Here is a 185,091-nt window from a genome sequence, read left to right as displayed (position 1 = left end):
TGACGGGCTATCCGTTCATCTTCACAGCGTTCGGCATCTTTGACATTGCTCCGAATTACTGCAACATCGGCGCTTCTTACGAAGACCTGCCAACAGTAGACGAGTGCGAAGGCCGCTTCAAGTTCCGCCGTGAGTGGACCATCTTTGACTGGTGCGACCCAGGCAGCAGCCTGCTGGTGAACCAGCTGATCAAAGTAGGCGACTACACAGCGCCAGAGGTGTCTTGCCCAGCGGGCACGCCAATCGCTTACTCAACGAGCCCATTCTCTTGCGGCGCTTCCTTTGAGGTGCCAATGCCAAGCGTGAGCGACAACTGCTCTAACGTAACGGTATACACTGAGATCGTGACGACAACAGAGGAAGAGGTGATCAACCAGTACGGCCTGCCAACCGGACAGTTTGTGATCGACACCGTAGTGGTGCGCACAATCCAGCCTGGCGCGAACCGTTTCGTATCCTCTATCCCATTCGGCGACCACTTCTTCCGCTATGTGGCAGAAGACGACTGCGGCAATGAGACAGAGCTTTACTGCCCATTCTCAGTGATCGACCAGATCGAGCCAGTGGCAGTATGCGACGACCAGCTGAACGTAAGCATCGGCGGCGGCAACATCGTGCCAGGCCAGCCAGCGCTTGCACGGGTGTTCGCATCTGACGTGGACGAAGGCTCATGGGACAACTGCGGTGATGTATCTATCGCGATCTTCCGCAACAACTTCAACCCGATCACTTACACTTGCGGCACGCAGAACAGCGTAACCGGCGATTTCGTCGACTTCTTCTGCTGTGACGTAGGCGTTACATCTGATATCACACTGGTTGTAACCGACCAGTACGGCAACCAGAACTCCTGCTGGCTGAGCGTTACGCCAGAGGACAAGATCAACCCATTCTGTGACGCGCCAGACAACGTAGTTGTGGATTGCGACGACCTGCCATACGGCTTCGACGCATCTGACGCAGGCCAGCTGGAAGACCTGTTCGGCATGGCGACGGGCGCAGACAACTGCGGCGTAGCATCTGTACAGCAGGTAGCATCGAACGCTGACCTGGAGTGCGGCTACGGCTCCATCACTCGTATCTTCCGCGTCACTGACGTGAACGGCCTGAGCAGCACGAACAGCTGTGTGCAGGTGATCACGATCAATGAGGTGCACAACTACGAGATCTACTTCCCAGAGGACGCTGAGGCGAACTGTGGCACGCCAACGCCAGACACCGTTGAGTACAACGAGCTTGGCTGCGACCTGCTTGCAGTGACAAGCAACGACGAGCAGTTCTCTGCATCCGGCGACGAGTGCTACAAGATCTTCCGTACGTGGAAGGTGATCAACTGGTGCCAGTACGACGGCGAGAGCGACCCTTACATCGTGGGCCGCGACGAGGACTGCAACGGTGTTCCAGGCGATGGCGACCGTATTGCGAACAACGGCAACGGCTTCTGGCTGCTTGCACGCCCGAACGGCAAGATCTACTTCGACCAGGACACAGACGAGACACCTGACAACAACGTACCAGGCATCAACTTCTGTGGCGTATCGAACGACTACTACAGCTTCGAGTATGACGAGACTGGCTACTACCAGTACACTCAGATCATCAAGGTATACGACGACACCGCTCCTGAGATCAGCTTCACGCAGGCAGACGCATTCTGCTCACTGGACAACGTGAACTGTGATGCGAACGTGACTTATCCGTTCAGCATCGATGAGGACTGTACGCCAGACGGCCTGACGATCAAGGTGTTCCTTGACCCATTCCTGAGCGGCGACCTTGTGGAGCTGACAGGCGTGGTATCTGGTTCTTACCCAGACTACACGATCACAGTGAACGACCTGCCAATCGGCAGCCACGCGTTCGAAGTGCACGTACTGGACGGCTGTGGCAACTCAGACCTTGCGATCCTGCCATTCGACATCATCGACTGCAAGGCGCCAGCGCCATTCTGCCTGAACGGCATTGCGATCGAGCTGATGCCAGTAGACGAGGACGGCGACAACCTACCGGACCCGGGTGCAGGCATGGCTGAGATCTGGGCGAGCGACTTCATCGCTTCTCCGATCACTGACTGCTCTGAGCCGATCAAGTACTCTATCAACCGTGCAGGCGAGCCTAACGACCCTGACCAGGCCGGCCTTGTGCTGACTTGCGACGACGAAGGCACGCTGGTGATCGAGATCTGGGCGTACGACGCAGCTGGCAACAGCGACTTCTGCGAGACTTACATCCTGGTACAGGACAACATGGGCGTATGCGGTGCAGCAGCACCAATGGCAGCCGGTGCGGTCAATACCGAGGACAACGAGCCGGTAGAAGATGTACAGGTCAGCCTTTCCGGCCAGGCATCTGATGAGATGACAACAGAGAACGACGGCGCTTACGTATTCACGAACCTGACAGCAGGCCTTGACTACACGATCACGCCACAGCGCGACGGCGACTACCTCAACGGTGTGTCTACGTTCGACCTGGTACTGATCAGCAAGCACATCCTGGGCGTTGGCCCGCTGAGCACGCCATACCAGCGTATCGCAGCGGACGTTAACAACTCTGGCTCTATCACTACTCTGGACCTGATCCAGCTGCGCAAGCTGATCCTGTCTATCGATACAGAGTTCGCTAACAACACGAGCTGGCGCTTTGTAGAGGAAGCTTACGTCTTCCCAGACCCATCTAACCCATGGGCAGAGCAGTTCCCTGAAGTGATCAACATCAACGACCTGCCTGCGACAAGCATCATGGATGCGGACTTCGTAGCCGTGAAGATTGGTGATGTGAACGGTGATGCGGCAGCAAACAGCTTTGCAGTAGTTGACGAGCGCAGCTACGAAGGCACCTTTGCACTGCAGACAGACGAGCAGGAGCTGAAGGCGGGCAATGAGTACCGCGTAAGCTTCACAGCTGCTGAGCTGGCACGCATCGAGGGCTACCAGGCGACGCTGACGCTGAACAAGGGCGTAGAGCTGGTAGACATCGTAAGCGGTGTAGCTACCGAAGACAACTTCGGCCTGGCTTACCTGGGCGAAGGCATGATCACGACAAGCTGGAACGGCGAAGCATCTGATGCAGAGCTGTTCACACTGGTATTGCGCGCAAACAGCGACGTGATGCTGAGCGAAGTACTGGGCGTAAGCTCAGCAGTTACGAAGGCAGAAGCTTACGGCAAAGACGGCAGCTTCCAGGACGTAGCGATCGAGTTCAGCACCGGTACTGTAGCGGGCGCAGGCTTCGAGCTGTACCAGAACCAGCCGAACCCATTCAAGGGCGAGACTGTGATCGGCTTCAACCTGCCAGAGGCAGCACAGGTGACGATCACCATCAGCGACGTAACCGGCAAGGTACTGAAACTGTACCGCCAGGACGGCTCTAAGGGCTACAACCACATCACGGTCAAGTCTTCTGAGCTGGCGGCGACCGGCGTAGTGCAGTACACGGTCAGCACCGGTACGCACAGTGCGACGAAGCGGATGGTCATCGTGGAATAGCGATTGCAAGATGTTTTACTACGAGCAATAGCATGCGGGGCGTAAGGTGCTTTTACGCCCCGCTTTTGCTCCTGACTGATTACGTAACAGTTTTGTGCTAATTCAAAGCGCCCCGCACCGGTATTTGGTGTGGAGCTTATTTGTTTACAGATTCTGCAAACTTATTTTGAAGCCCCGAAGTTGGTAATTGCTATGTTATTTTGCAGCGTAGAAGCAAAGCTCCGTGCAACTAAGCAGATGGGAATTATAGATTAGGGAGTTTCAGGGAAACCTGTGTACATATCGAAAGCCGGGCAATCTTTCTAAGGTTGCAGGCAGTAGGGTAAGCCATTCCCACCTGAGTGGTTGTTGAAACATCAATGTATCTGGGCTGCTAATACTGGTGAACCGGTTTTTGGATGAACTCCTACATCAAAATTGACGCCCAATTGATTCCATCTTGCGGAGTATGAAGGATTGAAGCCTTTACGGATTGGCTTAAGCTGGACATCCGGACAAAACCGCGGGTTAGTCCCCTGTCAGTTTCATCCGGATGTCTCACAAAATCATATTTAGTTTTTCGAGAGCTTTAGTTTTGACAAGCCACTAGTGCGACTAAACCGAATTGGTTGATAGTATTTTCACGCTTAAGCCTTCTGTAGTGCCTGATCTTTAACTGTCAAATATTTACGGCTCAATCCACTAGTGGTCTGTCAAGTGTTAATTTATGGGTTGAGTGGGAGCGAATTTTGAGACTAATCGAGGCGGATGTTCCCGCGCATAGCAGCGCTACGTAAGGGGTTGTCCAACGAAGAGTAGCCTCAAAAGTCGCCGCAGGCAACCCCTAGTTTTAGCCTTGACAGACCACTAGATGTCATTTTCCCAGAAAAACTGTACTGTTGTACCGTTCCCATCTTGATTGACCAGCCCTTCGACAGTAAAGAGGTCCTGCCCGACTACTGTATGGACTCCAAATGCTTTAGCTTTCCAAAAAGTCAAAATAAAAGGACTCATTGGATTAACATCAGAAAGTGGCGTTACTGCCCACCACTCTTCATGGTTGTCTCCCTGCAGCTCCATCATCAAAGATTTTTCAGTACCATCTGAGCTAAGGTAGTGAATTTGTACTCCTTTCCACCAGGTAACATTGGTATTGGTTTTAAACCCAAACTGAATATTTTTGTCTGTCCTCGGGGTTTTAGTTACCGTGATTAGGTTGTCGTTGTCTACTGTATAGCTCTCTTGAAGTGCCTGTAGCTGTGGAATAGGCTTAGTGTTCCCTTTGAAAAAAGTACCTGCAGGGTAGCTTGGGCCTGAGTATTTTGCCCAGTAAACATCGTGATTGTTCGTGCTGTCTCCGGGAGGTGTCCAGACCAGCTCAAATGTATTGCCGTCTAAAGAAATATGTCCTGCTTTAGCAGTATAAAGGTAGCCTTCGCTTTCGACTACATAGGACCATTCCCGGTTTTTGCTCCAGGTTTGAATTGGAACTGGCAGACCAAGCCCCATATGTACCAAAGAATAGAGGTGGCTAACCTTTTGCCGGTCTTCCTTTTCTAAATCCTTGATAAGCTTAAATCCTTTTTTCTCTAACTTCTTTACGTCCTTAGCTATTTTATTCAGGGCCTTTAGCTCGCAAGCCATGTCGTCAGTGGGCGGATCCTCTGACTCGTAATCAATAGGATGGTCGTCGTCGTCAGGAGAAAGAACCTTTGCATAGAGCTGTTCTGCCGGACCTTTAATGAACTGGTACTGGCTGCGAAGTTCTTTGAAGGTTTCCTTCATAGGGTCAGGGATTTTAGCCTTGATATTCTTATAAAGGCTTTTAGCTTTAGCAATGGCTTTTTTTGCGGTGGTTAAGTTTTTCGTAGCACTTGAAGAATTGGAGTTGCAATCATCTTCGTCCTCATCTTCGTCTTCGTCATTAGAATTATCTCCATCCTCATCCTGGTCGTCACTACTATCGTCCTGGTTATCAGAACTATCATCACCACTGTCTGTATCTTCATCGCCATCAGGATCGCTGCCATCACCGCTATCTGTTCCGGAATCATCATCCGCTGCCTGATCAGCGCCATCGGCTGCATCATCTGCTAAGTCTTCCGTCTGCCCTTCCATTTGTGTAAGAGCTTCGCTGCCCATATCTGCTGCCGCATCACCACTATCTTCTGCCGCGCTGAAGACTTCCGGGAATTCGGTAGCGACTTCCGAGGTGGTTTCGATAGACATTTCGGTAGTTTCTGCTGCAGTTTCAATAGCTTCGGCGGCGTCAACGGCATCAAGACCAGCTTCTGCGCCTGTTGTAGCTACTACTTCTGCGATGGCACCCGCTTCCACTTCTGCTCCAGCCCCGGCTGTAACCACGGTGACTACAAGCCCGGCAACAATCATCAGTGCATCTCCAACAAACTGGAATACCTCTTTGAACGTATCCCAGTTACGAATAATATCAGGTGGCGTATAGCTCACCTCTTGCCCCGCATCAAGACCGTCATTATAACAAAGCGCAGGGATGGCGCTTTCAAAACACCCTTCATGGTAAGCGTAGACCCAGATTTTCTCGGTACCCTGGTTAGTGAACGATACAGCTTGTTGGCTGGTCTGTGCCACACTATGGACCGTCAGTATCCAAAAACTGAGGAGCACAAGCAACGTTTTCTTTAAAAGCATATTTGTTATTTTAAATGAGTGAATGAATGACGAACTTGTCCCAGCGTATATATTGGGAAATCGAGATACAAACCCAGATTAAACCGAAGGATATCAGTTTCCTGCCCTCCAGGGTCGGTCCTGCCGTTGTTGACCATAGCGGCACTAAGCCCCAGGCTAAGCGGGCTGTTCTTTAATCCAAGAAAATATCCTGCACCCGGCGAGACAAAGGCTTCCAGGTTGATCTTTTCGGGAAACTGTCCACTTCGGATATCTTCCGCATCCTTGATCAGAAAAGAAAACGGGGCTCCAAGGTCAATGATCTGTAGTAAGAATGTATGGGCATACTTCCCTGTACCCATACTTAGAGCCGGGCCAGCGCAGATACCCATCGCTGTATGGAGGCCTCTCATGTTGCGGTCCGGGTGAAGGCTTGTTTCCATCCCGGAATGCAAGCCTGCATATCCCATCAGAAGGTAGGTCCGCTTGTTCTTTCTAAGGCTGGAAAAACTGGCATGTGGGAGGTAGATTTCCTTCAGGACCTTCTGGAAGCTATCCAAATCATCCTGGACTGCAAGATTCCCTAGTAGAAGCAAAAGCGGATGATTGTAAAGAGCTAATTCTTCTGCAATATTCATCAGTGCTTTATGCTGAGCTGACTTCGATTTGTTATGGTATCTGAGGTTGGCAATCGCAGACAGAATTTGCTCAGCGTCAAGAGCATCCTCAACGGACAAAAAGCACCCTCTTAGATCAAGAAAAGTTTGGATGAAATCCTGGAGTAGTTCAGGTCGCCGTATATTCCAATTTGCCCGCCGGGTATTTCTAACGAATCTATGGTAACTAATCATACCCTGAACATAGTTATCCGGGAGATTATCCATTATCTCAGAAGGTGCGGAAAGCCCGGGGGCATATAGCCCTGCCCACCAATGGCAAAGCCGGGCTACTCTGCCACTCTCCTGCAACCGTTTGATTGTGATAGGATGGAGGGGCTGATTGGCACTTACTTCGAAAGCCTCATTCAGAAATGAAAGCCAGCTATTGACCGGAAAAGAGGTCTCATCGTTATCTCCAGGAAAAACCGGAGGATCAATATGCCCTTGCCAGTAACGGTCTAACCAATACTCCCCTTCCTCAATGATCCGAGTACTTTGACTACTAAGCCGGCCTGTCTGTTGCAAGGCATAAGGAAAACGAGCGTCAAGTTGCTGATAATCGACTGCAAGAGCCGCCTTGAAATGCTGTAGAGCTACTGATGCCGGCATACCTGTTGAGTAGTTGAGTATTTGCCGACTCACATTTGGGAATAAGATATGAACAAGAGTGTCAGTTTCCTGCAGCTGCTGCAACTCTGTTTTTATTATTCCAACAGCAGATTCTATGGCTTCTTCCTCAATTGCGTTAATCAGCAGCTCGTCGGTCACTTGCAGCCAAAACGGCTTGGGTGAATTTAATTGCTGGCGAGCGGGCATCCTCGGCTCGTCAGGCAATTCCATTACTCTGGTTAATCTCAGCGGTACAGAGTCTGATAGGGGAGGAGAAATCATAGTTTGCAGTGTATCGAGCGAGATCCATTCTCTGATGTCCCGGTACTGCTCTGACATCCGAGTACTATCATACAGCTGTTGCTCTATAGTGGCACGGAGCATATCTTGTATCTTATCTACGGGGAGATCGCTGCAAGCACCTGTGGAAAGGCAGGCTTCCCAACTTTCGATAACAGGCCTGTAAGTCTCGCCAAGTACAGACAGGAGGCTTTCTTCCTGAGTGTTTTCCCAAATGAGTAATTGCTCAAGGGGAGAGGTCGTTTCCTCCTGCGCAGTTAAAGGGTATGCCCCAACGATAATCAACAGGACGCTAAACCCTTTTATTAGTCTTTTCATATGTTGGATGATTAGAAAAAAATAGGCCATCAGCGAAATGTGCCGCCACTGAAGTGGGTAGGATTATACACTCAGAAGTCTTTTGTCATTTCTGCTCCGGCACTTCCAATATGCGCTGAGTTGAGTTAGGTTTTGATGCGATCCACTGAAAAAGTAAGAAGAAACAAACCAGACATATTTGTTTAATACGCTGATTATCATTTTTTTATAACGTGTTCTTTGCAGGCTTTTTAAAATCAGCAAATACTTGTATTTTAGCTTCTAAGAAGCAAACACAACAGAGCAGCACGCCATAAATATTCTATAATCTGCCCCGGAAGGGGCTCCGGTTTGAATAAGAATGAGTAAAATAATTATTGCTGCAACTCTGGTTTGCTTATCTCTCTCCCTGATGGCAGAATGTCCGCAAGTTATAAATGCTTTACCTCCTGATTTTTCCGCAGGACGGTTGATTTCCCATATCGTACAGATGGATGCGGAAGGCAGCCCGGACGTGGACTGCCTCGCTGCACATTACAATAAGCAATATGTAGTACCTGCACCCTTTTCGCTGCATGCACAATACTATTATAATCATCGGGCCAATCATTTTCTGAGAAGGAGCGCTTATGACTCTGCCTTTCACTACACCCGTTTAGCATTAAAGTGTGACTCCATACTTTCTGATTCCTTCTATCTGGCAATAGACCTTGGCCTGCTGGCGAACATTCATTTGATGAAGGGAGAGTTTGATAAGTCGATTAATTATTATGAACAATCCTTAAGTGTTCTAAATCCGGGAAAGCACCCGGCAAATGCACTTTCGCTATTGTCGAATCTGGGAGTAGCCTATTTAAAAACAGATTACTACGAAACAGCGATGCAGTATTTCAGGCAAGCTTTGGAGTATGGGCAATATGCAGATACGCCTTATGGAAGAAGAAGCAGGCACGTTACCCTTCTTAACATTGGAATTATTCATAAAAAGCAGGAAGATTTCCCACAAGCTATTCAGGCGTTTCATAGCCTTTTGGATACCGCACGCCTGTATGAATATCCCTACCTTAGCTATCTGGCTCATTTTAATATTGCACAAGTTTATCGCCAAACAGGAAGTGAAAAAAACTTTTTATCTCACCTCGATACAGCCTGGAATGTTGCGATAGAGCATGATTTTAACCAGCATTACCTGCTCACCGAAAGCATTTCCCATGCGCATGAGCAAAAAAACTGGAAGAAGTTTATAGACTATCTGGAAAAATACCGCACCTATTATGAAGAGGACGAGTTGAAATGTGATCCGGAATGGGCTATTTGGAATAGCCGACTTTTGCTGGAATATAATACGGAACCGGCACAAGCCTTATTCTTACTGAGCGAAGGGTTAAACTGTATTGATTTCTACACAGAAGATGCTCTTGATCTGTATGCGCTTCGGTCAGAAGTATTTCAGAAACTGGGTTCTTACAAGAAAGCACTCGAAAACTTAACCAAAAGCAAAGTTATAAGCGATAGTCTGGCTAGAAGAACTAACCTTCGGATTCTGGCTGATGCGACTACTAGCTATCGCGTTGCCGAATATCAGCAAATGCTGGATCAAAAGGAAAAAGAAAAGGCGTGGTTGCGAAAACGGGCAAACTACACCAATGCCCTCGCGCTGGGGCTGGGAGCTGTTTTGCTACTTATATCCTTCCTTTTTTACTTCTATCGCCAAAAAATGCAGTACAAAAAAGAAGCTCTTGAGGCCAGAAGACAACAACTTGAAACCCTGAACAAGTCCAAGCAGGAAGAACTAGCCCGTCAAAAACAACGTCTGCTCACTCAATCTGTACAGTCCAGTCAGCTGAAAGCTAAAGTCCTGGATGCTTGTGAGCGCTATCGGCGCAATTCAGCTATGCTTACCCGAAAAGTAGAAATGGCCTTTAACGAACAGCCTGTTTGGGAAAACTTTCTCTTGGATTTTAACCAGAATTACCCTGGCTTTATTGACCGTATCCTTCAGGAATATCCAGATACATCCAAGCGGCAGTTGCAGTATGTAGTACTTATAGCCTTGGGCTTTAGTAATCAGGAAATTAGCGATATGTTATTCGTAACGCCCGGTGGAGTGGAAAAAGCTAAATCCCGTTTAGCAAGGCAGTTCCAAATCAATGATAAGAGGAGGCTTTCACAGGAAATAATGAACTTGTTTTTTAGATTAAGGCAGGAGCAATAGCAGCCCTACAATCTCTATGATTTCGAGTACGCACAATTAGTGCTAAAGTGAGGCTGCGGGCTGTTCATTTGCTTTTAGTCAATGATCCAGGTATTAAAACACAGGGCGTTCAGAGGCCTGGCAAAGTCAGTGTCATAGGGAGCGGATTTAGGCTGCCGATGCAGCGTATCTTATCATTATTGGGAAAGCTAATGCAGAAGGAACGAATAACAAAAAGCGATTTTGTAGAAGAAAATTTTTTACAAAAAGAGGAGGGCAGAGTAAAAAAAACAGCCAAAAGAATATACAGTTTGTCTACAACAGCAGAACAGCTAATTAACAGCTTTGTATAAAACACTGTTAATGAAGGATTTGTGTTTTAAGGGACTGGTTTGGCGCAGTTGTATTTATTGTCGAAATATCCTATACTTGTAAGAGCAACGCGGTAATAATCTAACGGTTAAATTATTATCGAAGTGAGAAAACACGTGTGTGCGCTATCCTCTGTTAGAAACCCTCCTAAAGGGGCTGTTTGTTAGGCAGCCTGGCTTTTGTTAATGGTCACAATGCTTGCTCTTCCCCCGGAGGAGAGGTGTAAATATTTTTATTCAAACAATCAAAACGAAATGAAAGAACATTTGAATTTCAGGCAATGGATATTGCCGGTACTACTGTTTTTTTGTGTGTCAACTGTCCTTGGACAAAACCGTATCACTGGAACAGTAACAGATTTGGAAACCGGAGCGCCGCTCATTGGAGCTACTATAGAAAATATAGGCAACGGTAATGGTACGGTTACAGACCTCGATGGTCGATATGCTATCACTGCCGAATCAGGTTCTACCTTGCGATTTTCCTACATAGGGTATTCCAGTGTAGACCAAATAGTAGGGGCTGAGTCCGTTTTGGATATTGCTCTGGCCTCAGATGGCGAGAACCTTGAAGAAGTGGTTGTGACTGCTCTGGGTATCCGAAAGGAAAAGAAAGCGCTTACTTATGCAGTACAGACCCTGCAATCTGAATCTATTGTAGAATCTCAGCAGCCCAATATCGTTAACAGCCTGCAGGGGAAAATTGCGGGAGTGATGATCAATAACTCGAGTGGGGCACCTGGTGCTTCTTCTGTCATTATGATCCGGGGAGGAACTTCACTGAGCGGTAACAACCAGCCTCTCTTCGTAGTAGATGGCATCCCCATTGACAATAGCTCTCCTGTGGGCGGAGGGATAGGGCTTAGCGCTCAAAATACGAACAACAGCAACCGGGGAATAGATATTAACCCGGAAGACATAGCATCTTTGACTGTACTGAAGGGGCCTGCTGCAGCCGTATTATACGGTCTTCGTGCTTCAGAGGGAGCCATTATTATTACTACTAAAAAAGGACAGGCAGGAACTTTCCGTATCAACTACAGTAATGCCTTCTCCTATGATGTAGTCAATAAGGTTCCTGAATTCCAAACGGCCTATAAGCAAGGTATCGATGGCAACTTCAACCCCGATGCGCGGAGTTCATGGGGCCCTGCGTTCGGTGCCAACGAAACGGTATATGATAACCTTGGCAATTTCTTTCAGCCTGCGGTTTCACAGCGCCACGATATTTCAGCTTCTGGCGGTAGCGAACGTAGTACTTTCTACCTTTCCGCTAGCCGCTTAGACCAGAACGGCATAGTACCGAATACCAGTTTTGACAGGACTTCTTTCAGGTTGTCTGCAGACAGCAAAATCGCTAAAAACCTTAGTGCAGGTGGTTCCGTCAACTATATCAATTCTCAAAACCAGTCAACCCTTGGTGGATCTGGCATAGCAGAGACTAACATCATTGGTGCGACAGGTGGCGGCGGCGGCGGTACGATCAGAGGATTGTACAACTGGCCGCTCAATGATGACGCCCGCAATTATCTCACTGCAGATGGGAGGCAGCGTACACTGCTAGGTGTTGACAATGATGCTTCTTTTGTAGACAACCCATATTGGAGTGTATACAATAATCCGACAAGCAGCAATGTAAACCGTGTCATTTCAACAGTCAACCTAAGTTATGACCCTTTCTCCTTTCTCAACATAACCTATCGTGCAGGCACTGACTTTTACAATGAGCAGTTTACCTCCATACGAAGTGCAGGCACCGTAATTGGAGGAGAAGAAAAAGGCGCGATCACAGAAGTCGACCGTTTCAATCAGATTACAACTTCTACCCTTGTTGTTACAGGCAAGAAATCGTTTGGGGGGAATATTAACACGAGCCTCGCTTTGGGCCACAACCTTGAGTCAGCCCGAAACACTTCTGCCAACTGGTACGGCCGCAACTTCATCGTGCCAACCTTCGCCAGCATCAATAATGTTCTCCAAAACGAAAGGGTGATCTCAGCAGGAGGCTCCCGCCGCAGAATCGTTGGTGCCTTTGCTGATTTCAATGCGGACTGGAAGTCCATAGTATTCCTGAATATCCGGGCACGTAACGACTGGTCTTCTACATTGCCGGTAGCCAATCGTTCCTTCTTTTACCCCTCTTTTAGTGGGGGCGTTGTGTTGACAGACCTGCTCAATGAGATAGGAGCGGTCAATGGTGAAAGCGACTTCATCCCTTACGCAAAGCTGCGTGCTTCATGGACCCGGGTAGGTAAAGATGCCCCCCCACACGTGCTCGGCAATACTTACTTTAATACCACCAACTCTTTTACAGCAGGCCCTCGTGGTTTTATTGCTAATGTCTATGCTTTCGGTGCACCGGCACTGCGCCCGGAGTTCACCAACGCATTCGAAACGGGTGTGGATATCCGCCTGTTCAGAGGAAAGATCGGCGTTGACTTCACATACTACAATATGAGCTCGGACGATCAAATCCTTTTCACTCGTGTACCTCCTTCAGCCAGTTCTTTCATCTCCTATCTCAATGGTGGAAGAATAGATAACGAAGGCATTGAGCTTATGATAAATGCCACACCGATAAAAAGGAGCAACTTCACATGGAATGTAGACCTCAACTTCTCCCGGAATACTTCCACAGTTGTGGAGCTTCCAGGTACGTTAGACCGGGTAGAGCAGTCTGATGCCTCAGTAGATGGCTTTGTCGCTCAGGGAGCCGGTTTCCTGGGAGAGTCTCTATTTGGCATCAACGGTGATGTATGGAAGCGCAATGAAGAGGGACAATTATTGCTTGACGATATGGGCTATCCTCAGGTGAGCTCCATTAAAGAAATAATTGGGGACAGGAACCCTGATTTCATTGCTGGTTTGACCAACTCTCTTCAGATTGGGAATTTCAATTTCTCCTTCCTATGGGATTTCCGAATAGGAGGGGATATCTACAACGCCACTGAAAACGCTCTGGTCCGCAATGGTTTGAGCACTAAAACGCTCGAACGCGGATCGGTCACCACATTTGAGGGCATTATCGAATCAACGGGTGAACCTAATACCCAGCAAGTCGTATTGGACCAAAACTACTACCAGACTATCCTGCGCGGCAACGGCCAGCTGTTTGTAGAAGACGGCAGTTGGTACCGCCTCAGGTATGCCACCTTATCCTATCGCATACCAAAATCATTTTTGGATCGAATTAATATTAAGGGTCTGGAAGTGTACGCTACCGGTCGAAACCTCATCCTCATCACGGATTATTCGGGCGTAGACCCTGAAGTAAGCTCAGGGGGGGCAGGCGTCCTTGGCACAGGCTCTATGGGGATGGACAACCTGGGCACCCCTTCGACCAGAGGTGCGGACTTTGGTCTCAGATTGAGCTTTTAATCAATGATTAATTCAACTAAATTACTTTGAAATGAAGTATTTATATATAATTGTTCTTACGACAATCGGCCTCTTACTGAGTTCATGTCAAGAGTTTCTTGACATCAATGCTGATCCTAACAATCCGCAGGAAATCCCGCTGGAGAGCCGTTTGATCGGCGCTATAACAATGACCAACGGAGCAGCGATGTGGAGAGGGGCCCGAGAGGTTTCCGCAGTATGCCTATATACCGCTTCTGGCAATGAAACTAGCTCACCAGAAACCTGGCGCTTTACCTCTAGCTATTTTTTCTGGCAAAACTCTTATACCTGGGCTATCCCCAACTGTGTCGATATGGTCGTGATGGGCAAAGCTGAGGGAGCGCCTCATTATGCAGGAGCTGGTCGTACATTAGAAGCACTGGTTTTTGGAATGCTAACGGACCAACTCGGTGCGATCCCAGTCAGCGAAGCCTATGATGGCGTTACTACAGCCCGCTTGACCCCTGCATTCGATTCTCAGGAAGAAGTGTATGCCCAAGTCATCGAAAAACTTGATGAAGCAATAGCACTTTTTAACGAGACAGAAAATGCTAAAGGGCTAAATCTGGACAATGGTGACATCATGTATCAAGGGGATATCGATAATTGGCGGCGCTTTGCTTATGCTCTGAAAGCCCGCTACCTGAATCACTTGAGCAAAAAAAGCATATACGATCCTCAGGCAGTCATCGAAGCGTGTAGCAATGCTTTTAATTCGGATGGCATGGATGCGGAATTCCCCTATTTGGATAACGGTACAGCCACTGAGGCTAACCCTTGGAGTGATAAAGGATATGGTGGTTTCACCAGCGCAACTGCACCGCGCTATTTCTCCTTTACTCAGTTTTTTGTGGACCTCATGAAAACAGCACCCGTCACCAACGATAGCTTATTAGACCCCCGAATTGGGATCATCATGAATCCTGCTCCATCAGACGGGGAATTCAGAGGCCTGATACCGGGCCAGGGAGTTCCTGGAGGCATAGAAGTCAATGGGGATAACTATGGAAGAGTCACCGGAGGTTTTTATAGCCGGCCCACTTCTCCATTCCCTTTTATCACCTATGCAGAAGTCAAATTTATAGAAGCGGAAGCACGGCTTCGTTCAGGAGATAGCGGCGGAGCACTTGCCGCTTATCAGGAAGGAGTGAGTGCAAATATGCGCAAGTTGGGCGTAGCAGGTGATGACATAACTGCTTACTGGAATACCTTGGTTGACAATGGTGTGCAACAGCACTTCGATGACCTCACCTCCGGACTTAGCCATATCATGCGGCAAAAGTATATCGCGCAGGTCTTCAACCCGGAAACATGGGTAGACATGCGACGAATGGATTACAGCCAGGAAATCTATGGCCCTTCTCTTAACAGGCCGACAAACCTGAATCCGCTCTTCAACGAAGGCGAGTGGATCCGCGCTATGATAGTGGAAGGTAACGAGGAGGTACGAAATGGAGCAAACGTAGGCAATAACACTCCTGTCTTCCGGTTGAAAACACCACTTTGGTGGGATACTCTCGATTAAATGTAACTAGTGGCCTGTCAAGGCTAAAACTAAGGGTTGCCGGCGGCGACTTTTGAGGCTACTCTTCCCTGCCTGACTGTGTCCAGCCAGGCAGGGTTGGGTAACCCCTAACATAGCGCTGCTATGCGCGGGAATCCCGCAGATGTTGCGGGACAGGCTATCCACCCCGCCTACCTTAGTACCTAAGTACGGTTTCCGGTAGTCAAAGCCAAAAGGCGACGAGACACGGACAGGTTGATTAGCCTCAAAATTCGCTCCCACTCAACCCATAAATTAACACTTGACAGACCACTAGGAGTCTTTTGCCTACTTCACCTGCGTGAATCATATTAGCAACAATAAGCTACATATTGAGGCCCGTACCCGTCATGGCTTGTATACTTTTAAGTTTCGGCGGTTGTAGAGCTTATGAGGGGTGCAGGCACCACCACTGCCTCTACACCCAAACCAATTTCCCCTCATTCAGCTCCCGCTCCCCATCAAACCGGTAAGCAGTGAGCACCCCGCCCTTCGCCACGCTATAGTCGAGGCAGCAGGCATTGGGCGTCAAAAGCTCAGGCGTGCCTTTCAGCCAGTAGTGACCGAAGAATACCGGGCGGCTTCCGGTAGGGTGGTGGGTGGCCTCAGTATCCCGAAAAGGCAGGTGGTCGAGCCCCAGTCCCGGGATGACGCTCATATCCTGAAAGGACTGCCCCTCCGGATCTTGCCACCACTTGATGCGTATTTCCCGCCGCTCGTGCCCGTCTTTGTCGTGGAAGCTATAGCCCTCCGGCAGGTCGGCTTCCCTGCCTTTGCAGGTCACTTCCACCCAATAGTACAAATCGGTGCCCTTTTCTGCCGCTTCGGGCAGTAAGCTTTCCGGAAGGACTGCTCCGCCCAGTGTCTTGTGCAGCTTCCTGATCACCGCTTCATCCCAGCAGGCATGTACAGCACGTAAATCTTCCGTTTCCAGGAATAGCGGTAGTGTTCTGAACCACGCAATAGCCGAGTCATAGTCGCCCGGTTTGTCGCGGTACTGCTCCAGCGTAGCGGCATGCTGATGCGTATTCTTGGCCGTATGCGGCCGCAGGTATCCGCCTCCTTCCTTTGACGTATTGTAGCAGATTGCATTAAACTCGTGGTTACCGCACAAAGCTACCGCACTCCCCGCATCCACCATCGCCCGGACGATATCCACCACCTCCGGGCTGTCCGGCCCGCGGTCGATATAGTCACCAACAAAGATGATTTTGCGGTCGGGATGGCGGTAAGCACCAGCTTTGCGCTCATAGCCGAGCTTACGGAGCAGGGCTTTCAGTCGGCCGGCGTGACCGTGGATGTCGCCGATGAGGTCGGTTGGGGTGGTCATGTTTAAATCCGTTTGATCGAAAAAGCTATTGTGCTGCCCGGTTGGCTTTTTTTTAATCTAAACCAGGTTGATGTCTTTACTAGCCCAACAACGGATGTAATCCGTCCAGCAGCGGGACACCCATCATTCATCCTGTGGGTGCGTTTGCACATACTGCTTCTACGCTTTTGGCAGGCTCAGCTGCTCATACGATTTGAGGTGTTGATAGGCGACTTTGAGATAAGCCGGCTTGAACATCTTTACCTTTCGCTCTGACCAGTCCTTCAGGCGTTTCTCTATATCTGTAATATCCAGGCCAGGATTCTCTTCCATCATAAAAGCTACTGTGGCCAATAATTCCATAGAGAAAGCAGATTCAAAGCCCTGAATGAAGCCCAGCAAGTTGTCTAGCCGCTTTTTCTGAGTAGTATCAAGGTTAGAATCAATATAGGCTTGCACCTCTGCTTGTTTCTCATAGCTGAGCAAGAGTGGCTCAAAGGGTCGGGCGTCTTTTTGTTCCAGCCCATTCAGGTAGGTGCCATTTAAAGCATACAATACATGGCGTATCTGAACGGAGTAAGGACCATAATGATGGGCGACAAATTTCAATCTCAGCGGCTCTCCCATCCGCTGCAAGAAATAGGCTAGTTTATTGGCAACAAACAGGTTGGCATGTTCTCCCAGCCCTTCGTACTGGTAGAGGGCGGAGAGCAACATAGCTCTTGCCGATGTCAGGTGGGCTTTTTTATGCTTATCTTCTTTTTGTAAGACCTTTTTGATGGCTTCATTAGGTTCGTAGACATACACCTCAGCATTTAGTTTACCTAGTTGCTGCTCTATCATTGTCTTAACTTTTTCCCACTTCAATCCACCGTTCCCACAGCCCAGGGGTGGGATGGCAATACTTTTGATATTCCTTAATGCTATCTCTTTTGCCAGTGCGGTCAGACCGTCTTTTATATAATCATATTTAGATTTCAGCCACCACTGTGTCTTGGTGGGAAAGTTAATAATGGTACGCGGCCCCATAAGGTCCTGATCTTCTACTATCAGCAACTGACCTGGCTTCAGAGCGCCCTTTTTGCAAGCTGCACGGTATTGCCGGTAGTTCTCGGGATAGGCTTCTTTGAACTGCAATGCTATACCCTTACCCATCACCCCCATGGTGTTGACGGTGTTTACCAGTGCCTGAGCATCTGAATTGAGGAGGTTTCCTGTGGTGTAGTGCAACATGATCAGTAGTAGAATTTACCTTTTGGGTTAACGTAAATATCCAGATTTAAGCCCAGTTTTTCAAGTATTGGGCTGACTGCGTGTTTCGATTCGTCATCAAATACAACCAACCGATCTATGCAGCTAACAGGTACGTGTCCCTTGACCAACAACTCTGCCTGCTTACGGCGCATACGGTCGCGGTCTTCTTCATCGTTTCGCCAGTATTTTTGATAGACAATGTCCCAGTCTACTTGTTCCAGGTCAGATTTGTCCTTATAAAACTGCGTAATTCGCTGTTTGGCATGACCATCTGTAAAAAGATAGTTGCAATTAGCCGCTTCTATTGTACCCAATGTGCAGCAAATATATACAATATCGCTCTGTGGGCGTTGCACAATACCTCTATAACCCGTGTGAATATTGTACAACATCGGAGAAAGGTGCCCGAAGTAAAAAGCTACATACTCTCCAATATGGCCACGCCCCTCCAGCGGAATTGGATAGTGCCTGCGCTGTTCAGTGAGCTTTGTGTCCCCTATGAAGACATAGTCCGGGTCTTTATCCGGATGTGTACTTGCGAACATTCCTCGCTCCAACAGGAAAGGGAGGTTGTCGATGTGCACAATACGAAACAGCCATATCTCATCGGGTATGTTGCCGGGCATAGGCTATACTTATATTACCAAGGAGGCAATATACAATAGAGTTTCTATTCTGCCAACCCTACTCCCTCTTCCCCCAACAACTCCGTCACCCCCACCCCCAGCGCGCCCGCCAGCTTCGCCAGATTCAAGACTGCAATATTTTGGTCGCACCGCTCTATAAAGCTCACGTAGGCACGGTTAGCGCCACCAAATTTACCTTTCCTCTCGATTACGCACTTTTTTGTCGGGTACGTGGTGCATTTTTAATACCGTTTAAACAAGCCAAACAACCGCTTCATTTCCGCAATCTCAAATGCCTCCACCTCATCCAGGTATTCGTCCATCAGTACACCCGCACAGTCCCCATTCGCCAGTTGATGGATGGCTTCGCCATTGGAATAGTAAGTGATTGTAAAAAAGCTTTCGGCAATCAAATCTTTGCTGATTCCGTAGCTGGGGTAATCCCAAATATCGGGTAGCTTTTGCCATGGAATATCTTCTGAATAGTGATCAGCGTGGCTCGTGGCAGCAACTAATTGCTTGCCTTTCGGGTAATAGGTGTCAATAAAGTACCGGCGCTTACCTGTATGGTAATATTCAATATATTTAATTTCATCTTCAAGGATGAAATAGCGTGCCACAGTAGGCCCAAGCGAGTCTGCTCCGGTGATGGTTCGGATATCATCCCAATCACGTATGTCATGAATCAAGGATCGGTATTCATCGACCGGGTTGACGACTTCTTCAAAAGGGCCCCAATAGGAGTATTCCTCTTCGGGCGCCTGCCCGTGTAAGCTCAGGATTGAGGATAGCAGCCCTAACAGGATAATTGCTTTTTTCATTTGGTTGGATTCGGATGTTTTGCTGTCCATTTAAAAACGACAGCAGAGATTTCTTGTTGCCAATTCCATACTTCATTTCCCACCGGCAAAAACAAGAGACTCCCTGCTCCCCAAGATTCCAAACCCACCCCGGGCAGCGGTGCAAACCGACCATTGACTGTCTTGTTGCCTCCAGGATATACCAATGCCGCCTTCTCCGCCCCGTAGTATTTCAAATACACATACAACTGCCGCAAATCATCCGGTGAAGGGCCGTAACCGTTAGGGCGCTTCCACTTGGTGTCGAGGACAATGGTTTGCCCGGCTGACTTAAGTAGAATATCCGGCCGCATAGTCCGTTTTTGGCCTTGATCCGGAGTCCAGAAGGTCTTTGTGTTTTGAGCGTGTACGGTCATGCCCTGAGGGGCGTACTTCCGCAGGCTCACATACACGAAGCGTTCCCACAGCTGATTCATATCAAACATGAGCGCCAGCACGTCCTCCTGCCCGCGGCTGACATCCGGGTGGTAGTTGAGGAGCAGCATTTTGGCAATTTGGATGGCAGAGCGGTAGGGCGCTGTTTTGCGGTTGAACGACAGCCACTCGAATAGAGTAGGGTAGACCCGAAGCCGATCCTGCCCTGGCCAATCGAGCAGCAGCCGACCGATGCGGTGGTGGAGCTGGGGATGGGTGTTGAGGCGTTGCAGGAGCAGCAGGGCTTCGTACAGGATTTGATGCAGGAGGTGCCTGCGGTCGTAGGTGGTGTGGCGCACGTAGAAGCGCTCCCGGTGCACCAGATTGTGGTTGAGGTGCTGCGCAAATTGCAGGCTGCCCTTGAGCGCGGTACGGTTGCCGGTAGTTTGGCGGTACTGCTTGACGAGCCCGTGGTGCAGCAGTTGCTCCATTTCGGCGATCAGCAGCTCAAAGTAGAGGTCAAGCACTGAATTGGGCTTAATCTTCAGCTGGCTGGAGCTGGTATTTTCCACCTGCAGGGTGCTGGTGGCCCGCAGCATGTCGATCAGGCGGTTGCGCCAAAGATCTTCCCCATCGTCTTTATCCGCCTTGGGCAGCACCTCTATAAGCCGTTTGCCCACCTGCAGCACACCGACATACTGATTGAATTTGACACCTCGATGGATGAGCGAGAAGTAAGGGACACCCTTTTCCCCATGGTGCAATTGCAACGCCTGTAGTTCTGCTGCACTAAGCTGAGCCGCACCACTACCCTGACGAACCGGCTGATGCTCAAAGACAGTTAGGGTATGAATACGCTTAGCCATCCTCCCCTGTATTGGAATTCGGTAAAATGCCCCACACGGCCTCCTGGAAGTCCGGAATAGACATCCTGGAAACATCCTTTAGCGTATACTGCGTTTGGGTGGCTAGGTCGGCACTGGCTTCATAGGGGAAGTCGGCGAATACGTCTCCTTCCCGCGCTTCTTCGACGCCTACAAAACCGTTGCCCAGTACCAGCCCAATTTTGGCATAATCCCCAAAGAAATACTCCTGCAGCAGGGGCAAAATATTCCGGTGAAAGACCTCCTTCAGCGCCTGCCAGGGATCAGGGGCAGTAGCAATACCCATAAAGTAAGCGTGGCCAATCATGTGGTCGCGGTCGATGAGTCGGGCAATGCGGAGGTTGATGGTCCCGAGCAAGTGATTCAGCTTAACACCAGTGAAATCATCAGGTGATAAATGTTCGAGATCAGACTTTTCCCAATATCCTTCTCCCACTTCAGCTCTTTCCCTTAGTGGCTCCTCCACACCATCTGGTGCCACGCCCAGAAAATCATACAACTTCCGTGCATGCGAGTGATAAGGCTCCTCCTCCCATCCCAGATCGGCATACGCCTCCCTATTCAGCAAGCTCAAGATCATGGCTTTGGGCGACAGCAATTCCGGCTTAGGCCCTACTTCCGTAAAGCTGAAGCGGCGGCGCAGGGCGGTGTCGAGGGCTTCTACACTGCGGTCGGCGGTGTTCATGGTGCCGATGAGGTAGAGGTTGGGCGGTACAGCAAAATTGGACTTTGAATAAGGCAGGGTTACTTCCAGGCTCTCCGTTGCCCCGCCTCGCTTGTCTGCTTCTAAAAGCGTAATGAGTTCGCCCAGGACAGCGGCAACATTACCTCTGTTTATTTCATCTATGATCAAAAGGTATTTGGGAACATCCTGATCAGGATTAACCTTAGACCAATCTATACGCTCAAATGCCCGTAGCTTGTCAGAATAGCTGATAGACTTCTGAGGCGCCGTCTTCTTATCTTGGGAATAATCGTTCTTAAGCTTGTAGATCTGATTAAGGACTGCCCAATTGGCGCTTGCATTACTGCCGCCAATGACTTCGCGGAAAAAGGAGTAAATATTCGGTAAGTTGTCAAAGTCATCGATAGCGTTGAATAACTTCTCCAGCCTGCTTTTGGAAGCGGTATATTCACGCTGCCCATCTTCATGCTTCAGTAGCAGGTTGCCTTTGGAGCTCGTCCCTACCACATTTATCGGACTGCCGGACTTTTGAGGAATGGCAATCGTTTCCTCATGTTCCAGCCGTTCTTCAAATTGGCTAACGAGCCCATCGTACAGTTGGGAGAACGTCAGTGTCTTGACCGAAGATTGCTCCTGAGATTGCAGCTTCACATACTCTTGTGATGCCTCTACGCACATCCGCTTGAATACTCCATCTTCAATAACATAGTTAACAGTACTATCTTCCTCTTCCTGATCAGCAGACAATACTGGTTTGATGCCCTCAATGAAGTCCTCATAGGTTGTTCCCTGATGGAAAGTCATGAAGCGGATACGGCCCTGTTTGTAAAGATCATCATACTGCCTTTTAATCTCTTCACGACTGTGGTCAGGAGTGCCATTGAGAATTTGGACTGCGATGTTCTTAGTGCGGTAGGTTTTTCCCGTACCGGGTGGGCCGTAAAGGATTTGGTTGAGCGCAAACTCCTCCTGAATAAAACTGTCCCTGTTTTCTTCCTTTCGGTCTACTGTCTTGTTGAATTGATGATAGTCCTTGAGCATACCCTTTGCTGCTTTTGCCATCTGACTGATGAGCTGCTCCCAATCGAGTGTTAATACATCTTCAAAGCTAAAAAGCTTGACGATATCAGAGTTAAAAATATCCCCGCGCCATTTCAGATACTGCTTTCGGATCGGATCGTCATCTTTCAAACCGACAGTGTCTATTTTAATATCAACGTAGCGTTTTGCGTCAATACTCACCGTAAATGCGAGTGCTTTCTGCTCTGCCAGTTCCTTCGTTGGATAAACCTGTGCCCAGAGGTACGGCATGAAAATGGTCCCTGTTGTGTTGAGCGGGTTGCGCCTGATTTTGATCGCTCCTTCCGGGAAGGCCGCCTCCTGAATTTGTTCAGCCAGATACCCAAGCTTATCATAGAGCGTTCTAACTGTAGTAAACTGCTTCTTATCTTCCTCCTTGTTTTTGTCGTAAGAGGTACTGGCACGAGTACTGAAGGTTGATAATTCGCGTTGAGAGAAAAATTCCATTGACGCTAATATTTTTGTTTTATAGTAAGACTCGGAACTTATTCAAGGTTTTTCCTGATCCGTATTTCCTACTTTGACGCCAGCGGGTTAGAAAGAGCCTTAAAAGGTTTTCCTTATCAGCAGCTAAAGGGGGCAGGCTCATTGAGAGTCGTCTCGAAGAGCGACAATATCAGGGGCTATTACATCTAAACATAAACTTGGAGAAACAATGTCAATATGCTCAGGTTTGTCCTTGATCCAGGTAGTCTTTTACAATCCGGATTGGGCTCAATATGGGTACATGAAAATTAGATTGAAATTTTCCAAAGGTTCGAGTTGCGATCATACCACGAACAGTGCTAATAGCTATTCCTGTTAAGATTGCTAGGACTTCCTCCGTAAATTTAACGATCTTCCTTTTAGTATCAATAAATTTGCCTAGGTCTTGAATGTTATATTCTACCTCTCCAATATATCGAAGAATTTCTTTATTCAAACCATCTTTATCATATACGTAGATTACTTCAATGGCAACTGAGAAAGAGTCTTCAGATAGATTCCAAAAGTAATCGAAAGTAAAACCATAGTCAATTTTACTTTCTTCAAAGTCTTTTTTTAGCTCTTCGGGTAAGAAGGGGATATATACTTCTAGTTCCTTAATATCGCAAATACGATATTTTACGTTTTGTGTATTTCTCTTAGCCATAAAATGGATTACTATGATTCAGATTCAAGTAAGGCTTCATTGTAAAATATTGGTCTTTTCATTTCCCAACTGCCTTCCTTCCCTGATGAAGAGGCATCAGGCAAAGGTTGACGCTTGCTCTTTTTTTCAAGAGGCTCTGGAGTATTTGCGGTTTTATGATTGTAGGTAACTGAAAATGGAGCCCTTGGCACATAGCTGGAACTACGGCGTATCATTCCTTTACTTTCTTTATCCGCCAAGCTGTTGAGGTCTTCGAAATCCAATACAGGAGCTTTACCTATAGCAAGCGCAATTTCAATAAGCTTCGCCAAACGATGATTAAACTCCCCATTCAGAACCTGTGAAATATAACCTTTACTCACACCCAATTGCTTAGCGAATTGTGTGCGAGTCATTTTATTGGTTTCCAAGTACTCTTCTACAGCATTAAATAAGTCATTTTGGATTTTGGTTAACCAATAAGTTTCGGTCTTGAGTAGTTCTTTGTAGCTTTTCATCTTGCTCTTGAGTTGAGATTTTAACAGTGCCAGTACGACTAGGATAAATCACTATATAGCCTTTAACGCTTTTGGTGACAAGCCCTTCTAAAATGATTTAGAATCGATTCGCTGGTGATTTATCTTTGTTTAAAATAGGCTAGCTTTAGTTCACGCATCTTCTTTATTGATTTAGATTGGGTTTTCCAACCTTTCTTTACTTCCCCAAGGACGATTATTTTGCCTGAGTCGGAATCATCAAATAAATAAAGGCGCAATTGTTTAGCTCGAATTTCATAGTCAGGGTAAGGATCATCCTTTCCTCGGTTTTTTAACTCTTGAAACTGGCTGGAAGGCAATCTTGTCCCTTGGCTTTTCAAACTGATGATAGTTTGTATTTTGTCTAACATCTTTTTTTGATTGCCTGACTTTTCCATTTTTTCCCAAAACTCATCAAAATGACACTTACCATCTACAATGAGTTTGTAAAAAGGCTCTACCGGTGAGGGTGGCAATCCTGTTATTTCTTCAACGGTAAAAGTAGACATAATGTTTAGTTTTTACTAAACTTTTCAGCATTTTAACATTTTCTGGCTAATCAAGAGCCATGCTTAAAAGTAAGTTTACACCCGCGCCACCAGCCGCTTCACCAAGTCAAACATCCCCTGATAGTACGCCTCATCCTGCCGGTAGCGCTTATACTCTTCCAGGTTGGCTTTCCGGCGTTTGAGCATCAGGTCGTCCAGGATTTTCTTTAGGGCGAGATCGCTGTTTTGAGTGTCGGCATTATTGGCGACTTTGGACTCGAAGTCGGGGTGGTTGCGGACATTCTTTACAAGAGCTACGAACTTTACCCGTGCTTCCTCCGGTGTTTCTTCCCAACCGGTGTAGAAGCGGTCGTTGAAGGCGCGGATGATTTCATCCAGGGGGTCTTTTTCTTCTTCTTTTCCATGGGCACCGCGTGGGTTAGGGTTTTGTGGGTCGAGTTCGGTTTCGGAATCGTCAAGCCCTATCGTGTGGTTGAGGCGGGTGCGCTCCAAGCCGTAGGTGGACAGGTCTACGGATTCGAGGAGCTCGTCGATGGCATCGTCAGATTTCGTGCGGACCAGTAGTTTGGGAATGAGGAATTTAAGAAACCAGAACAGCTGCTCCCAATCGAGGCGCTCGTAGGGGATGATGGAAGATACCTGACTGTAAATTTTGACAAATTGCTTGGCTTTGATTTTGAAGTCGGCCTTCTCATCGTCTTCCAACTCCAGATCTTCGTTGAAGCGGTCAGCAGCCCGGTCAATTAGCGGGCTGAGGTCTTCTGCTTGTACATTATTGAAATACTGCTCTGTGAAGGATTCCACTTCTGCCCATTCGTACACGCCCACTTCGTCCAAAGCCCCCTTGATTTCGTGCAGTACGTTGACGTCGGTAGCCTGCTCCAAAGAAGTAATGGTATAGTAAGGGTCAAAGGCCTTTTTGATGTCCTCTACGTCGTTAAAGAAATCCAGCACAAAAAGGTCTTCTGATTTTTTACCATACTTATTCGCTGACCGGTTTAGGCGGGAGAGGGCCTGCACAGCCAGTACACCCTGCAATTTCTTATCGACGTACATGGTGCAGAGCTTGGGCTGATCGAATCCGGTCAGGTATTTATTGGCCACGACCAGAATGCGGTAGTCGTCTTCGTCAAACTTGTCCTTGGTATCCTTGTCGGGGAACCCATTCATGGAGGCCTCGGTGTGCTCTACTCCATCTACTTTCTTCTTGCCGGAAAAGGCAATAGCAGCTTTGAATGGGTTGCCCTTTTTGTCCAGGATCTCCCGGATAGCCTGGAAGTAGCGGATAGCAGACTCAATATTTTGGGTGATGACCATGCCCTTGGCCTTGCCTTTCAGCTTGCGGGTGCGGAACACTTTGTCGATGAAGTGGTCCATCATGATTTCTGCCTTGGTCGCTATCGTCCTTTTGTCCCGCTCCACGTAGGCTCGCAGTTTTTTCTGTGCCTTGGTGGTCTCAAACTCGGGATTTTCCTCTATCGACTTTTCCAGCTCGTAGTAGCTCTTGTAGGTAGTGTAGTTGACCAGTACATCAAGAATGAAGCCTTCCTGAATGGCCTGCTTCATGCTGTAGAGGTGGAAAGGGCGGAAAGAGCCGTTTTCCTGCCGTATCCCGAAGCGTTCCAGCGTGGCATTTTTTGGCGTTGCAGTAAAGGCCAGGTAGGAAGCATTGGGGCTCATCTTTCGGCCCTTTATAGCCTGCAGGATTTTATCCTGTGTATCTTCCAGATCAGGGTCTGCACCTCCGGTCATCGCCATGTTCATCTTTCCGGCCGTGGTGCCTGACTGCGAGCTGTGGGCTTCGTCAATGACTACGGCGAAGCGTTTGTCGCTCAGATCCTGTATGCCATTGATGATAAACGGGAATTTTTGAATGGTCGTAATGATGATACGCTTGCCCTGCTCCAAATTGTCGCGCAGTTCCCGGGCGCTATTTGCAGGGGCTACGATATTTTTAACCACCGAGAATTCCTTGATGTTGTCGCGCAGCTGCTTATCGAGCAGGCGGCGGTCGGTTACCACAATGACGGAATCAAAGAGCGGGGTTTCCAACCCTCGCGCCCCCGGCAACCCTTCCCGTTCCGGATAGGTATCGATTAGCTGATAGGCGGCCCAGGTAATGGAATTGGACTTCCCGGAGCCTGCGGAATGCTGAATGAGGTAGCGCTGCCCCACACCGTGGCGAGCGGCATGCGCCAGGATTTGGCGTACCACGTCCATCTGATGGTAGCGTGGGAAAAACAGCGTACGCTTGCTCAGCGGGTCTTTAGCTTTACCGTCAAAGCGGACAAAGTGCTGCAGGATATTGGCTAGGCTTTGCCGCGTGAAGACTTCCCGCCATAGATAGGCGGTTTTGTGCCCGCCCGGATTGGGTGGGTTGCCTGCACCGTTGTTGTGCCCTTTATTGAAAGGGAGGAAAAACGTCTTTTTGCCGTCAAGCTTAGTTGTCATGTAGGCTTCATCCGTATCGACGGCGAAATGGACGATACAGCGCCCGAATTGCAGCAGCGGTTGCCGGTTGTCCCGGTCTTCCTGGTACTGTTTAATCCCCTGTATCCGCGCCCGCTGTCCGGTCCAGGGGTTCTTCAGTTCCAGGGTGGCGAGCGGCAGCCCGTTCAGGAAAATCACCATGTCGATTTCCTGCCTTGGGTTTTCCAGATTGTAGCGCACCTGCCGCATCACACTGAATTCATTCTGCTCAAAGCGTTCCCTGACGGCTTGCCCGCTGCTGGCGAGCGGCAGCTCATAGAATAGCGTAAAGTGAGCATCCTCCACATCAAGCCCACGGCGCAGCAGGCGCAACAGCCCGTACTTTTTCACCATGCGGTCGAAGCGCTGCAGGATTTTCAGCTTCCAGTCTGGCGAGCGTTGTAGTTTTTCCAGTTCTTCGGGCTGCGTGGTCTCCAGGAAATGCCAGAACCGGGTCTCATCAATAGCATATTCGGCATTGAAGTCATTGGGCCAGCCAATCCGGAAGCCATTGCCACCGTAGGGTACAGCGACTTCTTCCACGGTCATGCCGCGTTCCTTCATCTCCTCCTGACTGATGCCAGTCAGGGCCTGCTCTATGGCGGATTCAAGGGCTTGTTCGTTGGTTTGGCTAGGCATTGCTCTCTGCTGTTTTGGCAGATACGCTTTGCTCGATCCGCTCCATTATCTTTCTGGAAAGTCGTTCAAAATCTTCATAAACCATTTTTACGGCATGGTAGTGTGCTCCAATGGCACCATCGGCAGGTTTTAATGCGAATATAGGTTTCCTGGCTTCCATCGCCATGGGCATCAAGCTATTATAGTGCTTGACCAGGGCTAGGCAATAAGGGTCATTGTCAAAAGACAGTTGCTGGGAGGAAGTGGATAATTTGAAGGAGCTTCTAAAAACCTCTGGTATACGGTCCGCAAACTTTTTATAGGCTTTCACAGGTTTATTCGCTTTTACACCGTGTTGCATCAATACATAGCCGAGGGGTTGAATTTTTTCGCCGGGTAAGTCAAGGCTCATGGTATCTTCTTTTCGTTCTCCGAGCCGTTTCTTCCATTCCTTCACCCAGCTTTCTATCCGCTCGCCTATGTTAGACAATCCTCTGAGGGAGAACAAATCGGCTGTGCTGGGCACAATCAGGTAGTCAGAAGAAATCAGAGAGGCCCGGTTAATGGCACCAAAATTGGGCCCCACATCGATGAATACATAGTCTATAGCGTATCGTGCTGCCGCATCTTTGATGATCCTGTAAAACGCAGATTGCAGCGCAAAAGGGTACCACTCTCCGGTGAGGCATTCGTACCACTCTTTACTCAGTTGGTCTTCAATAAGCGAGAGGCTTAAATCACCAGGCAGCAAATACAAACGGTCATTAATGGGCTCAATGTAAGCTTCCAGTATGTCTCCCTGTTTTTTCTCAATGCGCCGGAGTGCGTTTTTGATGGTCTTCTCTTCCTCAACTATGGCAATGAAGCGCCCCTCCTCCAGGAAGATTTGCGAAAGATTGGTCTGCGGGTCTAAATCTACGGCCAGCACTCTTTTGCCTAGTTCCGCAAACATATGAGCCGTGTGGTACAGCAACGACGTCTTGCCTACGCCCCCTTTATTGTTGAAAAAAGTAATGGTCCTCATTTTGAAAATATTTTCACAGCAAACCTGCCCGTTTGATCGGTAATGAATTCCGGTTCCGGATTGCCGTTTTGCTCCAATGCTTTCTTTGCCCGCTGTATACCCACTCCAAACCGGTTTACAAATCCTAATATCTTGGCTGCACCAGACAGTACCGGATTCCGGTAGTCATTATTGTTGGGAAAGTCGTTCCGGGCGTTACCGTATAGCCCTCCATTGTTGGTGATCTCTATCCGGTTCGTAAACTGGTATATTTTTATCGGTGCGTTGACCGTGTAATCGTTGTGTATCAACGCATTGAAAACCAACTCCTCCAAAGCCTTAGCGGGGTAATTGTATTCGTAGGCTACCCCAAGCTCGGGCAGGTGGCTGCTGACTATGTTGTTGTTGATAAAGGACTTCAGCTGGCCAAACTGGGTTAAAAAATCCCCTTCAAACGTCTTCTCTGCAACGTCATCATCATACAGTTCCGTTCCGTCAAACCGAACATACTGAATAGAAGCACCCGGAATAAAGAAACGGGGATTTTTGCCAAACATCAAAATACCGGCGTGAGTGGGGGCATCATACCGGGGGCTGTAAAACTGCAGCGACCCCAGCTGCAACTGAATACTCCGGTTATTGGCAGCTAAGGTATCTGCATCAATCGCCAATGGCAGGTAACCCAGCAAAAAACCATTGGTATCTAAATCCTGCAGGGTACTCCCAATGCAGGGCTGCACATCGTAGGTTGCGCCCTTTTGGTTGCGCTTCTCAATGAGGATCTTTTCCTCCTGCTCCGTAGCGTAATCTTTACGTGGCCCCTTTCGCACGCAGATTTTGCCATTAAACCGGACGGGGGGCAGGGAAGAAGGCATGACTTCCGCTACACAGACGTCTCCCCCGAGCAGGTGAAATATCTTGGTAAGAATGGTGGGTGCCGGAATAATGCGCCCATCTTTGGAGAAATCAAGCAGCCGCTGCTCGATACTTTCGTCCAGTTTCAAGCCCGCCACGGTATTGTCGGGGCTGACGCCAATCAGCAGGTAGCCCGGCTGATCCTCCCCGGGCAGATCATTGGCAAACGCACAAATGGCCTCACCAAACTTCTTGCTGTCGGTTTGGCTCACGGTCTTCTCCAGGCGCCAGCTTTCCTCCGGGCTTTGGATCATCTCGTACAGTTGCTTCTGATCAATCATGGCCTCTTTTTTTAAAGATACGGATTTCCATTAACTCACCTTTATCTTCGCCCGCACCGCACTATCAATCAGCGTAGCCTTGTACTCCCTGAGCTTGTCAATTTGGGTTTGTTGGAGGGTGATGGCTTGGTCGATTTTTTTTGATTCAGTAAAAACCTGCTTTACAATTCTTTTTTGCTCTTCAAGAGCAGGGACAGCTACTTTAATACTTCCAAACCTATCAAAATACAATCTTAAACGCATTTCCATTATTCCTCTTGAATGTTTCTTCAATTCTAATGAGCATATTTTCGTCCGGAACAACAAATGAAAAAAATGACCATCCAAATCAGTTATAGGCCTTAATATGTCGTACGCAGGACTAGTAACACCCTTATATTCTGAAAGCCCTATTGCTCCCATCCATGCTAACAGCTTATTTACAATAAAATCTCCTTCTTCAACTTTCCAATACCCATCTGTGGTAGAAGCTCTATTTCCCTTTTGTTCTAGGTCTTTTCTTGGACGAACGCCAATATTGGTATAAATGGACAATAATTCCATGTCATTATTTAAAGGGGCAGGGTCTACTATAAGCTTAAAGAGGTTTTTTACACGCTTCACCTCCCAACCCACCGGAATCTCCCCAATCCACTCCACCCCCGAGTCCTTCACTTCCACACCGCTCTCAGCCACCGGCACAAAAGCCTGCGCCTCCTCACTCCAGACCGTCTTGCCCGTCACCGCATTCTGAATCACAATCTGCTTGCGCTCTTTGAGCAGGGCGATGAGCTTTTCCTTCTGCGCGATGGCGCGGTCTATTTTGGCGCATTTGTCATCCAGGAAGTTGGCGATGACGGTTTGTTCGGGGAGGGGAGGGAACCATAATACCGTGTTCTTTAAAATGCTATTCGTAATACTATAGACTTTGACTCCTTTGACGGCTTGCCTTATTTGAGTACGAAAAGAAAGAGAATCAATGACATAAGCTACAAATCTGGTATTAGTATCTGATTTTTTTAATCTAGCAATTATTGTATGGTAGCCAGCGAATGCTATTTGATCGCAATTTAAATAAGTAAAATTTCCTGACCCTTCGATATCTTCAGATGTATCAGCGAAAATGAAGTCACCATACTGGATGATAGATTTACTTGATGTCTCAATGTACTTATTGCTAACGCATTTTAATAAATGTCTAGAAGGGTCAACTTCGAACCCGTATTTAGAATGTATTTCCCCATAATTGATGCAGGGTATACCAGTGTCCTCAAGGTCTTGCTTAGTTATATTCAACCCTTTGCTGAACCTGAAAATATTTCGAAATCTAGCTAACTCCCACCCTTCCGGAATCTCTCCCAACCACTCAACACAGGAGTCCTTGTAAGCGGGGTATTTTGGGTATGTTATGGTTTTGGTCATGGTTGTTTGTTTTCAAAGCTGCCTTCGGCTCCGCTCAGGCAGCAGTAATGTCATTACTATCCGCTGGCTGAGCGAAGCCGAAGCCAGCATTTTCGTCGTCTTCTCCCGCTGGCTGAGCGGAGCCGAAGCCAGCACTTTCATTCCTACACTTAGCCAATTCATGCAAAGCATCAAAATCCGCCCGCATCAATGCCTCCTTCTTTTTACGGCTCCAGCCCTGAATCTGTTTCTCCCGGTAGAAGGCTTTGTCGATACGGTCAAAGACTTCAAAGTATATGAGCTCCACGGGCAGGCGCTTTTTGGTATGGTTGGCACCTTCCCCGTTTTGGTGCTGCTGCAGGCGGCGTTCCAGGTCTTTAGTACTGCCGGTATAGTAGCTGCCATCAGCGCATTTCAGGATGTACATATAGCCTTTCATAGTGCTTCTGTTTTGAGACCGAGTATATCCATAATCAATCCCTCATTCTCTTTCTCCAGCTCCAGTATCTCAGCACTCACCGCCTCCAGCGACCGCAGGGGCTTATGCTGATAGAAGTACTTATTGAAGCTGATCTCGTAACCGATCTTGGTTTTGTCCAGTTCTATCCAGGCTTCGGGTACATGAGGCTTTACCTCCCGGCAGAAGTAGTCGTGGATGTCCTCTTTTAGGGGCACATTTTCGTAATCCCGCAGGCTGCTTTCGGTTTCGTATATCGTGTACTGCCCGGGCTTGCCGGTGGGATAGTAGCCGTAGTCGGGCAGCTCCGCTTCGGTGCAGCCCAGGTGTTGCAGTAATTCCTGCAGCTTGTCGTCTTTGAGTTTCTGCGTCTTTTTGACCACCTTCTCAGCCTCCTCATCGTACCAGGTGATGGCATTGAAGATGGCTTTTTTCTCCGAGGCGGAAAGCTTACCATAGGGTAGCTCTTTTAAGGCTTTGTCGACCATTTTCTGGAAAGCATTGAAGTCGCGGTGCTCTTCCTGACCGATTGCTTCCATCAGGGCGGTGGCGATTTCGTGCAGTTCCAGGTTTTTCTGCCACATTTGCTTGCTCACCAGCTTCTCCCGCTTCTTGCGGTTGAGGTTGAGCTCGTTGTCCTCACACCATTGCAGGATGGGCTTCTCCAGGCTCTTGAGCTCGGTATATACCCGTTCGCCATAGGTGTCCCAGGCCCATTCCATAGGTTCCTGCAGCTGCTTGTCGAAGCGCAGGGTAGCCACCCGTTCTGGGCTGAATTGGGCGGCGAGGCGCTGTGGGCGCTCTATAGTCACTTTGTAGTAGCCGAAGTCGGCATTATCGAATACCTGTGCGGCCAGTCCGTCTTCCGATTCGCGGGTTACCGGCTGGAAAGCGTGGTAGGCATCCAGAATTTCCCGGATGTGGTCGCGGGTCAGCTCGCAGTTCTTCGCGCCCAGGTTTTTGCGCAGTTTGCTATAGCGCTGTGAGGCATCGATCAGCAGCACTTTGCCCTTGCGCTCCTGCGGCTTATTGTTGCTGAGGAGCCAGATGTAGGTGGTAATGCCGGTATTGTAAAACAGGTTGTTCGGTAGCTGTATGATGGTATCGAGCCAGTCGTTTTCGATGATGTAGCGCCGGATGTTGCTTTCGCCCCCGCCTGCATCACCAGTAAACAGGCTGGAACCGTTGTGTACCGAAGCCACCCGCGAGCCATTCGGGCTTTGGGAAACCGGCTTCATCTTATTCACCATCTCCATTAGGAACAGCAGCTGCCCATCCGAAGAACGGGGCGTGGCATCCACTTCTTCTGCTTGCCCCCAGTAGTCTGTGAGCGGCACGATAAAGCGGGGATCGATGACGTCTTTTTTGTCCTTGATGTTTTTCAGCTCTGTGCTCCAGCTTTTGCCGTAAGGCGGATTGGACAGCATAAAGTCGAAAGACTTACCAGCAAATTCATCCGTGGAGAGCGTAGAGCCCAGGCGGATATTTTCCGGGTTATTGCCCTTGATCATCATATCCGACTTACAGATGGCGTAAGTCTCGTCGTTGATTTCCTTACCGTACAGGTACACATCCCCAATCGCCCGGATTTCGCCTTCCTCATCTTTGATAAAGTTCTGCGATTCCGTCAGCATCCCGCCCGATCCACAGGCCGGGTCGTAGATGGTCATCACCGGCGGCAGATTCTCCTTGATGGGTTCAAAAATGATGTGCGTCATCAGGTCGATAACCTCACGGGGGGTGAAGTGCTCCCCGGCTTCCTCGTTGTTTTCTTCATTGAATCGCCGGATCAGTTCCTCAAAGACATAGCCCATACCGAGGTTGGTCAGGGGCGGCAGTTTACGGCCCTCGGGATCTTCGCGCTCCTCCGTAGTCAGGTTGATGTAGGGCGAGGTGAATTTCTCCAGTACAGCAAGGAGTACATCTTTGGAGGCCATGTGCTTCGCCTGACTCATCAGCTTGAAATTGTTGATGATCTCCTGCACATTCGGGCTGAATCCCAAGAGGTACTCCTCAAAATTAGCCATCAGCAGCTGTTGGCTGTTACCGGCTCTATCGTACAGCTTTTGCATCGTCCACTTGCTGGTATTGTAGAAAACAAAGCCGCTTGCCTGCCGCAGCGCAGGGCCATCCCATTCGGTCAGCCCCATTTCTTCCTTTTGGAATTGGGCTTCCTCCATGACGGCGTCATGGGTGGGCTCCAGCAAAGCGTCAAGGCGACGGAGTACGACCATCGGCAGGATAACATCGCGGTATTTGCCTCGTACGTATACATCGCGCAGGCAGTCATCGGCTATGGACCAGATGAAGGAGACGAGGCGGTTGTGGACAGCTGTGTTCATGTATTTTGGTTTATGTTTGGTCTTAAGTTGATACGCATTAATTGTGATAATGATGCGGTTGTTAATTATAATCGAGAAGCAACCTCAGATTGTTTTGTCAGCCTTAATGCAAGAAATTAAAATACCTCTTCACTCTTCAGGTAATACCCTCTGGAGTTGGTAGTATTCCTTCGATAGTATTCTGGATTGTTTAGCCCGGTATCTTCTAAAACTTTATACTCCCTGACGATACTTCCCTTTACAAAAACCTGATTACCCTGATTGCCCCGGCTGCTATGCTCACTGACGATATCCGTGGAGAAAACCACCACTTTGGCTTCCTGCGTGATGCCGGCAAGATCAGTTGTCTGGATAAAGTGGCGAATGAATAAGAGTTGCTGTTCGGTATGGTAAGCGTTTTTCAGTACCCTCCGTCTCTTTTGGTAAGCCGAAAGGCTGACCTTGTCCACTTTTCCGTTGCGGTAACCGAAAATCAGGAAGCCCCGGAAATCCAGGGTAGATAACCGATAGATTTCTTCTTCTGTACCGTTCAGCAATTCCTCAATGCTTACTGTGTCTATATCTACACCCCCTGGCACTTCCTGCAGGTAGACCTGAGCTTGATTGGTGAATACCAGCACCTGCTGAGTGGAGGTAGAGGAAGCATCACTGTAAGCTGTAGCTACAGGTTCAGGGATAGTCTCAATTTGCGGTGAGGTTTCATATTGAGGAACTCCATTAACTGGCTGAGACTCCTGAGCGGGCACCGGTGCTGTGGCGGCCCGGAGCTGACTTCTCTTTTCCAGAATTTCCCAAAGCCCACGCAGTGCATCTTCCGGATCAAAACGGTAATAAGAGTAACGGACCCGGAAAAACTCAAACTGAGTCACGCGGCGAAGAAGCAACTCGCGCTTCATATCAGCTTCTAATACGTCATTCCCATGGAAACGGTCGCCATCGCACTCGACGGCTACCTTCACACCATTGGGCAATTCAACCACCAAATCGATAGAATAGGGCCCAACTCTGTATTGAGGCTTCACGAAGTACCCCCGTTGTACAATTTCATTATGTACCTCTACCTCAAACCAGCTGTCGAAGGGTTTCGGCGGGTCTTGTTTCTTATCTATTTCAATTAGGGATGCCTCCTCTAACGGTTCAATCCGGAAGTGCTTGAAGTAGTGCAGCAGTTTTGCCCTCAGGTCATTAGGGTTTTTCAAGTCATCCAATCGTACGGAATGGAAAAGAAAGACCTGTTCCCGCGCCCGGCTCATCGCCACATTAAAACGCCGTTTATCGGTATCTCTGGTCTGGGCATTGCCGATCTTATTATTGGCGGTAACCAAGGATAAAAAGATCACATCGCGCTCATCGCCCTGGAAATCTGCCGGCCTGCCGGATATGATGCGACGGGCAATGATCTCCTCCGTGGGGATGCTTTGCCGCAGCAGGTCATCAATCAAAACATGCTGATGGGTCCCAAGCAATGAAATAACACCTATGGTTTTCCCTTTGTATCTGGGGTCTTCAATCAGCCGGCTAATTTCCCGGACAATGGCTTCCGCTTCCGGCCGGTTGACCTTACCTTTTCGGTAGCCTCCTGGTACAAAACGGGCAACCAATGGTTCCAGGCGGTCTCCTCCAAACTGTTTGAGCGGGATTAACTCTGTGCCCTGGTCCCGGTAGCATAGCTGATTGGAGAACTCAATGATTTCAGGCATGCATCGGAAGTGCTCTTTCAGCCCGTCTTTACTGCCCGACATCGCATAGGCATGATCGAAAAAGCTGAACTTGGTAGAGAAAAACTGATTATTGGGAATGCCAGTCAGGAACTGCCGAATCAGGTCGTTCTGTTTATCAATGGAAATACCGGCTCCTTCAGGTGCGATTTGCTGATCATCCCCAACTACGATTACCTTCTTTCCAATATACATCAGGAATAAAGCCTCTGGCCCCAACTGACTTGCCTCATCAATAATCACCACATCAAAGCTATCTGGCGAAGGAGTCAGGGTAGCTGCCAGACGATACATCGGTAAAATCCAGCAGGGGATGTATTCGCTAATGGTTTGCAGTTTAGCCTGAGCTTCGCGTTTGTATTGGAAGACCATCTTGCCCATGCCTCTCGACTTTTCCACGGCTTGCATCCACCGAATCAGGTTGCTGTTAAGCGCATCTACGTTGCCGGTACGTTTAACGAAAGCGATACTTGCTCTTGTCTTGAGCAACCGCAAGGTACAGTCCTGAATGTCTTCCACAAGACGGCCAAGGGTCTTCAGGCGGTCATTCACGGAATCCCCAAAGGCCTGAGCCAGTTTATAGCCGGCATGAGACCAGTAAATAGCGCGAATGATATCGGGCTCCGAAAGTTCAGGGAAACGCGCTTCCTGCTTAAACCTGTTGATGGTTTCCGGAAAATGAATACAAAGGGCTTCTTCCCGCAACCGGCAATTGGATGCCAACTCTTGGTAGCTAATTATTGTCTCCAGTGCCTGATACTGGCTTTCATATACCGCCCAGTTGAGTTGGGCAATACTATTGCTCAATCCCTGAATCAGATCGAAGGCTCCCAGGCTATCCAGGTAAACAGCCATATCAGTTACCTTGACCTCCTGCTGCTTAAACTGTTTTTTGAGTTCCAGCAATCGGAGTACAATCTCCAGCTCCATGCCCGTGCTCTCCAGTCCAAACTGTATGCCTGTACCGGAAAATATTTCTTTAAGCTGTTTTTCCTTCTGCTGGAAATCGGGGAAGAGCTTAAGAAATTCCGACAGTCGCCTGCCAGCTTCAGTATGTTCATTCAGGCGGAAGGATAAGTAGTCTGAATTCGAGATCTGCTGCCCCCAGATGTTGTCGAGCGTTTCCAAGATATGCTCGGCAACAGCAAAATGATAGAGGGTTTCCAGTTGGTCAGCTTCCAAGCATGGATGACCATTAATCCGGCATTCCTCAAAAATGTATTGCCGTTGTTTAATCTCTTTGGGCAAGGTCAGGGCCTTTAGAAAACCTTTTAGCTTCCCACCGCCCTGAACATATTCCAAAACCACTTTAGCATCCGACCGAAGCTGTGCAAATGGCACGCCATTTGGCAAGGCTATTTGTTTGTTCCGGGCGATTTCTTCTATCTTTTCCGTGCGGACCTCGCTGAGCAAATTATTTATCTCCTGCGATACTTTCCGCCAATGCTCTGTTTGGCCCCGTTCACACTCGTTACGCACCTTTTCTAACCAAGGTGCAGGTTTGGAGATAGCGGTATCCAAACTGCGGTAGGAATGGACAATGGGAGCCAATGCTTCAGCAGATACAGCCAATTCTTCAATGAATGGATAGCGCCTGATTTCGTTGTTGTAGTTTTGAAGTGTCTTGACATAACTCTTAAAGGCATCCGGCAGCAACAAGCGGCTGAGGTCTACTTCCGGAAACCCAGTGGGCGGAGCGGTTAACTGTTGAAGCTGATTCATGGAAGATAGCCATTCCGAAAGCTGCACAGCCGTTTTTTCGGCGGATTCAGGAGCAGGGGCTTTAACCTCATCCCTAAGCCATCCATAATTCTCACTGTCTCTCTGATACTGTTCGAGCAGATTATTAAGTGTATCATTGGTGTAATGGCTATTCAGGTGCGCTTCCCGCTGATCCGCATTGATGGAAGCTTTGATTTCGTCCATCAGCCGACTCTGCCTACGTCTAAGCTGATCAAGTTCTGACTCCTGTTCATTCAATTGGGCTTCAGCAGCCTCCAGGTCAAAGTCATTGATGGTCTCCTGCAGTTGTTTGACGCTCTTTTTAAGGTCGTTTGCCCGGGAGCTGCTCTCCTGAATGAAGTAGATCACAAGATCCCAAAACTCCTCAGGCAAATGTTGCCGGAGCGCCCGAAGTGCCTGATCAGTCTGAGCGGTCACCAATACCCGCTTCCCCTGACTGAGCAAAAACGGGATAATATTGGCAATCGTATAAGACTTACCCGTACCCGGCGGGCCTTGCACCACTACAATAGGCTTCTTTTGTATCTTTTCAGCAATCGTAATTTGTTCCTCATTGGAAGGCTTTGGCAAAATGACTTCTTCAGGAATAGCATGTCCCGCACCTTCAGAGTTAAAACTTCTGTTTTCAAAAACAGCCAGATTAAGTAGCTGGCTTTCAGCGAAAGAAGACACCTCATTGGCATCCTGTAACTGTTCGAGTATTGTCTCAAATATGGCAGTGAAATTTCTGAGGCTGCGTTCTCTGAAGAAGAGCAGCGGTGCAAAATGCACCTGGGGGTAAGTGGGCGCTTTGTCAATAGGTGCCATTGTATCCTGATACTGTGCATCCGTTGAAATGGCGTGAACAAACGACTGAAGCCCCTCTCCGCGAAGAGAAGTTATTTTGTCCATGAGGCTAAAATCTTCCCGTTCAATAAAGGGCATAATCGCCTGGGAACCACTATGGATTTCCAATCCCCCCAAACCCGCAATGAAGTCTGTTTCCAGCCCCAAAAGGTTTTTTTCTGCCTTAGCGCGAACTTCAATCATCCCATTATCGGTCATTTCCAATTCGAGAGGGAGCGTAAGCAGAGAGCGGTTGTATATGGTGCTACCCCGGCGCCAGGTAAATTGTCCAAGCCCGAGAATGAATTCAAAGCGCTCTGAAAAGGAATCTATCCGATTGTTAATGCTAAAAAGTTTATCGTAGACTTTTTTGTGTTTTTTGAAGACCTCATACTGACGCTGATACTCCTGTTCCTCCAGCCGCCATACAGACAATTGCTTTTCCACTTCAAGGATAAGGTCTTCTTCTTCCTCTGTAAGGTCCCCAAAGCGTTTCTCCGTTTCATCCAGCTGAATGGCGGCCTTAATTGCGGGGGCATCCTCTATTCCAAAAAGATCTCCTTCAAACCATATCCGGGCTTCGTCCGGGATTTCCGGTCGAGCCACAGGTTTTGGTGGCACCGGTCGGGGCACCTTTAGAACGACGGGCTCTTCAGCAGATTTATTTTTTTCGTAGAGCATTGACTTTAGCCCTGGCAGAGCCATCGCCTGATCAAGGCTTAGGGCTTCATATTTTTGAGACTCCTTAAAGTTGGTTACCGTGGTTTCCCTCAGTTGGTAAAACGCCTTAAGGAACTGAAAGAGCTGGCTGTATTTGTTCGCTGCTGTCATGAATTAAAAAAGGTAATCGAAAATAAGAACAATGATTATAGAGCTTCTGTGACAAGGTGCCGGAGAAAGGACTCGTTAATCACCCTACCTGGGTCTTTTATTGACCCTACACTACTTATCGGAGAAGTATCAAACGAAAAGAAGGGCGGTATTGCTACATAGAGGCTGTTTGGCCGAAGAGCGTCTGGTATCATCATATATAGTGGTTTTATAAGGCTGCCATTGTAAGGCAGGAAGCAATATAGCAAAAAAACGTATTGGTTGGTATTGGGTAGGAGTGGAGTTGTTAAATCCACGCTTGTGTTTTTTGAGCGGAGAGGGCATAGGCGCCTTAGCGAGTCAGCAGAGTGCTGAGAGCCATCATTTCGGAAAACAGATGACAAAAGCGAATTTTCGCTAAAAGTGCGAACGATTTTTATTTGGCTAGTGTTTATTAGGTACAAATCTGATTTCATGAAAAGGCCTAATGGTAGTTGATAAATTTAATTGGTCTAATCATGGAGAAATTAAAAAAATTGCTTTCGCGGTTGTCTTCACCGCCGAAGCAGGAAAAGCAAAATGAGCCGGAACAGCGAAAGCGTTCACTGATTGGTGAATTCTCAAGCGATTTTAAGAAGCGGCTTCTGGGGGCATTGTCAATGTTTCTTATTGCCCTGATCGGTAGCGGTCTGACGTTCTTGTTCCTTATCTTCGGTGGATATGAATATGTCCAGAAAATCGGATGGATTGAGCAGAGTATCAAAGAGAGCAGGGAGGTCTGTTTCGAGGGGCAGCTTGTACGCCTTGACGAAAGCTATGAAGTGCCTATAGCTAATACCACTGTAGTGCTAAAGGGCGTTGATGACAGTAGCGGACAAACTAACGATGAGGGCTATTTTGAAGTGACTGCAAGGGTGCCTTTGGACTCCACTTATGTTTATCTTCGGTTTGTGGATGACCAAAATCGGCCCATTCATACCTGTAAAGCAGCAGTGCCACTCAATCAGCTGGAGCAAAGGAGGCCTGTTCGGTACGTTGTGTCTGATGAGCCCCTGCTTATTGCCCTGTAGGGAGGCTTGAAAGACCAGGTCTGATAATTAACATTGTTTTTAGTTGCCAAATTGGGGTTATTGCATTAAATTGCGAACTTATTATCCCAAAACCCTAATTTCGGCATGATTATGTCTGTTAAAAAGATTATCCCTTTACTTTTGTTTTTGTCTTCATTGGGCGTCCTGTTCGTATATGGTTTCAGTAAAAAGGTCAGTACGTTTGGAATCGAAGGGACGCTGGTTTTTGAAGCCGACAACGCTGCAGGCACAACGGTGATTTATACCACCGGAACCCAATCTCCCCTTGATAAAGACATCGGACTGTTTGTCCATGAGGTCGTCCTTCAGGATGGCGCATTTTTTCGGCCTATTAATGAGTATGCGGGTGAAGACATTAATATCTGGATCTATAAAAAAGGGTATCCGATTTTCAACCTTTCAAGAGTGCTTAACCCCGACCGGAAAAATATCGACTTCGGAAAAATCTTTATACCGAAAGCATTCAAAATACCGACGTCCACTGTAAGTGCTTCCGAGGCCCCTTTGCAGGGCTATCGGGATATTTGCCTGCAAGACACGCCTCTCCTGATTAATCCTTCTGAAATTAAGTGTATCATGAACTACACCATGCGGGAAGATGCTTCTGAGCGCTGCAGTAAGTCGAATGCCCGGAAGGTATATGGCGCGAAATTCCTATTTAAAGTTCCTAAAAAGTATTCGGCAGAGCAGTACCTGAGAGAAATGCTTTTATTCTTTGGTCGCTAACGGATTGATGCGTAATTGCTTGATCATTTGACCGGATAGCACCAACAAGGGCTGTAAGGGCAATAAATTGGGCGGGCGTTGGACTAGTCGCACAAGTGGGCTTTAGCTGCCAATAATCGACCTTTCAAAGTCCAGCTTAGTAAAGGCTATCCTTTATGCTGATGTATAAACACTACTCTCCCCGAGACTCCTGCTCTTCAAATCCCACCTGGTTTTGGTAATGAATCGGGCAGCCTTACTCAATTGTAGCCAAAGTGAAGCAAACGGTATTCCATCATGTTGCGAAACCACTGCCGGAAAGGGATGGAAATACGTTATACTTACGATTAAGTGGTTGGCCATAGCAAACCTACTCAATGCTTGCCCGTGTCTCGTCGCCTTTGGGCTTTGACCACCTTAAAGACAGGAGGGGCAGCATTTACGCTGGGAAGTCTTTTGCTCCTGCCCTGACAAGCTACGCTGCGTCAGTGGCCGATGTCGCAAATCTAAGATTCCAGACGATGAATGTCTGGATCAAAGACCCCAGACGATGAATGTCTGGATCAAAGACCCCAGACGATGAATGTCTGGATCAAAGACCCGACATTTATCGTTCCCCGTGCTGGCCGTCAGCGCCAGTAGGTGACCACTTCGTATTGCGTATATTTTAGATAGCGTTTGGACCGGGGAAATTGATTTCGTTGGAAGGTGGGTATCGAGACTACTGATGGTAAGGTATTTCCTGGAATAGCACGAATTAAACCTCAGCATTGGAACAGACGTACTCTTTGCCCGCGCATATAGCATGACTATGGCTGCTGAGACCTACTTATTGAAATACCCCAATATTCTATTGTTGATTATATGTTTTTTCGAAAGATATATTGTATTATTGCTTTTACTTTCCATGAACACGACGCTGGCCTATTTATTTGCAGCTTTTTGGTCCCCGCAGCAGGGATGAGGCGGCTCACCACAATTGAGATTCTACTGGCATCTACTCATACAATATAAAGGCGGCTACTATACATGAACTATGAGGCTTTTTATATACAAACGCTGAAGGAATGTAAGATTGACGAAGCTTTTCAGCAACTCAAAATAGACAAAGTCAATTCCCTCAGGCGTAAAAATTACGAACAATATGCACAGGTTATTATCTGTTACGTACGGTTAAAACTATTTACCGCTGAGTATCATGATTTGGAGCGGAAGTTAAAGGATGTTGCTGACTCCAGCTACTATGTGTATCTCAAACAGCAGACGAAAGCTCATATATCTCTGCTGCTTTCCAAGATTGCTTATTCAAAGGGCGGATGGGAGGAGGCAGAGCAGCTTGCTGAAGAGGCAATGGCATATGGCAGGGCCGCCAAGGAGAACGGCGAACCTGATGACTGCTACTTGTTTTGCAGAGCGTATCTGGTGCTGGCAAAAGTACAGTTTCGGCAGCGGGATGTTTACAGGGCTAAGCTGTTGATGGCCAAGAGCTTCCTTTGCTATAAAGATAGTACGGAGCATACCAACGGGCACTACATGCGTGCCCGGCTCTTATCTCATTATGCCCAGATTTGTATGCTGGACCATACCATTGTGATTGCTACATCCCTCATCGAAGAGAGTAAACAGGTGTATGATAGTGCGGGCTACAAGCCTTATTTCTATTTGCCCGAAATCAACAGCCACTGGGGCGCCGTCTTAATTGCTCAGGGAGAAGAATATGATAAAGCGAGGGAAAAGCTAAAAGAGGCTTTTCGGCTGTTGCACATGCATTTTCCAAAGTGTATGAACAGGCAGAAAGCACACATATGTTATTTACTTGGTATGAGTTTTCTGAAGGAAGCAGAGCTGCCCGGAGTTGAAAAGGGGGCATTGCTGGCTCAAGCCGAGTTGTACTTTGGGAAGGAGCTGAAACTAAGGTTAGGTCTTTACCTTAAACCGTGGCATAGCACAATCGCCCGGGCCCGAAATAATCTGGCTCAGGTTTACACCGAAATTGGCGGTGAGCATTATTTCGAGCGGGCCATAGAGATGGTTGATCTTGCATTGAAAGGTAATTATTCTAGACAAGACAGTGCAGCAAAAAAGCTTTCTGCCTTGCAAAAAATCAAGGGCTCCAATTCGCCGTTCGAAGCCATACGGTCTCTTTTTTTACTGGCAAGGCTAAAGTACCTGCAGTTTCGAGCTAAATTAAAAAAGAAGGGGGCTTTGAAGGAAGCCTGGGATACCATCAACCTGGCGCATCTCGCCATATTGCTTATTCGGAAGGAGTACTACAATCTTGAAACCAAAATTGCTGTTATGGGGCAGCAAGCCAGGGCGGTTTATGAGATGGGGTTAGCCATACTCTATGAGCAACAGGGCGCCTTTGGAGAAGATGAGCGGCTTGTGTTGGAGCAAGGTATCTTTGAGTTTTTCTATTTCAGTAAGTCCTTCCTGTTATTGGAGTCGTTGTCTCCGTTTTCCCTAACCACTCTTTCTGCCAGGCCGCAGCAAAGTGGCAATGCCTCTCCTGATATGGTGGCGTCGCTGATCAAAAACATCGATGAATGCTTTTCGGAGGGCTTGAAATACACCTTAGAAGATGAGCAGGATAAGATCACTCTGCTATTGAAAATAAACAAGAAGACGGTGAACTCCGATTGGTCCAACGACCATAAAATTAAGGACGTACTAGGTGATATTCGTAACCAATTGAGAGAGGAGGAGGAGGAAGGAACGGTCTTGAGCTATTTTTTGGGTGAGCAGGGGCTCTATGCTATGGTCATCAGGGGAAGCGAACCACTTCAGTTCTTCCAGTTGCTGGATAGGAGCAAAGAGGTGATTGAATTAAAGAAATCTATATTGGACTGTTCAGCAATACTGAACGGTTATGAACTGGAGGAGCTCGACGATCAGATCTTCAGGCTGGACATAGAGCAGGGGTTGTATGCCGGCCTGAAAGATAAGAACGTGAAATGTATTGGATACTCAAGTCAACTCTATAAAATACTGATTGCTCCCCTCAGGCATGCTTTGGGGAACCGAATTTACATTATTCCTGATGAAGAGCTGTTTTATGTGCCTTTCCCCTTTTTGTCGGAGCGGTTTGATACATCTGGCAAGAATAAGTTTTCAGTGCAAACGTACTTGATAAACAACTATAAAATCAGTTACCATTTATCTAATGCATTGCTCTACTGGAATCATAATGATAAAAGAGGAAAGGAGCCTACCCTGGCAGATGCATTTAGACTGTATAGCCTACCTGGGTTGTACACCAATATTGAGCTCGGTAGTGATGAGCAAAGACTGAACCAAGCCAAAATCGATGCAGTCATATATATTGCAGGGCTTTTTCAACTGCGTTTTCCTAAAATGCAGCATGAGCTGTTATCATATAGTACTGCGGAAATTAAAGGCAATTTACAGAACGAAGGAAGTGCAATACAAATACTACATTTTTTTGGGCACAGTTACAGTGAAGGTGGATATGCCAATGCCCCTTGCCTGGTACTGAGAAAAAATCTCAGAACCGGGCAGTTGCATATGTTGAGTCAGGCAGAAATACAGCACCTTACGCTCGATTCGAATACACTTGTGATTATCAATGCCTGTAAAGGTGGGCATGGGGGAGTCGGTAACGGAGAAGGACCTGTTTCACTGGTACAAGCTTTTTTAAAGGCAGGTGCCAGAAACATTTATTATTCTCAGTACAAAATGGGTGCTGAAGAAATATTACAGTTTAGCTCGAGGGTCATAAAACGTTTGCTGGAGGGGGACAATTTTCTGGACGCCTTGGTGAACATACAACGCCAATGCCTGAAAAGTGGCACCTCAGACAGCCATCCGGCTATCTGGGCGTCCTATTCTTTTATTGGAAATCAGATGCAGAAAATTTGGAATCCGAATCAGAAAGGGGAGCAATGACATCTTTGCGCACCGTTAAGGAGAACCAAACTGGTTTGTACCGGATTTCTTCATTTGCCCCATTGGTACTTTGCTCAGAAAGGCTTGCGTAATATAATCCCGGACGAAGCGGAATATCTTCGATGATGCTGTAAGACTCTTCTGATGTTCCGGAGGGAATATCGACCTCATGGAGGAGCTCTTCCTTGTTATCATATATACGCAAAACTACATCCGTAAGCAGTTCAGACCTGAAAGATAACACAAGCGACTCCGTTACATTTAGATTACGGTTGTTAAGAGATATGGGCACCGTAGTCTTTACTGATTCGATTGATGGCTTTGGTGCTTTGGCACTATTTGCTTTTGGTGCAATTTCAGGTTCAGCATTGGTGCTGAGTACTTCTGTAATGGAAGAAGAAACCTTTCTTTTTAATTTATTATTCTCTTTGAAGCCAGCCTCTAAGTCTTCAAAAGCTTTGATTTGCCTGCTAATCTCATTGGCTCTAAAGGGATTGTTGTTTCGGGTTTTTATCTCCTTATCGGTAAGTTTTTTCGAAATAGCGTAATCGGTCATCCGAACACCTAGCTGTTTTCCAAGCTTTTTAAGGCGGACGATTTCCTTCCTGGCAAGGATATTCCTGGGGTCTAGATCTGCAGCCTGTTTTCGTCTGAGCGCACTTTTCATTTGAGAGCTGCTTAGTTTGAGCGCTTTCATACCCGCTTCAGGTGTCGGCCTGTTGCTGGGTGCTGCACCCGGCTGACTAGCCATTTCGTCCCGCAGCGCCTTGGCATTGGCATACCTTTGATCCATTATATTAACGAACAAGCTGAGCGACTCCTTATTAAAGTGGTCAAGATCTTTAATTTTGAAATCAATTTTTTCCCGCTCGATGATTTTAAGGTATTCAAGAAGTACCTCATCTTTAGAGCTTTCCAGGTAACCGTTAGAATCAATAATTAACGTCGCCTGTTTTCTGGCAGCAAGATTAGCCGCATCTTTTAAGACTAATTCAAAAGTACGGTCTTTCTTACTTCTCTCAATCGCGTCAAACGGATATTCAATAACAGCAATTGCACCTTTTTCATTTACTATATGATAATCTGATGATGCAATAGCTTTAGATTGAGTAGATTCCTCACTTATAGGAGGTTTGACCTTCAGCAAGATAATACCAGTCTTTTGATTCATTGTTTTTTGATTTCTATCCTTCATCAACGCGCCACTCTCACTAGTCAGAACAAAATACAGTAAAGACCATCAAGTGTGGTTTTTGTGTTTGCTCTGCTTAGTGTTGCGGTATTTTGTTTTGTATTAGCACAATGGCGCGAAACATAATATATTTTCCGACTAGGACGAGAGCAAAGGTAGTAAAAGATTACATGTTCTCAAAAAATATATTCGTGTTTATAACCAGAAAGGCAGGATTATAGTTCATGTACTCACAAAAAATATCTCAGGCTGCTTTTTTTGGATATAAACATTAGCAATTAATTTTTTTTGAAGTTTTTAAACTAAACTTAATTACACTCTGTTATTAAAATAAAACATGACCATTTGTTTATGGCAGGAGTGCATAGGTTAATGTTTTGATTAGAGCTTTGAATTTGACATATTTCTTCATTTCCCAAAAACGATTTTCCTATGATACCGGAAATTAAGGAGATTTTTGAGGACTATCATAAGTACCGTGTAAAACAACAACTTTTACCCTTCACAGTAGGGGCTGCGGTACTTTTGACACTGAGTATTACCGGAGGGGTATTTGGCTATCTGTTGTACCAATCTGAGCAGAACCACAGACAGACAAAAGCCAAAATGGCTCGCTATAAGTCCAATCTGGCAATCTACAAATCTTATGCAGACTCCATGAAAGAGGTTCATGGGCAGTGTCTCGAAGAAGCAGAACGCCTTGATGATGCCTACCGGGCGGAAGCCCGGAAAAACAGCGATTTGGTACAAAGCCTTTCTGCTACCCGAAAGCAGTTGCATGAATCGAAAAAGGAAACACACCGAATTAGCAAAACGGCAGACTCCATTTTAGCGCTTTATTCCAATCAACGCCTTGCTTATCATCAGCTCAGCCAAGAACATGATGCGGTCTGCACGGACTATCAGTTGAGTCTGCACAAGCAGGAAGAAACGGCCGCTCTCTTCGCCCGCTACAAACAATCGCATCCCGACAATCAGGGCCTCGCCCTTACTCCACGACAGCTATATACTGTTCATCCATATCACATCGCTGCCGCTTTTCTTCCCATCGCTGCGTTACCAATCAGCAGGCATGGCCGGGCAATGGTCTACGCTGTTGTAGCTGGGTTTTTTACCTTTTTCATTCTACTGCAACGCAAGTCAGGTCACTTAAAATCAATGAATTAGGCCTTGCGGGAAGATTGAATGAGATCTTTGTTATTGGCAATAGCCGCGATTTTTTTTGATACTAATGTAAACATCAAAATCTATTATAAACAAACGTAACAAATGAAACATCTAACCTTAATATTGTTGAGCTGGGCTGGTATGACAATGTGTAAGCGACCGGTACCCCCTGAGCCCTCTGTGTTGCTCCAAGTGTGGTTATTCGATCAAAGTGAGTCGTACAATTACGCTGATACGGATCTGGAAGCCATAAAAGCAATCGTTCGCCAGCGCGCAGCCCGGCAGCCGGTTGTGTTTACTGCCATCGCTGTTCAGAGCGATAGCAGCTACCGGCAGGACCCCTTCGTTACTGAGCCCATGAGGCTTGATACCATTGACCTGCATTCGCTGTCTATTTATCAGCGCAAGAAAGCTGCTGCCCATAATAACAGGGTCAAAGCCAGGTTTGAAGCAGAGCTTAGTGAGCTTTCTGACGCCTTAACTGATCAGTATATGAATATTCGTTCAGCCCCCTGGACAGACCTGAATGGAGCTTTATCCCTTGCAGAAAGTATCAGCCGGCAGGCGGAGTTCGCGGATGCAGATATTGAGATCGTGGTGCTCAGCGATTTGCATCATGACCTTGAGGAAGGTCCGGATTCCCTTGGGGTCTTTCGCTTCCCTAACGGTACCGCTGTATACCTGGTGGGGGCGCAAAGGCAGATAGATTCGGAAAAGGTTTTTCCAGGGATTGTCCCGGAGCCGAAAGTCAAGTTGCACACAAATTTCTTCACTTCCGATAAACTAACAACTGATGATTAATTATAACAGATTAAAGAGCAACAAATTTATCAAGGTAGCAGATAGCTATGCCATCCGCGTGGTGCGGCTACAGCAAAAGCTTGGGCGTTGGAATACCAGGCAAGAGGAATTAAAGAAAAAGTATACGAAGCTACTTGAGGAAAGTTCAGGAAAAAAGGCAGCCTCGCTGTTGGCTATCCCTGCCCACCTGGCGGCCGCCATTATGGCTGGAGTCAATATTTCCCCTATTCTTTACAGTGCGCATAGTTTGCAAATCGAAAACCTTGAGCTAAGAGCACTACTGCAGTCCGTGCTTCCTATTGTAATGATCTTTTTCGTTTCAGCCTATATCTGGATCCTTATTGGAAGAGCTAACTTGTACTGGTCGCAGGAGGAGCCTGGGCACCGTGTGCTGGAAAACAAGCGCTTCATCCTGGCGGGCATAGCCGGTATTGTTATATATCTGGCTTTTCTTTCCCATATCATCAAAATGGGACTGGATCAGAGTGGAGCAGAATACGCTCCAGCCGTCCATTTGATCTGGTGGCTCAGCTTTATTGAACTGTTTATTGGCATTGCGGTGCATACAGGTTGGACACTGGCGGCATATTACATCAGGATGGGCTATTTGGGGCGTAAAATTCGCAGAGCAGAGCGTAAAATTCTGGTATCCCGTCAAAATTGCGAGCGGTACTATCACTACCATGTGCAAGTTACTCCTCCCGAAGAGCTCTACACCACTACGAATATAGAATACGTAATGGCTTCCGAGTCATTTGATGATAGCGCATCTCCGGAATTTATTAATGCCTAATTGTAGAATCACCTGCCGGATTCTGTTTCCCGGCAGGCCCAAAAACTATTTCAAATGAATCATGGATACTTACTTGTTAGTATACTACTGCTGTTTGCCGGCAGTTGTGAATTTGAGGCAGCTCAGAAAGAACCGGCTCCATGCCATTACTATGAATTCACGGATGGGCCTCACATCAAACAATTTTGGGAGGAGTCTTGCCAAAATGGCAAACTCGACCTCTGGGTTCACCGTCTGGCACAAAAACTGGAAAAGCACCTGGAGCCAGAGGCTTTGGGGATTCCCTACGATACCCTGGAGGCGCTTGGACAGGAGCAGTTTAACCGCACAATGCAAAGCGTGAGTACGGTGAGGGGAAACACATACCGCCGTGTAAACCGGATATTTAAGACCCTGGTCCGGCATACGCTCCGTACAGATGTAGACTATGAAATTTTCGTAATCCGGCATCAAAAGCAGCCCGGTTTAATCAACGCATGGGTTACAGCTCACGGCAAAGTTTTTATTACCACGGCTATGCTGGAGTTTGTAGAGACAGAAGATGAATTGGCCTTCATTTTGTCGCACGAACTGGCACATATTGAAAATATGCTGCCTGACCGCCGATTAGCCCTGAGGGGAGAGCTGCGAAGCGTGTTAGGGTACAGTGAAATTGGAACATTGCTTTCTAATACTACCGAAAGTGCTTTGACAAGCATCAATCAGTATCATGAGCTTATAGCAGACCGCTCTGCCCTGTATTTTATGAATGAAGCCGGGTTTGACCCTGAGGGCGCGCTTCAGTTTTTTAGCCGGCTTGACAGGACATTTAACGACAATCAAAGCTATTTTTTTCTGGAGCCTTTGAGTAATACCCATCCCTACGATCACATCCGTTTCAATTGTGCTTCCCGGTACATTTTTGATTCTAAACGTGTGGTGCCAGGGTGTGAAGAAAGCAACGAAATGCCTGCCCCGAATGCGGCACAGTTTAGCAAGAAGTAACATTCATATGATAGCTGCGGGTGTGCCGCCAGAACTTTGTGTGGTACGCTCGCATGCTTTCTCAATCCAGTTTTTGATTTCTTTTCGCTGGTCAGGGGTGAGCTTTCGGTAACGATCAAATAAATGAAGAGCCAATTGGTCAATATCCAGGCTAAGTTTAGTTTTTGCTTGTTTGATCGTTAATACGAATGCCTCGTGGTCTTCTGTGAGAAAGCGCATCACAAGTTCGCCAGATAGCCGGTTGAGAAGCTGTCGGTCAAGCTCCTCCCTGCTTTGAGTGGTGAATGGATCTCTGAGGAAAGAAGCGCCCTTTTGGGTTTGAAAGATGGTGGTCGGTTTACTTTTCAACAGCTTTAGCGCAATCTGAAAGCCTTTATCTTTCAAATATCCCCGAACCTGGGGAGAGGCATCAGCATTGAGATTGATGGTTTGATATCTGGGTTTGTCAGATTCCTGTTGTCTGACCCGCTGAATGACCAGCAAATCAGAAAAAGGCTCATCTGCCTGGCTAAATGAGGTAAGCATGCCTTGGGTGAATTCCCTGGCATCATGCAGGGTGTTCATGATCAGAAAGCCATCAATTCCGTAACCGCTGTTGCCATGGAAAAACAGGAAAACACGTTGGCCATACTTAAAAGCATGCCCTTTCATTTGCGCATTATGCCGGCTAAGCTGTACCACGCCGTTCTGTTTTACCGAGAAAGTATATTTTTTTAAAGCAGATTTATCGAAATTCATACGGTAATATACATAATCGCCTGCCACTTCATTCATGTCGTCAGGCACTGGTAAATTGACGAGGTAGCTGAAGAGGATGTTTGATCCCTGAAGATAATTGTCTCTGGCATTCAAAGAGAAAAAAGTGTGAAACCCCGGATAGTGTTCGTCCAGTAAAGCAGGTGCGTTTTTTTGATTTTGGAGGTCATAATAAACAGGCATAAATTGAAGGTTGTTGCTGTGCTTGCGGCATAGCAGTAACTTATCACCCCGGGGCAGCATATCTTTGCTCAAGCCGGAGCCAATTCCCCATAGCATTATTGGTTTCCTGCTGTTTTGGTTTAAGTCTCTTGGGATTTCGAAAACCAGGTTATAATTTGATGGGCCGTCTACCTTTTTAAGATGGACTTGAAGTATGCGTTGCTGATATATGTGATATATGCCGTGAAATTTACCCTTGTCAGGGCTTTCGCAGTTGAATTTCCCTTCTTTGGTGAGCTCCACCGTCATTTGTTCAATGCCTTTTGAGTCTTCATGCTCTCTGTAGGTGGTAAACATAAAATATTTTCCCTCCAGCGCAATCCTTAGCTGCTGATTACTCTGGAAGTCTGGCCGGTTCTTTTTCATCTCCGCAATTAGCTCGAAGTAGGAGCTCAGGTTAGTATGCGGAACAGTGATCGCTTTTTGCTCGAGGAAAAAATTATAGTTAATCAGTTTTTGGTTACTTATCCACCTGGCGATCTTAGCGGGAGAGCTATTCTGCTGGTTTTTACTCTCCCAGAGTTGCTCAAGGAGCACTTTATCGGAAGGTGAAAAGAAATGAGAGGTGAATATAGTATTTAGCTCATTGGCAGAAAGGAGCTGCATTTCTTTTGCTTCCAGGTCTTTCCAGAAATGACTTAATGTATACGAGTGTGTTTCAGGTCCGGGGGAGGCTTCTTCCATCTTCCTGAGTGCGTCGCGAGCAATAAAATGCTCCGCAATCAAGACACCGGAATAGTATTCAATATCGGAGACCATAGACATATAGCCCGTTGAAAACCACCGATGATGAATGGGCTTTTGTCCACTAAGCACAACATGGACTTCCACTTTAATATTTTCTGATTTTTCAGAAAACAGCGTAATCGACTGATTGCATTTATTCTCTTTGTACTGGTCAATAGCGCCTTCATAGCGCTTGCCAGATATTGCATTGTTGATAAAGGCCTTTTGCCCTTCAATCCGCAGGGTAAACCAATTAACGGTCCTGTTGATCTTTGAGTAATAATAACAATGGAAGGCTGCATTAGGCCCCTGATTGTGAGATGACTGTGGTTGATTGGGAAGCTGCATCAGCCTTCTCTGCGCAACGAGGTCTTCTCTGGAAATTTGGTTTTTGCTGGCTGCCTTTTCAACAAACTCCGCTAAATTGGTTTCTAAATAAAATAAATAAGAATACAGATAGGAAGCCCTGACCTCGATGAATGTTTGCCCGGACTTGGCTAACTTAACTTTGAGGGCATCTCTCAGGTATTTACCATTATAATTTTCCAGCTCTTTAGGGAGCTTTTTACCTTCCACCTCGTACTTATTCAGAATAGCTTTCCGGATGCTGTTAACGGCAGCTTTTTCCTGATTATATCCATACAATTGGTATTCAGGCTCTGCATAACCAGGATTATCTGCTTTAAACTTCCTGACCACCTCATCGTGCAATACTTTGAATACCGCTGCTTCTAGTGCTATTTTCTTCATTTTTCGAGGTATCAATAATGGTACAGTGTGAATTTAGCCTAAAATCGGGTTTAAATCAAGTGTCCAGCGATATTTAGTTTTGTTTTTTGGTTTAATTTTAGAATAATGCTTGACATTATTTCCGTAATGTGTTATATTTGAGGAGATTCATTGATTTTATAATTTATTCTTGATTTCTGTAATTTTTTGAATTGACTTCCACGCTCCTCTATAATTTGACCCCTGGCTGTATGATATCCAAATATGCATATATGCACTTGCACCATACGTAGAAATTGGAAGTGGTACCTTCCTGACTAAAGTCCTGTCAATTGTCTGCTCCAATTTCAAGGTAATAATTATCTATTCTGCTTTTCGGTAAGAACGGTTACGTAATTGCTATGAACCAAGCTCAAGGCGAGCTTTGCTGGCATGGTGCTCTGCCCTAAGAATATCGACCTTATTATCATTGTTTTTTGTTTTCTGTTAGGGAGGTCTGACATCAGTTCAGACCTCTTTGACTTTAAGCCAAAGTAGAGGTGGCGATTTTAAGGTAGGAGAGGAGAGGGGCTGTGCAAGGCAATAAAAATATCCATCAACACCGGAACGAATCCGCCTGAATTTACGTATATTGCTTGTATTCCGGCAGGATGTTGTATGTCCTGTTCGGTAATACTCTATTAAGTAAAAGCAGTGGTCTCAAACGAAAAACCCCTGTTAAAAAGTGTTAAAATTTCAAGTTATTTGATATTAACTGTTTGATTTTTAATGAATTATAAGGGTTGCTGTCAGAGCACATATCCAGTCCAGAGTAGGATTAAGATCAGGTTACTCAGTGCACGAGCCATACGCAATCTCCGGTCAGAGCACATATCCAGTCCAGAGTAGGATTAAGATGAGAGGAATCGGTCAGGCGGGCGTACTTGGCCTTCTGGTCAGAGCACATATCCAGTCCAGAGTAGGATTAAGATTGCCCTGGCCGTTCATAGTGCCAGTAAAATCAGAAAGGTCAGAGCACATATCCAGTCCAGAGTAGGATTAAGATTTTCGGGATTTGGTAGAGCCGATACCGCTTCGAGGTGTCAGAGCACATATCCAGTCCAGAGTAGGATTAAGATAAATCCTCGTCAACAATGGACGAAGAGTTTGGATCCGTCAGAGCACATATCCAGTCCAGAGTAGGATTAAGATAATCCTCCGGACTTGGAGGTCAAGCTGCCGAAGCTCCTGTCAGAGCACATATCCAGTCCAGAGTAGGATTAAGATCTTTACCTTGACGTCTCTGGAGTGCAACCGCACTGTCAGAGCACATATCCAGTCCAGAGTAGGATTAAGATCGATTGTTGGCAACATATGTCGATCATATCCCAACACGTCAGAGCACATATCCAGTCCAGAGTAGGATTAAGATTCTCTTGGAAAATGCCAATGGTTGCCCTTTACTCTGTCAGAGCACATATCCAGTCCAGAGTAGGATTAAGATTTATTCGCATTCTCTGTATATGTAGAAATATGTGGATGTGTCAGAGCACATATCCAGTCCAGAGTAGGATTAAGATCCGTTCATGGCCCCAGAAAAATCAGAAAGGATTCCCGGGTCAGAGCACATATCCAGTCCAGAGTAGGATTAAGATAGAGCTGCAGTAGAGGAGAGACGGGTCGAACCCTGGTCAGAGCACATATCCAGTCCAGAGTAGGATTAAGATTCGCGCTTGGTCGATAGAATGAACTATTCCAAATGCCGTCAGAGCACATATCCAGTCCAGAGTAGGATTAAGATCGGTTAGTACATACTATTATAAATTTTGTATGTACCTCGTCAGAGCACATATCCAGTCCAGAGTAGGATTAAGATCGCTTAGGGCTTAGTTCCAGAATTTACTTACCATTTCAGTCAGAGCACATATCCAGTCCAGAGTAGGATTAAGATCGTACAAGGACTAGCCTTGGTTATTTCTTCGGTTTAGTCAGAGCACATATCCAGTCCAGAGTAGGATTAAGATCCCGGTTCAAGACTTACTAAGGTTCGCCTTTGTGGCTCACCAAGTAAGTCTAAGGCCGGGACTAAATCGGCGCTGTTTCTGTCCTGGGGCAGCCGATTCAGCGTAGTATGATAAATTGTATTTGGTTAATCCAGCTGGAGCGCTCCACCGGTCTCGCAAAGGAAGCGGAAGTCCCGGTTTTAGCGTAGTCGCTAAGTGTAACGCAGCGTACTCAGGGTACGTTTTGGGCACGAAGCTTAACCGGGAAGTAGGATTAAGATCCCGTCCCTGGGCGCTGTAGCCTTGCGAAAGCGCCTTAAGACTTACTAAGGTTCGCCTTTGTGGCTCACCAAGTAAGTCTAAGACCGGAACTAAATCGGCGCAAAGTGATTTTTAGCAGCGCCTTTGTACCGGAAACAGGGTACTTTGCTCCTAAATTCCAGGTTATGCAGACGATTAAGTTCAGGGTCAATAATAGGGACGATGCTTTTTTTCAGGCGTTGCAGAAAGAGGTGTCGACCTGGCTGGACAAACAAAAAAACGGGCGCTATGCGAATATCTTAATGCTTGGCAAAGGGGTGCTCTTCTTATCGTTTTTCTGGGGGGCTTATGCGCTTATCCTTTTTGGTGGTTTTTCCAGCATCGTAACCATCCTGTTGTATGCCTCTATGGGGGTATCGGGGCTGCTGATTGCCTTCAATATCTCGCATGATGCCTGCCACGATGCCTTGACTTCTTCGAAGCTTTTCAATAAAGTGGTGTATTACCTCACCTTCAATCCACTGGGGACAGATGCCTATCTGTGGAAGCTTCGGCATGTGCATTCCCATCACCCGTTCCCAAATGTGGACCATTGTGATATCGATATTGATAATAATTTCTTGATCCGGCTTTCGCCAAACCGGCCGCTGCTCCGGCATCATCGGTGGCAGCACGTCTATGGGCCTTTCCTGTATGCACTCTACACCCTGCACTGGGTTTTTATCAAGGACTGGGCTTACTTGTTCCGGAAAGACCTGGCTAATCTCCGGGATATCAAACATCCACCGGGGGAAGTGTTCGGCATGATTGCCGCAAAGGCATTTTATTTCTTCTACCTGATTGTCCTGCCGGTTGGGATGGGCTTGCATTGGGCTACGGTCTTAATCGGTTTTTTGGCCTTGCATGTGGTAATGTCTTACTTTTTTCTTCTAACCAATATCATGAACCACCACGCGCAGGAAGCGGATTTTCCCATGCGTGATGAAAAGGGGTATTTGCCGGGAAGCTGGGCGCAGCACCAAATTGCGACTTGTGTTGATTTCCACCCTAAAAGCAGGGTTTGGAATTTCTTCTTCGGGGGCTTTAATTCCCATGCCGCACATCATTTGTTCCCTACCGTATGCCATGTGCACTATGTCATGCTATCGGAATTCATCATCGATAAGGCAGCAGCCTATGGCGTCGCGCATAAACAAATGAGCTGGTGGGCAGCACTGTTGTCTCATTTCCGGCACTTATATGATTTGGGGCACATTCCGCTACGCTCCCAAACGGATCAGAAAAGTCAAGAGCAATATGAAAACCATCAAGTTTCAGGAGAGCAGCCATGAAGATGCTTTCTTCAATGAAGTCCGCGAGAAAGTCAGGGCCTATTTTAGGCAAAACGGTTACGATGGCTATGCTACCCGGGCAGTGTGGCTCAAGGGGAGTATCTATGGGCTGGCATCCGTTTTTCTGTACGTCCTGATACTCACCGGCGGGCTGCCTGTAAGCTGGTGGTGGTTATGCTGGATAGGCTGGGGTATTGCCAGCTTGCTGTTCGGTTTGAACATCGGGCACGATGGAGCGCACAATGCCCTGAGTGGGCACAAAGGCCTCAATAAGCTCCTGTTTTACCTCAGTTTCAATGCGCTTGGTGCCAGTGCTTACCTTTGGGGGCTCCGGCATGTGCAGTCCCACCATCTATTTCCCAATGTGGATGGCTGCGATGCCGATATCGATGATACCCGGGTCTTACGCCTGTCTCCGAACCGCCCCATATATGATTTCCACCGGTACCAGCATTTGTACGCTCCATTCCTGTACCTGTTTTATTCGCTGGTCTGGGTCTTTTACAAGGACTTCAACATCCTGAACAAAAAAAGGCTGGCCAACCTCCGCAACATCCGTCACCCCCGTTCAGAAGTCGTGGCCTTTTTCCTCCTGAAGGCACTCTACCTTTACCTGGCCCTGATCGTGCCGCTACAATACTCCGGATATACACCCGGGCAGGTATTGGCAGGCTTTATTTTGATGCACTTCTGTCTTTCCTATGCCTTCATATTTGGCTTGATCGGTTCTCATTTTTCCGATGAGGCCCATTTTCAGAGCCTGGGTGCCAACGGGTACCTGCCGCACAGCTGGGCCATCCACCAATTAATCACCTCCGTTGACTATCATGCCAAAAGCCCATGGGCCAATCTGATTTTTGGCGGATTCAATGCACACTCCGCCCACCACCTTTTTCCGAGCGTCAGCCATATCCACTACCCGGCTATTTCCAGGATAATCGAGGAGGCCTGCCATAAGCACAACATCCCTTATAAAAACCTTACCTTAGGGGAAGCCATTCGCGCTCATTTTCGCTATCTTAAAAAAATGGGGGTGGATAGCCGTGCCGGGGAGCGCATGCAAATGAGTTAGGCACAGGTAAGCCATTTTTATAGACCGTATTTTTGTCCCTACCTTGTGGGGTATTCGGGCAATCAGCCATTTCACGAAAAAGCCATCAGAAAACTGGCAACCGGAAATTTAAATTTTTTTGAACTTAGATTGCTGATTGATAGACTTTTAAAGTTATACCAGATATTTTACCTGCAAATCTGCAATAAAATGAAAAAACTCCTCCTCTTCCTTTTCCTGTTTTCTGCTCTTTCCGCAACCTACTGTCAGGCGGTTTTAGAAGATGGGCGCTATGTGCCGGAAACCGACCCCCTAGTCCTGCAAAAGCTGGAGCAGTGGCAGGACATCAAGTTTGGCCTGCTGATGCACTGGGGCCCCTACAGCCAATGGGGCATTGTGGAATCCTGGTCCATCTGCCCGGAAGATTATGGCTGGTGTGAACGCACCAAGGGCAGCCATGCGGATAATTACATGGACTACAAAAAGGAATATGAAGGCCTGAAGGAAACTTTCAATCCGGTAAAATTCAATCCGGCGAAGTGGGCAGAGGCTGCCAAGGATGCGGGCATGCGCTATATGATCTTTACGACCAAGCATCACGATGGTTTTTCTATGTTTGATTCAAAATATACCGATTATAAAGTCACGGACGAAGGCTGCGCATTCAGCAGCCACCCCAAAGCCAACATCACTAAGGAAATTTTTGAGGCTTTTCGGGCGGAGGACCTTTGGGTGGGCACCTACTTTTCCAAGCCTGACTGGCACCACGAAGCTTACTGGGACCCCTACTGGCCACCGTTCGACCGCAACGTGAATTACGATCCCGCCCTCTACCCGGAAAAATGGGAAACCTTCGTTCAGTTCACGCACAATCAGCTGCTGGAACTGCTCACCGATTACGGAGCCGTAGACATCATCTGGCTTGATGGGGGCTGGGTGAAAAAGCGCGATCAGCATAACCTGGAGGAAAACTACGCTGGCAAATTTTCCGAAAATAAAGGCAGTAACGGTTTCATCAAACACCGCATCGTTTCCCAGGACATCCGTATGGACGAGCTGGTGGCTAAAGCCCGCGAAAAGCAGCCGGGCCTCATTGTCGTGGACCGTGCCGTTTACGGCAAAAACCAGAACTACCTCACGCCCGAAAACCGCGTGCCGGAAAAAGAACTGCCCTATCCCTGGGAGTCCTGTATCATTTCCGGCGGCGGCTGGTCCTATACTCCAGATGCCACCTATATGAGCGGCCGGGAAGGCATTCAGATGCTCGTGGATATTGTGGCCAAAGGTGGCAATCTCCTCCTCAACATCGCCCCATCGCCGGAAGGGGAATGGCAGGAAGGCGCTTACCAACTGTTAGAAGAATTCGGCGCATGGATGGACGTAAACGGGGAAGGTATCTACAACAGCCGCCCTTTACCGCCTTACAAGTCTGGTAATATCTGCATGACACAGCAGGATAATGGAAACGCCTACTTCTTTTACCTGGCTGCAGCCAGCGAGCAGCGCATGCCTGCCCGCATTACCTTGCCTGCTCATCAGCCCGCACCGGGCAGCACGGTGACGCTCCTTGGGCACGATAAGCCCCTGGACTGGAGCCCCGAAGGTGAAGGTTTTACCGTGAGCCTGCCCAAGGCATTGCAAGCTAATCCACCCGCCTCTTATGTATGGACGTTCAAGGTGGGGCAGTTGCGTTAGTGAACCGGGTAATTCGCTTAATAGACAAAATTGAATCCGCGTTTTGAAAACAAGAGAAGTTTGACTACTTTTATCAGATGACTAAACCGGTTTAGTTAATATGAAAAAAATCTTCCTCAAAGATATAGCTGAAGCGTTGAACCTCTCCAAGACCGCCGTATCCATGGTGCTCAACAACAAAGGGGATGAAAACAAGATCAGCAAGGCAACGCAGAAACGGGTCTGGGCCTATGCCCGGGCGCATCACTATCAGCCCAACCAAATGGCGAGGGGGCTAAGCCTTGGCAAAAGTGAGACGATCGGGCTGATTGTGCCCAATATCTCGGATATCTTTTACGCCACCATTGCGCATTACGTAGAGCGTAAGGCTAAAGCACTGGGGTACAACGTAGTCTTTAGCAGTTCCAACGAGGACCCGGAGACGGAGAAACAGCTGATCTATTCCATGCTCAACCGGCAGGTGGACGGGCTCATCATTGCTTCCACCCAAAAGAATCAGGAAGATATTGAGGAACTGAACCGTTCGAAGTACCCATTTGTGCTGATCGACCGCCACTATCCGGGCCTGGCTACCAATTATGTGATTGTCGATAACCTAAGGGGCACAGAGCAGATGACCCGGCATTTGTTGAAGCAGGGGCGTCAGCGCATTGGGCTGGTCAGTATAGAAAGCGGGCTGGAAGCTATGCATCAGCGGCAGCTGGGTTACGAAAAGGCCCTTCGGGATGCCGGGCTGGAAGACGGTGCGGAAACGGTGAAATTACTTTCTCCATTTGGGTATGAATCAGAAATGAAGGAAGCTATCCGGAGTATGTTGCATGGGCCCCGGGCCGTAGATGGGCTGGTTTTTACGACCCACTACCTGGCTGCTTCGGGTCTTAGAGCGTTGAAGGCACTGGGCGTAGAGGTGCCCGGGGAGGTCGCCCTGATCAGTTTTGATGAGCTTGGGGCGTTTGACCTGGTAGAGCCGCCCATCACTGCCAATCAGCAGCCGGTGGAAGATATCGGGCGTTTGGCAGTGGAAATCCTGGTGCATGAAATAGGCTGTAAAGGGGCGGGTATGGACAAACAGCGGGTCCTGCCCACCCAGCTTCTCATCCGTAAATCCTGCGGGGCATAAGCGCTGGATTCAGTGGGGCTGCTCAAATTAGTATTCGTATGATCAAGTACAACTCATTTCATACCTTTTACAATATCTGCTTTTTCCTGTGTGGGCTGGCCACAGCCTGGGCAAGTGATGGGCACGCTCCGGCATCAGCCTTCTACCACGGGGGCAATGGGCAGGGGCACCTTCAGGAATTGAATGTCAACTATCAGTTGTATCAGCGCTGTCGGCACGACCTGGAAGGCTATAGCGAAATGCTCTCCGGCGCTGAGTTCTTCACTTATCCTTCGCTACGGGAGGACGTTACCGTTTCCATGATTGCCCGGGCTACTACAGGTGAAATGGGGTTTGAACTCCTGACCGGCACGGTCCCGGCAGATTTCAAGCCGGAAACAGCCACTTTTGCCTTTTTGAGCGATATCGACCTCAATCAGCGGCATCCATTCGATGTCTACCTCAATGGAACCCGGCTGCTGACCTTTCAGGCCAATGAGGAGGGTACGCTGAGGGTTTCTGAAAACCCCGATCAGGCTCAGGCTGAATTCCTCCTGATCCGCCGGGATGCTAATGGCGATGGGCTCGGCCTGTTCCGGCTAACGGTCCCGGCCGGCTTATTGGCTAAAGGGGAAAAAGCCCGCCTTCGTTTTGTCGGGCACTGCAAGTATGCCAATGCCTGGTTCATGATTTTTAAAGCGGATGATGTGGTGGAACGCCTGCGCCGGTCTGTTGAAAGCGAGGCGGCCTTCGATATCAGAGAACGGGACGGCCAGCTTTTCGTGGATGCTCCTGCCCACTTTGCCGGTAAGCCTGTTTACCTGGTCAGCGATGGAAAACGGAGTGCTACCAACGTTTTGAAGCCTATAGGTAATTTCTCAAGCGCTGCGTTTGCTATAAAGCCGCCAAAGCACAGCTTCTCTGTCACTTGCGGAGATATAGAAATGGCGCTTCGGTTTGAGCATCAGGACGGAACGATGACCGCTACCGACCTAAAGGGCAATTTCGTTCATCACCACAAGGCCTACTATCAGCAGGGGTGGAGGGTAACTCTGGCCAAACTCTACCGTCCGGAGTTCTTTGAAGTCTACAGCGACTTTTTTGACCGTAAGTACGAAAAAGGGCAGGTGTCCCTGATGAATTCCAGCCATCAGGACATCGCCTGGGTAGATCGCCCGGAAGTGTGCATCATCCTGCGGGACACGCTCTTGCTGACGCCGGTCCTCCGGGATGCCTTCGTCCGGGAAGACTATGGTTTTGATATCGAAGACGGGCTGATGTTGCGCGAGTACCTGGAGCGCCACCCGGAATCCAAAGAAAAACTGGCTACCCTCCTGAACCGGAAGCTGATTTCCGTTGGCGCCACTTACAATTGCCCCTACGAAGACATGTACGATGCCGAAGACCAGGTCCGGCAGCTCTACCTCGGCAAAAAATGGGTGAAAAAGACCTTTGGGGGGTATGACTCCAAAGTCTATTGGAATGTGGATGTGCCAGGCAAGTCCCTGCAAACACCGCAGATTCTCAAAAAGGCGGGAGTAGACTACATGGTCATCAGCCGTCATGCGAAAGGAATGTTTCATTGGGCGAGCCCGGATGGCAGCTCGGTTTTTACCTACTCTCCCGGGCACTACGGCAATGACCTGCTCTACCTGTCCAAAAGCATGGACCAGCAACTGAAGTACGGGGCATCGCAGATCCGGTATTGGGCAGACCGGTTCGTAGGCAGTGCGGTGCAAGCGCCCCTGCTGTCCAGCCAGGACATGCTGCCGGCCATCGATTATACCGACCTGATTAACACCTGGAATGGCTTCGATTCCCTGAAGCGGGCGGACGGCCTGGCCCAGCCGGTGTACCTGCCCGAGATGGAGCTGATGACAATGGATGAATTTATGCCCCGGGCGGCGCAGATGGCCACTAAGGTGGATACCATTATGGGCGAGCGCCCCAACGTATGGGTTTACATTCATGGCCCGGGCCACCGGGAGGCGCTTACAGCCAGCCGGGAAGCTTCGAAGTTACTTCCGGCAGCGGAAAAATTCTACACCATCGCCAACCTGTTAAGCCCGGAGCAGATGCCGTACCCCTATGGTCCGTTTGACGAAGCCTGGCAGGCCAAAATTTACCCCGATCATGGCTGGGGCGGCCACGATGGCGATATTACCGATAACCTTTTTAAGGAGAACCTGGTGAAATCCAGAGTGATGGGGGAGGGGCTGCTCCGGGAGAGCACGGCATTTATCGCCCGCCACATCCAAACCCGGCAGAGACAGGACATGCCGCTCGTTCTGTTCAACAGCCTTTCCTGGTCCCGCACCGATCCGGTCACGGTTAACATCCAATTTGTAAAAGGGCAGTTCAGGCAAGTCGCGGTCTTCTCCGCTGATGGGCAGGAGGTGGCCGTTCAAACCTGCAATGAGGCCTATCACGAAGATGGCAGCCTCAAAAGCGCTGATCTTACTTTTATTGCCGAAGCAGTCCCGGCAGTAGGCTACGCCACGTATTACCTCCGCGATAAAAAGCCTGCGGTGGGCGATATGCCCCAATCTGCCTCCACATCCGTCTACGAAAATGCCTTTTACCGGGTGGATTTTGGGCCGGGCGGCATTCAGCAGGTGCAGGACAAAGCGCTGGGCCGCGATCTGTTCGATAGTGCCCAATTTAAGCCTGGAGAGGTTTTTACCCTGCAATCGGTAGGCAACGGAGCCGGTGAATTTGGAGACATTCAGCAGCCGGATCTGACCGGTTTCGATCAGGTCAGTACGCACAGGGCGGATTGGGTAATGATAGAAAACGGGCCGGTCTATACCCGGTATCGGCTGGAGCAGCAAATCCGGCACGCTGTTGTCCGGCAGGAAGTAACGCTCTACCACAAATTGAAACGCCTGTACTTTGATACCGCCCTCCGCAATTGGTCCGGGGAGTTATTTCGTGAGTTTAGAACGGCCTTCCCGCTCAAAATGGATAGTGCAGAGGTGTCCCATGAAGTGCCCTTTGGCCGGGTACGGGTAGGCAAAGATGAGATCAAAACAGCCGGGGAGCGCTACACGCCACTCTGCAAGGACGTACACCCACGCGCTATTATCGACTGGATAGCAGCAACAGATGCAGAAGTGTCGGTCACGCTGAGCTCCTCCGTGGCGGCAGCTGACTGGATAGATCCTACCGGTCAAAACAAAGGGCGGCCGCTGCTGCAGCACCTGCTTTTGGCCAGCCGGGTCTCCTGCCACGGAGAAGGCAATGAGTATTCCCAGGCCGGGCACCACGATTTCCAGCATGTCCTGACTTCCAGCCCGGCGGGCAGCCTTGAGGGCCAACGGGTTGCCAAGCAAAAGAACGAACCGTTGCAACCCATCATTTACCCTGACCGGTCAGTCCGCGCAAGCCTGCCTGAAAAGCTGAGCTTCTTTTCCGTTGATGCGGAAAATGTCATGGTCTCGGCCATTAAAAGGGCAGAAGACTCTGATCACGTCATTTTACGGATGTATGAGTTGGAAGGCACTGCTACAGACACCCGTGTCGGCTCCTTTTTTAAAATTGGGGCGTTTGAGCGCACGAATATAATTGAAGAGTATCCACAACCCACCGGGCCCGGGTTGAAACTGGGAAAATATGCCATCGAGACCTTCCGGCTGAGTTTGGAGGATTAGGCTATTGAGGGAAACCGGCAACAAAGCCGGGTTTGCAATTTCACGGACAATGAGGGGCCTGTAAGAAATGCGATCTGCTGTAGCGATATTTTAACTTTATTAACTAAACCGATTTAGTAAATCATTATACCCTTATGGAAAAGCATCAGAGATCCAATATTCTGCATCTTGATGAGCGCACTGCAAAGCGAATCGGCATGAAATGGAAAGTCTTCTTTTCCGTTCTTTTTTGTGTGGCGCTCTGGCAAGGGCTGGCAGCTCAACGCTCCCACTTCGCGGGTTTTGGCAAAGCCCTTGGGGGGCAGGCTTTTGCTTACCATTCGCCATTTTCCTACAATGAAAAGAGCCTGCTGGTCCGCGCTCGTGCCGATTCAGAGCCTATTTCCTGGGTTACTGAAGTGGTGCCTGCCTCTTATGCCGAAAAATCAGCCACCTTCATTTGGGCGTACGGCATAGGCGCAAAGCAGCCTTCCCAGTCTTTTGACCTTTACGTGGAGGGCCAAAAGGTGCTTACCTTTACCACACCGGATGGGAAGGAAGTGACGCGGGCCTTTACCGGTGAAAACGGGGTGGCACTGACCTTCAACCGGTCTATGATAGACCTCAACAAGGACGAAATGGGGACAGCAACCCTGCTTCTCCCAGCATCTTATTTTACCCCGGGCAAGGCTGTCCGGCTGAAGGTGGATGGGGTGGATAATGAGAGCTACGAGTGGTTTATGGTTTTTCAGCGGGCGCTTCAGGAAGAGGTTAAAGCCTTTCAGCTCAATACCGTTACCAAACAGGACGGGCTGCATTTCCATACCGTCCGGCTGGAGTTCATCCACCTGGGAGGGCCTTCCGAAGTACGTGTTGCCGCAAAAGGGGTGAAAGCGCAACATTTTGCGGTGAATACCGGGTTCAATGAGGTCGACTTCCTGGTTCCAGTAGCTGAAAAGGCGGGGGAGTTAGCAATGGATATCACCATCGGGGAAACACAGAGCCCGTTAAAAGTTGAAGTCGGGCCGGTCAAAAAATGGGTTGTCGACCTGGTACAGCACAGCCATACCGATATCGGCTACACCCGCTCTCAGACGGAGATTCTGGCCGAGCACCTGCGGTTCATTGACTATGCACTCGACTACTGCGATCAGACGGATGATTATCCGGACGATGCAAAGTTCCGTTGGACCTGTGAAGCCGCATGGACGGTTCGGGAATACCTTAAAAGCCGGCCGCAGGAACAAATCGACCGCCTCCTTGCGCGTATAAAGGAAGGCCGGATTGAAGTAACGGGCATGTTTTTTAACTTTTCCGAAATCATCGACGAAACGGCCCTCGCCATTCAGTTGCAAACCCTGAAGGCATTTAAGGCCAAAGGCATTGATGTGACAGCTGCCATGCAGAATGACGTCAATGGCATTGGATGGGCCATGATTGATCTTTTTGAAGGCACCGGTGTGAAATACCTTACGATGGGGCAGCACGGGCACCGCGCCAGGATCCCCTTCGATAAACCTACGTCCTTTTGGTGGGAATCAGAGGCCGGCAACCGCCTGCTGGCTTACCGTAGTGAGCACTATATGCACGGCAATGCCCTGAGCCTGACCTCCGGAGCAATCGATCAGTTCCGGGCGAACCTATCCGGCTACCTGAAGAAGCTGGAGGAAAAAGGCTATCCCTATGACCGTACAGCTTTTCAGTTTTCGGGCTATTTGACAGATAATTCCCCTCCCTCTACCATGGCTTGCGACATCGTGAAGGAATGGAATGATAAATACGAGTGGCCAAAACTCCGGCTTTCCCTGGCGAGTGCGTTTATGGTCTATCTGGAAGAAAACGAAAGCGGTACCCTGCCTGTTAAAAAAACCGCCTGGCCTGATTGGTGGACGGATGGCTTTGGCTCCGCTTTCAATGAGACCAAAGCGGCGCGCCGTGCTCATGCAGATATGATAGCCAATACCGGTTTGTTGTCCATGGCCCGCCTCATGGGGACGCCTATGCCCAAGGATATGGACCGCGATATGCTGCGTGCTTTTGATGAGTTATTTTTCTACGACGAGCATACCTTCGGGGCTGCTGAAAGTATCACCGACCCTCTGAGCGAAAACTCAATTGTGCAGTGGGGGCAAAAGTCCGCCTATGCCTGGACCGCTTTCAAGGAAGCCAGACTGATTCAGGAAAAGGCGCTCGGGCTGATGCAGCAGCATATCCCCAAGGCTGGTGTGCCGACGATTGCGGTATTCAATACCCTCAACTGGGCGCGTGCCGGGCTGGTGGAAGTCTACATCGATCATGAATTGCTGCCGCCCAACCGGGCATTTACCATTCTTGACCCTGAGGGCAGGGTGGTGCCTGCGGGGCTTGTATCAAGCAGAGCAGACGGCAGTACCTGGAATCTTTGGGTTCAGAAGGTGCCTCCTTTGGGGTACACGACCCTGCGTATTATTGTGCAGGAGCAAGGGGTCGTGCCTGTCGGCAGACCGGAAGCCGCTTCTGGCAATACCCTTGAAAACGACTACTACCGGCTGACCGTAGATGCAGGACAAGGAGGCATCGTTAGCCTTTTTGACAAACAGTTGGGCAAGGAGTTAATCGATCAGACTGCTGATGTGCCACTCGGGGCATTCCTCTACGAACGCCTCGCCAACCGTGCCGACATGGAACGCCTGACCAATAACAACCGGGATACCGTTTACGTCCCGCTAAAAAAGGAAATCAGCCGCTTGTCTGAGGTCGAAATCGCTAAAGTGGAAACAACACCACTCTGGAAGCGCATGGTCATTCACGGGGAAATCCCGGAGTGTGCAGATGCCCGGGGCGTAACCCTGGAAATCAGGCTTTATCATAGCGCTAAAAAAATAGAACTGGCTTACAGTATGGTCAAATTGCCGGTAACGGAGCCGGAAGCGGTTTACGTCGCTTTCCCATTTGGCATGAGCGAAGCGGATCAGCTGGCCTTTGATGTTCAGGGCGGCATCGTTTATCCTGGTATTAATCAGCTGGAGGGAACGGCCTCGGATTGGAACACCGTACAAACCTTCGCAGCAGTACAGAACAAAGAGGCACAGGTTTTATGGAGCTCAGTGGATGCTCCCCTGGTACAGGTGGGCGCTATCAATACCGGCCGGTTTTACTACAAGCATGAGCCAGAGCTGCCCCACCTTTACTCCTGGGTACTGAACAACTACTGGACGACCAATTTCCGGGCAAGCCAGGAAGGGGAAATGAAATGGCAATATTGCCTCACTTCGGTACCGGACACCTCGAAAGCAGCTGCTACCCGCTTTGGTTGGGGCAATAAAGTGCCTATGCTTGGGCGGGTCGTTCCACCAGCATTTAACAAAACGGGCAGTCCTCCTGTGATGCAATCCCTGCTGGATCTCGAACTTCCCAATCTGCTGCTTGTGAGTGCCCGCCCCCTGCCTGATCGTAATGCTGTGTTGCTGCATCTTAGAGAAACGGACGGGCTTCCGGCAGTCCTGGACCTGACACGTATCCTGTCCCAAACGGGCATGGGGGGTGCCTTTGAGGCCAATGTGCTGGGCGAAACAACAAAAGAAGCAATCAGCACCTGCCGTATGGCACCTTACGAAACGCAGTTTATCTTATTGGTACCTTAAGCCAAGCCGACAACTACATTCTTTAGACTATGTTTGGAGCGGGTTCGTCATGAAGATCAAGGAATTGTGGTTCTGGCTAAATCTTTTTTAGCGCGTTTGGCGGGTGTTTGCATCCAGACATTTATCGTCAGGGTCAAATAAGCTAAAAAAGATGACGTCCCGGTTTGACCGGGATTCATAAGTCCTTGGTTTGCAATAGGAGTAAGCTCCAAACATAGTCTTAGTCTTAAAGCTAATTTAACAATGAAGCATCTATTTCTTTTTTTTCTGCTCCTACTTTCGTCTGCACGGGCATGGAGCCAAAACTATGGGCTACAGTTCGATGGCCTAAGCAATCACCTCGTTCTTTGCGATGCCCCGGAACTCCAAATTGCAGAAGCCTTCACCGTGGAAGCCTGGGTCAACGCGGCAGAATGGAAACCTGCAGCCTGGCAGGGCTCTATTGTCACTAAAGATGGAGCTGCCGGCACAGGCTTCGCACTCCGGGCGGGCAATAACGGCACCCTGGATTTTGTGATGGGGACCACCGCCGGGTGGCAGTCCGCACAAACCACGACCATTATGAATACCAATCAGTGGTACCACGTGGCGGCGGTGGTTGCGGACGGGACTATTACAGTGTACATTAATGGGGTGCCGGAAGGCAGCCAAACCTATGCCGGGACGCCCGTTGTGGGTACTTCGCCTGTGACCATCGGTGAATCTTCCGGGTTTCCGGGCAGAGGCTGGCCCGGGATTATTGATGAAGTCCGGATTTGGAACCTGGCCCGGAACAGTCAGGAGCTTAATCAAATGATGGCAACACCACTCACCGGCAATGAGCCCGGGCTCACGGCTTACCTGCCTATGAACGAAGGGGCTGGCACCACCACGGCCAACCTTTTGGGTTGTGATGCAAGCTTTGCAGGCGGCCTGGGCGATGACGCCTGGGTGGAGGGTTTCGTACTGGCAGCTACAGACGTAGGCGTAACGGCCATTACCAATCCTGATGTCCTCAGTATCTATGAGCGGCCGGTAAAGGTAGGCGGTACGATCCGGAACTTTGGCGTGGACCCCGTTTCCGGATTCGCCGTGCAGCTATTGGTTAATGGGGAGATAGCGTTGGAGCAAACGTATGAAGGTAGCCTCGCAGCGGGCGAAACTGAGCCCTTCGTTTTTGATGCCCCCTACGATTTTACCGATAATGACAACAACGAAGTTACTGTTCAGATCAGCTACGCCGAGGATGACAATGCAACGAATGATGCTGCTACGATTAATTACGAGCGGCCGGATGGAGGAACGGTCGTGACGGTTTTTGATGCCCGGCAGCACAATTTTGGTGCAGCAGGGCAGACGCAGTCCCGTGAAATTATCCTGCCGGCCAATATGGAAGACTACGAGCAGTTGTTGCTGCACTTCTCCGTGGATTGCCCGGGTACCGGCTGTGACCCCTGGGATCAGCCTGCCAGTATTTTCATCGATACGCCTCAGGGCTCCTTCGAGATTGCAAGATATATTACCCCATTTGGCATCGCCTGTGGCCCCTGGACGATTGATGTGACGGATTTTAAATCGGTCATGGGCGGCCCGATTACATTCCGGTCTTTTATACAGGTTTGGGGGGCTTCCGGGTGGCTGCTGAATGCAGACTTAGAATTCGTAAAAGCGGAAACCCCTTCGTACCAGCGCATCAACCGCCTGTGGGAAACCTCCAACCTCGTGTACGGAGACCCTGCGATCAGTTATGACTTGCCTGAGCAGGAGGTGGAAGTATCCCCGATGGCACAATCCACACACCTCCGTATGACCATCTCCGGGCACGGTCAGGGCAATACCGATAATGCAGCCGAGTTTTCCAACCGGACTCACTCTCTCTGGGCAGATGGAGCGTTAGTGGCGCCTCACCATCTCTGGAAGACCGATTGTGCCCAGAATACCTGCGCCAATCAGCTGGGGACCTGGCTGTTCTCCCGTGCCGGGTGGTGCCCCGGGCAGGAGGTCATACCTTTTACGGTCAATCTTACGGACCTGGCTACGCCGGGAGCGCCGCTTTCCCTTGATTATGTACTGGAGGATTACACCAACTTTCTGAATACCGGCTACAACGGCAGTTCTCATACCGAGCCCCACTACCGGATTTACGCCTATCTCGTGGAGCAAAGCGATGTGCGCCTCAGTGCCTTTAATAACCTGCGCGCAACGGGCCTGCAAATAGCGACCAATGGTAACCCCGCCAACCCGGTTTTCGAGGGCATTACCTTTACGGTTGAAAATACAGGCTCGCAGGATATGCAGAACCCCACGCTGGCCTATTTTATTAATGGCGATTTCGTTTTTGAGGAGACTATCGCCGCAACTATTGCACCCGGAGAAACTTACCTGCACACCTTTACGGAAGTGTCTGGTTTTACCCCCGGTGCGTTTAACACCGTTGTCGCTACGCTGACCGCTTCCGGCGATCAAAACCTCAGCGATGATGCCATACATACAGTCATTAGCCCGGATTTGGTGGTGGATACGGAAGTACAACAGGCTTTGCCAGCTTTCAGCGTTTTCCCCAACCCGACATCTGGCCGGTTTGAATATGAGGTTGGCGATCCGTTCCTTGGCGGCAGCATTCAGGTATTCGACAGTCAGGGGCGGCTGATCAAGACGTTGACGATTCAATCGAACAGGGCCATGGTGACCGGACTGCTTCAGCAAACCGGGGTGTTTTACCTGGTCGCGCAGGCTCCCGGTGGGCACCGCGGCGTACAGCGGATAGTGGTATTGTAAGGCATATGACCAGACTTTAGATTTGCAAAGGCTTTGCCATGTTTTCGAACTTTTACACTTGCCCGGCGGCCTTAAATTGGCGGCCGGGCAACTATAGGCTATGAATGAGCCTTCATTCTCAATTATTGTTTGTTATTCGTTTTCTCTTTCTTAAAGTTGAACTTCTCCCGGCCAAAGTCGAGGTAGTGGTGCAGGTAGCCGGTAAGCATCTCCAGCCCCCGGTCGAAGTGGAGGTTGTTATTGATGATGATGTCTGCCTCATCCATGTAAGGCTGAATGTACTTCTCAAAGGTGGGCAGGACGTGGTGCTCGTACCGGTAGAGGACGTCCTCCAGGGGGTAGTTGCGTTCGATCTGATCCCGTTTGATGCGCCGGATGACCTTGAGGTTCTCTTTGGCATGCAGGAAGATGCGGATGTCAAACAGGCGGCGGATTTCATGAAAATGATAGATGAAGATGCCTTCCACCAGGAGGATAGGGGCAGGGCTGAAGGTCAGCATTTTGGGACTCGCGAGCTCGTTATTGAAAGTGTACTCCTGCCTTTTTACCGGCTGCCCATCAATCAGACGCTCAATATCACGGGCAAAAGCGGCTGCATCAATGGATTCCGGGAGGTCGAAGTTGTATATGCCTTTGAGGTCCTGCTGTTGTTCTTCCCGAGGGCGGTAATAGTCATCCTGAGAGACCACACAAATCTGGTGGTCGGAGAACCGCTCTTTGAGCCGGCGGATGAAGGTCGTCTTGCCGGACCCGCTGCCGCCCGTAATGCCAATGATCAGAGGTTTTGCCATGACAGTATTGCTGTTTGGGCAAAAGTATAAATATTGTGGAGCAAACCGGGATGATCACCAAGTTTTCTTACTTTTGGAACCGTTCAAACCAACAGGGCAAGTATGGAATTTTTCATTGGGCTTTTACGTGGCGGACTCGGAGTCGTTGCATTACTGGGCATCTGCTACTTACTCAGCGCTAACCGCCGCGCCATTGACTGGCGGCTGGTGGGTATTGGAATTGGCATGCAAGTTGTGCTTGCTGTGGCTATTTTGAAGGTTCCGTTAGTCAAAAAAGCCTTTGACCTGGTGGCCAGCTTTTTTGTGGTCGTGCTTGATTTTACAGATGCCGGTGCGGATTTCGTGCTGGGTAACTGGCCCGATTTCGTAGAACTGCCGGGCGCTGCTGATGGTCAGCTTTTTGCTGTTGGCTACATCTTTGCCTTCAAAGTGCTGCCCACTATCATTTTCTTTTCGGCCCTGTCTTCTGTTTTATATTACCTGGGTATTTTGCAAGTGATTATTAAAGGGTTCGCTTGGGTGATGACGAAAACTATGCGCCTGACGGGCGCGGAAAGCCTGGCGGCTGCAGCAAATGTTTTTATCGGGCAAACTGAAGCCCCTCTGGTCATCAAGCCCTATCTGGAGGACATGAATAAGTCGGAAATCCTTTGCCTGATGACCGGTGGTATGGCTACGATTGCCGGGGGCGTATTTGCCGCTTATGTGGGCTTTCTCGGCGGTTCTGACCCGGTAGCCAAGCAGATGTTCGCCACCCACTTGCTCACGGCTTCAATTATTTCTGCACCAGCTGCGATTGTGGCTGCCAAAATGCTCTTCCCTTCCACCGAAAAAGTTGACCTGGAGCATCAGAAGCTGGATATCCCTAAGCAGGAGGTAGGCAGTAACTTGCTCGACGCCATCTCACGTGGCACTACAGACGGGTTGAAGCTGGCGATCAACGTAGGCGCTATGCTGCTGGTGTTTACGGCATTTATTGCCATGCTCAATTATATTTTCATCAACTGGATTGGTGGGCCTACCGGGCTCAATGAAATTGTACAGCAACAGACGGATGGACGCTTTAAGGGCTTCAACCTGGAATATGTACTGGGGCTGCTTTTTGCGCCTATCGCATGGTTGCTGGGTGTTGCTTCCGAAGACATTCTTGTAGTCGGGCAGTTGCTGGGCCTGAAAACGACTCTCAATGAGTTCTTCGCCTACGCCGCCATGGAAGGGCTTAAGGATCAAATGTCTTATAAGTCAATGCTGATCGCGACGTACGCCCTTTGTGGTTTCGCCAATTTCGCTTCTATTGGTATTCAGATTGGCGGCATCGGAGCTATTGCACCCGGGCAGCGCAAAACCTTAACCGAATTTGGCATTAAAGCGCTAATCGGAGGGACGGTCGCTTGTTTCCTTACTGCTGCCATCGCCGGAGCGCTGTTCTAAACAGCAGCCTCTTTCAGTACCCGGTTGATTTGCTTTTGATGGCGTTTGATGTGCATGCCAAAGAATTTCAGCATTTGCCGTAAGGTCATTTTACCCGCGAAGGGGTGCTTGTACAACTCGCGGTCAAACCGTTCTTCCGGAAGGTGAGACAGGTAATGCCTGAGGGCCTTTCGTTGGGTTTCCCATTGCTTGCGGGTCGATTCAAAATCCGACTCATCCGGCAGGGCTGACCGGTCTACGCCCTTCGGTGCTTTGAACTTGGTTGGCATTCGGAAGTAAAAGTCTACTACAAATAGCCGCCAAGCCGCTTTTGCTCCGGCTTTATCCAAAATCGGATTAAAACTAAGTTTCTTCCGGACGTAGCCCAGGGAGGCAGTCTCCGCTAAAATCAAATGGTGGAGCACTTGCAGGACAGTCCAGCCTCCATCCGACGGGCGATGGTTGAGCCGGGTATCATCATAGCATTCCAACTCACTGAACAGTGCGGATAACTCCTGGTCCAGACGGTCTAGTTGATGGAGCGTCGCTGCTTTTGTCATATCTCTTGATTTGATTCAGGGAAGATACACATATCTTTGTACAAAAACCATGAAGAACCCCTGGACCACGCTCTCCAACGAAGAAGTCTATGACAACCCCTGGATTCAGGTGACGCACCGGAAAGTCATTACGCCCACCGGTACGGATGGGATTTACGGGCTCGTCCATTTTAAAAATCAAGCCATAGGTATTGTGCCAATCGATGAGGAAGGCTATACCTGGCTTGTCGGGCAGTACCGCTATACCCTTGAGGAGTACAGCTGGGAAATCCCTGAAGGGGGCTGCCCCATCGGCGCAGAAGCTCCTTTGGAAAGCGCTAAGCGGGAACTCCTGGAGGAAACCGGGTTGCAGGCTGCACAGTGGGAGCACATTCTTGACTTCCACACCTCCAATTCTGTAACCGATGAGGCTGGTAAAATCTACATCGCCCGGCAACTGACGCAGGGGCAGGCGCAGCCCGAAGACACGGAGGACCTGAAGGTGAAGCGGCTGCCTTTTGAGGAGGCGCTGCAAATGGTCTACAAGGGGGAAATAACGGACCTTATGTCTATTGCGGGCCTTATGCGTGCCGCCGTGGTGCTCAAATAAAAAAGCGCCATTGAGGTAGATGGTCCTCAATGGCGCTTTTGCGGCTTCTGTTTTCCGTTACCGGACCAGGGTCACATCTCCCTGAAAGGTGCCCAGCTCGAAACCGTTCGGGCGGGCAATCCGGATGAGGTAGAAGTAGACCTCGGTAGGTTGCTCCTTTCCATTGGCGTTGCCGTCCCATCCATCGTCCGGCGTTTCGTTGTCGTAGACCAGTTGGCCCCAGCGGTTGTATACCTTGAATTCCAGCACCTCCAGGTCCTCGATATTGGCCTGTGCTACGAAATTGAAGAAGTCGTTGGCGCCATCCCGGTTAGGGGTAAAGGTATTGGGCACAGCAACGATAATTTCCATAAAATTCCCTTGCACGGTGGCGAAATAGGAACAGCCATCTGGCGTGGTGATTTCCACCTGGAAAGTATGTACCCCGCTAGGGAAGATTTGCGTCTGAATGGTATCGAGCCCAAGCCCGCTAGCCAGTGGCGAAGCCGTAGTGGAATCCTGGTAAAGGACCGTCCATGTAAAGTTCAGCTGGCTGGGGTCGAAGGGCGAACCGTAGTTGACGCCTAAGATGATCGAGTCCCCTTCAAAGAGGTCTCCAGGTACTTCCTGAATGATCTCTGCGCCGGTCGGGAACACGCCGTCGCCTACCTCAATAAGTACAGAGTCGGTAATGGTGGTACAGCCGCCGCCGCTTTCGTAAACGAGGGTGTAGAGGGTGGAATCCTCCGGCATAACCGTGATGCTGTCCCCGGTGTAGGCAGAGCCATCGCTGCCGGTCCAGGTGAAGGTCTCCTCGCTGCTGCCGCCCACAGCCTGAGCAATGATGCTGGTAGAGCTGCCCGGGCAAATGAAGAAGTCTTCGGGCAGTATGTCCAGCAGGATGTTGCCAATGACTTCCACCGTAACGGAGCCCACAAAGTCATCGCACACCCCATTGCTTGCTGTCAGGGTGTAGGTCGCGGTCTCCGTAGGGCTGACTACCGGCTGAGGATTGTTGAAATCGCTGAACAGCGGGTCAGTGGAGGTCCAGGTGTAGGTGGTATTCTCATCCTCCGCGAAGTTGAGCTGCACGGATTGTCCTAGGCAGATCGTTGTGTCGTTGGCCAGGGCTACGGTTGGGGCAGGGGAAACGGTCAGGTCAAAAGTCTCCGTAAGGGTGCCACACTCCGCCGCACTAATATAAATCAGCGTGTAGGTACCGGATACGGTGGGCTCGAAAGTGCCACTTTGCCCGGTAGCCAGTTCGTTGCCATTTGGGTCGAGCCATTCGTACCGGTCTTCGGCAATGGCATTGTCGATATCTACGCTGAAGGTCACTTCTTCGTTTGAGCAAAGGTCCGTAGGCGAAACGTTAACCGCATTAATTTCTGCGGCCTGTACTACTCGGACCTGCACCTGGTCTTCCACATCCGGGCAAATGCCATCGCCGGCTACGAGGAAATAAGTGGTTGTGGTGTCCGGCGTTACGGTGAGTGCGCCATCTTCAATCGTGCCAAAGTCCGGGTCTGTAGCGGTCCAGGTGTAGTTGTAGCCCGGATCGGTATTGAAAATCAGCTGTATGCTTTCCCCTTCGCAGATGATGGGCGAAGCTTCCAGTTCGTAGGGCGGTGGCTGCAGCACATTCACATTCGCACTCACCTCCGTTGGGCAATCGCCCACGGATGCTTCAAGTGTGAAGGTGGTACTTTGTGTAAGGTTACTGCTTAAGGGGTTCAGGCAGTCCGTACAGCTAAGTTGTTCGGTCCCGCCGGTCCACTCAAAAGAAGTGGCGTTATCGCTTACGGTCGCCTGGAAATCGATGCTGTTGCCATTGCAAATCGAGGTGTCAGATGGCGTAATGGTAATCGTCGGGGTTGGGTTCACATTGACTTGCGCGAAGGAAGTATCCGTACAAACGCCATTTTGAGTTACCCGGAAGTACTCTATGGTATCCACCCCGGTGATGACCAGGTTGTAGAGTGAATCCGGAGACTCCTGGCCCGTTTCCGGGCCCCATTCGAAGGTTATTCCTGAGAAATCGGAGGGTTCATACAAGGGCGATTGCAGCACTAGTATTTCGCCTTCGCACACGGTCGTATCCAACGGCATAATACCCAGGCCTGCTGCTGGCAAACTGTCCACAACCACATAAACAGAGTCTTTGCGGAAACAGGTGCTGCCCACTGCTACCTCCGCGTAGTAGGTAGTAGCTGTTTGCGGGCTAGCCGTAAGGGTGGGAGCCACAAGCGTATCGAAACCGGGTGTGGAAGCGGTCCAAACCGGCGTTTCGGTTGCCGGTGTGATATCCGCTGCAAACATCAGCTCTGTTTCCCCCCGGCATATCCGGAGCGTATCTTCGGCGATGATGTCAATATTGATAGGTGTAATACCCACCTCTGCAGAAGCGGTCTCCTCGCAGGCACCGCGCACGGCGGTAAGAGTATAGGTGCCCTCATTTTGCGGGAAGATAACCGTATTGAGGTCAGCAGGGTCTTCAATACTCTCCGGTCCGGCCCAATTGTACATAACGCCTGGTTCAGGCAAAAGCTCACTTAAAACAAGTGGGTCTCCCTGACAAACCGAGGTATCATTGCCCACCTGAATGATTGGTGGAATGGAGACATTGACCGTTATGCTGTCCAGCGAAGGCACCGGGCATTCCTGGTTTTGTGCACTGACGAAATAAGTGGTCGTCGTATCTGGCGTGACCGAAGGGTCGGCATCTGTTGAGGTGAAGCCGCCTGGGGTGGCATTCCAGGTATAATCTACGCCAGGGGTAGCTGCGCCGCCAACGGAAACGGTTTCTCCAAGGCAAATATCCAGGTCAGGCGAAATAGCTATGACCGGAGCCTCCGCATCCAGTACCGTAATGGTGACGGCATCTTCCAGCGTGCAATTGTCAGCAAACAGGGTCACAGGAAGGGTGTAGGTGCCGACGGCCTCTGCTATGATAAACGGGTCGGGGCATTCGGTGCAGCTGAGGCTCAGCCCGGTCGGGGGCACCCACTCATAAGCGGCATTCAGAAAATTACTGCCCGCTACTATTTGAATTTCTTCGTTCCGGCAAACGGTTACGTCAGGGCCGGCATCGATATCATAAACCTGTACCAGTACACTCACGGTATCCTGATAGCAAACGGCATCGACCAAGCCAACGTATTCTGTGGTCTCAGTAGGGGTAGCCAATGGATCAGGGCAGTCATCGCACGACAGTGTGGTAGTATCCTTAAGCCAGGTGATATTACTAACGGAGGTTTCCAGGAATAGCTGTACACTTTCTCCCTGACAAATCGCGGTGTCGCTATTGAGGAGTTCGCTGGGTGTTGGGGCAAGTACATCCGGATCAGAAGCAGACCAGTCTACAGAAATCGCACCACTTTGGATATTGTCTCCCCAGTCATTAATCAATACCGCATATACTTCACCGGGCTGGCAGTTAATGACCGAAGCAAAGTCATCAACGTTGCCGTTAGGGTCTGGTGCACAGTCCAGTTCATCCAGTACTTCTATTCCGGTAACGGGGTGGATGCTGGCCAGTCCGGTAGGGTCGGCACCACCGGCATAGGAAGACCGGATGGGTTGATTGTTCTCCACAAAATCTACAATAGCCTGCGGGTCGCTGCACACTTCATCTTTGTCCAGTGGGCCCCAGACCTGGAAGTCAATATCAGAGTCTTCCGCAGGCAGGTTGGCAGCTTCCACCGTGAAGCCAAAGGGGCCTGCTGCCTGAGCTTCTATAGTAAACCAATAGTAATTGGGGTCAGCAGAACCGGTATTGAACCAGCAACCGTCATTTAGGCCTGGATTGAAGGCGATGTCCTCAAAGCCTTGATTGAAGGTGAAAACAGAAGGGAGGTTATCCGGAGGAATGCAGCCATTGAGCGGATTACACAATGCGTTGAGCAGGGAGGGCTGCAGGTTGCATTCAGCTTCCGTGATGGAGAGATCGAACTCCGTGCAACCCGTGCCGTTGGCTACAATAATATAGTAAGTGCCAGGCGATTCAAAATTAGTTCCGAAGGCACTGCCACTGCCTCCAACGCCTACACATTCAGTAGCAGGGTCAAGAGGTGAGCCATCCAGTATAAGCACACCCGTACCGGCGTCTGCACCACTAATAATAACATCCGCACAAAAGCCGCCATCAGTAGTATAGGAAAACACAACGTCCGGCCCATTCAGGAAGGGCGTAGGGCCACAGGGCGTTTCCGCAATAGTACCTGCCTCACCGCAGGTTGTAAAGCCACTGCCTTCAAAGGGTAAGCCACTGATTACAGTGGGATTGTCAACAGAAGAACCGCTACAGGCCAGGGGGCTGCAGTTCCAGGTGAGCTCGAAACCGGGAGCAGTAGCCGATCCATCAGAAGTAAACTCTATAGTCACGGAAGGCTCTGAGGTTTGTATGGTAATGGGGTCCGTATTGCCACCAGTGTAACTGCCAAGGAGTGTGCCGGCGGCATTGGGCCCGGCGTAGATATTCAAAAAGTCAAAGTTGTTCTCAAGCTGAAAATCCTGAATCTGAATTTCCAGACATTCAAATAAAGTGGAAGGGGTGATGGTAAAGGTGGCATTCTCCCCGTTGCCATAATCAGCATCGGGCCCTCCTGAGTCATATAGTGTGCCGAAGCAGGCAGAAGTAAACGTCTCATCACCAATATTGATAGCTGGGACGTATTCGTCCACGCAGAGACGGAAATCTCCCGCATTCGGTGTGCCGGTAGGAGAGTAATCATTGACCCGGATGAAGTAGGTCGTGTTAGGGGTCAGCCCTATGATGTCTATCTGTGCCGTTGCTTCTCCATCTGCGGCAGAAGAACAGAAGCTAAGGTCCGCAAGGCCATCAAACATACACTCACCACGGTAGATATTGATCTGAGGGTTGAGAATGCTGCCGTTGGGGCCATCTGTGGCGCCCTGCAAGGTGACGGTGACATCAATAATATCAGCGGTAGTGGTAAAGGAAAACCACACATCGCGGTCAACACTTCCACCGTTGAAACAGTTGGGTATGTTCCCTGACCCAATATCGGAAGGTGTCGCATTGATATTGTCATAGATCTCATCGCCACAAGCCGGGAGTGCGCCAAGTGCGATTAAACCATCACAGTCATCATTGACGGGTTGGGCAGAGAGGGCAAATTGCAATAACAGTAGTACAGTGAGTGTGGAAAGTATTCTCATGCTTGCCAGGTTAATGTTTGTTTTTCCAGCCTAAATCAGGCTTGAACTTGGCTAAAATAATCAAAATTTGAAACTACACCTCCCACATTTCTTTATCGGTCGGATGGTCAACATAAATCCAGGGTCAGGAGCTCCCGTGAATGAAGTCGGCAACTTCGCGGATGAGGTCAGGGTTCTTCATGAGCCGGTAATGCCCGTAGCCATTGGCAATGAGCATGCTTGCGTTGTCCCATGCCTCAAAAACGGAGCGGGCTTCCTCAATAGCAACGACGGCGTCCGTTTCATCATGAACGATCAGCACTTTTCCCACACTTGCTGAGATTTTTGCGTTGGAGGTGTCGGCGTGATGGAGTGGGAACTTCACTTTCTGCTCTATATACCGGATAAACTCCCGGGCAGTAGGTGGCGGGACATTGAGGGTTTCCATAGCGTTGTTCAGCACCTTTTCCATTTTGTCCGGTACGCCGATCAGGACGAGCTTTTCGACCTTGATGGAAGGATCGAGGTTGGAAAGGGCAAAAGCAGTGGAAGCGCCCCCGAAGGAGTGAGTAATAATGCCGTGCACTCCTCCAATTTGATTGATAATGGCCCGGACAGCCCCGCCAAAGTGAGGGAGGTTTGTCCGTTTGCCATCAGAGTGCCCGTGAGCAGGGCCGTCGAAAGCGACCACGCGATATCCTTTTTCGACCAGTGGAGGGACAAAAGTCCGCAGTGCTGTGCCCCGCGACTCCCATCCATGCACCAGGAGTATAGTCCGCCCGCCGTAGCCCCATTCATACCCTTTGAGCAACTGCCTGCCGTACATAAATTCAAATAAGCGGGCGCTTTCGAGCAGGGCATCACTGGTTTTGTGCCGGGCGCGAATGCGGGGCGTAGAGAAAAAGCGGTACGCCAGCCTGGCCATGGCTTTGGGGAATATATAGCCAAACAGGCCAAACATAAACCGGATAACCTTTAAAACCGGTGGATATTGGACGGGCTGTTCCGGCGAAGGGTCCTGATAGTCAGAAGAGAGGTAGCGGATATCTTTTGTGATGGGCATGTATTTGAGGATTTAGGGTTGGAGTTGTTCAATCATCTGCAACAGCAACTGGGCTACCGGACTGAAATACCGGTCTTCTTTGTGCAGCTGAGCCAGCATGATCCCGCCCTCCAGGGTGGCAATAAACTGGGTGGCGAAGTCTTCGGGAGATACATCAGGATGAATCTGTCTCTTTTCCTGCCCGGTTTTAAGAGTGGTTACAATCCGGTCGTGCCAAATCCCAACCGCTTTGATGGCATGTTCCCTGAGGAGCAGGTTACCGTCATCTGCCTCAATAGCGGTGTTCTGTATGGGGCAACCACCTTCAACGGGGGGCTGGGCAGCATGCTCCTTATAAAAGTAGACGACGGCTTTAAGTTTATCAATGGGGTGCTCAATGACGCGGGTCCGGGCACGGACTTGCTGGTGCACCTGATCAACGGCGTGCTGAAAGGCCGCCACGGCAATATCCTCCTTGCTGGAAAAATTACCATAAACGCCGCCTTTAGACAGTCCGGTCGCTTTTATAATATCGCCCATTGATGTGCCGGCGAACCCGCGCTGATTGAATAGTGCAGCGGCTTTTTCGATGATTTGCTGGCGTGTACGGTCTGATTTTGACATGGGTTTCATGTATGGTTGGTACAAAAATAAACCGATCGGTCTGTAAATGCAACTTGCAAGAGATGTAATCCCGGATATCAGAATAAAACTTTACCTTCACACTAATATGAAACGGGTCTTTTTGCATACGGGCAGCAATCAGGGCGACAGGCTCAGAAACCTCAAACTCGCGGCATCCGCACTTAAGGACACCGTCGGGCCTATCCTTCACTTTTCCCGAATTTTTGAGACAGCAGCGTGGGGTGTCCGGGACCAACCGGATTTCCTCAATCAGGCCCTGGAACTGGAAACCGCCCTTGACCCTATTGGGTTGTTGAATACGGTTTTGGAAATCGAACTTGATATGGGGCGGGTAAGAATACAAAAATGGGGGCAGCGGCTGATCGATATTGATATTTTGTACTACGGTGACATCATCTGGGAAAGTGATCAGCTGACCCTTCCTCACCCGCATTTGCATGAGCGCAACTTTGTCCTGGCCCCTCTGCTGGACATTGCGCCTGATTTCGTTCACCCACGTCTAAAGAAAACGACCCGGGAGCTGAGGAGCCTTTGCAACGATGCTTTGCCTGCTTTGCCTTTCCAGTCAGAATAATAGCGAACCTTCTGGTAGCTTCTCCGTTTGGTGAATATGAAGCCTACCGTTGCTATTGCTGGAGCTACTGGTTTTATTGGTCGCTGGTTTATGGACCGATACCGGCATAAATACCGGTTTATTGCGCTAAGCCGCAAGACGATGTCCCCGGAAAAAGCAGACCCTAATGTGGAATGGCGGCAGGTTGACCTATACTCCCTTTCGGCCAGCCGCGAAGCACTTAAAGGCGCGCACTATGCTTTGTATCTGGTGCACTCCATGCGCCCTTCCACCCGCCTCAACCAAGGTTCCTTCGACAATACTGATTTGCTGCTGGCAGACAACTTCGTCCGGGCGGCAGAGCTCAATGCAGTACAGCAAATTGTTTTTCTGAGCGGTATACTGCCGGAGGGGGAGCTGCCGGATGCCCGTCCCCTGAGAAGCCGTGCGGAAGTGGAAAAAACCCTGGAGAGCACATCTGTTCCGCTGACCACTCTTAGGGCGGGAATCATCGTAGGGCCGGGCGGGACTTCCTTCAAGATCCTGGACCGCCTTGTAGACCGCTTACCGCTCATGCTGTGCCCAAAGTGGACGACTTCCCAAACACAGCCCATCGGATTGGAGGACACCCTCAGGGTTATTGATGCAGTCCTGGGGAATTCTGACTATTACAACGCGGAATATGATATCGTGGGGAAAGAGGTGACTACCTACTTTGATATGCTCAAAAAGCTGGCGAAACTGAAGGGCAGGAGGCGCTGGATTTACGCCCTGCCTTTTAATCTGCCTGGGCTTTCCCGCCTTTGGGTGGCTTTGTTTTCAGGGCTAAGCCCGACCGTGGTCTCCCCGCTGATTGCCACGTTGCGCTGGGACCTTAAAGGAAGCTCCAATCAACTGATGGCAGAGGTGCCGCCCACTCAGTGTTTTGAAGAGGCAGCGAGGCAGGCACTAAAAGAGGAGGAACAGTTACCGGCTTTACCCTTAGCAGACGAGCAGCAGCGCAGGGAAGAAAAAAATACGGTAAGAAGTGTACAGCGACTGCCTAACCCGGCCGATCACACCGCAATTTGGGTAGCCAAAAGATATCAGACCTGGCTGCCCCGGCACTTTCGGTATCTTCTAAAAGCCGACCACCGGGGGCAGACTACGGTATTTCGTATTGGAGGGTTTGAACTACTGCACTTAAAGTTTATCCCGGACCGCAGCGATGCGAACCGGCAACTGTTTTACATCGTTGGCGGGCAATTGGTGAAGCGCCGGGACCATGGCTGGCTGGAATTCCGAAGTGTGTTGGGCGGCCGGTACGTTATTGCGGCTATCCACGAGTTTGTGCCCCGCCTGCCCTGGCTGGTTTACAACCTGACGCAGGCACTAGCACACCTTTGGGTAATGTATCACTTCGGGCGCTACCTTAATTCCCAGCCTCTTGAGCGTCCTGACGGTCATAACGTTCCACTCTCCGACGGCTCTTAAGCGGCATATACCGGTAGGGGCGGTCCTGGAAATCGGTAACCAGAGAATCAGCTTCGCGGGTCAGGTTGGAGAGGTTGCGGTACAAGGCTTCATCTTTCATGAGTTGCCCCAGGGTACCTTCTCCTTCCTTAATACCATCAACCAGTCCGGATACACCGGCAATTGCCTTGTTGGCATTTTCAAGGGTGCCTTTCAGCTCCTGAATAGAGGCATTGATCTCGTTGACGGTTTTCTCCAGGTCGGCAGCTACCAACTGACTGCTCAGACTGTCTGCATTGGCGATAATTGCTGCAATTTTGGCATTGTTCTTTTCCAGGTTCCCGGTTATAGACTCAACATTTTTAAGGGAACTTGCGATATTGCCGGATGACCGCCGCATGAGCTGATCGAGCTGAGCGGTGGAAGAGTTGAGGTTGGCCATCGTTGCGTCCAGGTTACGCATGGTATTCGCAATGGGCGATTGGCTTTCTTCGCTGAGCAGGGCGTAGTTGAGGGTGTCGATGACCTTTTGAAGGCTCTTTTGAAGGATGGCGGCGTAGTCGCCAACAGCTTCCTCTCCAACCATAGAGTCCAGCAACCCCCTGAATTCTCCTTCGAGTGTATCACCTGGCTCCGCACAATCTTCGCCGGAACAGGGCGTATCGTACATGAGCTTGACCGCTTTGCCACCCATAAAGCCGGTCGCTACAATCACCGCGCGGGTATCTTTAGGAATAGTCATATCGGGAATGAGGTCGAGGACCACCTCTACAGTACGGTCCACGTCATTGAGCAGTTCCACTTTAGCCACACTACCTACGGTGACACCATTAATAAAGACTTGTGTGCCCACCTGCATACGGTCTACCTTTGGGTAGTAAACCTTATAAGTGTTGGACTTGAGCAAGACATTTTTGCCCATAATGAATTTATAGCCCCAGTAAGAGACCGCGATGGCTACAATAGCAAGAAGACCTACCTTTACTTCGTTTGACATGGTCGTATTAGTTTAAGCGTCGCAAAGGTATAGCCCTTTAGGGTAAAACGGTAATTTTCGGCCGTTTACTTCTCCAGTAGAGCAGGAGCTGTCGGCAGGAGATTCCTTTGGCCACCTCAATAGCCAGTCCATACAGAGGCTAAGGTGCGCCCAATGCCTGCCGCACTTCATCCAGGGAAATGCGTTTGCCATTGCGGTAAGCCACGATGAAAGCCCCCGGAAACCCTCGGTTTTCCAGTAAACCTTTAGCCTGTGTGGCATGGTAAATAGAAGTGAAGTTCTTGGCCTGGTATTTGAAAAATTCTCCTTCCCGGACCACCTCGATCAGGTAACCGGTATTGTCCCACTTGGGGTGAGAGGTATCTAAAGGGTCTTTGGAAGCTGCCAGTTGGACATGCAGGCTAATGCCCAGATCATATAGGGTGACTTCGCGGAGCATTGGGCTGCCCTCAGTAGTATGTTCTGGCTGTGGGGTCAGAGGTTGTATAGCAGGCTCAGGACGAACCTCAACGCTTTCTACCTTTCGTTGGTAAGCAGAAGGGATAGGATCAGGCTCGGCTGGCGGCCTATAAGACTTGGGTGCTGCTTCTGGTGAACGGGCAACGAGATAGCGCCCCTTAGACAGAGGCGGCGGGTTGGGGTCAGGCTTTTGATCGGGCTGAAACTGCTCTTCCTGCTGTAAGACGCGCGCCGGAACAGCAACTGGTGCGGTTGCCAAAGGCTGGGCTTCAGGGCTGTTTTCTACGTGCCGCCGGTAATCTTCAAAGGCAGCAAGCATCGCTCCGGCCACCACCGCCTGGCCCTGTGGCGTCATCAGGTAAGCTTCCTCAGAGCGGTTGCTAAGAAAACCGGTTTCCACCAGCACACTCGGCATCGTTGTTTCCTTAAGGACTACGAAGCCGGCCTGCTTGACACCCCGGCTCTTGCGGTTGGCTTTTGCAAAATGCCCCTCTACTTTTTCTGCAAACAGAATACTTTGTTCGAGGTAGGCACTCTGGAACATATTGAGCATAATATGCCCTTCCGGAGAGTTGGGGTCATAGTCGTAGTTGGCCTCATAATTTTCCTCCAGCAGGATCGCAGCGTTCTCCCGCTTGGCCACTTTAAGATTATGCTCTGCGGTATGCAGGCCCATTACGTAAGTCTCGCTTCCGTGGGTAGCCGAGGAGCCAGGCATATAATTGCAGTGGATAGAAATGAATAAGTCTGCATCGTTGCGGTTGGCAATCGCCGCCCGTTCGTGTAGTGGGATGAAAACATCGGAATCTCGCGTCAGGATCACATTAAGGCCCGGATAATGGAGCCGCATCTCCTGAGCCAGCTTCAGCCCAATAGCCAAAGCCAGGTGTTTCTCCCGGGAATTACCGCCCAGGCAGCCGGGGTCATGCCCGCCATGGCCAGGGTCAATGACTACGGTTTTGATCCGATAATCGGGCGGTAAGCCCAGGGCTTTTTGAAAAGCCGGAAAGGGAAGTGGTATCCCTTGTGAGAAATCCTCCGATAATCTGGCAGGTTTTATAACTTTGCCGCGCCTGTGCACCGGGCAGCCCGAATGATCGGAGCCCGAATGGCAGGCAGCCTCAGCCATAGCTGGTGCGGGAAAGGATAATGAAAAGTTAAACCCGGTACCGGTAAACGGCAAAGCGAGTAGAAACAGCGTTGGTAGAAAAGTTACCGCTTTCGTCATAAGCACAACTTAGAATTGTATCCTTGAAGACAAAGTTATTAATAATTATTGTATTCCTGCTGTGCAGCCTTCCTTATCTACAGGCGCAGGAGCCTGTAAATGAGCGGGATAAACGGCCGCCATCGGCTCAGATGCAGGTGGACAGCGCAGCCCGTGCCATGCCCGGGGATACCTTGCCGTTCAGTACCAACCCGGTAAGGGCCTCTTTAGATACGCTACCAAAGGATACCTTGTTGCCCCGCCAGCGTGAAACCCGCGAAATTTCTTTCTCCAAGGATTCTCTCGATGCTCCGGTACAATACTCTGCTGTCGATTCAATGGTTTATGATATTGCCAATCAGCGGGTACATCTGTACGGGGAAGCGGAAGTGACTTATACCACTATTAACCTGAAAGCGGACCATATTATCTTTGACTGGAAGACGAACATCGTGACCGCTTCGGGTATGCCCGACAGCCTGGGGCGGCCGGCGGGTTTGCCGGAGTTTTCGGATGCCAGCCAAAGCTTTACGGCAGATAGTATGCGCTACAATTTTTCGACGAAGAAAGGGGTGGTCTACGATGTGGTCACCACGCAGAATGATGTGGTAGTCCGCGGGCAAAAGTCCAAGTTCGTCACACAGGAAGCACAAGACAGCACGGCGGAAGACCAAAACGTGGTGTACAGCTCCAATGCCATTTTTACCACCTGTACGCATGAGGAGCCCCACTTTGGCATCCGTAGCCGCAAGCAGAAAGTCATTCCCAATAAACTCGTTGTGGTGGGCCCTTCCAATCTGGAAATCATGAACGTGCCTACGCCGGTTTGGCTACCCTTTGGGTTTTTCCCGATACCGCAGGGGCGATCAACGGGCTTGCTGTTCCCGCGTGATTACCAGTACTCCCCGCAGTGGGGCTTTGGTTTGGAAGGCATCGGCTGGTACTTCCCCCTGGGCGACCACTTCAATCTGTCCCTCACAGGAAATATTTACCTTAAAGGGACCTGGGGGGTCAATGCGCTTTCCAACTACAACAAGCGCTATAAGTACAACGGCAATTTCAATATCGGCTACGACGTACGAAGAAGCGAAGATTTGGAGGGTAACATTTCCCAGCCCAAGTCCTTCATCTTTCAATGGAGCCATCAGCAGGCACAGTCCGCTCATCCGACGATCAACTTTGGTGGTTCTATCAATATCCAAAGCAACAACTATCAGCAACGGGTCTTCAACGATCAGCGGGTACTGGAAAACCAGCTTCGGTCCAACCTGAACTTTAGAAAAAACTGGCGGGACAAGCCTATCAACCTGACGGCTTCCTTCAACCACAACCAAAACTCTAATACGGGCGACGTTACAGTCAGCTTCCCCAATGTAAGGTTTCAGACACAGGCTATTAACCCGTTCAAGCGCAAAAACAGGACCGGGCCTGAGAAGTGGTATGAAGCCATTACTTTCCGTTACGATGCGGAGGCCCGTAACCGGTTTCAGGCTAAAGATTCCACGCTTTTTACGCAGGAAACAATTGAAAATGCCCAGTTTGGTGTCCAACAACGGGCCAATCTAGGTACCTCTTTTAAAGTCCTCAAGTACTTCAACCTCAACCCTTCGGTCAACTACGATGAAGTCTGGTACCTGCGCACCCTGCGCCGGGATTTTGACCCTACGGCTTTGGAGCTGGACACGATTTCAGATAGGGGCATAGACTTTGTGGACACACTTTCCTACGGCGAAATCACAGAGCGGCAGGTGGGCGGTTTCGAAGCCTACCGGCAGTTCAATGCCAGCGTAAGCCTCAATACGCAGGTTTTCGGTACCATGCGCTTCGGGCAGGGCTGGCTGCGGGGCATCCGCCATGTGATGAAGCCCAGTATTTCTTTCGGTTACACTCCTGATTACACAAACCCGGATCTGGGCTATTTCCGGGAGGTGAGAGACCCGAATACCCGGGATGAGTTCGACACCTACTCTATCTTCCAGGGGGGGATTTTTGGCAGCCCATCCACTGCCGGGCAGCAGATGAGTGTTGGCTACAGCCTCAATAATATTTTTGAAGCGAAGTACTTCTCCAAGAAGGACTCCACGGAGGAAAAACTGAAGCTCTTCGACAACATCATCGTTTCCGGCAACTATAACTTTGCGGCAGACTCTCTCAAGTGGAGCCCGGTCAATATTTCGGGTACCACGCGGATGTTCAAAGGCATGACTACGGTAGGCCTGCGCGCCACTTTCGACCCCTACCGGGTCAACGAGAATGGCCGGCGGGTAGACGACCTGCTTTGGGAAACCGAAAACCGCTTATTGCGTTTCGATCAGGCCACAGCCCGCTTCAATACCAACCTGACCGTTGGGAAGATCAGAGCCTTATTCCAGGGCGATAAGGAGGAGGAAATTTATGATGCAGAAGCAGAATTGGAAAGACAGGAAAGAGGACTGCAGCGGGTAGAAGAAAAGGACTTCCTGAGCCTGTTCGAGAATTTCCGCATCAGCCACAACCTTTCCCTCAACTGGGAGGGGATGCCGGACGGGCGGGATACCTTTTTCATCGCCACAAACACCATCAACTGCAGCGGCAGCATACAGCTGACGCCCAACTGGTTTATCAATATCGGTAACTTTGGGTACGATTTTGTAAGAAAAGGGATTACTTATCCATCGGTAGGTTTCCAGCGTGATCTCCACTGCTGGGAAGCAGGCGCCAACTGGCAGCCACTTCGGGGTACCTACAGCTTTTACATTCGTGTGAAGCCTGGCTCACTGGACTTCCTGAACATTCCCTACAACCGAACGAACGGGGACGGACGAGGGCAGTTTTAAAAAAGCGGGCGGAAGCTGGACCACTCGCCAGCTTCCGCCCGCTTAACCGTCGTACGGTTCTTTGTTTAAGCTACCTGCCGACGCTGCTGCATCCGCACCAGCATGCTCATAAACAGCCCAATCATCATCATCGTTGAGCCCAGCCAAAACAGGTTGATGCCCGGGAATTCGATAGCCTCCAGCACAATATAATCGGCACGCAGGGAGTCTGTCGCCACCTCGAATGGGATCGGGTGCTCGCCTCCGGTTTCTGCCTGCCCAATCATGACCTCCACGGTTTCTTCCTGTGGGTTGATACCGGTGAAGCGGAAGTGCAGCCCCAGCTCGGAGATCTCGTCTTTCAGGTTGAGGGGGCGGCTGCCGCGAATGAGGTAAAGCGGTTGCGCCATATAGGAATTCCCATCCTGCCCCTGTACACTAATCATAGCACTTACGGCAATGTCTTCTTCCTGAGGCTCATAGGCCTCATGTTCCGGGTTCTTGTTGAAACCTGCAAACTGAATGGTGTGCCCGTTGTACGTAATCTGGTCTCCCTCCTTAAAAGTGAAGGGCTGGTACTCCATATTGACCTCCCGGCCAAATACGGCATCAAAAATACCTTCACTCAGCCGCACTTTGGAGCTAATATCATTGATCTGTACCGGATAGCTATAGAGCATTTGACCCCGCAGGACCAGCACCGGCTGAACAGTGAATACGCTGTCTTCATCCAGGCGCTGAATACGGATGGTGGCCCCGATAGGCAGGTCTCCTTCTTCCTTGGTGTAATCAGGATGGGAAGGGTCGCGGTCAATGCTGACCAGCTCTGCACGGAAGCGCTTCACAAAGAAGGTGTCCTGATCGCGGATGGGCACGGTGTCCTGAAAGGCGATTGTCTCTCCGATCAGCGCTTCGTACACCTTGTAGTTCAGGCTGTCTTCCCGGTTTTTGCGGTATTCCATATCGATTTCCACCCGTGGCAGGGAAGCAATATGGGTGAAAATATCACGGTCCAGGTAACGCTTAGTCGACGGATTGGAGGCTGCTACCTTGGTGAAAGATTTATCGTAAAGAATATTCGGATAAAGGTTGAATTCCTCTACCACATCCCCTGAAGCATCCCGCCGCTTGTAGTTCACCTTGAAGGTACGGGAGAACTGGCTTACGGTATCAGAAACATAGGTCACTTCGTAATCACCCATGATCAAAGGCGAATCCTTGAAGAGGATGACGTTTTTGCGCAGCTGGTCTTCGGTGGCGCCCTCAATCAGTCCTTCCATCACAAAGGTATTGTTGGAAATCACCTCCTGATTAAGCCCGGAGGCCAGGATACCGATGATCATCATACCGAAACCAACGTGGGAAACCGCAGAGCCTGCCATCTTAAGCCGGGCTTTAGCTACAGTAAAGAGGTAATCCATATTAGCGACGATGGTAAACCAACCGAAGAATAACATGACGGTGTACTGCCAGGCATTCATGGCGATCCAAAGTGTCGTAAGGTAAGTCAGCAAAGCAGAAATGCCGATGGCTGCGCCCGTATGAATGCTAAATTTCTTAAGCTGCTTGCTAAAGTTAGGCTCCCGGAAGCGCAGGTACTGGCTAATGCCGGAAAGCAAACTGATGAAGATGGCAATCCAGATTTGGTATTTGTTGTAGTGAGGCACCGGATCAGTGATGACTCGGCCGATGTAATCCGGGTTAAAGTACGTCATGATCTTGTTGTACACCGGCAGGGAAGTGGAAGCCGAAATGATGAGGCCTGAGAACAGCAATACCAGCGAACCGATAAACATCCAAAACTCCCGGGAGGCAGTGGCTTCCTCTTTCTGAGGCGCAGGTATACTGTTGTAACGCTTGCCAATCAGTACTGCTGACAGCGCGATGTAAAAACCAATTAGCAAAATCAGCTGGGTTTCCAGCCCCATTTCCGTAAAGGCATGCACCGAGGTATCGCCCAGTACCCCACTCCGGGTTAGGAAGGTGGAGTACAGAATGAAGATAAAGGTCAAGGCATAAAAAATATGCGTACTGCGGATGGAGTGTCCGGTTGCATTGGCAATCAGGTTGGTATGAATGCCGGCAATGAGGAAAAGCCAGGGCACCAGCGACATATTTTCCACCGGGTCCCAGGCCCAGTACCCACCAAAACTAAGAGCTTCATAGGCCCATGCCCCGCCCATCAGGATACCGATACCCAGTATGGCACCACTAAAGAGACTCCAGCGCAGGGCAGGCTTCAGCCATGCTTTGTGGTCATTAGTCCAAAGAGCTGCTATGGCGTAGGCAAACGGAATAGTAGTGGAGGCAAAACCCAGGAATAAGGTGGGCGGGTGGATGGTCATCCAGTAGTTTTGCAGCAGGGGGTTAAGGCCGGTACCGGTAATTTGAGAGACGTAATCAGCACTCTGGAAAATCGGCGCATCGACCATATCCCGGAGCAGCATCATAGGATTGCTGCCCAGCCGCATAGGGTCGTCTCCAAACCCGATGTAAATACCGAGGATCATAGAACCTAAAAAGACCTGTACGGAAGATAGCAGTGAGAGGGTAGGGGCTTCCCAGCGCTTACCAGTAGCCATGAGGACACCGCCGAGCACGATATGCCAGAACATCCAAAGCAGAAAGCTGCCTTCCTGCCCTTCCCAAAAAGCGGAGAAAATGTACTTCATAGGCAGATCTTCGGAGACGTGCGCCTGAACGTACTGATACTCATAATACTGATTGATCATCACGTAAAACATGGTACCAATCAGCGTGAAAACAGCGATGCCGTGAATGAGGAAGGAAAACCTCCCGATCCGGAGCCAGTTAGCCGCCTCAGCGGGCTGTTCGCGGCGCTGTGTCGCAAAAAAGTAAGCTATTGTAGAGAGCAATGCCGTAGAGAATCCAAGCATGATCGCCATCTGGCCAATATGCCCGGGGATAAGATGTTCGCCTACGTACTGAATGTCTTGCATGGAGTATTGTCGTTGATCGAAAATTAGGTGGTGCAGCGCTATGGGCTGCCTGTTTTGTTATCGGCTGAGTGTAGCAAACCCCGAAGACTGCGGGAGGCTCCGGGGTTTACAATTGAGGTGAGGAACAACTGAAGCTATCCTGCCTCGCTCTTGATGTAAACCTCTTCCTCTTTATATTTGGAAGGGCACTTCATGAGCATGTCAGTGGCCACAAACTCGTCGCCTTTCATAGAGCCGGTCAGTACGATCTGCTCAGAAAGCTCAAAGTCCTGTGGTTTTTCCGAAAGCAGGACTACCTTGCGCTCATCTCCCTCCGCATCCTTGATGTAGAAGCTGAAATAGTTAGGGTCTGTCTCGGGGTCATAGTGCATTTCCTTATCTTTGGAAAGCTGCCCGGCAATTTTGACCCGCTCCCCGCTTTGTTCTGCGTCAGCGAAAGTGGCATAAGTGCTCATGTCATCCGCTGCGCTCGTGAGCATAGCGATGGCAACCCCTACCATAATGATCGCGATGATATATATTTTCTTCATGACATTAGCTGTTTGTCTACAGTTTTAAGCCGGATATTCCGCGTTGGTTAAATTTGATAAAGCTGTAATGAATACAAACATACGGTTAGTTTGTTCCTTCGGGGCGCTCCGGCATGGTCAAATCGTTGTCAATTCTGCAAAGGTAGTCAAGGGGGGGCTTTCGGGGGATGATTTTTGTCAGAAAATGTGGTATAGAATGGCTGATCCCCTTACAATGCCTATATTTGTCTACCTAAAAAATGCCCCTGCCTATGAATGAACGAATTATCGTCAACTTAAAGAATCTGGCCATTGAGCAAATGGACCATCAGGTGCTGGGCGGGGTCTCTCTGAACATCACCAGAGGCGAGTTCGTCTATCTCATCGGGCGGACCGGCAGTGGCAAGTCAAGCCTGCTCAAAACGCTCTATGGTGCTCTGCCTCCGGGGGCGGGCAAAGGCCAAGTGGCTGGTTTTGACCTCGCTAAACTCAACCGAAAAACCATCCCGTTGCTGCGCCGCAAGCTGGGCATTGTCTTCCAGGATTTCAATCTGCTTTCCGATCGTACCGTTGAGGACAACCTTCGTTTTGTGCTCGAAGCAACCAATTGGAAGGACGAGCAAAAAATGCGAAGCCGCATGTCTGATGTGCTCGAGCAGGTCGGGCTGAAGGGCAAAGAACAAAAGCGCCCGCACCAACTCTCCGGCGGCGAGCAGCAACGCGTGGTCATTGCCCGCGCCCTGCTCAACAAGCCCGAACTCCTCATCGCCGACGAACCCACCGGCAACCTCGACCCCGAAACCTCAGATGACATTCTCCTGCTGCTCCGCCGCCTCGCCCAGGACAACGATACGGCCGTCCTGCTTGCCACCCACGATTACCGAATCATCGAGAACTTCCCGGCCCGTATCATCCGCTGCATCAATGGCAGGGTAATGGATGATGAAGGCTTTAAGGTATAAGTGTCACTGCATTTGACGAACCGCCTCCTCCGCCTCGTGCACCGGTAGCTGGCAGACTTTATTCTGGCAGACATATATGAAGGTTTCCCCTTCCTGCAGCTTCCCTTTTAGCAATTCCAGGCTGCCTTCATCGGCCCCGCCCAGAAATAAAGCATTGGGCAGGTAATGCTGTTGCAGGGCCTGCCGCCTTTCAGCGAAAGCTTCCCCTACGATAGCCACTTCGTATAGCGGGTAAGTCAGCTCACTGTACAGGTTCGTCCAGTTAGAGAAATAAGAAGGGGCAGTAGTCTCCTCCATTTCCCCGACCATGCGATGCAGCATTTGCCGGGCCCGCTGGGTGTAAGTGGTGTCGTAAAGGTACGTGCCCAGGTGCAGCAGGGCACGGCCCATCGTGGAGTTGCCGGACGGGATGACATTATCCTCGGTCTTAGCTGTCCGTGCGATGAGTGCCGGGTCGAGGTCGGAGGTGTAGTACAGCATCGGGCTGTCTTCAGCGGAGAAGTGCTTAAGGGCATATTGGGCAAGGGCCTCCGCGCGTTCCAGCCACTTTTCCTCAAAGGTGATCGCGTACAAGTCTAAAAAGGCTTCAATCGTAAAGGCATAGTCATCCAGAAAGCCGTTGATCTTAGCCTGCCCGTCTTTATAGGTACGGAGGATGCGCCACTCATCCTGCACCAGCTTTTCCTGAAGCAGTTCACCAGCACGGACGGCGGCATCACGGTAGCCCGGCGTTTGCAGCGCCTGAAAGGCATGGGCATAGCCACTGATCATCATGGCATTCCAGCTAGTCACCTGCTTGTCGTCCAGCCCGGGGCGGGGGCGTTTGGCGCGGGCCGTAAAGAGTTTTGACCCGGCATCGGCGATGATTTGATTTAACTCAGACGAAGATAATTTATACTCATCCAAAATTTTCTGCACATTTTTTTCTCGTATTAAAATGTTGCGCCCTTCCCAGTTACCGCCGGGGCGAAAGCTGTAATAATCCATGAAAACCTGGGCTGCCTGTCCTTCACCGAGCACCGCAGTCACTTCTTCGGCGGTCCAGGTGTAAAAGCGGCCTTCTTCCCCTTCACTGTCTGCATCAAGGCTGGAGTAGAAACCACCTTCGGGGCTGGTCATTTCCCGGGCGATGAATTCAAGGGTTTCTTCCAGCACCGTTTTATAGGCTTCCTTGCCGGTAAGCTGATAGGCTTCGCTGTAGAGGCTGACGAGCTGTGCGTTGTCGTAGAGCATTTTTTCAAAGTGGGGCACTTCCCATTGGGTATCGGTGGAATAGCGGGCAAAACCTCCGCCGAGGTGGTCGTACAGCCCACCGCTCATCATGGCATCAAGGGTGGTTGTGGCAAAGCGGAGCAGGCTGTCCTGACCAGTGAGCACATGCTGCCGCAGCAAAAACCGGAAGACAGAGGGTAGGGGGAACTTGGGCGCACCTTTTAGCCCTCCGAATTGCAGGTCCGCTTGTTCAAGGATGGCTGAGGCGCCTGTCTGCAAAGCATCCGGTGAAAGTTCAGAGGATTCCTCCAGTGGTTTGGGGCGGCTGACCGATTGAATGCCTTCTGCCAGCAGTTGCCCGTACTCCTCCAGCTTATCCCGGTCGGTTTGGTATAAATCAGCGAAGTATTTCAACACCTCCAGCCATTCTTTTTTCGGGAAGTAGGTACCCGCCCAAACCGGCTGCCCGTTGGGCAGCGCAAAGGCATTCAGGGGCCACCCGCATCCCCCCTCAGCCGCGAGCTGACAGGCCGTCATGTAAATATTGTCGACGTCCGGGCGCTCTTCCCGGTCCACTTTAATCGCTACAAAGTTTTCATTCATAATACGGGCTACTGTTGAGTCTTCAAAGGATTCGTGCTCCATCACGTGGCACCAGTGACAGGCCGCATAGCCCACGCTTATGACGATGAGCTTGTCTTCTTCCTTTGCTTTTTGAAGAGCTTCCGCTCCCCAGGGGTACCAATTGACCGGATTATGAGCGTGTTGAAGCAGATAGGGGCTGTTTTCATTGACGAGGGCATTTGTGTGCTTATGAGCTTGGTTGGAGCCGCCACAGCTGGCCAGAAGCACGAGCAGCCCAAACAGGCAGAACCGGGGCCATTCAGAAATACGCATTTTCAGGTAGTTTAGTCTGTTCATCGAAGATGATAATAATAGTGAATAGGCGGGAGGTAAGTCCGTGATACCAAATGTGCGGAAAAATGGGGAAGAAGGAAGCACTCGCTACACACTTTTTATCGGAGCAATGACAAATCGCATCTGACAATTGGAAGCCCTTCTTTATTTTTCGACCATTAATACGCAAGAGCCATGCCTTTTTTTCAACTCAGCGAAACCGATACAGGCTTTCCACCGGCACACTTTGCCGACGAACAGGGAATGATTGCTGTAGGGGGAGACCTCTCCGTAGAACGGCTGTTGAATGCCTATCAAAGCGGCATCTACTTTTGGTTCAGCCCCATGGATTTCATCAAGTGGTGGTCGCCTGACCCCCGTTTAGTTCTGAAGCCGGAGGATGCAGAACCACCGGAACAGCTTCCTGGCTACCGTATGGATTTGGAAGTCACTTTCGATCAGCATTTTGAGCTGCTGCTCCGGCAAATACAGGAAGCCCAAAACACCCCGCCCATGGACGAAAACTGGGTAACAGAGCAAATGGCAGCAGTCTACCGGGCTTTATTTGAGCAGGGCTATGCGCACTCCCTGGAGGTCCGGCATGGGACCACCTGGGTTGGCGGTATTTTTGGAGTGGCTATTGGTAAGGCCTTTTTCGCAGAATATACGTATAGCTGTACGGAAGGGGGCGGGGCGCTGTCGCTAAGCTTGCTGGCCCGGCAACTTCAAGCTCAGGGCTACCACTTCATTGACGTTCAAAAACCAAGTATCGATACACCCGATCTGGGCTTCACCGAGATGTCTCGCCTGGCCTATCTGGACTGGGTCAAAAAGGCTTGCCTCTAAATCAGGAAAATATGGAAAATTCAATCAACGACTTGTTGCAGGAAGCCCAGGTGTACTACCAAAGTGGAGCATGGAAGCAGGCCGCCGATAGCTACGAATCTGTACTGAATCAGTGTGAAGACCCATTGCTTTGCGGACAAGTGTGCAGCGCCATAGGCGCTATTTACCAGGAACAGGGCGAGCCCAATATTGCAGTCCGCAACTACGAGCAGGCTTTTGAGGCGTACCAAAAAGCCGAACCGGAAATGAATGCCGAAGAAAAGCACCAAATGGCAGGTTTGAGCAATAACCTTGGCAATTTGCTTGCTGCCCTGCGGCAGTACAAAGCAGCCGATGCCTATTTCCGGTCTGCCGTTAAGCGGTATGAGGCTTTGGCAGAGACCGACGAAGCTACTTTCCAACCCTATCTCGCACTCACTGTTTTCAACCGGGCACAGGCAGCAGCTCGTGGCGGCGATCATTACAACTGGCGCAAAAGCATCAAGCAGGCCGTTGCACTTTATGAGGGCCTTGTCAAACAGAAACCTGTCTTTCAACCCTACCTGGGCAATGCCCTGACCTCTCTGGCTGACAGTTACACCGATGAGGACCCCTTGATGGCAGAGCTTTACTGGAAGCAGGGCATCCGTGCCTACGAAGCAGCTTTGTCGAATGACCCCTCGGTACTGCCTTTAATTGCTGCTGGCTACAACAACCTTGCTTTCGCTCAAAAACAAGAACGGGCCTACAGCAAAGCGGTCCTGTCTTATACACAAGCCCTGGAGGCTTACAATGACCTTTCGGAAACCCGCCCGGAAGACTTTCAGCCATTCGTAGCCAATACCTATAACAACCTCGGTGTGCTCTTCACCGAAATGGGAGAACGGGAGGAGGCCATCCTCAATTATCAGCGGGCGCTGGAACAGTACAATGTACTGGAAACGCAGCAGCCCGGCTTATTCCTGCCGTATCAGGCTACCCTTTACCACAACCTCGGTGTGCTTCACGACGAAAAGCAAGCTTACGAAGAGGCGCTGGCTTACTACCGAATGGCCCTGGAGCAGCGGCAGGTGCTGGCTGCAGACCACCCCGAAGGCTTTATGCCGGATGTGGCCGTGACCGCCCTGAATATGGCAACCCTCTTCCAGTCCCTGCTTGAGCTTACTGCCGATATGCAGTACCAGGCGGAAGGATTGGCGATGCTGCCGGTCATTGAAGAAGCGCTTGGGCAGATAGAGCAGGAGTCGCCTGCGCTAAACAGCATGCAGAGCGACCTGACTTATTTCAGGGATTTCTTTTCCAATGCGGAGCAGGCTACCCTGGAAGCGGCCCGGCTGATGCGGGAAATCGCGCTTTGGCAGGAAGAGCAACTCTCTACGCTGGAGCATACTGAAAAGTTGGACTGGCAGCATAAAATTGTTGATGCGCTGGCCAACTATCATCAGCAACATTCAGACAACCGGGCTATGGAGGAGGAGCTCGCGCAAGCCTATGCTTATCAGGCCTGGTTGTTCCTGCTGGCCGGGCAAACGGATAAGGCATTATCCCCCGCGCAAAAAGCTATCGATTTCCATCCTACAGATCCTCAGCCCTTCGTCAACCACGGGCACGTACAGCTGATGCTTGGAAACCTCGGGGAAGCTCTAAAGTCTTACCATCACGTCAAAACACAAATCACGGCCGACAAAAAACGAGTGGTGGACCTGGTGCAGGAAGATTTAAAGGTGCTAAAAGGCTACGGGTTAGATGCGCAAACAATCGCAAAAGTCGGTAGTGAGCTACAAACTCAACAGGCAATCGCATAGGCGCTGCCCCAAAACCGGCAAATGAGGTCCAACAGCCATGCATTTTTGAAATACCGGCCAGACAGTAAAATACTATCGGCTTGCTGTACTTCAGCTTGCCGCCCTGCGTAATCTCCAAGGGAGAGGTGAAGTCGGGCAGCGATCAGCGCTGCTTCGTGTCCTTGCGAATGGGCTTCAGCAACCGCCTTCAGCAGGTAGTCTGGTATAGCCGTTCTCCCATCCCAGTCTTGAAGGAAAGATAAGGTAAGTTTCGGGAAGTTGTGCCGGAAGTAAGCGTGGGCAGCGGACTCCAGGCGCATCACCGCTTCATATGGATAGTGCACTTCGGACATGCCCAGCAAGATCGCTGCGGCATTTTTAAATAACCCTCCCCAATCGCCTTCAATTAGCAGCGGTGTGGAATGCTTCCCGGTAATCCTGTATTGCAGGCAACCCCGCTCATCCCAGAAGAGCCCCAGGCTGTTGTGTGCTTCCAGTTTAGACTTCTGCCTAAGCGCCATCAGCTCCTCCAAAGGATGTTGAGTTTTTGTTGCCGGCCTAAAGCGTATTTCAGTGCGGTTCATGGGGCTGTGGAGGAGGATTGGTAGTTGCGGCACTGGGGCTTCGTAAGGCGGGAGCTGGAAGAGCATGGCATCAGCTAGCGCTGCCAATTGAGTCCGGTCCCGCTGCGGATGGGTAGCCGGTGGCGCACCATGCCGGTTGGCGCTGCTCATAACGGCTGGCTTTTGCCAATGCGCCATCAGGTGCCTGAGCAGCGGAGTGCCGGGCAGGGCTGCCCCAATTCTGGATAAACCGGGGGCAAGGGCATCAAAGGCAAGAGGGGATAGGGGATCGGCATTACGGGTGAGTAATACAATGGGCTGTTCTTTAGATTGAAGGGCCAGCATATCAGCCGCATCGATTTCCAGGTCTTCGGCAAGGATGAAAAGCTCATGGTAGAGTAGGGGGAGCGGCAGGGGCGTACCTTTGCGCTGCCGGAGCCGTTGTATAGCTTTTGGATGGGCGGCGTCCGCAAGGAGTTGAAACCCGGACGGGTGTTGTATGGCTAGAATTTTACCCTCGTTGATGCCCTCAACCGCTGCTTCAATAGCAGGTGTGCCCCTTAGAGGCGCCGCCGGGGAACCGAATCTGTTGAACCGGTAAGGGGTCATACCGTTTCGGGTGTCGCTAATTGTTGAATGAGCTGGCCCACTTCCCTGGTTAAAACGGGAATACTGTTTTCTACAGCCGGGCTGAGGGCCACGGTCATAGGCTGTATCTCTTCAATAGAGATGGTAAACAGGTAAAGCTCCGGTACCCTGCCCAGGAGGTACATGGATTCGACCATGTCTTTAAGCCCAAAGTCGTGAGCAGTGAGCCCTTTCGGGAAATCAGAGGAAAAGCGGGGCTTGATCAGGGAGACCGTTCCCAGCGGCTTTTGGTCCATAGTCGCATCCACAAAGATGACCTTGTCGTAGGAATCAAAATGCCCCATGAGCGTAAAACCGCCCACTCCGCCATCAAGGATGTCTGTATCAGGCAGTTGTATGTTGTTTTCAGCCAGCCATTGGATAAACTGCACCCCAATACCCTCATCGCCCATGAGATAATTACCAATGCCAATCAAGAGTATCGACGGGCGCTGAGCGGTGGCATCGGGCGCAGCTATCCGCTGACTGAGTTTTGCTTCGAGTTCTCGCATGTTGATTTTTAGTGTGCTTCTGCTGCCGGGGTCTTTTCGTCTTCGACCCAGGGCTCTTCTTCCTGAGCCGGCGGGGTTTCCCCTTCCAGCGTATCTTCCGGCTTGATCCGGTCCGTCAGTACAAATTTGTAACCGCTGAACATAGAGGACACTTCACCCCGGCCTTCCAGCCAGTCGTGGTAGAATACCAGGTAAACGTGGATGATAACAAAAAGAATCATCAGCCAGGTGACCGCGTGGTGGATAAACCGGACGGTGAAATCGCTGCCAAACAAGGGGATGACCCAGCTAAATAAGTCCGCCACAAAAAAGGCAGACATAGGCTCATACAGCCCAAATCCCGTGGCAACCTGCACCAGGGCTAACAAAAACAGGACTACATAAGAGGCACCAGCAACAGCATTATGCCCAATCGCAATATTGCCCAGGCGGTGCTCCTTGTCCACACCAAGCAGAATGTCGATCTGCAGTACGTGTCTAATGTTCAGGAGGGCCTTTTGGGTCAGGGGCAGAAAAGACCGCCAGTTGGCATAACGGTTGCCGACAAATGCCCAGTAAATCCTTAGAATCATAGCGCCCAGAAATATATAGGCGGTGGCAAAATGAATGTAGCGCACTGTCCCAAACCAAAATTGCCCGCTGGCTTCCGTACTTGACATGATTGCCGGCGGATTGGCAATCACAAAGCCTGTTGCTGCCAAAACGGTGATGCAAAGCGCATTGGCCCAATGGAAAATCCGGACTGGTAGCTCCCAGACGTATACGCGCTTAAAGGTCAGGTCTTTTTTTGTAGAGGCCATGGTCTCAGATTTTTCCGGTTAAATCTCGCAGGAGGACAAATGCCGAACCTGTGAAATATGCTTGCCTTCCTCATCGTACAGGTGTACCGAGCAGGCAATACAGGGGTCAAAGGAGTGGATCGTCCTCAGAATCTCCAGCGGTTGTTTTTCATCTGCCACGGGGGTACCAATAAGGGTAGACTCATAGGAAGAGCGTTGCCCTTTGGGGTCTCGTGGAGAGGCATTCCAGGTGGATGGTACGACTTGCTGGTAATTTTCGGTTTTACCGTCCTTAATTTTAATCCAGTGGCCCAGGGCACCGCGCGGTGCTTCCATATAGCCCACGCCTTTGGCTTCAGCAGGCCAGGTTTCCGGTTCCCAACGTTCGGTGTTTGCCATCCGGGTATCCCCGTTTTTAATGTTGTTGATCATCTGATCGTAAAACTCCAGCCCCCAGTTGGCGGTCAGCTTTGCGCAAATGCCGCGGGCAGCCGTGCGGCCCAGGGTAGAGAACAGGGCTTCAGCCGGTACATCCAGATGCTTTAAAACTGCATCTACCTCCGCTTTGATCTCCTCGTTGCCACGGGCGTAACCGACCAGGACACGGGATAGCGGGCCTACCTCCATAGGGAGCCCTTTCCAGCGTGGGGTCTTAATGAAACTGTATTTTTTATCGATATCCAGGTAGTCATACGGCGGCTTGGGCCCGGAGTAGTTGATCTCGGTCTCGCCCTCCCAGGGGTGGAGGGACTCCTCGTCCCCTTTGGTATAGTCGTACCAGGAATTGTTGACAAATTCGCGGATTTCATCATTGTCACGGTGGTTGACATCGTGGACTTTGGATAAGTCGTTGTTCAGGATGACCCCCTGCGGGAATTTGAAGGAAGAAACATCCCGGTACCCATTGGTTGGGAACTCACCGTAGGACATGTAGTTGCCGAAGCCTTTGCCGATACTGCCCCAGTCTTTGTAGAAAGAGGCGATAGCCAATAGATCGGGAATGTAAACCTCATCCACAAACTTTTTGCCCTCTTCCAGCAATTGCCGGACATAAGCCAGGCGCTCGGCATTCAGTCCGCCGGGGTCTTCCGTATTGATCGCGCAAGCCATTCCACCTACGAGGTAGTTGGGGTGTGGGTTTTTGCCACCGAAGATGGTATGCACTTTGACAATTTCTTTTTGCCATTCCAGGGCTTCCAGGTAGTGAGCGACTGCCATCAGATTAGCCTCCGGTGGCAGTTTCATACCCGGGTGGCCCCAGTAGCCGTTGGCAAAGATGCCCAACTGACCGCTTTCCACGAAACGGGTAATCCGTTTTTTGATGTCTGCAAAATAGCCCGGTGAGCTCTTGGGCCAGGGCGAAATACTTTGTGCGAGTTCGGAAGTCGCCTTGGGGTCAGCCTTCAGGGCATTGACCACATCCACCCAGTCCAGAGCATGAAGGTGGTAAAAGTGTACAACATGGTCGTGCATGTACAGTGCCGTAGCCATCATATTGCGGACCATTTCCGCGTTAGGCGGTACCACAATATCGAGTGCATCCTCTACGGAGCGCACCGAAGCCAGGGCATGCACCGTCGTACATACCCCGCAGGTGCGCTGTACGAATGCCCATACATCGCGCGGGTCCCGGCCACAGACTATTTTTTCGATGCCCCTCACCATACTGGAAGAGCTCCAGGCATCAGAAATGACGCCGTCTTTTACTTCAACTTCGATACGAAGGTGGCCCTCAATACGTGTGATGGGGTCCACGACTATTCTCTTTGACATGGTTTTATGATTGGTTAACCGGGAATGTTAATCTTCTCTGACTTGTTTCTCGTTGCGGGTGCCTTCGGCAATGCTATTTTTTAGCTCGTTGCGCTTGGCGACATTTGCGGCTATGGCGTGGGCGGTAACACCGACACCAAGGGCGGCAGCGGTTGCCTTACCAACCTGATCGGCTGAAGCTTCAATACCGAACCCGTTGAGACTGGAAATGCGCTCGTAGAAAGGCCCGTTGTCCCAGAAGTTATCTTCGCTACAGCCTATACAGCCGTGGCCGGATTGGATGGGGAAGCTTACACCGTTGTTCCATTTGATGGTGCCACAGGAGTTGTAGGTCATCGGACCGCGGCAGCCTACCTTATAGAGACAGTAGCCTTTTTTGGCGTTTTCGTCATCAAACGACTCGGCAAACAGGCCGGCATCGTAGTAAGGGCGGCGGTAGCAGCTGTCATGTATACGCTTGGCATAGAACGCTTTAGGCCGGTTGAGCCGGTCGAGTTCCGGCAGGGTGCCGAAGGTGACGTAGTGCACGATCACACCGGCCATGACCTCGCCAATTGGCGGGCAGCCCGGTACGCGTACAATCGGCTTGTTTTTGATGATCTTATGGATGGGCACAGCCTCAGTTGGGTTAGGGTAGGCGGCCTGAACGCAGCCATTCGAAGCACAGCTGCCCCAGGCGATAATCACCGCTGCACCTTCTGCTGCCTCTTTGAGGTGGTCAATGGCAGTGCGCCCGGCAATACAGCAGTAGTTGCCATCGTCGCCCAGTGGCACGGAGCCTTCAACGCAAAGGATGTACTCGCCGTGGTATTTCTCCATCGTGGCATGCTTGGCGGCTTCCGCCTGATGCCCGGATGCTGCCATAAGGGTTAAGGTGTAATCCAGGGAGATCTTATCGAGGATGATATCTGATACAATAGGATGGTCTGAGCGGATGAAGGATTCGCTGCAACAAGTGCATTCCTGATAATGCTCCCAAATGACCGGGATGCGGGGGGTGTTTTCCAGCTGTCTGGCAACCTGGCCTACCACGCTGGTTTCCAGCCCCATGTAAGCAGCCATGTAAGTTGCGAACTTCATGAAGTCGCGGCGGGAGTACCCCTGCTTGAGTACACTCTGCAGGTAGGTCTCCCTTTTGTTTTTGATGGATTTCATCTTGGCAGCATTTTTTGTTTGCTTATAGTCGTGCTGCAAAATAAAATAGTGTAGCCTGACGGTATTATGACACTAATCAGGCTTTGGGGTGATAAAAGTCACTATATTCGCTCCTGACCTTTTTTATCATTGCATTTATCTAAAATCTATTACAACTATGAAAAAGCCTATCGCAATTGCTGCGGCACTTATGCCCGTTACCCTTTTCGCTCATAGCGGGCACGGAGTAGGCCACGGCAGCCAGTTTTTCCACTATTTGGCATCACCAGATCATTTCATTCCCATGGTACTGGCTTCTGTAGCCGTCATCGGGTTTTTCGTGTACCGAAAAGCGCAGCGGAATAATGCATGAAATGTCGATCGCCCTGGGCGTTGTTGATATAGCAGAAAAGGCTTTCCGGGAGTCAGGCGCTTCCCGCATTGAGTCCATCACGCTTCAAATCGGAGCATTGGCTGGTGTGCAGTTGGAGTCCCTGTATTTCGTTTGGCCTTCTGCTGTAGCCGGTACCGCCCTCGAAGGGGCTGATCGAATCATTGAAAGTACAGATGGGCAGGCGGTATGCCTTGAGTGTGAACAACCTTTTGCGCTGAAGCATCATTTCGATGCCTGCCCTCACTGCAACAGCTATTTCAAAAATATCATTGCCGGCAAAGAGCTGAATGTGAAGTCCATGGCTTTCATCATGGACGAATCCCCTCAGCCGGCACCTTCCAATAATTAAACGACTATAAATATGTGCGGAGTTTGCGGATGTGGCAGTGATGCCCAGGGGCCAAAAGTAGCGTTGCCTTCTGAGAAAGGGCATGACCACCACCATCATGAGCATGACCATCATCACGACCACGGTCACCATCATCACCACGGGCATGACCACCACCATCATGAGCACACCCATGGCCATGACCACCACCATCGTGGGCATGACCATCATCATGACCACGGTCACCATCATCACCACGGGCATGACCATAGCCATGACCACGGCAGGCAGGCGGTGGTGGAACTGGAGCAGAACATCCTGCATCGCAATCAGCTGCTGGCTGAGCGTAACCGGGGGTATTTTGCTGCCAAAAATATGCTGGCGATTAATCTGGTGAGTTCTCCCGGCTCAGGAAAGACCTCCGTGCTGGAGCGTACCCTGCGCGAGATGAAAGACCGTACCGATTTTTATGTCATTGAGGGGGATCAGCAAACGTTTAACGATGCGGATCGGATTGATGCGATCGGGGTGCCTGTCGCACAGGTCAATACCGGTCAGGGCTGCCACCTCGAAAGTGATATGGTACAGCAGGCGCTGCAAAAACTGAAGCCTCGGGACGGCAGCTTACTGTTTATTGAGAATGTAGGCAACCTGGTGTGCCCGGCGATGTTCGATCTTGGCGAAAACTACCGGGTGGTCATCATCAGTACTACGGAGGGTGATGATAAACCGATCAAATACCCGGATATGTTCCACTCGGCTCAGTTGTGCCTGATCAATAAGATTGACTTGCTGCCTTACGTGAATTTTGAAGTGGAAAAGGCGATGGACTATGCCCGCCGGGTCAATCCACACATTGAATTTCTGGAAGTTTCTGCCACCAATGGCGAGGGTATGAATGCCTGGTACGCGTGGCTGGAAGCTCGTCAGACTGAAAATTCCTGATTATGTGCTTAGCGATTCCAGGGAAACTCGTTGCCATTACTGAAGAACTCGATGAAACTTTCCGTATCGGGAAGGTTTCATTCGATGGCATTATGAAAAAGGTAAACCTGACGATGGTACCGGAAGCCAAAGCGGGCGATTATGTGCTCGTGCATGTTGGCGCTGCCATTCAGGTGGTGGATGAAGCTGAGGCACGGGAGACCTTCGACCTGCTCAAAAAAATGGGCGAGCTTGATGAGCTGACGCCCTGAGCAGCGGAGCAGGGGCTGCCTTAAACCCTCGCCGTACGTTGCCGCAACAGATGGTCAGCCAGTGTCAGAGCGGCCATAGCTTCCACGATGGGGACCGCCCGGGGCACTACGCATGGATCGTGCCGCCCTTTGCCTTCTACCGTTACTTTTTCTCCGGCTTCGTTTACTGAATCCTGTGCGGGGACAATCGTGGCCACCGGCTTGAATGCGAGCCTGAAATAAATATCCATACCGTTGGAAATGCCTCCCTGCACGCCTCCGGAGTGATTCGTGTCGGTGACGATACGGTCGCCTTCTGTACGGAATACATCGTTGTGCTCACTACCGCGCATGCTTACGCCGTCGAATCCTGAACCATATTCGAACCCTTTGCAGGCATTGATGCTGAGCATGGCTTTCGCCAAATCGGCGTGAAGTTTGTCGAATGCAGGTTCGCCCAATCCGGGCGGGCAACCGGTAATTACGGCACTCACGACGCCGCCCACCGTATCTCCGGCTTTGCGTACTTCCTTGATATAAGCTTCCATCTGACCGGCCATCTCCGGGTCCGGGCAGCGCACCGGGTTAGACTCGGTCAGCTGAAGGTTGAGTTCCTGATAGCTTTTGTCCAATTTAAGGTGCCCCACCTGAGTGACATAAGCTTTGATGTCAATGCCGTATTGCCGCAGCAAAAGCTTTGCAATAGCGCCCCCGGCAACCCGCGCAGCGGTCTCCCGTGCAGAAGAGCGCCCGCCGCCCCGGTAATCGCGGCGCCCCCACTTGGCATGGTAGGTGAAGTCGGCATGGGAAGGGCGGAACTTATTAGCAATATGGCTGTAGTCTTTTGAACGGGCATCGGCATTGTAAATCACCATAGAGATTGGGGTGCCGGTGGTGGCCCCCTCAAAAACGCCGGAAAGGAATTCCACTTTGTCGGCCTCTTTGCGCTGAGTGACGATCTTGGATTGCCCTGGCCTTCTCCGCGCCAGCTCTTCCTGTACGAATGCTTCGTCAATCTGCAGCCCGGCCGGGCAGCCGTCTAAAATCAGCCCGATGGCCCGCCCGTGGGATTCCCCAAAAGTTGTGATCCTGAAAAGTTGTCCGTAGGTATTGCCCGCCACAATTGGTTGATTTAAATTCGAAAAGCCCCAAATTTAGGTTGGGGGAAGGGAAAAAGTTAATTTAGCCGCCCAAAATTTCAGTTGGGCAAATAAATAAACCTAGCGGGAACTCGGCTGTTTAGAAATACTGTTTGAGCATTGCCTAAATGAAGAAGATGCAACTGTTACCGAAAGATCTGTTCGAGAAATTAGAGTTTGATAAAGTACTGCACCTGCTGGAGCAGGAGTGCATGGGTGAGCCTGGCCGGGCTTTAGTGCGTGAATTGGTGCCGTCCGACCGGAAGTCACAAATTGAGGTGGCACTTAGTGAAGCTCAGGAGTTTGCGCGCTCAATAGAGCACAATGACCACTTTCCGGTGCGTGCCTACGAGTCGGTGGATGAGGAGCTGGAAATGCTTAAAGTGGAAGGTTATGTCCTGCCTATCAAGGGTTTGCAAAACCTGAACCTTATCCTGCTGTTCACCCGGGATGTTTTCCGCTTTTTTAATGCGAGGCGGCGGGAAACCTACCCCATGCTCTACAAGGCCATCCGGGAAGTATCTTTCAATGAAGACCTGATCAAGGCTATTGAGGGCGTAATTGATGAAGAGGGGAACATCCGCCCGGATGCCTCTCCGGAATTGATGCGCATCCGCCGCCAACTGGGCTCCAAGCAAAAAGAGCTGGAGCAAAAATTCCGCGTCATCATTAATCAGTACCGCTCCAAAGGCTGGCTCACAGATAACGTGGAGAGCTTTCGTAACGGCCGGAGGGTGCTTAGTGTCCCCTCCGAGCATAAGCGCAGCATCCGGGGTATTATTCACGATGAGTCGACTACTGGTAAGACGGCTTTTATCGAACCGGAAGGTATTATCGAGATTAATAATGATATTTTTGACCTGGAAACGGACGAAAAGCGGGAGATTTACCGCATTCTCCGGGAACTTAGCGCGGAGCTGCGCCCTTACCGGGAGGACATCCGCACCTATCAGGATATCCTCATCCACTTTGATTTTGTACAGGCTAAGGCACGCCTGGCCCGGCAGATGAATGCCGTAATGCCAAAGACACTGTTCAGCCACCCACACTTTGGGGTAAGGCAGGGGCGGCATCCGCTTTTATACCTTAAAAATAAGCGCCTGAACAAAGTCACTGTTCCGTTTGATTTTAATCTATTCAAAGGCAATCGTATCCTGATGCTCAGTGGGCCGAATGCAGGGGGGAAGTCGATCACTCTCAAGTCTATCGGCCTGATGCAGCTGATGTTGCAATCGGGGCTACTGGTACCGGTGGATCAGGAGTCTGAGATGGGCATATTCAAAGCGCTTTTCGCCGATATTGGCGATCAGCAGTCTATAGAAGATGATTTGAGTACCTATAGTTCTCGCCTGGAAAATATGCGCAATTTTCTGGAGCGTTCTGACAAAGATTCACTGGTCCTGATTGATGAATTTGGATCGGGCACCGATCCAAAAATCGGTGGCGCCATTGCCGAGTCTATTCTCAGACAGCTCAACGAGCAGCGGATATACGGCGTAATCACGACCCACTATTCTAACCTGAAAATTTATGCTTTTAAGACGAAAGGGATTGTCAATGCTTCCATGAATTTTGATAAGGATACGCTTTCGCCAACCTATGAATTGCAGGTGGGCCGGCCAGGCAGCTCCTATGCTTTTGAGATTGCAGAGAAGAGTGGGCTGAGTAACAAAATACTGAATTATGCCAAGCACCGCACTGGCAAAAATGAAAAGGCGGTGGACCAGTTGCTCGTGGAATTGCAGCAGGAAAAGCAGGAGGCAGAAGAGAAGCTGGCTGAACTGACCGACAAGCAGAAAAAGCTGGACGCGCTCATCAGGAACTACGAGCAGCTCCATAAAGAACTTGAATACCGCCGCAAAAAGGTCAAATTGGAAGCCAAGGAGTGGGCGCTTCAGCAAACCTCAAGGGATAACCGCGAGATGGAAAACCTCATCCGGGAGATTAAAGAGCAGCAAAACCTGGAAAAGGCGAAGCGGATTTCCCGGCAGGTGAAACAGCAGCGTGGCAAGCTGGCGGAACAAGTCACAGACTTGCGCGAAAAAATCTACTACGAGCCCACAGAAAAAGACAAAAAGAAGGAGGCCATCAAAGCCGGCGACTTCGTGAAAATGAAAACGGGCGGGGCAACGGGCACGGTAGAGTCTGTTGATAAAAACCGGGCGGTGGTCCGTATGGGGGAGATGCGCATGACCATTAAGCTGAGGGATTTACAGCACGCCAATGCCCCCCTTGAGGTGCAAAGCGGCAAAAGTGTGCAGTCTCAGACCTCTACGGATACAGCGAGCTTTCAGCCCAAGCTGGATATCCGGGGCATGCGCTATGAGGAAGCGCTGAAGGTGGTGGAGGATTTTGTGGATCAGGCGCTGATTGCTAATGCGGCCCACCTGGAGATCGTGCATGGGAAGGGTAGTGGCGCGCTGCGGGAAGCGGTACGCCGGAAGCTGCGGGAGTATAATGTGCCGATGGATATTACGCATCCGCCTCAGGAGCGTGGGGGCGATGGGGTGACTTTGGTGGAGATGTAGTTTTGGGTTTTCACGCGAAGGCCGCAAAGGGGCTCACGCGAAGTTCGCAGAGTGGGGCATGAAAAAGGGCTGCCCGGGTTTGAGGAACCCGGGCAGCCCTTTTTAGTCGCGGGTGCGAGCTTTAAGTAGGTAAGAGACTAACGGCCGCCCCCACCTCCACTGTTGTTTCGTTTTTTGAAAGGATTGAACTTGTCCAGGTTGTCTTTGATCTTATCGGTCGCATCGCCACCTACTTTGTCTAGGACGTCGTCGACTTTTTTCTGAGTTGTGGAGTCGAGTTGCTCTCCCAGTTTGTCTTTTAGGGTTTCTTTTGCCTGGTCCTTCAGGTCTTCGGCGGCTTTTTCTGCCTCCTGTTTGGCCAGATTTCTTAGTGAGTCGGCTGCTTTTTTGGCAGCGGCTTCGGCTGCTTTCTTGCTTTCTTCCACTTGCTGATTAACCTGGTCCCTTACCTGGTCTTTGGCTTGGTCAACCAAGCCTTTGTCCTCGCCTGATTCTCCATCCAAGCCAAGTAGCTTAACGCCAATTTTAGGGTCTTCTATGGCGCCTTTCAGGTCGATACCAACGTTAATGAATTCGCTCTGTCCGATATTCAGCCCCAGTTTAGAAGCTTGAGATTCCAGTAGTTTGAGGCCACTGTTGGCTGCTGCACCGAGTGCGTTTTGGGACATCTTATCGCGGGGGATTTGCGCTTTGATATCGAGGTTCATCAGGTCGGTAACGCTGTAGGTGCCACCGATTTTCATGTCAATGCCGGCGATTTTGGCATCGTAGGTTTTTAGCTCAAGCGTACCGTTGTTGATTTCGAACCAGTTCTTAGTATTTTTAATACTGATATTTTCCTTAAGCTCCTGTACTTGTAGCTTATTGCCGATGGATTGCAGTGGCTTAAATTGCTGGAGAACAGCATCCATCGTTTGCAGAAAGCCCTCAGCGTTAAGGGTGCTGAGCTTGGGGTAGAGGTCCTGCCCCAGTTTGCCGTCCAGGATCAGGGTACTGTTAAAGCGCCCCTTGATGTACTTGCCTATGGGTGCCAGTTGTTCAAAGGTATTGAAAGTGCTAAAGGCATCCTGGAATTGCAGGCCACTAAGATCATACTTAAAGCTGAAACCCGGTTCTTTCGGATTGGTGGTTTCGTAACTACCGCTCATGGCGAGTTCACCACCCAGGCCGTTAGCACGCACGTTGTCCAGGATAATGGCTTCATCCGCTATGACCAGGTGGCCTCTGACATTTTTAAGGTCAATATTGGTGTAGGTCAGGTGGCCGATAGTCGCCATCATTTCCATATCAATATTTGGGGGTATAGGGATGACGCCGTAGCTTTCCTCCGTAGCTGTTTCATTAGTTGTTGTTTCTGAATCCGGCATGAACTCATTGAGGTTGAGCCGGTTGGAATTCAGTTGCAGGTCGCCGCCCAGGATGCCATCTTCAAAGAGATAGTCGAAAATACCAGTAATTACCCCCCTGCCGGTAAAGTCGCTTTCTCCAATTTGAGCTCCGATATCGGTGACACGAAGGGTGTTGGGCCGAATGTCGCCCACCGCCAGCGCATTTTTTATGGTGTAGCTGTCGTAATCGATTTCCTTAGCCTGTGCATCCAGCTGGAAGTCGAAGCGGTCAAACACTTCTCCGGAGGTGGCTGAGGACGTGGTGTCTGGCATGCCAGTTGTTGCCGTTTCCTCGCTTTCGGGCATCCATTCGCCGATGTCAAAATAATCAGAGCGGACTTTAAGTTGCCCGGTCATTGTCTTCTCCGGAGAAAAGTAGGCCAGAAGATTATCGATGCGGCCGGAAGCCTGCAGGTCGCTTTTGCCCAGCTGAGCCTTAAAGCTGCGCAAGTCAACAAACTGAGGAGAAAAGCCCATTGCTGCATCCTGTATCTGAACCTTCGGCAGGCCAGTAGCGGCATAAGTGAGCCCCTGTACCCGCAGGTCGCCATTCATATTGACTTGTTCGTAATCTTCCCGCTCAATGACAGACAGACGGGTGTCGATATTGAGATCGGCAATAATAAGCCCCGCCATTTCCTCTACCCCTTCTACAGGAAAAGCCTGGCTAAGCGCGGCCAGGTCGATGCGGCCATTGGCGGAAGCCTGTAGGTCAGGGTCGCTGATTGGCGTGCGCAACCGGAAGCTGGCTTCAAAGGGGTTGTCGCCCAGGGTCATGGAAAACCTTGGCACATCCACCACCAGGTCATTAAAATCGCTGCTGGGGCTGTTGACGTTAGCCCTGGTATTGATGTTGTCGATGCTCAGGGGGAGGTCAGGGTACTTTACCCGCCCGTCGCTCACGGAAGTGCTGATGGCGAAAGCAGGATAAGTTTCCGTGGTGCCGTTGTAGGTGCCGGATACATTGCCTTCCAGCGTGAACATACCGGTCACATCTACGTCCTCGTACCCCTCAATGTAGGCATTGGGTATGAGGGAGAGGAGGTGGCGGAATTCGTTCTGCGGGCTGTTGAAAGCCAGTTCCATGTTGATATTGTCTCCATCAAGCTGCACAAAACCATCGGCGTTAAGTTGCAGGGCATTGACCGTGAGTTGGTTGTCTTTCAGGGTGTATTTACTGTTGGGGCTGTCAATGTTGAAAATGGCGTCCAGTTCCGCTTTGGCGCTATTGAGGTAGGTGATGCCACTTTGTGCCACCGTTAGCCCGGCGATGTCGGTATGCGTATCGAGATCATAAACATCAATGGTGAAGTTGCCAGAGCCGGAATGGTTGAGCCCTTTGATTTCAAGGTAGGTATCCAGGCTATGATCATCATAGAGGAGGCTGCCATTGGCAATACTGTAGGAAGCGAGCTGAATGACCAGGTTACTGTAGTCGCCTGTGGCAGCGTTGGTATCGGCAGGGGCATCGGAAGGCAGGGTGATGTCATAGTTGGCCGTACCGTTTTTGAGCACGATGATGTTAAGTTCGGGTTGTTCGAGGTGGATAGACTTTAGCGCTACCGGCTCGCTGGACCGGATGACGGACATAAGGTCGAGGGTAAGGGCAGCGTAGGCTCCTTTAGCCAGTGGTACTCCTTCAAAAGCGTCTTTCCCGATCACAGAAAATGAGTCGATCCGCAAGCTGAAATCAGGAAAGCTGCGTAGGAGGGAGAGGCTGACATCCGAGAAGTCGACCTCCGCATTTACTGTTTTGTTGGCTTCCTCACGTGCCATCGTTACCAGTTCGTCTTTGAAGAAGTAAGGAATAGCGATGGCAGCTCCAAGGAAAAGGGCGATAAGCAGGAAGAAGGCGATCAGTAGGCGTTTGGCAATTTTCATGTTCAGGCGTTTGCTTTTCAATACAACGTATGAGGTTTGGGAATGGTGCTGTGGAGATCAAAAAAAATCGGAGGGCGGCACAAGGCATTTACGGAACGGCAGCGCTTTAAGCAAGATTAAAGCACGAAAGCCCCCCGGTATTACGTTTGGGAATAAAAATCAATCAGACACCATGAATCGACTCTTTTTCTTATTATTCTGTTGCTTTCTTTGGGGCAGCAACTTACTCGCGCAGCCCGATAGTGTGGCTTATAAAAGCACAGAGGCTGTAGCCTTTGGTGTGACGGACGCAGATTGGATTGACCGCCTGATGCCCGTAGTTTCGGGCGTAGCTATCGATCCTAACGATAACCTGGTACAGCAGAGCGTCAAGCCATATATGATGCCCGTGCGTAAAATTGGAGCTAAGGGCTCGGCCCTGAGTTACGCGCTGGCGACCTGCCTGGAGTTTTACGTCAACCTGGAAAATAATTATAAGGATAACCTCAGCCCGGATTATATTTCAGTCAATCTTGAGAATTCCGGAAAGCCGGTAAATCTGGAGGAAGCCTGCCGTTTCCTGGCGGGAGAAGGCACAGTGAGCGCCGCCATTATGCCCTATGATGCCCCATCGGTGCCCAATTCGGTCTATGCGGCGCAAAAATACCAGATCAACAATTACCTGCACCTGTTCCGGGAGACAACCAAAGGCCGCCAACGGGTTTTTGAAACCAAAAAAGCGTTGATGCGTGGCAATCCGGTACTGATTGAGCTGCATGCCAGCCCGGAACTCAAGCAAATGGTAAGGGTGCAAACCTGGAAAGCCCCCCGCAATCCGGACGCGGTTTATCCCTTGCTGGTAGTGGGCTACGATGAGGTAGAGCAGGTGTTTGAGGTTATGAGCAGTTATGGCAGCACCTGGGGAAAAAGCGGTTATTTGCAAATTCGTTACGATGACTTTGGGGAGTATGCAAAAAATGGGTATGTTTTGGTGCCAAAACCAACCTATTAAAATTTGAATATGAAAGCCATCGTATTGGAAGAAAAAGGGCAGCCTATTGGCTACTGTGATTTTGAAGCCCCCGTGCCTGCTGCCGGCGAGGTTGTAGTCCACCTGAAAGCCGCAGCGCTCAACCACCGGGATGTGTGGATTACCAAGGGCATGTACCCGGGCATCAAAACGCCTGGCATACTGGGCTCCGATGGTGCCGGAATTGCTGAGGGGCGGGAAGTAATAATCAACCCGAATATAGGCTGGGGAGATAACCAAGAGCACCAAAAGCCCGACTATACCATTCTGGGTATGCCTTCGTTTGGTACAATGGCCGAACAAATTAGTGTGCCGGAAGACCGCCTGGTGGACAAACCCGGGCACCTGAGCTGGGCAGAGGCAGCCGCTCTGCCTCTGGGAGGACTGACGGCTTATCGGGCCATATTCACAAAAGGCAACTGTAAAGCCGGGGATAAAGTCCTTATTTCCGGAATAGGCGGAGGTGTGGCGCTGTTTGCCTTTCAGTTTGCCCTGGCAGCCGGGGCGGAAGTGTATGTGACTTCAGGTAGTGCTGACAAATTGTCCCGTGCCATAGAGATGGGCGCTAAGGGAGGTGCCAATTACAGGGAAGAGGACTGGCACAAAACACTGGGCAAGGCCTCTGGTGGCTTTGATCTTATTGTAGATAGCGCGGGAGGTCCAGGGTTTGCCCGTTTTCCCAAGATTTGTAATTTCGGAGCCCGCATCGTGACTTATGGTGGCACGCAGGGCAAAGTGCCTGACTTTTCCCCACAGCTTATATTCTGGAAGCAAATTGCTATCCTGGGTACCTCAATGGGCAGTGATCAGGAATTTCAGGATATGGCCACTTTCGTCAGTAAGCACAAAATAAAGCCTGTAGTCGATCAGGTATTCCCTATAGCAGAAGCCACAAAGGCCTTTGAGCGGATGGACCAGGGCAAACAGTTTGGAAAGATCGTCCTTGAAATATGAAGCGCATCGGATTGATTTCGGACACGCACAGCCACCTGGAGGAAAGTGTATTCAAATACTTTGAGCCCTGTGATGAAATCTGGCACGCCGGGGATATTGGTGATGCCAGCGTAGTTGACCAGCTAGAGGCCTTTCGCCCGGTGAGGGCGGTATACGGTAATATTGATGATGCGCCCCTGCGTCGGCGTTTTCCGGAAGACCTCCGTTTTGTTATTGAAGGCGTGGATGTTTTCATGACCCACATAGGGGGGTATCCCGGTCGTTATAACCGCCGTGTTCGGGAAATCCTCAGTACTTCGCCCCCTGATCTGTACATTTGCGGGCATTCCCATATCCTTAAAGTGATGCCCGATAAGAAGCTCGGATTACTGCATGTTAATCCCGGGGCTGCCGGCAATCACGGCTTTCACAAAGTCAAAACCATCATCAGGTTTTCCGTTGATCAGGGAAGGATAGAAGATTTTGAGGTTATTGAACTGGGTCAGCGAGGGGCGATTCCAAAAAATGGAAGGCAGAAGCCACTCTATTAAACAAAAGACAGGTCCGGCGGCATTACGCTTCCGGACCTGCACTGGTTTTGCTAACTAGTGGCTTAAGACATAAGTTTCTGACAATTTAAATGAGAGGTTCCCGGTCCTTGTCGAAGCCTTTAAATTTCCATTTTAGAGGTTTAGCCAAGCACTCATTGTAAAAAGCCACGTAGGCTTCTATTTTGATTTGTAGCTCTTCGACTGAAGAAAAATTGCCATTGCTAATCACATGACGCTGCAGCTTAGCGAACCAATTTTCGATTGGGTTGAGCCAGGAGCAATGCTTGGGCGTGAAGACAAATCTGATACGGTGCTCTTCTTTTTCCAGGAAACGCCTACGAGTTACCATGTTTTTTAAGATGCCCTCCCGGCCTTTTGTGCCCAGGCCTTCATCATACCCTTCGCACTCGGCAATCCAGCGGACCAGCGATTCCGACATATGGGTATTGAGCTGGTCGGACAAAATAATAACCTGGTCCATTTCTGGCAGTGCATGGACGGTGCATTTGATGAAGTCAGCATAATCTGTTTCATCCCGAGTGTCTCCCATACGGTAATTGATGACCTGGCCATTTTCCACGTTGTTAGCGGCAATCAGCGTCGTTGTACCGTGACGGATGTACTCATATTCCACCCGTTGGTGTGCCCCCTTGCTTTTGGGGGCTGCACCTTTGGCACGCTCTATAGCCTGGATACCCGTTTTTTCGTCGATGCTTATGACATGGCGGTTGGGGTGCTTGCGCAGCACAGAATCGAGAATGAACTGGCAAACCAAAGCAACCCTGAGCACGAAGGCTCCCCAATCTTCGATCTTTGGGAATAGCCAATACTCTGATTTATGAGGCTGAAGAGGGCTGCTTTTTTAAAATCCTCCCTACTTGCCGGGAGGAAATACTGGCCACGATGCCTTTCGCTATGGCAACTTTGGCCAGCATCTCGTGCGTCCAATCAGCCATTTCTACCTGGTAATCGGCTGGGGGCTCGCAGGCTAGGGCTATGATCTGTTTTTCCTGGGCTAAGGTGATGGTTTTCGGCGCTCCCGAACGAGGCGAGTCTTTTAACGTACTGATTAAACGTTTGCGTAAATCCAAGGGGCTCACTTCTTGATTCTCCAAATACGATTCATAGGATACCAAATTATCATAGTCTGCCTCCCAGCGCCTGCGCCAGGATTTTACCGTATTCAGTGAAATATCCAGTTCCCTTTTGATGTGGGAATTGCTTTGTCCTTGATTGGCCATTAGCAATAGCTTGATGCGCTTGGCTAGTTGCTGGCTTGTCGTATGCCGGCGCCCTATATCCTGCAATATCTCCTTTTGTAGTAGAGTCATCGGGATTGGGGCAGCCGGTGCTTGGCCTCTTCCCATGGTATTTTCTGTCAAAGAACGTTTAAAATTATCAATTATTTATGTCTTAAGCCACTAGTTTCTATTAGCTCAAGGCTTTTTTGTTACCGTACATCAAATTCCCTAGTATATACATTGGCTTCTGTTTCGACCTGAATAGTGTAGCGTCCCCATGGAAGGGTTTTCAGGTCGTAACGCTTCTCCACAAGTAACACGTTGTCCAGGCGTTCTCTGTAGACTGTGGAACCATTATTGTTAAAGATGGTCACTACGACATCATCGAGTTTGCCGGCAAAATAGGATACATCGACGAACTGGTTGCCGTGCACCTTAAAAATAGGCGCGTAAAACTTCCTGATTTTATTAGGGTCTGCCTCCACACCATACTTATTCAGTGTAATGGGCTGTACGATTTCCTGCATAGAGGTTTTCACGCTCACGTAATACATGCCAGTTTCGAGGTTGTCGAGATTGAAGACTTTGGCAAAAGTCTTTTTAGCATCTGCTTCCTCTGAAGCCAGTAGTGCACCTGTTGCACCATCGCGCAGGCTTATTTCAGCACTCTCTTTGAGGTTGGTGATGGTGAGTGCAAATTTCTTTTCAGAAGGAATGGCAGAAACCTTTATAAAAGGCATATAGTCGGTGGCAAGTGCAGCAGTGGCAGCGCTCATCATAAAGATCATTGCCGTCGTAAGGGTTGCTAACTTTTTCATAGTCATTGTTGGTCTTGAGTGATTGAATAGCACATTTTTAAATACAATTACAAAAGTAGAGCGTATCGGCAGGGGATTCCACTATTAGATTAACAAAGGATGATACTATTTTAACGCGCTTGGAATACAGTAATTATTTGTGTGAAATAGACAATGTTTGTATTAAAGAAGCATGTTGGGCAAAGCTTGGCAGCCGCCACATTTTGTAGCTTTTACTTAGTGTATGATTTACAATAATTCGGATTTCAGGCCCGCGGGGTGTTCGGGGGAGGGTAGAGGTGTATTATGCCCGGGCACAGGGCATTTCCTTGATTCAAGCGTGCTTGTTGTTACACATTATTTGTCGGATGGGGTTTTGGGGCGCGGCTGCCAGGTTCCGGGGCAAGCATTCGAAATACTTCTTATGCAGAATAAAGCAATGCGAATAGTGTTAACCAGGCACAATTCTTTCCTTATTAAAACCGTTAAACAAACAAATCTAAGCGATTGAAACAAAAGTTTTTGTTGGCTGTTTTAGTAAAGTACTGACATTAAAGAAAATGTAGATAAGCATCATTTCTACTGTCACAATATATTGTTTTACGGTAAGCAATGTTTAATCTTTTGGATTAGATTCCAAGTTGTACTATTTTTGGTGTTGATCCATGTCCCCGCTTTTTTTGATTTAAAAAATGCATGAACAAGAAATCAAATAGTGTGAGCGGGTTCAAAAATGATACATGTGTTTTACTTTAATTTCAAGGAAAAAAGCTATCTTAGCGGGCAAAACAAACCGTTACAGGCTATAAAAGCCTAGACAAAAGTGATCTACCCCATATTACCTGCCTGAGTTAAAGTTCCTGATACTCAGGCGACCCTTAAAATACCATGTGTCTAAGCTAATGTTTAGCCTGACCTCCACCAATGACTCCGATCTGTAGTTTTTGTGGATGGTCTTAAAAAGAATCGTTTTAATTTGAAATAGGATTTCCCTCCCTGAAAGCCATATTTTTTTAGCGTGTAGAAAAAAACAGGGAAGTAAAGATAATATCAACTGAGTGTTACATTATGCAAAAATCAAATTCATCCACCTCTGAAGCCGCACTTCAAAAAGGTGACGATGTTCCTAAGGTCAAATCCTTTTGGAACGAAAAATGGGCGCCCGTAGAATTCGGGCGGGAAACCAAAACCTGCGATTACCAAATTTCCAGTTTTGGCCGTATTAAAAGCGTTGAAAAGACTACCGGAAGGGAAAGGCTGCTCAAAGGAGCCAAAGCCCGGGGCGGATTAGTCATGCTCAACCAAAAGCTTAAAGACGGCAGCACCGGCATTGTCTATGTGCACCGGTTTGTTGCAGAAAATTTTGTGGATCGGGAATCTGATGAGCAGGAGTATATCTTGCATCAGGACTACGATAAAAGCAATAACAACTGGACAAACCTAACTTGGGCTACTGAAGAGGAGTGGAAAGCTTATCAGAAAAAAAACCCAAATCACAAAGGCAGGCCAGCCCGGACTAAAAACTATAAATTGACTGAGACACAGGTCCGAATGATGAAAAAATTGCTAAAAAGAGGCAAAACTAAGCGAAAAATAATCGCTAAACAGTTCGGTGTTTCAGAAAATTGTGCTTATAAAATTGAGAAAGGAATTCGCTGGGGCCATATTGTTGTCGATGACGATGATGATGAGGATATGCCAATGGAAGAACAGGCCTGAATAAGTGCTGATTCCTGAGCTTTAATTTTAAGTTTACTATTGCTGTTTTGCATTAGCATGGGCAAGCTATATCTGCATTTTAATTATTAATGCAGGAATAGCTTGCCTGTTTTGTATTAGTTTCTAGCCAAAGATATTAAGGTGATAAAATCTTGCTTAAAATTAAATTTTTAAAAGCTTGTTTGTTAAGGTTCTGCGTGATATAGCCAGGTTTGGGTTAAATTGAAAATTACAGGTTTGCCCATTCAATCATTACCTCTTTTATTAGCTTTTGATAAAAAATAAAAATATTAATACGATTCATTTAGGCAGGCATTTGCCTGATTGCCATGACTTATTTTAGAGTCTCGAAAAATAAAGTCGCTGTATCATCTCAGGTTTCAATCTGATTATTCAAAGAGCAACTGCCGCTATGTGACCACTGGAAAAGTCAAGGCTAAATTTTTGGCCGGGGATTAATCTTTGTTTCCTTATTTTGTTTCCTTTACCTTGTGGTTGTATACTTCATCTAAGCAAAGAAAATGAGTCAGCAAGCTTTTGATAAATTATGGAAGATGATTGGGTTGCGTTACACTTCGCACCCTTGGCATGGTATCTCTATTGGAGAAGATGCCCCTGAGGTAGTCACCTCGTTTATTGAGGTCATTCCATCGGATACGGTCAAGTACGAAATCGACAAAAAAACCGGATACCTTAAAATTGACCGGCCGCAGAAATTTTCTAATATCGTTCCGGCGCTGTATGGATTTATCCCGCAAACGTACTGCAAGGATGAGGTCGCTGAATATTGCCAGGAAAAGACCGGCCGAAAAAATATCGTAGGCGATGATGACCCGCTAGATATATGTGTACTAACCGAAAGGGAAATTACACACGGTAACGTCATTGTACGGGCTATACCGATCGGTGGCTTCCGTATGATAGACGGAGGCGAGGCTGATGATAAAATTATTGCAGTTTTACGTGAAGATGAAGTTTACGGTGCCTGGCGTGATATCACCGATATTCCGGAAACGGTAGTTAACCGTTTGAAGCATTACTTTCTAACTTACAAACAATTGCCTGGTGAAGAGCCAAAGTGCGAAATCACCCACACCTATGGCCGATCGGAAGCCATAGAGGTAATCGAAGCGAGCATGCGCGATTACAACAAAGTATACGGTAATTTGGAGGAAGCCCTTTCACTCACCCTTTTTGAGGCGTTCAATTTCAGTAACCGGCAGCAGAATATGCTGAACGACTTGGATTAAGTTGGGCAGGAGTATTGCTATTCTTGTGGCTATTTTGATTGGGCTGTGTGTACCTTCAGCGGAGCGTTTTACATTCGTCATCCGCTACAACCTGATGGTCATGCTGTTCTTTGCCTTTCTTGAGGTAAAGCTCTCGTTCCGGTTGTTCCATAGGGTACATATTTTCGTGGCGGGGCTAAACCTTGTGTTGCCATTATTTTTTTATCTTGTTCTTTATCAATGGCAGCCTGCTGCAGCAGAGGCCGTATTCGCTATCGCCTCTGCTCCAACTGCGGCCGCGGGCCCGGTCATTGCCAGCTTTCTGAGTGCAGAAGTAGGGTTTGTAACAACGGCTGTGCTGCTCACCAGCCCCATCGTTGCCCTTGTGTTGCCAATTACTGCAAGTGCCATACTTGGTGGTGGGTCTGCTGCGTTTTCTTTTTGGGACATTGCGCTGCCCATAGCCTCTTTAATATTCATCCCTCTGTTGGGAAGCCTTCTGCTGCGAAGGTTATGGATAGCGGGGGCGGATACTATCAGAAAATACCAGTTTCTGTCATTCCGGTTGTTTTTGGTAAACGTTTTTATTGCTGCCGCTGCTGCATCTGATTACTTCAGGGGGCAGCAGTCAGAAAGCCTGGGCGTTATTGCAGGTATCGGTTTAGCGATCACCGCTTTGTGTTTGTTTCAATTCAAGGTAGGAGAGTGGCTTGGCCGGGGGCACCTGCCACTGGAGACCGGTCTGGCGCTCGGGCGCAAGAATACGATGTTTAGCCTTTGGCTGGCCCTGACCTATTTCAGCCCGGTGGCCGCTCTTGGCCCTATATTCTATATTTTGGCCCAAAACCTTTACAATTCCTGGCAGATTTATCATTATCGCCGGTCTTCTGCTGGCTCAAACCCCTGATGAATACCTCGCTCCAGAGGAGGGACTCCTTTGTCCATCCATTTTGGCATCGGGGCGTTTAGAAGATAGTAGTCAAAGAACTGCTGCATCCGGCGCATAAAATCTCTCCGGTTTTCCTTGCCCATAACCCAGTGTGGGTTGTCGTTATAATTGAGTAGCCATGCCGGTTTGCCCAGGCGGCGCAGGGCGACAAAAAACTCAATACCCTGATACCAGGGCACCGCACCATCATCATCATTGTGCAGGATAAGGACGGGCGTATTGATTTTATCAGCATAGAACAGCGGAGAGTTTTCGATGTAACGGAGCGGTTTTTCCCAAAGCGTGCCACCAATCCGGCTTTGGCTCTTCTCATACTGGAACATCCGGCTCAGCCCGCTGCCCCATCGGATGCCTCCGTAGGCAGAAGTCATATTCACAACCGGTGCTCCGGATTCCGCACAGGCGAACAAATCGGTTTGGGTGATCAGGTAAGCCACCTGATAACCGCCCCAGCTATGGCCCTGAACGCCCAGCCTTTCTTTGTCGATGAAGCCCTGGTTGAGCAAAGAAGTGACGCCGGTAGTGATCGCATCCAAAGCACTTTCGCCTGGATAACCAATCCGGTAATGGACATCCGGAATAAAAATAACATAACCCCGGCTGGCATAAAAGGGAAAATTGATGATCGACCGGGGATAAGTAGGCGTCCAGTGCCGGTGAAGGCGGTCTGCATAGCGCTCGTAGAAATAGGTCATCATTGGGTATTGTAGACCGGGGTCAAAGTCTTCCGGCTTGATGAGAATCCCTTCCATCTCCTGACCATCTGCTCCCGTCCACCGGTAGGGCTCAGCAGTGCCCCAGCGAAAATCCTGCTGCTGAGGGTTGGCCTCACTGATCTTTTTGAAATTCGATAAATGATCGTTGCTGATCAGCAAGTCCGGAAAGATCTCAAAATTTTCACGTGAAAAAAGATAAGCATCAGCATCCCGTGCTTTTTGAATTTGCCGGTCATAGCTATACGCCCCAAACTGTACGAGATCCTTGACACCCGTGTGGATATTGAACCAGGTGTAGCCGGAGGACTTCTCTGTCTCACTGAAGGTATAGAACAGCATCGGTTTGACTTCCTCTATAGACCGCTCTTCAGGGTCAAGCTTAATGTAGCGGTACTGTGTCCGGGATGCCCGCCCTTTAGTCAGGTTGTTGGAAGCCAGGCTGCCACTGGGGTCAACCAGCCAGACATCATACCGGTCATACACCAAAAGGAAATCATCATCGGTAGTCCAGCCGGCTGTTCCATGTGGATAAGGATGCATAGGGTGGTCATCCAGCTCATCATATAGTGGTACCGGGATATCCCGGGCAATTTCCCGGGTTTGCCGGGCTGCAATATCATAGACCATCCACGAGGTATCCGCAACATTATACCAGTAGGCATAGTCACCCATGGGAGACAGGTCGGCATTGCCGGGCAGGTTTTTCACAATGGGCTGGCGCTTGCCATTTTCTACATCCACCAGATAGAGGTCATGCCTTTGCGGAAAGCCTTCCCAGCTTAGCAATTGGAGGTAGGATGAGCCGTCTTTGCCCAGTGCATAGCGGGCATTGCCCTCATTGCCGAGGATCAGCTCAGGCATCTGCTCATCTGCGAGTTGCAACAGGCGGCGGGTGTCGGTATGAAAAACAGCGAGGTAGTTTTGCTTTTTTCTTTCCTCCAGCAGTTCTTCTTCATGGGTGTAGAGGCGGGCATCCTGACTGGCCCAGACTTCCACATTAACAATTTCCTCCTCCAGCAAGGTTGTGTCCTGAAGGACTGGGGGCGGGCAGGTGCCAAAGAATAACCGGCTGCCATCTTCTGAAAATTTCAGCTGCCCGTGTTCGCTGATCAGCCATTGTTCGGGGAGAAAAGCCGCGCTGCTGTCTGCAATAGTAACTGCTTCATCCTGCTGGCTCTTCCAGTGCCAAAGCTGGTAGGGGACCACCCTGAAGTCGGTTGTATCCTGAAGCGCAAGGAAGCCGGCCTGCCTGCCGTCCCGGCTCAGGCTTAGTTGGGTGTAGTGCCCTTTGCCTGTGAGTAGGGGGCGGAGCTTGGCATCTGGTCCGTCATAGAGGTAAATGCCTTCCTGGAATGTGGAATCATTGCCGGTTGAATAAATTAAAAACCGGGGCGATTCTTCGGCTGCAATGAAGTCTTTAACGAATGGGATGGAATCCTGCTGCCCGGTCCTAAGGTTGCGGATAACCAGAAGGCTGCCATTTTTTTTATTTTCGGGCTTTACTTTTATGCTGTCAGGCAGGGCTGTATCTCTGGGTGCAGGCAAGAGCTGATAGGCCATCCAGCCTTCCCATTTTTCAGGCATGATAAAGCGCTTAAGACGGGGTATCTTTTCCTGACGTCCACTGGCCAGCTCCAAAACAGAAAGTGTGTCTTTAGGCAGGTCTTTGTCCTTAACCTTTGCTCGCTTTTGGGCTTTTAGGGTGTCCTCTGCCGGGCTGATCTGAAAAGCGACAAACCGGCTGTCCGCGCTGAAAGCAGCTTTATGACTCCGCTCAAAGGACTGGGATTTTGCCTTGCTATGGTTGTATAGGATTAGGGTAGGATCGCCCTGATTAGGTGTGAGTTCGTAACTGACCCAGTTGCCATTGGGTGCGATAGCCTCCTTTTCTATAGTATTCCACTGGTCAATATCTTCAATGGAGAGTGCAGGTTTTTGTGCAAAAGCACTTATGGTAAGACTCAGAAAGAGCAGGACAGGTAAAGGCTTCAATTGCATGGCTTCAGGTTTGAATGGTTTTTCGTTGAACTTTCTCAAAAATAATGTTCGCAGAGGACTCCTCCTATTTTTCCAAAGGCTTAAAAGAGGTACTTGGCCATACGCAGGTAAATAGCGGTTGCTATCAGTCTTTTTGAAGGCAGAAGGATGCGTGCGTCCCGGAATTTTTGGCAAGGGCAAGCATACGGTGACAACGGTTAAGCGATTGCCACAGCTCAGGTTGCAAAGTAATTACTGCAATTGGGGATTATGGAAACTTTTATCGTTGAGCAGTTTGGCTATGTTACGGTCTTCCAATGCAGCTCTCAGATTTTCAGCGTGCCGGTCGTGGTGCAGGTCCGTACCCAAATAGTCAATCAGGCCGGCTTTTAGCAGTGCAACAGCATTTTCCCGCGTGGGTTTGCCGTAGTATCCGGTTAAGGAAAGGAGGTTGAGCTGGAATTCACAGCCACGGTCCTTAAGCTCAGCATATCGCTTAAAGTCCTCCCGGAAAAACAGGTAGCGTTCAGGATGCGCCAGCAATGGCCGGTAGCCTTTGGTTTGTAACCGGAAAAGATAGTGCTCCAGTTTTGGCGGAGCGGATATGAAACTCATTTCCACCAGGACGCGGTTGCCAGGCAGGGCAAGGAGGTTACCCTCCTCGAGCAGAGGCTCAAAGCCTTCGTCCATCAGGTACTCAGCGGCAGCATCAAGCGTGACATTCAGCCCGGCAGCCTTTGCGGCAGTCCGTACTTCCGCAAGTTTCTCCCGTATAATTTCCGGTGTGTTTGGATAAAGGTCCGCCATAATGTGCGGAGTGGTGATGAGGTGGCGATAGCCCATCTCCTGCAGTTGAGCGATGAGGGAGAGGCTGTCCTCTATATCTTTGGCACCGTCATCAATACCGGGCAGCAGGTGAGAATGCATATCGGTTTCGAGGAATGCGAAATCACCAAGGGGGGGCGTTTTTTTGAACAGGTTGAACATAGAGGATTATTGCGTTTTTTCAATAACCTCGCAAAGGTAGGGAAAATTGCCGGGGGCTTTCCCCCGGCAGTACCGTTAAACTTTTACGACTTCCCTGAAATATTCCATGGTGATTTTCAAGCCTTCTTCCCGGCTTACCGTTGGTTCCCAGCCCAGGATTTCCCGGGCTTTGGTGATATCCGGCTGCCGGACCTTCGGGTCGTCCTTAGGCAGAGGCTTGTAGGTGATTTTTGCATCCGGGTTGCCCACTAGCTTCACCACTTCTTCAGCCACTTCTTTGATGGTGATCTCATCCGGGTTGCCAATGTTTACCGGTAAGTGGTGGTCACTCATCAGCAGGCGGTAGATGCCTTCCACAAGGTCGGCTACGTAGCAGAAAGAGCGGGTCTGAGAGCCATCGCCAAAGACGGTGATGCCTTCTCCGCGAATGGCCTGGGAGAAGAAAGCAGGCAGTGCGCGGCCGTCATTCACGCGCATTCTCGGGCCATAGGTATTAAAAATGCGGATGATCCGGGTTTCCACACCGTGGAAGTTGTGGTAAGCCATGGTGATGGCTTCCAGGAAACGCTTGGCTTCGTCGTAGACACCACGCGGCCCAACCGGGTTGACGTTGCCCCAGTAGTCTTCTTTTTGCGGGTGGATAAGCGGGTCGCCGTATACCTCCGAAGTGGAAGCTACAAGGATACGAGCGTTTTTGGCTTTGGCAAGGCCGAGGAGGTTGTGTGTACCCAAAGCACCGACCTTCAGGGTTTGGATCGGCATTTTCAGGTAGTCGATTGGGCTGGCAGGTGAGGCGAAGTGCAGGATGTAATCCAGGTCTCCCGGGACATGCACGAACTTCGAAACATCATGGTGGTAATATTCAAATTCCTTGAGCGGGAACAGATGCTTGATGTTATCGAGGCTGCCTGTCAGGAGGTTGTCCATCCCAATTACATGGAAACCTTCCTTGATGAAGCGGTCGCACAGATGGGACCCCAAAAAGCCGGCAGCACCGGTTATAAGAATTTTTTTCATGGCTGAGATTTAAAAGCTTTCGTCTTGTTAAATAAAATCCCCTCCGCGGCAGGAGCCGGGGAGGGGAATGGGGTTTAAGCTTCCGCTTTTTGCACGACCTTATTTCGGCCGATACTGTCGTAGTAAAAGCCTTCAGTTTCCATAACCTTGGGGTCATAGATGTTGCGGCCATCGAAAATAACCGGCTCGCCGAGCAGTTCCCGGAGCACTTTATAGCTGGGCGCGCGGAATACCGGCCATTCGGTAATCACCGCCAGGCTGTCCGCACCAATCAGGGTCTCGTACTGCTCTTCTGCAAATTGTATCCGGTCGCCAAATACCTGCTTGACGTTTTCCATCGCTTCCGGGTCAAAGGCTTTGATAGAAGCACCCGCATTCAGCAGTTCTTCAATGATGGTAAGCGCCGGCGCTTCCCGGATGTCATCGGTATTCGGCTTGAAAGCCAGTCCCCAGACCGCGATGGTCTTACCGCTGAGGTTGCCGCCGTAGTAGTCGATGATCTTTTTGCTGAGAATGTGTTTTTGCTTGTCATTAACGCCCATCACAGAATTCAGGATGCGGAAGTCATAGCCATTTTCGGCGGCTGTTTTGGCCAGGGCCTGAACATCCTTAGGGAAGCAGGAGCCTCCGTAGCCAACTCCGGGGAAAAGGAACCGTTTCCCAATACGAGAGTCACTTCCCATGCCCAGTCGGACCATATCTACATTCGCGCCTACCTTTTCGCAGAGGTTGGCAATCTCATTCATAAATGAAATGCGGGTAGCCAGGTAAGAGTTGGCAGCGTATTTAGTCATTTCTGCAGAGCGCTCATCCATAAAGTAAACAGGGTTGCCCTGACGCACGAAAGGCTCATAAAGCCGGGACATGACTTCCTTTGCACGCTCAGAAGACGTACCCACCACCACCCGGTCCGGGCGCATGAAGTCGTCGACGGCCACGCCTTCCCGAAGAAATTCCGGGTTGGAAACCACGTCAAACAAATCTTCAGAAAGCTTGTCAGACAATATCGCATGGACTTTCTCAGCCGTGCCCACAGGTACGGTACTCTTATCGATTACTACAGTGTAGGCATCAATAATTTCAGACAGGTCAGCTGCTACGCCCATCACGTAAGAAAGATCGGCGGACCCATCCTCACCCGGAGGTGTGGGCAGCGCCAGGAAAATAACCTCTGCTCCCTGAATCCCTTCCTTGAGGTTGGTGGTAAACTTCAGGCGCCCTTGTCTGGTATTGCGGTCAAAGAGAATATCGAGCCCGGGCTCGTATATTGGGATTTCCCCCTGCTTTAAGCGTTCTACCTTTTTTTCGTCAATGTCTACGCAGATGACATGATTGCCGGTTTCTGCAAAGCAAGTACCAGTGACAAGCCCTACGTAGCCCGTTCCAATTACAGCAATATTCATGGTGTTAAGTTATGTTGTAAAGATGAAGAATGCATATTTGACTAATGTTTAATACCAGCCGTATATTGCCGTGCGCCTCAACTCGTGGGGCACAGTTGTTTTACGGCCAGTTAGCAATGACGAATGGCACATCGTCTATATTGTCGGTTGGGTGTGCAAACGATGTAGATGGCAAGTCAGTACCTCGACCAAAGCTACAACTGCTCCGAAGCCTGGCAGAGCAGTATTAAAACCGACCCGGCCCAATGCTTCATCTTTCACAGAGCAATAGTGTTGTTCGCAAGAATTGTATCGTAGCTTTTCAAAGGTTTGAAGTAGTGACATGCAATTTAGGGTATAAAACTTTCCCGTGCAAACCCACCAAAGAGAATTTGCATATGCTGCACCCCAATAATCAGTACGCTATAGTTTAAAGGAATGTTACAAATAATCCTTAAAACGGCCACCTTTGGGCTCGTTATCGGTCCGTGCACTTCCGGATTTGATTTTCCGGAGCAGGCTCGGGTCAATATCCATGATAAGGGAGTAGCCCATATTTTCCAGTTCGATCACGAAGTTCTTTTCGTTCTTTTGGTTGAGGAGAATGCCCTTCATTCCGGTAAGGCTTCCACCCAGGATTTCTACTTCGTCACCGTTGCAGAGGCTCAAGCTTCTGCTTTCCTGAGCTTCCACCTCAATGTTTTCTCCTACGACAAGACGCAAAACATCAATCTCTGTCTCCGGTATGGAAATCAGGTTTTTTGACAAACGGACAAAATTGAGCACATCCTGCGTCTCTACCACCCGGATGTACTCGCTCTTTTTGATCTTGACGAACAGGTAGCAGTTGATCAGCGGCAGTTCAAGATGTTTAACCTTTCGGGTATACTTGCGGGTGACTTTCTGAAGCGGGAGAAAATGCTCAATACCCTTCTTTTTCAGCCTGCCCGCCACCATTTTTTCGCGCTTGTAATTGGTATAAATGGCAAACCATCTGCTTTCGATATTACTCAGGTGGTTTTCGGGTTGTTGTTGAATTGCAGTCTTCATTGGAGGTCTTTTTGTTTTACGAAATACAAAGATTTCAGGACTGTGATTTTATGGGGAAAGCCTCATCAAAAGGCTAGAGTCTCCAGTAGGTCAGTCCGGCATCTGCACCGGGCTTTTTATATATGGCTTTGATGTCCATAACAATGGGGTCTTCTTTGCAAATGGATTTGAAGTATTCAAAATCCAGCGATTGATACTCCATGTGGTTGACCGCGACGATCACCGCGTCATAATCATCTGAGGCATTGTCTACCAACGTCAGCTTGTATTCTTTTGCTACTTCATTGGGGGAGGCGTAGGGGTCAGTAATATGTACATTGATAGAGTACTGCATGATTTCTCTGGCGAGTTCAGCCACTTTGCTGTTGCGGATGTCCGCCACATTCTCCTTGAAAGTGATCCCCATGATAAGCACCTTGGTCTGACTAGGGTTCTTACCCCGCTGAATCAGCATTTGGGTCAGCCGTTTGGCAATAAAACCAGGCATACCGTCATTGATGCGGCGACCGCTCAGGATGACCTGGGGGTCATAGCCCAATTGTTTAGCTTTATGGGTAAGGTAGTAAGGGTCAACACCAATGCAGTGCCCGCCTACCAGGCCGGGGGAGAACTTAAGGAAATTCCATTTGGTACCAGCTGCTTCAAGCACTTCGTTCGTGTCGATCCCCATCATGTCAAAGATGATAGAAAGCTCATTCACAAATGAAATATTGAGGTCGCGCTGCGTATTCTCAATCACTTTCGCCGCCTCAGCAACTTTGATAGAAGGGGCTTCGTAAATGCCGGCTTTTATAATGGCTCCATATGTTTTTGATATTTCATGGAGGGCTTCTTCATCGCTTCCGGAAACAATCTTCAGGATTTTTTCAATGGTCCGTTCCTTATCACCCGGATTAATGCGTTCGGGTGAGTAACCGATTTTGAAGTCCCTACCGAGTTTCAGTCCCGATAGTTCCTCTAAAATAGGCAGGCAGTCTTCTTCAGTGCAGCCCGGGTACACAGTGGACTCGAAAATAACATAGTCGCCTTTCTTCAGCACCTTGCCCACTGTTTCAGAGGCGGAAAGTACAGGCTTTAGGTTAGGGACTTTGCTTTCGCTCACCGGCGTGGGGACCGCTATAATGTGGAAGTGGGCTTCTTTGAGCATGGCGGGGTCGGCTGTGAAGGTGATCCGCTTATTGTCAAAAGCGCTGCTTTCCAGTTCTTCTGAAGGGTCCTCGCCGTTTTTCATCATTTGGATACGGTCCTCGTTGATGTCGAAGCCGATCACTTCAAAGTCGCGTGCAAATTCCAGGGCGAGTGGCAGGCCAACGTAACCAAGGCCAATAACGGAGATTTTTTTCTCACGGTTTTTTAGTGCATCAAACATAATTAGGGAGTCTTAATCTTTTTTTGGATTGGAGAATCTATGGGGAACGGCAGAGGGCATATCCTCCGCCGTTTGTGCTTTATTTTTGGAAAAATGCTTTCACCTGATCGGCAATATGCGCCAGCGTAGGTTCATCCAGTTCCGTATGCATAGGCAGGGAGATCACTGAATTGCACAGATCTTCCGTAACGGGAAGGTAGTCTATCTGCTGGTCCATAGCCTGCTGATAAGCTTTTTGCTTGTACAGGGGCACGGGGTAGTAGATCATATTGGGGATACCGGCTTCCTGCAGATGTTTTTGCAGGGCGTCACGCTTTCCGTTGGCAACCTTGAGGGTGTACTGATGAAAAACATGAGTGGACTTGGGGTCCCGTGCCGGCGTCTGCAGCCCTTCGATACCTGCAAAGGCCTGATCGTAGTAGTTTGCGGCAGACCGCCGTGCTGCTGCGTACTCATCGAGGTGGGCCAGTTTGATATCCAGAATGGCAGCCTGAATGCTATCGAGTCGGGAGTTGACGCCCACCATGTCGTGGTAGTAGCGCTTCACTTGTCCGTGATTGGCAATCATCTGCAGTTGCTGTCCCAGCGCTTCATCGTTGGTATACAGTGCACCGCCATCTCCGTAGGCGCCCAGGTTTTTAGAGGGGTAGAAAGAGGTACAGCCGATATGGCCGATAGTACCCGTTTTCTGAGTATGCCCGTCTTTGAAAGTGTAGTCTGCGCCAATGGCCTGAGCATTGTCCTCAATAACCCATAGCCCATGCGCTTTAGCAACTTCCATGATAGGCTCAAGGTCGCAGCTCTGCCCAAAAAGATTGACCGGGACCACGGCTTTGGTTTTTGGCGTGATTGCTGCTTCCACCAGATCAGCTGTGACGTTAAAAGTGTCCGGGTCTACGTCCACCATGACTGGCTTTAGGTTGAGGAGCGCAATGACTTCGGCTGTGGACACGTAGGTGAAGGCAGGCACAATTACCTCATCGCCCGGCTGCAGGCCAACCCCCATGAGCGCGATCTGAAGCGCGTCCGTACCATTGGCGCAGGGGATAACATGGCGGGCGTCCAGGTAAGATTCCATGTGCGCCTTAAAAGACTTTACAGCAGGGCCGTTGATGTAGGCACAGGACTGCAGGACTTCCTGAACAGCAGCATCGATCTCCGGCTTCAGCCGCTCGTACTGTGTTTTGAGGTCCACCATTTGTATGTTCATTTTGACATCAGACATATAATGAAATTGTTTTTTTCGTTAGTTGAGATTTAAATGGCTCAGGGCTTTTCCGGCTACAGTTTCCCCAATTGCAAGGGATGCGGTGGCAGCCGGGCTTGGGGCGTTGCAGACGTTAATGACACCAGGCTTTTCCACAAACAGGAAATCGTCAATGAGTGTGCCATCCGGGCCGCAGGCCATTGCCCGCACTCCCGCACCGCCTCTGACCAGGTCTGCGGTGGTGATTTCCGGGATCAAATGCTGCAGGGCTCGCACAAAAGCTGATTTGGAGTAGGACCGGTAGAGTTCGTTCAGCCCATCCCGCCAGTACTTCCGCGCTATTTGCTGAAAACCCGGGTAGGAGAGGGTTTCCCAAAGCTCGGCCGGGTCAAAGTCATAGCGGCTGTACCCTTCCCGCCGAAAAGCAAGCACTGCATTGGGCCCGGCCTCAATACCTCCGCCAATCATACGGGTAAAGTGTACGCCCAGGAACGGGAAGTTGGGATTGGGCACCGGGTAAATCAGGTTGTTGACCAGATAGCGTTTCTCCGGGCGCAGTTCGTAGTATTCGCCCCGGAAGGGAAGGATCTGAAGGTCAATCTCTGGCATGGTCAGCTGCGCAATCTTATCAGAATACAGTCCGGCACAGTTGATGACCAGCCGGCAGGTGATGTCCCCCTTGTCCGTAATAACGGTGCCCTGTCCGGGCCGCAGGTCAATATCCAGCACCTTATGCCCCAGCAGGGCCTCTCCTTCCCGGTTGTGGGCCAGTTCCATATACTTTTCTGCCACTGCACGATAGCTGATAATGCCGGATTGGGGCACCCATATGGCCTTGATGGCACTCACATGAGGCTCTATTTCCCGGCATTCTTCCCGGCTGATCATCCGGATACCATCCAGGCCGTTGGCCTGCCCGGTCTTCAGTATTTTCTCAAGGCGGGGGACCTCGTCAGGGCGGGTGGCGACAATGACTTTGCCGCAAACGTCATGCGGAATATCATGCGCCTTCGCAAAATCAAGCAGATAGCGGTAGCCCCGTGCGCAGTTGAGCGCCTTGGAGCCACCGGGTGTGTAGTAAATGCCAGAGTGGATGACACCGCTGTTGTTGCCGGTCTGATGCCGCGCTACGCCTGCCGCTTTGTCGATCACGGCAATACGGAGGCCAGGCTGCTTTTCAGTCAACTGATAAGCAGTAGCAAGGCCCACTATGCCGGCACCGATTATAGCGACATCATATTGCATCTAGTTCATTTCCATTTTATTGCAATAAAGTAGAAGAGGCTCGGGCGTGAAACGGTCGAGCATGCTTTCGGAAAACTCTTCTGCTTCGTAGAGCAGATACCGGATTTTCCGATTGACCACTTTCTCCGCTTTTTCCACTAATCTTAGCAGGTAGCTCCGGTCTACGGTGCCGATAATCAGCAGGTCGATGATGGTACTGTCTATGCCCCTGGAAAAATCACCGATCAGGTATACCCGCTCCACATTGCCCAGGCGTTCTATGACCTGCTCCACGACCCGGTCTACGCCAATTTGCTTTAAAAGTATATTGTGTATCTCAAAGAAGAGTGGATGTTGATCGTTGGCCCGAAACATTTTTTTGTTGCCAACGGTCTCTGAGCGAAGCATTCCAGCTTCTTCCAGGCGGTTGAGTTCCACACGGATGGCATTGGAAGACTCTCCAAACTCCTGCTGCAAGCCTCGCAGGTAGCTCGTAGTCTTACTGTTGATGAAAAACTTCATCAGCAGCTTAATTCGTGTCTTTGAGGATATTAAGGTTTCTATCATGATTGAGTAATAAAATTACTCAAGCTTGGTAAATAAGCAAGCTAAAGCGGTGAAAAAAAGCTGTGATTACTTATTGCCGACCTTTTCGATAGGGAATACCAAGAAAAGAACGAGCAAAAATGTTGCTCATTTTATTTTGTGTTTGCAGATGCAATTTTAGTGAATAATCTGCTGATGTCCAGTGAATTTTTGAAAAAAAAGTGCCTAAAACGATAAACCTTTTCTCAGGGCGCTTTCGGGAGTCTAGTATTGACAGGGGCTTTCGTGCCAATACTGCATTGTAGTACATTGCCGCCCATTTTGCGTATCTATGCTGCAAAAATGCAATTCTGGAGCAAACAGACCCCCGCGCAAATCCATCAGCGGGTATTCGAGGCACTGGGCAAAAATGTGGATTACAAAGAGCGTTCTCCTCTTGGCTTACCGGCCTCCCACCTGGATGAGAAAGTGTTTACCCCTCAGCCCGCCATGCTGCGCGAAGCCCCTTTCCTGGCTACCCTGGTACAAAACCCCAATCACATCGGCTGCCATACCCTGGGCGATTCAGAGAGTTTCTTCGCCGGTACGCAGGAGATTGAGCGGGAGCTGATAGCCCTGTGCGCAGTGGATATTCTTAATGGAGCAGAAGCAGGGCAGTTTGATGGCTACGTAGCCAGTGGCGGTACGGAAGCCAATATTCAAGCCATGTGGATCTACCGGAACTACTTTATGCGGGAGCACGGGGCTGCTGCCACTGAAATTGCTATTCTGTGCTCGGCGGACGCTCATTACTCTATGCATAAAGCAGCCAATTTGCTTGGCGTGCACGGCTTTGCCGTAGCAACGAGCCCGGAAGACCGCTGCATCACAGCCTCCGCCATCCGGGAAACAGTTGCCGAAGCGCAGACCTCCGGGGCTAAGTATTTTATCGTAGTCTGTAATATGATGACCACCATGTTTGGGTCGGTAGATCATCCTGAGCCTTATATGGAGGTATTGGAGGAAACCGGGCAGCCTTATCAATTGCATGTGGACGGCGCGTACGGCGGATTCTTTTTCCCTTTTTCAAAGATTGAGCACACCCTGGATTTTTCCAACCCCAGGGTAACCTCAATCACCCTTGATGCCCACAAGATGGTACAAGCGCCCTATGGTACCGGTATTTTCCTGATCCGAAAAGGGTGGATGAAATATGCCTATACTGAGGAAGCCCAATATGTGCAGGGACTTGACGCCACACTAAGCGGAAGCCGCTCGGGGGCAAATGCCATTTCCGTTTGGATGATTTTGATGACCTACGGCCCGCATGGCTGGTTTGAGAAAATCCATATTCTGAACTACCGGACGGAGTGGCTGTGTCAGCAACTCAGGGGCCGGGCTATCCGGTTTTACCGGCACCCCGGGTCTAATATCGTCACCATCCACAAAAGCGGTATCTCCCGAGAAATGGCAGAGCAGTTTGGGCTTGTGCCCGACAGCCATTCCCAACCGGAATGGTATAAGGTAGTGGTGATGGACCATGTGACAATAGATGCGCTGAGTGAACTGGTGGAAGCGCTTTAGTTTTGACTGCCTGGCAATAGCAAGCTGCTGTCTCCATAGCTAAGAAAGCGGAAGCCTTCGCTAAGGGCAAAGTCATAGACCTTTTTCCAGTCCTCTCCAATCAGTGCGGCGATCAGGAGCAACAGGGTGCTCTGTGGCTGATGGAAGTTGGTGATGATGCCGTTGCAAACCCGGAAGGTATAGCCCGGGGCGATGATCAACTGTGTGTAGCCCTGCACGGTTTCCTGCTGTTGGGCTTCCATGGCTTGCCGCACCGCCTGGAAGCTTTCCAGAGTGGAGGGGCGCTTGCCTTCTTCGTAGGGTGTCCACTGTTGCACATCAATAAAGGATGCCGGTTGACCTGAGCAGAGGCTTTGGCCATGCCAGTACAGGCTTTCCAACAGCCGCATACTCGTGGTGCCGACCGGAATGATTGGCTTACCTTGCTCCAGATGGGCAATGAGCGTATTCAGTGTGGCAAGATTGATGTAAATACTCTCCTCATGCATATGGTGGTCAGCCAGTGCTTCGGCTGATACCGGCTTAAATGTTCCGGCGCCCACGTGTAAGGTGACTTCCAGTGTTGAGATGCCTTTTTCTTTCAGGTCATCAAATACCCGGTCCGTGAAGTGGAGCCCGGCGGTAGGCGCTGCCACCGAGCCTTTGGTCTTGGCATAGACGGTTTGGTAGCGGTCTTCGTCTTCCGGCACGTTTTCCCGGTTGAGGTAAGGGGGCAAGGGGATAATGCCTGCTGCCGCGAGTAATGATCCGAAGGCTATACGGTCATCATTCCATTCGAATTCAACTTCGAAGGCGTTTTCCATGCGGCCGATCCGGGTGGCTTGGAGTTGCACATCCCCCAATTCGGTAGTGATCGTCTTTTCGATTACACCGGTTTTCCACTTTCGGTTGCCGCCGACAAGGCATTTCCAGCGCACTTTCTGCGCACTGGAAAAGTTTTGCTGGTATTCAGCCGGTGCCAGGGGCTCCAGGCAGAGGATCTCCAGCCGTTTGTCGTTGGGCAGGGTAAAGTGCAGTCGGGCGTGGATGACCTTGGTGTTGTTGAAAACCAGCAGTGCGCCCTCGGGCAGTAGTTCCGGTAGCGCCCGAAAGGAATGAGCATCGATTTTTCCGCCATTATAATACAGCAGTTTGGAGGCATCCCGCTCCTCTAACGGGAATTTAGCAATCCGGGACTCGGGCAGTTCGTAGGAGAAATTCTTAATATTGATAGACTTGGGATCCACTAGGCTCTGGTAATTGGTTCGCAATCGCGCAAATGTAAAAAATCACATAACAACTCCAGTGCTTTTGGGTTCGCAAGCGTCATTGGTGCGTATGTGCCGCGCTCAAAGCTTCAGCTTACGGGCCAGGATGTTGCTGGACAACGTCCCAAACAACACGATACTTATCGAACTCAGTGGCATCAGAATCGCTGCCACGATGGGGGACAAAGCGCCCTGCACGGCAAAGCTCAGCCCGATAATATTGTAGATGAGTGCAAAACCGTAGGCATAGTACACCAGCCGGATACTCTTACGCGCAAACTCAACGAAGCCGGGCAGGCGGTCGAAGTGGGCTGCATCGAGGATAGCATCACAGGCCGGGGTGAAGTTATTGGTATTTTCTGCGACGACGATTCCTGCATCGCTCTGCTTCAGCGCACCGGCGTCGTTCAGCCCATCGCCCAGCATCATCACATTTTCTCCCTTCGCCTGCAATTTGCGGACGAATTGCAGCTTGTCCTGCGGGCTCTGCCGGAAAAACATTTCCCCTTTGCCTTCGAATGCAGGTTCCAGCAAGCTCCGTTCCCGGTCGTTGTCACCAGAGAGGAGAAAAAGGCGTGCTTGCTGAGCGAAGTAGTGTACCACTTCCCAAAGACCAGTACGGAAATGGTTTTCCAGCCGGAACGCACCTCTTACCTGCCCGTTGATTTGGATATACACCCCGCTTTCTGCAGCCACTTTCTTATCCATAAATGCAGCCGAGCCAGCTTTTAAATGATAATGGGATACGTTGCCGGCTACACCTTGCCCAACTACCTCTTCCCAGTTGGATACCGGGTACAAAGCGGTGTCCTGAGCCGGTTCATCAGCACTGAGATAGGCTACGATTTGCTGGCTCAGGGTATGACTTGAAGGCTTTAACAGAGCACGTACCATTTGCTTTTCGTGGGCATCAAGCGGAGCTCCCTCGAAGTGGATCGAACTCTGATGGCGATCGGTGAGGGTGCCGGTTTTATCAAAAATGATGGATTGTACATTGCTTACTGCTTCTATTACTGCCGTATTTTTCAGGAAAAACCGGTTGCGGGCCAGCACGCGCAGCGCATTACCGAAAATAAAGGGCACTGCAAGGGCCACGGCACAGGGGCAGGCTATGATCAGTACTGCTGTAAAGGCGTTAACCGCCAGGCCGGTATCGTACTGCAGCCAGTAGCCCAGCGTGGTGAAGGCGATAATCAGAATGGCAAAGGTGAAGTATTTGCCCACGCGGTTAGCGAGTTCACTGGTACGGGAATCGGTGGCCTTGGTGAAGGCTTCATCGTTCCACAGCTGAGTCAGATAGCTCTGGGAAACGCGGCGGGTCAGGCTGACTTCAATGCTGCTGCCGGTTTGCCGCCCTCCGGCATAGACTTTCTCCCCGCTGTTACGCCCAACGGGTTCGGATTCGCCGGTCACAAAGCTGTAGTCAATCGCTGCTTCTCCGTTAAGCAGGACACCATCGGCAGGAATAAGCTCGCCATTTTTGACTTCTATGATGTCGCCCGGGTCCAGCTTGTCGAGGGTGGTGGATGTGGTGCTGCCGTCTTCGTTTTTGCGATGGGCCGCAATAGGGAAATAAGACTTATAATCGCGTTCGAAAGAGATGCTGTGGTACGTCCGTTGCTGAAACCATTTGCCAGCCAGCAGGAAAAAAACGAGCCCGGCAAGGCTGTCGAGGTAGCCGGCTCCGGTATGGGTCAGAATTTCGAATGCGGAACGGCCGAAAAGAGTCAATACGCCCAGTGCAATCGGCACGTCAATATTCAGGTTGCGGTTTTTCAGGCCCAGCCATGCGGATTTGAGGTAGTCGCTGCCAGAATAAAAGACCAGGGGCAGGGCTAAAAGGATATTCAGATACCCAAACAGCTGGAAAAACTCGCCTTCCAGGGTCTTATCCAGTCCCAGGTATTCCGGGAAGCTGAGCAGCATGATATTGCCAAACGCAAAACCAGCCACCCCAAATTTGTAGTAAAAGGAGCGGTCGACCAATGGTTTTTGGCTACCGTCCAGATTGCTCAGGTTGATGGCAGGCGTGTAGGCAATGCTGTCCAGCAGTTCGACCAGTTGCCGGAGGCTGATCACTGACTCGTCAAAAGTGACGTATACTTCCTTTTTAACGAAGTTGACGGTAGTGGCCTGAATGCCAGGATTGAACTTGTAGAGGTTTTCCAGCAGCCAAAGGCAGGAAGCGCAGTGGATGGCGGGAATGAAGAAGGTAACGCGGGTCTGATCGTCATTGGCAAAATCGATGAGCTTTTCCCGGACATCAGGATCGTCCAGATAGGCGAAAGCAGCCTGCTTTTTGCCTTTGAGGCTCATACCAGCCTGCTCATCAAGATCGTAATAACGGCACATGCCATTATCATCCAGTATTTCGAAGACCGTCTTGCAACCTTCGCAGCAGAAGTCTTTGTCGTCCAGCTGAATATGAGTGGGCGCACAGGGCTCACCACAGTGGTAACACGCGGGTGAGGTATTGGGCACAGCCCCTTGTGTCATTGGCTTAGTGCTAACGGTCGGCATGTTTGGCTTTTTTCATTGGTTACGGCCCGGGCCGTTTACCTTTTGCGAACTAGAAAAACAGTTGTCTTTCGTTTGTTTTGTGCCATAAATGTACGATACCGTGAAGGGCAGGCGGGTGACTTTTGTCACTGTCTGCTGATGATTCTTGTCGGCAAACGGGATTTGCTTTTTATGCTTCCGGCGATGTAGATTTTTTGCTTGGATTTACGGGCTTTTATTCCCTGCTTCCACCGGTTTTAGCTTGGTTCGCTCACCTTCAGAATGTTCCCCCTGCCGCTCCCGTTCATACTGCCGGATGAGGTAGGCATACCAGGCCACGCCCACAATGTACATGGCGACGGTAATCAGGAAAATGCTAACATAGCGGAACTCCATTTGCCGCAGCCAGCCGAACAGCTTCATGGAGATAAACCAGCTGCCCGACCAGACAGAAGCATTGAGGGCACTCATGATTTCCTGGTTTCTGGGGCCTACGTAGTACATCGTCAATTCGGAAGTCATGGGCGCCGCAGCACTCATAAGAGGCTGTCGCAGCACATAGGCTCCGATGGCAATGCCCAGGGCAAATGGCAGGTGGGCATAGTACTCCGTGGTGGCCAGGGCAAACAGCATAAAAATGGAAGCCGACTGAAAAAAGGTAATGGCGACCTTGTATCCGAAACTGCGCCGGACATACGGCATGATGGCCACCGTCATGGCGACCAGGAAAAAAGTCAGGGAGCCTACCAGCGAGAACTGATCGGAGGGCAGCCCATGCACATTGAGGAAAAACAGATTGATGACCGGAATAGTAAAACCGGCACCAACCGCAATAATCAGGGTGGGGGTGAGGGCTTTGAAAATCGTCCCCCAGTCGTACCCGTGCAGCACTTTCCGGAAAGGCACTTTTTGCGACAGCTGTTCCGGCACCCGAATCCGGGAAACGAAGAAGGCACCGGTGAGCCCCAAAACAGAGATGCCTTGCAGTACCCGCTTTTCCGTAAAAAATGCCGGGTCGATTTGAGTCAGAATGAAATTGCCAATACCGATCAGGCAAATGGTACCGGAGAAGGACAAAAAGGAAAGCGAAATGGCCTCCGAGTGGGCCTCTTTACGGGCATTCAGCAGGATAAAAGGCAGTACCGTGATTTGCATGCAGGTATAAGCCAGCCCCCAGAGCATGGCAGAAGCATTCACCACCTGCGTCCAGCCTGCTCCAATAGCGTGCAGCAACACCAGCGACATGACCGGGGTAGCAACTGTAGCCACGTAAAAGAAGGGCTTCAAACGCCGCCCTTTGATGAACAGACCGATTGGGAAAGCCAGGCAAAAGACCGCGAGGAACCGGTAGGAAAGTACTTCCGCGACTTCATAATCCGCAAAACCTTCCTCTGCCATATAGTAATTGAGGAGCAGAAAGAAAGCCGTATTGATGCCCTGCACAAAGAACTGCGCCACAATCAGATAGATGACATGGCGGGGAACTTGCCTGTAGCCGTTAAGTACGCTTTGAAGTGGGCTCATGCTTAGGAAAAGGTCTGGAAATTGAAAACCGATGTGCCAGCAGACAGGGCTGTCATCGGTTTGGAAAAGGGCACGCTGAGGTGCTTGATTCAAAGAGGGAACGCATAAGGATGGGGATAGTTTGGTGGTGACTTCCTTATCCGGGGATGTGGTAAGTACTGCCGGTGGGAGAGATCGTGGTTTGCATCCAGTTTGGGAGGCTTTCCGGTAGGGCAACCGGCCAGTTTAATTCATCAGTGGGCAAGGCCGTGTGCATAAAAGCCGCTTGGTCTTCCAGCGCCAGGAGCCGAACCTGATGCCAGAGTATCCAGGACAAGGGCGTAGGAGGCGCCTGATCAGCTACCGTCAGGCTTTGATCTTTACGCAGGGCCCTTTCAAATCGGGCAATACAGGTGCCATCCTGATAAACCTTGCCATCCAAATTATCCTTGTGGCGCTCCTGCGACCAGGCTAACCGGTGCTGTATAGCTTGGTCCGTGTATTTTCGGATCGCCTCCCACTCTGAAGGGTGGAAAAGCTTCCAAAACCCATCTCTTCGAAACCACGTCATCTGCCGTTTAGCGTAGCGGCGGCTGTTGCGCTTGATGAGTTCTACGGCTTCCTCCAGCGTGGTTTGCTGGCTGAAGTAGTCGAATAACTCCTGATAACCAACGGTCTGCAGGGCAGTGAGGTGGCGTTTGGGGAATAAAGATCGGGCTTCTTCCACGAGTCCGGCCTCAAGCATCAGGTCCACGCGTTGGTTGATGCGCTCGTAAAGCGTTGCTCTTGGCCACTGCAGTTGCAGGTAGATGGGTTGGAAGGGCCGCTGCCCAGCTGCTTTTTGGCGAAAGCTGGAAAAGGGCTTTCCGCTGGAACGGTAAACGGACAAGGCACGTATAAGCCGGTGCGGGTTGTCAAGGTCCACCTCAGCGTAGTAGTCCGGGTCGGCGGCTTTCAGGGCTTCCTGCAGGTAGGCAAGCCCATGGGCACGAAAGTCGGCCTCCACACCTGCCTGCACCGCTTTCGGGACTTCCGGGAAAGCATCCAGCCCTTCACAAACGGCTTTCAGGTAGAGCCCGCTGCCGCCGGTGAGGATGACGACCTCGTGTTTAGTGAAAAGCTCCTGCAGCTGCTCCAGAGCCTCAGTCTCGTATTGCCCTACGCTGTAGTTGGTTTCTATGCTGTGGCTGTCAATAAAGTAATGTTTAGCGGCTGCCAGTTCCTCTGCATCAGGCTTGGCGGTCCCAATCGTCATCTCCCGGAAAAACTGACGGCTGTCGGCGGAGACAATAACGGTATCGTAGTGCTGCGCCAGTTGAATGGCGAGCCGTGTCTTACCACTTGCTGTAGGGCCGGAAAGGACAATAAGGTGCATAACGCTGAAGGTTGTTCATTGCGGCCAAAGTAGCGAAAATCCCGGATTCCATCGGGCAGGAACAACATTCTCAGCCATGCAGCGGTTTATTCCCCTGAAAAAATGATCTATCTTTGCCAAAAAGCAGCTCACCTGATGATGAACCAATCCCGTCTTTTACTTTTCTTTTTTGCGCTAACCACTTTGACCTACATGGCATGCGATGACGATAGCGATATGCGTGCGCCTGTGGAGTATAATCCAAATTGCTGCGTGTACAGCACGATGCAGCGCGATGATGTGAACCAGCGATGGGAAGCTGTGATCGAATTAGCAACCGGCAATTGGGACACCATACCGGAAACCGTTCGGCCTGCAGCGAGTTTTCAGTTGCCCATTGGGGTTAACCGCCTGAATGACTTTTCCGGCAACAGGCACCTTTACACTGATTTCAACGGGGTTAATCTGGTGGTGCAGGACCTGACCACCTTCGACACCACGAGGCTTGCACTGAATGATCCGGAGACTGGACAGAAAATAGAGGGGTCCCTCTTCTTACAGGAAGGCCGGAACAGCGATGAGTACTTCCTGTACAGCGGGCTGGAAGGGCGCGTGTACGGTATTGACCTGGCAGCCCGGTCTTTAAGCGTAGCTTTGGATACTTTCCCTCTGGGATTTGATTTGCTGAACGACTTCGTCTACAGCCCTTCTGAAAACTATTTTGTTTTTATGGGACAGATCAATCAGGGGTTCACCGAACGGTTGTACACGGCTACGATTTACGATAATGCCACGAAGAACCTCGTTGCCCGCGATACTTTCCCGCAGCGGCTATTTGGTTTTGTCCCCGACCCGGATGCCGGACGGATGTTTGCCCTGACCTTCCCGGAGAATCAATTCGGCTACCGGCTGTACGAGGTGCAGTTCCGTGGTGCGGACGGTCTATCCTACACGGAGCTATCGGCTGAGAACCTTGCGATCGGGCAGTTGTCAGAGCAGCTGCAAACCCTGCATACCGCAAGCAACAGCTACCTTTGCTATGGCGAATCCCCGCCCTTCAAGGTGGTCTATCAACTGGATCTTGATAACGGAGACTTGCGGGCGCAGATCGTGCTTGAGGAATTTGGCACGATGATCAAATTGGATGGGGAGTAAGCCACAGCATAAAAACCTCAGTAAGCAGAAATAGCTGAATATCAGAAAAAACGTTTTTTCCTATTCCGGGAATCAGGAAAAGGAGATATTTCCGGAAAAAAGCATGAGCACCGAGTCCACCCGCCCCGAATGGCTTCAGGAAGCCGAGCAGCACCTCATCCGCTACTGTGAAAATTTCAGTGATGTCCTGATCACCAAAGCATCGGGAGCCTACCTGTATACCGATGATGGGCGTCAGATATTGGATTTTACTTCCGGGCAAATGTGTGCCATCTTTGGCCACAGCCATCCTCGCATCGTGGAGGCCTTGCAGCGGGGCACACAGTCTTCCATTCACTTGCTGAGCGCGATGTTGTCGCCTTCCGTCATTGAGCTGTCCCGGCGTTTAGCGGAATTGCTGCCGCCTGAGCTTTCCCGGGCTATGTTCCTCTCCACCGGGGGCGAATCCAATGAAATGGCCATTCGTATGGCGAAGCTGGCAACGGGCGGCTTTGAGGTGATTGGGTTCACGGGTTCCTGGCATGGCATGACAGCAGGTGCACAGTCCCATACCTACTCCCTCACGCGCCGGTCTTATGGCCCGGTTATGCCCGGCAGTTACGCTATTCCTGCGCCGAACAGTTACCGGTGCCCCGTGAAGCACTGCTCCGGGCAATGCGACAACACCTGTCTCGATGTAGGCATGGACCTTGTCGACCGGCAGTCCGTTGGGGCTTATGCGGCGGTGATTGTGGAGCCGGTGCTGAGTGCGGCGGGCATCATCGAACTGACTCCGGAATACCTGAAAGCCCTGAAAGCGCATTGTGATGCCCGTGGCCTGCTGCTCATTTTTGATGAGGCTCAAACCGGAGTTGGCCGGCTGGGCGATAACTTTGGCTTTGAGCAAAGTGGGGTAGTGCCCGATTTCCTTACGCTCTCCAAAACGCTCGGTGGAGGGCTGCCGCTTTCTGCCGTGGTTACCAGCGACACGCTGGAGCAGGATTGCTACGATAAAGGCTTCATCAGTGTTACTTCCCATGTATCTGATCCATTACCTGCTGAAGTGGGCGTGACGGTGCTGTCCATTCTGGTGGAAGAAAAGATGCAGGAACGCGCTCAGAAAATGGGGGATCATCTCAAAAGAGGGCTTGAAGAGTTGCAGGAGCGCTACGAATGTATAGGGGATGTCAGAGGCAGGGGGCTGTTGCTGGGGATGGAAATAGTGAAAGACCGGGCATCTAAAACGCCAGACCCCGAGCTGGGCAGTAAAATTGCAGAGCAATGCCTGAAAAACGGGCTGAGTATGAACATCGTCCGCATCAAAGGCTACGGCGGAGTATTCCGTATCGCTCCTCCGTTGACCATTACGCAGGCGGAGCTTGATCAGGGGATTAGAATTCTGGATCAATCCATTCGTGAAGTTTTGAGCATTTGAGTCAGGGGAAGAAAGTTTCTGACGTTTGAGCAGTGCTGGAACAGGTTTTTTGTGTTATATTGCCATTGTAAAATGTACATCTCCTAAAATCTACCAGAATGACAAACGAGCAAATCTTTACTGTCCTTGCTGAGCACCAACTTTTCGAAGGTATTTCAAGGGAAGACCTGCAATGCCTGGCCCGCTCGGCAAGGCTACGGTCGTATCACAAGAATAGCCTGGTATTTGACCAGTCAGACCAGAAAATGCGGCATTTTTTCCTGATCATGGAAGGCCGTTTTGAGCTGCACCTTCAGAATTATCACAACAAGATCATGCACCCTGGCGAAGTCTTTGGTGAAGTGGCATTTTTTAGCAACGAGCACCGGACAGGCAGCGTGGTTGCACTGGACAAATCCAGACTGCTGGCCTTTCCCCGTTCTGTTTTCTTTGAACAGGAGGAGCTGTCAGCAGAAGCCAAAGTCAATATATTGCGCCGTCTGACGAATCAGATCATCAAATACCTTTCTCACAACCTGCAGCGTTCGTCAGCTGTACTGGTTAGCCGGGGCGAAAATGTTAAAGTAGAGTTCAAAGCTTCCTACAATCGTAGCCCCGGGGCAAAGGCGGTTATACTCAGAACGGTAGCGGCAATGCTCAACTCTGAGGGCGGCAGTATACTGCTGGGCATTAAGAATGATGGAGAAGTACTCGGGCTTAACGGCTTGGATACGGAGTCGCTGGACCAGGCCGTGACGAGCCTTATTAACCATATTTTGGACAAGCTGGGCAAAGAGCATTGTGACCTTATTGACGTATATGGTGATGAAATCAATGGAAAAACAATCCTCCGTATCGACTGCACGCCAAGCAAGGTACCTGTATTTACGCCCGTAGCCTTACCCCAACCTGCGGCCAACGGCAAACCGAAATCAAAAAAGCAAAAGGGCAAAAAGAAGCAGCCTAAAGTACCTATCCAATATGAATATATTTTTTTCCGGCGCACCGGCCCGTCCAATACCACGCTGAAAAACCGCGATCTCGTGCCTTACCTCAAAAAGCGGTTCTTTCTACCCGAAGAAGCAACTGTTACTATCTGATAAGGAAAACAGCGGATAAAAAAAAGGGAAGCCGCAATGGCTTCCCGAAATATTGAATCGATATTTTGTCGATTCCCCCTTGCTTTTTGTTTTGTGTTGTGTTGGGACAATTTGGTTGCACACTGTTTAGTAGTGCTCTAATAACTGTTATTACAAATTTAGGGCACAACGGCATAGAGTGCGTTAACATATGTTGCAATCTTGTTCATTTATGTTGCATTGCGGTCTTTTTTGCTGGAAATCAGGCTTTTCCAGAGGCTTCGCTGGGAGAGTAGCCATATCTTTCCTTAAATTTTGTAGCAAAGTACTGAGGGCTGCCAAAGCCAACTCTATGGCTGACTTCTCCAATGGAGAGGCCGGGTTGGCGAAGCAGCTCCAGGGCTTTTTTAAGCCGGTAGTTGCGCAGGAACTCTGATGCAGTCTGACCAGTCAGCGCTTTTAGCTTGCGGTGCAACTGAGACCGGCTGAGCAGTAACACGTTGCTCAGCTGCTCAACAGAAAACTGCTCATCGGCAAGGTGGTCGTCCATTGCGGCGTAAGCTTTTTGCAGGAACTGATGTTCAATGTCTGGAATATCGGGGGCAGATACCTTTTCATTTTCTCCTGTAAAGTATAGCTGAAGCCGGGCGCGCTGCTCCAGCAAATTGTGGATTTGAGCCATCAGCTCCTCCGCATAAAATGGCTTGGACAAATAGGCATCTGCCCCCGTTTTGAGCCCGGTCAGCCGGCTCTTAAGCGCGGACTTGGCCGTTAGCATTATTATAGGAATGTGACTGGTGCGAATGTCCGCTTTCAGCTGAGCCGTCATTGCATAACCATCCAATCGTGGCATCATCACATCGCTGATAATGATATCCGGCTGAGTGGAAGTGGCCATCTGCAAACCTTCGACTCCATCCTGTGCAGTCGTCAGTTCAAAGTCTTCTCCAAGAATACTGCACAAAAAGTCGCGGAGGTCTTTATTGTCTTCTACTATCAGAATCGTAGTGCCCTGTTGCAGGGCGGCAGGAGTGGATTGTTGGTGCGTTTCACCGGTTGCCCTGTCTCCTCCGGTAGCCTTATCGCCGTCAAGAATGGAGTGCAATGGAAATAGAAGGGTGAATCTTGACCCTTTACCGGGTTCGCTGTCCATGTGGATACTGCCGCCAAGCTTTTGCGCCAGCTCATTGCAAAGAGCCAGCCCAATGCCCGTCCCGCCGACAGACCTTGTGGAAGAGTCATCAACCTGGTAAAAACGGTCGAATATCCGCTCGTGGTGCTCCGGGGCAATGCCGGGCCCGGTATCCTTCACGCTGATTTCAACTTTTTGGCGGTCGGGCATACCGGTTGCTGAGAGAGTGATCTCACCGCCCTGCGGTGTGAATTTTAAAGCATTTGACAGCAGGTTATGAACAATTTTACTGACTTTCTCCGAATCAATCTCCACCCACTTAAGGTGTGGCCGTCCGGTGATTTCCAGCTCAAGTTGAATAGCTTTATCCTGAGCCGCGCCTTCATAGTCCTTTAATATGGAGGTAAGCAACTGATTCAGGTCTGCCTGCTGCAGCTTTACGGAGATCAGTCCTTCCTCGAGCCGGTTGATATCTAAAAGCTGGTTCACCAGTTGGAGCATGCGCTCACTGTTGCTGATGATGAGCTCTGCCCATTTTTGGCCATTCTTATTTTTCAGCTGTGCCTCAAGCCGTCTTGCCGGTTCTAAAATCAGCGTGAGCGGAGTTCGGAATTCATGGGTGATATTGGAAAAAAAGTTGGACTTCATCCGGTCCAATGCGGCAAGACGCTCGGCTTCGCGCTGCTCATAAGCCAGCTGTGTCTTCAGGCGGTCCCGGTTGACCTGGAAGCGGTAGGCAGCATAAAATAATGTAAAAAACAACCCCAGGTACAAGAGGTAAGCCCAGTTGGTAGCCCACCAGGGAGGGCTAATGGTGATTTTCAATATTGCTGGTTCTGTGCTCCAGATATCCTCATTGTTGGCACCCCACACCTGAAAAGTATACTGCCCGGGCGCAAGGTTGGCATAGGCTACCTCCCGCCGTGTCCCCGCATCAACGGGGGCATCATCCAGCCCGGCCATCTGATAGCGGTACCGGTTGTTTTGCGATGCGGCGTAATCCAGAGCTGCGAACTGGAAAAAGAGCTGGTCCTGATGGTGCCTGAGCTGGATATGACCGATGAGCTCAATAGGTTTGAGGGCATTATCTTCCCCAATGGCCTTCCGCCAGGGTATGTTATTAATGTTTAGCCCGGTAAGGTAAACTTTGGGTGGCAGACTGCTCAGCTTGACCTCTTTGGGGTGGAACACATGTACGCCATTGACTCCCCCGATAAGGAAACGCCCGTCTCTTGCCCGATGGTAGGAGGAAGTGTTGAACTCATTGCTTTGAAGCCCATCGGCAGAGGTGTAGTTCTTAAAAGTACCCAGCTCAGGATGGTACCTGGACAGCCCGCGGTTGGTGGTAATCCAAAGATGGCCTTCCTCATCCGGGAGCAGGCCATAGGTTACATTATTGGGCAGCCCATCTTGTGTCGTAATCGCTTTGAAGGTCCCGGTATGTGTGTCCAATTGGTTTAACCCGCCACCCTTTGTGCCAATCCAGAGTTTGTTGGTTTCTCCGGGGCGGCTGCAAATACTTAGCACATAGTTTTCACTAATACTCTGTGGGTTGTTGTGGTCGAAATCGTAAACCCGGTGGTCAAAGCTGTCTGTTGATGTGCGCTGCAAACGCAGCAGTCCATACTGTGTGCCCGCCCAGGCTACATCCGATTCATCTGCGTAGTAAAAGGCAGTGATGGCGGCGTTTTCCTGTCGTTCGTCAAACCAGTCTGACATGGAGTAGTAATGAAAAGTTTCCGTGTCAGGCTGGAAAATGACGAGCTGTCCGTCCATGCTGGAGAACCAAATATTGCCTTCACGGTCTATGAGCAGGGGCGAATCGGGGTTGGGCTTGCAGGTGTAGGGATAGGATTGGACTTCACCAGTTCGTTCATTAATTTTTATCAGCGCAGTTTGTTTTTCAATAATCGGGTAATGAAACCAGAAAATATCAGGCTCCGGGTTAATGACCCAGGTGGCTTTCTCTATCCAGGAAGGGAAACCGGGGGGCAACTTATACATGCCATTTTCAGGGTTCAGAACCTTCAATGAAACAGCTACCCAAACCCAGCACCTGCCTTTTAGGTCAGTATAGAGTTGCCGGGTACTGGTGCCGGGCATCAAATGGTTGAACCGGGCATTGGAGGGGTTGTACTTCCGGATGCCATAGCCATTGGTGCCCAGCCATACGACCCCTGAACGGTCAACGTATACAGTGGGCGTGAAATAAGAAGCCTTAGTAGTGAAAAGGATTTCAAGTTGGTGCCCGGGTTCCCGCTGAGGGTGAATTTTATACAATCCTGCTGATACCCCCCATGCCGTACCTGATTGGTCAATAGTGACATCCGGCAGGAAGCCCCGGAGTTGTTCAGGAAGTGGGATATCCCAGCTCTTGCCTTCATGGTAAATTTTGATTTCCTGATTAGTGGGTAAAATCAGATACCCATCTTTGGTCATTTCCATGCTTCGGAAACCGAAGGGGGTTTCAATGTTAAAGGCATTAACTTCGTCAGACATCTCTTCCCATTCCCGATAGTTGGTCCGGTCCAACCGGAAAAGCCGGTTGCTGATGGCAAAATAGAGCGTATCAGATACGGGCGACAGGCAGGTGGCTACACTGTTGAGGTTAGGGTTTTGGACAGGCTCGATGGGATAGCTTTTGATTCTGCTGCTGAGTTGGGCACTTTCCAATCCTTCCCAAAGCGCTTCGCCTTCAGGGACAACGAGCCGGCACAAGCCCCGGCCAGTGCCTATCCAGAAAATACTATCATTCTCCTGTTCGACACTGAATATACGATTGGAATTTAGCCCAACAGCTGGCACCTCGTCATAGCCCAGTTTGTAAAAACGCTCTTGTGTGCGGTCAAAAATATTAAGCCCGTTGTTGTGCGTGCCAACCCATATCCTTCCATAGGAGTCTTCAAATAAAAAATTTACAACATGCCCGGAAAGCGAAAAGGAATCTGAGGGGAAATGGCTGTACAACTTAAAATCATAACCATCATAGCGGTTGAGCCCATCTTTTGTGGCAAACCACATAAAGCCAAGGCTGTCCTGAATGATATCGTGTATCATACCCTGCGTCAGCCCATCCTCGATGGTCAGCTCATCGAGCTTGACGGTCTGTGCATATTTGGTTGTCAGGCCTGCCAGCAACAGGAATATCGTAACAGTGAGGCTTTTCATTAAATTAAAAGTAACGATTTAGTACGAAGATACCTGCCTGTTGGATAACCTTCTACATATCTTTGACAAAGATTCACGGAGGTTGCGCACAAAATGATACGCAAACGGGCAAGAATTCGGATTAACAGCTCGTTAACAAAACTTCAATGCTGATTAACGGGAGCTTCTGTAGCATTCCCTACCTTTGTAGCTGTTCAAAAAAAGGGAATTGGCCGGGAGAACTATTTATAAAACCCATTGTTCCCACTTTTAACTTAAATCCAAAACTAAAGTAAAATGTTGAAGCAAATCAAAGTTCTGATGTTCGCCCTGTTGGCGGTAGGTTTTGTAGCAAGCTGTAACAACAGCGAGAGTGCAGCTCAGGAAGAAGCTCGCGAGGACCTGTCTGCTAACACTGTACAGCCTGCTGATCAGGCTGCCGCTCAGCCTGCTGCCGCTCAGCCTGCTGCTCCTGCTGGCCCGACAACAACTATGACCTTTGAAGAAACAGAGTTCGATTTCGGTACAGTTAACGAAGGCGAGAAAGTTTCTCACACGTATACTTTTACCAACACCGGCGACGAGCCGTTGATCCTCAGCAATGCTAAAGGCAGCTGTGGTTGTACTGTTCCAAGCTGGCCACGGGAGCCAATCGCTCCGGGTGCTACCGGCGAAATCACCGTTGAGTTCAACTCTAAGAATAAGAAAGGTAAGCGTAACCAGAAGGTGACGATTACTGCAAATACCAACCCACCACAGAGCTTCATCTACCTCAAGGGTGACGTAACGCCTGCGGCTGGTGATGCTACTCCTGCAGTAACACAGTAAGCCCAAAAGACTTTCAATAGTCAAATAAATAAAGAGGCCCGCAAATCCGTATGGTTTTGCGGGCTTTCGTATTTTTGCGGCATGAAGAACTACCTCTCGCTGGTCAAATTCAGCCATACTATCTTTGCCCTGCCATTCGCTTTGCTTGGTTTCTTTCTGGCTACCCTCGAGTCTGGAGGTGGGCTTAGCTTCAGGCTGTTTATCCTTGTGGTACTTTGCATGGTTTTTGCCCGTAGTGCGGCTATGGCTTTCAACCGCTATCTCGACCGGGATATCGATGAGCAAAACCCCCGCACCGCCACCCGGGAAATTCCAGCTGGTGTGATCTCCCCCAAAGCTGCTCTGTCTTTTGTCTTCATCAACAGCTTGCTTTTCATCGCAACGACTTGGTTTATTAACCTCCTGTGTTTCCTGCTTTCACCGGTAGCCCTGCTGGTCATTTTAGGCTACAGTTACACCAAGCGGTTTACCTTCCTTTGCCATTTTGTGCTTGGGCTGGGGCTCTCACTCGCCCCGATCGGGGCTTACCTCTCGGTCATGGGGCAGTTCGATCTGATCCCGGTGCTGTATTCGGGGGCTGTCTTACTATGGGTGTCCGGCTTTGATATCATTTATGCCTTGCAGGACGATGACTTCGACCGCTCCCTGTCTCTAAACTCTGTGCCGGTGAAAATGGGGCGCCCGGGGGCACTTCGCCTTTCGAATTTCCTGCATGCCGGAAGCGCCTTTTTTATACTCGCCGCGGCCTGGCAACTACAGTCCGCTTACCCGGAATTTCAGTGGCTGCATTGGCTGGCTGCTGCCATTTTTCTCGGATTGCTTTTCTACCAGCATACTCTGGTACGCCCGGATGACCTCAGCAAGGTTAATATTGCCTTCTTTACCACCAACGGCATTGCCAGCCTTCTATTCGGTGTATTGGTTATCATGGACATATACCTGTAGTATTTATTCCTGCCGCCGCTCTCCCGGGTTCACATGCCTTGCTTTGATGCGGGCACCCTCTTTCCGGGCAGTTTGACTGTCCTTAAGCCCCCAGAGCTGATCGCTGGCATAGCGCATGGCTTTTTTTAGGTCCACAATCGGATTGGGATAGTCCTTCCCCAGCTCAAAACCAATAAACTGTAGCTCAAGTGGGGGGATTTCCCATGGCGCATGAATGTAATCATCGGGCAGCCTGGCCAGCTCTGGTACCCACTGCCGGATAAAGTCTCCGTGGGGATCATGTTTCCGGGAGTTAAATACCGGATTATAAACCCGGATGGTATGAATGCCCGTCGTGCTGGCCTGCATCTGGAATTGAGGGTAGTGGATGCCCGGCTCAAAGTCCAGGAATTGCCTGGCCAGATGATGCGCTCCTGCCTGCCAGGGCTGCCACAGCGTGTGCGTAAGGAAGGAAACCAGCATGGCCCGCATCCGGAAGTTGATATAGCCGGTGGCGTTCACACAGCGCATTGCGGCATCTACCAGTGGGAAGCCTGTCTGCCCGGTCTTCCAGGCTTCTACCAATGCTTCATCTGTTTCGGTGCGCAGGTGGTTAAAGGCGGGGTTGAAATTTTCAAACTCTATTCGGCACTCGCTTTCAAATTTCTGTATAAAATGGTCGCGCCAGCGCAGGCGGGACAGGAAGTTGTTGAGGTCGCGCTTATCCGTCACCAAATGCCGATGCTGCCAGCTGTACTGATATGCTTGCCGCAGACTGATGTTGCCCCACGCCAGATAGGGGGAAATCCGGCTGCAGGACCGGCGGCTGGCCAATGGCTTGGAAATCATACGGGAGTAGCCGTTGATCCTTTCACCTTTAAAAAAACTACGCAGATACCGCCACGCATTGCGCTCGCCACCGGGCTGAAAAGTGGCGTCAGGCTCCTGGTACGCTTTGGGGAGGGGCGGACCAGCGAGCATCTTTTGTAAAGCTTCCGGAAGCTCAATCAAACGGAGCTTATCGGCCGGAAAGGAAGGTACCGGAGACTCAATGTAGTCATACCACTGTTCCCGCCACCCCTCCCGGTTGGGGCGCCCTCTTTGCACACCTGAAAATGGAACCTCCTGCCAGTTGATACCCAGTTCTTTGAACCATTTGGCACAGGCAATATCCCGGTCAAAAGTAGCTTTTACACCGATTTCCTCATGACTGTAAATGTTACGAACCTGATAATAGGTGCACAAATCCTGGAACAACGGTAGTACTTCCCGGTGCGCGATAAGCAGAGTGCCGGGCAAGCGGGATGCCATACACTGCAGAGACTGCCAGACGAAGCGCCAGTGCCGGTCGCTGTAGTCGGCATGCCGCAGCAAACCGGGCTCAAAACAATAGAGTAATAACAAGGGCCGCCCACCTTTTGCAGCTGCTTCCAAAGGCGGATGATCGTGAAGGCGCAAGTCGCGCTTCAGCCAGACAATGTCTATTTCGGGTCTTTCGAAATTCACAGTGATTTAACAGCATTGCCCCGGTTTTGTTATCGTAAAGCAGGATGGAGTAGAGCCGGGTTTTCAAGTGTTTTTCGGTATGGGAAATTTTTTACAACCTACAGACAAAGCTACAAGTATTTGAAAAAGAGTGATTTAGGGTGTTTTTGGGCTAAAATTTTTTACATTTCAAATAAAAGTTCAGTAAAAAAGTCCGTTGGCGGGAACCCTCACCTTTTATTTTAATGTTAGGATGGTTGTTAATCCAATATTAATTCTGTTTTATTTTTCAAAGACCATACACTGTGTGGTCTGGGGAATTTGTATTTTAGTCAAAAATCCATCCTATTCATGAAATGGCGAAAACTTAACGGCGAAAGAATTGAGTTGCCCATTAAAGAAGCTGTAGAGAAAACGATTCTTCGGGAAAAAGCTGCCGGGCACCGCCTGAAGGTCTGCATTGGTTCCGATTCTCAGGTGCGGGGTACGCACATTGAGTTTGCGAGCGTCATCGTTTTTCTGCGCGAAAAGAAAGGCGGCTTTATGTTCATTCACAATACGCGGGAGCGGGCCGGTATGGGGCTGCGCGAGCGGATGATCACTGAGGTAGCCAAGTCGGTAGAAGTGGCCTACAGCCTTTGTGACTTGCTGGACAAGCACAACGTAGAACTGGAAGTCCATGCCGACATAAATACCGACCCGGAGTTCCAGTCCAATGTAGCACTCAAGGAGGCGATGGGCTACATCCTGAGCATGGGCTTTGTGTTCAAAGCAAAACCTAATGCTTTTGCCAGTTCTTCCTGCGCCGACAAAGTCGTATAATCTAACCCGGGTTACTCGCCCGGGTTATTTTTTCGGGGGTCATCAAAGGGTACAGCCTTTAATTTAGGTTCAGGTACCGGTTGGGTTTGGCGCTCAAATGCCATTTGCCAATGATGCCTGTTGCATAGCCAGCCTATTTGAATAACTCCGCCATCGTGTATTCGGTACTATCGATGCCCTGAAGACTATTGGGGAAAAACACCCGGGTAACGCCGGAACGCACCTGATAGCGGCCCGTCAGCCGGGCCGTACGGGAAGGAGAACAGACCGGAGATGTCACATAGAAATTGGTGAATTTTATGCCTTCTGCCGCCATCTGATCCAGGTGAGGCGTGTGAATGGAGTCCGCGCCGTAGCAGCTAAGGTCGCCGTAGCCGAGGTCATCGGCGTAGATGAAGATGACATTTGGAGGAGTAGAACCCGGATTTTGGGCTTGTCCGGGGATAAACCACCATAAGGAGTCAGAAAGAAAAGGGTCCTTTTAATTTTCATGGTAGTTCATTTTATAGTTCTCCAAGGCAGGATTTGTGCAAAGTTGACGCAGGTATTTTTTTCGCTCGCAAGGCGAAAAACGCAGGCATCCGTACGGACGGCGAGGCTTTTCAACGCAGCGAGCGGAAAAAAGAGCAAGTCAAAATGCATTAATCTCGCCTTGGAGAACTATATAAAGCACAAACTGCGCCGCCCGTTTTTTGTAGGGCCGTTCTTGATGGTTTGCGATGGTCTACGGTTTCGGGCAGAAAACAAACAGTACTCCGGAGCATAGATCAGGATATTAGTCCCGAAATGATGTAAACATATTCTTAGTCTAAAGAAAGGAAGGTTTCCACAACTACCTGTAATGATCAGTCCGTTAAACAACCAATATTTTATATCTTTCCTGCAAAAACCAGCACCTATGACGCCGTTTATCGCAGAATTCATTGGTACTTTTTTGCTCATTTTACTGGGCAATGGCGTGGTCGCCAACGTTGTGCTCCAGGACACGAAAGGGCATAGCGGGGGATGGATTGTCATCACGGTGGGCTGGGCAATGGCGGTCTTTGTGGGCGTCCTGGTGGCGCAGGATTACAGCGGTGCGCACATCAATCCGGCGGTGACCGTTGCTTTGGCAGTTGGTGGTAAGTTTGCCTGGTCGAAGGTTGGGGGCTATGTGCTGGCGCAGGTACTTGGGGCTGCTGCGGGTGCAAGTTGTGTGTGGCTGACTTATATTCAGCATTACCGCACTACAAAGGACCCCGTACTCAAGCTGGCCACGTTTAGCACCATACCGCAAATCCGCCATAACGGTGCGAACCTTTTTTCAGAAATCATCGGCACATTTGTGCTTCTGATTGCCGTATTTTTTCTCACCGGGCCCAACATTCCGGTAGGTGACCCAAGCCGTCCGGTTGGACTAGGTTCTCTGGGGGCATTGCCCGTTAGCCTTGTGGTTTTAGCCATTGGCCTCAGCCTGGGGGGCACCACCGGCTATGCCATCAACCCGGCGCGTGACTTAGGGCCACGTATCGCACATGCGCTCCTGCCCATACAGGACAAAGGCAGCAGCAACTGGAATTATGCGTGGATACCTATCGTGGGGCCGCTGGCCGGCGGTGCTTTTGCGGCCTTGCTGTACGGGTTATTGCAGGTATAGATATATTGAATGACAAAACCCCAGATAATGAAAACAAGATTGCTATTGATTGCTTTCCTGGCCTTTGGAAGCACTACTTTATCGAATGCCCAGAAGGATTCAGCAGCGGCATCCCGCCCGTTTTACGATTATTTTTACTTAGAGGGGAATGTTGGCTTTTTCTCGGTAGATTTAATCAACTATGTGTATATGTCTAAGTATCGGTTTGAAAATTACGCCTCATCATTACCTCGGGGCAGAATTTACTGGCTTTGGAGCCAGAGGTTCAATACAAAGTGGATCCGCTTTAGGCGGTTGGGGGCTGCTCTGTGTGGGCTGTCAATATGCACAAAGCAGTTCCTTTAATGGCTACATTAGCGATTTTCCAGCGCCGGGCAAGCCAAGGTTTCTAAGGTGGGAAGGTCCGGTACGGTCGATAGCGCTTACATTTGGTTTCATGTTGCAAAGTCCTCCCGATTAAGTAAAGAAACCATTATAAAGGTCAACAATAACTGATAGGCAATGCTATTTTTTGAACCCTCTATAAGTAAGAACCATGAAAACAAAGCGGCTAATGATAGGTGCTGCTATTTTGGCCACGTCCCTGAATTTTCTTCATGCCCAAAGCGATGAAAAAAGCGAGCGAAGGCCCTTTACAGAGCGTATTTATGGAGAACTCAGTTTTGGGTGGCTCAGAGTTGAAATGACGAACTGGATGGGAAATCTAGCGGTAGGCTACAGAATAACGCCACATATTTATCTTGGAGTGGAGCGGGTTCCCGGGTTTTCGTCTCAGAATATTGGTCGTTCCCATGGTGTAGGTGATGGTTGGGGGATACAATCTCAACTGCGCCTGGGTAAATGGTATGCATTTGGAGGCAAAGGGTACTTAGGTAGTGCAGGTATTGGTACTGATGGTCCTGAACTAAATTTTACTTACGAACTGCCTTCCTCATTTTCTTATTTTCGCTATGGCATGAAGTATTGCTTTAATCAGTGGTTTAGTCTGGGCTTCCAGTATGCGCAGAGCGACTATTTTGATGGTTATGCCTGTAGACGACCCACCACATAGTGGAGGAGATATTCGTCCCTGGAGCTACCGGATAGAGTGCCTTACCATTAATTTAGGGGTGATGGTTCAGAAGGTGCCTAAAAAGAAGCATAAGAATTAAAAAGCGTGGTTTTTGCTAATCTTGTGCTTTAACCGTCACATCATAAGGGCCGTATGTACCCACACTTTCCTTTGGCCAAAAGCAATGAAACCAGGCGTCAAGCCGGTATTGCCCGGGCTGAAGCGGGACATCATCAAAATGAAAATGCCGGGTGATACTGTCCCGAATAGTTACATCCCGTTGCTCCGTCCCCACTTTAAGGTTAAGGCTTCCATGCCCGGGCAGGCCTTCATGGAAGAACAGCTCAAAGTCGTAGCTTCCGGCCTCCGGTACCTCCACCGTCCAATACCCATGAGCCTCCGGGCTGCTCCACTGTTTGGTGGCGGGGCCTTTCCAGTCGTTTCGGTTGAGGCGTACGGGGTAGCCCTCAGGAGTATGTAAGGCTACAGGGTGATCTCTGAGCAGGGCGGGAGCTACTTTCATTTCTGCCTGCCAGTCCAGGAAGCGTTCGGACAGTTGCTGAACGACCTCGGGATATTGCTCACTTAGATCCTTGGTTTCGAAAGGGTCTGTTCGCAGATCAAACAGCTCAAAATCATCCGGCGCCTTTTCAAACCTGTACTTACCCACTAACTTAAAGGAATCTGTCCGTACGGCCATATTATGAAATCCCCTCGGATAACCCCGCTGCCACTGGAAAAACAGGGTGCGACCCCCGGCTACAGTTGCCACCTCGCCGGTAAGGGCGGGCAGAAAACTCCGGCCATCCAAAGTCGCTTCTGGCGTAGTGCCCGTGAGTTCAGCCAGGGTGGGGAGGGCGTCTATATGGGCGGCAATACCCGGTACGTCACGTGGATTACCGAATTTCTTTGGAAAGTGCCAGAAGGAAGGCACCCGTATGCCCCCTTCGTACACCGATCCCTTGCGCCCGTAAAAGCCAGATTTGTAGCGGATTTGCTGTGGCCCGTTGTCCGTCAGGAAAATGAGGAGGGTGTTGTCGGCTACACCGGCACTCTTTAGCGCTTGTTGTAGCCGGCCTACATTTTCATCGATATTGGACACCATGGCATAGACCTTGCGGGCCGCTTCAATATCCTTCGGCTTCATCCGCTCAAACTCATTGGACCCCTGAATGGCGAAGGTGTCGAAAGGATAGGGCATGTCCCGGTAGCGTTCGTAGGCTTCCTCCGGCACTTCCAGCGGCGTATGGGGCGCATTGAACGCCAGATAAAGAAAAAAAGGCTGATCGCCCCCGGTTTGGAGAAAGTCAATCGCCGCATCCGTAAAAACATCGGAGCAGTAGCCTTCCCCCTGTACCACTTTCCCGTTATGCTCCAGCAGGGGGTCAAAGTAGCTCTGCCCTTTCCGGCTGAAGTTTTCGTAGCGGTCACCGGGTTGCTCCAGCCCTCCGGCAGCATGCACCAGGGCCTCATCAAATCCCTGATCGTTGGGCCGGTAGGGATAGTTGTCTCCGAGGTGCCATTTTCCAAAAACACCGGTGCGGTACCCGGCCGTTTTGAGTAGTTCGGCGATGGTTTGCTCCTCTGCTGCCATCGTTGCGCCCCCGGCGTAGGTATCATAAACTCCGGTACGTAGCCCATATCGCCCGGTCATAAGGCTGGCCCGGGTAGGGGCACAGACTGGCGAGACGTAGAACTCAGTCAGTCGTACACTGTGCCGGGCCAGGCTATCAAGCACCGGTGTGTGAATCAATGGGTTGCCGTGATAGTCCAGGTCACCATGCCCCTGATCATCGGTGAGGATGAGGATGATATTGGGCCGTTCGGGCGTGCCTGCTTTCGGTTCAGGGCGAAGGGTAAAGCCGGCCAAAAGCAAGGCGGGCACAACGAAAAAGATCAGATACTTCATACAGGTTTATTTTTCAAAGCGCAGCCAGCGGCCACTGTAGCATTCCAGTTCTATCGGTGCTCCTAATTTAAGGGATTCGCCGGTAATGGCATCGGTAGCGTTCCGGTACTTGTAGTCGAAGTCCAGTTCGACCTGTTTCGCTTCTCCATCGTTGAGGAGGAAATAATGGTCTGCTTCCGGCGATGCCATACGGTAGACAATTGCGCCTTCACACCGGTAGAATGGCTGGTAATCAGCAAGGGTATGCCTGATTAGCCGCTCTTCTGCTGCCGCTTGGCCCGGCTTAAAGCAATCCATGGAGGCTTGGAATCCGAGAATGACTGCGGTGCCTTTGCCCAGCTTGTTTTCGGTGATAGCCGGGTCGCCGGAATGATAGCGCTCCACCACCTCAGCGGAAGTCGGCGTCATATCTAGGGTAAAGCCGTGCAGAGGTTGTCCTTCCAGCCGGTAGTCCATATTGATACCAGCGTATTGATAATCATTTATGGTTACGCCAAACAGCTTTTCAAAGGGGGTGCCTTTGTCTGAGTAGAGCAGGGCACCATTCTCATCATACCAGGCAGAGGGCATGTCTATGACTACCCGCCCTCCGTTTTCCACATATTCGGTAAGGATACCGATGATTTCCGGGTCAATAGCGATGACAAACGGCAGATAGATGACCCGGTAGCGCCCGGCCAGCCCTTTGCGGAGGTCTGAGGGGGTTACATATTCGTAAGGCACATTATGGTTGATGAGTGCCCGGCTTACTCCGGTGCGGGCATCAATCGGGAGTTGCTTAAAGATATCTCTGCCCTGTATGGACATCGCTGCCCAGTAAGCTTCGTTTTCCCAGTCGGTGTACACTCCAACAAAAGGCTCCTTGTGGCCCTGCCAGACTTCATCACGGTACTTTTGAGCGGCTTTGCCTATGGCACCAGCGCGGATGGCCTTTTCGGTTACTTTATTGTGGCGGTCAAGCAGAGCGTATTCCCCGGCTTCCCATCCAGCGGTGCGCATGCTCCATGACCATAGCCCAAACCCCTTGTAGCCAGCTGCCAGATAGGTGAGCATGAGCTGTGTGATGATACCTTCGTCCACGGTAAAGCCATTGCCACCTTTGCCGCCACTGAACTGCTGCGGGCCACCGGTAGACTCCCAGGTAGCCGACCAGCCGCCTTTGAAGTAATCGTTGGTGAGGGCGGCTTGCATGTAAACGGGGCGGGTGATCTCATGCTGTACCTCATCGAAATGCCAGGCCAGGTGGATGGAAGGGTACAAAGAGCCGTTGGGGGTCATCAGCTCCGCAATGCCTTCCATATCGACGCCCCGCCAGGAAAAGGGCAGAAACATGCCCATTTCGCCTCCGGCCCGGTAAGGAGGCACAGGATCGAACGCGTTGTGGCGGTCAATTTTATTTTCCTGCGTCCATTTCAGGCGCATATCGGCTTTGAAGCGGAAAATGTCGCGCAGGTGGCGGTACTCCTTATTCGGAATCTGTTCCCAACGCTCGTTGAAGTCGGCCCAGGATGTAAAGGGCCTCCCACCGGGCGCCAGCAGTACATGGTGCATATTGTAAGCGTAGTTGAGGCTGTCAATGCTGCCGTACTGCTTTCGGACCCAGTCCAGAAAGACCGGTTTGATTTCGTCGGGTAGCTTATGCCCTACGCCGCCAGTATTGGGATGGGGGATGGGGTCGGGCTCATGCTGTCCGGTAGCTTTGACCAGTTCCTGCCGCCGGAGAATACGTTTCCGGAGGACTTCCGTTTGATAAGCCTTCATCTTAGGGTGCTCCCGGGCTTCCTTAATGCTCATATTGGCAGGCAGCTCCGCAGCTTTCAGGACTTCCGGGGTAATCGGTGCCCAACCGGCTTCACCGTACCACCAGGGGCTGATACCTTCCTCCAGTGCAATCAGAGCGGCTTCCTCGAAAGTCATGCCATTGGGCGGGAACAGTTGCTTGGTGCTGGTAAAACCGAGCTCCTTCATAGTGCGGAAATGCCAGCGTAGCTCTTCCTCGCCCTCCCCGGGCCGGGGCAGATAAACCGCACCTACTGACATGGGGGCCAGTTCCTTGTAGTAGGCCTGTTTTTCTGAGTAATGGAGCTGATCATACCGCTCCGTCAGGTAGTCATGGCTGTCCTGTGCGAGTGCACTTCCGGGGAGAGCCAGAGTGCTCACCGAAATCAGCAGGAAAACAAGAAGGCGATGCTTCATTTTCGTATTTTTGAGAGAGGTACGCCGGATTTTGTATTTGTAACGAGCAGGTATACGGTGACAAAGACTCGTTTTGAGCCCCCTTGTTCAAAAAAATATGAGGCAGGCTTTTTTTCTCCTCTTTACGATGGTGGCTGGAACAGCACTGTATGGGCAGGCCTTTGGCGACCGGGGCTGGGCTTTTGATGCGGAACAGTATGATGCTCGTTTTCCAGATATGTGGCACTGGGCGCAGGCAGGGGTGCAATGCGGCATTCCTGGTCCGGATGATTTTTCGGTGGTAGACACATTAAGGCCGGGAGAGGATCTGCAGGATGCCATTGATAACGCTGCAGAGCAAGGGGGAGGCATCCTGCTGCTGCTGCCGGGGGTCTATCCAATTCATGAAACGCTCTACCTTAAAGACAGCATTATCCTAAGAGGGGCCAGCCGAAGTAAGGTGGTATTGAGCAATCAACTGCGAGGCCCGTTTTTTTCCAGTCCTTTTGATAATATCACGGGCATCCGCTTTCATAATATCCGTTGGGCGGGGCTTGAAGACCTGACGGTTAAGTATGAAGCTGTGGATTTTCAACCGGTGGATTATGATTATTTCGACTACCCCTGGCAGAAAAAGACGTTCCGAAATAACCCCGGGGAGGACTTTCAGTTGTACGTGACGCAGGTCACCTTTGACCATGCCCGGAATTCCTGGATACGGAATTGTCAAATTCTGGATTCAGGCACCGATCCGATTCTGGTTCTGGAATCGGAACATATCAGTATCACAAAAACCCGGGTGGACGGCGCCTACAACAAAGGAGGGCGTGGCAATGGCTACTTTAATATAGAGCAAAACAGTCGCTATGTACTTTTAGCGGAGGATACAGTCAGGGCTATCCGGCACCTGGCTATCCAAAGCGGCGCAAAGTATAATGTGCTCATTAGCAATTACCTTGAGGTGGACGTCAATTTCCACAACGGTGATGGTGGGCACAATCTGGTAGAGGGCAACATCATCCGCATACCCGAGTGGCATTCCTGGCATTGTTTCAGCCGGGGTGTCCCTAAGCATCATCGCCCGCCCGGCCCCGGGAATCTATTGCTCAACAATTATACGCAGTACAAAACCCGTATCCCTGGCAAGCGTGAAAAGATTACCGAATATGGTGATTCCATCATCTATACCACTGTTATTCCTGCAGATACGGTAGAAGCCTGGGGGCAGCCTCATGTGGTTCACGAATACGGGCCTTTAGACCTTGAGCAGATGAGCCACCGTCATCAGGTGTACGAGATGAATCCGTTTTGGGACGACCGAAAGTCGGTTTTGCCAGTTGAGGCAGCTCCGCCCCATGCGAAGACACTCTACCCTGTAGTCTACCGGGGGGCGGCTGCAAGGTGCTGGTAACTTTTAACCCGGCCAGTCTACTGCTTTATTCTCCCGCATGGCATCAATTGCCATTCGCACACACTTGGCGGTTGTAGCACCGGTCCTGACGTTGGAGACGGGCTCACGGTTGTCGCGTATGCATTCGTAGAATTCCTGGAACGCATAGTGGGTGCCGCCCCAGCCTTCCGTCTTGTGCTCAAAGCGGATGGCGTATTTATCCTCTTTGGCGCGGTTGAGGGTGGCGCCGGAGACGCCGTCGACCATGCCTTTTTCTTTCTTATTGAGGGGCTCGAAGTAGATCCAGCCTTCATCTATCCCCATTTCTATGGTGCCCTTGCTGCCCCTGAATATCATCTGATACCCTTCGTGTGCATTGGAAGTCAGGGAAATACAATTGACCTTCATGCCGTTCGGGTAGCTGAACATAGAATTGACGTTGTCAAACGTTTCCCGGCCGTCCTTCCAGTAGTTGATTCCGCCAAAACCAACGGCTTTTTCCGGGTGAGTGCCCAGCACCCAGTTGACAAAATCAATTTGGTGGGAATGCAGCTCAGCCGTCAGCCCGCCGGAATACTCGGTGTACATCCGCCAGTTGATCATGCGCTCGTATTTGGGTTTGGGCACCGGGCGCCGCCAGTCACCATTCCGGTTCCATTGAATGTAAACATTCGCGATATCGCCAATTTTGCCGCTGCGGATGAGGTCGGCCACCCGGAAGTAAAGGGGGTGATAGCGGTACTGGTGCCCTACAAGGAAAACCTTGCCATTAGCCTCTACCTGCTCCACGAGCCGGTCGGCTTCAGACATTTGGTAGGTCATGGTTTTTTCGCAGTAGACATGCTTGCCTGCCTGTGCAGCTGCCACAGCCATCTCATAATGCATAGACAGGGGCGTGGCAATCAGTACAGCGTCCACATTCGGGTCGTCCAGCAGCCTGCGGTAATCGGTATAAGCTTTAGCCTTTTGATCAGCATTTTCCATGGCGCTGTCCAGCCGGAAGGGCAGGATATCACAGCAGGCTACTGTTTTGAATTGCGGTATGCTGTTCAGTAGCCGGATAATCCCTCCGCCCCTTGCTCCGGTACCAATAACCCCGAGCTGTACGGTCTCGTTTTTGGAGAATGTGCCGGAGGCCATGCTTAGGGAGCCCAAGGTGAGCCCTGCTGTGGCCATGCTGCTTTTTCTGATGAAGTCTCGTCTATCCATTTGCTTCAAGTCTGTATCTTTGGTTACAATAGTAGGCATGGTTTGTCCTCTTTTGAAATCAGGGGCAGGAACAAAATACATCTAAGGAAAAGACAAGTGTCCTGCGCTATGTTACCCTGACTGGTCTCAATTTGACCCTTAAACAACAAAATAATAATGAAAAACCGAATTCAATTACTGGCATTGTTTCTGATCGTAAGCGGCGGACTGAGTGCTGCTCTGACGGCCCAATCTGACGAGGGTTGGCGGGATTTGTTTAATGGCAAAGACCTGAACGGTTGGGAAAAACGCAATGGGTCTGCGGCGTACAAGGTACAGGACGGTGTGATTGTAGGGGTCACGGAAACCCAAACGCCGAACACTTTTCTGTGTACCAAAGAAATATTCAGCAATTTTATTCTGGAGCTGGAAATGTGGGGCGATGCAGCGATCAATTCCGGTATTCAGTTCCGTAGCAATAGCCTGCCGGAGTATAAAAACGGAAGAGTACATGGCTATCAGGCAGAGGCTGATCCCAGTCAGCGGGCCTATAGCGGCGGGATTTACGACGAAGGGCGGCGTGGGTGGCTCTACCCGCTCAGCCTCAATCCGGAAGCCCGGACAGCCTATAAGTTGGGGCAGTGGAACAAGTACAGGATTGAAGCGGTGGGCAATGAACTCCGGGTGTGGATCAACGGGGTTAACACCGCTAATGTCGTGGACGACATGACGGCTTCCGGCTTCATCGGGCTGCAGGTGCATGGGATAGGGAATGACGAAGAAAAAGCCGGGCGGGAAATCCGCTGGCGCAATATCCGCATCAAAACGGATAACCTGGAAGCAGACCGATGGCCAATGGCGCCGCACGCGATGGAGCTCAACTACGTTCCGAATTCCCTGACGCCATATGAAATCAGCAAAGGCTGGCGTATGCTTTGGGATGGCAAAACCACGGAGGGGTGGCGCAGTGCCCGTGCTGAGGATTTCCCGGAAAAGGGATGGGAGATTGAAGATGGTGTACTTACCGTTCTGGAATCCGATGGTGGCGAATCCACCAATGGAGGGGACATTATTACCGAAGATAAATTCAGCAGCTTTGAACTAATGCTGGAGTTCAAAATCACAGCTGGGGCTAATAGCGGTATTAAGTACTTCGTTGATCCGGAGCTCAACAAAGGGCTAGGTTCCTCCATCGGGCTGGAGTATCAGATTTTGGATGACCAAGAGCACCCCGATGCCAAAAAAGGCGTAAAGGGCAACCGCACTCTGGCCTCCCTCTACGATCTGATCCCGGCTGGAAACCTCTCCGTACCCGGCCGAAATAAGCCGTTCCGAGGTGTTGGGGAGTGGAATCAGGCCCGGTTAATCGTCAAAGGGAACCACATTGAGCATTGGCTGAATGGCTTCAAGGTACTGGAGTACGAAAGAAATACACCTATGTACCGGGCATTGGTAGCGTACAGTAAGTATAAAGACTGGCCGGACTTTGGCGAACTGCCTCAGGGGCATATCCTGCTTCAGGACCACGGCAACCGGGTATCTTTCCGGAGTATAAAAATCCGGGAATTCTAATTTGAACGGAACCCATCGTTCCTGATTACATGGCAGCCTGAAAGCCCCATTTATCAGGAGTGTAGTGGCCAGAAAAGACAAGCCGCAGCGGACTGAAGTGTACAGTCATCTGCGGCTTTTGTTTTGCCTGACAGACCGAAGCCGTCCAAATATGCTAATTCTACGTTAAATCTGGCATTCAATCAATATATTCGCGGGATGTTTGGTTGAACGTAGTAGATGGAAGATCAAGGACAAAAGCAACCGCAGGAAGAACAGTCTCAGTCCCGCTCGTGGCTGCGCCTGCTATGGCTATGGGTCAGGCGCCTGGCCGTAGGGCTTATCCTGTTTTTCCTTATCCTGTCAGGCGTGCTTCAAATTCCTGCGGTACAAAACTACCTGGCAGACCGGGTGACCACCGCGCTTAGCGACGCCATGAAAACTACGGTCTCCATCGACCGGCTGAATATCAAGTTTTTGGACCAGCTGGTGTTGGAGGACTTTTATGTGGAGGACCTGACGCCGGGTGATACGGCCATCTTCAGCAAATACCTGTACGCAGATTTCAGCCTCAATCCGCTCGTTTACCTGCGCCGGGGGCTGGTTATTGAAGACCTTGCCCTGGACAGCGCCAATGTTAATATCCGTAAGGCTGCAGATGATGACTACAACAACATGCAGGTGTTGCTGGGCCGCCTCTTCCCGCCAGATACCTCGTCTGCCACAGGCGAAAAGCGGCCCTTCTATCTGGATGTGCAGGGGCTGACCCTCAGTAAAATCCGTTTCCTGAAAGAAGACAAAGCGAGAGGGCAGGACATGGATATCTACCTTGCTGAAGGATCCGCTGTATTTGATGAGTTTTCCCTGCCCGACCGGACCCTGCACGCCAAATCCGTCATCCTTGAAGGCCCCTATTTTCGGGTTGATGAGTACGATTATGTCATTTGGCCTCAGGATACGATGAGCAGCAATACGCCAACTGCTGCCTCCCCCTTGCCCTTTTTCGCTACCATAGGCGAGTTTGTGCTGAAAGATGGTAAGTTTTCCCTGCATAACTGGCGTAATGATCCGGAAAACGACGGGCCTGTGGACGAGCTCAACTATCAGCATATGGATGTTTTTGATATTAATATCGGCATCAATGAATTCTCCTTTTGCTCCGATAGCCTTGATTTTTCCGGGCAGGTAGAGGAGTTCAACCTTCGGGATTTAAGCGGATTCGTGCTGGAAGACCTGACTGTAGGCAATGGCCGGGTCTGGAACAGGGGGCTCGAGCTTTATGACCTACAGTTGAAGACACCCTACAGTGATATCGGGGACACTTTGATTTTCAGATATGACACCTACGAGGCATTCAAGTCCTTTCCGGATGAGGTGGAAATGGAAGCCCATCTCAGCAATGCTTCCGTTACGTTGAAAGATATTATGACTTTTGCGCCCAAGCTTAAGTCCAACGCTTTCTTCTGGGATAACCGGGACCGTAAACTGTACATCGACGGGCTGATAGAAGGCACAGTCAATGACCTGGATGCTGAAGATATGTACCTGGCCCTGGAAAACCGGCGGCTGGTGGCGCAGGGAGATTTGAGGACCCGTGACCTTACCTACCCGGACTTCCGGACCATTAACTTCCAGCTGGACGAGCTGCGGACCAATATGACAGCACTTCGGCAACTATTTCCGAAGTTTCAGCCTCCGGAGGCCTTCGACCGTCTGGGGTGGCTTTACTTTACCGGCCGCTTTGATGTCCTGTTTTCCGATTATATTGCTTATGGAACGCTCAATTCAGCCCTTGGGCGGGCCGAAATGGATATGAAAGTCCGTAACCTGACCGGCAACCGCGCTGAGGCTTCCTACAGTGGAAGCTTGTCTCTCGTTGATTTTGACCTGGGCGGCTTCACCCAGAATCAGGACCTCGGGCTTGTGAATTTCTCATCCAGTGTGCGCAACGGTAAAGGGCTGACGGCAGAAACGGCGACCGCTGACCTCAGTGCCGAAGTGCAAAGTTTCATCTACAAAGGCTACAACTACACCAATGCCAATCTGACTGGGCTACTGAAAAAGAACCAATTCTCCGGTGACTTTCTGATTCAGGATGAGCATATCGACTTTTCGTTTAACGGGCAGGTAGATATGACGGATAGTGTGCCCCGGTTTAACTTTTTCGCATCGGTGAATCAGCTCTCGTTATTGCCGCTTAACCTTAGCCAAAAAGATATCAATTTATCCGGAGATGTCAGTCTCAACCTGCAAAACAGTACCTTATCTGAGCTGGAAGGCCGGGGGCGTATAAAGGGCGTGGAAATTCTGCACCGCAATCAGGATACCATTCAGGTGGATTCGGTGGTCTTTGTTTCTCTGTTTGAGCCCGGAGGGCGAAAACGGTTCAGCGTAGCCTCCGATTTGGTGAACGGCTACCTGCTTGGGCAGTTCGATGTACTGGATATCGGGCCTGCCCTTATGGATTACCTGGACCGGAACCATCACGGCTTCTTTGAGCGACTGGGCATGAAAAAGCCACGGAGGCAGCCAAAGGGGAATGAATTTATTTACGATTTTGATATTGTGGACACAAAAGGCGTCCTGGGATTGTTTGAGCCCAGGCTAGGCCCTCTGGAAGGGGTGGCACTGAACGGCTACTTCGACAATCAAAAAGACAGCATCACGGTGGAGCTGCGGGTACCCCGCTTCCGGTTCGGTAATATTGAATTGAATGATGCTGGTCTATTCGCAAGGCTCGTGGACTCGGCAGGCTCCATCAATTTCAGGGTGGAAGAGCCGGTGCTGAATGATAAACGCCGGTTTGCCCCGGTTCATGTACTAGCTGACCTGGACCGCGACACCCTGGATATCGGTTTGGCCTATCAGGTAGAAGGTTTGTCCATGCTGGACAATCTTAATCTAAATGCGGAGCTCTACCTGCTGGACAGCCTGAACTACCAGTTGCGCTTCAAGCGTTCCAACCTGGTTTTGTTGCAAAAGTTATGGGAGATTGAACCGGATAATTACATCACTTTCCGTAAAGGTTATGTTAGAACGGAGCATTTCCGTCTCAAAAATGAGGATCGGGTCATTCAGCTCCGGTCAAAAGGAGAGAAAGGGCTGCAACTGGCCTTGAGTAATTTCGACTTTTCTTTCATTGATGACATCTGGGAGTATGAAGAACTGGATTTCGGCGGGCCTTTCAATATGATAGCCGAAGTGGATAACATATTCAAGATGGAAGGGCTCAATGCTACTGTTATGGCAGATACCTTCCGGGTGAATGACGATGACTGGGGAGCCCTGCGCCTGGATGCGAATGCAGCTGGCCTCAAGAGCCGGTTTGAAGGCTATCTGGCAATTACCAAAGACACCTCGCAGCTCATTGCGGAGGGCTTTTTCAATCCGGAAGATACCCGCCGGGCACGCAGGGGAGGAGATAGCGAAAAAGCTCAATATTTTAGTATCGATCTTGATGTCACGAGTTTTCCGGTAAACATCGGAGAATACTGGCTGGAGGGCACTATCAAAAATACGGTGGGGTACTTCGATGCCAGTGCCAGTATTTTTGGCTTTCCCGGGGAGCCCCATATTGACGGAGAGATCAAAGTGCGTGATGGGGCGACTACCATAGATTTCCTGCAAACCCGCTACTACTTTGATGATGCCCGGATAGAGGCGAGAGACTTCCTTTTTGATGCCTCGGACGTTGTGGTCAAAGACAAGTACGGCAACACGGCTACCATTACCGGAGGCATTACCCATAGTTATCTAAAGGACCTGGGCATTAACGCTGAAATCAATACTGATCGTTTTCTGGCGCTCGATACAGACAAAGAGGACAATGACTTATTCTACGGGCATGCCCTGGGAGATGGAGAAGTCACCTTCAATGGACCGCTACGGAAAATAGACATTTATGTCAACGCCACGGTAGGAAAAGATACCCGCCTTGTGATCCCGGTGAGCTACGGTAGCAACGCTTCCGAGCTAAACTTTATCAACTTTAAGAAGCAGGAAGCAGAGGTGCCTTTGGACCAGCAAAGCAACACTGAGCTGAATGGTGTAAGCCTGGAGATGGATCTTAATATAACAGAAGAAGCGCAGGGCGAAATCATTTTTGATGAACAGGCCGGCGACATCATCAAGGGGACAGGGAGGGGCAATATCCGTATTTTGGTACCCCGAAACGGGGAGTTTGAAATGTTTGGAGATTACAATATCGAACAAGGAGAGTACCTCTTTACCCTGTACAACGTTGTTAACAAAGACTTCGACATCAATCGGGGCGGGGTGATCTCCTGGTCCGGTGATCCCTTCGAAGCCCAAATTCGGCTGGAGGCAGAGTACGCTGGTTTGTCTACGCCGGTTGCCAATTTTATACAGGAATACCTTATTGATGCGCCCGATGACTTAAAGCAGGGCGCCAGTCAGCCCACAGAGGTGGAACTGACCATGGAGCTCCGGGGAGATTTGCTGCGCCCGATTATCAATTTCGATATTGATTTTCCAGAGCTGATCGGCGGTCTTAAGACGCTTACCGACAGTAAGCTCCGGATACTGAGGCAAGATCCCAATGAGTTGAACCGTCAGGTGTTCGGGCTGATTGTGGTGGGGCAGTTTTTACCTTCGGATATTGCTATACAGGGGGCTGATATCTTCTACAATACGGTGAGCGAATTCGTGTCCAATCAGTTGTCGCTCTTGCTTACAGAGTTATTTTCTGAGTTTTTTGGAGAGCAAAGCGCGCTGTCCGGCATTGATTTCGACATCGCCTACAATCAGTATCAGGCCAATTTGGGCGAAAGCCAGGACTTCCGGCGTGGCGATGAATTTCAGCTGCGGATGAGGCAGGAGTTTTTCAATGACCGGCTCTCTGTTTTGGTGGGTGGCAATGTCGATATTGGCAACAGCGCCCGGGTGCCTGATCAGACCGGGACCTTTGTTGGCAACGACCTGGTCATTGAGTACGTCCTCAACCGGGACCGCACGCTTAAGCTCCGCATTTATCAGCGCCTGGAACCCGATATCGGTGGTGGCAGCCGCCTTGAGGTAGGCACAGGCCTGAGCTACCGCAAAGAATTTGACTCCTTTGGGGAATTCCTGCGCAGCTTCAGGTGGGCTGCCGGGAAAGTCCGGGATTGATCATTCAGGAGACCTTAGGCTGACTTTCTTTCGAACATGGAGTTCGGTTTTGCGCTTACAAAGAAAAAAAATGCCGAATCCTTCCATTAAGAATGAAGAACAGTATCAGGCCCTGAGAAACCATTAGTAAGCTATGAAAAATATTCACCCTGACCGGTTAGAGCTCGCTTTGAATGTCGCCTAGTGCCCGGTTACGCAAATTGAGGGGAACCTCATCGTACCGGTTGAAGCAGCTTCTGGCCACAGGGAGTACGCTGCCAGAACGCTTCGGCCTAAAGTGACGGATATCTACCACGACTACCTGGACAAACCTACCTCCAGCAAGCTACCCAAGTCCAGCCTGAATATGTCTCTCAAGGGAGAAAACATAAGCGAGCCTGGAAAACTGCTGCACCAAATAGAATTCGAGCAATCGGTCGCCCCGGTTGCTAAATATCATACAGGAGGGTTTTCGGCTGCAAAATTCCGGCTTGACCGTTTCCTGCACAATGGCCTGTAGCGCAAAATAGATTTGAAAAGCTGGTTGAAGATGGACCCGGCCCGATAATTTACCGGGCAATTGGGCCCCAGAGCGTTTTACCGCAAATTTTCATTCCCGCCTTTATCAAAGTTTCCCGGGATGCCGAATTGTCCGTTTGACACCGGGCAACGGGTAAATACCCCAAAAGATAGCAGGCTCTTTTTAATTCCTGGACAAAGTAGGTGCCAATGCCCCGGCCCTGATAGGAAGGAGCCACACTCATGTGGATATCTGCGTAGGGGGGATTGTAGTGCATCAACAAGCCTCCTTCTGCTACTATTTTTTCATCCATCAATAGCAGGTAATCGCCTGGCGACTCCTTTAGCCAGGGGACGCGTTCAGTAGCCCGCCGCTTGCGGAAGAGGGCACCGGGCAGAAGGTGGTGCGTAACATGGTCATCGGACAGGAGCCAGAGTTCTTCGTGCAGGGTTTTAGCGAAAGCGTGAGCCAAAGCCGTCAGCAGCGGTTCATTGGTCTGGCACTCCACATACTGTACGTTGGTTTCTTCAAGTAGTTTTCTGAAAAAATGAGCCGCGTGCTGCCGGTAGCCGGGGAGAAGGTAATACTCAAAGATAGTGTCCCGGTGCCCCAGCTCTTCCATGCCTTTCACTGCGGCGTAGCCTACCGGTTGATTCTCAATAATGAGGTGATAATAATCTGCCCAGCCCTGGTCATGACAAGCCTCATAGCATACCTGTGCATGCAGGCTTTCCAGAAATAGCCGTCGAAGGGGCAGAATAGCCTGGTATCGGGCAGCTTCAGCTTTAATGGTGAATGGCATATAGGGCGCTTCGGGTTATTGGGACCAAATTAGTCGATTTTTTCGGATTTTAAAGGCATCACGCACTGAGCAAGTAATCTCTGACCATTGGAGATGGTGGGGCAGAGGTAACTAAAGAAGCGGGAATATGCTCAGATCATCCGTATTGACCGGGCTATAGATTTAAGATGGAGGCGAAATAAAACAGGGTCGCTGTGCCTGTACTTACAACAATTGTAAACCAGGAAACACCTTGCTTTTGCTGTATCAGAAGCAGCATAGCGGCATATTGTAGCGGTAGCATGTTCCGGGCAAAAGAGAAGGGGTCTTCATATATGGCTTTGGATAACAGCAATACAAATGCCAGGTTGAAGAGAAAAATGAGCGTAACAGGCTGAAACAAGCTGTGTAGCCGGTTTTTCCACAGCTCCAGGAGCCCTTCCAGCGAGATCAGCGCAATGGGCACAAATGTCCCCAACCAGAATAAGGGAAGCGGCAGAGCTTTGATATACCCTCGGGCTATTCCGGCAAAGGGCCAGTCAAAGTGTTTGAGCAGCGTGCCATCAGAAGGGGTGTGCCAGCCCAGAAAGGCGCTCCATCCTAAATAAGCCAAGAAGGGAAAGCTTAGAAGCATGATCCTCTCGTATTGTTTTTGCCGAAGGGCGCTCAACCCTATAGAAAAAGCACTCCCCAGTAAAATGAAAATAACCGTTTCCTTCGTGAGCATAGCGGCAGTGCCCATCAAGGCAAAAGCCCAAAATCTTTTTTTTACTACAAAGTAGAGGCTCAGTAACCCAAAGGCAACACCAAGGTGGTCGGAGAGGTCTCTGAAAAGGCATATCCATGTCCCAATAAAAGCAAGGGGCATCAGGCAATAGTAGGAGGGAGCCTTGAATAGCATGGTGAGCAGGAAACAGATGCCGATGGCTAGGCCAATACCAAGAATGTTGATGAGCACCAGCGCAAATGGCAGATAGCCCCCCTGCCCAAATCCGTTTGCTGCCCAGGCAAGTAAGGGGTAGCCAATGCGCTTGGTACGCAGGACCGGATTATCTATTCTAATCCCGGAAGCAAAAGGCCGGTCCAATGAGTTTTCAGAAGGTGGATTGAAAGTAGCTGTAATCCTTTCAAAAGGGTGGAGTGCCAATGCATAGAAAAACTGGCCGTCGTAGCCGTCATGCGGATAGACCTTTACCTCTTCATTGAAGGCCACCTGCTCGATATTGTTATCGCTCAGAAGGATAAACGCGCTGAAGTCCCGGCCCGCAAAGTGCCAGTACACGGCAGTAAGCAGAATGGTGACCCATAAGCCGGCAAAAAACCAGCAGGAGCTTTTTTCCCGGTTGTGCATATTTTGGGTAAGAATAGGTTCAGTGGGTAAGATATTAAGAAATGTACATAAATACCATCAGTTCCTATTGCTTTTGCAGGCCGTTGAAAAAATTGCTAAACCATACTTTCACTCAGGCGTTACACTCACTCATACACTTCTCACGTGAAATCCGGAATACATGAACCAAATCAAAACGCTGGGCGAACTTAAGCAAAGCGGTTACGAGTCCCGCTCCATCAAGGAGGAGCTGCGGCAAAATCTGATTCAAAAACTTCAGGCTAAGGAAAAAGTATTCGAAGGTATCCTGGGGTTCGATGATACCGTACTTCCCGATATTGAACGGGCTATTTTGTCCCGCCATAATATCCTGTTGCTTGGGCTGCGCGGACAAGCGAAAACGCGGATCGCCCGCCTGCTGGTCAATCTGCTGGATGAGTGGATGCCTGTCGTGGGCGGAAGCGATCTGCACGACGACCCCTTAAATCCGATCTCCCGGCAGGCCAAAGCGATTATTGCTGAGCACGGCGACGATACGCCTGTTGAATGGGTGCACCGTGAGGAGCGCTATGTGGAAAAACTGGCGACTCCGGATGTAAGTGTAGCAGATCTCATAGGTGATGTAGATCCCATCAAAGCGGCTAGTTTGAAATTGTCTTACTCTGATGAGCGGGTCATCCACTTCGGGTTGGTGCCCCGTTCTCACCGCAGCATTTTCGTGATTAATGAGCTGCCTGACCTGCAGCCCCGTATTCAGGTTTCGCTTTTCAACATTCTGCAGGAAGGCGATATACAAATCCGGGGTTTCAAATTGCGCCTCCCGCTTGACATTCAGTTTGTATTTACGGCAAACCCTGAGGACTATACCAATCGGGGCAGTATCATCACACCGCTCAAAGACCGTATTGAAAGCCAAATTCTGACCCACTATCCCAAGACAATCGAGATCGCCCGGCAGATTACCAGGCAGGAGGCCGAGCTTACGGATGCACAGCGGGAAGCTACAGAAGTGCCGGATTTACTTGAAATCCTTCTGGAGCAAGTGGCCTTCGAAGCCCGTGACAGCGAATATATAGATGAGAAAAGCGGGGTTTCTGCCCGCCTGACGATCTCAGGCTACGAAAACCTCGTTTCCACAGTGGAACGCCGGATGCTGATAAACGGAGAAAGCACAGCCAAAGCCCGGATTACCGACTTTTGGGGCGTGGTCCCTGCCATTACCGGAAAGGTGGAACTGGTCTACGAGGGCGAGCAGGAAGGCCCCTATGGCGTGGCGGTCAACCTGATCGGCAAAGCCATAAAGAAATCCTTCCTTGCCCATTTTCCGAACCCTGATAAGCTCAAGAAAGGTCGTGAAAGCGATCCCTATGGCACTATCCGGGCCTGGTTTTCGGGTGGTAATGAAGTCGAGCTGCTCAATGATTGCAGTGAGAAGGATTTCCGGAAAGCACTGGATGGCGTAGCCGGGCTGCGGAAGCTCGTGGAAAGCCACCTGAAAGTATCCGGGGAAGACGCCTACCCATTCATGGAGCTGGTGCTGCACGGGCTGGCAGAGTTCAATATCGTCAATAAGGATGTAATGGAATCGGCGTTTTCCTTCCGGGATATTCTGGCAAACATGCTGGATGACGATCTTTTTGATGATGAATACGATAATTAATTTGACCTTTTGTTAACCCTGTGTTAACTTAACGGGAGGTTGGAGCTGGCAAGCTGCAGCCTCCCGTTTTTAATTGAGCGGGTTGCAGCAGGAGGCGGTATTTATTTTACCGGTTCCACTCCAAAAGCTCTACCCGGATTAAGCAACCAAAAAATTAAACCATATGCTATTAAAAATCAATCCTGACAACCCGGAAGGCCGCAAAATCGATCAGGCGGTTGACGTGCTCCGGGAAGGTGGTGTCATTATTTACCCTACAGACACGGTCTACGGGCTGGGCTGCGATATTTTCAATTCAAAGGCCGTAGACCGGATTTGTAAACTCAGGGGGCTAGACCCGGTCAAAGCCCGCCTCTCCTTTATATGTAAAGACATCAGTCAGGTAGCCGATTATGCACAGCAAATTGACAATACCGTCTTCCGGTTGATGAAGAAGCATCTTCCGGGCGCTTTTACCTTCGTTTTAAACTCGAATAATAAAGTGCCCAAGATGTTCAAAAACCGCAAACGGACAATTGGAGTGCGTATACCCGACAACAATATCTGTCAGGTCCTGGTGGAAGGGCTGGACCGGCCTATTCTGACAGCTTCCCTCAAAAGTGATGACGAAATACTGGAGTATTTTACTGATCCGATCGACATTTACGAAGACTTAGGGAAGCAGGTCGACCTGGTTATTGACGGAGGTATTGGCAAAAATCAGCCTTCCACCGTTGTGGATTGCACGGGTGCTGAGCCCGTTGTGCTGCGCTTAGGCACCGGGGTACTGGAGCTCTAGCAGCCTTATCTGTTATAATTTAAGCCGGCACAGTCACAGGTACGTGGCTGTGCCGGTTTGCGTTTGCAATAAGACTTTGTGTTTAAAACGACAAAATAAAGGCTTGTTTGAGTGGTCGAGGTCTTTATCTTTGTGCTTGTTTTAAAACAAACCTGCTGCATGAAATTTAAGCAAATACTTATTCTGCCCTTCGTACTCCTTGGTTTTATCCTCTCCGCTCAACAGAATGGGGGTATCGTCCGGGGGAATATCTATGATGAAGAATCCGGAGAACCGATTATTTACGCCAATGTGTTGCTTCAAGGCACTGACCTGGGTGCGAATACCGACCTTGATGGCTTCTTTGCCATTTCCAATGTGCCGGCCGGTGAATACAAGCTGGTCGTTACCTATCTTGGCTATGACAGTCTTGCCGTTGAGGTGAAAGTCAAGGCAGGCGGAATCGTTTACGAAAGCCTGGTTATGTCACCAAGTGGGGTGGAGCTGGAAACGGTGAATGTATCCAGCAGCCGGGAGCAGGCTCGCTCTGATGTCAAGGTTTCAGAATTGCGCGTCACGGCTAAGCAGATTCAGTCTCTGCCATCTACCGGTGGCGAAGCGGATATTGCGCAGTACCTGCCTGTACTCCCGGGCATCATCGTTTCCGGTGATCAGGGGGGGCAACTGTATATTCGCGGAGGGTCACCCGTACAGAATAAGATCCTGCTCGATGGTATGACTATTTATAACCCTTTCCACTCGATAGGCCTGTTCTCCGTTTTTGAAACAGAAGCTGTGCGGAGCGTCGATGTCCTTACCGGAGGCTTTAATGCCGAACACGGTGGGCGAATTTCGGCGGTTGTAGACATTAAGACCAGAGAAGGGAACAAAAAACGCATGAGCGGACTGGTGTCCGGCAGTCCTTTTTTAACTAAAGCCCTTATTGAGGGGCCCATAAAAAAGTTGAAAGATGATGGCGGGGGCAGTACTTCCTTTATTCTGACCGGTAAGCACTCTTACCTGGACCAGTCCTCAAAGATATTCTATAACTATGCAGTAGATACCACCTTCTTCTCTTTTGCATCTCAGGACACTTCACTGGCGGATGTCGGGGAAATTGGCTTGCCCTATACCTTTACAGATTTGTATGGGAAATTATCATTTGTGGGGGACAACGGAAGCAAGCTCAATGTTTTTGGCTTTAACTTCACCGACCGGTTCGACTTTGTAGGGCTGGCAAAACTTGACTGGACCAACGTTGGCGGCGGTGCTAACTTTACGCTTATTCCGCCCAACTCTAATGTTATCCTGAATGGTACAGTAGCTGTTACTGACTATGACATTTCACTGGAGGAGGCCGATGGCAATCCGCGGCAGAGCGGCGTTAGCAGCTTTAATGCCCTGTTAAACTTCACCTACTTTGGTAATAAAAGCCGCTTTGATTACGGCTTTGACTTCACTGGATTTAATACAGACTTTACCTTCCGTAACTTTATTGGGTCTACCATTCAGCAAAAAAGCTTTACTACGGAAGTTGCGGGCTACTTCAAATACAAGCAACGCCTGGGTAATTTGATCATCGAGCCGGGCATGCGCCTGCACTACTACGCTTCCCAGTCTGAGATGTCTATAGAGCCCCGCTTCGGGCTGAAGTATAACATTACGGACTTCCTGCGGATCAAGTTTGGAGCAGGGGTGTACTCTCAAAACGTGATCAGTACGGTTAACGATCTGGATGTGGTCAACTTCTTTATCGGCTTCCTTGCTGGTCCGGAAGAAACGCTTTTCAAGCCAGCCTCTAACGAGCCGGTGGACCAGCCCCTTCAAAAGGCTATTCATGCTATTGGTGGTGTGGAGGTGGATGTGGGCGATCAGCTTACGATCAATATTGAGCCCTACCTCAAGCGCTTTACCCAGCTTATTAATATTAACCGGAACAAATTGTCCGACTTCGATCCGGACTTTATTACGGAAACTGGCGAAGCCTATGGTATTGACCTGTCCGCCCGCTACCAGGCACAAAATGGGTATCTATGGGCAACGTACTCACTAGGCCGTGTAACCCGGGATGATGGCAATCAGGTGTACCCAACAATTTTTGACCGCCGCCACAATATCAACCTGCTGGGCGTTTACACCTTCGGTAAAAATAAACTCTGGGAGGCAAGCCTGCGCTGGAATATGGGCTCCGGGTTCCCTTTCACTCAGACACAGGGCTTCTACGAGCAGAACGACTTCACCAACCTGCTCTTCACAAATATCCTGACCGGTAACTTTGGCTTGGGTACTATTCTTACGGATGAGATCAACGGTGGCCGCCTGCCTTTCTACCATCGCCTTGACGCTTCTGTGAAGCGCACCATTGAGTTCGGTAAGCATACCTCCATGGATATCAACCTGAGTATCACCAATGTTTACAACCGGGAAAATATTTTCTATGTAGACCGGGTGACCAACAGCCGCGTCAATCAACTACCTATTTTGCCGGCTCTTGGAGTGCAGTTTAATTTCTAGACTACGCCACAGAGCGGAGCCAAAACAGGGCTGCAACCTTCAGTGGTCGCAGCCCTGTTTTTAATTACTCAGTTATCACTTGCTGAAACGTCTTTATTCCTCTTTGGCTTTGTACTTTTAAAAGGTACAGGCCAAAGGGCAGATCAGACCAGGTGCCTTGATATTGGTTGTCTTCAGGCTGCCAGTTGGCAATCAGCTGGCCGGTTAGGTTAAACAGGCTAATGTCTTCCAGGATCGTACCGCTTTTAATCAGAAAAAGGGCGCCGGGATGTGCCGGATTAGCAGTCAGGATCCGGATATCTGTTTGGCGTGTGGCCGTCTGGGAGGCAATGGGGAACTCTGATTCCAGGAAAAGGACCAGCCCATCGTGGTCAGATGCGCTGAGCGGATTGGCTAAAGAAAGCTCATAGGCTTCCGGGAAGTCCGCATTTCCACGGGCGTACTGCATGCCATTGACGGTGAGGCCATTGAAGCTGCTGGTCAGGCAATGATCAAGGGCCTGTGCATTGCCATCAAAAACATAGGAATACCGTTCGGGCGGAGGAATGCTTTGGAGCTGGTCTGAGAGTGGTGGGTCCACTATGTTCAGCAAAGGGAACTGGGCGCCCAGGCCAGGCAGGCCGGCAATTTGATTGAAGACATCCACATAACCATCGGTAAACTGGAAGGCGTTGAAGTCTCCGAGCACCACAAGATTCCCGGCAGTTTGCAAATCCTGAATCATATTGGCAATGGAGATAGCTTGCTGATGGCGCTTGTTTCGTACAAAACCCGCAGTACTGCCCTCTATCCCGATGAGGGAGCGCAGATGGAGGTTTAATACCTGTAAAGTCACTGGCGGGCCCGTTGGCAGCTCCACCTGCAGGAGCAATGGCGGTCGATCGTGCAGGAGGCCACCACTAAAAGTAAAGGTTTCTTCAGTCCCCAACTGGCTAATCTGAAGATTCGTGAAATGCTCTTTAACCAGGTACCCCAGCTTCAGATCGAGATTGGTGGGCAGCAGGTAGGCATCGTACTGTGCCTGCGGGTTTTGCTGTTCCAGATAGAAAGCCAGGTTGTTGAGCTCGGTGAAAGACCCGACTTCCTGCATAGCCAGGATATCCGGTAGCCCCATTTGTTCGTCTATATAACGGGCAATCTTTTGGTACTTCACTTCAATGTTCTCCTCTTCTTCCAATAGGAAAAGCGCATTGAGAGAGCCTACCGTAAACTCGTTGGCAGCTTTGGGCCGTACCGGCGCTGCATCTGGTCCTGGAGTAAAAGTGTAGGTTTCTGCCAGGACCTTCCAGAACCGGGGCGCTGCTTCAATCATGATACCGGTTGCGCTAACCAGGCTGCCCGTATTGAAAAAACGCTGATTTGGAGCATTAAGCCCATTGGGGTCCATCCAAAAGATTTCAGGATTGCCATCCCACTCCGGTAGTCCCACTATTCCGGGGGCTTCAATCCCTGGTTCACGGAAGATCCGGTTAGGCCCAATCCGAAGGGGGACGTCTTCAAATGAGCTGCTGGGGCCATTGGCAATCGCTTCAAAGCTTACGCGCATACCCTCCAGGCGTTCAAGGCTGTGTACTGGGGTATAATTTGCAGAAGGAAGGGTCTCGGTCAGTACAACTGGAGAAGGAAGGGGTAGGTCTTCACCGGTATTGGTGATGCTTAGGCCCGGGCTGGCGATTATCGTAAGCCCGTCTTCTTCGCGGACAGTGCCTGTGACCTCCACCACATCGCCCGGACTGCCGAAGTAAGACCCGGCGATAACGACCGCCTCCGACGTAAAGGCATTGTTGTCATAATCGCTTTCCGGCGCCTGGATGACAAAAAAATTATCACCCCGGGCAGTGACGATATTGCCCTGCAGGGTTACCAGCTGTCCCTGCAGGGGGCTTTCGTTTTCCGTACCCTGCACTTCGTGGATGGCAAAAGCCGGCTGGGTGTGCAGTTTATCTGGAATTATTCCAAATAAGCAAAGCGCCACTAAAAAGGGCGGAAGAAATCTTACCATTTAGACTTAGCTTTGTTCTTACATTTTTATATAGTGCAGCAAGATGCGGGAATGCCATTAGATATTGAATTCAGAGGCTTCCGGTTTACTTCTTGCCAATTCAAAACAGTTGGTTGGTATAGTATTCCGCTGCACCTGCACCTCCAAGTGACTTTTGATGAATACCACCGACCAGAAGACATCTGTATTTGACCGGGCCTATGACCCTGTGATCCAAGCCGCTATAACCTTTGGGGCTGTCATAATTTTTGTGCTGTCTGCAAAGTTAATCAATTTAACAGGGCTGATGGATATTCCTCAGCGTTTCCCCTGGATGACTGCAGCCTCGTTTATGCTGTTATTCGCTATGGGCAACAGTGTGTTTTCTCTGGCTTCTGAAAATATGCTCAAATACTGGGGGCGCAGTATTTACAGCTATCTGGGGCTGGCTGTGCTTTCCGGTGTGGTAGCCTACTTCTCTTCCTCCATGTCTATAGATGAGGCGGGGTCTTACCGATGGATTTATCTGGTCCTTACGGTAGGCTATCTGGTTTTTTTGGGAATGATGGCTTTCATGCGGCAAATTGTGGAATTTGCTCAAAAGGAGGAATGGAACCATCCCCGCATCCGGCGCAACCAGAAGAAACGGGGGCGGGGCAAAGACAATGGGAAGCGCTGATCTGCTACTTCCCTGCCTTTAACCTATGGTTTAGCTTTGAATTTCGCTCCCGGCTTAAATTCCAGTGATACGGAATTGATACAGTAACGCAGCCCCGTAGGTTTGGGGCCGTCTTCAAATACATGGCCCTGATGCCCGCCGCACCGGGCACACTCCACTTCTATTCGGGTCATACCCAACTTGCGGTCTTCTACAAGGTTGACGTTGGATTCCAGTACAGGTTCCCAGAAACTCGGCCAACCTGTGCCGGACTTGAATTTCGTTTCGGAAGAAAACAAGGGGAGCCCGCAACCGGCGCAGAGGTAAACGCCTGTTTCTTTATTATCCCAGTATTTTCCCGTGAAGGCATACTCTGTCCCTTCTTCCCGCAGTACATGAAAGGCTTCTTTGCTAAGGGCAGACTGCCATTCTGATTCGGTTTTTTGCACCGCGTCGAGGGTGTCGCCGTTTAGTCCGATAAGGAGGCCTTCAGCTTCAGTTGAAGTTGTGGAAGCAGTCTGATTTTCTGTGGATTGCGCCTGCCCGCATGCTGTGAGTAGGAGCATTGCAGCCATTATAGTGTAGCAGGATAGTCGTGTCATGGTTTATATGTTATCATTTTTCGTAGAATGGAAACGCAAAATCCGCTCGTGTGTTGAGAAATGGATGTCGCCGGGAGGATATTTGGTACAGTTTTGGGCAAAAAAGTTGTGTGGCCGGGCACTTTGCCGACCACCCAAATAGTGGTGTATTGTCTTGTTACGCTTTACAGGTGGTGCTATTCGGTTTTGATCCCTTTTCTGCGTATCGCATTTTTGACGGTCGAGGTGACTGTTGAAGCAGCATGCCCAGCGCATCCTGTTTGGAGTCCCCGCCTGATCCGGAACTGCCGCCGAAAAGGGGTTTGGCAAAGGTGTAAGCCAGCAGGCCGTATACGACTGCGGAATAGAAGTGCCGAAGGCGTTTGCCGGTCTTCTTTTCATCTTCCTGAAAGATTGCGTCTGAATTAGAGAAGGTTTCATAAAGCCTCCAAAGGGCATAGGCGGCCAGGCCAAGCGCTGTCAGGCCCAGCAAGACAAACCCAACGGGTTGTTTGGGAAGAACTCGGCAATGCCGGAAACACCCTTAATGTCCCCACCCATGCCAATGGCGAACATAGCGGTAAGCATACCTACCAGTCTATATACCACACCTTTGGTGAATAATCCGGCAGCTCGCAGCCGTTCAATAGTAGAATTTTGGGAGTTTTCCATTTTCATTTGGTTTACTTATAAAAGGGAAACCAACGGCATATGTTTGCTCCCAGCCGGGCCTGGCTTGCCCGGACCAGTGAATTTCAGCATGGAGGGAGCGGGTTATTACTCGCCAAAGTATACTGGGTGGCGGAAGTTGTACTCCTTGATAAAGGCTTTGATTTTTTCTTTGCGTTTCCCCTTAGCCGACTTGTAGTTTTGGTACAGCTCTGCGTCTTGTTTGAAGATTTTTTCCACCTTGCCGGGACGGCAGCGGAAAAAATCACCGCTTTCAAAATCCAGTACATAGAGCTTGCCGGTCCCTTCCTTTCGGGCGGCCTTATACTCGTCACCGGGATTGATAAATGAGGAATAGCGGTCTACCTGGTCAACTTCCTGTAGCAGGCAGATGGCGCCAATGATGTCGAAGCGGTAATTTGTGCTGTAGTACATGGACTGCCCATCGGGGCTGTAGCCAAAAATATCCTCCGGTTTCAGGTAAATGATTTCATTATTCCGGGGGTAGCGGAACTGGTCCTTAGCAAAGAGATACTGGAAGAACTTTCGGTTTTGCGGGTCGATGTCCACGATGATTTCTTCCGGTTTTACCGGGATTTGGGCTTTCCAGTCGGCAAGGGTAGGGTAGATGCCCCGCTCAAAGATAAAGTCAGCCGTATATCGTTCTCCCTTCTGGGCGGAAGCAGTAAAAACAAAGCAGCACATACTGAAAAGAATCGCGGTCCGTAGCATAGGTATTTCAATTTTTTCGGTCATCTGCAAAAGTAACGGTTTAGGCAGGACCAAATTGAGCAAAGGGTGGTGGATTAAGGAAAAATTAAGAACAAAAGTGAATTTCAGCCGGGCGTTCAGCGGTTGAGATCTTGTCCATAAGAGAAAAGGTATGGCCGGTATCGGAATCGATAAGGGTAGCTGCGTCCTGAAAGGTCCAGTAAGGGAAGAGTTCAAACGCGGTATTTGGAGCTTTCCTCAACCCAACGCCTCCGGTTTCGGTAGCGCCGTAGACCTCCGTGAGGGAAAGCCCACGGCTAAGCAGGGATGCGTACAGCGGGTTCGGTAGTGGAGCGGTGGAACAGACGCCTTTGGACCGGATATTCAGGCCGGGCATAGAGCGCATCAGGTGTGACCAGGTAAAGGGCGTGCCAACGATCAGTGCATTTTCGGAAAGCTGATTCCATTGGACTTCTGAGGGGAAGCAGACCGGGGCTCCCGCAGCCTGTGGAAGTGCTATGGTGTAGAGGTACCCGTAGATACTGGCAGCAGGCACGAGAGGGATGATGCAGGAAAGATTGCCAAAGTGTTCGCGCAGAAAGTTGACCTCCCGGTCTGCAAAAGCCTGCTGATGCGTCACCGTTCGGGCTTCGTCAGTGGTGCCAGAGGTAAAGAAGGTGATCTGGGCTGATTGCTGGGCCATTATCAGAAACAACGATCTGAACGAACTTTGCTGATTCCGACAGGCGCACTTTTATGACAGGCGAATCCACCTTATTGCTATATTTCGCTTTTCCAGGGTAGCCAGTTGCATGGCCAGGGCATCGTTGATGATACCCCTGAGGCTGACGAGGGAGCGTTCTCCGGATTCTGAACCGATGTACTGCCGCTGAATATTGAGCACATCTTTTACGTGGGTGACAATATTCATTTGATCAGTAATGGCTTTTTCCATCTTGACCATATGGTCTTCCTGTTTGGCCTTGAGCCCATCGATCAGCTGTACCATAGCCTGTGCCTTGGGTACCCCAATAGCCTGACCGATTGCAGCCTCGTTGGCTTTTACGAACTGGGCAAGCTTGCTCAGCATGGTAGCGTCATTGCCCTTGGACAGTTGTTTGACTTTGGTCAGGTAGGAACCAAATCCTACGACTGCATTCCCAATATCGTGGAGCACACCAGAGATGACTTCAAACTTGCCACGTTCCACGGCCTGCTCTTGTTGAATGGCAAACAGCTGTTGTTCTTTTTTGTAAAGTTCCGTCAGGTCATCCAAAATGAACAGATAGGATTTTTCGTCCAGGCGGTTGATGGTTAGAATCAGGTGCTGTTCCGTGGCTGGGTTTTGGATGTTGTGGTTGACGCTAAAGCGTTCCTGCTGAAGGATGTTGCCGGAAGGCTTTTGGTAGCTTTTCAAGGCTTCAAGCGCGTTGGGAAAGGCGACGGATAGCAGGTCAAACAAGTTCTCTCCGGTCAGTTGGTTGGCGATAAAGTGAGGCATGAGGTACTGTATGGCCATCGCGTTCATTTCCTGCACGGTGCCTTAGTCATCCGTTTGCACTATACCTACCGGAATCTGGTAGATGACGGAAAGCGTTTGCTGGGTTTGGGCCTGGATATCCATAATGACTAACGTTTTTGAACCACGAGGTACATGTTTGGGCTTTCTCCTTTAAGCATTCTGAGCCTTACGGGCGTGGGCTTTAGAACGTATGTGAAAATGTAATCGATAATTTCATCAAGTGCCGCCTCATTATACTTTCCTGCAACCAGAAAATTATTGGTACAGGGGGCGATTTCTGTAAAGAAATGTTTGCCAATCGCTTGCTGAGGGTCGACACCAGTATAGGAAGATTCGGTGGCGTTATAGGCCAGGACGGTATCGGAATGATCCATTTGGACAACACCGTAGGGGAGGTGATCAAAATTAGCAGTACGCTGCCCGTCCAGCCATTGATGAAGGTCTGGGGCTTCGAAATTGTGCATATTCCAGGAATTGTTTTTTCAGGAATTCAAAATAGGAACATATACATAAAAAAGCTACAGGTGCCAACAGAACTTTAAAATAATTCAATTGGGTTCACAAACCGGGTTCTAAGGATTATATTCGCCATCAGAAAACCTGAAAATCATGTTCCGCACCATCATTAGTCCACAAGAATTGCACGAAAAGCTGGGCCGCCAAACCTGGGTAATTATTGACTGCCGTTACAGCCTTGGCCATCCGGATGCCGGGGAGGAGGCTTACAAAAAGAGCCACATCCCCGGTGCGAGTTATGCACATCTCGACAGAGACTTGTCTGGCAAGGTTGTACCTGGAAAAACGGGGCGTCACCCCCTGCCTTCAATCGTAAAAATGACGCAGCGCTTCTCCAGCTGGGGCATCAGCGATGGCATTCAGGTCGTATTGTACGATGACCGGTCTGGTGCTATTGCCGCAAGGCTGTGGTGGATGCTCCGGTACCTGGGGCACGATCGCGTGGCCGTGCTCGATGGCGGATGGCGGGCATGGGAAGCAGAAGGCTATCCGGTAGAAACAGCTATTATGGGTGCTGGACCACGGGTGTTTAAGCCCCGCGAGAGAGAGAGCTGGGTGGTGGATGCTGACCACGTGCAGCGGAGACTGGGCGCTGAGAATTTTCTCCTGGTGGACTCCAGAATGCCTGAGCGCTACCGGGGCGAAGATGAGCCGATTGACCCTGTGGCCGGGCATATTCCGGGCGCGACCAACTTCCCTCACACCGATTTAGTGGATTCAGAAGGGATGTGGCTTACACCAGATGAGTTGGAGGAACGCTTTCAGACCCTCGTAGGCAACGATGTGGCCGATGAGATGGTGTTTTACTGTGGCTCCGGTGTTACGGCCTGCCGCAATCTGCTGGCCCACCATCATGCGGGCTTTGGAGATGCAAAGCTGTATCCGGGGTCCTGGAGCGACTGGATTACCGATCCTGAACGGCCGATTGAGCGGAGTGTCTAAGCATTTTCCTGCTTCGCCTTGCGGGCTTTTTTCTGCTCGTTGTTGCTTTCGTAAATGCAGTAGTTCTCGTACCGCACCGGGTCCTTTTCTGCCCAGATGTCCTTGCCGATATTGCAAAGGGTAATCAGCTCTTCGTACAGTTTATTGCCCTTTTCCACACGGCGCTCCACGGAAATATCCCGGTCGGCTACCTTGTCCTGCTGAATATTGACAGACTTCTCAAACTGCCGGGTCGCCTCTGCCACGCGGCGGATGACGTTCTCATTCACACCGGTCTCAGCCAGGAAGTCCAGCTGCTGCCGGGCCACGCGGACCACACGCCGGCCGCAGAAGATCAGCTGTGCATCGGTCATGTCTCCCATTTTGGCGGTCCCAAATTTGCGGTAACGCCCGCTCCGGTTGTTGTACTTGATCGCTACCCGCGTCATTAGGCTGCGAATGGCAGACTTAAGATTTTCCGCAGCAGCGTACTTCTTCTCGGTAGTGACCATCTGATCGCCCAGTAATTCCTCATCATCGGGCAAATCCCCGAATTTATCGCACATGGCTTTGAATTGCTTTAGCCGCTGCAGCGTGTAGCCATACTGCTCGAACTGCTCCCGGTCCCGGTTGGCATATTTGATGCGCTCCAGGCACTGCAGGTACAGGTCTGCATCCGGAAAGTTGTACTGACGGTTGGTGGATTGCTTCTTCATTTGTCCATCATTTGATGCTAAAGCAAATTTATGTCCTCTTTTTGATAAAAACAAGTTTTTGTTCAAATGAAATGTCTTGGTTTTATTCGAAATTAGCCTTTACTCATCTAGAGTTTTCCTGGAGTTTAAAATCAGAAAATAAATTTTTTAAATGCTACCTTAGTGAGGACGAACCCCAGACAATGTTATTGGTGTCCTCTCCGTGGTGCCTGAGTTCTGAGAATTGTCATCGAATAAATGAAAAAACACTATCACCTTACCCTTAAATCAAAACGAAGCACCATGAAACGAATCCTTTACCTTGGGTTTTTTCTAGCGCTATTCGGTTCTCTTTCTGCCCAAACCACTACACAGACCATCCGCGGGACAATTGTCGACAAAGACACACGGCAGCCATTGATTGGCGCTGCGGTACAGGTTACAGATGTTGAGCCTGCTATGGGCACCGTTACGGATATTGATGGTAATTTTCTGTTGGCCAAGGTACCTACCGGCCGGCACCGCATTGAAGCCACTTACCTGGGGTACGAGCCCTACATCGCTGAGGATGCGATTCTCAATTCTGCCCGCGAACTGGTGCTGGAGATTGCCCTGTCAGAGTCGGCGGTCATGGCAGAAGAGGTGGTTGTGACCGCCCGCAGCCATGGCAACGAACCCCTCAATGAGCTTTCCATCGTCAGCACCCGCTCCTTCTCCGTGGAAGAGACACAGCGGTACGCCGCAAGTGCCAACGACCCCATGCGCATGGCCCTGGGCTTCTCCGGCGTGCAGGGCAGTCGGGATGCCCGCAACGACCTCATTATCCGTGGTAATCCGGGCTTCGGCTTGCTTTGGCGGGTGGAAGGCATCGACGTGCCCAACCCGAACCACTTTGCGCGGCGAGGTGCTTCCGGTGGCGGGATTTCCATATTTAGCGTAAGCGTGCTGAGCAATTCGGATTTCTCCACCGGCGCTTTCCCGGCTATGTATGGCAATGCCTTTTCCGGGGTATTCGACATTCAATTCCGTTCGGGTAACAAGGAACAGCAGGAATATTCCATCCGTGCCGGCATGCTGGGGTTGGAATTTTCGAGGGAAGGACCCATTAAGAAGGGGAGGAGCTCCTATCTGTTCAACTACCGGTACTCTACCCTTGGCATCCTCAATGCGCTGGGCATTCGGCTAGTGAGCCTGCGGGACAGCAATACCTTTCAGGACTTTTCCTTCAAAACCGACCACAGAAGCAAAAATGGCAAGCATATGTTTTCTTTCTGGGGCATGGGCGGGCTGAGCGATGAGCGCCGCGACCCGGCAGAGGGTGGACCGGAGGAATGGCAGATTTACACCGACTACCTCACCCGCGACTTTGATACGGATATGGGGATTGTCGGTTTTTCCCACAGCTATTTGATTGATGATAAATCCTATTTGAAGACCAGCCTGGCGGTACAGGGGCAGCGTATTCTTTACCAGAATGACACCCTCGATCAGAATGAGGTGCCCAGTCTGATCAACGACGAACTGTACTACAATAATCGCCTGACCCTGACCTCCTATTACAACCGCAAGCTCTCTTCCAGCGCCACCATGCGGCTCGGCGCCATTGCGACCCGGATGGGCTACGATTACGATTTCCGTTATCTGGTTGAGGATGCTTTCACCACTTATGTAGATGAGGAAGGCAGTACCCTGCTGCTACAGCCATATGGGTATGTGCGCTGGCAGTTGCATCCCCGGTGGACGGTCAATGCCGGGCTTCACGCCATGTTTTTCACCCTGAATGACACCTGGAGTGCTGAGCCACGGTTAGGGGTGCAGTATCAGGCCGGGCCGGGCGCTACCCTCAGCCTGGCTTACGGTCTGCACAGCCGGATTGTCCCCATGGCGTCCTACTTTACGCAAGTGAACGGAGAACAGCCCAATCTGGACCTGGACCTGGTGAAAGCGCACCATTTTGTACTGGGGTACGATCAATTGGTCGGGACCAATAAACGGCTGCGGATGGAAGCCTACTACCAACGCCTGTTTGATGTGCCGGTGGCGGCAGATGTCAACAGCACCTTCTCCCTGCTTAATCACATTGACGGTTTTGCCACCCGCAACCTCGTGAGCGAAGGCACGGGCACTAACTACGGTCTAGATGTGACCTTTGAGCAGTTTTTCAGCAACCGCACCTTTTATATATTGTCGGGTTCGCTTTTCAGTTCCACCTATGAGGCACTCAACGGAGAAACCTACAGCACCCGCTTCGACAATACCTTCGCCACCAGCTTTATGGGCGGTAGAGAATGGCCTACCGGGCAGCGGGGTACCATACAGGGCAGTGTGCGGCTGATGTACAACGGCGGTCAGCGCATTTCACCCGTGCTGAGCCCGGTGCGCGACCCCAACGACCCTCTGAACCCAATACTGGACGAAGCCAATCCCTACAGCATACGTGTAGATAACTTCTTCCGCCCGGACCTGCGC

129 protein-coding genes, 1 pseudogene and 1 CRISPR repeat array (1 of these 131 cut by a window edge) are annotated in these 185,091 nt (G+C 50.1%); of the genes and pseudogenes, 59 read left to right on the top strand and 71 right to left on the bottom strand.

Translation table 11 applies throughout. From position 1 onward, the window contains the following. On the top strand, window positions 1-3,488 hold a 3,488-nt coding region (locus tag IX84_RS25795; protein WP_044227854.1), incomplete at its 5' end, for a T9SS type A sorting domain-containing protein. An 846-nt stretch (window positions 3,489-4,334) separates the two neighbouring features. On the opposite strand, the gene IX84_RS25790 is transcribed toward IX84_RS25795, so the two are convergent. Both IX84_RS25790 and IX84_RS25785 read right to left on the bottom strand, forming a co-directional pair. Further along, on the bottom strand, window positions 4,335-6,137 hold the full coding sequence (locus tag IX84_RS25790; protein ID WP_044227852.1) for a hypothetical protein: 1,803 nt from the start codon (window positions 6,135-6,137) through the stop codon (window positions 4,335-4,337). A gap of 5 nt (window positions 6,138-6,142) precedes the next feature. After that, complete coding sequence (locus IX84_RS25785; protein WP_044227849.1) at window positions 6,143-8,002, bottom strand: hypothetical protein; 1,860 nt, start codon at window positions 8,000-8,002, stop codon at window positions 6,143-6,145. A 340-nt stretch (window positions 8,003-8,342) separates the two neighbouring features. Between IX84_RS25785 and IX84_RS25780 the strand changes: the two genes are divergently transcribed. From IX84_RS25780 to IX84_RS25765, 3 genes are all read left to right on the top strand, one after another. Then, window positions 8,343-10,196 (top strand): tetratricopeptide repeat protein, encoded by a 1,854-nt coding sequence (locus IX84_RS25780; protein WP_081968946.1) that lies wholly within the window; start codon window positions 8,343-8,345, stop codon window positions 10,194-10,196. A 605-nt stretch (window positions 10,197-10,801) separates the two neighbouring features. Next, window positions 10,802-13,924 carry a SusC/RagA family TonB-linked outer membrane protein gene (locus IX84_RS25770; RefSeq protein WP_044227840.1) on the top strand — a complete coding sequence of 1,041 codons (3,123 nt, stop codon included), beginning with the start codon at window positions 10,802-10,804 and terminating at the stop codon, window positions 13,922-13,924. 31 nt (window positions 13,925-13,955) lie between these two features. Next, a complete protein-coding gene (locus IX84_RS25765; RefSeq protein ID WP_044227837.1) occupies window positions 13,956-15,470 on the top strand; it encodes a SusD/RagB family nutrient-binding outer membrane lipoprotein in 1,515 nt (504 codons plus the stop codon). A 436-nt stretch (window positions 15,471-15,906) separates the two neighbouring features. Here IX84_RS25765 and IX84_RS25760 read toward each other — a convergent pair whose 3' ends face one another. From IX84_RS25760 to IX84_RS25685, 17 genes are all read right to left on the bottom strand, one after another. After that, window positions 15,907-16,818, bottom strand: a complete 912-nt coding sequence (locus tag IX84_RS25760; protein WP_044227834.1) for a metallophosphoesterase — start codon at window positions 16,816-16,818, stop codon at window positions 15,907-15,909. A gap of 159 nt (window positions 16,819-16,977) precedes the next feature. Beyond that, window positions 16,978-18,030 (bottom strand): type II toxin-antitoxin system antitoxin DNA ADP-ribosyl glycohydrolase DarG, encoded by a 1,053-nt coding sequence (gene darG, locus IX84_RS25755; RefSeq protein ID WP_044227831.1) that lies wholly within the window; start codon window positions 18,028-18,030, stop codon window positions 16,978-16,980. Window positions 18,031-18,032: 2 nt separating this feature from the next. Further along, window positions 18,033-18,677, bottom strand: a complete 645-nt coding sequence (darT, locus tag IX84_RS25750; RefSeq protein ID WP_044227828.1) for a type II toxin-antitoxin system toxin DNA ADP-ribosyl transferase DarT — start codon at window positions 18,675-18,677, stop codon at window positions 18,033-18,035. Window positions 18,678-18,721: 44 nt separating this feature from the next. Then, a complete protein-coding gene (locus IX84_RS34380) occupies window positions 18,722-18,844 on the bottom strand; it encodes a hypothetical protein (RefSeq protein WP_262501667.1) in 123 nt (40 codons plus the stop codon). Between the two features lie 75 nt (window positions 18,845-18,919). After that, window positions 18,920-19,498 (bottom strand): hypothetical protein, encoded by a 579-nt coding sequence (locus IX84_RS25745; protein ID WP_044227825.1) that lies wholly within the window; start codon window positions 19,496-19,498, stop codon window positions 18,920-18,922. Next, entirely contained in the window at window positions 19,495-20,757 is a 1,263-nt protein-coding gene (locus IX84_RS25740) for an McrC family protein (RefSeq protein ID WP_044227822.1), read from the bottom strand. The genes IX84_RS25745 and IX84_RS25740 overlap by 4 nt, the downstream gene beginning before the upstream one ends. Next, on the bottom strand, window positions 20,750-22,987 hold the full coding sequence (locus IX84_RS25735) for an McrB family protein (RefSeq protein WP_044227818.1): 2,238 nt from the start codon (window positions 22,985-22,987) through the stop codon (window positions 20,750-20,752). Before IX84_RS25735 ends, IX84_RS25740 begins: the two co-directional genes overlap by 8 nt. 220 nt (window positions 22,988-23,207) lie before the next feature. Next, entirely contained in the window at window positions 23,208-23,672 is a 465-nt protein-coding gene (locus IX84_RS25730; protein ID WP_044227815.1) for a hypothetical protein, read from the bottom strand. Window positions 23,673-23,683: 11 nt separating this feature from the next. After that, window positions 23,684-24,169 (bottom strand): helix-turn-helix domain-containing protein, encoded by a 486-nt coding sequence (locus tag IX84_RS31535; RefSeq protein ID WP_052516405.1) that lies wholly within the window; start codon window positions 24,167-24,169, stop codon window positions 23,684-23,686. 119 nt (window positions 24,170-24,288) lie between these two features. After that, window positions 24,289-24,696, bottom strand: a complete 408-nt coding sequence (locus IX84_RS25720; RefSeq protein ID WP_044227812.1) for a hypothetical protein — start codon at window positions 24,694-24,696, stop codon at window positions 24,289-24,291. A gap of 75 nt (window positions 24,697-24,771) precedes the next feature. Beyond that, window positions 24,772-27,804, bottom strand: a complete 3,033-nt coding sequence (locus IX84_RS25715) for a type I restriction endonuclease subunit R (protein ID WP_044227807.1) — start codon at window positions 27,802-27,804, stop codon at window positions 24,772-24,774. Beyond that, on the bottom strand, window positions 27,797-28,807 hold the full coding sequence (locus IX84_RS25710; protein ID WP_044227804.1) for a ParA family protein: 1,011 nt from the start codon (window positions 28,805-28,807) through the stop codon (window positions 27,797-27,799). Before IX84_RS25710 ends, IX84_RS25715 begins: the two co-directional genes overlap by 8 nt. Further along, window positions 28,804-29,982: an ATP-binding protein gene (locus IX84_RS25705; protein WP_044227802.1), complete on the bottom strand. Its 1,179-nt coding sequence runs from the start codon at window positions 29,980-29,982 to the stop codon at window positions 28,804-28,806. Before IX84_RS25705 ends, IX84_RS25710 begins: the two co-directional genes overlap by 4 nt. Before the next feature lie 30 nt (window positions 29,983-30,012). Next, complete coding sequence (locus IX84_RS25700; protein ID WP_044227799.1) at window positions 30,013-31,383, bottom strand: restriction endonuclease subunit S; 1,371 nt, start codon at window positions 31,381-31,383, stop codon at window positions 30,013-30,015. A 34-nt stretch (window positions 31,384-31,417) separates the two neighbouring features. Further along, entirely contained in the window at window positions 31,418-31,801 is a 384-nt protein-coding gene (locus IX84_RS25695; protein ID WP_081968944.1) for a GIY-YIG nuclease family protein, read from the bottom strand. After that, window positions 31,798-34,161, bottom strand: a complete 2,364-nt coding sequence (locus IX84_RS25690; protein WP_044227797.1) for a type I restriction-modification system subunit M — start codon at window positions 34,159-34,161, stop codon at window positions 31,798-31,800. Before IX84_RS25690 ends, IX84_RS25695 begins: the two co-directional genes overlap by 4 nt. A 116-nt stretch (window positions 34,162-34,277) precedes the next feature. Next, window positions 34,278-39,278, bottom strand: a complete 5,001-nt coding sequence (locus tag IX84_RS25685) for an AAA domain-containing protein (RefSeq protein WP_044227795.1) — start codon at window positions 39,276-39,278, stop codon at window positions 34,278-34,280. Window positions 39,279-39,775: 497 nt separating this feature from the next. Between IX84_RS25685 and IX84_RS25680 the strand changes: the two genes are divergently transcribed. From IX84_RS25680 to IX84_RS25670, 3 genes are all read left to right on the top strand, one after another. Continuing rightward, on the top strand, window positions 39,776-40,327 hold the full coding sequence (locus IX84_RS25680; protein ID WP_152605245.1) for a hypothetical protein: 552 nt from the start codon (window positions 39,776-39,778) through the stop codon (window positions 40,325-40,327). A 105-nt stretch (window positions 40,328-40,432) separates the two neighbouring features. Then, window positions 40,433-41,074 (top strand): hypothetical protein, encoded by a 642-nt coding sequence (locus IX84_RS25675; RefSeq protein ID WP_044227788.1) that lies wholly within the window; start codon window positions 40,433-40,435, stop codon window positions 41,072-41,074. A 1,008-nt stretch (window positions 41,075-42,082) separates the two neighbouring features. Beyond that, entirely contained in the window at window positions 42,083-44,959 is a 2,877-nt protein-coding gene (locus IX84_RS25670; protein WP_044227786.1) for a CHAT domain-containing protein, read from the top strand. On the opposite strand, the gene IX84_RS25665 is transcribed toward IX84_RS25670, so the two are convergent. Further along, the gene (locus IX84_RS25665; RefSeq protein WP_044227783.1) at window positions 44,904-46,130 is read right to left on the bottom strand and encodes a hypothetical protein; all 1,227 of its coding nucleotides are present in this window, start codon (window positions 46,128-46,130) and stop codon (window positions 44,904-44,906) included. The two genes, IX84_RS25670 and IX84_RS25665, sit on opposite strands and share 56 nt — an antisense overlap. A 453-nt stretch (window positions 46,131-46,583) precedes the next feature. On the opposite strand from IX84_RS25665, the gene IX84_RS25660 reads away from it, so the two are divergent. The 4 genes from IX84_RS25660 (at window position 46,584) to IX84_RS25645 (ending at window position 49,896) form a co-directional block, all read left to right on the top strand. Then, window positions 46,584-47,318, top strand: a complete 735-nt coding sequence (locus tag IX84_RS25660) for a hypothetical protein (RefSeq protein WP_044227780.1) — start codon at window positions 46,584-46,586, stop codon at window positions 47,316-47,318. A gap of 102 nt (window positions 47,319-47,420) precedes the next feature. Continuing rightward, window positions 47,421-48,119, top strand: coding sequence for a hypothetical protein (locus tag IX84_RS25655; RefSeq protein ID WP_152605244.1), 699 nt, complete (start codon window positions 47,421-47,423; stop codon window positions 48,117-48,119). Next, the gene (locus IX84_RS25650) at window positions 48,112-48,912 is read left to right on the top strand and encodes a hypothetical protein (RefSeq protein ID WP_044227773.1); all 801 of its coding nucleotides are present in this window, start codon (window positions 48,112-48,114) and stop codon (window positions 48,910-48,912) included. The genes IX84_RS25655 and IX84_RS25650 overlap by 8 nt, the downstream gene beginning before the upstream one ends. 54 nt (window positions 48,913-48,966) lie before the next feature. Beyond that, on the top strand, window positions 48,967-49,896 hold the full coding sequence (locus tag IX84_RS25645) for a M48 family metallopeptidase (protein ID WP_044227770.1): 930 nt from the start codon (window positions 48,967-48,969) through the stop codon (window positions 49,894-49,896). A 3-nt stretch (window positions 49,897-49,899) separates the two neighbouring features. On the opposite strand, the gene IX84_RS25640 is transcribed toward IX84_RS25645, so the two are convergent. Further along, complete coding sequence (locus IX84_RS25640) at window positions 49,900-52,350, bottom strand: hypothetical protein (RefSeq protein ID WP_044227767.1); 2,451 nt, start codon at window positions 52,348-52,350, stop codon at window positions 49,900-49,902. A gap of 766 nt (window positions 52,351-53,116) precedes the next feature. Continuing rightward, a CRISPR array of direct repeats spans window positions 53,117-54,332; the repeat unit is 37 nt; unit sequence GTCAGAGCACATATCCAGTCCAGAGTAGGATTAAGAT. A 425-nt stretch (window positions 54,333-54,757) separates the two neighbouring features. Here IX84_RS25640 and IX84_RS25635 point away from each other — a divergent pair. From IX84_RS25635 to IX84_RS25605, 7 genes are all read left to right on the top strand, one after another. Next, window positions 54,758-55,903: a fatty acid desaturase family protein gene (locus IX84_RS25635; protein ID WP_160213935.1), complete on the top strand. Its 1,146-nt coding sequence runs from the start codon at window positions 54,758-54,760 to the stop codon at window positions 55,901-55,903. After that, window positions 55,869-56,975, top strand: a complete 1,107-nt coding sequence (locus IX84_RS25630; RefSeq protein WP_044227760.1) for a fatty acid desaturase family protein — start codon at window positions 55,869-55,871, stop codon at window positions 56,973-56,975. The genes IX84_RS25635 and IX84_RS25630 overlap by 35 nt, the downstream gene beginning before the upstream one ends. 189 nt (window positions 56,976-57,164) lie before the next feature. Then, window positions 57,165-58,649 (top strand): alpha-L-fucosidase, encoded by a 1,485-nt coding sequence (locus IX84_RS25625; RefSeq protein ID WP_044227757.1) that lies wholly within the window; start codon window positions 57,165-57,167, stop codon window positions 58,647-58,649. A gap of 100 nt (window positions 58,650-58,749) precedes the next feature. Continuing rightward, entirely contained in the window at window positions 58,750-59,769 is a 1,020-nt protein-coding gene (locus IX84_RS25620; protein WP_044227755.1) for a LacI family DNA-binding transcriptional regulator, read from the top strand. A 38-nt stretch (window positions 59,770-59,807) separates the two neighbouring features. After that, window positions 59,808-63,398 (top strand): glycoside hydrolase family 38 N-terminal domain-containing protein, encoded by a 3,591-nt coding sequence (locus tag IX84_RS25615; protein WP_052516404.1) that lies wholly within the window; start codon window positions 59,808-59,810, stop codon window positions 63,396-63,398. Window positions 63,399-63,595: 197 nt separating this feature from the next. Then, window positions 63,596-67,000: a glycoside hydrolase family 38 N-terminal domain-containing protein gene (locus IX84_RS25610; protein ID WP_160213933.1), complete on the top strand. Its 3,405-nt coding sequence runs from the start codon at window positions 63,596-63,598 to the stop codon at window positions 66,998-67,000. Between the two features lie 243 nt (window positions 67,001-67,243). Beyond that, complete coding sequence (locus tag IX84_RS25605) at window positions 67,244-69,757, top strand: LamG-like jellyroll fold domain-containing protein (RefSeq protein ID WP_044227752.1); 2,514 nt, start codon at window positions 67,244-67,246, stop codon at window positions 69,755-69,757. A 122-nt stretch (window positions 69,758-69,879) separates the two neighbouring features. Here the strand turns inward: IX84_RS25605 and IX84_RS25600 are convergent, their stop codons facing one another. Beyond that, on the bottom strand, window positions 69,880-70,548 hold the full coding sequence (locus IX84_RS25600; protein WP_044227749.1) for a uridine kinase family protein: 669 nt from the start codon (window positions 70,546-70,548) through the stop codon (window positions 69,880-69,882). Between the two features lie 102 nt (window positions 70,549-70,650). Here IX84_RS25600 and IX84_RS25595 point away from each other — a divergent pair, with 102 nt between their 5' ends. After that, window positions 70,651-71,979, top strand: coding sequence for a NupC/NupG family nucleoside CNT transporter (locus tag IX84_RS25595; protein ID WP_044227747.1), 1,329 nt, complete (start codon window positions 70,651-70,653; stop codon window positions 71,977-71,979). On the opposite strand, the gene IX84_RS25590 is transcribed toward IX84_RS25595, so the two are convergent. Next, the gene (locus IX84_RS25590) at window positions 71,976-72,518 is read right to left on the bottom strand and encodes a DinB family protein (protein WP_044227744.1); all 543 of its coding nucleotides are present in this window, start codon (window positions 72,516-72,518) and stop codon (window positions 71,976-71,978) included. The two genes, IX84_RS25595 and IX84_RS25590, sit on opposite strands and share 4 nt — an antisense overlap. A 49-nt stretch (window positions 72,519-72,567) precedes the next feature. Between IX84_RS25590 and IX84_RS25585 the strand changes: the two genes are divergently transcribed. Then, on the top strand, window positions 72,568-73,107 hold the full coding sequence (locus IX84_RS25585) for an NUDIX domain-containing protein (protein WP_044227742.1): 540 nt from the start codon (window positions 72,568-72,570) through the stop codon (window positions 73,105-73,107). Window positions 73,108-73,164: 57 nt separating this feature from the next. Here IX84_RS25585 and IX84_RS25580 read toward each other — a convergent pair whose 3' ends face one another. The 3 genes from IX84_RS25580 to IX84_RS25570 form a co-directional block, all read right to left on the bottom strand. Then, on the bottom strand, window positions 73,165-78,267 hold the full coding sequence (locus tag IX84_RS25580; protein WP_044227740.1) for a T9SS type B sorting domain-containing protein: 5,103 nt from the start codon (window positions 78,265-78,267) through the stop codon (window positions 73,165-73,167). Window positions 78,268-78,391: 124 nt separating this feature from the next. Then, on the bottom strand, window positions 78,392-79,309 hold the full coding sequence (locus tag IX84_RS25575; RefSeq protein WP_044227737.1) for an alpha/beta fold hydrolase: 918 nt from the start codon (window positions 79,307-79,309) through the stop codon (window positions 78,392-78,394). A gap of 12 nt (window positions 79,310-79,321) precedes the next feature. After that, on the bottom strand, window positions 79,322-79,912 hold the full coding sequence (locus IX84_RS25570; protein ID WP_044227734.1) for a TetR/AcrR family transcriptional regulator: 591 nt from the start codon (window positions 79,910-79,912) through the stop codon (window positions 79,322-79,324). A 46-nt stretch (window positions 79,913-79,958) separates the two neighbouring features. On the opposite strand from IX84_RS25570, the gene folK reads away from it, so the two are divergent. Beyond that, a complete protein-coding gene (folK, locus tag IX84_RS25565) occupies window positions 79,959-80,507 on the top strand; it encodes a 2-amino-4-hydroxy-6-hydroxymethyldihydropteridine diphosphokinase (RefSeq protein ID WP_238578340.1) in 549 nt (182 codons plus the stop codon). Between the two features lie 36 nt (window positions 80,508-80,543). Then, complete coding sequence (locus IX84_RS25560) at window positions 80,544-81,959, top strand: NAD(P)H-binding protein (RefSeq protein WP_044227732.1); 1,416 nt, start codon at window positions 80,544-80,546, stop codon at window positions 81,957-81,959. Here IX84_RS25560 and IX84_RS25555 read toward each other — a convergent pair. After that, on the bottom strand, window positions 81,898-82,935 hold the full coding sequence (locus IX84_RS25555) for an MlaD family protein (protein ID WP_044227729.1): 1,038 nt from the start codon (window positions 82,933-82,935) through the stop codon (window positions 81,898-81,900). The two genes, IX84_RS25560 and IX84_RS25555, sit on opposite strands and share 62 nt — an antisense overlap. A gap of 139 nt (window positions 82,936-83,074) precedes the next feature. Beyond that, window positions 83,075-84,622: an N-acetylmuramoyl-L-alanine amidase family protein gene (locus tag IX84_RS31925; protein WP_202965298.1), complete on the bottom strand. Its 1,548-nt coding sequence runs from the start codon at window positions 84,620-84,622 to the stop codon at window positions 83,075-83,077. Between the two features lie 23 nt (window positions 84,623-84,645). Here IX84_RS31925 and IX84_RS25545 point away from each other — a divergent pair, with 23 nt between their 5' ends. Further along, window positions 84,646-87,417 carry a putative LPS assembly protein LptD gene (locus IX84_RS25545; protein WP_152605243.1) on the top strand — a complete coding sequence of 924 codons (2,772 nt, stop codon included), beginning with the start codon at window positions 84,646-84,648 and terminating at the stop codon, window positions 87,415-87,417. Between the two features lie 65 nt (window positions 87,418-87,482). On the opposite strand, the gene ccsA is transcribed toward IX84_RS25545, so the two are convergent. Both ccsA and IX84_RS25535 read right to left on the bottom strand, forming a co-directional pair. Continuing rightward, a complete protein-coding gene (ccsA, locus tag IX84_RS25540; RefSeq protein ID WP_052516402.1) occupies window positions 87,483-90,356 on the bottom strand; it encodes a cytochrome c biogenesis protein CcsA in 2,874 nt (957 codons plus the stop codon). A 134-nt stretch (window positions 90,357-90,490) separates the two neighbouring features. Then, on the bottom strand, window positions 90,491-90,886 hold the full coding sequence (locus IX84_RS25535) for a cytochrome c maturation protein CcmE domain-containing protein (protein ID WP_044227724.1): 396 nt from the start codon (window positions 90,884-90,886) through the stop codon (window positions 90,491-90,493). A 239-nt stretch (window positions 90,887-91,125) separates the two neighbouring features. Here IX84_RS25535 and IX84_RS25530 point away from each other — a divergent pair, with 239 nt between their 5' ends. Further along, window positions 91,126-91,827, top strand: coding sequence for a cell division ATP-binding protein FtsE (locus IX84_RS25530; RefSeq protein WP_044227721.1), 702 nt, complete (start codon window positions 91,126-91,128; stop codon window positions 91,825-91,827). A gap of 3 nt (window positions 91,828-91,830) precedes the next feature. Here the strand turns inward: IX84_RS25530 and IX84_RS25525 are convergent, their stop codons facing one another. After that, entirely contained in the window at window positions 91,831-93,936 is a 2,106-nt protein-coding gene (locus IX84_RS25525) for a thioredoxin domain-containing protein (protein ID WP_063978302.1), read from the bottom strand. Window positions 93,937-94,131: 195 nt separating this feature from the next. On the opposite strand from IX84_RS25525, the gene IX84_RS25520 reads away from it, so the two are divergent. After that, entirely contained in the window at window positions 94,132-94,782 is a 651-nt protein-coding gene (locus IX84_RS25520; protein ID WP_052516401.1) for a leucyl/phenylalanyl-tRNA--protein transferase, read from the top strand. A gap of 11 nt (window positions 94,783-94,793) precedes the next feature. Continuing rightward, a complete protein-coding gene (locus IX84_RS25515; RefSeq protein ID WP_044227719.1) occupies window positions 94,794-96,566 on the top strand; it encodes a tetratricopeptide repeat protein in 1,773 nt (590 codons plus the stop codon). On the opposite strand, the gene IX84_RS25510 is transcribed toward IX84_RS25515, so the two are convergent. Genes IX84_RS25510 through IX84_RS25490 form a run of 5 tightly spaced genes read right to left on the bottom strand, consistent with a single transcriptional unit; the run spans window position 96,548 to window position 101,945 of the window. After that, on the bottom strand, window positions 96,548-97,717 hold the full coding sequence (locus IX84_RS25510; protein WP_044227717.1) for a Sua5/YciO/YrdC/YwlC family protein: 1,170 nt from the start codon (window positions 97,715-97,717) through the stop codon (window positions 96,548-96,550). The two genes, IX84_RS25515 and IX84_RS25510, sit on opposite strands and share 19 nt — an antisense overlap. Further along, complete coding sequence (locus tag IX84_RS25505; protein ID WP_081968942.1) at window positions 97,714-98,247, bottom strand: hydrogenase maturation protease; 534 nt, start codon at window positions 98,245-98,247, stop codon at window positions 97,714-97,716. The genes IX84_RS25510 and IX84_RS25505 overlap by 4 nt, the downstream gene beginning before the upstream one ends. A gap of 8 nt (window positions 98,248-98,255) precedes the next feature. After that, window positions 98,256-99,047, bottom strand: a complete 792-nt coding sequence (cybH, locus tag IX84_RS25500) for a Ni/Fe-hydrogenase, b-type cytochrome subunit (protein WP_044227715.1) — start codon at window positions 99,045-99,047, stop codon at window positions 98,256-98,258. A gap of 18 nt (window positions 99,048-99,065) precedes the next feature. Then, on the bottom strand, window positions 99,066-100,799 hold the full coding sequence (locus IX84_RS25495; RefSeq protein WP_044227713.1) for a nickel-dependent hydrogenase large subunit: 1,734 nt from the start codon (window positions 100,797-100,799) through the stop codon (window positions 99,066-99,068). 27 nt (window positions 100,800-100,826) lie between these two features. Further along, window positions 100,827-101,945: a hydrogenase small subunit gene (locus IX84_RS25490; RefSeq protein WP_044227954.1), complete on the bottom strand. Its 1,119-nt coding sequence runs from the start codon at window positions 101,943-101,945 to the stop codon at window positions 100,827-100,829. Between the two features lie 166 nt (window positions 101,946-102,111). On the opposite strand from IX84_RS25490, the gene IX84_RS25485 reads away from it, so the two are divergent. From IX84_RS25485 to IX84_RS25470, 5 genes are all read left to right on the top strand, one after another. Next, window positions 102,112-102,306, top strand: coding sequence for a hypothetical protein (locus tag IX84_RS25485; protein ID WP_044227711.1), 195 nt, complete (start codon window positions 102,112-102,114; stop codon window positions 102,304-102,306). Beyond that, entirely contained in the window at window positions 102,299-102,676 is a 378-nt protein-coding gene (locus IX84_RS25480) for a hydrogenase maturation nickel metallochaperone HypA/HybF (RefSeq protein WP_044227709.1), read from the top strand. Before IX84_RS25485 ends, IX84_RS25480 begins: the two co-directional genes overlap by 8 nt. 97 nt (window positions 102,677-102,773) lie before the next feature. Continuing rightward, window positions 102,774-103,052 (top strand): hypothetical protein, encoded by a 279-nt coding sequence (locus tag IX84_RS34215; protein ID WP_238578344.1) that lies wholly within the window; start codon window positions 102,774-102,776, stop codon window positions 103,050-103,052. Beyond that, the gene (hypB, locus tag IX84_RS25475; protein WP_238578343.1) at window positions 102,950-103,600 is read left to right on the top strand and encodes a hydrogenase nickel incorporation protein HypB; all 651 of its coding nucleotides are present in this window, start codon (window positions 102,950-102,952) and stop codon (window positions 103,598-103,600) included. The genes IX84_RS34215 and hypB overlap by 103 nt, the downstream gene beginning before the upstream one ends. A gap of 2 nt (window positions 103,601-103,602) precedes the next feature. Further along, window positions 103,603-103,851: a HypC/HybG/HupF family hydrogenase formation chaperone gene (locus tag IX84_RS25470; RefSeq protein WP_044227705.1), complete on the top strand. Its 249-nt coding sequence runs from the start codon at window positions 103,603-103,605 to the stop codon at window positions 103,849-103,851. Between the two features lie 20 nt (window positions 103,852-103,871). Here IX84_RS25470 and aroC read toward each other — a convergent pair whose 3' ends face one another. After that, window positions 103,872-104,951, bottom strand: coding sequence for a chorismate synthase (aroC, locus tag IX84_RS25465; RefSeq protein ID WP_044227703.1), 1,080 nt, complete (start codon window positions 104,949-104,951; stop codon window positions 103,872-103,874). A 155-nt stretch (window positions 104,952-105,106) separates the two neighbouring features. Between aroC and IX84_RS25460 the strand changes: the two genes are divergently transcribed. Beyond that, entirely contained in the window at window positions 105,107-107,497 is a 2,391-nt protein-coding gene (locus tag IX84_RS25460; protein WP_044227700.1) for an endonuclease MutS2, read from the top strand. A 137-nt stretch (window positions 107,498-107,634) separates the two neighbouring features. Here IX84_RS25460 and IX84_RS25455 read toward each other — a convergent pair whose 3' ends face one another. Then, window positions 107,635-110,766 (bottom strand): AsmA-like C-terminal region-containing protein, encoded by a 3,132-nt coding sequence (locus IX84_RS25455; RefSeq protein ID WP_044227697.1) that lies wholly within the window; start codon window positions 110,764-110,766, stop codon window positions 107,635-107,637. A gap of 172 nt (window positions 110,767-110,938) precedes the next feature. Here IX84_RS25455 and IX84_RS25450 point away from each other — a divergent pair, with 172 nt between their 5' ends. From IX84_RS25450 to IX84_RS25440, 3 genes are read left to right on the top strand one after another with little or no spacing between them, the layout of a single operon-like run. Continuing rightward, complete coding sequence (locus tag IX84_RS25450) at window positions 110,939-111,757, top strand: C1 family peptidase (RefSeq protein ID WP_044227693.1); 819 nt, start codon at window positions 110,939-110,941, stop codon at window positions 111,755-111,757. A 9-nt stretch (window positions 111,758-111,766) separates the two neighbouring features. Then, window positions 111,767-112,729 carry a quinone oxidoreductase family protein gene (locus IX84_RS25445; protein WP_044227691.1) on the top strand — a complete coding sequence of 321 codons (963 nt, stop codon included), beginning with the start codon at window positions 111,767-111,769 and terminating at the stop codon, window positions 112,727-112,729. Continuing rightward, window positions 112,726-113,259 (top strand): metallophosphoesterase family protein, encoded by a 534-nt coding sequence (locus tag IX84_RS25440; RefSeq protein ID WP_044227688.1) that lies wholly within the window; start codon window positions 112,726-112,728, stop codon window positions 113,257-113,259. The genes IX84_RS25445 and IX84_RS25440 overlap by 4 nt, the downstream gene beginning before the upstream one ends. 85 nt (window positions 113,260-113,344) lie before the next feature. Here the strand turns inward: IX84_RS25440 and IX84_RS25435 are convergent, their stop codons facing one another. The 3 genes from IX84_RS25435 to IX84_RS25425 form a co-directional block, all read right to left on the bottom strand. Then, window positions 113,345-114,049, bottom strand: coding sequence for an IS630 family transposase (locus tag IX84_RS25435; protein WP_052516191.1), 705 nt, complete (start codon window positions 114,047-114,049; stop codon window positions 113,345-113,347). Window positions 114,050-114,095: 46 nt separating this feature from the next. Next, window positions 114,096-114,641, bottom strand: coding sequence for a helix-turn-helix domain-containing protein (locus IX84_RS25430; protein ID WP_152605135.1), 546 nt, complete (start codon window positions 114,639-114,641; stop codon window positions 114,096-114,098). Between the two features lie 68 nt (window positions 114,642-114,709). Continuing rightward, window positions 114,710-115,318 (bottom strand): hypothetical protein, encoded by a 609-nt coding sequence (locus tag IX84_RS25425; RefSeq protein ID WP_152605241.1) that lies wholly within the window; start codon window positions 115,316-115,318, stop codon window positions 114,710-114,712. A 1,047-nt stretch (window positions 115,319-116,365) separates the two neighbouring features. On the opposite strand from IX84_RS25425, the pseudogene IX84_RS34715 reads away from it, so the two are divergent. The 4 genes and pseudogenes from IX84_RS34715 to IX84_RS25410 form a co-directional block, all read left to right on the top strand. Continuing rightward, a pseudogene (locus tag IX84_RS34715) lies at window positions 116,366-116,572 on the top strand (NUMOD4 domain-containing protein); the annotation flags it as partial. Window positions 116,573-116,590: 18 nt separating this feature from the next. Next, on the top strand, window positions 116,591-117,016 hold the full coding sequence (locus IX84_RS25420) for an HNH endonuclease (protein WP_238578339.1): 426 nt from the start codon (window positions 116,591-116,593) through the stop codon (window positions 117,014-117,016). Window positions 117,017-117,537: 521 nt separating this feature from the next. Further along, on the top strand, window positions 117,538-118,266 hold the full coding sequence (locus IX84_RS25415) for an inorganic pyrophosphatase (RefSeq protein WP_044227678.1): 729 nt from the start codon (window positions 117,538-117,540) through the stop codon (window positions 118,264-118,266). 25 nt (window positions 118,267-118,291) lie between these two features. Next, window positions 118,292-119,152: a hypothetical protein gene (locus tag IX84_RS25410; protein WP_152605240.1), complete on the top strand. Its 861-nt coding sequence runs from the start codon at window positions 118,292-118,294 to the stop codon at window positions 119,150-119,152. Here the strand turns inward: IX84_RS25410 and IX84_RS25405 are convergent. From IX84_RS25405 to IX84_RS25365, 9 genes are all read right to left on the bottom strand, one after another. Further along, a complete protein-coding gene (locus IX84_RS25405) occupies window positions 119,119-121,908 on the bottom strand; it encodes an alpha/beta hydrolase family protein (protein ID WP_044227672.1) in 2,790 nt (929 codons plus the stop codon). The two genes, IX84_RS25410 and IX84_RS25405, sit on opposite strands and share 34 nt — an antisense overlap. A gap of 231 nt (window positions 121,909-122,139) precedes the next feature. Next, the gene (locus IX84_RS25400) at window positions 122,140-122,874 is read right to left on the bottom strand and encodes a tyrosine-protein phosphatase (protein WP_044227669.1); all 735 of its coding nucleotides are present in this window, start codon (window positions 122,872-122,874) and stop codon (window positions 122,140-122,142) included. Window positions 122,875-122,949: 75 nt separating this feature from the next. After that, a complete protein-coding gene (locus IX84_RS25395) occupies window positions 122,950-123,891 on the bottom strand; it encodes a UDP-glucuronic acid decarboxylase family protein (protein WP_044227666.1) in 942 nt (313 codons plus the stop codon). A gap of 74 nt (window positions 123,892-123,965) precedes the next feature. Next, entirely contained in the window at window positions 123,966-125,294 is a 1,329-nt protein-coding gene (locus tag IX84_RS25390) for a UDP-glucose dehydrogenase family protein (protein WP_044227664.1), read from the bottom strand. A gap of 420 nt (window positions 125,295-125,714) precedes the next feature. Next, window positions 125,715-126,323: a UpxY family transcription antiterminator gene (locus IX84_RS25385; protein ID WP_044227661.1), complete on the bottom strand. Its 609-nt coding sequence runs from the start codon at window positions 126,321-126,323 to the stop codon at window positions 125,715-125,717. A gap of 73 nt (window positions 126,324-126,396) precedes the next feature. After that, window positions 126,397-127,692 (bottom strand): nucleotide sugar dehydrogenase, encoded by a 1,296-nt coding sequence (locus IX84_RS25380; RefSeq protein ID WP_044227658.1) that lies wholly within the window; start codon window positions 127,690-127,692, stop codon window positions 126,397-126,399. A 79-nt stretch (window positions 127,693-127,771) separates the two neighbouring features. Beyond that, complete coding sequence (locus IX84_RS25375; RefSeq protein ID WP_238578338.1) at window positions 127,772-128,917, bottom strand: DegT/DnrJ/EryC1/StrS family aminotransferase; 1,146 nt, start codon at window positions 128,915-128,917, stop codon at window positions 127,772-127,774. 21 nt (window positions 128,918-128,938) lie between these two features. Continuing rightward, window positions 128,939-130,144: an L-2-hydroxyglutarate oxidase gene (gene lhgO, locus IX84_RS25370; RefSeq protein WP_044227655.1), complete on the bottom strand. Its 1,206-nt coding sequence runs from the start codon at window positions 130,142-130,144 to the stop codon at window positions 128,939-128,941. Then, the gene (locus tag IX84_RS25365) at window positions 130,145-130,690 is read right to left on the bottom strand and encodes a winged helix-turn-helix domain-containing protein (RefSeq protein WP_044227651.1); all 546 of its coding nucleotides are present in this window, start codon (window positions 130,688-130,690) and stop codon (window positions 130,145-130,147) included. Window positions 130,691-131,011: 321 nt separating this feature from the next. Here IX84_RS25365 and IX84_RS25360 point away from each other — a divergent pair, with 321 nt between their 5' ends. Next, a complete protein-coding gene (locus tag IX84_RS25360) occupies window positions 131,012-132,232 on the top strand; it encodes a pyridoxal phosphate-dependent decarboxylase family protein (RefSeq protein WP_044227649.1) in 1,221 nt (406 codons plus the stop codon). On the opposite strand, the gene IX84_RS25355 is transcribed toward IX84_RS25360, so the two are convergent. The 4 genes from IX84_RS25355 to miaA form a co-directional block, all read right to left on the bottom strand. Then, complete coding sequence (locus IX84_RS25355; RefSeq protein WP_052516400.1) at window positions 132,229-133,458, bottom strand: S-adenosylmethionine:tRNA ribosyltransferase-isomerase; 1,230 nt, start codon at window positions 133,456-133,458, stop codon at window positions 132,229-132,231. The genes IX84_RS25360 and IX84_RS25355 overlap by 4 nt on opposite strands. A 102-nt stretch (window positions 133,459-133,560) precedes the next feature. Then, a complete protein-coding gene (locus IX84_RS25350; protein WP_081968941.1) occupies window positions 133,561-135,999 on the bottom strand; it encodes a heavy metal translocating P-type ATPase in 2,439 nt (812 codons plus the stop codon). A 204-nt stretch (window positions 136,000-136,203) separates the two neighbouring features. Further along, window positions 136,204-137,502, bottom strand: coding sequence for an MFS transporter (locus IX84_RS25345; RefSeq protein ID WP_152605239.1), 1,299 nt, complete (start codon window positions 137,500-137,502; stop codon window positions 136,204-136,206). A gap of 136 nt (window positions 137,503-137,638) precedes the next feature. Then, the gene (gene miaA, locus IX84_RS25340; RefSeq protein WP_063978301.1) at window positions 137,639-138,856 is read right to left on the bottom strand and encodes a tRNA (adenosine(37)-N6)-dimethylallyltransferase MiaA; all 1,218 of its coding nucleotides are present in this window, start codon (window positions 138,854-138,856) and stop codon (window positions 137,639-137,641) included. A 135-nt stretch (window positions 138,857-138,991) separates the two neighbouring features. Between miaA and IX84_RS25335 the strand changes: the two genes are divergently transcribed. The 3 genes from IX84_RS25335 (at window position 138,992) to IX84_RS25325 (ending at window position 142,483) form a co-directional block, all read left to right on the top strand. Next, window positions 138,992-139,990, top strand: a complete 999-nt coding sequence (locus tag IX84_RS25335) for a hypothetical protein (protein WP_152605238.1) — start codon at window positions 138,992-138,994, stop codon at window positions 139,988-139,990. Between the two features lie 103 nt (window positions 139,991-140,093). After that, window positions 140,094-141,404 carry an aspartate aminotransferase family protein gene (locus IX84_RS25330; RefSeq protein WP_044227633.1) on the top strand — a complete coding sequence of 437 codons (1,311 nt, stop codon included), beginning with the start codon at window positions 140,094-140,096 and terminating at the stop codon, window positions 141,402-141,404. Window positions 141,405-141,502: 98 nt separating this feature from the next. Beyond that, entirely contained in the window at window positions 141,503-142,483 is a 981-nt protein-coding gene (locus IX84_RS25325) for a cyclic nucleotide-binding domain-containing protein (protein WP_044227630.1), read from the top strand. 241 nt (window positions 142,484-142,724) lie between these two features. On the opposite strand, the gene IX84_RS25320 is transcribed toward IX84_RS25325, so the two are convergent. After that, complete coding sequence (locus IX84_RS25320) at window positions 142,725-146,762, bottom strand: hybrid sensor histidine kinase/response regulator transcription factor (protein WP_044227626.1); 4,038 nt, start codon at window positions 146,760-146,762, stop codon at window positions 142,725-142,727. A gap of 276 nt (window positions 146,763-147,038) precedes the next feature. On the opposite strand from IX84_RS25320, the gene IX84_RS25315 reads away from it, so the two are divergent. Beyond that, window positions 147,039-147,569, top strand: a complete 531-nt coding sequence (locus IX84_RS25315) for a DUF1573 domain-containing protein (protein WP_052516399.1) — start codon at window positions 147,039-147,041, stop codon at window positions 147,567-147,569. Window positions 147,570-147,650: 81 nt separating this feature from the next. Then, the gene (locus tag IX84_RS25310) at window positions 147,651-148,514 is read left to right on the top strand and encodes a UbiA-like polyprenyltransferase (protein ID WP_044227623.1); all 864 of its coding nucleotides are present in this window, start codon (window positions 147,651-147,653) and stop codon (window positions 148,512-148,514) included. Between the two features lie 3 nt (window positions 148,515-148,517). Here the strand turns inward: IX84_RS25310 and IX84_RS25305 are convergent, their stop codons facing one another. Beyond that, the gene (locus tag IX84_RS25305) at window positions 148,518-149,999 is read right to left on the bottom strand and encodes a cryptochrome/deoxyribodipyrimidine photo-lyase family protein (RefSeq protein ID WP_202965295.1); all 1,482 of its coding nucleotides are present in this window, start codon (window positions 149,997-149,999) and stop codon (window positions 148,518-148,520) included. 330 nt (window positions 150,000-150,329) lie between these two features. Here IX84_RS25305 and IX84_RS25300 point away from each other — a divergent pair, with 330 nt between their 5' ends. Beyond that, window positions 150,330-150,800, top strand: a complete 471-nt coding sequence (locus IX84_RS25300; RefSeq protein ID WP_044227620.1) for a ribonuclease H-like YkuK family protein — start codon at window positions 150,330-150,332, stop codon at window positions 150,798-150,800. 133 nt (window positions 150,801-150,933) lie between these two features. On the opposite strand, the gene IX84_RS32660 is transcribed toward IX84_RS25300, so the two are convergent. Then, window positions 150,934-151,200 carry a sulfatase-like hydrolase/transferase gene (locus tag IX84_RS32660; RefSeq protein ID WP_262501671.1) on the bottom strand — a complete coding sequence of 89 codons (267 nt, stop codon included), beginning with the start codon at window positions 151,198-151,200 and terminating at the stop codon, window positions 150,934-150,936. 498 nt (window positions 151,201-151,698) lie between these two features. Between IX84_RS32660 and IX84_RS25285 the strand changes: the two genes are divergently transcribed. The 3 genes from IX84_RS25285 to IX84_RS25275 all read left to right on the top strand — a co-directional run bounded on the left by IX84_RS25285 (window position 151,699) and on the right by IX84_RS25275 (window position 153,487). Then, window positions 151,699-152,436 carry an MIP/aquaporin family protein gene (locus tag IX84_RS25285; RefSeq protein ID WP_044227609.1) on the top strand — a complete coding sequence of 246 codons (738 nt, stop codon included), beginning with the start codon at window positions 151,699-151,701 and terminating at the stop codon, window positions 152,434-152,436. A gap of 27 nt (window positions 152,437-152,463) precedes the next feature. After that, a complete protein-coding gene (locus tag IX84_RS25280) occupies window positions 152,464-152,781 on the top strand; it encodes a hypothetical protein (protein WP_044227607.1) in 318 nt (105 codons plus the stop codon). Between the two features lie 190 nt (window positions 152,782-152,971). Further along, window positions 152,972-153,487, top strand: a complete 516-nt coding sequence (locus tag IX84_RS25275; protein WP_152605237.1) for a hypothetical protein — start codon at window positions 152,972-152,974, stop codon at window positions 153,485-153,487. Window positions 153,488-153,602: 115 nt separating this feature from the next. Here the strand turns inward: IX84_RS25275 and IX84_RS25270 are convergent, their stop codons facing one another. Both IX84_RS25270 and IX84_RS25265 read right to left on the bottom strand, forming a co-directional pair. Next, window positions 153,603-155,396 (bottom strand): arylsulfatase, encoded by a 1,794-nt coding sequence (locus IX84_RS25270; protein WP_052516398.1) that lies wholly within the window; start codon window positions 155,394-155,396, stop codon window positions 153,603-153,605. A 6-nt stretch (window positions 155,397-155,402) separates the two neighbouring features. After that, a complete protein-coding gene (locus tag IX84_RS25265; RefSeq protein WP_044227603.1) occupies window positions 155,403-157,592 on the bottom strand; it encodes a beta-galactosidase trimerization domain-containing protein in 2,190 nt (729 codons plus the stop codon). A gap of 97 nt (window positions 157,593-157,689) precedes the next feature. On the opposite strand from IX84_RS25265, the gene IX84_RS25260 reads away from it, so the two are divergent. Further along, window positions 157,690-158,982: a hypothetical protein gene (locus tag IX84_RS25260; protein WP_052516397.1), complete on the top strand. Its 1,293-nt coding sequence runs from the start codon at window positions 157,690-157,692 to the stop codon at window positions 158,980-158,982. A 3-nt stretch (window positions 158,983-158,985) separates the two neighbouring features. Here the strand turns inward: IX84_RS25260 and IX84_RS25255 are convergent, their stop codons facing one another. Then, window positions 158,986-160,209 carry a Gfo/Idh/MocA family protein gene (locus IX84_RS25255; RefSeq protein WP_202965294.1) on the bottom strand — a complete coding sequence of 408 codons (1,224 nt, stop codon included), beginning with the start codon at window positions 160,207-160,209 and terminating at the stop codon, window positions 158,986-158,988. 117 nt (window positions 160,210-160,326) lie between these two features. Here IX84_RS25255 and IX84_RS25250 point away from each other — a divergent pair, with 117 nt between their 5' ends. The 3 genes from IX84_RS25250 (at window position 160,327) to IX84_RS25240 (ending at window position 167,326) form a co-directional block, all read left to right on the top strand. After that, window positions 160,327-161,721, top strand: a complete 1,395-nt coding sequence (locus tag IX84_RS25250) for a 3-keto-disaccharide hydrolase (protein WP_044227600.1) — start codon at window positions 160,327-160,329, stop codon at window positions 161,719-161,721. A gap of 219 nt (window positions 161,722-161,940) precedes the next feature. After that, the gene (locus IX84_RS25245; protein WP_044227598.1) at window positions 161,941-166,827 is read left to right on the top strand and encodes a translocation/assembly module TamB domain-containing protein; all 4,887 of its coding nucleotides are present in this window, start codon (window positions 161,941-161,943) and stop codon (window positions 166,825-166,827) included. Between the two features lie 277 nt (window positions 166,828-167,104). Then, a complete protein-coding gene (locus IX84_RS25240; protein WP_044227596.1) occupies window positions 167,105-167,326 on the top strand; it encodes a hypothetical protein in 222 nt (73 codons plus the stop codon). A 49-nt stretch (window positions 167,327-167,375) separates the two neighbouring features. Here IX84_RS25240 and IX84_RS25235 read toward each other — a convergent pair whose 3' ends face one another. Next, entirely contained in the window at window positions 167,376-168,128 is a 753-nt protein-coding gene (locus tag IX84_RS25235) for a GNAT family N-acetyltransferase (protein WP_052516396.1), read from the bottom strand. A 154-nt stretch (window positions 168,129-168,282) separates the two neighbouring features. Beyond that, window positions 168,283-169,458 carry a hypothetical protein gene (locus tag IX84_RS25230; RefSeq protein ID WP_044227594.1) on the bottom strand — a complete coding sequence of 392 codons (1,176 nt, stop codon included), beginning with the start codon at window positions 169,456-169,458 and terminating at the stop codon, window positions 168,283-168,285. Window positions 169,459-169,618: 160 nt separating this feature from the next. On the opposite strand from IX84_RS25230, the gene IX84_RS25225 reads away from it, so the two are divergent. The 3 genes from IX84_RS25225 to IX84_RS25215 all read left to right on the top strand — a co-directional run bounded on the left by IX84_RS25225 (window position 169,619) and on the right by IX84_RS25215 (window position 174,368). Next, window positions 169,619-171,097 carry a P-loop NTPase family protein gene (locus IX84_RS25225; RefSeq protein WP_044227591.1) on the top strand — a complete coding sequence of 493 codons (1,479 nt, stop codon included), beginning with the start codon at window positions 169,619-169,621 and terminating at the stop codon, window positions 171,095-171,097. A 163-nt stretch (window positions 171,098-171,260) separates the two neighbouring features. Then, on the top strand, window positions 171,261-171,875 hold the full coding sequence (locus tag IX84_RS25220) for an L-threonylcarbamoyladenylate synthase (protein WP_044227588.1): 615 nt from the start codon (window positions 171,261-171,263) through the stop codon (window positions 171,873-171,875). A 159-nt stretch (window positions 171,876-172,034) separates the two neighbouring features. Continuing rightward, window positions 172,035-174,368, top strand: coding sequence for a TonB-dependent receptor (locus tag IX84_RS25215; protein WP_044227586.1), 2,334 nt, complete (start codon window positions 172,035-172,037; stop codon window positions 174,366-174,368). A 64-nt stretch (window positions 174,369-174,432) separates the two neighbouring features. Here IX84_RS25215 and IX84_RS25210 read toward each other — a convergent pair whose 3' ends face one another. Beyond that, window positions 174,433-176,370 (bottom strand): T9SS type A sorting domain-containing protein, encoded by a 1,938-nt coding sequence (locus IX84_RS25210; RefSeq protein WP_044227584.1) that lies wholly within the window; start codon window positions 176,368-176,370, stop codon window positions 174,433-174,435. 157 nt (window positions 176,371-176,527) lie between these two features. Here IX84_RS25210 and IX84_RS25205 point away from each other — a divergent pair, with 157 nt between their 5' ends. Beyond that, on the top strand, window positions 176,528-177,028 hold the full coding sequence (locus IX84_RS25205) for a hypothetical protein (RefSeq protein WP_044227581.1): 501 nt from the start codon (window positions 176,528-176,530) through the stop codon (window positions 177,026-177,028). A 23-nt stretch (window positions 177,029-177,051) separates the two neighbouring features. Here IX84_RS25205 and msrB read toward each other — a convergent pair whose 3' ends face one another. The 7 genes from msrB to IX84_RS25175 form a co-directional block, all read right to left on the bottom strand. Then, complete coding sequence (msrB, locus tag IX84_RS25200) at window positions 177,052-177,609, bottom strand: peptide-methionine (R)-S-oxide reductase MsrB (protein ID WP_081968939.1); 558 nt, start codon at window positions 177,607-177,609, stop codon at window positions 177,052-177,054. A 157-nt stretch (window positions 177,610-177,766) separates the two neighbouring features. After that, a complete protein-coding gene (locus IX84_RS31530) occupies window positions 177,767-178,081 on the bottom strand; it encodes a DUF1206 domain-containing protein (RefSeq protein WP_052516395.1) in 315 nt (104 codons plus the stop codon). Next, a complete protein-coding gene (locus tag IX84_RS31525; RefSeq protein WP_052516394.1) occupies window positions 178,069-178,260 on the bottom strand; it encodes a hypothetical protein in 192 nt (63 codons plus the stop codon). Before IX84_RS31525 ends, IX84_RS31530 begins: the two co-directional genes overlap by 13 nt. Window positions 178,261-178,365: 105 nt before the next feature. Continuing rightward, a complete protein-coding gene (locus tag IX84_RS25190) occupies window positions 178,366-178,989 on the bottom strand; it encodes a hypothetical protein (RefSeq protein ID WP_152605236.1) in 624 nt (207 codons plus the stop codon). Between the two features lie 85 nt (window positions 178,990-179,074). After that, entirely contained in the window at window positions 179,075-179,671 is a 597-nt protein-coding gene (locus IX84_RS25185; protein ID WP_052516393.1) for an acyl-CoA synthetase family protein, read from the bottom strand. Between the two features lie 51 nt (window positions 179,672-179,722). Further along, a complete protein-coding gene (locus tag IX84_RS25180; RefSeq protein WP_152605235.1) occupies window positions 179,723-180,469 on the bottom strand; it encodes a hypothetical protein in 747 nt (248 codons plus the stop codon). 128 nt (window positions 180,470-180,597) lie between these two features. After that, a complete protein-coding gene (locus IX84_RS25175) occupies window positions 180,598-180,954 on the bottom strand; it encodes a PAS domain-containing protein (protein WP_044227569.1) in 357 nt (118 codons plus the stop codon). 145 nt (window positions 180,955-181,099) lie between these two features. Between IX84_RS25175 and IX84_RS25170 the strand changes: the two genes are divergently transcribed. Then, window positions 181,100-181,948: a sulfurtransferase gene (locus tag IX84_RS25170; protein ID WP_152605234.1), complete on the top strand. Its 849-nt coding sequence runs from the start codon at window positions 181,100-181,102 to the stop codon at window positions 181,946-181,948. Here the strand turns inward: IX84_RS25170 and IX84_RS25165 are convergent. Next, on the bottom strand, window positions 181,945-182,643 hold the full coding sequence (locus IX84_RS25165; protein ID WP_044227564.1) for a hypothetical protein: 699 nt from the start codon (window positions 182,641-182,643) through the stop codon (window positions 181,945-181,947). The two genes, IX84_RS25170 and IX84_RS25165, sit on opposite strands and share 4 nt — an antisense overlap. A 282-nt stretch (window positions 182,644-182,925) precedes the next feature. On the opposite strand from IX84_RS25165, the gene IX84_RS25160 reads away from it, so the two are divergent. Continuing rightward, window positions 182,926-185,091 carry the 5' portion of a TonB-dependent receptor gene (locus IX84_RS25160; protein ID WP_044227561.1) on the top strand. It continues 180 nt past the right edge of the window, so the window shows 2,166 of its 2,346 coding nt (coding positions 1-2,166); the start codon lies at window positions 182,926-182,928; the stop codon falls past the right edge of the window.

This window comes from Phaeodactylibacter xiamenensis, from assembly GCF_000759025.1.
Taxonomy (GTDB): Bacteria; Bacteroidota; Bacteroidia; order Chitinophagales; family Saprospiraceae; genus Phaeodactylibacter; species Phaeodactylibacter xiamenensis.
This window is presented reverse-complemented; position numbering and strand designations above follow the sequence as displayed.

What these genes read in the sequence shown, in the direction of transcription:
- IX84_RS25185 (WP_052516393.1), bottom strand. Translation starts at nt 179,671, where the DNA reads ATGGCCCAGCAATCAGCCCAGATCACCTTCTTTACCTCTGGCACCACT.
- IX84_RS25535 (WP_044227724.1), bottom strand. Translation starts at nt 90,886, where the DNA reads ATGAAGAAAATATATATCATCGCGATCATTATGGTAGGGGTTGCCATC.
- IX84_RS25280 (WP_044227607.1), top strand. Translation starts at nt 152,464, where the DNA reads ATGAAAACAAGATTGCTATTGATTGCTTTCCTGGCCTTTGGAAGCACT.
- IX84_RS25220 (WP_044227588.1), top strand. Translation starts at nt 171,261, where the DNA reads ATGCTATTAAAAATCAATCCTGACAACCCGGAAGGCCGCAAAATCGAT.
- IX84_RS25580 (WP_044227740.1), bottom strand. Translation starts at nt 78,267, where the DNA reads ATGAGAATACTTTCCACACTCACTGTACTACTGTTATTGCAATTTGCC.
- IX84_RS25680 (WP_152605245.1), top strand. Translation starts at nt 39,776, where the DNA reads ATGGAGAAATTAAAAAAATTGCTTTCGCGGTTGTCTTCACCGCCGAAG.
- IX84_RS25605 (WP_044227752.1), top strand. Translation starts at nt 67,244, where the DNA reads ATGAAGCATCTATTTCTTTTTTTTCTGCTCCTACTTTCGTCTGCACGG.
- IX84_RS25615 (WP_052516404.1), top strand. Translation starts at nt 59,808, where the DNA reads ATGATCAAGTACAACTCATTTCATACCTTTTACAATATCTGCTTTTTC.
- IX84_RS25510 (WP_044227717.1), bottom strand. Translation starts at nt 97,717, where the DNA reads ATGACCCCTTACCGGTTCAACAGATTCGGTTCCCCGGCGGCGCCTCTA.
- IX84_RS25625 (WP_044227757.1), top strand. Translation starts at nt 57,165, where the DNA reads ATGAAAAAACTCCTCCTCTTCCTTTTCCTGTTTTCTGCTCTTTCCGCA.
- IX84_RS25345 (WP_152605239.1), bottom strand. Translation starts at nt 137,502, where the DNA reads ATGAGCCCACTTCAAAGCGTACTTAACGGCTACAGGCAAGTTCCCCGC.
- IX84_RS25520 (WP_052516401.1), top strand. Translation starts at nt 94,132, where the DNA reads ATGCCTTTTTTTCAACTCAGCGAAACCGATACAGGCTTTCCACCGGCA.
- IX84_RS25730 (WP_044227815.1), bottom strand. Translation starts at nt 23,672, where the DNA reads ATGGCTAAGAGAAATACACAAAACGTAAAATATCGTATTTGCGATATT.
- lhgO (WP_044227655.1), bottom strand. Translation starts at nt 130,144, where the DNA reads ATGCAATATGATGTCGCTATAATCGGTGCCGGCATAGTGGGCCTTGCT.
- IX84_RS25600 (WP_044227749.1), bottom strand. Translation starts at nt 70,548, where the DNA reads ATGGCAAAACCTCTGATCATTGGCATTACGGGCGGCAGCGGGTCCGGC.
- IX84_RS25575 (WP_044227737.1), bottom strand. Translation starts at nt 79,309, where the DNA reads ATGCCCATCACAAAAGATATCCGCTACCTCTCTTCTGACTATCAGGAC.
- IX84_RS25215 (WP_044227586.1), top strand. Translation starts at nt 172,035, where the DNA reads ATGAAATTTAAGCAAATACTTATTCTGCCCTTCGTACTCCTTGGTTTT.
- IX84_RS25595 (WP_044227747.1), top strand. Translation starts at nt 70,651, where the DNA reads ATGGAATTTTTCATTGGGCTTTTACGTGGCGGACTCGGAGTCGTTGCA.
- IX84_RS31525 (WP_052516394.1), bottom strand. Translation starts at nt 178,260, where the DNA reads ATGGAAAACTCCCAAAATTCTACTATTGAACGGCTGCGAGCTGCCGGA.
- IX84_RS25245 (WP_044227598.1), top strand. Translation starts at nt 161,941, where the DNA reads ATGGAAGATCAAGGACAAAAGCAACCGCAGGAAGAACAGTCTCAGTCC.
- folK (WP_238578340.1), top strand. Translation starts at nt 79,959, where the DNA reads ATGCAACTTGCAAGAGATGTAATCCCGGATATCAGAATAAAACTTTAC.
- IX84_RS25335 (WP_152605238.1), top strand. Translation starts at nt 138,992, where the DNA reads ATGATGAACCAATCCCGTCTTTTACTTTTCTTTTTTGCGCTAACCACT.
- IX84_RS25320 (WP_044227626.1), bottom strand. Translation starts at nt 146,762, where the DNA reads ATGAAAAGCCTCACTGTTACGATATTCCTGTTGCTGGCAGGCCTGACA.
- IX84_RS25660 (WP_044227780.1), top strand. Translation starts at nt 46,584, where the DNA reads ATGATACCGGAAATTAAGGAGATTTTTGAGGACTATCATAAGTACCGT.
- IX84_RS25270 (WP_052516398.1), bottom strand. Translation starts at nt 155,396, where the DNA reads ATGAAGTATCTGATCTTTTTCGTTGTGCCCGCCTTGCTTTTGGCCGGC.
- IX84_RS25645 (WP_044227770.1), top strand. Translation starts at nt 48,967, where the DNA reads ATGAATCATGGATACTTACTTGTTAGTATACTACTGCTGTTTGCCGGC.
- IX84_RS25700 (WP_044227799.1), bottom strand. Translation starts at nt 31,383, where the DNA reads ATGACCAAAACCATAACATACCCAAAATACCCCGCTTACAAGGACTCC.
- IX84_RS25735 (WP_044227818.1), bottom strand. Translation starts at nt 22,987, where the DNA reads ATGGAATTTTTCTCTCAACGCGAATTATCAACCTTCAGTACTCGTGCC.
- ccsA (WP_052516402.1), bottom strand. Translation starts at nt 90,356, where the DNA reads ATGCAAGACATTCAGTACGTAGGCGAACATCTTATCCCCGGGCATATT.
- IX84_RS25265 (WP_044227603.1), bottom strand. Translation starts at nt 157,592, where the DNA reads ATGAAGCATCGCCTTCTTGTTTTCCTGCTGATTTCGGTGAGCACTCTG.
- IX84_RS25170 (WP_152605234.1), top strand. Translation starts at nt 181,100, where the DNA reads ATGTTCCGCACCATCATTAGTCCACAAGAATTGCACGAAAAGCTGGGC.
- IX84_RS25205 (WP_044227581.1), top strand. Translation starts at nt 176,528, where the DNA reads ATGAATACCACCGACCAGAAGACATCTGTATTTGACCGGGCCTATGAC.
- IX84_RS25275 (WP_152605237.1), top strand. Translation starts at nt 152,972, where the DNA reads ATGAAAACAAAGCGGCTAATGATAGGTGCTGCTATTTTGGCCACGTCC.
- IX84_RS25655 (WP_152605244.1), top strand. Translation starts at nt 47,421, where the DNA reads ATGAAACATCTAACCTTAATATTGTTGAGCTGGGCTGGTATGACAATG.
- msrB (WP_081968939.1), bottom strand. Translation starts at nt 177,609, where the DNA reads ATGACACGACTATCCTGCTACACTATAATGGCTGCAATGCTCCTACTC.
- IX84_RS25315 (WP_052516399.1), top strand. Translation starts at nt 147,039, where the DNA reads ATGTTGAAGCAAATCAAAGTTCTGATGTTCGCCCTGTTGGCGGTAGGT.
- IX84_RS25640 (WP_044227767.1), bottom strand. Translation starts at nt 52,350, where the DNA reads ATGAAGAAAATAGCACTAGAAGCAGCGGTATTCAAAGTATTGCACGAT.
- IX84_RS25455 (WP_044227697.1), bottom strand. Translation starts at nt 110,766, where the DNA reads ATGAAAATTGCCAAACGCCTACTGATCGCCTTCTTCCTGCTTATCGCC.
- IX84_RS25420 (WP_238578339.1), top strand. Translation starts at nt 116,591, where the DNA reads ATGCTCAACCAAAAGCTTAAAGACGGCAGCACCGGCATTGTCTATGTG.
- IX84_RS25480 (WP_044227709.1), top strand. Translation starts at nt 102,299, where the DNA reads ATGCATGAAATGTCGATCGCCCTGGGCGTTGTTGATATAGCAGAAAAG.
- IX84_RS25450 (WP_044227693.1), top strand. Translation starts at nt 110,939, where the DNA reads ATGAATCGACTCTTTTTCTTATTATTCTGTTGCTTTCTTTGGGGCAGC.
- IX84_RS31925 (WP_202965298.1), bottom strand. Translation starts at nt 84,622, where the DNA reads ATGACGAAAGCGGTAACTTTTCTACCAACGCTGTTTCTACTCGCTTTG.
- IX84_RS25670 (WP_044227786.1), top strand. Translation starts at nt 42,083, where the DNA reads ATGAACTATGAGGCTTTTTATATACAAACGCTGAAGGAATGTAAGATT.
- IX84_RS25740 (WP_044227822.1), bottom strand. Translation starts at nt 20,757, where the DNA reads ATGGCTAAGCGTATTCATACCCTAACTGTCTTTGAGCATCAGCCGGTT.
- IX84_RS25650 (WP_044227773.1), top strand. Translation starts at nt 48,112, where the DNA reads ATGATTAATTATAACAGATTAAAGAGCAACAAATTTATCAAGGTAGCA.
- IX84_RS25255 (WP_202965294.1), bottom strand. Translation starts at nt 160,209, where the DNA reads ATGCCTACTATTGTAACCAAAGATACAGACTTGAAGCAAATGGATAGA.
- cybH (WP_044227715.1), bottom strand. Translation starts at nt 99,047, where the DNA reads ATGGCCTCTACAAAAAAAGACCTGACCTTTAAGCGCGTATACGTCTGG.
- IX84_RS25770 (WP_044227840.1), top strand. Translation starts at nt 10,802, where the DNA reads ATGAAAGAACATTTGAATTTCAGGCAATGGATATTGCCGGTACTACTG.
- IX84_RS25720 (WP_044227812.1), bottom strand. Translation starts at nt 24,696, where the DNA reads ATGTCTACTTTTACCGTTGAAGAAATAACAGGATTGCCACCCTCACCG.
- IX84_RS34215 (WP_238578344.1), top strand. Translation starts at nt 102,774, where the DNA reads ATGAGCATGACCATCATCACGACCACGGTCACCATCATCACCACGGGC.
- IX84_RS25685 (WP_044227795.1), bottom strand. Translation starts at nt 39,278, where the DNA reads ATGACAGCAGCGAACAAATACAGCCAGCTCTTTCAGTTCCTTAAGGCG.
- IX84_RS25760 (WP_044227834.1), bottom strand. Translation starts at nt 16,818, where the DNA reads ATGACCACCCCAACCGACCTCATCGGCGACATCCACGGTCACGCCGGC.
- IX84_RS25395 (WP_044227666.1), bottom strand. Translation starts at nt 123,891, where the DNA reads ATGAAAAAAATTCTTATAACCGGTGCTGCCGGCTTTTTGGGGTCCCAT.
- IX84_RS25470 (WP_044227705.1), top strand. Translation starts at nt 103,603, where the DNA reads ATGTGCTTAGCGATTCCAGGGAAACTCGTTGCCATTACTGAAGAACTC.
- IX84_RS25485 (WP_044227711.1), top strand. Translation starts at nt 102,112, where the DNA reads ATGAAAAAGCCTATCGCAATTGCTGCGGCACTTATGCCCGTTACCCTT.
- IX84_RS25745 (WP_044227825.1), bottom strand. Translation starts at nt 19,498, where the DNA reads ATGAAAAAAGCAATTATCCTGTTAGGGCTGCTATCCTCAATCCTGAGC.
- IX84_RS25705 (WP_044227802.1), bottom strand. Translation starts at nt 29,982, where the DNA reads ATGATTGATCAGAAGCAACTGTACGAGATGATCCAAAGCCCGGAGGAA.
- IX84_RS25175 (WP_044227569.1), bottom strand. Translation starts at nt 180,954, where the DNA reads ATGCACAATTTCGAAGCCCCAGACCTTCATCAATGGCTGGACGGGCAG.
- IX84_RS25715 (WP_044227807.1), bottom strand. Translation starts at nt 27,804, where the DNA reads ATGCCTAGCCAAACCAACGAACAAGCCCTTGAATCCGCCATAGAGCAG.
- IX84_RS25260 (WP_052516397.1), top strand. Translation starts at nt 157,690, where the DNA reads ATGAGGCAGGCTTTTTTTCTCCTCTTTACGATGGTGGCTGGAACAGCA.
- IX84_RS25570 (WP_044227734.1), bottom strand. Translation starts at nt 79,912, where the DNA reads ATGTCAAAATCAGACCGTACACGCCAGCAAATCATCGAAAAAGCCGCT.
- IX84_RS25250 (WP_044227600.1), top strand. Translation starts at nt 160,327, where the DNA reads ATGAAAAACCGAATTCAATTACTGGCATTGTTTCTGATCGTAAGCGGC.
- IX84_RS25350 (WP_081968941.1), bottom strand. Translation starts at nt 135,999, where the DNA reads ATGCCGACCGTTAGCACTAAGCCAATGACACAAGGGGCTGTGCCCAAT.
- IX84_RS25555 (WP_044227729.1), bottom strand. Translation starts at nt 82,935, where the DNA reads ATGTCAAACGAAGTAAAGGTAGGTCTTCTTGCTATTGTAGCCATCGCG.
- darG (WP_044227831.1), bottom strand. Translation starts at nt 18,030, where the DNA reads ATGTTGCACTACACCACAGGAAACCTCCTCAATTCAGATGCTCAGGCA.
- IX84_RS25790 (WP_044227852.1), bottom strand. Translation starts at nt 6,137, where the DNA reads ATGCTTTTAAAGAAAACGTTGCTTGTGCTCCTCAGTTTTTGGATACTG.
- IX84_RS25530 (WP_044227721.1), top strand. Translation starts at nt 91,126, where the DNA reads ATGCCCCTGCCTATGAATGAACGAATTATCGTCAACTTAAAGAATCTG.
- IX84_RS25390 (WP_044227664.1), bottom strand. Translation starts at nt 125,294, where the DNA reads ATGAATATTGCTGTAATTGGAACGGGCTACGTAGGGCTTGTCACTGGT.
- IX84_RS25400 (WP_044227669.1), bottom strand. Translation starts at nt 122,874, where the DNA reads ATGTTCAACCTGTTCAAAAAAACGCCCCCCCTTGGTGATTTCGCATTC.
- IX84_RS25405 (WP_044227672.1), bottom strand. Translation starts at nt 121,908, where the DNA reads ATGCAATTGAAGCCTTTACCTGTCCTGCTCTTTCTGAGTCTTACCATA.
- miaA (WP_063978301.1), bottom strand. Translation starts at nt 138,856, where the DNA reads ATGCACCTTATTGTCCTTTCCGGCCCTACAGCAAGTGGTAAGACACGG.
- IX84_RS25585 (WP_044227742.1), top strand. Translation starts at nt 72,568, where the DNA reads ATGAAGAACCCCTGGACCACGCTCTCCAACGAAGAAGTCTATGACAAC.
- IX84_RS25590 (WP_044227744.1), bottom strand. Translation starts at nt 72,518, where the DNA reads ATGACAAAAGCAGCGACGCTCCATCAACTAGACCGTCTGGACCAGGAG.
- IX84_RS25665 (WP_044227783.1), bottom strand. Translation starts at nt 46,130, where the DNA reads ATGAATCAAAAGACTGGTATTATCTTGCTGAAGGTCAAACCTCCTATA.
- IX84_RS25425 (WP_152605241.1), bottom strand. Translation starts at nt 115,318, where the DNA reads ATGAAAAAGTTAGCAACCCTTACGACGGCAATGATCTTTATGATGAGC.
- IX84_RS25360 (WP_044227649.1), top strand. Translation starts at nt 131,012, where the DNA reads ATGCAATTCTGGAGCAAACAGACCCCCGCGCAAATCCATCAGCGGGTA.
- IX84_RS25610 (WP_160213933.1), top strand. Translation starts at nt 63,596, where the DNA reads ATGAAATGGAAAGTCTTCTTTTCCGTTCTTTTTTGTGTGGCGCTCTGG.
- IX84_RS25710 (WP_044227804.1), bottom strand. Translation starts at nt 28,807, where the DNA reads ATGAGGACCATTACTTTTTTCAACAATAAAGGGGGCGTAGGCAAGACG.
- IX84_RS25785 (WP_044227849.1), bottom strand. Translation starts at nt 8,002, where the DNA reads ATGAAAAGACTAATAAAAGGGTTTAGCGTCCTGTTGATTATCGTTGGG.
- IX84_RS25190 (WP_152605236.1), bottom strand. Translation starts at nt 178,989, where the DNA reads ATGCTACGGACCGCGATTCTTTTCAGTATGTGCTGCTTTGTTTTTACT.
- IX84_RS25525 (WP_063978302.1), bottom strand. Translation starts at nt 93,936, where the DNA reads ATGCGTATTTCTGAATGGCCCCGGTTCTGCCTGTTTGGGCTGCTCGTG.
- IX84_RS25630 (WP_044227760.1), top strand. Translation starts at nt 55,869, where the DNA reads ATGAAAACCATCAAGTTTCAGGAGAGCAGCCATGAAGATGCTTTCTTC.
- IX84_RS25635 (WP_160213935.1), top strand. Translation starts at nt 54,758, where the DNA reads ATGCAGACGATTAAGTTCAGGGTCAATAATAGGGACGATGCTTTTTTT.
- IX84_RS25495 (WP_044227713.1), bottom strand. Translation starts at nt 100,799, where the DNA reads ATGTCAAAGAGAATAGTCGTGGACCCCATCACACGTATTGAGGGCCAC.
- IX84_RS25765 (WP_044227837.1), top strand. Translation starts at nt 13,956, where the DNA reads ATGAAGTATTTATATATAATTGTTCTTACGACAATCGGCCTCTTACTG.
- IX84_RS25385 (WP_044227661.1), bottom strand. Translation starts at nt 126,323, where the DNA reads ATGAAGACTGCAATTCAACAACAACCCGAAAACCACCTGAGTAATATC.
- IX84_RS25445 (WP_044227691.1), top strand. Translation starts at nt 111,767, where the DNA reads ATGAAAGCCATCGTATTGGAAGAAAAAGGGCAGCCTATTGGCTACTGT.
- IX84_RS25415 (WP_044227678.1), top strand. Translation starts at nt 117,538, where the DNA reads ATGAGTCAGCAAGCTTTTGATAAATTATGGAAGATGATTGGGTTGCGT.
- IX84_RS25505 (WP_081968942.1), bottom strand. Translation starts at nt 98,247, where the DNA reads ATGCGAGAACTCGAAGCAAAACTCAGTCAGCGGATAGCTGCGCCCGAT.
- IX84_RS25375 (WP_238578338.1), bottom strand. Translation starts at nt 128,917, where the DNA reads ATGTCTGATGTCAAAATGAACATACAAATGGTGGACCTCAAAACACAG.
- IX84_RS25780 (WP_081968946.1), top strand. Translation starts at nt 8,343, where the DNA reads ATGAGTAAAATAATTATTGCTGCAACTCTGGTTTGCTTATCTCTCTCC.
- IX84_RS25460 (WP_044227700.1), top strand. Translation starts at nt 105,107, where the DNA reads ATGCAACTGTTACCGAAAGATCTGTTCGAGAAATTAGAGTTTGATAAA.
- IX84_RS25690 (WP_044227797.1), bottom strand. Translation starts at nt 34,161, where the DNA reads ATGAACACAGCTGTCCACAACCGCCTCGTCTCCTTCATCTGGTCCATA.
- IX84_RS25365 (WP_044227651.1), bottom strand. Translation starts at nt 130,690, where the DNA reads ATGATAGAAACCTTAATATCCTCAAAGACACGAATTAAGCTGCTGATG.
- IX84_RS25515 (WP_044227719.1), top strand. Translation starts at nt 94,794, where the DNA reads ATGGAAAATTCAATCAACGACTTGTTGCAGGAAGCCCAGGTGTACTAC.
- IX84_RS25330 (WP_044227633.1), top strand. Translation starts at nt 140,094, where the DNA reads ATGAGCACCGAGTCCACCCGCCCCGAATGGCTTCAGGAAGCCGAGCAG.
- IX84_RS25285 (WP_044227609.1), top strand. Translation starts at nt 151,699, where the DNA reads ATGACGCCGTTTATCGCAGAATTCATTGGTACTTTTTTGCTCATTTTA.
- IX84_RS25235 (WP_052516396.1), bottom strand. Translation starts at nt 168,128, where the DNA reads ATGCCATTCACCATTAAAGCTGAAGCTGCCCGATACCAGGCTATTCTG.
- IX84_RS25230 (WP_044227594.1), bottom strand. Translation starts at nt 169,458, where the DNA reads ATGCACAACCGGGAAAAAAGCTCCTGCTGGTTTTTTGCCGGCTTATGG.
- IX84_RS25380 (WP_044227658.1), bottom strand. Translation starts at nt 127,692, where the DNA reads ATGTTTGATGCACTAAAAAACCGTGAGAAAAAAATCTCCGTTATTGGC.
- IX84_RS25180 (WP_152605235.1), bottom strand. Translation starts at nt 180,469, where the DNA reads ATGCCTCACTTTATCGCCAACCAACTGACCGGAGAGAACTTGTTTGAC.
- IX84_RS25310 (WP_044227623.1), top strand. Translation starts at nt 147,651, where the DNA reads ATGAAGAACTACCTCTCGCTGGTCAAATTCAGCCATACTATCTTTGCC.
- IX84_RS25165 (WP_044227564.1), bottom strand. Translation starts at nt 182,643, where the DNA reads ATGAAGAAGCAATCCACCAACCGTCAGTACAACTTTCCGGATGCAGAC.
- IX84_RS25695 (WP_081968944.1), bottom strand. Translation starts at nt 31,801, where the DNA reads ATGAAAGGCTATATGTACATCCTGAAATGCGCTGATGGCAGCTACTAT.
- IX84_RS25300 (WP_044227620.1), top strand. Translation starts at nt 150,330, where the DNA reads ATGAAATGGCGAAAACTTAACGGCGAAAGAATTGAGTTGCCCATTAAA.
- IX84_RS25620 (WP_044227755.1), top strand. Translation starts at nt 58,750, where the DNA reads ATGAAAAAAATCTTCCTCAAAGATATAGCTGAAGCGTTGAACCTCTCC.
- IX84_RS31535 (WP_052516405.1), bottom strand. Translation starts at nt 24,169, where the DNA reads ATGAAAAGCTACAAAGAACTACTCAAGACCGAAACTTATTGGTTAACC.
- IX84_RS25560 (WP_044227732.1), top strand. Translation starts at nt 80,544, where the DNA reads ATGAAGCCTACCGTTGCTATTGCTGGAGCTACTGGTTTTATTGGTCGC.
- IX84_RS25675 (WP_044227788.1), top strand. Translation starts at nt 40,433, where the DNA reads ATGATTATGTCTGTTAAAAAGATTATCCCTTTACTTTTGTTTTTGTCT.
- darT (WP_044227828.1), bottom strand. Translation starts at nt 18,677, where the DNA reads ATGCCCGGCAACATACCCGATGAGATATGGCTGTTTCGTATTGTGCAC.
- IX84_RS25325 (WP_044227630.1), top strand. Translation starts at nt 141,503, where the DNA reads ATGACAAACGAGCAAATCTTTACTGTCCTTGCTGAGCACCAACTTTTC.
- IX84_RS25440 (WP_044227688.1), top strand. Translation starts at nt 112,726, where the DNA reads ATGAAGCGCATCGGATTGATTTCGGACACGCACAGCCACCTGGAGGAA.
- IX84_RS25225 (WP_044227591.1), top strand. Translation starts at nt 169,619, where the DNA reads ATGAACCAAATCAAAACGCTGGGCGAACTTAAGCAAAGCGGTTACGAG.
- IX84_RS25210 (WP_044227584.1), bottom strand. Translation starts at nt 176,370, where the DNA reads ATGGTAAGATTTCTTCCGCCCTTTTTAGTGGCGCTTTGCTTATTTGGA.